The following is a 162,071-nucleotide window of genomic DNA, read 5'->3' on the forward strand; positions in this document are numbered from 1 at the left end:
CGCGCCACCTCCCCCAGAGGGGGAGGATCTGAAGGATGACCGACGTTTCCCAACTGACCGAGGCGCAGGCGCTCGAAGAGCTGACGAAGCTCGCCGACGAGCTCGCCGCCCACGACATCCGCTATCACCAGCAAGACGCGCCGAGCATCTCGGACGGCGACTATGACGAGCTGAAGCGGCGCAATGCGGCGCTGGAGGCGGCGTTCCCGCATCTGGTGCGCGAGAATTCGCCCTCGACGCGGGTCGGCGCGGCGCGGGCCGAGCAGTTCTCGCCGGTCGAGCACGGCGTGCCGATGCTCAGCCTGGACAACGCCTTCTCGAACGACGACGCGCTGGAGTTCGACGCCAAGATCCGCCGGTTCCTGCGGCTGTCGGGCGCCGAGGAGGTGGCCTATACGGCCGAGCCGAAGATTGACGGCCTGTCGGCCTCGCTGCGCTATGAGAAGGGCGTCCTGGTCCAGGGCGCGACGCGCGGCGACGGCAAGACCGGCGAAGACGTCACCGAGAACCTGCGCACCCTGGCCGAGATCCCCAAGCGGCTGTCGGGGCAGGGCTGGCCCGACGTGATCGAGATCCGCGGCGAGGTCTATCTGGGCCACGAGGAGTTCGCCTCGCTCAACGCCGCCAATGAGGCGGCCGGTCAGAAGACTTACGCCAATCCGCGCAACGCGGCGGCAGGCTCGCTGCGCCAGATCGATCCGAAGATCACCGCCACCCGGCCGTTGCGGTTCTTCGCCTATGCCTGGGGCCTCTTCAGCCAGCCGTTCGCCCAGACACAGTGGGAAGCGCTGGCGCTGCTGAAGTCCTGGGGCTTCCAGACCACGCCGGAAAGCCAGCGGGTGATCAGCGGGCAGGGGCTGCTGGACGCCTACGCGGCGATGGAGGCCGTGCGGCCCAAGCTCGGCTACGATATCGACGGCGTCGTCTACAAGGTCGACCGCCTGGACTGGCAGCAGCGGCTGGGGTTCATCACCCGCACGCCGCGCTGGGCCGTGGCGCGCAAGTTCCCGGCGCAGCAGGCGCGCACCATTCTGGAAGCCATCGACGTCCAGGTCGGGCGGACCGGCGCGGTGACGCCGGTGGCGCGGCTGCGGCCGGTGACGGTGGGCGGCGTGGTGGTCGAGAACGCCACCCTGCACAACGCCGACGAGATCGCCCGCAAGGACGTGCGGATCGGCGACACGGTGATCCTGCAACGGGCCGGCGACGTGATCCCGCAGATTGTTGGGCCGGTGCTGGATGAGCGACCGGCCGACTCGGTTCCGTTCGAGTTCCCGACCCATTGCCCGTGTCCGCTGAAGACGCCGCTGGCCAAGGAGACCACGGCGGCCGGGGTGGAGACGGTGGTGCGCCGCTGCACCGGCGAGTTCGCCTGTCCGTTTCAGCGCATCGAGCACCTGCGCCACTTCGTGTCCCGCCGCGCCTACGACATCGAGGGCCTGGGCGAGAAGCAGCTGACCGCCTTTTATGAACGCGGCTGGGTCAAGGAGCCCGCCGATATCTTCCGGCTGGCCCGCGACGAGGAGAAGCTGGCCGAACTGCGCACGACGGACGGCTATGGCGAGACCTCGGTCCGCAACCTGATCGCCGGGATCGAGGCCAAGCGGGCGATCCCGCTGGACCGGTTCATCTTCGGCCTGGGCATCCGCCATATCGGCGAGACCACCTCGACGGCGCTGGCGCGGCATTTCGAGACGGTGGAGCACTTCATCGCGACGGCGATCGCGGCGGCGGCGCAGCGGCCTGGAGCCGGGGCTCAGGCGCTGTCGGAGTTGGATGGCGTCGGACCGACGGCGGTCGAGGCGATCTTGGCCTATGCCCGCCATCCCCAGGCCTTGCTGATCCCGGCGGGGGCTTCATTGGAAGAGCACCTGCGGCTGGCCATCCCGCGCCTCAACACCCGCGCGCGCCAGTCGCTGGCGGAGCGGTTCGGAGACTGGCCGACGTTCCAGGCGGCGGCCAAGGCCGCACTGTCGGAAATGCCGGGCGAGGAGTTCCGCGAGATCTCGTCGGTGGACGCCGTGGGGCCGGTGGCCGCGCGCATGGTCGCCGAGTTTTTCGGCGAGGATCACAACCGCGCCAAGGTCGACGCCCTGTTGGCCGAACTGTCGGTGATCCCCGCTGAGCGGCCGAAGACCGACACCGCCGTGGCCGGCAAGACCATCGTCTTCACCGGTAGCCTTGAAAAGATGACCCGCGACGAGGCCAAGGCCCAGGCCGAGGCGCTGGGCGCCAAGGTCGCGGGCTCAGTGTCGAAGAAGACCGATCTGGTGGTGGCCGGCCCCGGGGCGGGCTCGAAACTCAAGACCGCCACCGATCTCGGCATCCAGGTGATGACCGAGGACGAATGGCTGGCGATGGTGGGCGGGTAGCTCCCTTCTCAATTCGTCATCCCCGGGCTTGTCCCGGGGACCCATACACACGAACCTCTGCGGATAGGCTCGCAAGTGCGGAGTCTATGGGTGGCCGGCACGAAGGCCGGCCATGACGATTTGAGGGAGGAGGATCTCGTGGCGTCTCATTGGCTCGTGAAGTCCGAACCGGCGACTTTTTCGTACGACGACCTGGTGCGCGACGGCCGCACCGTCTGGGACGGGGTGCGCAACCACGCCGCCGCGGGGCACCTGAAGGCGATGAAGGTCGGCGATCAGGTGCTGTTCTACCATTCGCAGGAAGGCAAGGACGTGGTCGCCGTCGCCCAGGTGGCGCGCGAGGCCTTTCCCGACGCCAGCGATCCCACCGGCAAGTTCGTGGCGGTCGAGCTGACGCCGGTGCGCAAGCTGCCGCGTTCCGTGACGCTGGCGCAGATGAAGGCCAACCCCGCCCTGGCCGACATGGCCATGCTGCGCCAAGGCCGGCTCTCGGTCTCGCCGGTCAGCGACGCCGATTGGGCGACCATCCTGAAAATGGCGGGCGAGTAGGGACACTCTCTCGGGTGTCATCCCGGAAGCCGTGAAGCGGCTGTCCGGGACCCATCAACACCAGATTTGGCGGGCCTAGCTTGGCCGTGCCCTCTTCCGCGACCTCGGAGCGAATGGGTCCCGGTCTTGCTGCGCAAACCGGGATGACACGCGGACTATAGCGGCGCGCAGGCGCCTTCCAGCCAGGCGCGGACGTCGGCCTGTTCCAGGCGTGGGCCGATCACCTTCAGGACGCGGGCGTGATAGGCGTCCATCTGCGCGCGTTCGGCGGCGGTCAGCATCTCCACCACGATCAGGCGGCGATCCATGGGGGCCAGGGTCAGGGTCTCGAAGCCCAGCATCGGACGCTCGCCGCCGGGAACCATGGCGGCTTCGGTGACGAACTGGAGGTTCTCGATCCGGATGCCGTAGGCGCCTTCCTTGTAATAGCCGGGCTCGTTGGAGACGATCATCCCCGGCTGCAAGGCGACGAAGTTCGGCAGCTTGGAGATCCGCTGCGGGCCTTCATGGACGCCGAGGTAGGAGCCGACGCCGTGGCCGGTGCCGTGGTCGTAGTCGAGCCCCTGCAGCCAGAGCGGCGCGCGGGCCAGGGCGTCGAGGGCCGAGCCGGTGGTCCCGGCCGGGAAGCGGATCGCGGCCAGGGCCAGATGGCCCTTCAGCACCAGGGTGAAACGCTCGGCCATTTCCTGGCTGGGCTGGCCGACCGCGACGGTGCGGGTGATGTCGGTGGTGCCGTCCAGGTACTGGGCGCCGGAATCGACCAGCAGCAGCGAGCCCTGTTCGGCTTGCTTGTTGAGCCGGGTGGTCGGGCGATAGTGGACGATGGCGCCGTTGGAGGCTGCGCCAGCGATGGTGTCGAAGGACAGATCCTTCAGCGCCCCGGTGTCCTGGCGGAAGCCTTCCAATCGGGTGACGACCTCGACCTCGTCGACCGTGCGGCCTTGGGCATCGGTGGCCAGCCAGTGCAGGAAGCGGGTGACGGCCACGCCGTCGCGGGCGTGAGCCTCGCGGGTCCCGTCGATCTCGACGTCGTTCTTGCAGGCGCGCGGCAGGGCGCAGGGATCATCGCCGCGGACCACCTCGGCGCCGGCCCGGTGCAGGGCGGCGAAATACCAGGCCGAGGACTGGCTCGGATCGACCAGGACCCGCTTGCCCTTCAGGGCGGTGAGCGCGCCGGGCAGCTCGTCGGGGGTTTCCAGCTGAACCTCGTTGCCCAGCCAGGCGCGCAGTTCGGGCGAAACCTTCACCGGATCGAGGAACAGGCGCGCCGTGCCGTCACGGTTCAGGATGGCCTGGCCGAGCGGCAGCGGCGAGCGGATCACGTCGCCGCCGCGCACATTGAACAGCCAGGCGATCGATGAGGGCGCGGTCAGCACGGTGGCGTCGGCGTTGCGGGCGCTCAGGACCTCGCCGACCCGGGCGCGCTTGGCGCCTGAGTCCTCGCCGGAGAACTCCAGCGGGTGCGGCACGACCGGGGCGGTGGGCTGCGGCGGGCGGGCCTCGCCCCAGGCCTCGTCCAGCGGATTGGAATTGACCGGCTTCAGGGTCGCGCCGGCCTTGGCGGCGGCGGCCTTCAGGCGTTCCAGCGCGTCCGGGGCGTGCAGGCGCGGGTCGTAGCCGATGGTCTGGCCGCGCGTGGTCGCGGTTTCCAGATAGGCCGAGACGCCGCCCTCGACGAGGTCGCGGATCTCGAACACGTCGGCGTCCACCTGGTCGCGGACCTGCAGGGTGTAGCGGCCGTCGACGAAGACCGCGGCCTTGTCGGCCAGGATCACCGCGGCGCCGGCCGAGCCGGTGAAGCCGGTGGCCCAGCCCAGCCGGTCGTTGGCGGCGGGCAGGTATTCGTTCTGGTGCTCGTCCTCATGGGGCACGAGGAAGCCGTCCAACCCCTGGGCCTTCATGGCCTGGCGGATCAAGGGGACGTGCTTGGGCCCGAAGGAGGGATCGGTGCTTTCATCGAAGGTCTGGCGCATGGCGCGAACTTAGTCGCGTGCGCCTCCGCGCGCCAGCCTAGGGCGCGGGTTTGCGCAGGGCGAACAGGCAGCCAAGCGCCAGCAGGCAGGCGGCGATCAGGACGCCCAGCGCCCTAGGCTCCGACCTGGCCAGGCCGAGCGCGAACAGCAGCGGCGCCAGCGCCCCGACCAGCCGCGCGGGCACGTTGAGCGCGCCGAGCCGGCCGCCGTAGTTCTTGGTCCCGAACAGCACCAGCGGCAGGGTTCCGCGCACGATGGTGAAGAGCCCATTGCCCGCGCCGTAGAGGATGGCGAACGGGGCGGCGGCCAGAGGTCCCAGCGCCAGCAACAGGCCCGCGCCGATCGGGAACAGCCCCACCGCGACCCGGGCCGAGACCAGCGGATGGATCCGGCGCACCAGGGCGAACTCGGCCAGCCGCGCGGCGACCTGGGCCGGGCCGACCAGCATGCCAGCGACGACGGCGGCGGTGGCGCTGGCCCCGATGCCGATCAGCAGCGGGGGCAGATGCGCGCCCATGATCGAGCCGATCCCCGCCATCACCGCCAGGGCGACGGCCAGCAGCACCATCTGGAGGGCGACGCCGGGCTGCGGCGTCTCGGGTTCCTCGTCGGCCTTGCGTCGGGCGGCGGCGGGCTGGGGCGCCTGGCGGGGCAAGGTGAGGTGCAGGGGCAGGGCGATCAGCAGGTTGGCGGCGGCCCAGACCAGGGCGGCCTCGCGCCAGCCGAAGGTCGCCTCCAGCCAGGCGGTGAGCGGCCAGGCGATGGTGCTGGCGAACCCGGCGATCAGGGTGACGCCGGTGATCGACTCGCGCGCGTCCAGGCCAAACCAGCCGACCAGACCGGCGAAGGCGATGTCGTAGAGCGCCAGCGACATGCCGACGCCCAGCACCAGCCAGGCGGCCACGAGTTGGAAGGTGTTTTGCGAGAGCGCCATGCCGACCAGCGCCAGGGCCAGGACGATGCTGCCCGCCGCCAGCGGACGCCGGGCGCCATGGCGGTCGACGGCCCGGCCGGTGACCGGACCGAGTAGGCCCGAGATCAGCAGGGCGCCTGAGAAGGCGCCGAAGATGAAGGCGGTGGAGACGCCCAGGGTCTTGCCTTGCGCGGCGGCTAGCGTGGCCGGCAGATAGCTGGTGCAGCCATAGCCGACCAGTTGGGTGACGCCGAGGGTCCACACCGCGCGACGCGGCGTGATGGCCGGGCTGGCCTCGGGCTCTCCCATGGATCGACGCTCCCACTTGCCTGGTCGTTATGGGCCTAAGCAGAGTCGACGCCTAGGCGCGGTCAATTAATTTACCCGGATATAATTGACATCTCGCGCGAGGACGCTCATTTGGCGGAGATGGACAAGCAAAGCCGCCGAGAGGCCATCCGCGAGTACAAGGATCGCAAGACCCCGATCGGGATCTTCAGCCTGCGTTGCACGGCGACGGGGCAGACCTGGGTGGGCGCCTCGCGCAACCTGGATGGTCAACGCAACAGTTCGTTCTTCAGCCTGCGCCAAGGCTCGCACCGCAATCAGGGCATGCAGGCGGCCTGGAAGGCGAACGGCGGCGAGGAGGGTTTTGAGTTCTCCGTGGTCGAACTGCTGGAGAACGACGAGCTTGGGCCGCTCGGCAGGGGGAGCTGGTTGAAGGAACGCGAGCGTTATTGGCTCGAGGCGCTGGGCGCGAAGCCGGCGATCTAGCCCTTGCTCCAAATCGTCATCCCCGGGCGTGCGTTGACCAGAACCGACACTCCGTCTGGGCCACTATTTAGGTCTAGTTTCGCCGCCGCGTCCGGCGACGGCGCCGTGCAAGGAGCTGCGGCTTGCCCTTGGGCAGGGAAGCAATAGGGAAGCGCTCGCGCAGTTCCTGGCCAAGCGCGCCGATCTGGCCGGGTTCGCTGTAGGCGACATCAACTAGGATTGCCACGGCGGTGCGCGCGGTACCGACCTTCTGCAAACTGTCTGTCCAGCCCTTCGACGCGGCCGCGACATCGACCAGCGCCAATATTGAACAGAGATGCCCGTGGGCATGCTCCCGAAGGCTTTTCAGAAACGCTCCAGATTCGGCAAACCAGCTCGCGTTCTGGCCGGAAAGGCCGTTGGCGATAGTTCGCATCCTTGCCCTTACATTGGACCCCGTGAAACCTTGATCGCTCGGCGCTTAGCGAGCCGAAGACATCGACGCCCTGCTGCGCCTGGCCCCGACGCCCGTGCGTTTGAGCCAGGGGGTCGGCCCACACCTGCTTGAACAAGGTGTGACACAGATCCTCGAACAGCTCCCAGCTCCTAGGTGGAGCAATCTGCTTGGCTCTAAATTCCATCACCCCCCGCGTGTCCGTCCCGTCGCTAATCTGCCCATCAAGGGCGGCTGCGCCGCCGCCTCCGGCGATGCGCTTTGCGCACCCTTGACCGTCAGCTTGCCGTCCGGCTTGGGCTCGGCAAGCGGTTAAGCCTGATCAGGCGCGAGGCGCCTGCGGCTTAACCGCGATCTAGGCTTTGAGGCGAACACCTGGGCCACCCGGCTTCAACTCACCCGCCTCCATGAATAGGACGCCTGCGTCCTCCAGGGCGCGGAGCACGGCGTCGATGTTCGCAACCGTGCTTCGACCAGGGCCAAGTGGGCCTTCCATACGACGGATAGTGGGGAGCGAGAGCTTGGCCATCTCTGCAAGCTTCGGCTGACTCCAATCCAAGAGCGCTCGTGCCGCGCGAATCTGGTCAGCAGTCGGCACTTTTTGATCGTTTTGCGCTCTTGTGATCATTTTACGTTGATCTTTGTGTGTCGATATGATAGGAAAAGGATAATCGCAGTTTTAGGATTCTGACCATGGGCTCGCGTCGAAAGACGGGCCGCGACGCTGTGCGCCTGCCTGACATTACCAGACGATCCGTTATAGGCGCCGCCAGCGCCGCGCCGGTCATGGCCAATGCTGCCGGCACAGCGACGCCCGACAGCCTCACCGACCGTTGCGGCACGTTCGTTGCCACCGACATTCGCATTCGCCGGCTGCTCATGCGCTGGGGCGATCTGGAAAGCGACGCCGCGAAAAACTACAGCTGGTTTAAGCTCACCCGACGGGAGCAGTTGGAGTCGGCGCAGGGGCAGGAGATGGCCCGGATCGACAGGGAGCTTTCCCGCCTGTTCCGAGAGCGCGAGAAGCTGCTCAAGTCGCTGCCCCAGTCAGTTGCCACCGATCCGACCGCCATCGCCGCCAAGATCGCTGCGGCGGCCAAAGCGATCGATCCCGAAGACCACGAGGAGGTTCATCACCTTCTCAGCGGTGCGACCCGAGACATGGCCGCCATGCGCTGCCCCGGCTGTAACCAGCCCTTGGTCACGGAGGCCTGGATCGGGTGGTCAACGCGGGTCGATCAAGGCGGAAGGGTCTGAACCGTGGTCAACCGGGGCATAGGCGTCGTTGAAGCCCTGCGGGCCTGGATCGAGGCTTGGCGTTCCGCTCGACAGGAATCGCCAGCCATGACCAGCGCCCAGCGCCCAGCGCCCAGCGCCCAGCGCCCCGCGCTCCAACGCTTCCGCCCCGCCAACCAAGACCGCGCTCTCTACGCTGTAGGTACGGTTTCACCCCCGCAAGATGCAGTTCTGGCCCTGGCCCGCTTGATCGGCCGCCAGATCGCCCGCGAGGAGTTCCAGCGCAGCTTTAACGCCGCAAACGACCACGCCCCGCGATCGGAGACCGATCAGGGCAGCTAAGGAGATCGTCATGACCCGCGTGGCGGGCCTGTTGTTCTGCGGCGTGTGCGGCGGCGCCGTCGCCAAGCGCGGCAACAACCGGTTCGGCTGCGTAAGCCACATCATGGGCAAGGGCTGCACCAACAGCCGGACGATCGTGCGCGATGTGCTTGAGACGCGTGTCCTCGCCGGGCTCCAAGACCGGCTCATGGAGCCCGAAGCGTTCGCCGAGGCGATGCGGTCGTTCATAGAGGAGACCAATCGGCTCAACCACCTTCGCCGCGCCAATCGCGGCGCCGACGTCGAACGCCTGGAGGAGGCGCGCAAGGCTATCGGCGGTATCGTGGCGGCCATTGAAGACGGCGGTTACAGCAGGCCACTCATGGAGCGCCTGAGGAGGCTTGAGGTCGAGGTCGAGGAGATCGAGACCAAGCTGGCCGAAGCGCCGCGCGATGTGCCTGACATTCATCCCAATGTCGCCGAGCTTCATCGGCGCAAGGTCGGCGACTGTCTCAAGCTTTGGACCAGCCCGAGGAGCGCGACGAGGCCGCCCAGGCGTTGCGGGCGCCAATCGACAGGATCGTGCTGGAGCCAGGACCCGCGCGCGGCCAGGTCTTGGCGACGCTATACGGCGATCTGGAGACCATTCTGGCCTGAGCCAATGACCAGGGAGGTCAGCGGCGGGAAGCCCTGACGGGCTTTCCGGCTGACTCTCTGTCGCCCTCAGTTAATGCACGGGCTTGTCCCGGGGACCCACACACGTGACCGGTGCAGGCAAATCTCGAACGCCGACGTTTATGGGTGGCCGGCACAAGAGGCCGGCCATGGCGAGCGAGACGGGGGCGGCGATCTAGACGGCCGCGCCGTTCCCCGACATAACAGCGTCATGCGCAGCGCCCGCACCCTGTCGAATTCGTCTGGTCCCCTTGGGGCCGTGCGTCTTCGCGTGGGCTGACCGCCTGCTCTAGAAGACCCACGACCCCGCCCTACCGGCCGGGGTCGAGGAGACGAACCCCGCCGACGGCATGCCCCTCGGAAGGAGTTCGAAATGACCGAAGACCCGCTGAAACCCTGGTTCCCCATACGCACCGAGCGCCTGTTGCTGCGCGAGGCGCGGCTTAGCGACTATGACGACGTCCATGCCTACGGCGCCGATCCGGAGGTCTCCAAGTTCATGGACTGGGGGCCGAACACCCCGGAGGTGACCGCGCAGGTCGTCGGCCGCTGGGTGGCGATGTCGGCCCTGTGGCCGCGCGATGAGGTGAACCTGGCGGTGGAGCTTCTGGAGACCGGCCGGGTGATCGGCTCGATCCGCCTGGCGATCCAGAGCAAGGCCAACCGCACGGCGGACTTCGGCTACACCTTCGGCAAGGACTACTGGCGCCAGGGCATCGCGACCGAGGCGGCCGGCGCCATCATCGAGGCGGCGTTCACGACGCTTGGCCTGCACCGGGTCTTCGCGACCTGCGACGTGCGGAACGTCGGCTCCTATCGGGTGATGGAGAAGCTCGGCATGCGGCGCGAAGGGACGCTCATGAAGGATCAGGAGATCCGCGGCCGGTGGCGGGACACCCACGTCTACGCCTTGCTGGCGGAGGAGTGGGAGGCCCGCCGGGCCGAACGGGCCTAGCTCTTGGGCTCGGCGTTGCTGGCGTCGGTCGCGGCGTCAGTGGCGCTGGCGGCCGCGTTCTGGCTGGTTTCAGCCGCGCGTTCAGCCGCCGAACTGGCGCTGTCGGCGGCCGAGCGGGTGGCGTCGGCCATGCTCGCGGCGGCGTTGGCCGAGGCCTGGCTGGCGCTGAGCGCGGCCGACTGAGCCTGCGTGGCGGCATTGTCGAGGGTGGCTTGCGCGCGGCCGCCGTCGCGGGCGGCTTGCAGGGCGTCTTCGGTGGCGGTGCGGCCGCTCATCATGAAGAACAGGCCGGCGACGGCGATGATCGCCACCAGGGCCGCGATCCACCATGCAGAGCTGGAGCTGCGGGCCGGCGCGACCTCGCGCCGGATCGTGGCCGGCTCTTCGATTACGATCTTTTCGACATAGGGTTCTTTGGGACTGGCCATTTGAACCTCCTCCTACTCATCTGGCGGCGCTCGGAGAGGCCGCTTTGACGGACGGAGGAACGTGGCGATCCCGCGCCGGTTCCGGTCTTTAGGCCCGGCGCAGCACCAGCGTGGCCCAGGCGTCACGGTGCAGACGCTTGTGCAGGCGGAAACCTTTGGAGAGGTAGGCGGCCAGCACCCGGCGCTCCTGGGTGCGGAGCAGGCCCGACAGGATCGCGAAGCCGCCGGGCTTCAAGGCGCCCTTGATGTCGTGCGACAGGGCGACCAGCGGCGGGGCCAGGATATTGGCGAACACCAGGTCGTAGGGGGCGGCGTCGCGCACCAGCCGGTGGCCGAGGCCCGAGGCGTGGACGAAGCGGGCGTTCGCCTTGTTGAGCTTGGCGTTCTCGCGCGAGATGCGGACCGACGGAGCGTCGATGTCGGTGCCGACCGCCTTGGCGCTGCCGGTGCGGGCCGCGGCGATGGCCAGGACGCCGGTGCCGGCGCCGACGTCGAGCACGCGGTCGAAGCGGCGGGCCTTGATCAACTGGTCATAGGCGAACAGGCAGCCGACGGTGGTGCCGTGGTGGCCGGTGCCGAAGGCGGCGCCCGCCTCGATGCGCAGGTTGACGGTGTTGGTGGGCGCGCGGCCCTTGTCGTGGGCGCCGAAGACGAAGAAGCGGCCAGCCCGCACGGGCGGCAGACCCGACAGCGCCATGGCCAGCCAGTCGGCGTCGGCCAGCTTTTCGACCACGGTCTTGAGCTCGGGGTAGTCACTCAGCGCCGCGACCAGGCCGTCAGCCTCTTCGGAGTCAGTGGGGAAGGCGTCGATCCGCCAGATGCCGCGGTCTTCGTCCTCTTCCAGGATGGAATAGGTCACGCCTTCGAGGCGCGGATTGGCGTCGATGGCCTCGGCGGCGGCTTCGGCTATGGCGCGCGGGCCGCGCGCGACGATCTGGACGGCGTCTTCGGTCATGCGCGCCCTTTAGAGCCACAAGCGCCGAAAGGCGAGGGGGCTTAGGCGGGCGGGGGCTCTGGAGGTTCCGGCGCCTGAGGCGGCTGCGGCGCCCAGGGAGCCTCGGGCGCGTCCGGGGGGAGCGGCGGCTCGGGGGCGTAAGGCGGCTCCGGCGGCGGCGGGACGCCGTGGTCGATCGGCGGATAGTCGGGCTGGTCGGCCGGCGGTGGCGGTGGCGGTGTTGTCGGCGCAGGTTGCGCTGGGCGCGGCTCAGGGGGCGGCACATAGGGCGTGGTGACAGGAGGCTCGACGTCGAGCCGGCGCGAGGTCGCCTCGAAGTCGTTCGGTCTCGGCTTCAGGGCCAGACCGACGACCAGGGCCACGGCGGCCAGGATCGCCGCGCCGATGATCAGCCAGCGGTTTCTGTTGGATAGCTTCGGCATCATCTCGTGCCGGTGGCGCGGCTCGGGGCGTCGGTCGGCCACGGCGCCAGCGGCGGCGGCTCCCAGGCCAGCGGCGGCGTCCAGGGTTCAGGTAGGGGTTGGCTCGGTGTCGGCGCGGCGGGTCTGGCGGCGGGCTGCGTCTGCGGCGCCGGCCCCAGCACACGAGCCATGGCGGCCACCGCCAGCACCCACGGAAGGCTGTTATAGGCCAGGATGAAGCTCTCCGACATGATGGTCAGAGCATAGACCGCCAGGAACAGGATGGCGAAGGAACCGTCCTTCAGGCGGCGATGCCGGAAGACCCCGGCGATCAGCGCGGTGACGAGGACCGCGGCGAACAGGCTGACGCCGATCTGGCCCAACTGAATTTTCAGATCGAGCCAGCCGTTATGGGCGGTCGGCACCACCCATTGGAGTTGGTCGCGGATCCAGTTGGCCGGGGCCGACTTGATGTCCCAGAAGGCGGCGAAGCCGTAGCCGAGCAACGGCGACTTGTCCGAGGCCCGCTCCACCGCCGCCCAGATCTGGGTGCGGCCGGTCAGCGACGGGTCCTTGCCGATGGCCTCATAGAGCAGGTCCGGGGCCAGCAGATAGAACCCGCCCAGCAGCAGGACGCCGGTGACGCCGGCCCAGATCGCGGTGATCGTGGCGGCCGGGCCCCGGCCCATGAAGGCCAGAGTCGCCGAGCCGAACAGCACGACCGCGAGCGCCAGGGCCGACGTGGCCGACCGGGTCATGACGATCAGGCCGATGCAGAGCGCCAGGCTGAACAGCCAGAGCGGTCGACGTGGGGGGCTGGTGATCGCCGCTGCGACCGAGGCCAGCGCCCCATAGACCATCATCGCCCCCATCTGGTTCTTCTCGTACCAGAGCCCGCGCCAGAGGCCGGCGTTGACGTCTTGGTGAACGCCGATCGAAGGGACGGCGAGGCAGACGAAGTAGCTGCCGAGCGCGAGGAACAGGAAGGTCGCGGCGATGACCTCGGACAGCATGCGCCCGCTGAAACTGGCGGCCAGATAGAGGCCGAAGAGGGTGGTGGCGGCCAGGGCGACGACGCGTCTCTGGCTGATATCGGGGAAGATAGACCAACTGACCGAGGCCAGCGCCCAGCCGACCAGCAGGAAGAGGAGCGCGGCAGGCAGCCAGAACCTGAGCAGTTGCGGGAACCGCAGCGCCGCCAGCACCCCGGTCATGCCGTAGATCGGGAGCCACATGAGGCGCAGGATCGGATTGGAATCGCCGCCGGTCTGCAGCGGGTCGAGCACCGGGCCGATCAGGGCGTTGGACATCATGACGATGATGACCATCGCCATTAGCGTCTCGATCAATCTTATCGCCGTGAGCCGATCGCCCATCCGACCTGTCCCATTTCGGCGCGATCTCGCGCCTTCAGGGCGGCGGTGCAATCGCCGAGCCTCTTTTCGCTTGGGCGGCTGAGCCGGGGGCTGGCATCATGGGCCGCCCCCCGATCGCGGAGACCTTTGGATGAGCAAGTACCTGCCCCTGTCGGAGCATTTGTCGCGCCATGCCGGCGACGAATGGCGAGCCTCGTTCGCGGACATAGAGAAGGTCCTGCGCGCGTCGCTGCCCAAGGCCGCCCAGCAGAACGCCTGGTGGGTGGGCGAGGTCGAGAAGCCGCATCACCGGACCTGGCTGGACCTTGGCTGGCGGGTGGAGGCGGTCGACAAGGCGGCGGGGACGATCACGTTCCGACGTGACCGCCCCGCCGATGAAGTCCATCCCCAGAGCGCCAATGCGCCGTCCGATAGGCAACGAGCGATTGGCGTCACCGCGCTGGTCGGTGGTGCGGTCGCGGTGATCGCGGGCCTGGGCGTGCTGGCGGCCAGGATGCTGAAGGCCCGCCGCGCCTAGGCGCTTGCGGGCGCTCTGGCCCGCGCGGTCGCCAACTCGATCAGGTCGCAGATCGGGGTGATCACGGCCTTGGGCAGGTTGTGGCCCATGCCGGGGATCAGATGCAGTTCAGCGCCGGGGATGTTGGCCGCGGTGTCCTCGCCGCCGGCCTTGGGCACCAGCGGATCGTCGGCACCGTGGATCACCACGGTCGGGGCGGTGATCGTGGCCAGCGCCTTGCGGCGGTCGCCGCTGGCGACGATGGCGGCCATCTGCCGCGCGAAGCCGACCGGATAGAACGAGCGCTGATAGTCGGAGCGCAGCTGGGCCTTCAACTCGGCCTCGTCGACCGGATAGCCGGGGCTGCCCAAGACTTTCGAGCTCTGCACGCCGTGATCGAGGAAGGCCTCCAGGTCATGCTGCGGATCGGGGCCGCGGTTGGTCAGCCGCTCCATGGCCTGGGGACTGGCCGGGGGCAGGGCGGGGTTGCCGGTGCTGGACATGATCGAGCTCAGCGACAGCACCCGCTGCGGATATTCGGCCGCGACCATCTGGGCGATCATCCCGCCCATCGAGGCGCCGACAATGTGGGCGCGCTCGACGCCGAGCCCGTCCATCAGGCCGACCGCGTCGGCGGCCATGTCCGAGAGCAGATAGGGGACGTTCGGCTTCTGGCCCACCATCAGGGCGGTGTAGACCGCCGGCATGTCCGGCGCGCCGGCCGCGTCCAGCTTCTCCGACAGGCCGACGTCGCGGTTGTCGTAACGGATGACCCGGTAGCCGCGGCCGGCCAGCTCATCGACAAACTCCATCGGCCAGCGGGTCATCTGGGCGCCCAGGCCCATGATCAGCAGCAGCGGCTCGCCGGCCTCCGGGCCGTGGATGTCATAGTGCAGGCGAACGCCGTTGGCGGTGATCTCAGGCATGCGGGTCCCTCCCAGGGATTGGTTGCGGGCAGGTTGGCTTAGAGCGCGGGCGTGAGCAATGGCGGCGGTGCGGCCTAGCGGCGTTTTGGGCGAGGTCATCACCACAAGGTTCGTCATCCCCGGGCTCTTGTCCCGGGGATCCATACACGCAGCTCCCGAGCAGATTTCCCAATGCGGAGTCTATGGCTGGCCGGCTCAAGAGGCCGGCCATGACGAGCGTGTGGGGAGAGCCCTCAGCCCTTCTGGACGAAGCTGTCGATGACCTTCTTGTCGCCGGCCTTGTCGAACGAGACGGTGAGCTTGTTGCCGTCCACCGACTTGATCTTGCCGTAGCCGAACTTCTGGTGGAACACCCGCTCGCCGCGCTTGAAGTCGCTGGCGGCCGAGGATTCGGAGACGACCAGCCGGCCTTCGCCCTCGATGACCGCGCCGCGCCCTGGATGGCTGCCGTGGAAATTGCGGTCCTGGGCGCGCTTCCAGCCCGGCGAGGAATAGCCGGCGCCGAACGAGGGCGTTTCATCCCAGCGTGAGCCGTGCTGCTGCATGCCGGGACCGCCGCCGTAGTAGCCGGTCTCGGACGCAGCCTCGACGTTCTCGATCGGCAATTCGTCGACGAAGCGCGAGGGGAGCTGGCTGGTCCAGCGGCCATAGACCTGGCGGTTGGCGGCGAAGGAGATGCGGGCCTCTTCGCGGGCGCGGGTGATGCCGACATAGGCCAGGCGGCGTTCCTCCTCGAGGCCCTTTTCGCCCTTCTCGTCGACGCTGCGCTGCGAGGGGAAGACGCCTTCCTCCCAGCCGGGCAGGAAGACCAGCGGGAATTCCAGACCCTTGGCCGAGTGCAGGGTCATGATCTGCACCGCGTCGGCCTGGGGGCCGCGGTCCATGTCCATCACCAGCGAGACGTGTTCGAGATAGGATTCGAGGTTGTCGAAGGCGCTCATCGACTGGACGAGTTCCTTGAGGTTCTCCAGCCGGGTCTGGGCGGTCGGCGTCTTGTCTAGGCGCAGGGCGTCGGTATAGCCGCTCTCCTCCAGCACCTGCTCAGTGACGCGGGCGTGGTGCAGGGTCTGGGCCTGGGCGCGCCAGCGGTCGAGGTCGCGCAGGAAGTTGGACAGGGCCGTGCGGGTGCGGGCGGCCAGTTCGTCGGTCTGTACCGCCTCACGGGCGGCCTGCATCACCGGCACGCCGCCGACCCGGGCGATGTGCAGCAGCTTCTGGACGGTGGTGTCGCCGATGCCGCGCTTGGGCGTGTTGACGATGCGCTCGAAGGCCAGGTCGTCGTCGGGCGATTGGATCAGCCGCAGATAGGCGTGGACGTCGCGGATTTCCGCCCGCTCGAAGAACCTGGGGCCGCCGACCACCGTGTAGGGGATCTGCAGCATCACGAAGCGCTCTTCGAAGGCCCGCATTTGGAACGAGGCGCGGACCAGGATGGCCATGTCGCGGAACTTGCGCGGCTCCTTCTCGGTCCCGCCCTTCTTGGCGCGCTCGATCTCCTCGGCGACGAGCCGGCTTTCGGCCTCGCCGTCCCAAACCCCGCGGATGATGACCTTTTCGCCGTCATTGCTCTCGGTCCAGAGCGTCTTGCCCAGCCGTCCCTTGTTGGCCTTGATCAGCCCAGACGCGGCGGCCAGGATGTGGCTGGTCGAGCGGTAGTTGCGCTCCAGCCGGATCACCGTCGCGCCCGGGAAGTCGCGCTCGAAACGCAGGATGTTGTCCACCTCGGCGCCGCGCCAGCCATAGATCGACTGGTCGTCGTCGCCGACGCAGCAGACGTTCTGGCGCTTCTGGGCCAGCAACCGCAGCCACAGGTACTGGGCGACGTTGGTGTCCTGGTACTCGTCGACCAGCACGTATTTGAACCGCTCGTGGAAGTCGGCCAGCACGTCCGGATTGTTCATGAAGATCGTCAGGTTGTGCAGCAGCAGGTCGCCGAAATCGCAGGCGTTCAGCACCCGCAGGCGCTCCTGATAGAGCCGGTAGAGGGTCTGGCCCTTGCCGCCGGCGAACTCGGTCCCCTCGGACGGCGGTAGCCGGTCCGGCGTCCAGCCGCGGTTTTTCCAGTGGTCGATCAGCCCAGCCATGGCCTTGGGCGTCCAGCGCTTGGCGTCGACGTTCTCGGCCTCCAGCACCTGCTTGATCAGCCGTTCCTGGTCGTCGGTGTCGAGGATAGTGAAGTTCGACTTCAGCCCCACCAGCTCGGCGTTGCGGCGCAGGATCTGGGCGGCGACCGAGTGGAAGGTGCCCAGCCAGCGCAGGCCTTCGGCGGCCGGGCCGATGATGTGGGTGATCCGCTCGCGCATCTCGCGCGCGGCCTTGTTGGTGAAGGTGACGACCAGCAGTTCCCACGGCTTGGCCCGGCCGGTGGCCAGGATGTGGGCCAGCCGCGTCGTCAGCACGCGGGTCTTGCCGGTGCCGGCGCCAGCCAGCACCAGGACCGGCCCCTCGGTCGCCTCGACCGCGGCGCGCTGCTCGGGGTTCAGGCCCTCGAGATAGTCGGGGCCGCGCACGCGCGCGAGGTCGCTGACGCGGGCGGCGGGGAGGGCGTTGTCGAACGATTCAGGCACTGACATTGGAACATATGTAGCACAAACGAGCTGGGGCTTAAGACCGGAACCGCGCCGGATGCGGTTCGTTCTTTCTCGCGACCATGACAACCAACGGAGGAGGTTATGGCCGAGAATCCGAGAAGCGGAGCCGCGACCTGGCTGACCTTGCTATTGGGCTGCGTGATCATCGCGGTCGCTGTGGTCAGCTACTTCGCCTATGCGGGACGCAGAGTGGTCGAGCGGGACCTGCCGGCCAGCATCAATGTGGATATCGATCTGCCTAAGGCGCCGCCCATTCCTGATGTCCCGACTATCCCAACGCCCCCGATCCCGACGCCGAAATAGACCGTGAACGACCAGGACCCCAGGCCGCGCAAGCCGATCCCGCTCCTGCTTTGGGCGTTGATCGGATTCGTGCTGGTGTTCGGCTTCATAGTCCTGATGCGTGCGCTCAACCCGCCGTCCGCCGGCATCGGACCGGCCTCGCCGATCATCGCCGTGCCGACCAATCCCACGCCGGCGCCGCTGCCGGACGTGAAGCCGAGGCCCTAGGCGGTAACTCAATCGAGAGCCTTTTGCGGCAACCTGACCGAGCAGCCTTCGCTGTTTGTGGGACCCGATGGCCAGAGTTCTGACCTTGCTCGACCAGGTGCGGCTTCGGATCGCGCCGCTTTCGCGGGCGGCGCCGATCGCGGTCGGCTCGCAGCGCGGCATGATGAGCCTGAGCTTTGACGACTTCCCAATCAGCGCCTGGACGGAGGGCGGCCGGGTCATGGCCGACCACGGAGTGCACGCAACCTACTACGTGTCCGGCAGCCTGTGTGGCCAGGTCCACGACGACATGCGGCAGTTCGAGGTCGCCCATCTGCAGGCCGTGGCGGAGGCCGGGCATGAGATCGGCTGCCATACCTTTGATCACATCAGCGCGCTGAAGGCGCGGGCCGCCGAGTTCCACGCCTCGATCGACCGTAACGCCCATTGGGTGGCCGAGCGCCTGGACGGCTACGCCATGGAGACCTTCGCCTATCCGTTCGGCGACTGGTCCATCGGCACGAAGCGTTCGGTCGCCAAGCGGTTCAAGTGCGCGCGCGGCGTCCTCCGTGGCGTCAACAACGGCAAGGTCGACCGCGCGGGCCTGGTGTCCATCGGCCTCGAGAGCAAGAGCTTGGCCACTTTCGACATGGAGGCCGTCGCCGTCAAGGCGGCCGCCCAAGGCGCCTGGCTGGTGCTCTATGGCCACGACGTCGGCGATCGGTCTTCGCCCTACGGCTGCAGCCCCAAGCAGTTGGAGCGGATGATCCTGGCGGCCAAGGCGGCCGGCCTCGACATCCTGCCGGTCAAGGACGCCCTGGCGCGGATCCATTAGGGCGCTCAGCGATGCAAACGCCTGGTCAGGACGCCTTTGCGAAGGCGAGGGCGGCGACGCGGCAGGCCGAGGCCAGGGCGCGATCGGCCCGGCCCTCGTCGATCTGGGCGATCAGGCCCGCGAGGCTGACGCCCCGGACCAGGGCCATCTCGTCCAGGACCGCCCAGAACTCGGGTTCCAGCGCCATCGAGGTGGCGTGGCCGGAGAGCAGGATCGAACGTTTGCGCAGCCGTGGCATGACCGCCCTTGTGGCCCAGGCGCCACGTCGCGGCCAAGTGTTCAATTCGCGCCTTGCCAAAAGATGACGCTGGCGTCACTTTCAATCCGAACGTTGTTTGCTTGAGGCTGCCCCCCATGGCCATGACCGCTGACGCCCTTGACGCCCCGATCCGTCGCCAAGCCGGCCCCGCCGCGGGGCCGACGCCCTTGGCCAAGCCGAAGCTCCACTGGGGCGCGGCGCTGAAGGCGCTGCAGCGTCTGCTGAACGACAAAGAAGACACCGGCCAGGTGTTCGAGATCATGCGGGCCCTGAACGGGACCGCCACCGCCGACGGCTATCAGCGCCTGCTGACCACCGTGCAGGGCGGTCGCATCGCCTATGAGCGCGAGGAACTGGCGGTTCGGCTGATGGACGACGCCTGGCTCGACTCCTTCAAGGACGGCAGCGTCGGCGCGATCTATCGCGACTTCGTGCGCGCCGAGCAGCTCTCCGCCGAGGGCCTGGCCGAGATCAGCCGCATCGACGGCAATGATATCGACATCCAGCATCCCTACGCCTGGTTCGGCCGCCGGACGCGCGACATTCACGACATCTGGCACATCCTGTCCGGCTATCACCGCGACGGCCTGGGCGAGTCCTGCCTGGTGGCGTTCTCCTACGCCCAGACCAAGGGCCTGGGCTGGGCGCTGATCGCGGTCGGCGCGACCCTGCGCTCGCGCGGCGGCGAGCATCCCTACGCCAAGGCGATCTGGCAGGGCTATAGGCGCGGCAAGGCCGCCGCGTGGCTGCTGGGTGAAGACTACGACCGGCTGCTGAACGAGCCGCTGGAGGTCGCCCGCAAGCGGCTCGGCATCAGCCCGCCGACGCTCTACGACGCCATTCCGCCCGAGGCGCGCGACAGCGCCGTTCCCAGCAAGATGTAACAAACTTCGTGCGCTGATCCGGGGGGACGGCGCGCGGATGGCGCGGATGCGCCAGGCGGGTGGGGGAGTGTCGAGCCTCCTCCACCCATCGCCATTCCTTCAGATCCTGGGCTCTCAGGCCTCGGGTTCGCGCTTGGCGCCGTCGAGGGCGCGGCGCGCCTTGTCCGCCTGCGCCTTGGCGGCGGCCTTTTCGCTCTTGGCGCGGCCGAACTTCACGCGGTTCTCCTGGGCCTGATCTCGGGCCCCCAGACGATCCTTGATCTTGCGGGCCTTGTTGAGGTTCACGACGTTGCTCATGGCCCCGTTCTTACCGCGAGCGGTATCTGAAGGTCGACGGCGAACAACCTAGCCGGGTTGGGCTTTTCTCGACATCTCCATAGGAATGGCGCACGCAGACAGCACTCAGGTCGGGGGGAAAGCCTTGGCGATAGAGCTGCTTAGAAGGTTGCGGAACAGCGTTCGTGGCTGGCCCAATCTGGCTCTGCCCGCCTTGGTCGTGGCCATAGGCCTGATCACCACCTGCGCTGGCGGATACCTGATCGAGCAGGGGCGGCTGGCGCGCGAGCAGCTGAGGTTCGACGCCGTCGTCGATGAGGCCAACGACGCGGTCGCTGGGCGCCTGGACACCTACATCGCCGTGCTGCGGGCCGGGGCAGGCCTGTTCGCCGCCAGCCAGGATGTGAACCGTTCGGAGTTCCGGGCCTTCGCCGAGCGGGTGGAGCTGACCCGCCGCTATCCCGGCATTGAGGGGATCGGCTTTTCGATCCGCATCCCGCCGGGCCAGGCTCCGCGGCTGATCGCCCGCATGCGCGCCGAGGGCATGCCCGACTTCGACTTGCCGCCTAGCGAGGGCGAGACGCACGCGATCATCTATCTGGAACCCGCGGACCTGCGGAACGCCGTCGCCCCCAGTTTCAACATGCACGCGTCCCCAGTGCGTCGCGAAGCCATGGACAGGGCACGCGACACCGGCGCGCCGGCGCTGTCGGGCAAGGTGGAGTTGATCAACGCGGTCGATCGCGACCAGGCGGGGTTCCTGCTCTACGAGCCGGTCTATGAAGGCGGGGACGTGCCGGAAAGCGTGTCCGAGCGCCGCAGCCGGCTGCTGGGCTTCGTCTATGCGCCGTTCCGCGCGGGCGACCTGCTGAGCAGCGTGTTGGCGTCCGCCCGGCCGGCCGGGTTCGATTATGCGGTCTATGACGGCCGCCCGAGCGCCGCGACCCTGCTCTATCGGTCGACGGCCCCCGTGGCCGGCGAGGACGGCCTGTCGGCGACCCGCAAGCTGAATATCACCGGCCGGACATGGACCATTATCTATCGGGGACGACCGGACGACGCGCGGGCCTCGGAGGCCGGCCTGACCTTAGAGTTCATGGCGACAGGGGCTCTGGTCAGCCTGCTGATCGGCCTCGCCACCTGGCGGCAGGTGCGCGCCCGCGTCGCCGCCGAGCGCGAGATCGTCGCCCGGATCGCCGCCGAGGCGCGGCAGAAGCTGCTGCTGGACGAGTTGAACCACCGGGTGAAGAACACGCTCGCCACCGTGCAGTCGATCGCCGCCCAAAGCCTGCGCCATGGAACCGATGTCGGCAGCGTGCGCGAGAGCTTCGAGGCTCGGCTGATCGCCCTGTCCCAGGCCCATAACCTGCTGACCCGCGACAACTGGCGCGGCGCGAGCCTGGCCGAATTGGCGAGGAGCGAGCTTGCGCCCTATGGCGGGGCCGAAGGCGAGCGGGTTTCGATCACCGGCGAGGAGGTCTGGCTGGCGCCCAACACCGCCGTGGCGCTGGGCATGGCGTTCCACGAACTGGCCACCAACGCCGTGAAGTACGGCGCGCTCTGCGGCCCGGACGGGCGGGTCGAGGTGGGCTGGAAGGTCACGCCCGCCGGGCAGGACCGCCAACTGCGGATCGTCTGGCGCGAGGAGGGCGGACCGCCGGTCAAATCCCCGACCCGGCGCGGGTTCGGATCGCGGGTCATCGTCGGCGGCCTGGCCCATCAGCTGGACGGCGTGGTCGACCTGTCGTTCCCGCCGACCGGGGCGGTCTGCACCATCGTCTTTCGGCTGCCGCCTTCCGGGGTGGAGGAGGAGATGCTGCGATTAGGTTCGGCGGCTTGAAACCCAATCGCCTGCGAGCCGTTTCCTTGCGACCCCGAAAAGGAGACGACACCATGCATCCCGGCATTCGTGAACATATGGAAGTCATCGGCTCGGACGGCGGCCACGTCGGCCGCGTGGACCACGTGATTGGCGAAGACATCGAACTGGCCAAGCTCGACCTTGGCGGCGGCCTCAAGCATCACCTGATCCCGGCGAGCTGGGTCGATGACGTGGCCAACGAGAAGGTCCGCCTCAACCTCACCAAGGACGCCGCCAAGGCGGCCTGGCGCGAGAAACACTAGGCCAAACCAAAAACGGCCCGGAGCGATCCGGGCCGTTTGTTATCGGGGCTTCAGGTCGGCCAGGGTCAGGGCCGCGAAGACCGGGATGTCGAGGCCTTCGATGGCTGGCGGTCGGTCCGCCCGCCAGACCGCGCAGACCACGGCCACGGTGATCGCGCCGACCTCGTCCAGGCGGGCCTTGGCGTCGCGGACGGCGCCGCCGGTGGAGATGACGTCCTCGATGATCGCCACGTGCTTGCCGCGCAGGTCGCCGCCCTCGACGGCCAGGCAGGTGCCGTAGGTCTTGGCCTCCTTGCGCACGAAGGCGGCAGGCCGTCCGTTGAACAGCGACATGGCCGTGGCGATCGGCACGCCGCCGAGTTCGACGCCGGCCAGCACCTCGACCTCGTCGGGCACCAGCAGGACCATGGCCTTGGCGACCCGCGCGAGCAGGCGCGGGTCGGCCTCGAACCGGTACTTGTCGAAGTACTCGGTGGCTTGAGCGCCGGAGCGGAGGCGGAAGCTGCCGGTCAGGCGCGCGGCCGCGTCGATATCGGCTGCGAGCTGGGCCCGGGCTTCCGCGCTCACCCTACTTAACCGAGGCGGTGAAGCGTTGGATGCGGGTGCAGGCGTCTTCCAGCACGGCGTTGGAGGTCGCGTAGCTGATGCGGAAGAACGGCGAGAGGCCGAAGGCCGCGCCGAACACCACCGAGACGCCCTCTTGCTCCAGCAGCGCGACCGCGAAGTCGGCGTCGCTGTTGATGACCGCGCCGCTCTGGGTGGTCTTGCCCAGCAGCTTCTCCATCGACGGATAGACGTAGAAGGCGCCTTCCGGGGTCGGGCAGTGGATGCCGTTGGCTTGGTTCAGCATGGAGACCACCAGGTCGCGGCGCTGTTCGAACAACTTGGCGTTCGGCTTGATGAACTCCTGAGTGCCGTTCAGCGCCTCGACCGCCGCCCATTGCGAAATGGACGAGGGGTTGGAGGTGGTCTGGCTCATGACCTTGGCCATCGACTTGATCAGCGCCTCGGGGCCGGCGGCGTAGCCGATCCGCCAGCCTGTCATGGCGTAGGCCTTGGAGACCCCGTTCATGGTCAGGGTGCGGTCGTAGAGCTGTGGCTCGACCTGGGCGATGGTGAAGAACTCGAAATCGCCGAACACCAGGTGCTCGTACATGTCGTCGGTCAGGATCCAGACGTGCGGGTGGCGCAGCAGCACGTCGGCCAGGGCGCGCAGCTCGGCCTTGGTGTAGGCCGCGCCCGACGGGTTCGACGGCGAGTTCAGGAACACCCACTTGGTCTTCGGCGTGATCGCCGCTTCCAGATCGGCGGGCTGCAGCTTGAAGCCGGTCGCATCGGAGGTGGGCACGGCCTTGGGCGCGCCGCCGGCCAGCAGCACGATGTCCCAGTAGCTGACCCAGTACGGCGTCGGGATGATCACTTCGTCGCCGGGGTTCAGCGTCGAGATCATGGCGTTCCAGATCACCGGCTTGCCGCCGGGCGACACGTTCACCTGGCTGGTCTTGTAGGTCAGGCCGTTTTCGCGCTGGAACTTGGCGACGATGGCTTCCTTCAGCTCAACGATGCCGTCGACATTGGTGTACTTCGTCTTGCCGTCGCGGATCGCCTTGATGGCGGCTTCCTTGATGTTGTCCGGCGTGTCGAAGTCGGGTTCGCCCGCGGCCAGGGAAATCACATCCCGGCCCTGCGCTTTCAGCTCACGTGCTTTCGCATCCGCCGCCAGGGTGGCGGACGGCTTGACGCGGGACAGCGCAGCGGATTCGAGCGACATGGCGGGGAGACTCCCAGGCGAGGAATGAAAGGAAACCGCGGCGGTGTAGCCGATGGCGGGCCTGAGGCAAACCCGAGTTCGGACCTGGAACGGCGTTTCGCCGCGGCCGTTTGCGTCTGAGGCCTGAAAAGGGAGCCAAATGCTCGATCACTTCGGTTTCATCGTCAGCGATCTGGCCGCCGCACGGCGGTTCTATGAGGCCGCGCTGGCGCCGCTGGGCCTGTCGGTGGTGGAGGAACAGCCGCAGGCCTTCATCCTCGCGCGCAAGGATCAGCCCATACCCTTCGTGTTCATCGGGACAGGGCGGCCGACCTTCTGGACAGACGCCGCGCAGGCCGGCGCGTCACCGGCGCATTTCGGCTTTGCAGCCAGGGATCGCGCGGCGGTGGACGCGTTCTACAAGGCGGGGCTGGCGGCCGGTGGCCGTGACAACGGGGCGCCAGGGCTTCGACGACCAGACTACTACGGGGCGTACCTGCTCGACGCAGACGGAAACAACATTGAGGCTGGCGTCCGTGAAAGGACCTCGGGCGTCTCGCGCCAGCCTTGACCCTTTGTCCCTGATCGGCGACGGGAGGTTCATGGGCCGCATCTTCCGCTTCATCTACGAAATGGACGCCAAGGCTTGGCGCTCGGTGCTCGTATCGTTCGTGCTGTTCGGCGGCGTAGGCGTCGTCTTCCTATTCGGCGCGCAGGTCCTGGGCTTCAACGGCGAGGCGACGGTCGAGCGTTGGCTGGGCCTGGCCTCCGACGGTCCCTGGGCCCTGCCGGTGGCGGTGACGGCCTTCGCGGCCCTGGCCTTTGTGGGCGTACCGCAGTTCGTGCTGATCGCCGCGGCGGTGGTGGCGTTCGGGGCCTGGACCGGCTTCGCCTATAGCTGGATTGGCACCATGGTCTCCTCGCTGGTCGGCTTCTATCTGGGCCGGGCGGCCGGGGCGCGGGCGCTGAAGACGCTGTCGGGCGAGAGCATGCAGCGGTTCATGGACCTGGTGGGCCGCAACGGTTTCCTGGCCAGCCTGATCGTGCGGCTGGTGCCCTCGGCGCCGTTCATCGTCGTCAACATGGCGGCGGGCGTCACCCCGATGCGGATGCGCGATTTCGCGGCCGGCACTGCCCTCGGGATCATTCCGAAGATCGTGCTCACCGCCTTTGCGGGCAACTCCATCGTCCAGGTGCTGAAGGGGGAGGGCGGCAGCCACATCGTGTGGCTGGTGGTCATCGTCGCGGTCTGGATCGCCATCGGCTGGTTTGCGCGCAATTGGCTCAAGTCCCGGGAAGACGCGATCAGCGGTCCCAGGAAGGATTGACGCCGCCTCTGGCCTATTCCTCGCCGCGAGGAAGGTTCTTGCGTGGAGGGGCCGATAACGTGGTTTTCGCGCAATAGTCTTGCGGCTCGACCCCTGTTTGGGTACACACGCCGTCATGCGCACGCAGTCGACCAACCTGCTTCTTCTCGACCTGGGGCTTAGCCGCCCCTGGGCCCGTTAGGCTGCGCGACTTCGCGGCCGGGCGCTCAGGGGATATCACCCGTCGCCCGCCCCTATAGAATGACCCGCGAAGAGAGTTCGCAAAATGACCACCGCTCCCAACGACACCGCTCGCGATTCGCGTGATCGCGTCATTGTATTCGACACCACCATGCGCGATGGCGAGCAGTCGCCTGGCGCCTCCATGTCTCTGGACGAGAAGCTGGAACTGGCGAAGATCCTCGAGGATATGCGGGTCGACGTCATCGAGGCCGGCTTCCCGATCGCCTCGAACGGCGACTTCGAGGCCGTCCGCGAAATTTCGAAGATCGTCACCGAGAGCACGATCTGTGGCCTGGCCCGCGCCGGCATGGTGGACATCGAGCGCTGCGCCGAGGCGATCCGCCCGGCCAAGCGCGGCCGCATCCACACCTTCCTGTCGACCAGCCCCAGCCACCGCGATCACATCCTGAAGGCCAGCCAGGAAGACATCCTGGAGATGATCACCAAGTCGGTGACCCACGCGCGCAACCTGTGCGACGACATCGAATGGTCGGCCCAGGACGCCACGCGCACCGAGCAGGACTTCCTGCGTCGCTGCGTCGAGGCCGCGATCAAGGCCGGCGCCAAGACCGTGAACATCCCCGACACGGTCGGCTATTCCTATCCCAGCGAATACGCCGACATCTTCCGCGACATCATCGAGAACGTCCCCGGCGCGGACGAGATCATCCTGTCGACCCACTGCCACAACGACCTGGGGCTGGCCGTGGCCAACAGCCTGGCTGGCGTGCAGGGCGGGGCGCGGCAGATCGAAGTCGCCGTCAACGGCATCGGCGAGCGGGCCGGCAATGCGGCGCTGGAAGAGGTCGTCATGGCCCTGAAGGTGCGCGGCGACGCTCTGCCTTACTATACGGGCGTCGAGACCCAGCACATCACCCGCGCCAGCCGCTACGTCTCGGCCATCACCGGCTTCCCGGTGCAGTTCAACAAGGCGATCGTCGGCAAGAACGCCTTCGCCCACGAGAGCGGCATCCACCAGGACGGGATGCTGAAGGACCGCGGCACCTACGAGATCATGAGCCCCGAGACCGTGGGGCAGGGCGCTTCCAACCTGGTCATGGGCAAGCATGCCGGCCGGGCGGGCTTCCGCGAGAAGCTGAAGGAACTGGGCTACGAGCTGGGCCAGAACGCCCTGAACGAAGCCTTCCAGCGCTTCAAGGATCTGGCCGACAAGAAGAAGCACGTCTTCGACGACGACATCGTGGCCCTGGTCGACGACGCCCTGGCCTCGGGCGCCGACCGCATCCAGGTCAAGCATCTGCGCGTGATCGCCGGCACCGACGGCCCGCAGGAAGCCACCCTGACCGTGTCGGTCGACGGCGACGAGCGTTCGGCCACCGCCACCGGCGACGGCCCGGTCGACGCGGTGTTCAACGCCATCCACGAGGTGGTGCCGCACACCGCCATGCTGCGTCTGTTCCAGGTGCATGCGGTGACCGAGGGCACCGACGCCCAGGCCCAGGTCTCGGTTCGTCTGGAGGAGGATGGCCGGATCGCCACCGGCCAGGCCGCCGACACCGACACCCTGACCGCCTCGGCCAAGGCCTATGTGAACGCGCTCAACAATCTCTTCGCCCGCAAAGAGAAGACCGCCCCCGAGGCGATCGCCAGCGGCTTCTAAGCGTCCCCGCGCAGGCGGGATTTCAAGGCAATCTCTTCGCGCCACGGAGGTTCAAGACTGAACCTCCGACCGCGTGCGCGTGAGCGGGACCAAAAGACATGCTGTGGATTGTTCTGACCGCGGTGGCCGCGCCGCTGCAGGTGGCGCGCAACGCGCTGCAGCGCGGCCTGGTGGGCGACGCTGGGCCGTGGGGCGCGACCCTGGTGCGGTTCCTGTTCGGGCTGCCGTTCGCCTTGGCCATCTTCGCCGTCGTGGCGTTGCTGACCCCGGGCGCCGCGCCGCAGTCCTCGTGGCGGTTCTGGATCGCCATTTCGGTCGGGGCCTTCGGGCAGGTGGTGCAGACCGGACTGCTGTTGCTGGCCATGCGCCGCTCGGGCTTCGCGGTCGCGACCTTCATGCAGCAGACCAATCTGCCGTTGGCGGGGCTGCTGGGGTTGTTCGTGTTCGGTGACGCCATAGGGCTGGGCGGTTGGATAGGCCTGGCCGCCACCACCGTTGGTCTGGGCATCCTGTCCTGGCCTTCGCAGGCCATGACCAGGGGAGCGTTGGCGGGCTCGGTTCTGGGCGTCGCTTCAGGCGCGGCGATGGCGGTGGTGTTGAACGCCTATCGTCAAGCGGGCCTGGCGCTGGAGCCGGCCCATCCGATCTATGCGGCGACCGCCGCTGTTTGCGTGGCCCAGGCGCTGCAGTCGCTCGGCCTGACCGCGATCCTGGCGATGACCCGGCCGGCGGCCCTGCGGGCGGTGGCGGCCTCTTGGCGCGAATCGCTCGGGGCCGGCTTCTGCGGTGCGGCGGCCTCGGCTTTCTGGTTCAGCGCCCTGGCCTTGGCTCCGGCCGGGCAGGTGAGAGCGGTCGGCGTCATTGAACTGCCCGTCGCCGCCGCCGTCGGTCGCCGGTTGTTCAAGGAGCGCCTGACGGTTCGGCAAGTGGTGGGCGGCGTCGTCACGGCCTTGGGCGTGGTGGTCACCGCCCTGGGCTAGATAGCTCAGCTTGGCCTTGGATATCGTCGCGGAGTCGCGTTATGTAGTTTATCTTCATAACGAGACAGGACGCCCCCTTGCGACGCCTTGCCCTATCGGCCCTCCTGGCCTCGACCGCCTGCGTGACGCCAGCCTTCGCCGATCTTCGTATGAGGCTGTAGACATGAGCGCCGACGGTCACCTGGATGCAGCCCTGTTCCTTCGGCGCGGCGCAAGCCGTGTCGGCGCTGAGCGGATCGCTCTGCTGCAGGCGGTGGCGCAGCTGGGCTCGATCAGCGCGGCGGCCAAGCAGGTGGGGCTCAGCTACAAGGGCGCCTGGGACGGCGTGCAGGCGCTGAACAACCTGTTCGACGGCCCGCTGATCGCCGCGCAATCTGGCGGCCGGCAGGGCGGGGCGGCCAGCGTCACCCCGCGCGGCCATGCGGTGATCGCCGCCTTCCAGAAGGTCGAGGCCGAGCTTGGCGAGACCCTGGCGCGGCTGGAGGCCAGGCTGGCGGGTGACGGTGAACTCGATGGACTGTTCTGGAGCCTCGGCATGAAAACCAGCGCGCGCAACGCCCTGCGGGGCGTGGTCAGCCACGTCACAGAAGGCGCGGTCAATTCCGAGGTGTCCCTGAGAGTGGCCAACGGCGTCGACATCGTCGCCGTCGTCACGCGCCAGAGCGCCCTGGACCTGGGCCTTGCACCCGGCAAGCCGGCCATCGCCCTGATCAAGTCCAGCTTCGTCGTCCTGGCCAAGGGCGAGGGCCTGGTGACCTCGGCCCGCAACCAGCTTCGCGGCGAGGTCAGCCATCGCGAGGACGGCGCGGTCAGCAGCGAGATCACCCTGTCGCTGGCCGACGGCAAGACCCTCACCGCCACCATCACCCGCGAGAGCGCGCAGGCCTTGGGGCTGGCGGTCGGCGAGGTGGTCACCGCGCTGATCAAGGCGCCTCACGTCATCCTAGCCGTCGAATAGGACCTGCCCATGCGAAATCATGTCTTTGCCGCCACGGCCTTGGCGGCGGCGCTGCTGGCCTTTCCCGCCCTGGCGCAGAGCGTCGCGCTGAAAGGGCCGGACGGTCAGGTCGCGACCTTGTCGGCCGCCGATCTCGCCGCCCTGCCGCACGTGAAGATGACCGTGATACAGCACGGAAAAACCTCGACTTTCGAGGGTGTGCCGCTGGGTGAGATCGTCACCCAGGTCGGCGCGGCCAGCGGCAAGGCCGTGCATGGCCCCGAACTGGCCACCGTGATCCGCGTCACCGCCAAGGACGGCTATCAGGTGGTGCTGGGCCTGGCCGAGACCGATTCCGGCACCCGCAAGGGCGCCATCATCCTGGCCGACCGCGCCGACGGCGCGCCGCTGAAGGATGACGGCCCATTCCGTCTGGTCGTCGAGGACGACCTGCGCCCGGCGCGCTCGGCGCGGATGGTCGAACGCATCGAGGTCATCCGCCTTTCAAACACCAAGCCCGCCGCCGCCGCGCATCACTAGGGGATAGACCAGATGAAGCTGCTCCGTTGGATCGCCGCCGTCCTCGCCGCCTCGCTGATGGCGAGCGCCGCCCAGGCCGCGCCGGTGACGGTGTTCGCCGCCGCCTCGTTGAAGAACGCCCTCGACGAGGTCGGCGCGCAGTACGCCAAGAGCGGCGGGGAGGCGCGGTTCTCCTATGCGGCGTCCTCGGCCATCGCCCGCCAGATCGAGCAGGGCGCGCCGGCCGACGTCTATGTGTCGGCCGACAGCGACTGGATGATCTACCTGGCCGAGCGCAAGCTGATCGTGGCGGCGACCCGGCGCGACCTGCTGACCAACCGCCTGGCGCTGATCGCGCCGGCCGACTCGAAGGTGGCGCTGAAGATCGCTCGCGGCATGCCCATCGCCCGCGCCCTGGGCGAGGGCCGGCTGGCGGTGGCCGGCCCCGACGTCCCGGCCGGCAAGTACGCCAAGGCCTCGCTGAGCGCGCTGGGGGTCTGGGACGGCGTCTCGGGCAAGCTCGCCCAGGCCGAGAACGTGCGCACGGCGCTGCAATATGTGGCGCGCGGCGAGAGCCCGCTGGGGATCGTCTATGACACCGACGCCAAGGTGGAGCCCAAGGTGCGTATCGTCGGGCTGTTCCCGGAAGGAACCCATCCGAGGATCGTCTATCCGGCCGCCGTGGTCGCGGCCTCCACGAACCCGGATGCGGCGAAGTTCCTGGCCTATATGAGCGGCTCGCAGGCCGCGGCCATCTTCCGCAAATACGGCTTCACGGTCCTGCCGCGCCGCTAGGGCGCCACTGCTCGCCAACACATCAGTCCAGCGATCCGATGGGCGCCGGATGGTCACCTGCGCGCGTTCACGAGATTGCGACCCGGCACGCCTTCGTTTCGCGCCAATGCAGCCCATGTTGGAGGTGAAGTTGCGTCATGGCCCGGCGGTTGTCGGCGCCAGGACGAAGCGTGGGGCGTCGAGTTGGTTTGGAGTAAAAGATGCTGATCCGGGACATTCTGACGGAACGCGACATCGTGCTTGATGTCTTGGCGACGGATAAGGCCGCGGTGCTGGCGCGCGCCGCTATCCTCCTCGCTCGCACCGCCGGCGCTGATCAGCAAACCATCGGAGAGGCGCTGGTCGCGCGCGAGCAGACGGGCTCCACCGGTTTCGGCTCGGGCGTCGCTATCCCGCATGCGTTGGTCGGTGGAATTTCGGCGCCGACCGCCTGTCTCCTGCTGCTTGGCCAGCCCGTGGCCTACGACGCCATCGACGAGCGCCCGGTGGACATCGCCCTGGGGCTGCTATGGCCCAAGCATGACACCCGCGGGTTCCTGCCGGGCTTGGCCCAGATCGCCCGGGTGATGCGTAGCGGCCGGACGCGCAAGCTGCTGCGAACGGCGCCCACGGCGGCTGCGGCCCTGGCCTATCTCGATCAGAAGGTGGAAGCCTCGGCCCCGCAGGACGCGGACGTACGCTTGGCCGGCCAGGACCTCTACCTTCAGTACGCCTGAAGGGTTTAGCGCGCCTTGCGCTTGGCGAGCGCCATCGGGACCAATGCCGCGGCCACGCCGGCGACGTTGGACACCAGGTCCTTGAACTGGAACGTGCCGGACACGACGCCAAAGATCTGCGTGATCTCGAGCCCGGCCCCTAGCGCCAGGTAGAAGCCGCCGATCAGCCATGGCTTGGTCCGGGGCAGAGACAGGATGGTCAGCACGGTCAGCAGGTAGCCGTAGATGACGTGCATGGTCGCGTCGGCCGGCGGCGCCCATTTGCGGGCGTTGTAGTGCGGGTCCAGCGCGCCGGCGAGGCAGACGGCCAGGACGACGAGCAGGGCGGCCCGACCGCCCCAGGTGATCACTTTCTGCATGCGCCTTCCGTTAGCGCGCTTCGCCGCGCTCGCCTATTGGGCGGCGAAGAACGCGTCTGGATCATCGACCTCGATCAGCCGGCCCTTGCGGATCTCCAGGAACCGGGTCGCGGCCGAGCGGGTGAAGTAACGGTCGTGGGAGACGAACAGGCAGGCGACGTCGGAGCTTTCCAGCTGCGCCTCCAGCGCCTCCTGGCCCTCGATGTCCAGGTGGTTGGTCGGTTCGTCGAGCAGGTAGAGGTTCGGCTTGGAGAGCTGCATGCGCAGGAAGGTCAGGCGCGCGCGCTCGCCATGGCTGAGGTCGCCGATCGGACCCTTGATCCGCACATAGGGGAACCCCGCCTTGGCCAGCAAGGCGTTGGCGTCGCGGGTGGTCGCGCCGTCGATCTCCGTCAGGTAGTCGACCAGGCTGGTCTTCAGCGGCAGGGCCGCCATCCGCTGGTCGAAATAGACCAGCCGGCTCTGCGGGTTGAAGCGGATCGGCGCCTGGCCGTCATAGTGCTCGCGCTCGGGATCGAAGGCGCGGGCCAGCGCGCCCAGCAGCATCGACTTGCCGGTACCGTTGACGCCCAGCAGCGCGATCCGGTCGCCCGCCGACACCGCCAGCCGGTCGATATGGAACAGCTTGCGCCCGCCATCCGGGGTGGTGACGCCGTAGTTCTGGATGCGCAGGGCGACCTTGGCGTCCATCTCCCCGTCGTGCAGCTCCAGCCGGCGCTCACGGGCTGAATAGGCGCCGGTGCGCTCGGCCTCGATCCGGTCGATGCGCTTCTCGGTGGCCTTGGCGCGCTTGTGGAACTTGTCGTTCTTCACGCCCCAGACGCGGTAGCGGGCGGCGACCTTCTGCAGCCGCTCGATCTCCTTGGATTCGAGCTGTCGCCGCACGGCGTCGGCGGCGTCGCGTTGCAGCAGCGCTTCGCGCGCCTCGATGAACGGGGTCTTGAAACTGTGGGCGCCGTCAGCGCGCAGGAACAGGGTGCGGGTGGTGGTCCGCTCCAGGAACTCCCGGTCGTGGCTGACGATCAACATTGGCAGCCGGTCATTCGCCCCCAGCCAGGTCTCCAGCGTGTTGATGTTGGAGAGGTCGAGGTGGTTGGTCGGTTCGTCGAGGATCAGCAGGTCGGGCTCCGAGAGCCGCGCCGCCGCGGCGATCAGCATCAGCCGCTGCCAGCCGCCGCTCAGCGATCCGAAGGCCTGCTGCGCGGTCTCGTAGGACACGCCGATCTCATCCAGCAGGACGTCGACTTTCCAGTCCTCCGATCCATCGGTGAGGGGCAGGGCGCTTTCCAGCACCTCGCGGACCGTGCGCTCGGCCAGTCCCTTGGGCACGTCCTGGGGCACGTAGCCGATCTTCAGGCCGCGCGAGCGGACGATCTGGCCGTCGATCAGCTCCAGTTCGCCCAACAGGCACTTGAGCAGGGTCGACTTCCCCGCGCCGTTTTCACCGACCAGAGCGGTGCGAGCGTCGTCCAGCTGGAAGCTGACGCCCTCGAAGACGCGGCTGGAGCCATAGAAGAAGCTGGCGTTCTCGACGCCCAGGACGGCCTGACGGGATGACATCGGAATGCACGCTTGCTTGGCCGTAACGGTGATAGGCGAGTTGGGTCTTGTAGTCGCCGGGCGAGGCCGAAGCTGTAACCCCAATGCGACACTTCGGCGACGATCGCGGCCAGAGTCGCCAAGGTCGCCCGACTCGACGGAACAATCCCTGGTTTCCTGGATTGAGGCCCCAATGTCTATTGGTTGGCGATATCGACGGCTCCGGGGGGCGGTCCATGCGTGAGGCGGGTCTCGCAAGCCGGGACGGGCGTGCCTCGTCGCGCCAGGCGCTCCAACGGATTTTCCGTTCCTGGGAAGGGCTCGTGGAACGGCTGCCTGTGGGCGTCTATGTCTGCGACGCAGGCGGGGTGATCGTTCACTACAACCGGCGCGCGGCCGAGCTTTGGGGCCGCAGCCCCGACCTCGGCGCCGACGAGCTCTACGGAGCGTTGCGGATCTTCCACGCCGACGGTCAACGGCTGGAGCCGCACCAGTCGGCGGTCGCCGAGGTGCTGGCCACCGGCGCGCCGGTGAAGGACCGCGAGGTGATCGTCGAGCATGTCGATGGCCGGCGGCTTCACCTCCTGACCAACGCCGAGCCGCTGTTCGACGACCACGGGGCCTTGGTGGGCGCCGTGAACTGCATCCAGGACGTCACCGATCTGCGGCAGGCGCGCAACATGCTGCGCGCGCGGCAGGGATGGTCGCAGCGGGTGCTGGAGTCGTCTCCCGTGGCGATCTACCAGACTGATTCCGAGGGCGTGCTCCTGGGCTTCAATTCCGCCGCCGCCGCGCTGTGGGGGCGCGAGCCGAGGATCGGCGAGGATCGCTGGTGCGGATCCTACAAGCTCTTTTGGCCGGACGGCTCGCCGATGCCGCTGGAGACCTGTCCGATGGCCCAGGCGATTCGGGAGCGGCGGCAGATCGCGGGCGCCGAGGCGATTTTCGAACGTCCCGACGGCGGGCGCGGCGCGTTCCTGGCCTATCCGACGCCTTTGTTCGACGCCGACGGCCAGCTGGTGGGCGCGGTCAATCTGCTGGTGGACATAACCGAGCGCAAACGCGCCGAGGATCTCCAGAAGACCCTGCTGGACGAGTTGAACCACCGGGTGAAGAACACCCTGGCCACGGTCCAGTCGCTGGCGGCCCACAGTTTCAGCGACGTGGGCGATCCGGCCGGGATGCGCCAGGCCTTCGAGGCCCGGCTGATGGCGCTTTCCGGCGCGCATAATCAGCTGGCCGACCGGCGATGGGAGGCCGCCGACCTGCTCGATATCGTGGCGGGCGTTCTCGCGCCCTATGGCGGCGAGGCGGTGTTCTGCGAGGGGCCTTCGATTCAGCTCTCGACCCGGGCCTCGGTGACCTTCGCCATGGTGCTCCACGAATTGGCGACCAATGCAGGCAAGTACGGTGCCCTGGCGAATGGGGACGGGCGGCTGCTTGTCCATTGGGCCACGACCCCGGAGGGTCTGTCCCTGGAATGGCGCGAGAGCCACGGTCCGGCGGTGAAACCCCCGCAGCATAAGGGTTTCGGGCTCAGATTCATTCGCGGCGCGATCGAGCGGGAACTGGCCGGAACGGTCGATTTCGACTTTGTCGAAACCGGTCTGCGCTGCCGGATCTCGGCCCCGCTGACGGTCGCGACTTGACGCTCAGCCATGCTTGGCGAGGTCGCGCGACTGTGCGCGGGATCGCACACGTGCGACGCGAAACCACACGCGTGTCATTAAGCCTTGAAATGAACCCAATGGCAGGGCACACGGACCATCTGTCCTGCAAGCGGAGGCTGACGCCGCATGACGTTTCGAGATTCGAAACGAAGCGTTGGCAGCCTGGGCTTCGCATACCCCGCCAATCCGCTCTCCACCCCCAGGGCCCTGCATGTTTTCGTCCCTCTTCGGCGCTATCTCCAACGACATCGCCATTGATCTCGGCACCGCCAACACCCTCATCTACATGAAGGGTAAGGGCATCGTTCTGAACGAGCCCTCCGTCGTGGCGCTTCGCAACGTCGGCGGCCGCAAGGTCGTCCACGCCGTGGGCATAGAGGCCAAGCAGATGCTGGGCCGGACCCCCGGTCACATGGAGGCGATCCGCCCCATGCGCGACGGGGTCATCGCCGACTTCGAAGTCGCCGAAGAGATGATCAAGTATTTCATCCGCAAGGTTCACAACCGTAAGGGCTTCGTGAATCCGAAGGTGATCGTGTGCGTGCCGTCCGGCGCCACCGCGGTCGAGCGCCGCGCCATCAACGACAGCTGCCTGAACGCCGGCGGGCGCCGCGTCGGCCTGATCGACGAACCCATGGCCGCCGCGATTGGGGCGGGCCTGCCGATCCACGAGCCGACCGGCTCCATGGTCGTCGACATCGGCGGCGGCACCACCGAGGTGGCCGTGCTGTCGCTGTCGGGCATCGTCTATTCGCGTTCGGTCCGCGTCGGCGGCGACAAGATGGACGAAGCGATCATCAGCTACATGCGTCGCAATCATAACCTGCTGATCGGCGAAACCACCGCCGAGCGCATCAAGAAGGAAATCGGCACCGCCCGGGCTCCGGCCGACGGCGAGGGCCTGTCCATCGAGGTCAAGGGCCGCGACCTGATGCAGGGCGTGCCGCGCGAAGTCCGCATCAGCGAGAAGCAGGCGTCGGATTCGCTGTCGGAGCCGGTCAGCCAGATCGTCGACGCGGTGAAGATGGCGCTGGAAGCCACGCCGCCGGAACTGGCTTCCGACATCGCCGACAAGGGAATCATGCTGACCGGCGGCGGCGCGCTGCTGCGCGGTCTGGATGCCGAAATTCGCGACCATACCGGCCTGCCGGTGACGGTGGCGGACGACCCGCTGTCCTGCGTCGCGCTCGGCTGCGGCAAGGTCCTTGAACATCCGAAGTGGATGAAGGGCGTTCTCGAGTCCACCCTGGCGTAGAATTCGCGAGTCGCGGCATGAGAGAGGTCTCTCAGGCCGCGCCTTGGAAGCGAGCAGGTTCAGGTGGCTCTTCGTGAGAATCCGTTCGGCGAGCTAAGAGTCCCGCTGGCATGGACAGCCGGGGTGGCCCTTATCGTGGCCATTGTCGTGGCCGTGGTCCTGCTGATGTCCGACCGCCGGGAAACCTTCCAATCCGAAGCCTATGGCGCGTCGCGTCAGATGGGCGATGCGATCTCCGCGCCGGTCACCGGCTTCTTCGCCACGCCCGGCCGCTGGGTGGGCGACGGCGTGAATTCGATTCGCGGCTATTTCTTCGCGGTGTCGGAGAACACGCAGCTCAAGGCCGAGCTTCGCGAGGCCCAGGAGTGGAAGATCGCGGCGCTGGCGCTGCGTGACACCAACGATCGCTACAAGGCGCTGCTGGGCCTGAAGACCGATCCGCCGATCCCGATGGTTGCGGCGCGCACCGTCAGCGAGGCCCGTGGCCCGTTCTCCAACACCCGCCTGGCCAACGCCGGTCGGGAAAAGGGCGTGATCACCGGCAATCCGGTGATGAGCGAGAACGGCCTGGTCGGACGCGTCATCGGCGTCACCAACGGCGCCAGCCGGATCCTGTTGCTGACCGACATCGCCTCGCGCACGCCGGTCATGGTCGACCGCACCAACGCACGCGCCATCCTGGCCGGCGACGGCGGCCCCAATCCCAGGCTCGAATATCTCCGCGGCCAGGACCCGGTGAAGCAGGGCGACCGTCTGGTGACCTCGGGCGACGGCGGCGTGCTGCCGCGCGGCCTGCCGGTCGGCGTGGCGGTGAAGGGGCTGGATGGCCGCTGGCGCGCGGTGCTGGCCTCCGACGCCGCGCCTGTCGACTTCGTGCGCATCCTGCTGTTCCAGGACTTCTCGCAGCTGGCGACCGCCGCTGCGGCCGAATTGAACAAGATGCCCGTACCGCCGCCGGCGAGTTCGCCGCCGACCGTGGGCGTGACCGCGGCTGCTCCGGCGACGGCTGCGGCAGCGCCGGCCCTGCGGCCGGCCGTCGCGACGCCCGCCACCGGCGCGGCGCGTCCCGCCGCAGCGGCGACCGCACCTCGGGCGCCTGCGCCTAGGGCCTCGCCGGCGAGGGCGCCCGCGCCCAAGGCCGCGACGCCGAGACCTGCGCCTGCGCCCACACCCGCGCCGGCCGCGCCGCCGCCTTCCGAAGTTCCGTTCTAGGATGGGCGGCGCTCGCCCCCTGGCTCCTTGGCGCTGGCTCGGGGTTCCGCTTGTTCAGTGCCTGGTGCTGACGGTGCTGTTCTCGCTGCCGTTCCGCGCCTTCGGCCTGAGCCTGCCTGAGCCGATCTTTCCGATGGTTCCCGCCTTCGCCTGGGCGGTGATCCGGCCCTCGATCCTGGCGCCGGTGGGCGTGCTGATCATGGGGCTGTTCCTGGACGTGTTCTGGGGCGCGCCTCTGGGCCTCTGGGCGCTGTCGCTGCTGATCACCTATGGCGCGGCCCTGGTCGGGCGCAACATGATGGCGGGGCAGAGCTGGCCGGTGATGTGGTCCTGGTATGCGGTGACCAGCGGCCTGGCCATGGGGGCCGCGTTCTTGTTCACGATGCTGGACTCCCATGCGACCGCGAGCCTGGTGGCGGTGGCCTGGCAATTCCTTGTGACGCTTCTATTGTTTCCGTTCGCGCACCTGCTCATCGATCGCTTCGAGGATGCAGATGTCCGCTTCCGCTAGGTTTTAAGGCGATGGCCGAGCCGTCGATCTTCTTTTCCGAAGTCAATGAGCGGCAGGGGGTCTTCCACCGCCGGATGTTCCTCATGGGCGGCTTTGCGGGCCTGGGGCTGGCGGCGCTGGGCGGTCGCCTGGCGCACCTGCAGATCGTCGAGACCCAGCGCTACGAGAAGCTCTCGGCCTCCAACCAGTTCAACTTCCGCCTGGTGCCGCCGCCGCGCGGCCTGATCGTCGACCGCAACGGCGCGATCCTGGCCTCCAACCGGCCCAACTTCCGCCTGCTGCTCGCGCGGGAGGAAGGCTCCGATCCGCAGGCGATGCTGAAGACCCTGGCCCACTTCGTGCCCCTGGACGAGGCGCGGCAACTGCGGCTGGTCAAGGACATCGAGCGCACGCCCAAACGGGTGCCCGTGGCGGTCATGGAGGACATGACCTGGGAAGAGTTCTCGGCGATCAATGTCCGCGCGCCGGAGCTGCCGGGCGTGACCGCCGACATGGGCGAGGTGCGAGTCTATCCGTACGGCGGCGCCTTCGCCCACGTGATCGGCTATGTCGCCAAGGTGAACCGGGAGGACCTGACGCCGACCGGGCCCAATTCCGATTCCATCCTGCTGCACCCCGGCTTCCGGATCGGGCGGCAAGGCGTTGAAAAGGCGTTCGATCTTCCGCTGCGCGGCAAGCCCGGCGCCCGTAAGGTCGAGGTCGACGCCAATGGCCGCGAGGTCCGGCAGGACGAGGCCGGCGATATCCCGGCCACGCCTGGCAAGACCATCCAGCTCACCCTCGACGTCGACATCCAGAACCGCGCCCTGGAGGTGATGGGCGATGAGAGCGGGGCCATCGTCATGATGGATTGCCGCACCGGCGACCTGCTGTGCATGGCCTCGTCGCCGAGCTTCGACGCCAACCGGTTCGTCAAGGGGCTGTCGGGTCCGGAGTACCGGGCGCTGGCCGGCTATGAACGCAAGCCGCTGCTCGACAAGGCGATGACCGGCACCTATCCGCCGGGCTCGACCTTCAAACCGACCGTGGCTCTGGCGGCGTTGACGGCCGGCGTCGACCCGGAGATGCGGGTGAACTGCTCGGGCGGTTGGTACTATGGCGGCCGCACCTGGCGGTGCTGGCGGCATGGCGGGCACGGCTCGCAGAACATGCACGACGCCATCAAGAACTCCTGCGACATCTATTTCTACCAGACGGCGCTGCGCATCGGACCTGATCCGATCGCCAAGGCGGCTCATGCCATGGGCTTTGGCCAGATCTTCGACATCGGTATTCCCGGTCAGAAGAAGGGCGTCGTCGGGTCGCGTGAGTGGAAGCGCAAGGCGGTGAAGCGCGAGCCGGTCTGGCAGCCCGGCGACTCGGTGAGCTACGGGATCGGGCAGGGCTATGTGGCGGTCAACGCCCTGCAGCTGGCGGTGATGACCGCGCGGCTGGCCAACGGCAAGAAGGCGCTCAATCCGCGGCTGATCCGGTCGGTCGGCGGCGTGGAGATGCCGCGCGGCGACGCCGCGCCGGACCTGCCGTTCACCGACGAGCAGATCGCCTATGTGCGCGGCGGCATGGTGGCGGTGGCCAACGACACCGGCGGCACCGCCTATCGCCAGAGTCAGCTGGGTCTCGGCGACATCCAGATGGCCGGCAAGACCGGCACCGCCCAGGTTCGCAGCTTCGACAAGGTGGCCTCGCGCAGCAGCGCCGGGGTGACCTGGCGGCTGAAGGACCACAACCTGTTCGTCGCCTTCGCGCCGGTCGATGCGCCGCGCTACGCCGTGGCGGTCATCATCGAGCATGGCGGCCTGGGCGGGGCCACCGCCGGCGCCCCCCGCGCGCGCGAGGTGATGCGGGTCGCCCTGCTGAAGGATCCCGAACTGCGCGCGCGCATCGAAACGCCGTTGCCCATGCCGGCGATCCCTGATGACGTAGAGGCCGAAGGGGTGGCGCCGGAGGCGCCGACCGTGACGCCGCCGCCGCCCTTGCCGCCCGGAGGCCCGACATGACTGTCAGCGCCCTGACCCGCCCCGGCGAACGCGACCGCCTGGTCGTCAAGATCGCCGAGATCGATTGGCTGTTCGCCTTGGCCCTGTGCCTGATCGCCGGCGCCGGCGCCCTGATGATGTTCTCCATCGCCGGTTCGTCCTGGGACCCTTGGGCCGCCAAGCACCTGATCCGCTTTGGCTTATGCTTCTTCCTGATGATCGGCCTGGCGATGATCGACCTTCGGGTCTGGTTCACGCTGGCCTACCCGATCTACGGGATCGGCCTGCTGCTGTTGGTCGCCGTCGAGGTGATGGGCGACGTCCGCATGGGCGCGCAGCGATGGCTGTCGTTGGGCCCGTTCAGCTTCCAGCCCTCGGAAATCATGAAGCTGGGTATCGTGCTGGCGCTGGCGCGCTTCTATCACGGCATGTCGGCCGACAGCGCCCGGCTGTCCTGGTGGCTGCTGGTGCCGGCCGCGATGATCGCCGCGCCGGTCGTCCTGGTCATGCACCAGCCTGACCTGGGCACAGCCATGCTGATCGCCATGACCGGCGTGGCCATCGTGGTTTTGGCGGGACTGTCCTGGCGGATCATCGCCGCGGGCGTGATCTCTTTTGTCGTCGCCGTTCCGCCGCTGGTGATGTTCGTGCTGCACGACTATCAGCGCAAACGGGTGCTGACCTTCCTCGATCCGGAAAGTGATCCGTCAGGTTCGGGCTATCACATCCTGCAGTCCAAGATCGCCCTGGGCTCGGGGGGCTTCTTCGGCAAGGGCTACGGCCTGGGCTCGCAGAGCCAGCTGAACTTCCTGCCCGAGAAACAGACCGACTTCATCTTCGCCACGCTCGCCGAGGAGTTCGGCTTCCTGGGCTGCTTCTCGATCCTGGTGCTCTATGCGCTGGTGATCTTCATGGCGCTCAGGACGGCGGCGCTGTCCCACTCGCACTTCGGGCGTCTGGCGGCGGCGGGCACCACGGCGACCTTCGCGCTCTATGTGCTGATCAATGGGGCGATGGTGATGGGCCTGGCGCCGGTGGTCGGGGTGCCGATGCCGATGCTGTCCTATGGGGGCACCGTCATGCTGACCGTGATGATCGGCTTTGGCCTGGTCCAAGCCGTCCGCGTTCAACGCTATTCGGAAGTCACCAGCGGCAAGGGCGCGCTGATGTAGGTCCACGCTCGCGCGTGTCATCCCGGTTTGCGAAGCAAGACCGGGACCCATTCGCGCTGCGTGGCGGAATGAGGCGAGGCCTCGCTAACGTCTGATCCATCAGGTGTTCATGGGTCCCGGACAGCCGCTGCGCGGCTTCCGGGATGACATTTCAATTGGCGAGAGGATCTAGATCTTCAGCGCCTGATCCGTCGCCCGCACCAGGCCGTCGACTATGCCGGGCTCGGTCGAGGCGTGACCGGCGTCCCAGACGATGTCGAAGCTGGCTTCGGGCCAGGCGTTCTTCAGCGACCAGGCGCTGTCCATCGGCGTCACCACGTCGAAGCGGCCCTGGACGATCCAGCCGGGGATGCCGCGGATCTTGCCGATGTTGTTCAGGATCCAGCCGTCTTCCTTGAAGAAGCCGCCGTTGGCGAAGAAGTGGCACTCGATCCGGGCGAAGGCGATGGCGAAGTCGATCTCGTTGAACTTCGAGGGCCGGGCCTCGGGACCGCGGATCGAAATGGTGTCGCCCTCCCACTGGCTCCAGGCCTGGGCGGCCTCGGCCTGGATGCGGCGGTCGGGGTGGGTGAGGCGCTTGTGATAGGCGCTCATCATGTCGCCGCGCTCGGCGAGCGGGATCGGGGCGCAGAACCGCGCCCAAGCGTCCGGGAACAGCATCGAGGCGCCGTCCTGGTAGAACCAGCGCAGCTCGCGCTGGGTCAGCAGGAATATGCCGCGCAGCACCAGCGCCTCGACCCGGTGCGGGTGGGTGATGGCGTAGGCCAGGGCTAGGGTCGAACCCCAGGAACCGCCGAACACCGTCCACTTCTCGACGCCGAGGTGGATGCGCAGGCGCTCGATGTCCTCGATCAGCGACCAGGTGGTGTTGTCGTCCAGGCTGGCGTTGGGGCGCGACTTGCCGCAGCCGCGCTGGTCGAACAGCGCCATCCGCCACTTCGCCGGATTGAAGAACCGCCGCATGGTCGGATTGACCGCCCCGCCGGGGCCGCCGTGCAGGATGACGCACGGCTTGCCTTCGGGATTGCCGCACTCTTCGTAGAAGATCTCATGCGGCCCGCCGGTCGGGAGCCAGCCATAGGCATAGGGCTCATTGTCAGCGAACAGCCCCCTCCGATTGCCGGAAGCCGAGAAGGTGGGCGGAGGGGCGTAGCGTTCCATCCCCCTCAGTCTACGTCGGGAAGCGGCGATCCATCCAGTCCAGGATGAGCCGATTGACCTCTTCCGGCTTCTCCTGCTGCGTCCAGTGGCCGGATTCCTTGATCAGCGCCTTTTCCAGATCGGAGATCACCTCTTCCATGCCGTTGGCCATGGCGGGCGACAGCACCACGTCCTTCTCGGCCATGATCATGAAGCAGGGGATGCCGTCGATCCGGGTCGGCAGGTCGACCGAGGCCTCCCAGTTGCGGGTGAAGTTGCGATACCAGTTGATCCCGCCGGTGAAGCTGGTGGCCTCGAAGGTCTCCACGAAGGCGGCGAGTTCATCGGCGTTCAACAGCTGGTTGGCGGTGTCGGACTTGTCCCAGGCCGCCAGCGCCGCGCCGAACGCGAAGGTGGAGGCGCCTTCCGGCGGCGGCGCTGCCTGCGCGACGGCGGCCGGGGTACGCATGAAGAAGCGCATGGTCTTGTCGACATCGGCGCCGAGGGCCGCGTCGGCGACGCCCGGCTTCTGGAACCATACGATGTACATGTCCTCACCGAACACCGCCCGCATGCCGGCGATCGGATCGATGGGCGCGCGGCGCATGAAGGGGGTGTTGAGGCCGATGATCCCGGCGACGCGATCCGGATACATCAGCGGCAGCTGCCAGGTGACGATGCCGCCCCAATCGTGGCCGCAGAAGACCGCCTTCTCGACGCCCAGGTGATCCAGCAGACCGATCAGGTCGCCGGTCAGGTGCGCCATGTCGTAGTTCTCGGCGCCCTCGGGACGCGAGGTCAGGCCATAGCCGCGCTGGTCCGGCGCGATGGCCCAGCGACCGGCGGCCTCGCAGGCCTTCAGCTGATGGCGCCAGGAGAAGGCAAGCTCCGGGAAGCCGTGGCAGAAGATGATGGGAACGCCCTCGCGCGGTCCGACCTCGTAATAGGCCATGTCGATCCCGTTCACCTGGGCGTGCTTCACGGGGGGCATCTGGCGGGCGAGGGCTGACATGGGGCGGGTTCCTCTGTGATTTGCGAGCAGATTGGCAGGCTTGTTCCTGCGGAAAGCAAGGCGGCTTGCGAAGCGGCCGGGGAATTGGGCTAGAAGGCTCCATGAGCGAGACACGTACCGCGCAAGCGCCCACGCCGTGGGGACTGGTGTTCCTGCTGGGGGCGCTGACCGCCTTCGCCCCCATGTCCATCGACATGTATCTGCCCAGCCTGCCGGCCATCGGGGCCGACCTGAAGGCCAGCGCCGGCCAGACCCAGGCGACGGTGGCGGCCTTCTTCGCCGGCATGGCGATCGGTCAGTTCTTCTATGGGCCGGCCTCCGATCGGTTCGGGAGACGAACGCCGGTCCTGTTCGGCGTGGGGATCTACATCGCCGCCTCGGCCGCCTGCGCGTTGGCGACCTCGCCGGAGATGCTGATCGGGGCGCGGTTCGTCCAGGCCCTGGGCGGCTGCGCCGGCGGCGTGGTGGCCAGGGCGGTGGTGCGCGACCGCTTCAATCACACCGAGACCGCGCGGATGCTGTCGCTGCTGACCCTGATCATGGGACTGGCGCCGATCCTTGCTCCCGTGCTGGGCGGGGTGCTGCTCACCCTGGGCGGCTGGAGGCTGAATTTCTGGGTGCTGGTCCTGTTTGGTCTGGCCTGCGGGGCGGCCACCTGGTTCTGGCTCAAGGAGTCGCGCTCGGCCGAGACCGCCGCGCAGGCCGCGTCGGAGACCGCGCTCAAGGCCTATCGGGCGCTGCTGGGGCAGCCGCGATTGATCGGTTACGCCCTAGCCGGCGGCCTGAACGGCGCGACGCTGTTCACCTACATCTCGGCCTCGCCGGACCTGTTGATCGGGACCTACGGCATTTCGCCTTCACAGTTCGGCTGGGTGTTCGGCCTGAACGCGTTTGGAGTGATCGGGGCCAGCCAGGTGAACCGCTATCTGCTGCGACGCGCCACGCCGGACCAGGTGCTGTCGCGCGCCAGCGTCATCGCCGTGATCGCCTCCATCGCCCTGACCATCGCCGCGCTCACCGGGCTCGGAGAGCGCTGGAGCGTCCTGCCGCTGCTGTTCGTGCTGTTGGCCAGCTACGGCTTCATGGCGGGCAACACCATGGCGGGGGCGCTGAATGTCGATCCCAAGCGCTCCGGGTCGATTTCGGCCTTGATGGGCGGCGCATCGTTCGGGATCGGGGCCCTGGCCGCCAGTCTGGCCGGCGTCTTCCATGACGGCACGCCGGCCCCGATGGCCATCGTCATGATGCTGGCCCTGATCGGCTCGGGGATCTCGCTTCGGATGCTCGCCCTGCCGAAACCTCAGGCCTGAGGTTCGTCAATCTGCAGGGCCGCCCAGGCCAGGCACGCCCAGCCGACCAGGAACAGTACGCCGCCGATCGGGGTGATGGCGCCGAACCAGCGCGGCGCGCCGAGCGCCATGGCGAACAGCGAGCCTGAGAAGATGAGCGCGCCGGCCAGGAACAGCGGCGGCGCGAAGCGCGCGCGTCGCCCGCCCAGGCTGACGACGAAGGCCGCGGCGAACACCGCCAGGCAGTGCATGAAGGCGTAGGTCGCCCCGGTGTGCATCCAGCCCTGGGCTTTCGGATCGGTGATCCCGTGCGCGGCGAAGGCGCCGAAGGCCACGGCCAGGAAGCCGCCGACGGCCGCCAGCGACATCCAGGTTCTCAAGTTCCGCACGCGCCCCTCCAGGACCTGTCTTCGAGGCTTCACGCCTAGCACATTTGTCAACGCCGACGCTCAGCCGTACGAAGGAAGCAACAGGGGAGCGTGGCATGACACCGGCGTCGGTTTCGGACTATCGCGAGTTGGCGCGCCGCCGCCTGCCCAAGATGTTCTTCGAGTATATCGACGGCGGCTCCTACGCCGAGGTGACCCTGGGACGGAACGTCTCGGACCTGGAGGCCATCGCCCTGCGCCAACGGGTGATGCGCGACATGACCAAGCTCGACATGTCGGTGGAGGTGTTCGGCCAGAAGCTGGACATGCCGCTGGGTTTATCGCCGGTCGGGATGGCCGGTATGTACGGCCGGCGCGGGGAGGTCCAGGCGGCCAAGGCGGCGGCCGAGGCCGGCGTGCCGTTCTGCCTGTCGACGGTGGGGGTCTGTTCGGTGGAGGAGGTGGCCGCCGCCGGAACGCCGCCCTGGTTCCAGCTCTATATGCTGAAAGACCGCGGCTACATGCGCGAGCTGCTGGTTCGGGCGAAGGCGGCGGGCTGCCCGGTCCTGGTCTTCACCGTCGACTTGCCGTTGCCGGGCGCACGCTATCGTGATGTTCGCTCGGGCTTCACCGGCGCCACCAAGTTCTCCGGGGCGCTCAGCACCGCCTGGCAGGGCGCGACCCATCCGGCGTGGCTGTGGGACGTCTGGTTGCACGGGCGGCCGCACACGTTGGGCTCGGTGGTCGGCGCGATCCCGCAGGGGCGCAGCGTCACCGATTTCCTGAGCTGGATCGCCAAGAACTTCGATCGCTCCGTCACCTGGGCCGATCTGGACTTCGTGCGCGAGGTCTGGGACGGGCCCATCGTCATCAAGGGCGTCCTCGACCCCGACGACGCGCGCGACGCGGTGCGGGCAGGGGCCCAGGGAATCATCGTCTCCAACCATGGGGGGCGGCAACTCGACGGCGTGCGGTCCTCGATCTCGGCCTTGCCGCGGGTGGTCGACGCGGTGGGCGGCGACCTTGAAGTGTTCATGGACGGCGGAATCCGCTCCGGCCTCGACGTGCTGAAGGCCATGTCGCTGGGCGCCAAGGCCTGTTTCGTGGGGCGGGCATGGGCCTACGCCCTGGGCGCTGGCGGGAAACCGATGATTTCCAAGATGTTGGGAACCCTGCGCGCCGAGCTCGCCACGGCCATGGTGCTGACAGGCTGTAATGAGGCGCGAAACGCCGATAAGTTGCTACTAGACGTCGCACTTTAGAAAATCTTTTCAATCCAGGCCCCGCAGGCCCATCGACAAGGGCTGATCTTGCCGGGTAAATGCGCGCCGAATTTGCGCGCACATCGGTCGGTTAACGCCGTCATTGCGCGCGCCTGCGAGTTTAGAGTGAGGAATCCTTATGGGAGCTCCCGAGCGGCAAGGTCTGTACGACCCGCGCAACGAACACGATGCGTGCGGCGTGGGTTTCGTGGCCAATATCAAAGGCCGCAAATCGCATGAAGTCGTGGCCTCTGGCCTCGAGATCCTGATCAATCTCGACCACCGCGGCGCCGTCGGCGCCGATCCGTTGGTCGGCGATGGGGCTGGGATTCTGATTCAGATTCCGGACGCGCTGTTGCGTGACTGGGCCGGCAAGGAAGGCGTCGATCTGCCGCCGCCGGGCGACTACGCCGTGGCCATGTGCTTCATGCCGCGCGACGACGAGGCGCGCGCCGTGGCCGTCAGCCAGTTCGAGCACTTCCTGAAGGTGGAAGGTCAGACCTTCATCGCCTGGCGCGACGTGCCGGTGAACACCAAGGGCCTGGGCGAGGCCGTGCTGGCCGAGATGCCGATGATCCGCCAGGCCATCGTCGGGCGTGGTCCGAACGTGAAGGATCAGGACGCCTTCGAGCGCAAGCTGCTGACCGTCCGCAAGCAATTGCAGAACCCGCTGGCTGAGCTCGCCGCCAAGAAGAACCTGCCGGCCCTGACGCAGCTCTATCTGCCGTCGTTCTCGACGCGGACCATCGTCTACAAGGGCCTGCTGCTGGCCGACCAGGTGGGGACCTTCTACGAGGACCTGTCGAACCCGCTGACGCAATCGGCCCTGGCCCTGGTTCACCAGCGCTTCTCGACCAACACCTTCCCGTCCTGGAAGCTGGCCCACCCGTACCGGTTCATCGCCCACAACGGCGAGATCAACACCGTGCGCGGCAACGTCAACTGGATGAACGCCCGCCGGCGCACGCTGGAAAGCGACCTGCTGGGACCCGACCTCAACAAGATGTGGCCGCTGATCCCGCATGGTCAGTCGGACACCGCCTGCCTCGACAACGCGCTCGAGCTGCTGCTGGCCGGGGGCTATCCGCTGGCCCACGCCGTCATGATGCTGATCCCGGAAGCCTGGGCCGGAAATCCGCTGATGGACGCCCAGCGCAAGGCCTTCTACGAGTATCACGCGGCCCTGATGGAGCCGTGGGACGGCCCCGCCGCCGTCGCCTTCACCGATGGCCGTCAGATCGGCGCGACCCTCGACCGCAACGGCCTGCGTCCGGCCCGCTTCATCGTCACCGACGAAGACCATGTGATCATGGCCTCGGAAGTCGGCGTGCTGACGATCCCCGAAGAGCGCATCGTCCGTAAGTGGCGTCTGCAGCCCGGCAAGATGCTGCTGATCGACATGGAAGAAGGTCGGATCATCGAGGACGAGGAGATCAAGGCCTCCCTGTCCCAGGCCGAGCCCTATGCCGACTGGCTGAAGGAAACCCAGTTCAAGCTGGAAGAGCTGCCGGAGATCGCCTTCAACGAGGCGCTGTCCAACGACACCGCTCAGTTGCTCGATCGCCAGCAAGCCTTTGGCTACACCCAGGAGGACGAGCAGTTCTTCCTGGAGCCCATGGCCCTGACCGGCGAGGACCCCATCGGTTCGATGGGCGCCGACGTGCCGATCGCCGTGCTCTCGAAGCGCTCGAAGCTGCTCTACGACTACTTCAAGCAGAACTTCGCCCAGGTCACGAACCCGCCCATCGACCCGATCCGCGAGGAACTGGTCATGAGCCTGGTCTCGATGATCGGTCCGCGTCCGAACCTGCTGGGCCGCCACGCCGGCACTCACAAGCGCCTGGAAGTCTCGCAGCCGATCCTCACCAATGAGGACCTGGCCAAGATCCGCTCGATCAGCGAACTGCTGGACGGCTCGTTCCGCACCGCCACCCTCGACACCACCTGGGCGGCCGATGAAGGCGCGGCCGGGCTGGAGCGGGCGCTGGAGCGCATCTGCAGCGAGGCCACCGACAATGTGCTGGCCGACAAGAACATCCTGATCCTGTCGGACCGCCGCGTCGGGTCCGACCGCATCCCGATCCCGGCGGCCCTGGCCACCGCGGCCGTGCACCATCACCTGATCCGCCAGGGCCTGCGCATGCAGACCGGCCTGGTCATCGAGACCGGCGAAGCGCGCGAAGTGCACCACTTCTGCGTCCTGGCCGGTTACGGCGCCGAGGCGGTGAACCCGTATCTCGCCTTCGAGACCCTGGAGAGCCTGCGGATCCGCAACGGCGTCTCGTTGAGCGCCTATGAGGTTCGCAAGAACTACATCAAGGCCATCGGCAAGGGCGTGCTGAAGGTGATGTCCAAGATGGGCATCTCGACCTACCAGTCCTATTGCGGCGCCCAGATCTTCGACGCCGTCGGCCTGTCGTCGGCGCTGATCGAGAAGTACTTCACCGGCACCGCCACGACCATCGAGGGCGTCGGCCTGCACGAGGTGGCCGAGGAGTCGGTGCGCCGTCACCGCGACGCCTATAGCGACAACCCGATCTACGCCTCGATGCTGGACGTTGGCGGCACCTACGCCTTCCGTCTGCGCGGCGAGCATCACGCCTGGACGCCGGAAACGGTGTCGAGCCTGCAGCACGCCGTGCGCGGCGGCCGCTCGGACGACTACCGGACCTTCGCCGCGGCGATCAACGAGCAGTCGGAGCGCCTGCTGACCATCCGTGGTCTGATGCGCTTCAACTACAACGAGACGCCGGTTCCGATCGCCGAGGTCGAGACCGCCGCCGACATCGTCAAGCGCTTCGCCACCGGGGCGATGAGCTTCGGCTCGATCAGCCGTGAAGCCCACACGACGCTCGCCGTCGCCATGAACCGTATCGGCGGCCGCTCGAACACAGGCGAGGGCGGCGAAGAGTCCGACCGCTTCACGCCGCTGCCGAACGGCGACTCGATGCGTTCGGCCATCAAGCAGGTGGCTTCGGGCCGCTTCGGCGTCACCGCCGAGTACCTGGTCAACGCCGACGACATCCAGATCAAGATGGCCCAAGGCGCCAAGCCGGGCGAGGGCGGCCAGCTGCCCGGCCACAAGGTCGACAAGAACATCGCCCGGGTTCGCCACTCGACTCCAGGCGTGGGCCTGATCTCGCCGCCGCCGCACCACGACATCTATTCGATCGAGGATCTGGCTCAGCTGATCCACGACCTGAAGAACGTGAACTCCAAGGCCCGCATCTCAGTGAAGCTGGTTTCGGAAGTGGGCGTGGGGACCGTGGCCGCCGGCGTCGCCAAGGCCCGCGCCGACCACATCACCATCTCGGGCTTCGAGGGGGGCACCGGCGCCTCGCCGCTGACCTCGCTGCAACACGCTGGCTCGCCCTGGGAGATCGGCCTGGCCGAGACCCAGCAGACCCTGTTGCTGAACGGCCTGCGCACCCGCGTGGCGGTCCAGGCCGACGGCGGCCTGCGCACCGGCCGTGACGTCGCCATCGCCGCCCTGCTGGGCGCCGACGAGTTCGGCTTCGCCACCGCCCCGCTGATCGCGGCCGGCTGCATCATGATGCGCAAGTGCCACCTGAACACCTGCCCGGTGGGCGTGGCGACCCAGGACCCGGTGCTGCGCGCGCGCTTCACCGGCCAGCCCGAACACGTGATCAACTACTTCTTCTTCGTGGCTGAAGAGCTGCGGGAGATCATGGCCGAGCTCGGCTTCCGGACCATCAACGAGATGATCGGCCGGGTCGACCGGATCGACATGCGCGAGGCCGTCGATCACTGGAAAGCCGGCGGGGTCGACCTGTCGAAGCTGCTCTACGCCGCGGCTCCCGAAGGGGCCAAGGGCCTCTGGAACATGGACCGCCAGGACCACGGCCTGGGCAAGGCGCTGGACAACACCCTGATCGCCGACGCCATGCCGGCGTTGGAACGGGGCGAGCCGGTGCTGGGCGAATACGCGATCAAGAACGTCAACCGCACCGCCGGCGCCATGCTGTCGGGCGAGGTCGCGCGCCGCTACGGTCACGCCGGCCTGCCGGAAGACACCATCGCGCTGAAGTTCCGTGGCCAGGCGGGGCAGAGCTTCGGCGCCTTCGCCGCGCGCGGCGTCAGCCTGGAGCTGACCGGCGACGGCAACGACTATGTGGGCAAGGGTCTGTCGGGCGGCCGGGTGGTCGTGCGTCAGCCGGCCGAAGCCAACCGCGACCCGACGGAGAACATCATCGTCGGCAATACGGTGCTCTACGGCGCCATCGCGGGCGAGGCCTACTTCCAGGGCGTGGCCGGCGAGCGCTTCGCCGTGCGCAACTCGGGCGCCGTGACGGTGGTCGAGGGCCTGGGCGACCACGGTTGCGAGTACATGACCGGCGGCGTCGTCGTGGTGCTGGGCGATACGGGGCGTAACTTCGCGGCCGGGATGTCCGGCGGCGTGGCCTATGTCTACGATCCCAAGGGCCGGTTCGCGCCGCTCTGCAACTCGGCCATGGTCGAGCTGGAGAAGGTGGAGCCTTCGTCGCCCACGACCCGCGAGGACGAACCCTTCCGGCCGAGCCAGCGCTCGCTGTCGGTGGAGAACAACGGGATGGGCGACGTGCTGCGTTTCGACGCCGAGCGCCTGCGCATCCTGATCGAGCGGCATCACCTATATACGGGCTCGGCCCGCGCCCGCGAAATCCTCGAGAACTGGGACGAGGCCTTGGGCTCGTTCGTGAAAGTCATGCCTAAGGACTATCGGCGCGCCTTGATGGACATGGCCGCCGAACGCCAGGCGGCCGCCGCCGTCGCGGCCGAATAGCCCTTAGAAGTCGGAGTAAGAACATGGGTAAGCCCACCGGCTTTCTTGAGATCGAGCGCCAGGAGCGCTCCTATGACGCTCCGCAGGAGCGCCTGAAGACCTGGAAAGAGTTCGTCCATCCGATGCCGCAGGCCGATGTCGGCAAGCAGGCGTCGCGCTGCATGGATTGTGGGATTCCGTTCTGTCACCAGGGTTGCCCGGTGAACAACCAGATCCCGGACTTCAACAATCTGGTCTATCGCGATCAGTGGATGACGGCGCTGGAGAACCTCCAGTCGACCAACAACTTCCCGGAGTTCACGGGCCGGGTTTGCCCCGCGCCGTGCGAGGCGTCCTGCACGCTGAACATCGTCGACACCCCGGTGACCATCAAGACGATCGAGTGCGAGATCGTCGACCGTGGATGGCAAGAAGGCTGGATCAAGCCGGCGATGTCGGAGCGCGGCACCGGCAAGCGCGTCGCCGTCGTGGGCTCGGGCCCCGCGGGCCTGGCCTGCGCCCAGCAACTGGCACGCGCCGGCCACGCCCCGACCGTGTTCGAAAAGAGCGACCGCATCGGCGGCCTGCTGCGTTACGGCATTCCCGACTTCAAGATGGAGAAGCATCTGATCGACCGCCGGGTCGCGCAGATGGAGCAGGAAGGCGTGATCTTCCGCACCAATTTCGAAGTCGGCGTGACGGTCTCGGTCCAGCGGCTGCTGGACGATTACGACGTGCTGGTGATGGCCGGCGGCGCCGAAGACCCGCGCGACCTGGCGATCCCTGGCCGTGAGCTTTCGGGCGTCCATTTCGCGATGGATTTCCTGACCCAGCAGAACAAGCGCAACGCCGGCGACGACGAACTGCGCGCGGCTCCGGCCGGCGCCATCTCGGCCACCGGCAAGCATGTCGTGGTGATCGGCGGCGGCGATACGGGGTCGGACTGCATCGGCACCTCCAACCGCCACGGCGCGGCGGCGGTGACCCAGCTCGAAATCATGCCGCAGCCGCCGGCCCGCGAGAACAAGCAACTGACCTGGCCCGATTGGCCGCTCAAGCTGCGCACCTCGTCCAGCCACGAAGAGGGCTGTGAGCGCGACTTCGCCGTCACCACCAAGCGGTTCGTCGGCTCGAACGGCAAGCTCGAGGCCATGGTGTGCGCGCGGATGGAGTGGGTGGTCGGCGACGACGGCCGCCAGTCCCTGCGCGAGGTCGAGGGCAGCGAGTTCGAGCTGAAGGCCGATCTGGTCCTGCTGGCCATGGGCTTCGTCGGCCCGCGCCACGACGGCTTCGTCACCCAGGCGGGCGTCGATCTGGACCCGCGCGGCAACGTCAAGGCGCCGGTCAGCGACTACAAGACCACGGCCCCGAACATCTTCTCCTGCGGCGACATGCGTCGCGGCCAGTCGCTGGTGGTCTGGGCCATCCGTGAGGGCCGCCAGTGCGCCCAGGCGGTCGACACCTACCTGATGGGAACCAGCAAGCTGCCGCGCTGACAGCTTAACCGTTGTAGGCGCAAGTCGGGCCGCGATAGGCTGCGGGATGATCCGTTCGTCGTTCGCGGTCCTGGCGGCCTGCCTTGCGCTTTTCCCTCAGCTCGCCGCGGCACAGGCCTCGGCCGAACGACTGACCGTCTACAAGGGCGCGACCCTGATCGACGGGACCGGCGCGCCGGCCCGGCCGGGCATGTCGATCCTGGTCAAGGGCGAGCGGATCGAGCGCGTCTGGAAGGACGGCGAGATCGCCTTCAAGCTGCCGCCGCAGACGGTGGTGGTCGATGTGGCTGGCCAATATGTGCTGCCGGGCCTGATCGACAGTCACGAACATCTGGCGACGCCGCCGAACCGCCGGTTCGCCGAGGCGCATCTGAAGCGCGACCTCTACAGCGGCGTCACCGCGATCCGCGACATGGCCGACGATCTGCGCAATGTCGCCGATCTGTCGCGCGCCACCCGCATAGGCGAGATCCCCGGACCCGACATCTACTACGCCGCCCTGATGGCTGGCCCCTCGTTCTTCGAGGACAAGCGGGTGCAGGCCGCCTCGCTGGGCGCCAAGGGCGGCGAGGTCTCCTGGATGCAGGCGATCACGCCGCAGACCGACTTGCCGCTGGCCGTGGCCCAGGCGCGCGGCATCGGGGCCTCGGCGATCAAGATCTATGCGAACCTGCCGGGCGAGGAGGTGGCGCGTATCACCGCCGCAGCTCATCGTCAGGGCGTGCCGGTCTGGGCGCATGCCGCGGTGTTCCCGGCCACGCCGGGAGAGGTGCTGGACGCCGGCGTCGACGCCGTCAGCCACGTCTGCATGTTGGCCTATCAGGTCTCCGACCAGATCCCGGGCCAGTACCACAACCGCGCCGCCGTCCAGGAAGAGAAGTTCGGCAAGTCCGTGCATCCGGAAATCGCCAAGCTGCTGGCCAAGATGAAGGCGGGCGGCGTCGTGCTGGACGCCACCGTGCGGATCTATGAGGCCATGAAGGATCGGCCGACCAAGCCCTATTGCTCGACCGAGCTGGCGGCCCAACTTACCAACCAGGCGCTGCGCGCCGGGGTGATCGTCTCGGCCGGGACCGATGGCTTCTCGGCCCCTGACGCGGCCTATCCGGCGCTTTACGAAGAACTGGGGCTGCTGGTCGACCGGGCCGGTTTCACCCCGATGCAGGCCATTGTCGCGGCGACCCGCAACGGGGCGCTGGCGGTCCGCAAGGACCCGGACTTCGGCACGGTCGAGGCCGGCAAGCTGGCCAATCTGATTTTCACCCACCAGGACCCGTCGAAGGACATTCGAGCTCTGCGGACCCTGACCCTGACCATCAAGCGCGGAAAGACCTATCCGCGAGCCGATTTTGATCCCAAGGCGGACGCCGCCGTTCGGAAGGAAGACTGATGATCTCGCGCCGCCAAACCCTGGGCTACGCCGCCGCACTCGCCGCCACACCCGCTCTCGCCCGCGCGGCGAGCGGCGAGCCGATCATCGTCAACGCCCTGGGCGGCCTGGCGAACCCGAACCTGCAGATCGGCCGCCCGGCCGGCCTCGCCGCCGACACCTCGAGGCTGGACTTCGACGAGCGTGCGCTGCGTGACGCCTTGGCCTCGGGCCTGACGGCGGTGAACATCACGCTTGGCTATGTGGCCGGTCCCCAGGACCCCTACGCCTATACGCTGGAAACCATCGACGCCTGGGACAAGGTGATCGCCGACAACAGCGGCAAGCTGCTGCTGGTCCGCACCGCCGCCGATATCCGCCGCGCCAAGGCGGACGGCAAGATCGGGGTGATTTACGGCTTCCAGAACGCGGTCCAGATCGGCGAGCACGCCGAACGGGTCGACGAGTTCGCCGCGCGCGGCGTCCGGATCATCCAACTGACCTACAATCCGGCCAACATGCTGGGCGACGGCTCGATGGTTCCGGAAAACCGGGGCCTGACCGAGCAGGGTCGCAAGGTGGTCGCGAAGCTGAACGCCGCCAAGGTGATGGTGGACCTGTCGCACTCGGGCGAGCGCACCTGCCTGGACGCCATCGCCGCTTCGAAGACGCCGATCTCGATCAACCACACAGGTTGCCGGGCCCTGACCGACCTGCCGCGCAACAAGACCGACGCCGAACTGCGCGGCGTGGCGGAAAAGGGCGGCTTCGTCGGCATCTACTTCATGCCGTTCCTGGCCCCTGACAGCTACGCCAAGGCCGACGACGTGGTGGCCCATATCGGCCACGCCCTGAAGGTCTGCGGCGAGGACCATGTCGGGATCGGCACCGACGGCTCGGTGGCCACCATCGACGACATGGACGCCTACAAGTCCGCGATCGCCGTAGAGCATGAAGAGCGCAAGGCCGCCGGCATCGCCGCCAAGGGCGAGCGGGCCGACACCCACCCCTTCATCATCGACCTGCGCGGGCCCGACCAGTTCCGCAAGCTGACCGCGATGATGAAGGCCAAGGGCCACAAGCCGCGGGTGATCGAGAAGGTGCTGGGCGCGAACTTCGTGTCCTACGCCGAGCGGGTCTGGGGCTAAAATATAGGGCGCGGCTCAGATCGAACGGAGGCGCGCCCTGATTTCTATCTCGCCGTGTTTTCGAGCGCCGAGGCGCTTACGGCCTCAACCCATGAAGCGGCCGGCGACCCAGTAGGTCAGGGCGCTGATCAGCGCCGCCGCGGGCAGGGTGACAACCCAGGCGGTGACGATCTCCTTGGCCACGCCCCAGCGCACGGCCGAGACCCGGCGCGCGGCGCCGACGCCGACGATGGCGCCGGTGATGGTGTGGGTGGTGGAGACCGGGACGCCCAGGCTGGTGGCGGCGAACAAGGTGATCGCCCCACCGGTTTCGGCGCAGAAGCCCTGCATCGGCGAGAGCTTGGTGATCTTCGAGCCCATGGTGTGGACGATCCGCCAACCGCCGAACAGGGTGCCCAGGCCCATGGCGGCCTGACAGGACAGCACGACCCACAGGGGCACGTGGAACTGGCCGTCGGCGGGGCCCATGCCGTGGGCGATCAGCAGGGCGGCGATGATGCCCATGGTCTTCTGGGCGTCGTTGCCGCCGTGGCCGAGCGAATAGAGCGAGGCCGAGACGAACTGCATCTTGCGGAACACGCCGTCGACGGCCCAGGGCGTGAATTTCACGAAGGTCCAGGACACGATCAGCACCAGCAGCAGGGCCAGGAAGAAGCCGGTCGCCGGGGACAGCACGATGGCGAAGACGGTCTTGCTGAGGCCGCTCCAGAGCACGGCGCTGGCGCCGGCCTTGGCCACGCCCGCGCCGACCAAGCCGCCGATCAGGGCGTGGGACGAGGAGGAGGGGATCGCCATCCACCAGGTCAGCAGGTTCCAGCCGATGGCCCCGATCAGGGCCGAGAAGATCAGGCCGTCGCTGATCAACTCCGGCATGACGATGCCCGAGCCGACTGTCTTGGCGACGTGCAGTCCGAAGAACAGGAAGGCGATGAAGTTGAAGAACGCCGCCCAGGCCACGGCGGCGAAGGGCGGCAGCACCCGCGTCGCCACGATGGTGGCGATGGAGTTGGCCGCGTCGTGCAGGCCGTTCAGGAAGTCGAACGCCAGCGCGACAACGATCAGGAAGATCAGCAGCGGCCCGTAGCCAGCAAGGAGCTCCACGCGCCTAGACCTGCTCGATCACAATGCCGCTGATGCGGTTCGCCACATCCTCGAAGCGGTCCATCACCTTCTCAAGGTGGCTGTAGATGTCGACGCCGACGACGAAGGCCATCGGGTCGTCATGGCGGTGGGCCAGGAACAGCGCCTTGCGCCCGGCGTCGTAGATGGCGTCGGAGCGATCCTCGATATGGGTGATCTGCTCGGTCAGCTGATTCAGGCGCGCCACGTTCTGGCGCATGTTGGCCATCAGGCCGACGGCTTCGCGGGTCAGCACGGCGGCCTCGACGATGATGTCGGCCATCTCGCGCATCGGATCTTCGAATTCGCGCAGCTCGAACAGGGTGACCACCTTGGCGGTCTTCTGCATCTGGTCGATGGCGTCGTCGAGCGAGGTGATCAGGTCCTTGATATCGCCCCGGTCGAAGGGGGTGATGAAGGTCCGGCGGACGTTGAGCAGCACCTCGCGGGTGATCACGTCGGCGGCGTCTTCGTGCGCGACGACTCGGGCGCAGGCCTCGGGGACCCCGTCGCCGCCCTTCATGACGTCGCGCAGGGCGCTCGCGCCTTCGACCAGCGTTTCAGCGTGATTGCTGAAAAGCGTGAAGAATTTCAATTCCTTCGGCATAATCGCCTGGAACCAGCTCAGCATCTTTCCCGTCCGTCGTATGTGGGTCGCGACCGCGGAGGCGCGCTGTTCCCGCGCGCTCTTAGCCGCTTCCTGCGTTTGACCCAAGAGCCTCGCCGCTGTCGGCGCGCGGGTGCGGCCGTGCGGCGCGGCTGAACACCTTCAATGACTTGCCCTGGAACACCGGCGTCCAGGTCCCGTCGAGGCGATGACGGCCCGACACGATCACGGTGTCGGCCTGGGCCAGGCGAGGCGCGGCGAGCGCTTGGCCGGGGCTGGCAAGAACGACTTCCGGCCTGGCCTGCAGACCCCAGAACAGGGTGTTGGCGGTGCTTCGATCGTCGACCACGACGGCCACGCCGCCACGCCTTTTCATCATGATCGCCTTGGCGGTGCGAAGCTCGACGCTCAATTGCGCCCGCTTGGCTTCAATCGAGTTTTCCCACGCGATATCCACCGCCGTGGAGAGCACGGCCACGGCGACGACGTAGGTGAGCCAGATTCGGTGCGACGGCCCGGCGGTGAACGCCATGGCTCCCGCCGCCGCGAGGATGGCGGCGATGGCGAGCGCGAAATAGGAAACGGCCGGCGCGAGGTCGAACTTCGTCAGGTCGGGGCGGAAGAAGGCGCTCGCCGCCGCGGAATCCCAGGGCAGGAGCATCGCCCCGTTCAGCAGGCAGGCGACCAACCCCGCGACGCCGACGACCGGGACGATCGCCATGGCGACCCGCCACCAGCGCAGGCCGGCCCGATCGAACTCGCCGATGAAGGCCGCCGCCGTCAGCCAGAGGATCGGGACGAAGAGTTCGAGGTCACGGCCCCATACCCGGCCGGCGATCCCGCCGCCATGGCCGATCCCGGTCGTGGCCAGGGTGGCCAGCAACGACAGCAGCACCAGCAGGAAGCCGACCTCGAGCGGCTCCAGGCGGAAGCCTCGCCTGTGCTGGCGATACCAGCGCCATCGCATCTCGATCCGCACCAGGCCGGCCAGCGCGGGAACGCCAGCGAAGATCAGCATCGATGAGGCCACCGGCGCGAGCGCGACGGCGCCGGCCATGACCTGGCTGTTCAGAGCGCTGGTGACGAAGTCGAAGGGCGAGGTGATCGGCTGGTTGGCCGCCAGGGCGGTGAGGTGGCCCGAGACCAGGAAACCGGCGGTGAACACCAGGATGCGTCCGGCCAGGATACGCGCGTCGCGCCGTCCCAGCAGCAGGTCGAGGACGGCCAGGACCAGGAAGGCCGCGGCGACAGCCAGGCCCTGCGGCTTCAACATCACCAGCAGCCCGGTCAGGGCGCCGGCGAGGATCGCGTGAAGGAGCGGCCGGGGCGTATAGAGCCGGGTGGTCAGCAGGACGATCAGGCCAAGGACCCCGACGAACCAGCCCTCCGGCAGGACGGCGAAGGCGAAGCGGTAATAGGGGAAGGCGAGCGCCAGCAGCAGGAAGCCGAGCGCCTGACCCCGTTGAAGGTGGACGCGGACGCTCTGATAGACCAGCAGCAGGCCCGCGAAATAGGCGAGGCCGCCGAGGACGCGCATCCAGGGCAGCAGGTCGTGCGTGGCGTAGGTCGCCGCCCGGATGATCAGGAAATAGGCCGTGCCGTTCAGACGCTCGACTTGCGCGAACAGGGCCGGCTGGGCGCTCAACGCCTTGCCGTACAGCGCATGGATAAGATAGCCGCCCTCGGTCGCCGGATAGAGCGGCAGGTCCAGCGCCGCGCGGTTGGCGTAGACGGCGAGGACGGCCAGCACGACGAGCATCTGCAGGCCCGCGCCGATGCGCGAGACCCTCCCTGTCGACCGTCCTTCGCCCCCCGGACTCATGACCACAATCTGGCTGGTCTGCGAAAGCGTGGCTAGTGCTACTGCGGCGCTTGCTTGTTTCCTTGCCCGCCAAGATCGCCGATCAATGACGCCTCAATGACTCGATGAGGCCGATATGCGCGCGATCCTCAGCCCCCTGATCCTCACGGTCGGCCTGGCGCTCGCCGCGCCAGCCGCCGCCCAGAGCCTGCTGATCCACGGCGGGCCGATCTATACCGGCGCGGCCAAGGTCGAGGCCCTGGCGGTCAAGGATGGCAAGGTCGCCTTCGCCGGGAGCCTAGCGGGCGCCCGCAAGGCGGCGCCTGGCGCCAAGGATGTCGACCTAAAGGGCGCGGCGGCCTATCCGGGCTTCGTTGACGCCCACGCCCATCTGTCGGGTATCGGCTTTCGCGAAATGACCCTGACCTTGGAGGGAACGCCCTCGATCGAGGCGCTGGTCGTTCGGCTGAAGGACTGGGCGGCCCAGCATCCTGGCTCTGATCCGATTGTCGGACGTGGCTGGATCGAGACCCATTGGCCGGAGAAGCGCTTCCCCAGCCGCGCCGATCTGGATCGCGCGGTTCCTGACCGGCCGGTGGTGCTGACCCGCGCCGACGGTCACGCCCTGGTCGCCAATTCGCAGATGTTGGCCCTGGCCCAGATCGATCGCGACACGCCGGCGCCGGCTGGCGGCCAGATCCTGAAGGACGCGGCGGGCGAGCCCACCGGCATGCTGATCGATAATGCGATGGATCTGGTCGAGGCCAAGCTGCCGAAGCCGAGCGCGGCGGCGCAGGCGCAGGCGGTGAAGCGCGGCGTCGACCTCTACGCCTCACGGGGCTGGACGGGCCTGCACAATATGGGGGCCTCGGTTGACGAGGTGGCGATGCAGGCGGCGCTGGCTGGGCGAGGGCAACTGCCGATCCGCGTCGACAACTATATGAGCCAGGCGCAGGGGCAGGGGGTTCTGAAGGACGGCCCCTCGCAGGACGTCACCGGCCTGGTCCGCATCCGCGGCGTGAAGATGTACATGGACGGCGCGCTGGGATCGCGCGGCGCGGCGCTGCTGGCGCCCTACGCCGACGCCGAAGGGACCGGCCTGCTGCTCACCCCGCCCGAGACCATCAAGGCTGTGCTGGTCCAGGCCAAGGCCTCCGGCGCCCAGATCGCCACCCACGCCATCGGTGATCGCGGCAACCGTCTGGTGCTTGACGCCTATCAGCAGGCCTATGGCGCCGACGCCGCAGGCTTGAAGGCGGCGCGCTGGCGGGTGGAGCACGCCCAGGTCCTGGCCCCAGAAGACCTGCCGCGTTTCGCCCAGCTTGGCGTCGTGGCCTCGATGCAGCCGTCGCATGCGATCGGCGATCTCTATTTCGCGCCGGGTCGACTGGGGACCGAGCGGCTGAAGGGCGCCTATGCCTGGGAGAGCTTGCTGAAGACCGGCGCGGTGATCGCGGCTGGATCGGACGCCCCCGTGGAGAAGGGCGACCCCCTGGTCGAGTTCTACGCCGCGGCCTACCGCCATGACCTGAAGGGCTTCGCTGGGCCGGAGTGGGGATTGGATGAGGCCGTCACCCGCCAGCAGGCCTTGACCATGCTGACCAAGGGGCCGGCCTACGCAGCCTTCCACGAGGATGAGTTGGGAGTCCTGGCGCTCGGCAAGCCGGCCGATGTCTCGGTGTTCTCGGTCGACCTGATGACCGCGCCGTTCGCCGAGATCGCCAAGGCCCATGCGGTGATGACCATCGTCGGGGGCAGGGTCGTCTACGAAGCGCCCCGATAGGCGTCGATCAGGGCCTCGGCGGCGCGGCCGACCTCGGCCGAGGGGCGGCCGGTGTCGAACAGCTGGGTGGTGAGATAGGCCCCCTCCAGCAGCAGCAACAGGGCGTCGCCCAGACCGTCGGGATTGGCGACGCCGAGTTCGCGGGCCTTGTCGCGTAGGCGTTGGCGCACCTCGCCCTTGTGATCCTGGGCGGCGGCGCGGGCGATGTGGCCCTTCTGCGGGTACTCGACCGCGGCGTTGCTCAACGGGCAACCGCGATAGTCAGCTTGGACCGTGCGTTCGGCCAGGGCCGCGAAGAAGGCTAGGAGCTGGGCGCGCGGCTCGCCCGGGTGGGCGTCGACAGCCTCATTCAGGTAGCCCCAGAACGTCCCGCTGCTCTCCACCAGGACGGCGACCGTCAGCTCGTCCTTGGAGCGGTAGGTCCGGTAGAGGCTCGGTTTCGTCACGCCGGCGCGGGCGACGATCTCATCGACCCCGACGGCGCGGATGCCGTCGCGATAGAACAGCTCGCGCGCCGTCTGCCGGATCTTGTCGGCGGCGCGAAGGGGAGTGGTCTCAGGACTTTTCGGGTCGGCCATGATTGCCTGCTTGACGATGTAACTGACCGGTACGTATATCGGGATTGAAACTTACAGGTCAGTAACATGACGATAGCGCGCTCCCGACCGTTTGGCCAGAACTACGCATTCGTGGCGGCCGGCGCGGTGTTTATCGCCCTGATGGCGGCGGCCGGGCTGCGCGCCGCGCCGGGCGTGCTGATGCTGCCGCTGGAGCGGGCCTTCGGCTGGGATCGGGGCGCGATCTCGGCGGCCGCGGCCATCGGCATCTTCATCTACGGGCTGACCGGGCCGTTCGCGGCGGCGCTGATGCAGTCGTTCGGCGTGCGCCGGACGGTGACCCTGGCGCTGATCCTGATGGCGGCCTCGACGGCGCTGTCGGCGATGATGACGCAGCCCTGGCACTATGTCCTCACCTGGGGCGTGTTGTCGGGCCTGGGCTCTGGCGCGGTGGCGATGGTGCTGGGCGCGACGGTGGTGAACCGCTGGTTCGTCGCGCGGCGCGGCCTGATGATGGGGCTGCTGACCGCCTCGACCGCCACCGGCTCGCTGATCTTCCTGCCGGGCATGGCGATGATGGCGCAGGCCGGCGGCTGGCGTCCGGTGGTGCTGACCATAGCGGTGGTGATGGCGGTGCTGGCGCCGCTGGTCTGGTTCCTGTTGCCTGAGCGGCCCGAGGCGATCGGTCAGCGGCCCTATGGCGCGCCGGGCGACTATGTCGCGCCGCAGGCGGCGGCGGGCGGGGCGCTGCGGGTGGCGTTCGGCGCGCTGTTCCGAGCGGCGCGGACGCGGACCTTCTGGCTATTGTTCGGGGGCTTCTTCGTCTGCGGCCTGACCACCAACGGCCTGGTGGGCGTCCACATGATCGCCATGTGCGCGGACCAGGGCTTGCCGGAAACGCGGGCGGCGACGTTGCTGGCGGTGATGGGGCTGTTCGACCTGGTGGGCACCACCCTGTCGGGCTGGCTGACCGACCGCTACGACCCACGCAAGCTGCTGTTCGTCTATTACGCCCTGCGCGGCCTTTCGCTGTTGGTGCTGCCCTACACAGACTTCTCGATCGTCGCGCTCGGCGTGTTCGCGGTCTTCTACGGCCTCGACTGGATCGCCACGGTGCCGCCGACCGTGCGGCTGGCGACCGAGGCCTTCGGCGACCGCGACGGACCTATCGTGTTCGGCTGGATCGCCGCGGGCCATCAGGCCGGCGCGGCCACCGCCGCGGTGATGGCCGGCGTGCTGCGGGCCTCGCAGGGACGCTATCTGGAAGCCTTCGTCCTGGCCGGCGTCGCGGCCCTGGTCGCCGCCGCCGCCTCGCTGATGATCCGCCGCAGCGCGAAGCCTGCCTTGGCTTAGCGTCGCGAATCCAGCGCCATCCGCACGGCCAGGGCGCCCAGCACCGTGCCCATCAGCCAGCGCTGGACCATGGCCCAGGTCGGCCGCGCGGCCAGGAAGCTGGCCACCGATCCGGCCGCCAGGATCATCACGCCGTTGACGGCGACGCTGGCGGCGATCTGGGTGGCGCCTAGGGTGACGCCTTGCAGCAGCATGTTTCCACGCTCGGGGTGCATGAACTGCGGCAGCAGTGAGAGGTAGAGCACAGCGGCCTTGGGGTTCAGCAGGTTGGTGAACAGGCCCATGGCGAACAGCTTGGCGTCGGAGTGCGGCTCCAGCTCGCGGACGGCGAAGGGGGAGGCGCCGCCGGGCTTCAGGGCGTTCCAGGCCAACCAGGCCAGATAGGCCGCGCCCGCGATCCGCAGGGCGTCATAGGCCAGCGGCACGGCCATGACCAAGGCCGTCAGCCCGACCACCGCCGAGAGCATGTAGAAGATGAAGCCCAGGGCCACGCCGCCCAGCGAGACCAGGCCCGCGCGCTTGCCCTGCGAGATCGATCTGGAGATCAGGTAGACCATGTTCGGGCCGGGCGTCAGCGCCATGCCCAGCGCGATCAATCCGAAAGCAATCCAATCCGTCCAGGCGACCATGCGACGTCCCTCCGTTCGTGAGGCGTCATAGGCGAGGTCGGCGAAGTCGTCGCATCAGTTTTCCGCCTTGAGGCGATAGATCGCCGGGGGTGCTACGGAATCGGGCGGGTCGGCAGCTGGATGTCGCAGACGCTGAAATCGGCGCCCTTGGCGGTGCGGACCTGTTGGGCCAGGGCCTTGAAGGCCGGGCCGTGCTCGTCCAGCACCTCGATCCGGGGGCGCTCAGCCGCCGGCAGGTCGGCGGCGAGGCGGATCTTGATCATGCGGTCTGGATTGGCCGGCGGCTCGCCGACGGTCATGGCGCGGACCACGTCCAGCCCCTGAACGACCGCGCCCCAGACGGTGTAGTCGCGGTCCAGCCGGCGGCTGGCCTCGCGCATGAAGAAGATCTCGGAATTGGCGGTGGTCTCGCCCGCCTGGCGGCCCATGCCGGCCACGCCCGGGCAATAGGCGCCCCAGGCCAGGCGGCCGGCGGCCGGATTGCGCTTCAGCTCGACGTCGGACGCCGCGGTGAAGGGCGTGGCGCCGATGAAGCCGGAGACGGCGTCGCTGGAGCGCGAGACGACAGCGGCCTTGTCGCCCTCCTGCAGGCGGAAGGTGAACTCCGGCGCCAGGTCGGGATGGCGCGAGACCCCGCCGTCCTTGTTGTTGGGGTTGCCGGTCTGGTCGACGAAATGATCGACCACGCGATGGAACAGCAGGCCGTCATAGACGCCCTCGCGGGCCAGCAGCTTGATCCGCTCGACGGCCAGCGGCGCGAAGTCCGGCCGCATCTCCACGATGATCTGGCCCTTGGAGGTGTCGATCACCAGGGTCTGGGCCGGGTCCAGCGCGCGCCAGTCGGCGGCGTGGGCGGCTGGCGCGAGGGCGAGGAGGGCGGCGGCGAGGAGAGGGCGGATCATGGCTGCGACTATCGGCGAGGCCGGAGCGTCCGCCTAGGTCCAGCTTACTAAGATGTAATGCAAGCTACCTTGTTACGCACGCTACCTTGCGGTACCTGTTAGCGCACATTGGAGATGCGTCGTGGTCGAAGCCGTTCAAGTCCAGCTGAAGAAGGGGGTGCTCGAGCTTTGCGTGCTCGCCTTGCTCTCCCAGCACGACAGCTACGCCTACGAGATCGCGAGCCGACTGGCCGAGGGAATCGATATGGGGGAAGGCACCATCTATCCGCTGATGCGGAGGATGCAGAGCGACGGGCTGGTGGACACCTATCTGGTCGAAAGCTCCGCGGGACCGCCGCGCAAGTACTACAAGCTGACCGAGGCCGGAACGATGAGCTTTTCCACGCAAAAGGCGGAATGGGCTGCATTTTCCCGCGCGGTCGAGATCATTCTGGGAGACGCCGCATGAACCGCCAAGCGTTCATCGACCGGCTGCGCCTGGGCCTGTCGGGCCTGCCGGCCAAGGCGATCGCCGAAGCCGTCGCCGACTATGAGACCCACTTCGCCGAAGGGCTGGCCGCCGGCCGTTCCGAGGACGAAGTCGCCGCCGCGCTGGGCGATCCGGCCCGGCTGGCTCGCGAGCTTCGCGCCGAGATCGGCCTGAAGAAGTGGGAGGAACAACGCAATCCGACCTCGGCCGCCGGGGCGATCTTCGCCGTGCTGGGCCTGGGCGCCATCGACCTGCTGATCCTGCTGCCGATTCTGATGACGGTGGCCGGGACCCTGTTTGGCCTGATCGTCGCGGCGGTCGCCATCTTCGCCGGCGGCGGCGTGGTGTTCGCGGCCGGGCCGTTCCTTGATCCGCCCGGCGGACCGCTGACGGCGCTGCTGGGCGGCATCGGCCTGATGGCGGCGGGCGCTTCGCTCGGCGCGATCCTGACCTTGATCGTGATCGGCCTGGTCAACGCCCTGGTCTGGTACGGCCGTCTCCACTACCGGCTGCTGAAGCCGGCGATCGAATCCCAGTCATGAGCAAGGTGGCCAGCCCCATGATCCGTGTCCTTGTCCTGATCGCCATCACCGGCTTCTTCGTGGCCATCGTCGCCTTCGCCGGCGCCGCGGCCCTGGGAGGCCCCGACCTCGCCACCCACAAGTGGGGCTGGTATTCGGATTGGAAGGAAAGCGACCGCTTCGAACGCCACCACGGCCATGATCGTGACGACCGCGACGAAGAGCGCGCCGCCTCGACCGCGACGCGGGAACTGGCCTGGGACGGTTCGTCCAAGGTCGAGTTCGCCATTCCCGCCGCCATCGAGTTCACCCAGGCGCCTGGCCCTGGCAAGGTCAGCATCACCGGCCCGCGAGACATCGTCGAGCGGGTGCGGCTGTCGCAGGGCAAGCTCAGCTTCGACAAGCCGGTCGAGGGTTATGTCCGCCTGCGGGTGGTCATGAGCGCGCCGGGCGTCACCCACTTCGACGTCGGCGGCGACGATCAGCTAGAGATCATGGAGTACCGCCAGGACAAGATCTCCATCGTCGGCAGCGGCTCTTCGGAGGTGACGGCGCGGGGCGAGGCCAAGCAGGTGGTTCTCGACCTGTCGGGATCCAGCGAGGCCGATCTCTCGGCGCTTGGCGCAGAGACCGCCACGGCCGACGTGTCAGGCTCCAGCGAGGCGTCCATCGCGCCCAAGCTGTCGGCCAAGATCGAGACGTCGGGGTCGAGCGAGGTGAAGCTGACGACCCGTCCGGAACATCTTGAGACCGATCGCGCCGGTTCGGGCCGCGTGGTGTTCGACGACGGCAGCGACGCCGTCGATACGCCGCCCTCCGCGCCGTTGCCGGTCTCGGCCTCGAAGACCTAGGCGCGGGCCTTCAGGGCGCCGGCCACCACCGGCGCCAGGCCCTGGGCGATCACGATCACGCCCTGGGCGTTGGGGTGGAAGCCGTCACGCTGGTTGAGCCGGGCGACCTGGGCGACGCCCGCCAACAGGTTGGGATAGAGAAGCGCCCCATGCGCCTTGGCCACGGCCGGGAACACCGCCTGGAACTCGCGCGCATAGGTGCGTCCGATCACCGGCGGGGGCTGTAGTCCGGCCAACACCACGGCGATCTTCCGAGCGCGGAGCTTGGCGACGATCTTGTCCAGATTGGCCTTGGTCCGCTTGGGGTCGACGCCTTGCAGCAGGTCGTTGCCGCCCAGCGCCACGATGCAGACATCGGTGTCGTTCTGGACGCTGAAATCGACCCTGGCCAAGCCGCCGGCCGTGGTGTCGCCCGAGACGCCGGCGCCGCGCACCAGGGCGTTCGTCCCCAGTTTGCGAAGTTGGGCCTGGAGCTGAACGGGCAGGGCCGCGCTGGCCGGCAGGCCAAGGCCCGCGGTGATCGAGTCGCCCAGCACCGTGACGACGCGGCGGCGCTGCGCCAGGGCCTGGACCGGCCATGCGGCCAGGGCGCCGGCGATCAGGACGCGTCTTGTCGGAAACCTGCTGGGTGTCTGATCCATTCTGCTGTCCTATCTAGGCCATAGCCCGTGAAGCTCAATCACCCCTGAGGTCTCCTTGTCCGAAGACTATCCGCCGCTCGTCGTCCGTGAGGTCTGCCTCACCCTTCCGTCGGCGGCCGGTCCCGTTGAGATCCTGCGAGACCTGAGCTTTTCCGTGGCGCCGCGTGAGCGGGTGGCGATCACCGGGCCGTCGGGCTCGGGCAAGTCCTCCTTGATCGCCGTGGCCGCCGGCTTGGAGCGTCCCACCTCGGGAACCGTGGAGCTGCTCGGCCGGCAACTGGCCAAGATGACCGAGGACGGCCGTGCGCGGCTGCGCCGGGGCCGGGTGTCGCTGGTCTTCCAGGCCTTCCACCTGCTGCCCAACATGACCGCCGAGGAGAATGTCGCCGCGCCGCTGGAGATCGCCGGGGTGGCGGACGCCGACGGCGTGGCGCGCGGCTGGCTGGACCGGGTCGGCCTGTCGGGCCGCCTGCGGCACTATCCGCACCAGCTATCTGGCGGGGAGCAACAGCGCGTGGCCCTGGCCCGCGCGTTGGCGCCCAGGCCGGCCCTGCTGTTCGCCGACGAGCCCACCGGCAATCTCGACGCCGTCAACGCCGCCATGGTCGCCGACCTGCTGTTCGGCCTGGTGTCAGAGGAGGGGGCGGCGATGGTGCTGGTCACCCACGACGCGCGCCTGGCCGCCCGCGCCGACCGACAGGTCCGGCTGGGCGACGGCGTGGCGCTGCCGGCATGAACCTGCTCGCCCTGCGCTTCGCCGCCCGCGAGCTACGCTCGGGGGTGAAGGGCTTTCGCATCTTCCTCGCCTGCCTGGCGCTGGGCGTGGCGGCCATCGCCGCGGCCGGATCGACGGCTGAAGCCTTCCGCCAGGGCCTGGCCAGCCAGGCTCGCGAGATCCTCGGCGGCGACCTCGCCGTCACGGTCGAACAGCGGCTGTTTACGCCGGAAGAACGCAAGGCCATCGAGGGGACCGGCCGCACGGCCTGGGCCGTCGCAGCCCGCGCCATGGCGCAGGCGCCGTCCGGCGAGCGCCGTCTGGTGGAGTTGCGTGGGGTCAGCGACAGCTATCCCCTTGCGGGACAGGTCACCCTGGAGGGCGGCGGCGCCTTGGCTGCGGCCCTGGCGCCGAGCGGCGGCGTGGCCGGCGCGGTGGTCGAGCGGGTGCTGTTGGAGCGGCTCGGCCTGCGGATCGGCGACCGGCTGCTGGTCGGCGAGCTGCCGGTGATCGTCCGCGGCGTTCTGGTTCAGGAGCCGGACCGCCTGTCGCGCGGCTTTGCGCTGGGGCCTCGGGTCATGGTCCGGCGTCAGGCGGTGGAGGACGCGGGGTTCCTGCAGCCGGGTCTGCAATTCGTGGAGACGGCGCGGATCGCCCTGCCGCAGGGGGCTGTGCCGACGCAGGCGCGCAAGGCTCTGCGCACGACCATCGAGGATCGCAGCGTGCGGATGCGCGACCGCGAGGACGCCGCGCCGGGCGTGCGCTGGCTGATCGATCAGCTCGAATACTTCCTGGGCTTCATCGGGCTGGCCTCCCTGGTGGCCGGCGGCCTGGGCGTCTTCGGCGCCGTCACCGCCTTTCTGGAAGATCGCAAGCCCGCCATCGCGGTGCTCAAAGCGTTGGGCGCCGAGGGACCGTTCATCAGGAATCTCTATCTGACGCAGATCGGGGTGCTGGCCCTGCTGGGCGTGGCCATCGGCCTCGTCCTGGGGGCCGCGGCGCCCTTCGTCCTCGGGGGATTGGTCCCCGCCGACCTGCCGGTTCCGGCCCTGTTCGCCGTCTATCCCGGGCCGTTGATCCGGGCCGGGGCCTTTGGCCTGCTGTCGGCCGCCGCTTTCTCGCTGGTCCCGCTGGCGCGGGCTAGGGCGACGCCGCCGGCCAGCCTGTTTCGCCGCGACGTGCAGGGCGGCCTCAAGCTGAGCGTCGAGACGGTGGGCGCGGCGATCGCAGGCCTGGCGCTCGCCGCCTTGTCGGTGCTGACCGCCCCGACGCCGCTGGCCGCGGGTCTGATGATCGGCGGGGTGGCGGTTTCGTTCGGCCTGCTCTGGGGCCTCGGCCTGTTGGCGGCCAAGGGCGCTGGGCGGGTGCGGGCCGGTACGCGCGGGGCGCTGCGCATGGGACTGGCCAATCTGGCGGGGCCGCGCTCGGCGGCGCGGACCGCGGCGCCGGCCATCGGTCTTGGCGTCGCGCTGCTGGCCAGCGTGGTGCTGATCCAGTCCAGCCTGCTGCGCCAGGTGGCCGAGGTGGCGCCCAAGACCGCGCCGGCCATGGTGTTCACTGAAATTCCCGGCGCCCGGACCGCGCAGTTCGACCGCGTGGTGGCCGCCGCGTTCGGCGAGAAGCTGACCACGGAGAACTATCTGCGGGCGCCGTTCCTGACCGGACGCATCGTGGCGCTGAAAGGCCAGCCGGTGAACCGCAAGGCGATCGCCGAGCAGGAGCGCTGGGCCTATGACAACGACATCTCGATCTCGGCGATCGGGCCGCAGCCGCCCTCGGCCGATATCGTCGAGGGCAAATGGTGGGCCGCCGGCTATCGCGGCCCGCCGCTGCTGGCTATGGAGGTCGACGCCGCCAAGGCCGGCGGGCTGAAGGTCGGCGACAACGTCACCTTGTCGGTCCTGGGCCGCGATATCGAGGCCAGGATCGCGGTGTTGCGCAAGGTCGATGTCGGCGGCTTCGGCGCGAGCTTCCCCCTGGTGCTGACGCCATCGGCCCTGGAGGGCGCGGACCTGCGCCACGTCGCCATCGCCAAGGGCGGCAAGGATCAGGAGACGCGCGTGATCCGGGCGCTCGGGCGCGACTTCCCGGAGGTGAACGTCATTTCCGTGCGCGAGCAGCTTGAGGCGGCGACAGAACTCTTCGACCGCCTGGCGCTGGCGATCCGTGGCGCGGCGGCGGTCGCCGCCCTGGCGGGGCTGTTGGTGCTGACCGGGGCGATCGCGGCCAGGGCTCAGGCCAGGACGCGAGAGGCCTCGATCCTGAAAGTCCTGGGCGCCTCACGGCTGCAGATCCTTTCAGCCTACGTGCTGGAATACGGCGCGGTGGGAGTGATCGCCGGGGTGACCGGGGTCGGGCTGGGATGCCTGGCGGCCTGGCCGGTGGTGACGCTGGTCTTCAAGGCCGACTGGGCCGTGGACTGGACCGGGGTCGCGGCGCTGGTGGCCGGGGCGGCGTTGCTGGCCGGGTTGGGCGGCGTGCTGGCCTCGCTGCATGCGCTCGCCAAACGACCGGCCGCGGCCCTCCGCGCCGAATGATTGTCCCATATTAAGAATCTGGTCACCGACGCAGGGCGTATTCCTGTTCATGAGGTCCGCCCAAACCACCAGTCCCGCATTCGATCACGGCGCCGCGCTAAGGGTGCCGCCTCCGCACGACACCCGTAGCTGGCATAAGCTTTGGGCTTGGCTGGGCGACGACGCCCAGGCCATGACCGAGGCTGGCGCCGTGCAGGTCTGCACCCCCGATGGCTGGACCATCGCCCAGCCCGGCGACTGGATCGTGCTGTCGGTCAGCGGCGATTTCCATGTCGCTCGCACCGGCGGCCGGCGTTTCTGGGACGCCTGACGAAAAACGCCGCCCGCCTTTCAGCGGACGGCGTCTTCGGATCTCAACTCGGCGGTCTTAGGCGAAGGCGTAGGCCTGGCGGCGGCGCGAGCTGCGGACCATGGAGCCGACGGCGCCGAAGCCGATGATCATCATCGCCCAGGTGGCCGGTTCCGGCACGGCGCTGCTGATGGCGTTGACGGTGATGTTGTCGAGCACGAGCTGATCGAAGCCGTTATCGTTGAAGTTCTTGCTGAACAGGTTCTGGACGCGCAGTTCGTCGAACACCTGGCCGGCGGTGCCCGCGAAACCGATGGTCTTCAGCGTCGAGTGGATGTTGCCGAGCGAGCCGGTGAAGCCGCTGAACACCATGGCCCCATCAAGGAACAGTTCATACTGGAGGCGCGACCCGCCGATCAGGGCGCTGGTGCCCGCCAGGAATTCGATGGCGTCGAAATCGCCGCCGTTGGCCAGCGAGATCTTGGTGTAGCCGAGGCCGCCGCCCAGCGGGGTCCAGCTACGTTGGTCGTACGGCTTCAGGGTGGTCAGGGTGGTGAGCTGACCACCGACATACTGAACCTTGATCCCGCCTTCGGTGTAGCTTTGCGTACCGGGATAGAACGGGCTGCTGATGCCTTCGAAGCCGTTGAAGTTCCCGGTCGCGCCCAGGAAGTCGTCATTGTGGACGGTGACGCCGGCATGGGCGGCGGTGGAGATCGACAGACCGGCGGCCAGCGCCAGGACCAGACCTTTGATGTTCATTTTGTAGTCCCCTCGGGTGGGGCGCCGCGGCGTCCCAATTTGAATTCACGAACTGTCACATCGCAAAGGCGGCGCCACCTGGGAGGGAGTTTGTCGCTTATCGAGGGAATTATGTCGTTTCGCCTCTGATCGCGGCGGGGCTACATCGCTCGGGTCCCATCGTGGCGAGGAGCCTTGCATGCTGTTGCTGAAGCCCAATTGCGAATGTTGTGACCGCGACCTGCCGCCGGCCTCGGCCGATGCGCGCATCTGTTCGTTCGAATGCACGTTCTGCGCGGACTGCGTGGATCAGGTGCTGAACGGCGCCTGTCCGAATTGCGGCGGGAACCTCGTTCCCAGGCCGATCCGGCCGGCGGCCTTGTTGGCGCACCGCCCAGCGTCGAGCGAGCGGGTGCTGGCCAAGGACGGTCCCTGCCTTGAGCGGCGACCTGCGGCCTAGGCGGCCTTCAGGGCGTGCCAGGCGTGGCGCGCCGCGGTGAGGCGTTCCTCGGTGTTGGTCTCGATATGGCTTTGGGCGTCGAAGGCCACGCCGGTCATGTCGCCGCGCCGCCAGCGGGTGCGCACGTCATAGACCATGCCGCCGTTCAGCTGCAGCACCACGAAACGCGGGGGCAGCGGGTAGATGGCTGAGATCTGCAAGCGCGCGCCGCCCTTGCTGAGATCGACGATGGTGCAGTCGGCCCAGTGGGCCATGCCCTGACCATAGAAGACCCGCGCGCGGAGATTGGTGTCCTCGCGGGGATGTTCGCGGCGGTCGATGTCATTTTGGGCGGTCACGAGGCCATCCTGGCAGCAAACGCTTTCGGCGAGCTTAATCTTGCCGTCGGCGTATCGCCTTGAAAGCACATGAAATGCGCGGCCTGCGAAAGGCGGCGTGTCGTCGCGCCGTAAGGTTAACGGGGCGACAGCCGGGCTAGGGCGCCCTCGACATAGGCGCGCATGCCGCCCGCCATCGAGACCGCGCCGCCGCTCAGCAGCCATTGCAGCCGCAGGCCGTCCAGCACCGCCGTCATGTTGGCGGCCTCGACCTCGGCGTCGAGGTCGGCGCGAAGGTCGCCGGACTGGGCGGCTTCCCGAAACGCTTCAGCCAACATGGCGCGGAACGTCTCGTAGCGGTCGACGAAATAGGCGTTGATGGCCGAGCCGTCCTGCAGGTGTTCGGACGCCAGCGTGACATCCAGGGCGGTCAGAATGGGATCGGCCTCCAGATCGGCGCCGAACGCGGCCATGCGGTGCAGCAGCGGCAGGCCGCGCGCGGCGCGGACCTGCGCCAAGGCGGCGTCCTGCTCCTCATCGCCCTGGGCGATCACCGCCAGCAGCAGGTCGTTCTTGGTGGGGAAGTGATAGAGCAGGCCGGCGTCGGTCAGGCCCGCCTCCTGGGCGATGGCGGCCAGGCTGGCGCCCTTGAAGCCCTGGCGCGAGAACAGCCGCCGCGCGGCGTCCAGCACCGCGGCGCGCCGAGCCCGGCCGCGAGGCTGGCGAGTTCCCGGCGCGGTCGTCATCAGATCAGTCCGCGTTGCAGGTCGCGCAGCGGCCGGAAGCTGATCGGCCGGAGTTGCTGGCCGGCGATCAGTTCGGCGGTGGACTGCGCCATGGCGCAGGCCTGGTCGCCGATACGGATCCAGGCCTGGGTGGTGTCGTAGCCGTGCAGCTCAGCGCCCTCATAGACCGGATGCAGATTGACCTCGGCGACGCCTGGGGCGAGGGCGGGCAGGGCCTGCGCCAGCAGTTCATGGGTCGGACGGCCCCATTCCGAGACGAACTCGTCCGGAAAGACGATGCCCCGGGCCTGCGCTGGCGCCCTGCAGGGGAAGCTGAGCAGCGTCTCGATGTCGGGACCCACCATCCGCAGCGGCAGGGCGAACTCGACCGCCATCTCCATGTAGATCTCGAAGAAGCGCGGATCGATCTGGTTGCCGCCCATGTGGGAGTCGATGTGGGTGACGTCCACGCCCCAGGCCAGGGCCTGCTCGATCTGGGCGCGGCATTCGCGGCGCACGTCATCGGGGTCGGCGTAGCGCATGACGTGGCTGGTCTTGGTCGGCAGATAGCCTTGGGCGTCGTGCAGCGACCCGGCCCCGGTCAACGAGCGCCAGCGATAGCCGGGGTACTCCGCGGTCAGGGTGAGGTGCACCCCGACGTCGAGGCCGGCGAACATTTCGACGGCTTCCAGCGCCCAGGGGCAGGGGACCATCAGGGTGGCGCTGGTCGCCACGCCCTCACTCATGGCCTCGAGGCAGGCGAGGTTGGCCGCGTGGCTGGAGCCGATGTCGTCGCAATTGACGATCAGCAGCCGGTCCTGCGGGCCATGGCCCAGGCGTTCGACAAGGCTCAGCATCGCGCGATCCTCAATGGAAGTTCAGGCCGTGGGCTTGCAGGAGATCGTCAAGCATCGGCGCGGCGATGTCGATGTCGCCGACCAGCGGGTGGGCGAGCAGGGCCTGGAGGGCGATGTCGCGGCTGCGGGTGACGGCGGCCTGGACCGTCAGGCTCTCATGCGCCTTCACCGCCTGCACCAGCCCGCGATAGGCCAGGGGGATCTCGCCGGTCGGCAGGGCGGTGGCGCCGCGTGCGTCGACGCGGCACAGCGTCTCGACCGAGGCGTCGTCGGGCAGTCCGGTGATCGCGCCCCTGTTCAGGGTGCTCATGACGATCATGGCTCCCCGGTCGTTAAGGATGGCGTCCAGGGTGTCGAAGGTGACGCCGCTATAGCCCTCGCCGCCTCGCCGGATCAGGGCGGGCGGCTTGGCCTGCACCGCCAGGTCCGCGGCCTCGGCCAGGACCTCGGCCTCGATGTCCGTGACCGCCTGGGCCCTTGTACGGGGGGCGTCCTGCATCTCCGCCAGCTCGGCCCGGCGATGGAAATAGAGATCGCCGTACTTCTCGACCGGGATCGCGCCCAGCAGCGGGGCGATCTTCAGGGCCGAGGCGAAGAGGGCGTTGTTGCCGGCATAGGTCTTCGCGAGCCAGGCGATGGCCGGCAGGGTCACGTCCTGGCCGCCCGCCGTGATCCGATTGATGAAGCCCAGATGATTGAGGCCGACACTGGCGATTTCGACCTTGCCGAACTCGGCGGCCAGCAGCTTGCGCAGCCGCCCCTGCATCAGGGGAATGCTGGAGCAGAGGCCGACCAGTCTGGCGGAGGTGTGGTTGAGCACGGCCTCGGTCACCACGCCGCTGGGGTTGGTGTAGTTCAAGATCACCGCTTTCGGGGCGACCTGCGCGATGACCTGGGCGACCTCGATCATCACCGGAATGGTCCGCAGGGCCTTGAACATGCCGCCGGGGCCGGTCGTCTCCTGGCCGATGACGCCGTAGCGCAGGGGAATGGTCTCATCGATCTGGCGCGCGGCCATGCCGCCGACCCGGATCTGGGTCACCACGAAATCGGCGCCCTTGGCGGCGAGTGCGAGGTCGGCGCTCTCGCGCACGGCGATCTTGCGGCCGCTGGCGGCGACCATCCGGCGGGCGAGACCTGCCATGACCGCGAGGCGCTCGGGGTTCGAGTCGGTCAGGCTGAGCTCGGCGATCCCCAGATCGGCCCGCTCCAGCACGCCTTCGACGATCTCGGGCGTATAGCTGCCGCCGGCCCCGACGATGCACAGGCTGATCTCGTTCATCGGGCGGTCTCCAGGGCGCGGGCGAGGTTTTCGAACAGAGGGCGAGGGGGCAGGCCGGCCTGGAACCCGGCCAGGACCGCCGCGCCATCTTCGGGGGGCAGGGCGACGGGGGTGGCGGTGGCGCGCGGGCAGGCGCTCGCCAGCCGGGCATTCAACAGGTTCTGAAGCTCGGCGCCGCCTTGGGCGATCACCCCGCCGCCAAAGGCGATCTGGATCTCGCCGTCGATGTCGGCGGTCATGGCCTGGGCGGTCAGCACATAGTCGGCGGCGGCGCGCTCCACGATCTCGGTGGCGGCCGGGTCTTTGTCCCGCCAGGCCGCGAAGACCACCGGGGCGACCGACGCTCGGTAGGCCTTGGCCGCCGGTTCGCGGAAGAACCACGCGGCGAAGGCGTGGGCCTCGACGCCGCAATGGGCCAGGACCCGGTCGCGCAGACCGGTTGGAGCGGCCCGGCCGTCGATCATGCGGGCGGTGAGGGCGATGGCCGCGCGGCGCAGGTCGTAGACCTCGGCGACGTCGATGCTGTCATAGATGACCTCCTGACCGTACCGTTCGCGCCAGGCGGTGGTGATCCCGCTGCCATGCTGCACCAGCGCGCAGCGCTCGGCCGGCGAGACGCCCCACAGGGCGACCAGCCCGTCATTGACCAGGGTCAGGCGCTCGGCGCAGCCCAGGCGCTGGCCAATCAGCCGATGCTGCTCGCGTTGTTCGTCGCGATAGTCGACGCCGCTCAGGCCGATGGCGATATGGCTGACGTCGGTAGGAGCGACCCGCGCCTGGGCGCAGAGATGGCCGATCATCGGCTCGACCACGTCGAAGAAGCGTTGGTCAGGCAGGCCTATGATCGCCGCGCCGACATCGCGGACCCGGGCCAGCACGCGCCCGTTGTCGTCGCACAACACGCCCGCAGTCTTCGCGCCGCCGCTGTCGAGCCCGATGAAGATCATGTCCGCCCTGTGCCTGCCGCGAAGAATTCTTGTGAGCACTAGGTTTTTGTATCAGCCGCCTCGCCCTTGGCAAGCCCGCCGGCGGGAGGCCCGAAAAACTAGGGGCGGGATTAGAGTTCGGGGGCTCCCCCCGGCCGATCGTCTGGCGCATAAGCCCGCGCATGATCAGTCGGATTGAGGCGGCGCTTCGCCGCGGAACGCCCGTTCGGTTCGGGGATGTGTGGCGCGCGGGGCTGGGCAGTCTGCTCGGCATCGCCGTGACCGGTGTGCTGGCGCGGTTGGTGCTGGGCGGCGACGCCCTGGCCGATCCGCTGCTGGTCGCCCCGCTGGGCGCCTCGGCGGTGCTGCTGTTCGCCGTGCCCGCCAGTCCGCTCACCCAGCCGCGCGCGGTGATCGGCGGCAGCATCCTCTCGGCCCTGGTCGGGGTGACCTGCGCCAAGTTCGTGCCCGAGCCGATCCTGGCCGCCTCGCTGGCCGTGGGGGCCTCCATCGCGCTGATGTCGCTGCTGGGATGTCTGCACCCGCCGGGCGGGGCGGTGGCCCTGACCTCGGTGATCGGCGGCGCGTCGGTCACCGACCTTGGATACGGCTTCGCCTTCGTGCCGGTCGGCCTGGGGGCGGTGCTGCTGGTGCTCTCGGCTATCGCGTTCAACACCTTGGTCGGACGATCCTACCCGCACCGGGTGAAAACCCCGGCCAGTCCGCACGCCACGGCCGACCCGGTTCCCGACGCGCGCATGGGCTACACTCCCGCCGATCTGGACAAGGCGTTGGCGCAGTATGGCGAACTGCTGGACGTCAGCCGCGAAGACCTCGACGCCCTGTTCCGCCAGGTTGAGCTCCAAACCCACCAGCGCCTGCACTCCCAGATCCTGTGCGGGGACATAATGTCGCGCGATGTCGTCACCATCGACGCTCACCAGACCGCCGAGAGCGCTTTGGCGTTCCTGCGGCAGCACGATCTGCGGACCGCCCCGGTGATCGACGCGGGCGGCCGGGTGGTGGGGATGGCGCGGCGCGCTGAACTGCAGGCCGCGCGCGACCGGCTGGTCGAATCGGCGCTGGACCCCTTTGTTCACAAGGTTCGCGAAGGCACGCCGATCGAAGCCCTGCTGCCGTTGCTCTCCAGCGGCGCGGCGCACGAGGCGATGGTCGTCGACGAGAACCGGGTTCTGCTGGGGATCATCACCCAGACCGATCTGATCGCCGTGCTCTACCGTGCGCACGTGGTCGAGGCTGTGGTGGCCGGCAAGATCACCGCCTGAACGTCGATAAGCTGGGCTTGGGCCGATAAATCGGTCCGCGTGCACTAGAATCGGTGTCGGACCCCGTCGTATCGAGAAGGNCGGCGCGCGGCGCTCGCCTATCACCAGATCGGACGGCCGGGGAAGCTGAGCGTCGAACCGACCAAGCCCATGGCGACCCAGCGCGATCTGGCGCTGGCCTATTCGCCAGGCGTGGCTGCGGCCTGTGAGGCGATCGTCGAAAACCCCGACATGGCCGAGCGCCTGACGGCGCGGGGCAATCTGGTCGCGGTGATCACCAACGGCACGGCGGTGCTGGGCCTGGGCAATATCGGACCGCTGGCCTCCAAGCCGGTGATGGAGGGCAAGGCTGTCCTCTTCAAGAAGTTCGCCGGCATCGACGTCTTCGACCTGGAGGTGGACGCCACCGACCCAGCCCTGTTCATCGAGGTGGTCGCCGCGTTGGAGCCGACCTTCGGCGGCATCAATCTGGAAGACATCAAGGCGCCCGAGTGCTTCGCCATCGAGCGAGAGCTGCGCGCCCGGATGAAGATCCCGGTGTTCCATGACGATCAGCACGGCACCGCCATCGTCTGCGCCGCCGCCGTTCGCAACGCCCTGACCATCCAGGGCAAGAGCCTGGCCGACGTGAAGCTGGTCACATCCGGCGCCGGCGCCGCGGCCCTGGCCTGCGTGGACCTGCTGGTCAGCATGGGCCTGCCGGCCGACAATGTCACCCTGACCGACATCAACGGCGTTGTGCACAAGAACCGCGGCGACCTGACCCCGGAGCTGGAGCGCTACGCCCGCACCACCGACGCGCGCCTGCTGCCCGACGTGCTGGCGGGCGCTGACATTTTCCTCGGCCTCTCGGCGCCTCGGGTGCTGAAGAAGGAATGGCTGCCGCTGCTGGCCAAAAACCCGGTCATCATGGCCCTGGCCAACCCCGAGCCGGAGATCCTGCCCGAGGACGTGATGGAGGTGCGGCCCGACGCCATCATGGCCACCGGCCGGTCCGACTATCCGAACCAGGTCAACAACGTCCTCTGCTTCCCGTTCATCTTCCGGGGCGCGCTGGACGTCGGCGCCACCGAGATCAACGAGGCGATGAAGAAGGCCGCCGCCGAGGCGATCGCCAATCTCGCCCGCGTCGAGGCGAGCGAAGTCGTGGCCAGCGCCTATGCCGGCCAGGCTCCGCTGTTCGGCCGCGACTATGTGATCCCCAAGCCCTTCGACCCGCGTCTGATCCTGGAGATCGCTCCGGCCGTGGCCCAGGCGGCGATGGATTCCGGCGTCGCACGCCGGCCGATCTCCGACTTCGAGGCCTATCGCCGCGAACTGGAGCAATACGTCTATCGCTCCGGTCAGCTCATGCGCCCCGTCTTCACCCGCGCTCGCGAGTGCAAGCGCCGCATCGCCTTCGCCGAGGGCGAGGACGAACGCGTGCTGCGCGCCGTGCAGACGGTGGTCGACGAGCAGCTGGCGCGTCCGGTCCTGGTCGGCCGCCGCGAAATCGTCGAGGCCAAGGTCCGCGAGCTGGGCCTGCGCCTGACGCTCGACCAGGACATCGAGGTGTTTGATCCCTTCACCGATCCGTCGGTGGAGGACATGACCGCCGAGTACCGCGCCATCGTGGAACGCCGCGGCACTCCGCCCGGCGCGGCGATGCGGCGGGTCACCAGCCGTCCGACCGTGACGGCGGCCATGCTGCTGCGTCGGGGCGTGGTGGACGGCGCCCTGGTCGGTGGCAGCGGCGACTGGTGGCGGCACTTCACCTACGCCCTGCCGATCGTGCCTTCGCGTCCGGGCGTCTCGCGGGTTTCGGCGCTTTCGGGCGTGATCATGCCCAAGGGCGCGCTGTTCTTCTGCGACACCCACGTCAATGTCGATCCGACCGCCGAGCAACTGGCCGAAGCGACGATCCTGGCCGCCGAGGCCGTGCGTGGGTTCGGCATCGTGCCGAAGATCGCGCTGCTGTCGCACTCCAGCTTTGGGTCCAGCAACTCGCCCTCGGCCCGCAAGATGCGTCAGGCTCTGGGCTTCATCCGTGAACTCGCGCCTCAGCTTGAGGTCGATGGCGAGATGCACGGAGATGCGGCGCTCAGTGAAGCGGTGCGGGCGCGCTACGTCTCCGACGGCGCCTTCTCCGGCGAAGCGAACCTGCTGATCGCGCCGTCTTTGGACGCGGCCAACATCTCGCTGACCCTGCTCAGCGCGGCGACGGACGGCCTGCATGTCGGGCCTCTGCTGCTCGGCCTCTCGCGGCCGCTGCACGTGCTCAGCCCCACCGCCACGGCGCGCGGCATCGTCAATATGACGGCGTTGGTCGCGACCCAGGCGACGGCCGAGGGGTAGTCGAGAGGGGAGGGGGCCGCGCGCCAGCGGCCTCCTGATTCCCCGACCGCCCAGCACCGGGGCGACGTCGAGCAGGCTTGCCTTCGGGGGCGGGTTTCGGCCATTTGCGGCTCGATAGGAGTTCTCCGTGACCGCTGACCCGGCCCGACAGTTCGATATCGACGACCTGGCGCGCCGCTATGCGGGGCCGCTGGCGCGATATTTCCGCAGTCGGTTGGGCGCGGCGGCCGAGGTCGACGATCTGGTGCAGGAGGTGTTCCTGCGCCTGGCCGCCCGGCGGGGCCAGGACGAGGTCAGCGCCGCCGAGAACTACCTGTTCACGGTGGCGGCCAGCGTCCTCAACGACAGCTTCCGGCGCAAGGCGCGCCGGGGCGGCGTGCACCAGCTTTTCGATGAGCAGCAGCATGCCGGTGAGGACTTCTCGCCCGAGCGCGTCTTCCTCGGGCAGGAGCAACTCGCCGTCGTGGAGAAGGCGCTGCTCGAACTGCCGGAGCGGACGCGGGTGATCTTCATCCTTAATCGCTTCGAGGACATGACCTATGCCGAGATCGCCCGGCGGTTACAGATATCTACGAGCGCCATTGAGAAGCACATGATGAAGGCGCTGGCCCATTTGGCGAAGAGCAGGAGGCGGTCATGAGCCGTGCCGCCCTGCCAGAGCCCGACGTGGACGAGGTCGCCGCCGACTGGTTCCTGCGTCGCCGCTCGCCTGACTGGACCGTAGAAGACGCGCGGCTGCTCGACGCCTGGCTCGCCGCCGATCCGCTTCATCGCGAGAGCCTCAGAGAAATCGCCGAGACCTGGGAGCTGGCCGGACGCGCCGCCGCCAGCGACAGGGTACGCGCATTGCGCGCCCAGGCCCTGGCCGCGGCCCCGGCGCGTCACATTCGCGCCGGCCCCTTGGCGAGGATCGCGGCCGTGCTGGTCGTGGCGGCGGTCGCGGGCGGGGTTGCGTTCCTGTCGCTGCAAGGGCCATCCGCCCAGCATGAGGCCAAGACGCAGGTCTATCGCACCGCGATCGGGGAACGGGCGACCGTGACCCTGGCCGACGGGTCGAGCCTGCGGCTCAACACCAACAGCGAGGTGGCGGTCGACTACGTCGCCAAGCGTCGAGGATTGCGCCTGGTCTCCGGCGAGGCCTGGTTCGACGTGGCCAAGGACCCGAACCGACCCTTCGTCGTGACGGCCGGACAGCACACGGTCACGGCGGTCGGCACCTCGTTCGACGTCCGTCTGGAACCCGTCGGGTTCCGCGTGGCGGTGACCGAGGGGCGGGTCGCGGTCGACGCCGTTCGCGGGCCACGTCTGTCGGAGGTGAAGGCCGGAGAACGCATGGACGTGGTTGGCGACACCGCCATGCTGCGTCCCGACGCCGGGCCGGTGGCGGGCGACTGGCGCGACGGCCGTATAGAGTTCGCCTCGGCCACGCTGGCCGAGGCCGTGGCTGAAATGAACCGCTATCGCCGCAAGCCCATCGTGCTGAGCGATCCGGCGGTCGGACGGCTGCGGGTGAGCGGGGTGTTCTATTCGGGGGAGAACAGCGGCTTCCTCGAAGCGCTGCCCTTGACCCACCCGGTTTCGGTGCAGGTTGGGGAACACGAGATCAGCATCAGTTCGCGGTCGGACAAAAAAACTTCATCGAAGGGCTGAGGTGTCCCGCCGCCCTGGCGTCTTCGAGGTCGGATCACACCATCCGTAGGTCCGAGACGAAGAGGGGGCGAACCATGCAATTTCATCACTTCAAGGCCATGGCCTTGGCGACCTCGGCCGTTGTGGCCGTCGTCGGATCGCCGGCCTGGGCCCAGGCCCCCGCGCGCGCGCAGTTCGACATCCCGGCCCAGGACCTCGGCGCGGCGCTGCGCAGCTTTGGCCTGCAGTCGGGCCGTGAAGTGCTATTCGACCCCGCCCTCGTCAATGGCAAGCGCGCCCCGGCCCTGCAGGGCGACATGGCGGTCTCGGCGGCCATGGAACGTCTGCTCTCTGGTCAGGCGCTGCGTCCGCGCGAAAGCGGCCGGACCATCGTCATCGAGCGCAGCCCGGCGCGCGTGACCAAGGCCTCCGCGGTGAGCGAGGCGGTTTCGACCGCTCCCGTAGAGGCGGCGTCGCCGGCCGAAGTCGACGAGATCGTCGTCGTCGGCAGCAACATCTCCGGCGTGCTCGAGCGGGGCCTGCTGCCGGTTTCGGTCGTGGATCGTCGTGAACTCGAAATGAGCGGCGCGGCCACGGCGGGCGAGATGATCGCCGCCCTGCCGCAGTCGGGCGGCCAGGCCTTCAACAACGAACAACAGGGGCCGAACCAGGCGCGCGGCGACGTCGCCTCGGCGAACCTGCGCGGGCTCGGCTCGGGCAACACCCTGGTCTTGCTCGACGGTCGCCGGCTGGTCGGGCACCCCGGCACTCAGCAGGAGGGGTCGGTCCCCGTCCAGGTGGTCAACCTGAACACCATCCCGGCCACCGCCTTGAAGCGGGTCGAGGTCCTGCGCGACGGCGGCGGCGCGATCTACGGCTCCGACGCCGTGGCCGGCGTGCTGAACAACGTGCTGGACGTCAACTATGTCGGCGCCCAGATCGTGGCCCGCTACGGCGGTTCGGAAGAGACCAAGCTCAGCGAGGCCTCGCTCGGCCTGAAGTGGGGCCAGACCTTCAATGACGGCGCGACCCATGTCGCCCTGTTCGGCGAAATCTTCAGCCGCACGGACATGCCAGCCAGCGACCGTGACTACGCCTCGACCGACAATCTCAGCAGCCGCGTGCCGAGCCAGTACGCCGGCAGCTTCGACAACCGCTCGTCGCTGACGCCGTGGCTGACCGCCCGCGTCGGCACGGCGGTGACCAATTTCGGCCCATCCTTCACCGCCTTCCACATGCAGCCCTGCACCTACACCGGTTCGGACGCCCAGGTCGGCGCCAGCGGGGTTTGCATCGACGGCGGATCGGCCACGCTCGACGCCTCGCTGCGCACCGACGAGGGGCCGGAGCGGACGATGTCGCCCAGTTCGGACCGCTACAGCGTGATGGGCGTGTTCAGCCACGACTTCGGCGCGGTCGAACTGTTCGGCGAGGCGCTGCTCTACGGCGCCAAGTCCAGCTCGGTTCGCGGCGGCACCACGAACCTGACCTCCGCGCCGCTGACCATCGGCGCGGCTAATCCCTACAACCCCTTCGGCTCGGGTCCGGGACGTCTGGCGGGCTACACCGGCCCGGCCCAGGCGATCACCGTGGTGGGCTTGCGGGTCGACGACGTCGGCCGTCGCCGGATCGACGTCGATTCCGACGCCTACCGACTGCTCACCGGCCTGCGCGGCGAGATCGCCGACTGGAAGTGGGAAAGCGCGCTGCTCTACTCGCACGCCCGCACCAAGGACGTCGAAAGCAACCGGGTCAGCAACACCGCCTTGCAGGCGGCGCTCAACAGCAGCGATCCGACGCGGGCCTACAATCCCTTCAACGGCGGCGACCTGGCCAATCTCGGCGGCTTCGACGCCACCTCGAACCTGGCCTCGGTCGTTGATCCGCTGCGGGTCAGCATCAGCCGCGACGGCACGACCAGCCTGGCCCTCTGGGACGCCAAGGTCAGCAATCCGGCCGCCTTCAACCTGTGGGATCGCGACATCGGCATGGCGTTCGGCGCCGAATGGCGTCGCGAGACGTTCAAGGACGACCGTGACCCGCGCATCGACGGCACGATCACCTTCGCCACCGCCGGCGGCCCGACCAGCGACGCCATGGGCAGCAGCCCGACCCCGGACACCTCGGGATCGCGCAAGGTCTTTTCGGCCTATGCCGAACTCCAGGCCCCGTTGGTGACGGAAGAGGCGGGCATCCCCCTCGTTCAGAGCCTCGACCTGCAGCTGGCCGCTCGCTTCGAGAACTATTCGGACATCGACGAGCAGGTCCTGAAGCCCAAGGTGGCGCTCGGCTGGCGGATCAATGACCTGGTGCTGGTGCGGGCCGCCTACTCGCAGGGCTTCCGCGCGCCGAACCTGGAGACGGTCAACGCCTCCGAAATCCGCCGCGTGCAGGAGAACCTCACCGACTATTACAGCTGCGCGGTCGCCCAGGGCGTCACCAACTTCGCCAACCTGAACCGCAGCGGCTGCTCGGCCTATCGTTTCAACGTCGAGGACGTTCGGGCGGGCAACCGCAAACTGAAGTCGGAAACCAGCGACAACTTCAGCGCCGGCCTGGTGTTCACTCCGACCCGCGACCTGATGTTCTCCATCGACTGGTGGCGGATCGAGCAGGACGGCGTCATCGGCGTCTTCGAATCCCAAGACCACCTCAACCTCGACGCCATCGGCCGGTTGGGCGGCGGCGGCCCCAATCCGGCCCTGACCCGCAACACCTTCGGCGAGCCGATCCGCATCGCCAACCAGTTCCTGAACCTGGATTCCCGCACCATCGAGGGGATCGACCTGGGCGCCACCTGGCGGCTGAACGGCACCGCCTTCGGCGACTTCCGGTTCGGCGCCGACGTGGCCCTGCTGCAGAAGTTCGACCAGACGCCGTCGGCGGAATCGGCGGCCCTGCTGGCGGCTGGGCTTCCGGCCAGCGCCGGCGGCTCGCTGATCGAGCAGGACGACAATCCGCGCACGCGCGGTTCGGCCTACGCGACCTGGCTGAGCGGTCCCTGGGAAGTCACCGGCTACGCCCGCTATGTCGGCGGCGTGAAGGACTCCTCGGCCTTGCTCTACAAGGGCGACGACTGGCTGACCTTCAACGCGGCGGTGGGCTACACGCCTGAGGACGGGCCGCTGGAAGGCGTCGCGATCCGGCTTGGCGTGAACAACCTCGCCGACAAGGATCCGCCGTTGGCCGACGAGACCTTCGGCTACTTCACCAAGCTCTACAGCAACCGCGGCCGCTTCTGGTTCGCCCAGGTTTCCAAGAGCTTCTGATCGATCTGCCCGGCCCGCGCGAACCAGGGGTTCGCGNAACGCTCGTCTACGTCACATGGGAGCCGTGACCCTCGCGGTGGCGGCGCTGATGGGGCAGGGCGCCTTGGCGGCCAGCCCGCCGCCCAAGGCGGACTACATCCTCGACTACGACGCCATCCACCATCCGGTGATGGCGCGGCGCGGCATGGTCGCCAGCCAGAACGCCGTGGCGTCCCAGGTCGGCGTCGACATCCTGAAGCGCGGCGGCAACGCGGTGGACGCCGCGGTCGCGACGGGGCTGGCCCTGGCGGTGACCTTGCCGCGCGCCGGCAACCTGGGTGGCGGCGGTTTCATGCTGGTCTATCTGGCCAAGGAGAAGCGCACCCTGGCCATCGACTATTACGGTCAGGCCCCGGCCGCGACGGACGCCAAGCTGCTGCTCGGCGCGAACGGCAAGATGGACACCGCCAAGCGCTACTCGCATCGCGCGGTCGCCGTGCCTGGGACCGTGAAGGGCTTCTACGAGATCCAGCGTCAGTACGGCGTTCTGCCGTGGCGCGACGTGGTCGAGCCGGCGGTGAAGCTGGCCACGGGCGGCATCGTGCTGACCGACGACATGACCTATGCGCTGGAGATCTATCGCGAGGGCCTGGTCGCCGACGCGCCTTCGGCCAAGAGCCAGTACAAGCCCGGCGGCCAGATGTACGCGCCGGGCGAGCGCATGAAGCAGCCCGACCTGGCCTGGTCGCTGCGCCAGATCCGCGACGGCGGCGCCGAGGCGTTCTATCGCGGCGAACTGGGCAAGCGCGTGGTGGCGGGCGTGCAGGCCGGCGGCGGCGTCTTGACCCTGCAAGACCTTGCCGACTACCGCATCCGGGTCGAGGAACCGCTGTGGTGCGACTATCGCGGCGTGCCGATCGCCTACATGCCGCCGCCGGCCGCCGGGGTGCTGCTCTGCGAGCTGATGAACATCGTCGAGCGCTATCCGATGGCCGACTATGGCCAGAACAGCGTCCAGTCCCTCCACATCGAAGCCGAGGCCATGAAGCTGGTCTTCGCCGACCGCGCGCGGTTCATGGGCGGCTTCCCGCAGTACCGGCCGCCGGTGGGGGGATTGTCCAGCAAGGCCTATGGCGCCGAGCGCGCCAAGCTGATCGATCCGGCCCGCGCCATGGCGCAAAAGGCGATGCCCGGCGATCCGCTGACCTTCGAGAGCCGCGACACGACGCACTACTCGGTCGCCGACGCGCAGGGCAATGTCGTCAGCAACACCTTCACCCTGGGCTCGTCGTTCGGCGCCCACGTGATGGCGCCGGGCACCGGGTTCTTCCTCAACGACGCCATGGCCAATTTCGCCTGGGGCGGCTCGGAGCCGGCCAATGCGCCCGAGCCCGGCAAGCGGGTCATCTCCACGATCACCCCGATCATCGCCTTCAAGGACGATAAGCCCTGGCTGGCCTCGGGAACCCCGGGCGGCACCCGGATCATCTCGGCCATGGCCCAGCTGATCGTCAATGTCGTGGACCACAAACTCAACATCGCCGAGGCCAGCCAGCGGCCGCGCATCTTCCAGGCGGCCAGCGACACGCCGGTAGAGTTCGAGCCGGGCTTCCCGATCGACATGCTGAAGCTGATGGAGGCGAGGGGGCACACGACCAAACCTTCGCTCACCATGGGCTCGACCCAGTCGATCATGATCGAGGACGGGGTGTTCCAGGGCGCCGCCGACACCCGTCGGCCCGACGCGCAGGCGGTCGGGTTGGACTAGGCGCGAAATCGGGCGGAGACGCGCTTTCTCCTCTGTCATCAGTCCGACGCTCTGGCGCTATAGGCCTCGCCGCCGCAAGTATCGCTTCGGAGGCTGAGCCCGCATGACCGACCTGTCCCGCCGCGCCCTGTTGGCTGCGGGCGCCGCGGCGCCTGCGGCTCCGGCCCTGGCCGCATCGCCGACGCTCGCCACCAGCGATTTGCAGGCCCTGGCTCGCGACGAGGCGCACTGGGCCAAGGTCGCGGCGCTGTACGACCCGCCGCCCGCTGGCGTGGTGCAGTTGGAGAACGGCCACTTCGGGGCGATGGCGCGGCCGGTGCGCGTTGCCTACGAACAGAAGCTGGCGCGGGTGAACCGCGAGACCACCCTCTATACCCGTGGTCCGGTCGGCCGGGACCTGGTCGCCGTGCGGGCGCGGGTCGCCGGCCTGCTGGGCGTCGGCGTCGATGAGATCGCCTTCACCCGTGGCGGCACGGAGTCGATGCAGACCTTGATCGGCGGCTACAACCGCCTGCGGCCCGGCGACGCCGTGCTCTACGCCGATCTCGACTACGACTCGATGCAGACCGCCATGGAGGCGCTGGCGCGGCTGCGCGGGGTGCGGGTGGTCAAGATCGACCTGCCGGAACCGGCGACGCGCCAGGGCCTGATCGACGCCTATGAGCGGGCGCTGAGCGCCAATCCCGATGTGCGGCTGATGCTGCTGACCCATCTCAGCCATCGCACCGGACTGATCCCGCCGATCCAGGAGATCGCCGCCCTGGCCAAGGCGCGGAAGGTCGAGGTGCTGCTCGATTGTGGTCATGCGCTGGGCCAGACCGAGTTCACCCTGCGCGATCTCGGCGTCGATTTCGCCGGTCTCAATCTCCACAAGTGGATCGGCAGTCCACTGGGCGTCGGCGTCGTCTACATCCGGAAGGACCGCATCCCCGACATCGACGTCTCGATGCTGGAAATCCCGGGCGACCCCCGGATCGATGCGCGGGTTCACACCGGGACGGTGAGCTATGCGGGCGTGCTGGCGGTGGCCGACGCCATCGACTTCCACGAGAGCGTGGGGTTGGCGGCTAAGGCCCGCCGCCTGCGCTACCTACGCGACCGCTGGGTGAGCGCGCTGCGCGGTCGCCCGGGGATCGAGATCCTGACGCCGGACGACCCGGCCCTGCACGCCGGGATCACCTCGTTCCGCTTGAGCGGGCGCACGACGATGGCGGCCAACGCTGCGGTTCGTAAGGCCCTGTTCGACGAGCACCGCGTCTTCACCGTCGAGCGTGCCGGGCCAGCGAAAGGCGCCTGCGTGCGGGTCACGCCGTCGTTCGTCAACAACGCCGGCGACCTCGACGCCCTGGTCGCGGCGTTGCGCGCGATGACGGCCTAGTCGGCCATGTAGTCGCGGGTGGTCGGCAGGGCGCCGACCCGCTTGGCCACCTGGATCTGGAAGACCATGTGGCCGCCATAGCGGAAGCCGAGCTCGGCCGAGGCCAGGTAGAACTCCCACATGCGCCGGAAGCGGTCGTCATAGAGGGCCGGGATCTCGGGATCGGCCATGAACCGCACCCGCCAGTGGTGCAGGGTGTCGGCATAGTGCAGGCGCAGGATCTCGATGTCGGTGATCCATAGGCCGGCGTCCTCGACCGCGCGGACGATCTCCGACAGCCCTGGAATGTAGCCGCCGGGGAAGATGTACTTGTGGGTGAAGGCGTTGGTCAGGCCAGGGCCCGACATCCGGCCGATGGCGTGGATCAGGGCGCTGCCGTCGTCGGTGAGCAGGCGTTTCACCGCCTCGAAATAGGTGCGGAAGTGCGGCTCGCCGACATGTTCCAGCATCCCGACCGAGACGATGCGGTCGAAGGGACCCTGCATGTCGCGATAGTCGGTGAGTTCGAAACGCACGCGGTCCGCTAGCCCCGCCGCCTGCGTGCGCTCACGCGCCAGCGCGATCTGCTCCTGGGAGAGGGTGACGCCGGTGACGTCGACGCCGTGGTCGGCGGCCAGCGTCATGGCCATGCCGCCCCAGCCGGAGCCGATATCCAGCACCCGCTGGCCAGGCGAAAGGTTCAGCTTGGCGGCGATGTGCGCCTTCTTGGCGACCTGAGCCTCCTCCAGCGTCATGTCCGGGCGGGGGAAATAGGCGCAGGAATACTGCATGTCGGCGTCGAGGAAGCGCCGGTAGAGGTCGTTGGAGAGGTCGTAATGGTGGGCCACGTTGCGGCGCGAGGCGGCGCGGTCGTTGGCCTGCTGGATCTTGCGCTTGATGGCGCGCTTGAGGCGCTTGTAGAGCGAACCGCGCCCCTTGGGCGTCCGTCCGCCGCTGCGCCCGACGATCTCCAGCAACTCCCAGAGCGTGCCCCGCTCGAAGGTCAGGTCCTGCTCCATATAGGCCTCGGCGAGCGCGAGGCTGGGATTGGCCACCAGACGGCGCAGGCCCTTGGCGGTCAGGCGGATGACCACCGGCGCGCCGGTCCCATCGCCAACCCGCAACACCTTGCCGCCAGGAAGGTGCAGGGTGACGTCGCCGACCTTGATCATTCGGGAGAGGAGAGACTCGATCATGCGGGCGAGCTTAGCCGGTCGCAGCCCACCGGAGCTACGGCGTTAGTCGGGTTGCGCCCAGCGTTCGGGGCTGCCCACCTGGTGGCGTAATTCGGCGCAAAAACCCGTGGCCCGGGCGTCATTGCGAGGTGAACCCCTCCGTTTGAACGGCGTCCTGCGCCGGGGCAGGTGGTTCAAAGGGGGCGGAGGCGCCCCTGATGTCCGATCCGATCGACTTCTATTTCGACTTCATTTCGCCGTACGGATATCTCGCCTCGACCAAGGTGGAGGAGATCGCCGCGCGGCATGGTCGTGAGGTGACCTGGCGGCCCTTCCTGATGGGCGTGCCGATCATCAAGATCATGGGGCTGAAGCCCCTGATGGAGACGCCGCTCAAGTCCGACTACACCCTGATCGACATCTTTCGACTGGCGACGTGGCTGCAGGCGCCGCTGAGTTCTCCAAATCCAAAGGCGACGAATTCACGCGCGGCGGCGCGCGCCTTTTATTGGATCCACGATCAGTCGCCGGAAATCGCGGTGCGCTTCGCCAAGGCCGTCTACGAACGGATGTGGGTGGACGGCCAGGACATCAGTGACCCCGCCGTCGTGGTCGCCGAAGCGGCCAAGCTTGGTCTCCCAGGCGATGACCTCATTGCGGCGCTCGGCTCGGAGCAGCTGAAGGCGCGGCTGGAGGCCGAGGTGACGGCGGCGGTGGCGAGAGGCGTTTTCGGCTCGCCGTTTATCATCGCCGATGGTGAGCCGTTCTGGGGCGTGGACCGTCTGCCCCAGCTCAATGCGTGGCTAAGCCCGCCCGGTTCCGCACCCGCCTTCATCTAAGAATTCCGGAGTTTCAAGATGTTCAGTGTATTCGCGCCCGGCCTGTTCGCCGGCAAGCTCGCGGTCGTGGCCGGGGCGAGCAGCGGGATCAACCTGCAGATCGCACGTCGCCTGGGCCAGGCCGGGGCGCACGTCGTCATCTTCAGCCGATCCGAGGACAAGATCGCCGCGGCTGTCGAGGACCTTCGGCAGGACGGCTGTTCCGCCGAGGGCTTCGCGCAGGACGTACGCGACTATCCCGGCGTGGCGACGCTGTTCGAGCGCATAGCCGTAACCCGGGGCGAGATCGACATCGTGATCTCCGGGGCCGCGGGCAACTTCGTCGCGCCCGCGCTCGGCATGTCCGCGAACGGCTTCAAGACCGTCGTCGACATTGATCTGCTGGGCACGTTCCATGTCTTTCGGGCCAGTCACGCGCACCTGCGCAAGCCCGGAGCCAGCCTGATCAGCATCTCGGCGCCGCAAGGTCTCCTGCCGTTCGCTTACCAGTGCCACGTCAACGCGGCCAAGGCGGGCGTCAACTCGCTGTCGCAGACCCTGGCCGTGGAATGGGCGAGCGACGGGATCCGGGTCAATGTGATCGTTCCCGGGCCGATCGGCGACACCGAAGGCATGGATCGCCTGAGCCCAGATCCGGAGGCCACCGACGCGCTGCTGCGCCGGATCCCCCTGGGCCGGTACGGCGGCAAGGACGACATCGCGGCCTTGGCGGTCTTCCTCTCCAGCGAAGCGGCTCGAAACATCACCGGCGCGATCATGGTCAGCGATGGCGGGCAGACGCTCATTGGCGCCGGCGGTGTGGCCGCGGCGCTCGGCGCACGCGACCCCGCCGCATGAACTGAGCGGTGTCGTAAGAAGCACCCGCTTCACGTCCCCCCCCGCTCAGTCAGCCCCCATGTGAACCAACTCCTCCCCGAGTTGGCGTCATGTGGGGGCTTCGACGCGATCTTCAGCCCTTCATGACCGCGTTGGCCACAGCGGCGAGGGCGGTCAGGACGTCGGCGCGGGAGTTGTAGATATTGGGGCTGAAGCGGACCAGGGTCCGATCGCCGGCGGGGGTGGCGAGGGCCGACACCCTGAACCGCTCGTAGAAGGTCGCCATGACCCGCGATGAATTCTTCGCCTCGATCAGGAACATCAGGATGCCGGCGTGCATGTCGGGCGACCGAGGCGTCACGAATTCGAGGCGCAGGTCCGTCTGCATCAAGCCGGCGCGGAGCTCGGCGACAAGGTGTCTGATCCGCTGCTCGATCCGTGGTCGCCCGATCTGATCCTGCAGCGCGATCGCGGTATGAAGGGCGGCGATCCGGCCCTCCTGGCGCTGGCCCAGACAGTCGAATTTCCGGGCGCCGGCCTTGGACTGCGCATCCCAGTTGTGGGTGACCATCGATGGCCAGAGCGCCGCCGCCCGCAGGCTCCGCACGTAGAGAACCCCGGTTTCATGGGGCCCGCCGAGCCACTTGTGGGCGCTCGCGGTGTAGAAGTCGCAGCCCATGGCGTGAAGGTCGAGGTCGAGCACGCCGAAGGTCTGCGCGCCGTCCACCAAGGTGAGGATTCCGCGCGCGGCGGCGGCGCGGCAGAGCGCGTCGGCCGGCAGCGCCACACCTGAGATGTTCGAGACCTGGCTGAAGGCCAAGACCTTGGTGCGATCGGAGAAGGCCGAGGTGAACGCAGCGGCGAGGTCGGCGCGGTCGCGCGGCGCGGCGGGCGTTGCGACCCGGACCACCTTGAACCCCAGCCGCGCCGCCCAGACGTCCCAGGCCGCGCTGTTGGACTCGTGATTCTGGTCCCAGATGAGGACTTCGTCGCCGGGGCCGAGGTCCAGGCCGGCGATCACCGTGCGGTTGCCCTCGCTGGTGTTGCGGGTGATCGCGATCTCGTCGGGGTCGGCGCCCAGCATCGTGGCGAGCGCTCGACGCGTGGCCTCGGTGGTCGCCTCGAATTTCAGGCGGTTCTCGAAGGAGGGGTCGCCGCAGACGTCCCGGGAGAGCGAGACCTCGGTGTCCAGCACGGCGAGGGAGGAGGGCGCCAGGTTTGCTGAGTTGAGGTGGACGAGCCCCGGCTTGAGCGGGAAGAGCCTGCGGACCGACGCCCAATGGGTCTCGTCCCTGACGACGTCGCCGCCGGCTTGGCGCGCAAGAACGATACCATCGGGTACGGCTGCCTTGGCCTTGGCGGCGGAGGCGCCCTGCGCCAGGCAAACTGAGCCCGCCAGAAGTTGGAGCGCTCGCCTGCGATTTTCCGAGAGTCTTGCCGTCGAGCCCATGCCGTTCTCCGATCACGAATGACCGGAGCGTAGACAGACGGCGAGCGGCGTCCCCCTCCGTTCAGGGGGCAGGCCGTCAGTGGATCAACTTCATCGAGCGCCCTTTGACGCTGGCCTCGGTGCGGTTGTGGACGCCCAGCTTGGCGTAGAGGTTTCGGACGTGCCAGCGGACGCTGGACTCGGCGATGAGAAGCTCCTCGGCGACATCGCGGTTGCGGCGGCCGCTGGATATCATCTCCAGGATCTGGACCTCCCGCTTGGTGAGAGTGTCATAGTCGCGGTCGGCCGGCGCGGTCTCGGCGGGGCGACGGCGCGCCTGCGGACCGCCGGCCGTCACGGGGCCGCCCGCGCCCTTCGCGGCCTCCAGCAGCTGACGGACATAGTCGGCGCGGGGATCCTGTGTCGCGACCCTGGCGGGTTCGGCGAGCTTGGCTCGGTATTCGACCAGAAGCGGGATGACGTCCTCGCCCAGGTCCAGGATGGTTCGCGCGAAACCCCCTTGTTCGCCAAGGGCCAGCATCTCCCGCAGATATCGTAGGGCGCTCTCGGGCTGGTCGCGCTGCGTCTGCGCCATGGCCAGCAGGCCGTTGATAGAGATGCAGGAGCGAATCCGCCCGCTCCGCTCGGCGATCCGGAGGAGCTGCCGTAGCCAATTGACGGCGACCTCGGCTTTTCCCGCGGCGATGAGGTAGTGGCACATCGCCAGGTACTGGAATTCGAACAGCGGATTGACCACCACAGCCGCTGGCGGTCCGGCCCGCGCGACGGGAGCGCCGAGCTGCCTCAAGACCCCCTCGGCCGAATCCAGCTCCCTGGCCGAGGTGAGAAACCAGGCCTGATGAGAGCGGACGGCGTTCATGGAGAGCGGAGTGCTCTGATCGAGGCGGGTGTTGTTGTACTCGATGAGCTGGCCGATGGCGGCTCGCTCCCCTTGGAAGACGGCGGCGTGCTTGGCCGACAGGATTTCCGCCTCGCTCAGTATGTCCGGCTCGGCCGTGAGGTGGACCGCGGTGTCCAGGTGCCGCCGGGAGGCCTCCAGATCGTTGGTCTCATAGTGCAGGTGCGCAAGCAGGAGGTGGAAGTGGCAGACCACAGGGAGCGGTTGGCCATTCTCGGTTAGCGCGACGTCCACGGCCTGCTCGCAGAGCTGGCGCGCTTCGCCCAGCCGGCCTTGCAGGTAGCGGATCTGGGCCAACTGCTCGAGGGCCAGGTTCGCCACGAAGGCGTTGGGCACCTTCTTTGCGAACACCACGGAGTCCGAGGCGGCTGCGAAGGCGGCGTCCAGGCGGTCTTGATGGATGTAGCTGTGGCACAGGAGGAGCTCCACATAGGCCCGCAGGAAGTACCAGTGCGGCGCCAGCTTCTCCTTGATGGCCTGCAACCGCTTGGCGTCCGGCAAGTCGCCTTGCGAGCTCCAGGTCAGGTCGAGCTGAGCGATCTCGATCTCGGCAGTGAACTCCTCCAGACCGCCGCGATCTGCGTCGCTGAGCTGCTGGAGGCCCTCGGTGAGCGAGAGCTTGGCGCGGTCGAGCAGCCGCTGCGCCGCGCTCGTGCGCCGGGAATACAGATTGCACCAGGCGAGGGGGATCAGGACATTGGGCTTGTTGTCGGAGAAGGTCTCCGGGAGCGTCTCGAACCATCGCATGGCCAGGGTGATCTGGCTGGCGCGGACCATCGCCAGGATGGCGGACTCGATCAGGGCCTCGTTGCGCGCGCCGTCGCCCGCGGCCATGGCGTGCTCGGCCGCGGCCTGGGGTTGGCGGTTGACTTCAAACCAGTAGCTGGCCCGCCGGTGGATTGTCGCGCGCTTGAGGACCGGGTGCTTGTCGAGCCTGTCCGTGAGGAATTCTGAGAACAGGGCGTGATACCTGTGCCATCCGCCGTGCGAATCCAGCGGCTCGATGAACAGGTTTTCCCGGACCAGCCGGTCGATCATGGCCGCGGCGTTGTTCGCGCCTGTCACGGCGTCGCAGAGCGACGGCGAGAGCCGCTCCAGCGGAGCCGTCTGCAGGAGGAAGTCCTGGATCTCCGGGTCGAGCCAATCGAAGACCGAGCTTGCCAGGTAGTCGATGAGATTGCGGTGCGCGCCGGGGTCCATCCTGTGGGTCAGCGGCCGTCCGTGGCGGCGCTGCAGGTCATGGGACACCAGTTTGACGGCGCTGATCCAGCCGTCCGTCTGACGGTGCATCGACCGGAGCCCGGCGTCGTCGAGCTGCAGGCCGTGGCACCGTTCGACATAGTCGGCGATCTCATCAAGGCTGAAGCGGATCTCGGCTTCCTCCAGCACCCGCACCGCGCCGCCCTCGGCGAGGCCGGCCAGGTCCCACGGCGGGAGGTGGCGACTGGCGACGACGACGTGGAAATTCCGCGGCAGGTTGCGGAGAAAGTAGAAGAAGGCCCGATGAACGTCGGAACTTGAGATGGAGTGGTAGTCGTCGATGAGGAGGTAGACCTCCTTCTCGCAGGTCTCGAGCCGGTGGATCAGGGCGGCGAGAACCTCGTCCACCGGCAGCGGCGGGACGGCCGAGATGAACGGCGACAAATCGGTGGCGATGCGCGGTTCGATTTCAGCGAACGCCGCCACCAGATAGGCGACGGCTTTCCCAGGCTGATTGTCCGACCGGTCAAGGCGCAGCCACGCGACCGCGAAGTCGTGCCGTTCCAGCAGGTCGGCGTACTGGCGGAGCAGGGTGGTTTTGCCGTAGCCGGCCAGCGCCTTGAGCACGAAGAGCCGTGTGGACTTCAGCTCCCCAAGGTTGGGCAACAAGCGCGCCCGGCTTGAGGCCCCCGACGGCCCCGCGACACGCCGCACCTTGTTCGCCAGCAGGGTGGGCAAATGGGGGTTGGCCGCGGAGGAACGGCTCGGACGTGTGGTCCTGTCTGAGGTCACCGGGGAGCCGCCTTGTCGAGGAAGAAGTCGCCCCAACTTCTACGCCCGCCGGGGAAACAGGCCCCCTCAGAATGCGGGGGGTTCTGACGGCGAACCTATCGCATATCCGAGCCATGGAACAGCCGACGCCGCCACTCGCCTGAGGGCGGGTTGGACGCGGTCCGACGCGCGATTGTGAGTAAATTCGTGAACTTGAACGCCAGCCTCGGACCAAACGCTCACCTCGTCGGCCAGCCCGATGGTCGACTGAGGCTCAATACGCCGGCCCTCATTCTCGACCTCGACATACTGGAGCGGAACATCCTCCTGATGTCCAAGCACGGCCAGGATCATGACCTCGCGATCCGGCCGCATGTGAAGTGCCACAAGTCCGCGCAGATCGCCGCCCTGCAGCGCGCGGCGGGCGCTATGAGCTTCTGCTGCGCGACCATCGGCGAGGCCGAGATGATGGCCGCCGCCGGCTTCACGAGCATCCTCATCACGTCCCCCCTGGTCGGCGAGGACAAGATCGGCAGGGCCATCGCCCTGACCCAGCTGGACGCCCAGCTTTGCCTGGTGGTCGACAACCCCGCGAACGCCGCCCAGCTCTCAGACCTGTGCGCCCTGGCCGGCGTCTCCATCGACGTGCTGGTGGACGTGGACCCGGGCATGCACCGCACCGGGGTGGCGTCGCAGATCGCGGCCATAGAGTTGGTCGGTTACGTCCGGAGCCTGCCGTCGCTCGGTTACCAGGGGCTGCAGTGCTATGCGGGCCACGTCCAGCACATTGAGGACGCCGAGGCGCGGCAGGAGGCTTCCCTCGCCGTCATGGGCGCGCTGCGCGTGCTCTGCGAAGAGCTGAAGGCGCTCGACTGGGCGCCGGCGGTGATCTCCGGCGGGGGCACGGGCACCTATCTGATCGACGCGCAGGCCGCGGTCCTGACGGAGCTGCAGGCGGGCTCCTACGTCGTCATGGACAATCAGTACAACAACGTGTGGGCCGCCAACGCCCTGCCGCCGCCGTTCGACGTCGCGCTGTTCGTCCAGAGCGCCGTCATCAGCGCAAACCATCCCGGCCACGTGACGTGCGACGCCGGCTTCAAGCACTTCGCGGTCGATGGTGGACGCCCCGTGGTGGCGCGCGGCGCGTCGCTGGCCTCGGAATACGAATACTTCGGCGACGTCCATGGCCTCGTCCGCACGCCGCCCGGCCAACCACAGCCAGGCCTGGGGGCGCGGATCGAGTTCGTCGTCCCGCACTGCGATCCGACCATCAATCTCTACGACCAATACCACTGTGTCCGGGGAGATCAGCTCGTCGCGATCTGGCCGGTGGACGCGCGTGGCGTTTAGCCCGGCTCAGGCCGCTTGGAGGCGATAATGACTGCTTTGTGCAACGACCTGACGACCCTCAGCCGGATCAATTCTGACTTCATCTCTCGGGACCGCCAGATGCTGATCGGCGGCGCCTGGGTGGACTCCTCGGCAGGCGCGACCTTCGCCGTGCGCGATCCGTCGTCGGGTAAGGAACTGACCCGCGTGCAGAAGGCGTCGGTGCAGGATGTCGACGCCGCCGTGGTCGCCGCCCGCAAGGCGTTGGAGGGCAAGGCATGGGGTGAGGCGCGGCCGGCGGAGCGTGAACGCCTCCTGCTGCGGCTGGCCGATCTGCTTGAAAAGCACGCGGACGATATCGCCGAGCTGGAGTCGCTGGACAACGGCAAGCCGATCTCGCAAGCGACGGGGCTCGACGTGCCGCTGTCGGTGAACTTCGTGCGCTACATGGCCGGGTTCGCCACGAAGATCCACGGCCGGACCTTCGATGTGTCTGTGCCCTATGCGCCCGACACGCGGTTCTTCGCCTACACGCGGCGCGAACCGGTCGGCGTCGTCGGCGCGATCATCCCCTGGAACATGCCGCTGCTCATGGCGGTGTGGAAACTCGCACCGGCTCTGGCTGCCGGCTGCACGGTCATCCTCAAGCCGGCGTCCGACACCCCGCTGACGGCGCTGCGCATCGGCGAACTGGTCCTTGAGGCGGGGTTCCCCGAGGGCGTCGTCAACGTGATCACTGGCGCCGGCGGCGAGATCGGCGATGCGATGGTCAGCCATCCCGGCATCGACAAGATCGCGTTCACCGGATCGACCTCGGTCGGCAAGGCGATCGCCCGCAGCGGCGTCGATACGATGAAGCGGATTTCGCTCGAACTCGGTGGCAAGTCGCCGGTCATCGTCCTGGACGACGCCGACCTGGCGGCCACGATCCCCGGGATCATCCTGGGTATTTTCGCCAATTGCGGCCAGGTGTGCTCGGCTGGCTCGCGCCTCTATATCCAGAGGGGTATCTATGATCGCCTCATGGCGGCGCTCGGCGACGCGGCGAAGTCGATCAAGGTCGGCCCGGGCCTCGATCCGGCGACCCAGATGGGGCCGATGGTGTCGGCCGGCCAGCAACGAAGCGTTCAAGCCTACATCGAGGCGGGCGTCGCCGAGGGCGCGGAGCTTGTGGTCGGCGGCGGTCAACTCGCCTCCGAGGGCTTCTATGTCTCGCCCACGATTTTCGCCAACACCGACCACTCCATGAGCATCGTGCGCGAGGAGATCTTCGGGCCCGTGCTGGCGGTCCAGTGCTTCGACGATGAGGCGGAGGCGGTGAAACTGGCCAACGACACGCCGTACGGCCTAGCCTCGAGCATCTACTCGACCAACGTCAATCGCATCCAGCGGCTGACGCCGGCGATCAAGGCCGGGACGGTGTGGGTGAACTGCCACAACATCTTCGACGCCGCCCTGCCGTTTGGGGGCTACAAGGAGTCGGGGATCGGCCGCGAAATGGGGGAAGAAGCCGTGGGCCTGTATTCGGAGATCAAGTCCGTCTGCATGGCTGTCGGCTAGCTCGGGGCATCGTCTTGGGCGCGACCATGCAATCCATCGACAGGATCTTCCGCGTCTACATCGCGCCAGGGTGCGTGGTGCAGTCGGTGATTATCGGCGGCGGCTACGGCACCGGCCGGGAGATCGTGGAGTACTTCACCCGGTACGGTTTCTGGGGCGGCCTGATGGGGATCGCCGCGGCGATCGGCTGCATGGGGCTCGTGCTTGCGATCACCTTCGAGTTCTCTCGGCTCTACAAATATTACGACTACCGCACCTTCATTCGCGGGCTGCTGGGCCCAGGGTGGGTGGTGTTCGAGCTGACCGCCGTGGCGATGCTGCTGCTGATGCTGTCGGTCCTGACGGCCGCGGCCGGCACGATCGTCACCGACGCTTTCCATCTGCCGCGGATCCTGGGGCTGGTCGGCATGGCCGGGGTCATCGGCCTGCTGTCGTTCTTCGGCCGAGCCTTGCTGACGGCTGTGATGACCGTTTGGTCCTTCGTCCTCTACGCGGTCTTCACGATCTTCCTGGTCATCGCCCTTGACCGGGGAGGCGGTCAGATCGCCGTCCATGCGGCCAACTGGGACGCCTCGGCGGGCTGGACCGTGAGCGGCCTGAAGTACGCCTTCTACAACCTCTCCGTCGCGCCTCTGATCCTCTACGCGGTGCGGCCCATCGAGACGCGAACCGAGGCGGTCGGCGCCGGCGTGGCCGCCGCCTTCATCACGATGGTCCCGGCCGCCATCTTCCATGTCGCCTTCTTCGCCGCCTATCCGGGCGTGCTGGAGCAGGCGGTGCCGATCTACTGGATGATCGGCGAGCTGAAGGCGCCCGGCTTCCTCGTCATCTATTCGGTGATGCTGTTCGGCGCCTTCATCCGGTCGGGCGCCGGCGTCCTGCAGGGCCTGCTCGAGCGCGTGGCGGTCTTCTGCGAAGAGAAGGGGTGGCGGCCCCCGAGCCGGACGGCCAACGCCGCCTTCACCATGTCGGCCATCCTGATCAGCGTCCTGCTGGCCAATCTCGGGGTCATCGCGCTCGTGGCTCAGGGCTACGGCGTCATGGCCTGGGTCTATCTCGGCGTGTTCATCGCGCCGCTGCTGACGGTCGGGCTCTACCGGATCCGGAAAGCCGGGCGCGCGGGGAGCCCGCCTCTGGCGGAGGCCCCAGGCGGCTAGTCGACCGCTACATTTCTTTTTTGAAGGGACGCCGGCATGCCGCTGAGCCAATCGACCGTGCGGGCGGGCCCCACGGCGCGCAACGTCTATGACCTGATCCTTGGGCCGGCGCGGCGCTCGCCCGAGGCCGAGGCCCTGGTCTTCCTGCCCACGGCCAGGTTGGAGGATGATCCGGTCCGGCTCACCCGCGCGGCGTTCGCGTCCGGCGTGGCGCGCGCGGCCAACCTGTTCCGCCGCCTCGACATCGGCCATGAGGACGTCGTCTCCATCCTGGCGCCGAACCTCCTCGATGTGCAGTTCGCCTTCTGGGGCGCCGAGACCGCGGGCGTCGTCAACCCGGTGAACTACCTGCTCAGCATCGAGCACCTATCGGAAATCCTGCGCGCCGCGGACAGCAAGGTGCTGGTCACGGTAGGCCCGCAAACCTACCCGGAGATATGGGCCAAGGCGCTCGAGGTCGGCCGCAGGACACCCAGCCTGAAAGCGATCGTGACGCTTGGCGGCGAGGCCCCCGAGGGCGCCCTCGCTTTCTCCGCCCTGATGGCGGGCGCGGGCGACGCCCCGCCAAGACCGGATGAGGCAAGAGCCCCGGGCGACAGGGCGGCCTATTTCCACACCGGCGGGACCACCGGGGCGCCGAAGCTGGTCGTCCACACCCATGGCAACCAGGTCCATGCCGCGCAGGCGGCGGCAGAGAGCTACGGCTTCAACAGCCAAGACACCGTGATGTGCGGCTTGCCGATGTTCCATGTGGCGGGTCCGATCCTCCTGACCCTGGCTCCCTTGTCGGCTGGCGCGCGGGTGATCATGCCGACGCCTTCGGGCAACCGCGACCCGCTGCTGGTCAAGAACTACTGGCGGATCGCCGAGCATCACAATGCGACCCTGGTGGGGGGCGTGCCGACGACACTGGCCGACATTCTTCGCCGGGCCGATGGGCCACCGCCCGCGCAGGACCCACGGCGGATCTGCATGGCCGGGGGCGCCCAGTTGGCCGAGGGGTTGCAGCGAGGATTCGAAACCGCGTCCGGGGTCGCCATCCATCAAGTCTATGGCATGACGGAAACCGCCGGCGTGATCTGCGCCGCGCCGCGTTCGGAGCGACCGCCGCCGACGTCGGTCGGCAAGCCGGTGTCCGGAGTCGAGGTGGAGATCCGCCACCTGGCGGCGGATGGCTCGCCCGGCCTTGAGTGCGCGCAGGGCGAGGTGGGGGCCATCTTCGCGCGCGGACCTAACGTCACCGCAGGCTATCACCGTAGCGGCGGCGGCCTGGAACCGGTCGGCGACGCCGGAGGATGGTTCCACACCGGCGACCTTGGGCGGTTCGACGCCGAAGGGTGGCTCTTCGTGACCGGCCGGTCGAAGGACGTGATCATCCGCAGCGGCCACAACATCGACCCGGCCGCGATCGAGGAGGTGGCTCGCAGCCACCCGGAGGTCGCAGACGCGGCCGCGGTCGGCTGTCCTGACGTCCGCGCGGGGGAGGTTCCGGTGGTGTTCGCGGTCTTGCGGCCGGGCGCTTCAGTCAGCGCCGATGAGCTGAAGGACTTCATCATCGAGAACGTCTCGGAGGCGCCGGCCAAACCGGCCTCGGTGATTCTGCTCCCAGCGCTTCCGGTCACGGCGATCGGCAAGGTGTTCCGGCCGGCGCTTCGCGCCGAGGCGGTGCGCGCCGTCGTGACCGAACGGGTGAACGCCGCGTTCCCAGCGCAGGCGAGGCCGGAGGTTGAGATCGACCAGGCTCATGCCTCGGGGATCTGGGTGCTGATCCGCCGCGGCGGAGCGGCGGAAGGTCCTGCGTGGAGCGACTTCCTCGAATGGATCTCGCAGCACACGTTTGAATATCGGCTAGATGACTCGCCTGGCGCCGGAAGTCCGCGACCGACCACCTGAGGTCACGTCCTGGGCGCAGCGGAGGACGACGCCCCCGCTGCGGGCGGGCCTCAGGGCCGAGGCGGCTGCTTGTAGACGTGGCCTTCCTTCATCACGAACCGCACGTTCTCCAGGATCCTGACGTCCGTCAGGGGATCACCCTCGACCGCGATCAGGTCGGCCAGCAGCCCGACCTTGATCTGTCCACGGTCGGGAACGTCCAGCAACGCGCTGGCGTAGAGGGTCGAGCTTCTCACCGCTTCCAGCGCCGATTGGCCGAGCTGGGTGCGCACGTAGAACTCCTTGGCGTTGTCGCCATGGGGATAGACGCCCGCGTCGGTGCCGAAGACGATCTTCAGCTTGGCGCGCAAGGCCAGTTTGAAGCTCTCCTTGGAGGCTTCGCGGATTTGCAGGCCCTTCTTCATCAGTGCGGGCGGCAGCGACGCCGGGTCGACGGCGTCCAGGAGATAGAGCGTCGGGACCAGGTACGCGCCGTGCCGCCGCACCACCTCGGCGGCGGCGGGGGTCAGCAGGGAGGCATGTTCGATGGAGTCGACGCCCGCCTCCGCCGCGGCGATGACACCTGCCTCGCCGACCGCGTGGGCGGCGATCTTCAGGCCGTGACGGTGGGCCTCGTCCGCGGCGGCCTTGAGCTCGGCCAAGCTCGGCTGCTGGGCCCCGACGCTCGCCTCGTCGGACATCACTCCGGCCGTCGCGCAGATCTTCACGACGCGCGCGCCGTACTTGATTTGGTAGCGAACCGCCTTGGTGAACTCGTCGGGGGAATCGGCGATCCCCCGCTCGGGGCTCGGCGGAAGAACGGACGGAACATATCCGGTGATGTCGCAGTGTCCGCCGGTGATGCCGGTGGCGTGTCCGGCGGCGATGATGTGGGGACCTGGCGTCAGCCCGTCCTCGACGGCCCGGGCGATCGCCACGTCGGCGAAATCGGCGGCCCCAAGGTCGCGGATGGTCGTGAACCCGGCCATGAGGGTCTTCTCGGCGTTGGCCGCGCCGATCAGGGCGAGGTCGCCCGCCGTCTTGGTCACGGCGTCGTGCCGCCACCCGCGCGCGACGTCCAGGGTCAGGTGGGTGTGGGCGTCCATCAACCCGGGCATCAAGGTCAGGCCTGGGAGTTCGAGCGTTCGGTCGGTGGTCGGCGGTTGGCTCGGATTGACCGCGGTGATCGCGCGATCCTTGATGATGATGACAGCCGGCGACACCAGCACGCCTCGCGCCACATCAAGATAGCGGTCCGCCTTCAGGGTGAGGGTTTCGGCCCTGGCGAGGGCCGGCGTCGCCAGGACGAGCAGCGCGGCCGTCGCGGCGTGGGCCAACAGGCGTGGTTTCGTCAGCATTTTGGTTCCGCTTCGGCTTTGCGTAGGACAAGCCGCAGAGGCGCCAGGTGTGTGGCGCTCCTGCGCGGCCCAGCACTAGGATCGACCGCCGGCGTCTTCCCCCTCCATTCGGCGGGTCAATGCGGTCGCCATTCGTGCTCTCAAGCTCGCCAGGAATATCAGCGTTGGAATTGGAACGGTTCACATGCGTCGGCTTGGCGGAAGAATGTTGGCGCACCTCGCCGCGGTGATGTGCCTCCTGATGACCGCGGGGACCGCGAGGGCCGAGAAGCTCGTCGACCCCGTGCAGCTGGAAGCCTGGGCGGACCAGTATTACGGCCAGGCCGTCGCCGAAAAGCGGACCGCCGGGATCACCGTCTCCGTCGTGCAGGACGGTCAGGTCGTCTTCGCCAAGGGTTACGGCTACTCCGACTACGCCAAGCGTATTCCGGTGAGCCCTGAGGAGTCGGGCTTCATCGTCGGCTCCATCACCAAGACCTTCGTCGCGACGGCGATCGGCCAGCTGGTCGATCGAGGCGTGATCAAGTCCCTCGACGATCCGGCGAACAAGTATCTGAAGCGGGTGCAGCTGCCTGGCGATCGCGGCGCGCGGGTTACGATCCGCCAGCTCCTCAATCACCGGGCCGGTTTTGAAGACATCGACTTCGGGTTCCTGGACCGCTCAAGCCAAACGGCGAACATTCCTTTGTCCGCCGCTGAGATCGAAAGATTCATGCCCGAGTTGGCGCTCGAGCCTGGCGGCCCGGCCAACTACTCCAACTGGAGTTTCTCCCTGCTGGGCTTCCTGATCGAGGATGTGACCGGCCAGCGGCTCGACACCTACCTCAAAGCCAACATCTGGGACCCGCTCGGGATGTCCCACACAAGCATGGCCTACGGGAAGTATCCCGCGAACCTGAGCCTGAACTATGTGTTCGAGAAGGACGGGACGCCGGTCGCCCAAAAGCCTGCTCTTCCCCATCCTTGGATCGTGCCCGCCGGGACCATCGTCTCGACCGCCAACGACATCGCCCGCTACATGCAAGCTCAGATGTTCCGGGGCGAAGACGGCGGCTACCCTCTGGTCAGCCCCGCCATGTTCAAGGAGCTGCAGACCGAGCGATACCGCAACGCGCCGATCTCTCTGGGCTTTGCGCACACCTTCTGGACCATGAAACTCAATGGGGCCCAGACCATTGAGCATGGCGGCGGAGCCCCGGGCTTCCAAAGCATGATGGTGATGATCCCGGAGAAGCGGTTCGGCTTCTTTGTTTCGTCCATGCAGGGCGGGCTCGCGGGGTGGTCCAGCTACACCGGCGCCGAGAAGGCCGCCGGAAAACTGCCGGTTCAGGGCCCTCCCACCGGTTACGAACTGCGGGAGTCCTTTGTCGAACGGTTCCTCCAGCAGCCCGCGCCGCAGGTCTCGCCAGGCAAATCCGATCTGAAGACGCTCGTTGGGACCTATTGGACCCAGAAGCGGCCGTTCACGACCGTTGAGGCTCTGGGCCAGGCGTTCAATCCCGCGGCGGTCTTCAAGGTGGAACGCTCGAAGGACGGTCGGGGCCTGCTGCTCAACGGTGTCGGCCCCTATGTCGACATCGGCGGGGGCGTGTTCGCCAGCCCGACCGGCAAGAACATCTGGGACGACCCCTATACGATCAATCGATACCAGCCGCCGTACATCGCCTTCACCCTGAACGCCGACGGGACCGTCGCCTATTTGACGCCCGGACTCGCCGACCAGGCTTGGGCGCCGGCCAGCCCGATCTTCAACCCGAAATCCATGCTCCTGGCTTTCATCGCCCTGGGCGGAGTCGCGGCGACAGGGTTCTTCTTGTTCCTATGGCCTCAAGCCGGCCGCTTCCGCAGCCTCACCAACGGCTTGGGCGTGGCCGCAGCCCTCATCGTGCTGGCGTTCCCAGCCTCGATATTGGCGGGCTTTGCGAAGGGCGACAGCCTGATCAACCAGATGGCGCTCGGCGACAAGGGCCGCTTTTGGATGATGGTCGTCGTGGCCAACCTGGCCGTCTTGATCGCGCTCGCCCTGTCGGTCCAAGCCGTCCGCATGTGGACGCGGCGAGCGCCGGCGCACACGGCGGGCTGGGGCCACTGGGGCCGGCGCGTCCACGTCACCTTCGTGGCCGTCGCCACCCTCGGCCTGCTCGTGGTGTTCGGCTTCTTCAAGCTGCTGGGCGTGCACATGCCGGGCTGACCGCGCCAGGGGGCTGGGACTCTGAACTCAGCCCCGACCGCGCAGCCTTCCCATTACAAATGACCATGCCGACCGGCCGGTCTCACCGAGGCCGACCTCTTGCCTATGTCAGCGACAAGGCGGGGCGCCGCGGCACATTCCTCGACGCCTTTGGCCTCCAGGCGACCGGCCCTGGTCCTCTAACCGCACCGATCCCCTCAAATGGCTGGGTCGCGCCCGCGCATAGATCTGACCGCCCCGGTCGAATGAGGGGGGAAGCTGTCGGCTCTGGCTCCTAGCCTCTGATTAGCGAGACCCATGTCCGCCAAGCGGCCCGCGAACGACCGCCCACGGTGCGCCCTGGGTGGGCGCCCTGCGGGTCTCGAGGCCGAGCTGGGCGGATGGACCTTGTCACGCCTTTCACGCCGACGCTTCGCGCCGGCGGGGCAGGGGCGTAGAGCAAATTAGGGGGACCTATGAGTGAGATGAATTCCGGGTGGAGCGCTGTACTGATCAGCGACAATCGCCCCCGTGCCGCAATGCAGCTGGAAGGACGCTCCACGCGTCTTTCATACCTGCTGGCCTGCGCCGCCTTCTCCGCGGCGCTGATCCCCGCGACTTCCGCGGCCGCCCAGACATCGGGCGAGGCCGAGAGCTTCACCATCGAGGAGATCACGGTCTTCGCGCGCAAGCGCGCCGAGAGCGCCCAGGATGTCCCGGTCGCGATCTCCGTGCTGTCCAACGAGACCGTCAAGGCCGGAAACCTCGATGAAGTCGCTGACTTCGTCGACCTTGTTCCGAACGCCACCTTCACCCAGGAAAGCAACACCTCCGCCGAGATCTCCATCCGCGGCAGCGGCCGGAATCTCAGCGACGAGGATCCCAGCGTCGGGGTGTACCGGGACGGCATCTATATCGGCGGGCTGCTGTTCTCCACGGCGACCTTCTACGACACCGAGCGCGTCGAGATCCTGCGGGGACCCCAGGCCGGGCTCTATGGCCGCAACGCCGTCGGCGGCGCCCTCAACGTCATCACGGTGAAGCCCGACTTCACGTTCGGCGGCTATGTGGACTTGCAGCTGGCCACCAAGGAACACCGCGAACTTCGCGCCGCCGTCAACGTGCCGATCGCCGCCGACCTGTGGGCCGTCCGTGTCTCGGGGCTGCTGATCGATCAGAACAAGGGCTTCGACTACATCGTCAACCAGGCGCACTACGCCGACGCCCAGGACACCAAGTCGATCCGCATCCGGTCCCTGCTGACCCCGCACCCGGACTGGGATTTCACCACCACGCTCGAATACATCGAAGCGGACGGCGGCTCGCCGCTGGTGGTCGAGGCGCCGGACGCGGCCTCGGGGTTCCTGGACAGCAACCGTACCGTGCCGGTTCCTGGGACGCGGCCGGAAGACACCCGCAACCAGTTCCGGGACGTCCCGGAGGCGCGTAACTTCAAACAGTTCCACCTCTTCCAGGAGGTGAACTGGCAAACGGCGGCGGGCCTCGCCACCGCCATCGCCAGCTATCGTTCGGCCGACTTCTACGCCCGGCGCGATGAAGACCGGACGAACTTCCACCTGAACGACATCGTCTACGACGCCTCGCACGACTCGTTCTTCACCGAGCTCCGGTTCGCGTCGGAGAAGTTTGGCGCTCTCAGCTTCGTGGCGGGGGTCAACTACCTCGACGAGGAGATCGCGCTCAACTTCGACAACCTGGTCGGAGGGCTGTTCTCTGGAGCCATCGGCGGCGCCAACATCGCCCAACTCTATTCCGGCGGGGTCGTCACCCCCGGGTTCGCGCCAATTTTCGGCGCACCGGTGGGCACGCCTATCTCAGCGATCGGCCTGACCCCGTTCGCTACGGGTTGGACAGGCGACCTCGGCGACAGCTTCCCGACGACCTACGTGAACGAGCAGGCCCTGAAATCGACGGCGGCCTTCATCGAGGTCAACTACGCCGTGACCGACAAGCTGGAGGCCTGGGGGAACGCGCGCTACACGCGCGACGAGAAGAGCATCAACTTCGCCCAGAACTTCACCGCCAACTGCCAGCAAGCCTGCCCCGAGATCTTCGAATTGTTCTTCAATGGCCTGGATCCGCGCATCCACGCCGAGACGGCGGCGAAGTTCAATAACCTCAGCGGCGGATTTGGGCTCAACTACAAGGTCGCGCCCTCGTTCCTCGCCTACGCCAAGGTGGTGACGGGCTTCAAAGGCGGCGGTTTCAACAGCGTCGCATCGACCGTCAATCTGCTGCCGTTCGACGAGGAAAAGAGCGTCGGCTACGAAATCGGCGCGAAGACGGACTGGCTCGATCACCGCCTCCGGGCGAACCTGACGGCCTTCCTGCAGGACCGGAAGGACAGCCTAGTCTCGATCCCCGACCCCTTCATGCAGATCAACAACCTCGGCGTGAACGCGGGCCGGGTTCGGAACAAGGGCCTGGAACTGGAAGTCAGCGCCGCGCCGATCGAGGGCCTGCGCATCGACGTCGCCGCCGGCTACCTCGATGCGAAGTTCAAGGACTTCGTCACCGGCGGCGTGGATTACTCGGGCAACCAACTGCCCAGGACCTTCAAGTACTCGCTGTCGGCGATCGTCAGTTATAGCCGGCCGCTGACGGACGACCTCGATCTGTACAGCTTCGCCTCCTACCGAAATGGCTGGAGCGGCTTCACCGACAACGACAACGTCGAACGTCTGTCCAACCCCGAGGTCGTTGACCTGAGGTTGGGTGTGAAGGCCGAGAATTGGAAGCTGGGCGGCTTCGTCGATAACCTGTTCGACAACCGCTACACCGCCTCTGAATTCCGGCCCTCCGCAGGCGGAGCCCACTTCGGCACCTTCGCGCCAGGACGCACCTGGGGCGTCCAGGCCGTGCGGGAGTTCTAGCCCGCTTGCCCATGCCCGTCGCCTTGCGGCGGGCATGTGGCTCGGCTGTTCGCAGCCACGATCGCAGCGCTGGCGACAGCGCGTCCGCACCGAGGCGCCGAACCGCGCGCCAGGTGCGTCGACGCCAATCAGGAACATGACCCATGCAGTTCTCGCCCAAGACCACCAAGGCGGGCTCGCGGCTCGCGCTGACCCTGCTTCCCGCGACCCTGGCGCTGTGTTGCCAGGTCTCGCCGGCGCAGGCTGTGGAGCTGACGCCCTTTGGCCCGTGCGCCGGGCCGGGGCAGGCGGGCAAATTTCCCGCCACGGCGCAGTGCGCGAGCCTCACCGTCCTTGAGGACAGCGCCAAGCCGGCGGGACGCAGGCTCCAACTGCCGCTGGTCAAGATCCCGACGACCAGCAAGACGCCGGGCGCGCCGGTGTTTGTCCTCAACGGCGGTCCGGGTAGCCCGAACCTTCATTCGAACCTGCCGACCGGCCAGATCGCGAGGGATCGCGACGTCTATTATCTGGGGTATCGCGGGGCCGACGGTCCGGTCGTGCTCGACTGCCCTGAAATCGACGAGCTGGTCGCCGCGCCGGACCTTCTGTCCGCAGGCAGCCTGCACAATCTGGAAGTCGCCGGCGGGGTCTGCGCGCAGCGGCTGGAGCAGGGGGGCTACGACCTTGCCCGCTACTCGATGTTCGGCGTCATCGACGACCTTGAAGCCGCGCGCGCGGCGCTGGGCGCCGAGAAAATCAACCTGCTTAGCGTCAGCTACGGGACGCGCGTGGCGCAGTTCTATGCGCGCGCACATCCTGGCGTCATCCAGCGATCGGTCATGGCCGGCGCCAATCCGCCGGGCCATTTCGTCTTCAGCGCCCATGTGAACGATCAGGTGCTGGCTCGGCTGGCCGAGCTTTGCCGCGACGGCCAGGCCTGCGCGAGCCGCACGCCCGATCTGCGGGCCAGCCTGCTCAAGGCGGTCAGGCTCGGCGAGGCGAGCGCGGCCGGTGGCGTCGATGACGGCAAGTCGCGCCTGGGTCTATTCGTCTCGCTCTACAGCCGCGCCGGCGCGCTGGCGTTCATCGACGCCGCATTGGCGGCTGAGAACGGCGACACCCAGGCTCTGAAGGCGTTCGGCGATGGCGGCGCCGAGGGGCTCAAGGGCGTGATCTGGGGCGATATTCTCGCCAAGGGAGCCCTGGACGGGTACCGGTATGACAGCCTGGAGAAGAGCTTCGGGGCGTCGGCCGCCTCGATGGGCTCGCCGCTGGATATGCTGTTCCAGGCGGTCATGAAGCGATGGCCGAGGCACGAGCCGCCGCCGGCGTATCGTCGCGGCGCCTACGACGAAACCGAGACCCTGGTGCTCAATGGCGACCTCGATGTCGCGACCCCGCTGGTGTTCGTTCAAGCCGAGCTGATGCCCTATCTCCCCAACGGTCAGCTCGTGGTGTTCAAGGACTACGGGCACTCGGATTTCGCCCGCCAGGAGCCTGCGGTGGGCGACATGATCGCTCGCTACTATCGAACCGGAGAGGTCGATCGCTCAACGATCCTTCCCGATCCCTACCGTTTCGGGCGCTGAACCCGGGGGTCTTCAAACCCGAACCCCTGGCCGGCGAGAGCCGTGCCAGGGGCAAGGCGCGCCAGCTTAACGCTTGGCCGGGGCCTTCAGACCAGCGCCATAGATGGGCACGCCCGGCTTCACGTCGTCCTGGAACCTGTAGCGGTCAACGACGGCCCGCCCGGCGACCAGGACATAGGCGATGCCGGCCGATGGAGCCGTCGGGTTCTCGTAGGTCGCGCGATCCGCGATCTTGTCGGCGTCGAAGATCGTGATGTCCGCGATGGCCCCTTTCTGGATGCGCCCGCGCAGCTTCATGTCCGGAACATAGGCTTCAAGCCGCCGCGCCGGCATGAGGCTGACCTTCGCGATGGCCTGCATCAGCGGCACCGTCTGCTTCTCCCGGACGTAGCGGCTGAAGATCCGTGAAAAGGTCCCGGCGCCCCGCGGGTGGCCCTTGCCGTCGTGGTAGGCTTCTCCGTCGCTGGCGGCCATCACCAGGGGGTTCTCAAGGGCCAGGTCGACATTATCCAAGGTCATCACATGGGCGATGAGCGCCCCGTGCGGATCGCGCCGCTTCGCCGCTTCATAGGTCTCGGCCGTCAGGCGTTCCCCGGTGGCGACAAGCTCGAGGTCGTGGAAGCTGCTCCGGTAGGTCGCCATGCCCTCGGCCCCGGACCGGGGGTCATCAAGCGCGGTCATGGCGCCGGTGTAGGGATAGGCCTCCGTGGTGACGTCAAGGCTGGTCCGCTGGGCCTCCTTCACCTGGGTCAGGATATCGGCCGTGTCCCAAAGGCCGCTGCTGTTGACGTGGACGATATGGACGCTGGCGCCGGTGGACTTCGCGATGGCGATGACCTCGCGGGCGGCGGTGCTCGGGGTCACCTGGCCGACCGAGCGGATGTGGATGAAGTTCGGCGCCGAACGCTGCGCGGCCGCCGCGAAAAGCGCACTCAGTTCAGCGGTGTCCGCGCCGGGAGTGGTCGCCAAATGATACCCGACGCCGACGGCGCCGTCGTCGAGCTCCTTGCCCACCAGATCGATCATTCGTAGCCGCTCGGCGGCGTCGGACGGCGGGTTTTGCCAGTCCGCCTTGCCTTCGAGGAGTTTGATGTCCGCCTCGAGGTCGCCGGTGACGCGCCGTTCGTCCAACCCGGTCAGCGCGATGGCGCGGATCACCCCGTGCGAGGCCGACACCCCGAAGTTGATCGCCGAGACGCCGACCCGCGATGCGTACCAGGCGCGCACCGGGAAGGCGCCGTTCTCGAGCTCGAGGGCGGTGGTGACCCCGTCCTGGGCGTGCAGCCGGTGGGTGAGGGGGCTGTGGTCGTGGGCGTGAAGGTCGATGAAACCGGGGGCCACCACCAGGCCGCTGGCGTCGATGACGCTGCGGCCACGGATCGGCCGGCGCGTCACTCGGACGATCTTGCCTTGCGAGACGGCGACGTTGCGCAAGCCGTCCAGGCCGCTCTCGGGATCCATGACGCGGCCATGGAGGATCGCCAGGTCGTAGGTCTGCCCGACCGCGCCGCCTGCGATGGAGGTGCAGCCCAGCAGGGCGGAGATGAAAATGGCCCGGCCCCGCGCCGAGCGGCTGCGGCGCGGCGTCTCAATCTTCGCGAACTGCATCGTCGTCTCCAAAACGCCCTGCGCCTTGTCTGAGCGCGAGCTCCCTACCGGTCATGCTCCAACGCCGATCTCTCGGCGGCCCCCCTCAAACGGGGGGCTCCCACCACGCCAGGCGGGCGGCGGGAGGGGTGACGGGCCTCAGGCTCCAGGCCCCTCGATTGGACGGGGTTTCGCTGCGAGACACCAACAATAATGGGCCAAAGCCGCGCGGGGCTGCTGAATTTCGGAGACGTCGCATGGCGGCCATCATTGTCATCGGTGCGGGGATCACAGGCGTCACCACCGCCTATGCGCTGCTCCAGCGCGGTCACAGCGTCACCATCGTCGAGCGGCGTCGCTACCCGGGGATGGAGACGTCATACGCCAATGGCGGCCAACTCTCGGCCAGCAACGCCGAGGTTTGGAACAGCTGGAGCACGATCCTGAAGGGCCTGCGATGGATGTTGCGTCCTGACGCGCCTCTCCTGATGAACCCGCGGCCCGGCCTGCACAAATACTCCTGGCTCGCTGAGTTCTGCGGTCAGATCCGCAACTACAAGCAGAACACCCTGCAAACGACCCGGCTGGCGATCGCCTCGCGCGAACACCTCCTGGCCATGGCCCAGCGGGAGAACATCGCGTTCGATTTCGAGCCGCGTGGAATTCTGCACCTCTACTACGACAAGCCGTCATTCGAGCGGGCGGCGAGAGCCAACCGGTTGCTGGGCGAGGGTGGCCTCGAACGTCATGCCGTCACGAAGTCGGAACTGCTGGCCATCGAGCCGGCGCTGGACGCCGACGCCGGGTATCATGCGGGATTCTTCACTCCATCGGACAGCACCGGCGACATCCATAAGTTCACCCGTGGCCTGGCCGAGGCCTGCGTCAGGTTGGGCGGGGTCCTGCGGCTCGAGGCCGATGTCGGCCAGATGCACGCCGACGATCGCGGGGTGAGCGTGAGGGTGCGGGACGTGTCGGACCGCGGGGAAGGCGACGAGGTGCTGTCGGCGGACGGTGTGGTCATCTGCGCCGGCGTCGCCAGCCGCCGGCTGGCCAGGATGCTGGGCGACCGCGTCAACATCTATCCGGTGAAGGGGTACTCCATCACCGTCGGCCTGGGGGACGAAGCGGGGCGGCGCGCTGCGCCCACCGTCAGTCTGCTGGACGAAGACGCCAAGATCGTCACGAGCCGGCTTGGCCGCGACCGGTTCCGGGTCGCCGGGACCGCCGAATTCAATGGCGAGAACCGGGACATCCGGGCTGACCGCATCGCGCCGCTGGTGGCGTGGGCCGAACGGCTCTTTCCTGGAATGCCGACAGGCGAGGTGGTTCCGTGGGCCGGTCTGCGCCCCATGACCCCCAGCATGCTGCCGCGCGTCGGGCCAGGAGGCCGAAAGTCGGTGTTCTACAACACCGGCCACGGGCACCTTGGTTGGACGCTCTCGGCGGCCACCGCTCAACTCGCCGCGGAAGCGGTCGATCAACGCTTTGGACGACCAGGATGACTCACATGACGCTGGAACAGGCAAATCAGATCATCGGCGCGGCGATCCTCAAGGGGGGCGAACTTGGCCTTCGCCCCTTGAGCGTCGCGGTGCTCGACGCCGGGGGCCACCTGCTCGCCTTCCAACGGCAGGACGGCGCCTCGACGCTGCGGCCGCAGCTGGCGATCGGGAAGGCTTCAGGCGCGCTCGGTCTTGGAATCTCGTCGCGCGGCATCGCTGAGATGGCGGCTGAAAGACCTGGTTTCGTGGGGTCCCTGGGGCCGATAGCGCCCCATGGCATGGTCCCGGCCGCTGGAGGCCTGATCATCGTCGACGGCGAGCAGCGGCCGATCGGCGCGGTCGGCGTCACCGGCGACAGTTCCGACAATGACGAAGCGTGCGCCGCCGCCGCGATCTCGGCGGTCGGGCTGATGGCCCAGCGCGCCTGACGCCCGCGGCGACGACGGCCTGGCGGAACACGGGATGGCGGCTTGCGGTTACCTCCATAGTGGCCGCCCGCGGCCCGTGGGACGGCCTGATCAAGAGGAGAAACCTCATGGCGGCCCACGTTTCGGCCCATCATCTGATCACGGCCAGTCGCGTGAAGGGGAGCTCGGTCTTCAACCAAGCCGGTGAACGGATAGGTCATGTCGAGGATCTGTCGATCCACAAGGCTTCGGGACAGGTAGTCTACGCGCTGATGTCGTTCGGCGGGTTCCTGGGGATCGGCGAGCGCCTGCATCCGCTCCCGTGGTCGATGCTGGAATACGACCTTGGCAAGGATGGCTACGTCGTCGCGCTTGAAAAATCGCAACTCGAAGCCGCGCCCTCCCTGGACCGGCAGGATCTTGAGGAGCTCGGGGCCGGCGATTCCTGGCGCACCAAGTTGTTCGACTACTACGGTCGCTACGGGGCCGTGCCGTACATCTGACGCCTATCTCGGCCACCGTCCGGGCGCCGGCTCTAAGCTTCGGCCGCGTCGGCGGGGCCCGGTTTATCTCCCGGGAACCGCTGATTGGGCAGGGCTGTTGATCTTGGTGGGCGCTGGGCGGCTTGAGGAGGATGCTCCATGAAGGTCATGCCAGTGATCATCGTCGGATGCGGACTGCTGGCGGCGGCCTGCGGGACCACGACGACGCAACGGGCTGCGACCGGCGGCCTCGCCGGCGCCGCGATTGGCGCGGCGGTCGACAGCTCCCTGACCGGCGCGTTGGTCGGCGGCGCAGCGGGCGCGGCGATCGGCGCGGCGACAACGCCCCGCTTCGACAACGTCAATCGGCGGCAGTATTTCGATGAGCGCGCCGGCCGGTACTATTTCTATGATCCGAGCGCCAGGCGGTACTACTGGGAAGACGGCAGTCCCAGGTACTGAACGCGCCGCCGGGGCCGGGGAATCGACAACGCCTCCGATCCTGGGAGATCGGAGGCGTCAGCATTCCGCCATCGGCGGAACGGGCGACCCGCCGAGCGCGAGACGCCAAGGCCAGGCGACCGATAGGCCGCCTGGATTACTCGAACATTCAGGCTTGTTAAGCATGACAGTGGGGAATTCGCGGAGTGAACTCGCCTGCGTGAGGATAGTTCCCGTCTCGCCGCGCCGGCTCTCCGACAGAGGGGCGTTTCGGTGTGATACGCCCCCACTGAACTCGAAACTGAGGGCTGCTCCATACTCGCTATTGCGAGCTATTTGCAATGATGCGTTGAGCTGCGCGACGCCCAGGAGTTTGGAACCATGGCGGGCGTGCAGTGATTTCCTCCTGCGACGACGCAAAGGAGGTTCCAATGTCCGACGTATCAGCGCCCACCAGCGACGAAGTCATCGCCCTGGAGAAATCCTACTGGGACGCCATGAAGGCCAAGGACGGCCGCAGAACCGCTAAGCTATCGGGACAAACCAGCCTGGTGACAGGCGCCCGAGGCGTGATGAGCATCGCCAAGGACAAGATGGGGAAGATGACCGAGGATGGCGGTTGGGCGCTTCATTCGTACGAGTTCGACGACGTCGAGGTCGCGACGCCTGCACCCAATGTGGCGATCATCGCCTATACGGTGCGTCAGAGCGTGACGATGAACGGAAAGTCGTCGGAGTTGCGCGCGGCCGATAGCTCCACATGGGTCAGAGGGCCGAGCGGTTGGGAATGCCATGCCCACAGCGAGACCTTCCTCGATGAGAAGAAGGCCGCATAGCTCCAACTGGGCCGGGGCGACCGAAGATGGAGAGCAGGTCGCACGTGCGACTTGAGCCAAGTCGCACGTAGCGCGGAATGTTCTTGCGAACATCCGAGACCACCATTGATTTCACTGAGGAAATTGGTGGGTGCAGTAGGATTCGAACCTACGACCCGCTGATTAAGAGAAGTATTCGTGAAGTGCGAGAAAGTAACCGTGAGTGCGAAATCATACTACTAAGCCTTTGTAGTCCTTGCGGATGGGGGCCTCATGCGCAAGAACGGTGTCTAGTAGCGCGCGATTGGTGGTTTGAGACTTTGACGTTCTAAAACCGTTCTAGCCGTGCCGTTCTAATGGACATTGCTTCAAGGTTCAGACATGGGCGATCTTCGTCTTCCCCTCACCGACAAGAACGTGGCAGGCCTGCCCCTTGCGCCCGGTGAGCAGTACCTCGCGCGCGATGCCGAGCTAGGCGGGTTCTTTCTCCTGGTCGGCGGGCGCGCCAAGAGCTTCATGATCCAGGCCGATCTCCGGAAGGGCGGCGTCCGACGGTCGATCCGCATGAAGGTGGGAGATGCCGAAGATGTCTCCTGCCGTGACGCACGGGCTCGCGCCAAGGAGCTGCTCGGTCAGATCGCCCGGGGGCACGATCCACGGCCGGAGAAGTCCGGCGCCACCTCGGCGCGTCCCAAGGGCGTTCCGACCTTGCGGGAGGCCTGGGCTCGGTTCCGCGCAGGTCACTTGGTGCGCAAGGCGCGCAGCCCGGCGACGCTCCGGCATTACGGTGACCATGTGGAGCGCCTTCTGGTCGACTGGCTCGACCTGCCTCTTTCGGTGCTTGGCGAGGAGCCCCGGCTGGTGGCGGACCGGCATGACGCCATCAGCCGTGAGAACGGTCCGGCCATCGCCAACGGCGCCATGCGTAGCTTCCGCGCCATCTACAACCACGCGCGGAAGACCGCGCCGCAGCTGCCGCACCAGAACCCCGCCTTTGCAGTCGACTGGAATCCGGAGAAGCGGCGCGACACGGCCCTCGGGGTGGCCGATCTGCCGGCTTGGTTCGAGCAACTGGCCATGATCGACAATCCAGTGCGGCGTGAGTTTCACCTCATGTCACTGCTCTCCGGCTGCCGGCCGGATGCACTGAAGCATGTCCGGCTCCAGGACCTGGACCTGCGGACAAGATCACTGCGCATCCCGAGGCCCAAGGGCGGGGAGGCGCGGGCGTTTGACATCCCCCTGTCGCGCGCCATGCTGCAGACGGTCTTCAGACTGCGGCGTCTGGCGCCGATCCTCTATCCCCTGGGCGCGGAGATCTGGCTGTTTCCCAGCGATGCGCCCAGCGGCCATCTGGAGGAGCACAAGGAGAAGCGGGTCGTGCTCTCGAAGTGGGGCAACGATTTGCGCCAGAGCTATCGAACTCTTGGCCAAGCTGCGGGCCTTTCCGAGGTCGATATGCACCTGCTGATGAACCATGCGCTTCCTGGCGTAAATGCCGGCTACATCACCCGCGCCAAGCTCATGGGTGACCACCTGCGGGCCCAGCAGGACAAGCTGTCGAGCTTTATCATCGGCACGGTTGTCGGCCGTGGTCGGCGGCCCAGTCCGGCTCTGTCGCGCTGGCTCAACAGCACCAGCCGCATGCAGCTGGAGGACCTGCTCTTGGCGTCGCCCGACGAGGCGCGGGCGTTGCGGGGGCCACGTTCTGCGCTTCGCAAGTTGGAGATTCAGGCCGCGCGTTGCCAGGTCCAGGGGCTCGATGAGCGGATGTTGGACGCGCCTTCGCGTCGCGCGGCGCGCGCGGCATGAGATTTAGGCGGACCTGGGGCGGCCACTTCATTTGACGAGTCTAGCGGCAACCTTTGCGTTTCACTTCTCGACGCGATCCCCCAGCGCGCGGATCTGATCCAGAGCGCACTGCGCTGAAATTCCCTGCGCAGCGAATATTGACATTTTCTCGAATATTCGCCACATTGGCCATATTCACTGGACACAAAATTAATGCGATCGCTCGAACATTGGAGTTACCACGCGCTGATATCGGCGTTCACCGACGCCTTGGAAGGGGTTGCGGCCGTGGTCGAGCGGGTTGAAAGGGAGCCCCATGGCCGCAGTCACGCGGCCGACGCGATTGTCGATGTGGAGATCGGTGATCGCCGACTTCGGCTCATTGTCGAAGTCAAACGCACGGCCTATCCACGGGATGCGCGCGAGGCCGCCTATCAGCTCACCCGATATCGGTCCGAAGCACATTTCGGACACGACATGGTTTCCGTCCTGATCGCTGAGTCTATTTCGACTGGCGGGCGTGAAATCCTACGCGAGGAGGGCATCGGCTATTTCGACATCGGCGGGAGTCTGTTCCTCAAGGCGTCCGGCGTCTTCATCCTGATTGATAAGCCGGTAGGCAAGAGCGCCGAAAAGGCGCTGGCCTCTGTCTTTACGGGGCGACGGTCGCAGGCGCTGCAGGCGGTCTGGGCGATGGAAGGCCAAGCATTTGGCGTCAATGAGATCGCCAAACGGGCTCGCGTCTCGGCGGCCACAGCTTCGGAGACTCTGACCGCGCTCGACAGGCACGATTGGGTGAGTTCCCTAGGGTCCGGGCCCGCGAAATCTCGACGGCTCGTCAATCCCAGGGGCTTGCTTGACGCCTGGTCCGAGCACCAGCGTACCGCTAAGAGCGCGCCGATCCGTCGGTACTTCGTGCCGGGCGTGGACGTGGCGAGTCTGATCGGCCGCCTTGACGAGGCCTGTCGCGCCGAACACTGCCTATACGCGATAACGGGAGAGGCGGCGGCGCAGGTCTACACGCCCTATCTGTCGAACGTTTCGCAGCTCGTCTGCCGCATGCAGGCCGGGCCGCAGGCCGCCGCCGTGTTGGAGCGACTTGGGGCTCGAACCGTTCGGGAAGGGTGGAACCTCGGCGTCATTGAGACCGATAGCGGTTTCGCTCTTACTGAAGCTATCGAGGGCGCGTGCTTCTCGAGTCCGCTGCAGACCTATCTTGATCTCCTCCAGAGCCCAGGCCGGGCGCGGGAACTCGCCGATCATCTTCGGGCCCAACGTCTGGAGCGCCCGTGAGCAAACCGAAATTCGCTAACCTGTTCGACAAGCAGGTCGGTCCGGACGCCGAGCGCGTCCTCGTGACCCTGCTGCGTAATTTAGGCCCTTGGCGCAAATCCATCGTCCTCGTCGGGGGGCTCGCCCCCGCCTATCTCGTGAGGCGTCGCGAACCCGAGGTTCCCGTGCACGCTGGCACGGGTGACTTGGATGTGGTCGTGGACCTGAAGATGCTCACGGAGACGGAAGCTTACTGGAAGTTCGAAGAAAACCTGGAAGACATGGGGTTCAAGCGCTTCCAGAACCCTGACGGCAAGTGGGTCAACTGGCGTTGGACGATAACGCTCGATGGTGGGCGGATGCTGATCCTGGAGTTTCTCGCCGACCATCCTGATCCCGATGGCGCCAAGGTTCTTTCTCTGCCGACCGAGGGAAAGGTCTCCGCCGCCCACATTCCCTATGCCTCCATGGTGTTTGATCTGCACGACAAGATTGAGGTGACAGCCGAACTGATCGGCGGCGGAGGCCGGGCGACTGAGACGATCGCCTATGCCAACATCGTTAGCTTCACCTGCCTCAAGGCCTTTGCCTTCGACCATCGCGGCGAGCGCAAGGACGCCCATGATCTCGTTTACTGCCTCGAGCATATCGAAGGCGGCGTCGAAGCGGCGATTCTCGAGTTCATCGAGGCCCTGAACGGCGTCCACGGCGACACCATCCTCATGGCGTTGGCGCTCCTACGTTCTCGCTTCGCGCCGACGATGGAGGACGGCCATCTTTTCGACGGACCCGTGGCGGTCGCTCTGTTCGAGTTGGGTGACGCCGACGCGGACCGGGACGCACGGCTATTGCGCCAACGCGGCGTCAACGCCGTCATTGAACGGCTTCTGGATGGATTGTCCGGCGCTATGGAGAAGACGGGGGCGGGATAAAACCTGCTCCCGTAAATCAGCCCGCGGTCTCCCAGTGGCGAATGCCGGTCTCATGGTCGCTTGGCTTGCCGCCTATCTGGTCATTCCCATTGCTGTGGGAACGGTGTCGCTCGTCGTTGGGCTGCGGCTAGGAGCCTACGATGGAAATTCCATCGACAGGGTCAGGCAGGGCCGCAGCCCCTCCCCGGGGTGTGACAGGACCTGATCAACTGAATGGGTGGCGGCGGTGCCAATCAGTGACCGACTGATAACTCCAACCCGCACGGAAGAGCAGATCCTCGCGAAAGTGATCCGCCACGAACTGGAATCCGACAGGGGTCCCGTTTTCGTTCATGCCACCCGGCAGGGTGATCGTGGGATTGCCTGTGATGTCGAACGGCATGGTGAAGCTGAACATTGCCGAGGCTAGCTCGCCGTCGGTGGCGACAGCTTTCATCTTCTCCGCTGTGGGGGTGATCACGCCCGTTGCAGGGATCAGCAACAGGTCGATCGTCTGGAATATCCCGCGTAAGCGCCCTGTGAAGTCCGCCCGGCGCAGCAACAGTCTCTGATAGTCCATCGCCGACTGCGCTCGCCCTAGATCCAGCAGGCCGGCAAGTGCTCGGCCATAGGCTTGGCGCTGCGATGGGAAGGTGTCTTCGTGAGCGACGGCGGCTTCTACGCTGCAGAGTGGTGTCCAATCAGCGACTATTTCTGTTGGGTCGGGGAAGCGGACTTCCTGGACGATGGCGCCCTGAGCCTCGCAGACTTCGATCACGCTGCGGATGACGGCCTGGTTCGGTGCATCGACACCGTCGATCACCCACCCCCTATCGATACCGATGCGAAGGCCGCTGATGCCGGCCGCCATTTCGTTGAGATAGTCGGGTACGGGTAGGTGAACCGCTGTGGCGTCCTTGGGGTCTGGACCAGCAATCGCGGCGAGTATCGCGGCGGCGTCCGCCGCCGAACGAGCCATCGGTCCGATGTGGTCGAGAGATGCCGCTAGCTCGAAAGCGCCGAACCGGCTCACCCGCCCCCAGGTGGGCTTCAAGCCGGTCAGCCCGTTGGCGGCGGATGGGAAGCGAATGGAGCCGCCTGTGTCGGTTCCAATCGAACCGAAGCACATCCCTGCTGCTGTGGCCACGCCCGAGCCGCTTGATGACACGCCCGACCAGATGGAGGCGTTCCAAGGGTTTACGGGAGGGCGGATCTCGGGGTGGTGATCGCCGAAGGCGCCCTCGGTCTGCTGTAGTTTTCCGAGAATGATCGCGCCCGCTTCGCGTAGACGGCGGACCACAGTAGCGTCCTCGCCCGCCATGAAGGCCTTATTGAGCGGCATGCCATGGGTTGTTGGCGCATCTACAGTCCATAGGAGATCCTTCACCGCGACAGGAACGCCGTGGAGAGGGCCGCGAATCTTGCCGGACGCGATCTCTGCATCGGCCGCCGCGGCGTCGGAGAGGGCGCGTTCGGCCAGAACGGTCACATACGCATGGAGCTGGGGGTCGATGTCCGCGATGCGTTGAAGGAGGGCCTTTGTGACCTCGACCGAAGACGTCCGCCCAGACTGGATCAGGCTGCTGACTTCAAGCAATTCGAGGTTATGTAAGCCTGTTTCTGACATCGACCTTTGCCTCTACGAAGAAGGGGCGACCATGAGCGGTCGCCCCTATCATGATTGAACTTAGCCGGAGCAACCGACCAAAACTTGCCGGAAAGGGTTGGTTGCTTGGCCCACAGACTCATCGCGCGGGGAAGGTCGCAACCAGTCGGTCGCGGTTGTTTTTATGGGCGGCTTGGATCTATTCAGCGGACAAGTTCTTCGGTGCTCACCACCGCGCCATGCGCAAAGGCGATCGCCGCCATGTTCGCGGCATGGACCTGCGCCGCCGGCACCGCCTGCCCATTGAATTCGAGATCCATCGTGGCGCACGCGTCGTGCACCACAGTCGTCTTGTACCCGAGGTCAGACGCGGCCCGGCTGGTTGCGGCCACGCACATGTGACTCATGGCGCCCACAATGACCACTTCTTGAGCGTCTTGCGCTTTCAAGATCTGCTCCAAGTCCGTCTCGCGGAAGGCGTTGGGATAGTTCTTAACGATGACGCGCTCGCCGGTGGCCGGCGCGACGTCGGAAATGATCTGGACGCCCTCAGAACCGGGCGTGAAAACAGGAGCGTTTGCAGCAGGCGTCTCATGACGGATGTGCACGATCAGATCACCGCTCCCGCGAGCAGCAGCGATCACCTTGGCTGCGTTCTGGACGGCTTGGCCAATGCCGACGAGCGGCAGCTTGCCGGAGGAAAGGTACTCGTTCTGCAGGTCGACAACGACCACTGCGCGCTTGCTCATCTGATGGACCTCAAGGCTTGAGAAGTCGTCTTGGTTAGCGCGATCAATGCTCCTACATCAGTGGCGCTACTGACATTTTTCGGGGCAAGAACGACATGGCTGGCCAACCTCCTGAAATCGGTCTGGTGATCTATCCCGGTGTACAGATGGCTGCCGTGCTCGGGATGACGGATCTGCTGCAGGTTGCTGTTGATCTTGCCCGCCAGGATGGGCGTGAGCCTACTTTGCGGGTGAGCCACTGGAGCAGGTCGGGGGCCAAACAGGCGCTGCGGCGCGAATTCGACACTGCTGACGGCGCCTCGGGAGACGCCACTGTGCTTCTCCTGCCGCCTGCGCTCGGCAAGCCGATGGAGCGCCAATGTGCCGCTGAGTATGCCCCTTGGCTGAAGCAACAATACGACAACGGCGTCATTCTGGGCTCTGTCTGCGCCGGTGCGTTCATGCTTGGAGAAACCGGGCTGCTGAATGGGCGTACGGTCACCACGCACTGGAGCTTCGAACCGCAGTTTCGGAGCCGCTTTCCGGCCGCCCGGCTCGACACCGATCGGCTGATCATCGATGACGGAGACATCATCACAGCAGGCGGCGTCATGGCCTGGATCGACGTGGCGCTGAAGTTGGTCGATCGCTTTCTCGGCCCTAAGGTCATGCTCGAGACCGCCCGAGTGCTTTTGGTGGACCCGCCAGGCCGCGAGCAGAGCTACTACAGTTCGTTCTCGCCAATTCTGTCTCACGGTGATGCGCGAGTTCTGAAGGTCCAGCACTGGCTGCAGGCTACGGCCGCCCGTGAGGCGGATCTGAAGACGCTGGCTGCCGAAGCCGGCCTTGAGCCGCGCACCTTTCTTCGCCGATTCCAAAAAGCGACCGGCTACACCACGACGGAGTATGTGCAGCGGCTGAAGGTCGGCAAAGCGCGCGAGCTGCTTCAGTTCGCCAATCTCTCTGCGGACTCCATCGCATGGGAGGTCGGTTACTCCGACCCGGGCGCATTTCGGAAGGTCTTCACGAAACTCGTCGGCCTGACGCCTGGGCAGTACCGCCGCCGGTTTCGCGTCGACGCCAAGGCTGTAGAGACCGCCTAGCGACTGCGAGTTGGTCCGAAGGCGACCTCCCCCAATTCCGACGCAGCATAGCCGTCGATGGCCCGAACGGGGGAGGGCCTTTTAGACATCGAGATCTAGAGCGCTAGAATTTGGCTCCTATAGAGATCCCATACGTTCTCGGTGTGCCGAGCTGGTTGTAATCGAAGCCCCAGTTGTTGAGCAGATCGATGCGCGACGTGAAGTACTTCTCATTCGCGGCGTTCTTGATCCACGCCGAGGCGTTCCAGCGACCATCCGTTGTCTCATAGCTGATGTGTCCCGACAGCAGCGCGTAGCCGTCCTGCCTGAGCCTCGGAATGTTGATCACTTCGAAGTACTGGCTCGATTGATAGGCCACTTCCGGGTGTAGCGAGAGCTTGCCATTCTCGTTTTCGAAGATGGTGAGGTCGAGCCCCAGATTGGCCGAGACTTCTGGCGCATTGGACAGCTTGTTGCCGCTGACATCGACGCCGCTGACCGTACCTTCTCGGATTTCGGTCGATAGCAGGCCCAGGCCGGCGCGCAGGCTGAAGCTCTCGTTCACGTATGCCGACAGTTCCGCCTCGCCGCCATAGATGCGAGACTTCGGGATGTTGAGTAGCTGTTGGCGCGCGGTGGCCGCGTCGATGTTCAGAAACTGCTGATTGCGATAGTCGTAGTAGAAGGCGGCCATGTTCAGCGTCACTCGGCGATCGGCGAACTGCGTCTTCGCACCCACCTCGTACGAAGTGACCTTCTCGGCCTTGGCTACAGTGATTTCGCTGGGGTCGAAGAAAGCCTGTGCGTTGAAGCTCGGCGCACGATAGCCGGTGCTGATGGTCGCGTAGACCATCTTGTTCGACGACAGCTTATAGTCGACCCCGATCTTGCCCGACAGGTTTTTGGCCGAGTACTCAAGGTTCGTCGGCGGGATGAGGTTCGTGATCAGGACGCCGTCGGCGCCATAGGCGTCGGACTGGTAGTCGGCCTGCTCGCCTTCGTCGCGGGTGTAGCGCAGTCCGCCGCGAAGCGTCAGGTTCTCATCGAGCTCATACTTCACGTCGGTGTAAAGTGCGTAGCTTTTCTTGGTTTGATAGAACTGGTTCGTGAGCTGGCAAGCTGCGACAAAACCACTGTCGACGCAGTCGTTGTAATCGATGGCGCCGTCACCGTTGACGTCGAGCTCGTTCATCATTTTCAGGACGTTGTTGTTGAACACCTTCTCACGATTGAAATAGGCCCCGAGGATAAAGTCGAACGGACCGCCGGTGTCGCTGGTCAGGCGCAGATCCTGAGCGAACTGACTGGCCCGATCGCCGTAGGTGATTTCCAGCTCACTGGTCGCTTTCCCGTCGGTGTCCTCTACGAAGTGAAGCGTTCCTTTGTCCCAGGAGGTGATGCTCGTCAAAGTCAGGGTGTCGGAAACGTCGACGTCGGCGTGGAGCGCAAGGGACCAAGTCCGCGCCCGGCGGCGATCGGGAATGTTCGAGGCGACTTCCCAAGTGTCGAGCCCGGGCCGATTGGTCGCTTCCGGGGTCGCGTAGATCCCGTAGTTCTGCGGGTTTTGGAGGCTTGTCGACCCAACAAGCTTCAGGTGGACGCCGTCGGCCGGCTCGTAGTTGAGGGTCGCGCGCACGCCGTATTCGCGAACTTCGTTGAGGTCCCGGATGCCAGGGGTCACGCTCTCGAACCAGCCGTCCGCGCGGCTATAGGTGCCGGCTAACCGCAGAGCGGCGTCCTCCCCTAGCGGCAGGTTGACGGCGCCGTTCAGATCGACGCGGTTGTAGTTGCCATACCCCGCACTAACGTAGCCGCTGGTCTCGCCCAGCTTGGCGTCGCGGCTGATGAGATTGACTGCGCCGCCAGTCGTGTTCTTGCCATAGAGCGTCCCCTGGGGGCCCCGCAGCACTTCAACACGCTCGAGGTCGTACATCGCCACGCCGAGCAAGGCGAAGTTGCCCTTGTAGACCTCGTCATAATAGGTCGCGACCGGGCTCGCCTGGCTGAGCGAGTAGTCCGACATCGAGACGCCGCGAACCGCGAAGATCGGGGTGTTGGCACCCACAGTCGAGCTCAGCTGGAGGTTGGGAATCCTGCTGACCAGCGCATCGACGCTGTCGATGCGGGACTTGGCCAGTGAATCGCCAGTGATCGCGGAGACAGAGATCGGGACCGACTGGAGGTTTTCCGAGCGCTTGGCCGCCGTGACGATCACCTCCTCGACGAAAGCGCCGCCTGCCTCGGGCGACGTCTGCGCTCCTGCAGACGTCGCGTAGAGCATGGCGGCCAGAGCCGCATTGGAAAGCAAGAATTTACGAGTATTCGACCGATTATACATTAGTCCCCCTTATGTGTCGGTGGTCATTTTTGGTTGTGCTTGGCAGCGGACAACTCCTCGATTGCGGCAACCAAGGCGTCGCGAGCAGGCATTCGCTCTAATCGAAAGGGGCGTTTTCGTAGTCTGCCGACTTCCGATGCTGTGTAGGGTGTGAAGTCACGCGGCACGTTTGCGCCGTCGAACTGAAAGAGCGTCCAGTTCAGAAGTTCGGCGAGCCGGTCATCTTTGAGGTCTGTTGAAGCGACGCCGGGGACGCGAACAAGAAATTCGCGACCGCCAGGCACGGAAAGAAAGCGCGCGACCTCGTTCTTCAGTGGCGGCGTGTTTGTGGTGTTCCCCATCCCGTCCGGCTGGTGGCACCCCTGGCACTTGAGCATGTAGTCGATGCGCGCCCGGGCCGGATTGGCGACGCCAGGCTCCTGCCCAGCGGCCGAGCTGGCCGTGATCGCCAGGGCGGCGCCCGCCAGGGACAGGATGCGCTTCGCCAACCTCATTTTGCGCCGCTGAGGTACGCATGGAGTTTTGCGACGGCGGCGCCATTGAGATCGGCGGACGATGCCCGATGCTTGGCGACCTCAACCTCGGTGAAGAGGCGGAACGCCGGGCCGGTCGTTGCGATCGAGGCGCCGACATGGTTCAGAACCGCCGCGACTGAGGCGTCGTTCAGGCCCGACTGAGCGGGCATAAAACCGCGATACGGTTTGCCCTCGACGGTCAGGGGCCCGGCCACGCCGCGGGTCACCACCGCCACCAGATAACGACGCCCATCTGGCTTGGCGGCCATCTGTCGAAAATCGAGACTCAGCGGTGGGTAGGCGCCCGGAACGCCTTTACCTGTGGCGGTGTGACAGGCCGCGCACCGGTTGTAGATAGCCGCGCCGTCTACCGATTGCGCGGCCGCCGAGCAGGCGGACGCCGTTAGGACGGCCGCGCTCGCTGCTAGGAACAAGGCGCGCATCGTCATGGCTCGATCGCCACGCCGATGATCGCGGCCGCCGAGCAGTGATAGATGCTGCTCTCGGTGCCCAGACACCAATTGTAGTCGTTGTTCGACTGGGGTCGGACCTGAGGTCGATCGCCTTCGCTGCGGTGGCAGGAACACTGACCGCAGGACGACGTGCCGCAACAGTCGTTGTAGCTGATCACATAGGCTCGCCCGTCGGAGGGATTGGTGCAGGTGCCGATCCAGGTGATCGGCGACATCTCAGTTCCCGGGGGGCAGGTGCTCACCGACCCGCCGCAGCATGAGCACAAGAAGCCGTCGATCGCGCAGTACCGCCAGTAGTCGCAGCTGGTGGGATCGCCCGGATCCTCGGCGACCCGTGCGGCGCGTTTAGGTTCGGCCGCGGCGGCCCGGGACACCGGCAGCGCCGGAACCGCCACAGCGCCGGCCAAGGCCGCGCCCAACCAGGCGAGTGAACTGCGCCGCGATGTTGTCCGCGCCAGGTGGCGGGAGAAGCCTTCCGTGAGTTTATCGAGACCAGACATGGTCATGCCGCCCCATTTCGTTTGGCTAGAAATTCCTGGAGCGAGGCGACGCCGCGCTCCTTCGCCTCGAAGAGGCTTTCGAGATGCTCGCGGCTGTTGATCAGGCCGAGCGAGGCGACCTTGCCACCCTCGTCGAGCAGAACCCCGTAGGGGAGCTTGGAGACGCCGAAGGCCCGCCCTAGGGCCTCGGACAGGAGTAGAGGAAGGCGCCCGAGGCCATGTTCAACGGCCAGCCTGCGGTAAGCAGCGGCATCCCCATCGCCGGCCAGCACGACGTCGAGCCAGTCGCGTTCGGCCTCGGCCGACGAGCGCAGAACCGGCAGCAGGCTCTTGCAGACCGGACAGTCGGGTGAGGCGAAGAAGACCAGCTGACTGCGACCTGAACGCTTGCCGCCGACTACGACCGTTTCGCCGTCGATCGCCTTCAGTTCCAACGGCGTCGGCGTGTCGCCGACTCGAACATTTTGGTGGAGGGTGAGGGCGCCGGCGGGGGCGATGCGTTCGTGGAGAACGCCGACCTGCCGTGCCAGCGCGGCGATGAGCACCGCCTGGATCACGACAGCGGCCCACAGCAATACCTGTGAGGTCAGGATCATTGTCCGGTCCTTGCGAAGACTTTGATGGAGGCGAGCTCGCCAACGGCGAACCACAGGGCGAGGAAGCCTGCGACAGCGAAGAGCGTGTCGATCGACCACGTTCCGATAGGCGCGGCGGCGACAGCGAGCGCGAGGGCGGCCAGTGCGGCCGGACGAAGGATCGCAATCTTGTCGACCGGCTTGGGACGTTCGGCGAAATAGCACCCACAGTCGATGACCGCGCCGTGACGAGCGGCGAGCGCAAGGCTGTAAGCGCCCCAGACGGCGGCGCCGGCTAGGGCGCCGCCGACGCGCACCTGCGGCATCAGCAGAGCTATGGCCGCCAACGCCTCGACTGAGCCGGCGATCGCCAGGAGCAGCTCGCCCCAGCCCGGCTTCACGCCGGCCAGTTTAGCTGTCGCAGGGCCGAGCCTGCGCCAGTCGATCACCTTGTGCGCCGCCGAGGACGCCAGGATCGCGGCCAGGAAGATCGTGACGGAAAGCATCACGAGCCCGGCGTCAGGACGGTCGGGTTGGAGGCGATCCTGCTGCCCAGGCTGTGGACCAGCTTGCCGGTTGCGGCATCGAGCACGTCGATCGGTCCGTCCATCCTGGCCGCGACAAGGTGGGGGGTCGGCTCACGGGTCAGGACGATGGATGTCGCCCCATTGGGTAGAGAGATACGCGAGAGACGTTCGCCGCTGGCGGGGTCGATCACCCAGACTTCGGATCCGCCATCCTTGTGGCTCCCCTCCTTGCCTGCGGGGTTCATCAGCACATAGAGCCGGCCCTTGGCGTCGGAGGCGATGACCTGCCACCCGGCTGGGCGCCACTCTGGCGCACCGCCCTCGGCGGCGCCGACGCTGAGATTCACGTCGAGGGGCTTGGCGACCTGACCCGAGAGGTCGAACGCCTTGAGCTGGCCGTGATAGGTCACGAACCAGGCCGTTTTGCCGATCATCGCCGGCATCTGGAACATCGGCTGCTTGTCGATGTCCTGGACGCCCTCGATTGTCTTAGACGAGGCCACGGCGCCCTTGTCGTCCAGCGTGATGCTGATCATCGAGCCGTCAGCGCAGAAGCTCGAAAAGCCTCGCTCCCCCGTCGGATAGATATGCGAGCAGCCGGGCAGGTCGATCTCGTTCAGCACCTTGCGCGCGTCGAGATCGACCACGGTGATCGACTGCGTCGGCGTGAAGTTGGCCACGAGCGCCCATCTGTCGCTGTTTGTGAGCTGGAACAGGCCCGAATAGGTGACCGACTGCTGTCGCTTGCCGCCCGGCAGGATGATCTCGCCCTTGGGGCGCAGCGTCGCGGTATCCCAAATGGTGATCGCGTCCGTCCGCTCACCGCGGGTCAGGCGCGGGTAGAAGGTCTCGGCTGTGAGGATCTCCCGCCGCGACGGGGAGTAGAGCGAGCTGGCGAACTGGGCCGCCCGGACCATCCCCTTCAGGGGCCGGGACTTGTCCGCGGTGTCGGCGATCACCATCCGGCCGTCGAGGATCGAGGCGGTGTGAAGATCGTGAACTAGGATCCAGCTCGGTGGATACGACGCCGGCAAGGTGACGACGCTGGGGATCGCCTCCTCCGGTAGCGGCTGCGATGCCGTCTGTGCTGCGCATGGCGCCGACAGCATCAGTGCGAGCGCCGTTGTTGCTAGTCGCATGGTCCCCCTCATCGCCAAATTCGTGACGTTGTCCGGGGAGTGCTCCTCGGGGCCAAATGTTGTCAACTGTCCTAAATTCGACTAAGGCCGCGCCATTCCTAGTGCGAGGGGCTCCATGTCCGACACTGATGGCCACAGATATTCGCTCGTCAGCGACCTGACTTTTCCGCCGCGAGAAGGGGGCTACGCGAACGGGCGCGATACGCGCGAAACGATCATCAGCGCGGCGTTCCGTCTGCTCATGGACGAGGGCTATCGGGCCATCACCATGCGCCGGGTCGCAAAGGAATGCGGGCTGAAGATAGGCAACGTCACCTATCACTTCTCATCGAGGGAGGATCTTGTCCGCTCGATGTTTGAGGCCGTTAGTCTGAGCTACCAGGCGGTCGTGACTGACAAGATTTCGAATGAAGAGGAGCAGCCTGCGGGAAGATTTCGCGATCTGTGCAATTTCTTTCTGGACGACATCAAGACCAGGAAGACAACGATGGTCTTTCCAGAGCTGTGGGCTCTGTCGAACCATGACGAATTTGTCTATAATATCGTCAATGATCTGTACGACAGCGCTCGGGAGGTCTTCTTCGATCTTATTTCGGAGCTAAGGCCGGATCTGTCTGTGGAACTTCGCAATCAACTGTCGATCGTGGTGCAGGCTTCGATTGAGGGAATGACTGTATTCGCGGGATACAAGAAGCCGTTTCACGGTCAAATGGATCAAATAGAGGCCATAACTGTGAAGGCCTTTATGGATTTGATCTCGAACATCCAAGAGTCTGACGTTCCTCAAGGCGTTCCGGCCTAAATTCTGGATGCGGGCGGCCCGATGTCGCGGGTCAGGCCGGTCGAGTTAGGGCTGCGCCGCAACTGGTTTGGGCGGCGTTTGCCCTTCGACCAATACGGGCCATCGTAGCCACAGCGATTGCGCAATTGGCGCGCGCCGATCCCAGTGAATTTGGTGTCGCCGCCCTTCGACAATTTTGGTCGATTGACTAATATTGGTCACCATGCTGTAAATTTGCGCAGCTGCGAGGCCGCCTGGCCGCTGCACGTGGATGCGAGAGCGCCGTGCTCACGCCGCCGCCAGTCAGCAAGGTGAGGGCCGAGCGGGATCCTTTAGAGCGCGCGAGACGAGCGCAGCCAGCGACGAGCAGGGAGTGATCTGACATGAGACGCACCGGATTTGTCTGGAATGAGAAGTTCGCCTGGTTCGAGCTTCAGGCCTACGGCGGGGTCGTACGCGGCGGGGTCGACTCGATGCAGCCAGATCGGCACGTTTACGATCCGGAGGTCGTTAGACGATTCCGCAACCTCGTTGACGTGAGCGGGCTTCTGAAGAAGCTCGTGGACATTCCAGCGCGTCTTGCCACGGGGCTCGAAATCGGGCGCGTCCACACCAGCGATCACATCAACCAGATCAAGATCATGTCGGGCTTCCCGACAGGTGGGGAACCTGGGGATGACGCTCCGGTGCCGTATGGGGCCTTCGAGATTGCGTCGCTGGCCGCCGGTGGGGCGATCGCCGCCGTGGATGCGGTCATGAGCGGCGAGGTCGACAACGCCTATGCCCTCCTCAGGCCGGCCGGGCATCACTCCAGGCCGGACCGTTCGATGGGATTTTGCATCTTCTCGAACGCAGCGATCGCTGGGCGCCATCTCCTCGACTTCCACAATGTGAAGCGGATCGCCTATGTCGATTGGGATGTGCATCACGGCAACGGCACTCAGGCGGCGCTCTACAAGGAGCCTCGCGCGCTGACGATCTCAATCCACCAGGACCGCCTCTATCCCGTCGACGACGGGTTCGTGGAGCAGATCGGTGAGGGGAGGGCTGAAGGCACCAATCTCAACATTCCGCTGCCCCCGGGATGTGGCGTTGAGGCGTATTGTGCGGCCTACGACCGTGTCGTCATTCCCGCTCTGCAGGCGTTCCGACCTGACATCATCATCGTCCCCAGCGGCTTCGATGCTGGGGCCATGGATCCTATGGGGCGGATGATGATGCACTCCGACGGGTACCGCCAACTCACGCGAAAGCTCATGGCGGCGGCCGATGAGTTGTGTGGCGGCCGCCTCGTGTTCCTCCACGAGGGAGGTTACTCGCGCTGGACCGTGCCCTACTTCGGGTTGGCCGTGCTCGAGGAGCTCTCCGGAATTTCGACCGGAACGTCTGATCCTCACCTCGAGTATCACAAGGCGCTGGGCGGGCAGGAACTGCTGCCGCATCAGACCGAGGCTATCGACGCTGCGGCGGCGAACGTTGCGCGAGTTCCGCAGCCTGCCTGCCAGGCAGGCGTGGCCGACTGATCAGCGCCGGATCCAAATCGACTGTCTGCGAGGGAGTCATGAACGACGCGTTCAGTCAGGCCGATGGGTGGGCCGGAACTATCCGGGGCAAGCCGCGCGTGGGGCAGGTCGCAGAGCGGGCGCGGAGGACCCGCATGGATGATGTCGAGGCCTTCAGTGGAATGACGGGCGACCATAACCCGCTCCACTATGACAAGGACCTCGCCGAGAGCAGGGTCTTCGGCAAGCTGATCGTCCAGGGCGGTGTCACCTCCGGGCTGCTCAACGCTTGCGTTGCTGAAAGCTTGCCGGGCCCAGGGACCGTTTTCCTCTCCTGCGATTGGAGGTTCCTGAAAGCCGTCGGCGTGGGCGAAACGATCACCGCGCGAGTGGAGGTGCTCACGGTGCGCGATGACAAACCCATCTGCACCTTGAAGACCGCCGTTACGAATGAAGACGGCGACACGTGTCTCGAAGGGATCGCGGCCACATTCACCGTTCCGCTGCATCGCTGATGCGCCGCTCGCCCTTTCACGCCGCCTTCGACCCGCCAGCTAGCTCGTTGCTTTGCTCGATCGGGGGCGTCGTCCGCGAGTCTTTGGAGCCGGCTGTTCTGTGGCGGGGGAGGGCGAACTCGCGGCCGCGTCGTCGCTCTCTTGCGCTCCAGAGCCTTCTCGTTCGAGATCCGCAAGGGCCGACGCGTCGTCCGAGTCAGCACGCGTGAACAGTGCGCGAAATTCCTCGTCGGTGAGCAGGGTCGGCGTCTTCCACTTGCGCTTCAGATCCTCCTGTCGCCAGCCATACGCCTTGAGTTGGTCTGGGGTGATTGACTTCACCAGGCCGACCAGAGCGTGGCAGGCGATAGCGCTGTAAAGCGGCAGTTCACCGGCCCATGGCTTCTCGAAGCCCACGAACATCGTCGACCCAGCCACGCTTGCGGAGACATAGACCGCTAGGGCCTCTCGCTCCTGGTCGGCGAGCGAAGGATTGATCTCGGCGATCAGGCGCGTCAGCGTCCGACGCTCCAAAATGTAGATACTGTCCACCGCCTTGGCCACGATGGGATCGTAGTTGGCGAGCACCCACAGGTGCGGGAATAGACGGGTCGTTCGCTTCGTCTGGATGTCGTCCAGGAGGAGGCGGATGAACCGCTCCAGCTTCTGCTCCGCCGACAGGCTGGGTTCGCGGACAATGGAGCTGATATTGTCCGCGTACGGGACCAGCACCATGTTGATCACATCCTGCAGCAGGTCGGCGCGGCTCTTATAGTAGTAGCTGACGGCGCCGATCTGGATATTGCACCGGCGCGCGACCTCCCGAAGGGTCAGCGCCTGGTAGCCATCCTCGATCATGATATCGAGCGCGGTTTCGAGGATCTGGACGACGCGATCGCGACCGGTCTGGTAAGTGCCCGAACCCGTGCGCGTGCGAAGGCGGTCTGCGCCGATCATCTGTTCTGCTGTCCTCTGCCTGCCAAGCTTCCCGCAGGCCTAGCTAACATGTCCTAGCCGTTTCTCGTTGCTTCGTCAGGTGACCTCGACGCTGACGTGTCGGCGGGCCGCCGAGCGGGCGACAAACTCGGCCGATCCACATTTTGGTCAATTGACGAATATTGAACAAGGCGTATAAAGTTCGACATAACAACAAAGGGAGGCCCCATGGCACGCGAACTCTTCCTCAACGCCTTCGCCATGAACTGCGTCGGACACCAGTCACAGGGCACGTGGCGACATCCGCGCGACAAGTCGGCTGACTACAAGCACACCGATCACTGGGTCGAGCTCGCGCGCCTGCTGGAGCGGGGCAAGTTCGACGGCCTATTCCTGGCTGATGTCGTCGGTGTGTACGACGTCTATGGCGCCAGCCCGGACACCGCGCTGCGCGAAGCCGTGCAGGTGCCTACCAATGACCCGTTGCTCATTATTCCGCCGATGGCCCAGGCGACCGACAACCTGGCCTTCGCCGTCACGGTCAATCTCTCGCACGAAGCGCCGCTTCCCTTCGCGCGGCGGATGTCGACGCTCGACCACATGACCGACGGGCGGATCGGCTGGAATATTGTCACCGGCTATCTCGACAGCGGCGCCAAAGGGGCCGGGCAGGGCAAGCAGGTCGCTCACGACACCCGCTACGACATCGCCGAAGAGTTCGTGACGATCCAGTACGACTTCTGGGAGGGAAGCTGGGAGGAGGACGCGGTTCGCAAGGATCGGAACGCGGGCGTCTTCACCGATCCTGCCAAGGTCCACCGCGTGGCCCACGATGGCGAGTATTTTCGGGTGAACGCCGTCCACCTCTGCGAGCCGTCGCCGCAGCGCACACCTGTTCTCTATCAGGCCGGCTCATCCTCAAAGGGCACGGCCTTCGCCGCCCGTCACGCCGAATGCGTGTTCGTCGGAGGACACTCGAGGAGCAAGATGGCGACCGCCGTCGCCAATCTGCGCGCGCTCGCGGTCGAAGCCGGCCGCGCTCCCTCGGACATCAAGATCTTCGCCTTGGCGACGGTGATCACTGCGGCCACCGACGAAGAAGCCCAGGCGAAATTCGAGGACTACAAGCAGTATGTGAGCGCACCGGGCGCCCTGGCGCTGATGGCGGGATGGTCCGGGATCGACTTCTCCAAGCCGGACCTCGTAGCGGCTGGCGCGGCCGGCAGCAACGCCATCCAGACCGCAGCCGGGGCCTTCACCAAGGGCGGACCGGCTGAACATCGCGACCTCGACAGCCTAGCCCAGACCGTTGGCTTGGGCGGTGGCGGTCCGGTCCTCGTCGGTGGCCCTCAGCGCATCGCCGACGAGCTCGAGGCGTGGGCGGCGGAGTCCGACCTGGACGGCTTCAACCTGGCCTACGCGGTCATGCCCGAAACCTTCGCCGATATTGTCGATTACGTCGTCCCGGAACTGCAGCGCCGCGGCCTGTTCAAGAAGGACTACGCGTCCGGGACCTACCGCGAGAAGCTGTTCGGCCGAGGCGCGCGCCTGGAGGACAACCATCCGGCGGCGCGTCTACGCAAGCATGCCGCGGCGAAAGCAGGCGTTTAGGCCCGCGCTGGCGTCGCGGTGCGGGAGGCTAAGTTGAACCACGGAACGGATCTGGGTTCCGCTACGGCGCCGGTCAAGCCGGCGTCGTCCCCGTCCGGCTGGGGCGGTGGCCTACCGGGGAAGTGGCCTTCAATCGCGGTCATACTCCTGGCGCAGGTCGCGGCGATGGCGGTCTGGTTCGCGTCGGCGGCCGCGGCCTCAGCGCTTGCCAGGAGCGCGCCGCTTTCCGGCTTTGAATCCGGGCTGCTCACGAGTGCGGTGCAGGCCGGCTTTGTACTGGGCACCCTCGCCAGCGCATTCCTCGGCCTGCCCGATCGCTACGATCCGCGACGCATCTTCATGATCTCCGCGATCGCCGCCGGGGTCGCCTCGCTAACGCTGGCGGCGCTACCCCCAACGGGCGCAGGTATCCTGGGCCTGCGGTTTCTGACCGGGGTGGCGCTCGCGGGCGTCTACCCTATCGGCATGCGCTTGGCCGCCACGTGGGCCTCAGGGGACTTGGGCCTGCTTGTGGGCCTGCTAGTGGGCGCGCTGACTCTGGGCTCCGCAAGCCCGCACGCGCTTGCCGCCTTCGGCCACCTGGACTGGCGGGTGATCTACCTCGCCGCGGCTGGTTTCGCGATCTTCGGGGGGCTCGCGATCCTCTTTGCCGGCGTGGGTCCAAACGCCCCTCGGTCCGTGCGTCTTGCGCCAGGCCGCATGTCGCAGGCTTGGAGAAGTCGTCCGGTCCGCCTCACCAATCTCGGCTATCTCGGGCACATGTGGGAACTCTACGCGATGTGGACGTGGCTCGCGGTCTTCCTGGCTGAGAGCTTCCGCCGCTCCGGCGTGGCCGACCACCACACCCTGGCCGAGATCGTAACATTCGGCGCAATCGCCGCCGGCGCGCTCGGAGCGTGGCTCGGCGGGGTCTTCGCCGATCGATGGGGCCGCACCACAGTTACGATTTCAGCGATGGCCGCGAGCGGGGCGTGCGCCGCCGTGATCGGCTGGCTGATGGATGCGCCCCCCTGGCTGGTAAGCACTGTCGCCGTGGTCTGGGGCGTGACCATCATTGCGGACTCCGCCCAGTTCTCCGCCAGCATCGCCGAGCTTAGCGAACCCGACTCCGTCGGCACCATGCTGACCCTGCAGACCTGCGCCGGCTTCCTCCTGACTCTGGTGAGCATCCAGCTGGTGGCCCCCGTGGCTCAGGCGCTCAGCTGGCCGGCAGCCTTTACGATGCTGGCGCTGGGTCCCCTGTTCGGCTGTCTCGCCATGGCTCGGCTGCGCGCCAGTCCGGACGCGATCCGGCTGGCCGGCGGGCGGCGGTGACCAGAACGCGCATTCCCAATCTTAAACGGGGCGCGACCCCAGGCTACAGAAGGCTGCATCCGTGAACGTGTCTACCGACGAAACCGAGCTGCCCCACCACGTCGACGTCCTTATCCTCGGCGCCGGCATCTCTGGGATCGGGGCGGCCTATGAGCTCACCCGTCAGTGTCCGGATCGATCCTTCGCCGTCCTGGAGGCGTTCGAGAGTTTCGGCGGTACCTGGCTGGCGCATCGGTATCCGGGGGTACGCTCCGACAGCGACCTGTTCACCTACGGCTTCCGCTTCAAGCCATGGACCGGCCGTCCAATCGCGTCTCGCGACGAGATACTCCAGTACCTCGGTGAGACCATCGAGGAGAACGGCCTGGGATCGCACTTTCACTATGGCTGTCGCGTGATCTCCGCCGATTGGCGGAGCGACCAAGGGCATTGGCGTGTCGCAGTCCTGCGCGGCGCCGACCAGAAGCCGTTTCAGATCACCTGCAGTTTCCTGTGGTCGTGCCAAGGCTACTACCGGCATGGAGAGGGCTACACGCCAAGCTGGCCCGGCATGGAGCAGTTCGAAGGTAGCATCGTCCATCCGCAGACCTGGCCGAAGGAACTCGACTTCAGCGGCAAACGGGTCGTTGTGATCGGTTCGGGCGCCACCGCAGCAACCCTAGTCCCAGCGCTCGCACCCGAGTGCGAACACGTCACGATGCTTCAGCGCTCGCCGACCTACTTCTCTCCGGCGCCGAACCGCGATGCCCTCGCGGACACCTTGCGCGACCTTGGCGTTGAGCCGGCGACCGTTCACGACATCATGCGCAAGAAGATTGTCCGCGATCAGCAGATCATGCTCACCCGTGCTCTGGAGGATCCGGAGGCCACCAAGGCCGCCATGTTGGCCACGGTTGCGACCTTCCTGCCGCCGGATCAGGTGGAAGCCCACTTCACACCGACCTACAAGCCCTGGCAGCAGCGGGTGGCGCTCGTACCGAACGGGGATCTCTTCAAGGCCTTGCGGACCGGCAAGGCCAGCGTCGTCACTGATCACATCGAGAGCTTCACCCCGACGGGGCTGCGGCTGGTCTCCGGTCGTGAACTAGACGCAGATGTCGTCGTCACAGCGACCGGGTTCGAGATGTCCGCGCTCGGGGACACCGTCATGAAAATCGACGGCGAGCCTCTGAAATTCTCCGACAGCGTCAGCTATCGGGGCATCTTGCACACCGGTATCCCGAACATGGCGCGAACGATGGGGTACTTCCGAGTGTCCAGTTGGACGCTGCGCGTTCACTTGGTCAGCGACTTCGTCTGCAGGCTTCTCAACCAGATGCGTGTGATTGGCGCATCGAGCGTCGAAGTGCAGCTGCCGCCCGAAGCCCAGGAGGAGGGCTCCAAGTCCGGCATGGACAGCGATGTGTTCAACGCCGGCTACATTCTTCGCGCCCTGCATCTAATGCCAAAGCGCGGCCCTTCGCGGGACTGGCAAACCATGGACTATTGGGCCGAGCAATCGGACTTGCCGGCCGTACGGCTCGATGGCGACGTCTTTGGCTATCGTGACGCTGCCGGGCGGCCGATCGAGGAGGATCGGCGTGCCGCTGGTGAGCCGAGCCTTGTCGCCGTACCTCAGCCGATCAGGGAGCCTGGCTGACGTCAGGCTCAAGGCGCGCAGCCGAACTGGCGGGGCGGGCTCAACCGACCCGAAACGAGGAAGGCGCCAGCCGCGAGGGACAGCAGCCCGCCTGCCAAGCCGACGCTGCCCTCAACGCCGTACCGCGCGACAAACAGTGACGCCGCCAACGAACCAGCGCTGGGGCCGAGAGCGATCAGCTCGCGGACGATGAGGGATTGAAGGCCGAGCTACATCGCGCCTACCGCCACTGGATCGGGCTTCCAGAGCCCGCCAACCCGCCCAAGAGAACTGGGCCGATCCCAGCAGGAGCGCGGCGGCTGTGGCGCGCGGACCGGCGGGTCGGCGGCCGCATCGTCAGCCTTGCCGACGCCCCACTGCGAGAGTTGGGGCGACGACAAGGCTGTTCTGCCTACGGGTCCGAGGGCTTCTAGTAGGCTGCTTTGCTCGGGGCGTAGCCGAGGACCGCCTTGACTTCCAGGAACTCGTTGAAGCCGAAATCGCCCCACTCGCGCCCGTTGCCGCTCATCTTGTAACCACCGAAGGGCGCCATCATATCGCTGGCTCCGTTGATGATCACTTGGCCGGCGCGCAGCTTGGAGGCCACTCCGCGTGCCTTGGCCAAGTCCGCGCCGTTGACGTAAGCGGCTAGGCCGTACTCGGAGTCATTGCCGATCTGAATGGCCTGATCGACGCTTTCGTAGCCGAGGATCGACAGCACCGGACCAAAGATCTCTTCCTTGGCGATGGTCATGTCCGGGGTGACGTTGGCGAAGACGGTTGGCTTCACATAGTAGCCGACATCCAGGTCGCCTGGACGTCCGACGCCGCCCGCGACCAGGGTCGCGCCCTCGTCGATGCCGGTCTGGATCAGCTTCTGGATCTTGTCGAATTGGGCCTTGTTGACCACCGGTCCGAGCTGGCTGTTGCCGTTCGGGTCGCCCACGGTCGTCTGGTTGGCGGTTTCGCGGGCGACGGCGATGGCTTCGTCCATACGCGCCTGCGGGACCAGCATGCGGGTTGGAGCGTTGCAGGACTGACCGGAGTTGGTCATCACGGTGGCCACGCCACGGCCCACGCCCTTGGCGNATCCACGTCCGGGTGGCTGGACAGCGGCACGCCGACGCCGAGGCCGTCGCCCTGGACCAGGTTGAACACGCCTGCCGGCACGCCGGCGGCGTGCAGGATTTCAGCGAAGATGTGCGCGCTGAAGGGCGCCATTTCCGACGGCTTCAGCACCATGGTGCAGCCGGTCGCGATGGCGGGGGCCACCTTGCAGACGATCTGGTTCATCGGCCAGTTCCACGGCGTGATCAGTCCGCAGACGCCGATCGCCTCCTTGACGATCCTCGTTGGGCCACGGTCTTCCTCGAACTTGAAGGCCTTCAGCGCTTCGATCGCGGCGCCGAGGTGGCCCATGCCGATCGGCGCCTGGGCGCGTTGCGCCAGGTTGGCCGGCGCCCCCATCTCTTCGGTGATAGCGGTAGCCAAGTCGCCGAAGCGCTTCTGGTACTCCGCCAGAATGCGATTCAGGACGTCGAGGCGCTCTTCGCGAGTGGTCTGCGACCAGGTCGCGAACGCCTTGCGCGCGGCCACTACGGCCTTGTCCACGTCAGCCGCGGAGCCGAGCGCGATGCGTCCGACGACTTGTTCCGTCGCCGGGTTCTCGACATCGAGCGTCCTCAGCTCGACAGGATCGACCCACTGGCCATCGATATAGAATTTGAGGTGCTCGCGCATCGCGTCCGTCCACTCCCTTATTGCCTTGGGCTGAAAGCCGGCTTTTTGCCCGGCACGGGGCGGCCCGACGAATGGGGCGCGGCGAGTCTCGCCGTCCCCCACAAGCGTCCGCCGGCACGTGCTGGCGTGATGCTGAAAACTACCTGACGCGACCAATATTCGTCAATTGACCAAAATCATACAACTGATCAATATGTGGCCTTCCCAGCCGCTCAGGAGGCGCCTCCCGTGGAACTCTCTCCCATCACCCAGTCGCATCGTCCGACCATTCTCGGCCTCGGTGGGACCGTTCGAGCCGGCTCCTCCACGGAACGCGCTCTGGTCGCGGCTCTCGACGTGGCGGCTGCGGCCGGCGCGGAGACGAGGCTGCTCGGCGGCGCGTTCCTGGCGACCCTGCCGATGTTTGATCCGCGTCCGGGCGGACCGACCCCAGAGCAAGTCGAGCTCGTCGAAGCGGTCGCGAAGGCTGATGGGATTATTCTCGCCTCCCCCGGGTACCATGGGTCCATCTCGGGAGTGATGAAGAACGCCCTCGACACGCTCGATCTACTGCGGGAAAGCGCGCACCCGTTCCTTGCGGGCAAGGCGGTGGGGGTCATCGTCACGGCGGCGGGCTCCCAGGCGGGCGGCACGAGCTTGGTGGCGATGCGCGCCATCGTCCACGCTCTGAGAGGGTGGCCGACCCCGTTCGGGGCGGCGTTGAATTCGGCGACGCCTCTGTTCGACGAGGCCGGCGCCTGCTGCAATCCGAAGGACGCGACGCAACTCGCCGCGGTGGCCGAACAGGTCGTCGAATTCGCGATGATGAAGGCCGCACTCCAAGCTCAACAAGCTTCGCCCGCGTAGCGAGCGACTCTGAGGATGTAGAGGCGGACATGCTTTGTGCGTGAGCATTTGGGTAGGTAGCTGAGGCTGGCTCCGTAGGCCTCGATGACCTGCTGGATCCTGGGGCTCCTGTGGGAGCCAAGCCAGTCGAGGACTGCGATGTCGCCGGCCTCCACCTCCGCGACGGCGCGAGCCTGCAGATCATCCGAATAGGGTCGGCTCATCCATGCTGGCCCCCCAGCCAGCATCTTGAATCATGATCCCTCGATCGGGAATCCCTCGCGATTCACTCAGCGAGGATCAGGCTCTAGTCTGCGCGGCGATCAGCGCCTCCAGCCCGCGGACCGCGGATTCCATGGCGCCGTCCTCGGGACCGTGCCCGGGCAGGGTGCGCGACAGCGCCACCGCCGCAATTCCGCGACCCCAGACCCAGATCGCCTCGGCGATGCTGCTGGCCAGCTCCGGCGGGTGCCGGTCAGCCAAGTCGGCCATGATCGCCGCGCGCGAGACCGCGAACGCCTCGGCCTCGGCGGCGGCGACGTCCTCGCGCCGTCCAACGTCGAGGGCTTCGTACATCAGCTCGTACAGTTCGGGCTTCTGGCGCAGGAAGTTCAGATAGGCGGCCCCCGTCGAGCGCAGCCCGCCCTGGTCGCCATCCGTCTCGTAGGCGACCCGCATCGCCTCGGCCAGCTGGCGAAAGCCGTCCACCGCCAACCCCGCCAGCAGCGCGGCCTTGTCGGCATAGTGATAGTAGACGGTGCCCGGCGCGACCCCGGCCCGGTCGGCGATCGCCCGCAGCGACAGACCCGCGCGGCCGTTCTCTTGTAGGATATTCCTGGTAGCGGTCAGAAGTTGTCCGCGGACATTGCCCACGTGATAGGTGCGCCGCCGCTCCAGGCTGACCGCCGTCATGACGCCTGTCCCATCGCAAGACCCGTCGCGGTCCGGCATGCCGCCGGTTGGCGATCGGATGCGATAGGCGTCGACATCGACTTGAACGTCTGCTCCGGGTCCAGGGTGAGCCACAGGTCCGGCCCAGCCAAAATCTCCTGCGGAGTCAGAAGGCAACTATCCAGGTCGTGCTTCAGCAGGTCGAAATCGATGTTTCTGCCGATAAAGACGATCTCTTGCCGGCTGTCCCCCGCGGGCTCGACCCATTTCTCCATGATCGCGCTGCGCCGATAGGCGTCCTGCGGCCATTCTTCGGGGGGCAGGAACCGCCACCATCGCCCGATGAAGTCCCAGCGCACCGGCCCTCCGCTCTGCGCGAGCCGGCCGATCTCCAGAAAGTTGCTGGCGACCCAGAAGCTGCCCTTGCACCGCAACAGTTGGCCGTTGCTCCAAGGTCCCTGGAGGAGCTCGGCGAGGCGCTGCGGGTGGAACGGAATTCTTTCCCTATAGGACCCGGCGCCGATGCCATATTCGTCCGCCTCCGAGCGATCGTCGGCCGAGGCTTCCAGATGTCTCATCCAGCCCGGCGACTGGGCGAGCTTGGCGAGATCAAAGCGCCCCGTGTTGAGGATCTTCGCAGGGTCGATTTCGCCGCGCGTCATCGGCAGGATCTCAGCGTCCGGGTTCAGCGCATGCAGAACCGTCTTGAGACGCTCGAACCCTTCGATGCCGATGAGGTCGAGGCGGCTGACGAGAATGACGTTGGCGAACTCGACCTGGTCGAGAAGCAGTTCCGAAAGCGGGCGGTGCGCCTCAGGGCTAGCTGATGGCGAGACAGATTCAGGCGTGGAAGCAAGCATGGCTTCGAAATTGCCGCCGTCGACCACCGTCACCATCGTGTCGAGCTTCGCTAGCTCGCTTAGACAAAACCCATTGCTGTCGAGAAAGGCGAAGGTCTCTGCGACGGGGAGGGGCTCGGAAATGCCGGTGGATTCGATCAAGAGATAGTCGAAGCTGCCCCGCCGAGCGAGATCGCTGACTTTCTCGAGCAAGTCGGCGCGCAGCGTGCAGCAGATACAGCCGTTGCTCATCTCCACCAGTTCGTCGTGGCCCCGCTTGAGCGCGGCGTCACGCTGGACATCGTCGTGATCGATGTTGATCTCGCTCATGTCGTTGACGATGACCGCCACGCGTAAGCCGTCGCGGTTTTGGAGCACGCGATTGAGCAAGGTTGTCTTCCCGGCGCCGAGAAAGCCGGACAACACCGTAACGGGCAGGCGTCCTTGGCTTTCAACCGGCATGGGTTCAGGCCTGGGCGGGGGCTGTCTGCGTTTGCGACTGATCGTCTGCCGCAGCGATCCTGGTCAGATATCCTTCGAACAGATCGATCACCACTGAGCCTTCCCGCGCCTCTTCGCCCCACAGCTCCTTGGCGCTGAATTCGACGTGATATGTCGGCTGGTGTTCCGCGCTCTGGTCGCCATGTCCGATCGTATCGGGGAAAGGCCACGACACCGTCGTGCGGTGGAGCACCGTGCCACTTTTGCCCCGGCAGTAACCCGGAACGCGAATGTGGCCTTCGACATGCTCGTCGCGGACATGCACCTGCTCGCCGATCTCGAATGGAGCGGTGTTGGCCTTTGCAGGCGCCGGTCTGCCGTTGTTGTTCGAAGGAACCGCCAACTGGAAGTGCGAACCGAGCGCTTCGTCCAATTCCTCTTGGGTGATCAGGCCTTTTTCGACGAGGAGCGTGGCCGTGCCGACGATGATCCGGTCGAAGTAGGGCGCCGAGAAATATTGCCGCGCGCTCATGCGCTCGATCGCGTGGCGCAGTTCGTCTGTGGCGTAGGCGCCGAGAAGCCCGCCGGCGACGACGGTGAGGCTGTAGCCTAGATGTTCCCAGTCTTCGTGGAACACCGGCTTGTAGCTCTCGCCGTTGATCGTGTGAGGCACCTTGCCGAAGCCCTGGACGCCACCGAGATCGTGAATTCCGTCCATCGTCAGCCCTCCTGCGAAGCGTGCGCCAGATCAGACACCCGCGGCCGTGCGATCCCGATCAGGACGTCCTTGGTCACAAGGGCGGCGAGCTCTTCCTCTGACATGTGGTCCGCGCCCTCGGGGCGAACCGGAAGCACCATGTAGCGGCTTTCCGCCGTCGTATCCCAAACCTTCACGACGATGTCGTCAGGCAGGTCCTCTCCCAGTTCCCGCAGAACGGTCCCGCCCTCGCGGACGAGGCGAGCCCGGAACTCGAAGCTCTTGTACCACTCGGGCGGAAGGCCCAGCACCGGCCAGGCCGTGCAGGAGCACAGGCTGCAGACAATGACATTTTGCAGCGTCGGCGTGTTCTCCAGGGCGACGATGTACTCGCCCTGCATCCCAGTGTAGCCGAACTGCTCGCAGGCTGCGGTCCCATCGCGCAGCAGGAGTTCGCGAAACTCCGGGTCGACCCAGGCGCGCGCGACGACCCGGGCGCCGTTCGCTGGATCCCACTCCACTTCCATTTTGTGAGTGAACGCTTCGATGAAGCCTTCGGGAATGAACCCCCGGTCGGTCATGACCTTGAGGAGGGCATTGGCTCGCCCGCTGGGCGTGTTCGCCAGCGTGTCGTCTGAGGAATGTGTCATGCTTGCGCCTCGCTACGCGACGTCACTCAGCTAAGTATCGCAACGAAATTAAGTCAACTGACTAAAATCATACAGTTGACCAAAATGTGCGCCACCGAGGGCGGAGCCGCCCTTTGCGGCCCCGTCAGACATCATCCAGTTGCAGTTTGTGGTCGCCTGCCATCGTTGCGGGGGCGTTGATCACTAGCCCGCGGCCGTCAGCGCCTGCTCGATGTCGGCCAAAATGTCGTCGCCGTACTCGAGGCCGATCGACAGGCGCACATAGCCTGGCGACACTCCGGTCGCGAGTTGCGCGTCCGCGTCGAGTTGCGAGTGTGTCGTGGACGCCGGATGGATCGCCAAGCTGCGAGCATCGCCGATGTTGGCGACATGGTAGAGCAGCTGCAGGCCATCAATGAACTTCCGCCCGCCATCCACGCCGCCGGCAAGCTCGAAGCCCACGAGACCGCCGAAGCCTCCCTTGAGATAGCGATCAGCGCGGGCCCGCGCTTCGCCGGCCTGTTGGCTTGGATGGATGACGCGGGTGACATCCGCGCGGCCGGCGAGCCGGGCGGCGACCCGAGTTGCGTTCTCGCAGTGTCGCGGCATCCGCAAGTGGAGGGTCTCAATACCCTGCAGGATCTGGAAGGCGTTGAACGGCGAGATGGCGGCGCCAAGGTCGCGCAGCAGCACCGTTCGCGTGCGCATGATGTAGGCCACCGGCCCGATCGGCTTCACCGCCTGTGTCCAGGTCGCGCCGTGATAGGAAGGATCGGGGCTATTGAGGGCAGGTTGCCGCTCGCCGGACGCCTCCCAGTCGAAGGCGCCGCCATCAACGATCAAGCCGCCGATCGAGGTGCCATGACCGCCGAGGTACTTGGTCGCCGAGTAGACCACCACGGCCGCGCCATGTTCCAGGGGGCGGCAGAGCAGTGGCGCTGCGGTGTTGTCCATGATCAACGGGATCCCCAAGGATCGTCCGATGGTTGCGACCTCAGCGATGGGAAAAACTTCAAGCTTCGGGTTGGGGAGGGTTTCGGCATAGTAGGCGCGCGTGTTTGCATCTGTGGCCCGCCGAAAGTTCTCCGGATCGTCGGGATCGACAAAACGCACCTCGATGCCTTGGTCGCGCAGAGTGTTGGCGAACAGGTTCCAGGTCCCACCATAGAGCGCGGTGGAGCTGACGATGTTGTCGCCGGTCTTCGCCAAGGTCTGAAGCGCCAGAGCCGACGCAGCCTGACCCGACGCGACCGCCAACGCCGCGACGCCGCCCTCTAGCGCCGCAATGCGTTGTTCCAGTACATCCGTCGTCGGATTCATGATCCGAGTGTAGATGTTGCCCATCTCCTGCAAGGCGAACAGCGCCGAGGCGTGATCGGTGTCCCGGAACTGATAGGACGTCGTCTGATGAATCGGCACGGCCACCGATCCAGTCGTCGGATCGGCGCGCCATCCGGCGTGCAAGGCCAGGGTGTCGGGGTGCAGGGATCGGCCAGCCATGGTTCATCTCCGATTTCGAAACTGTTGTCTTGAAACTCCGCGTCCCACGCCCAACGGCGCATCGCGCCGAGGACTAGTCGACCGTGATCGCGGCCAGGATGAGCCGTGTCCCGGTGCTGAGAAGCTCGTCACGCCGCCAGGGGTATTCCGGCACCGTGACCAAGGCATGGGCGACGCCCAGCGCGTTCGCCGAAAGCGCCTGCATGACCAGCTCGCTGTCCACATCGTGGCGGAAGCGGCCGGCGTCTTTGCCCTCCTCGATGAGACGCTCGAGCGCCTGGAAGCGGAGGAGGAGATCGCCAGTCTCTACGAAGTAGGTGTCCTCGCCCGGCTCCAGGACATCTTGGTTCAGATGCACGACGCGGTAGCTGTCGGGGTGATCGCGCCAGTAGCACGTCATGGTGACGACGTAGGCTTCGACCTTTTCGACAGCGTCGGTCTGCGCAGCTGCTGCGGCGTCACATTTCGACAAGAGGTCGGCGAAGATGTCCTGCCAGATGTGCCGCAGCAGCGCGTGCTTGGATGGGAAATAGAGATAGAATGTCATCGGCGGGCAGCCCGCCCGCTGGGTGATCCTGCGGATAGAGACCCCGGCATAGCCGTCAGCGATGAAGAGCTGCCGAGCAGCTTCGATAAGCTGGCTACGCAACTCGGCCGCTTCGCTAGCGTTGCGACGCACTCGCTTACGCGGAGCTGAACTCAACAATTCTACACCCCCAACGGTCGCAGGATTCAATGTCATAAGGTCAAGCATAGCGGGGCCCGGCGAAGCCGCGAAAGCCTCGCCGGTCGTTAAAACCCTTCAACGGCGCCCGGGCGGAGTCTTGGATGTATCGCGACGTCCGTCCACGCAACGGCAGGTGGGCTGGAGCATCGCGGCTCCTGACTTGACCGGTCAGCCCGCCGCCAGTTGGGCGAGGGCGTCTGCGCCGTCTATATGCGCCCGCTTCTCGATGATCTTCCCGTCCTTGAACGTAAGGAGGCAGAACACCGACATGCGCAGGTCCTTGTTGTGCGGCGCCATCACCCCGAGCTGCCGAATATGGTTCTTGCCCTCGAACAGCAGATAGGCGGCGACTTTGTCGCCCTCGGCCACCACTTGCTTGAGCGCGAAGCTATAGCTCTCGAAAGCCTCGAAGCTCGGGCGCTCGGAATCGATCAGGCCCGACACGCCAGGCTTTGGGGTGTCCACCTGCGAGTAGAAGACAAAATCCTTGTGGCAAAATTCATCCATCCTGTCGAACTCACCGCGATCCAGGGCGGCGTAGAATTCCTGAGCGAGCTTCTTGTTGTCTTCGATCGACATCGTTTTGGTTTCCTTCTCGACAGTCGTCAGACTGTGCAGGTTTCGCCATCGGCAGGGATGAGCACGCGATCAAGCAGACCAGCTTCTGTCAGGTGCCGGCGAAGCTCGGCTCGCGTGTTGAGAGCGTGGTGGGCCGCTTCCAGGTGACTTGCGATGATCGTCGCTGACGGCGCCGCAGCGCACACCAGGCAGACGTCCTCGTTGTTCATGATGATGCTACCGAGGCCAGGCGCCTGGGCGTCACCCGCGTTCACGATGATGACGTCTGGCTTGTATTGTCGGATATTGGCCTCGACGTACTCGTTCCAGACGGTATCCCCGGCCAGGTAGAGGGTCTTCTCGGCAGGGTGGCTGAAAACCAGGCCGCAGACTTCCTGCAAGCCGTCATACGCGAGCTCAAGAGCCTCGTCTGAGCCATGCTGGCCCGGCACCTTCTTGAGCTTCACGCCCTTGAACTGGGGGTTTCCAGTCAGTACGCGCACGTCGTTGAAGGACTTTCCTTCGACAAAGCGCATGTGCGGCCCGTTATCGAGATCTATCGATCCAGCCTGGCTGACCAGAGTCTTGTCCGCTCCGTGCTGCACAAAGATCGGCATGTCCGCCGGTATGTGCTCGGCGGCCGTGTGATCCCAGTGGTCGGAGTGAACGTGCGTGAGAATGACCGCCTCCACATCCACGATCTCCTCGATCGACGCCGGCAGCGGCGTGGTGGGTTGGCGCAGATGCGGGTTTGCGCCCCCTGGAAACGCCGGCATCGAGTCCTTGGGCGCGAGCCAGGGATCCACGAGGAATTTTACGCCGCCATACTCGATGACGAGCGTAGCGTTTCTAATTTGCCTGATCTTCATGACACTCGCTCCGAAGGGTTGAAGGCATAGTCACTTGATTGACCGAGAACCGCGCGCGGCTCTCAGCTTTTCGAGACGGCGGGGCGCTTCTCGAAGAACGCGTCGACGCCTTCGCCGGCGTCCTCTTCCATCATGTTTCTCGCCATGAGATCGCAGGCCATGGCATGCGCGGCGGCGTTCGTTCGCTGAGGCTGGGCATGGAGCAGCGCCTTTCCCCAGCGTATGGCCGCTGGGCTCTTGGCCTCGATCGCCGCGACGAACTCGTCGACCGTTGCATCGAGATCTGCGGCGGGGGTGGCTTTATTGATCAGGCCCCAGGCCTCCGCCGTGGCGGCGTCGATGAAACGGGCCGCGAGCAACATTTCAAAGGCGCGCTTGGTCGGCACATTGCGTGAGAGCGCGGCCGTGGGGGGCGAGCAGAACAGTCCGACGTTAACCCCGGAGACGGCAAGGCGGGCCGTGTCAGCTGCAACGGCAAGATCGCAGCTGGCCACGAGCTGGCAACCGGCGGCGGCGGCGACGCCGTGAACGCGCGCGATCACCGGCACGGGGAGGGCGATGATCGCCTCCATCACATCAGCGCAGTGCGCGAAGAGCTGCCGATAATGGTCTAGGCCTCGAGACCCGCGCATTTTGCCCAGGTCGTGACCGGTGCAGAAGGCCGTCCCGGCTCCCGACAGCACCACACACCGCACCGAAGGATCCGAGGCGATGATCGAAAGCTCATCTTTCAGCGCAGCCAGCAATTCCTCAGACAGAGCGTTGAACTGCGCCGGACGATTCAAGCACAAGTCCACGCGTCCGCCGTTGCGGCCGACGGCGACGAGAGGGCTGGCCACCCAATGTGCTGTCATGCCCTTAGACCACCGTGAAGGATGACCGTGTCGGGGCTCTGCGCCGACACGGCGATACTGACGGCGCTGGCTGCAGGGGCTCTCCGAAGGTTACCGGACGCTGTGAGATCGCCGCGTGTCATAGCTGACCCGCGAGATCCAGAGCTGCGCGCTCGCCGGAGCGGATGGCGCCGTCGATGTAGCCCACCCACGCCTCAGCGGTTTCGGTCCCGGCCCAGCGGATACGGCCGAACGGCTCGCGCAGGGCTGGGCCGAACGCCGTGAGCACGCCAGGGCCCGGGACGGACACATAGCCGCCGCGGTTGAGCGGTGACCGGGTCCAGACTTCTTCGAGGTACTCGACGGGCGTCAGCGCTGCATCGCCGAGATAGAGGGCGATATCCTTCAGCACCTGCGCGCGCCGCGCCTCGACGGTGCGATCAGCCCACCGCTGCGCCGGCGCCCCGTCGAAGAAGCCCACCAGCGAGCCCGTCTTGCCGGACGTCGGCGAATGATCGAACCATGGCCCGAACTCCGTGCGATCGGACAGCACCAGTCCGGAGAGCCCCTGGTCACGCCAGAATGGGCGCGAGTAGGCGATGTGCACCTTGATCACGCAGCCCAGCGGCATCCGCTGTGTAAGTCCGTCGCGCTGCGCGGGGAGCGGCGGGGCGTACTGGATCCGGCTGGCGATCGCCGGCGGCGCAGTAACCACGATGTAGCGGGCGCGCCATTCGCCCTTGGGCGTCGTGACAGTCACGCCTGTGCCGTCCTGCGCGATGGACTGGACCGGCGCTTCCAACACGACGGCCGAACCTAGCTCGGCGGCCATCTTCTGAGCGAGCTGCCAGACGCCGCCTTCGAACAAGGCGTCCTGCGCGCCGCCTCGCGTGGAGATTAGGGCGTTGAAGCTGCCGGCGGCGGCGGCGTAGGCTAGGAAGTAGAGGAGGGAGACCTGACCCGCTTCTGCGGAAAACACCGCGCGGGTCATGAGCCGGATCATCGTCCTGACTGCGGGGTGTTTCGTGTTCAGGCCCAGCCAGCTCTCGACAGTATGGGCGTCCAGCTGTTCAGCATCCGCCGCCTGCCAGGGCTGCGCCGCGGGTATCTTCGCCGCCATCGCCTCGATCTTGCCGATGACCTCCGCAAACTCGGGCATGGCTTCGGCGGTCAGTTGCGGGGTCTCGCCCTTGTAGACGGCGCGATAGCCGGCGATGTCGATCATGTTCCTCCCGGCGTCGTATTGCGGGTAGGTGGCGACCCCTAGTTCCTTCGCCAGCGCGAGGAGCCGGGTCTGGGTAGGGCCGACCCACTGACCACCTAGATCCACCACTTCGCCGGCGATGCGCCCTTGTTTGGTGCGGCCGCCCACGCGCTCATCAGCCTCGAGAACCACCACGGCATGGCCGCTGGCGCGGAGCCGGCGAGCCGTCGTCAGGCCGGCGAAGCCAGCTCCCACGACGACGACATCGACGCTGCTTGTCGTCCGTGCCGCGGCGTCCTGTGCGCCAAGGGCGCTCAAGCCGACTGCGGCCCCAAGAGCCCCCCGACGCGAGAGGGATATGCCTCTGGGTTCACGTTTCCCGTCGTGTTCATCGTGCGGACCACCAGCCATCTGTTCGTTCTCCTCTGGCGCGGCCGCCAGCACATACCGTACGCGTACGAAAACGATATTCCCAATAACCGCGCTCCGTCAACTTCAATTTCGTACATGTACGAAGTCGCGACGCGGCGCGAACGTGCCCTGGCTGTGGGCGCAGCCAGAGCGTGAAGGAACGCCAGATTGAGGCCTACTTGCGTTGCACCTGCGACACCTCCCGTCAGCCCAGAACGACTGAAGCCAAGCTCTACGGTCCGGTCCTGCTGACCGCGCAGCGGCCGAGGAAACCGATGGCGCCTCTTCGAAACCGCGCGATGAATGCCTGCCCCCTAGGATGGAAAGCAGCCGCAGCTTGCGGCGCGCCAACTAGGAACATTGTTCAGTTGTATGAAATTGATCTTTTGAATAATATTGGTCGGTGAGGCGGTGGTCGCCGCTCCCCTTGAGCGGGGCGATCACGTGGCAGGGTGTGTGTGTTGGGCCGATAGCCTGCCGTCGATCCGCGATGGGCGAACTCGCTGCGCAGCCTTCCCCCAACCCTTGGAGGAGACGATCATGACCATTCGCCTGTTCGGCTGCGTGTGCGGCCAGTACCATAGTCCCGCCAAGGCGCTTGGTATGTTCGGTGACCGAGCAACGGTCCCGTTGCCGTTCTACGTCATCGAACATCCTCAGGGCGTAGCGCTTTTCGACTGTGGCCTCCATGCCGACATCGGCAATCCCGACGATCCCTACACGCAGGGCCTTCGCGCCCACGACATCGATGTCACCGTAAGTCCGGAGGATACGCTAACGCGGCATCTGGAACGGCTCGACATCGATCCGGGCCGGGTCAGGTGGGTCGTGCTGTCGCACCTCCACTTCGACCACGCGGGAGGTCTTCACCAAGTCCCGAATGCGACCATCGTCGTGCAGCGGCGTGAGTGGGAGGCTGGGTTTGACCGGGAGGTCTCGGCCGAACACCATCTGCCAAGACGTTTCTTCGATCTCGGCCACCAAGTGAAGCAGATCGAGGGCGAGCACGACCTCTTCGGCGATGGGTCAGTGACCTGTATCCCGACCTTCGGTCACACGCCTGGTCATCAGTCGATGCGTGTGCGCAGCGAACTTGGCGACCACATTCTGCTCGGCGACGCTTGCAACAATTGCCAGATCGCGGAGAGCCGCCATTTCCCGTACGAGTCCGATCCGAGACGACCTGAGGTGAACCGGTCTCTGGACGCGGTGCTGTCGCGCGCTGATCCCGCCACCGTGTTGGTGTACGGTCACGATCCAGAGCAATGGGGTGATGTCGCCATTCTTCCCAATGCTCGGAACTAGGCGACCAAACGTCACCATACTTCGGATATTGTGTCCCCGGCGGCGAGGAGCCCATTCTCGCGGCATGGCTCTACGTGCCTTACCGCGATGGAGGTTGGTGAAGCCTGCGGCTGGCTGAAAGCAGGGTCGCCCCGGCGACCTAGAAGGCGTTCAACCCGGTGATGGCGCGTCCGAGGATCAGGGCGTGGACGTCGTGGGCGCCTTCATAGGTGTTGACGGTCTCCAGGTTCGCGGCGTGGCGCATGACGTGATAGTCGCCGCTGATGCCGTTGCCGCCATGGATGTCACGGGCCTCGCGGGCGATGGCCAGGGCCTTGCCGCAGTTGTTGCGCTTCATCAGGCTGATCGCCTCCGGCACCCAGGCGCCCTGGTCGAGCAGGCGGCCCAGGGCCAGCGCGCCCTCGAAGCCCAGCGCGATCTCGGTCTGCATGTCGGCCAGCTTCTTCTGCACCAGCTGGCGCGCGGCCAGCGGCTTGCCGAACACCTGGCGGGTCAGGGTGTAGTCGCGGCTGGCATGCAGGCAGAACTCGGCCGCGCCCATCGCGCCCCAGCTAATGCCGTAGCGGGCCTTGTTCAGGCAGGAGAACGGCCCGCGCAGGCCGGTGACGCCGGGCAGCATCTGGTCTTCGGCCACGAACACGTCGTTCAGCGCGATCTCGCCGGTCACCGAGGCGCGCAGCGAGAGCTTGTTGAGGATCTTCGGGGTGGTCAGGCCTTCGGAGCCGCGATCGACGAGGAAGCCGCGGATCACTCCGTCGAGCTTGGCCCAGACCAGGCAGACATCGGCGATCGGGCTGTTGGTGATCCACATCTTCGCGCCGTTCAGCACGTAGCCGCCGTCGACCTTTTTCGCGACCGTGCGCATCGAGGCCGGGTCGGAGCCGCCGTCGGCCTCGGTCAGGCCAAAGCAGCCGACGATCTCGCCGCGCGCCATGCCCGGCAGGTACTTCATCTTCTGCTCCTCGGAGCCGAAGGCGTAGATCGGGTACATGACCAGCGAGGACTGCACGCTCATCGCCGAGCGATAACCGCTATCGACCGCCTCGATCTCGCGGGCGATCAGGCCGTAGGCCACGTGGCTGACCCCGGCCCCGCCGTACTGCTCGGGCAGGGTCGCGCCCAGGAAGCCCAGCGCCCCCATCTCGCTCATGATCTCGCGGTCGAACCGCTCGTCGGCATAGGCCGAGACCACGCGTGGCAGCAGCTTCTCGCGGGCGTAGGACCGGGCGCTCTCCCAGACCATCCGCTCCTCCTCGGTCNTCTCCGAAAGCTGACGGGCGAGGGGCGAGTAGGAAGGGGTGGCCTTCGGGTCAATTATTTCGTACAAATGTGCGCAATGCGCACATTGAATGAAGATAGCCGCCGCGATTTCGTGCAATCCTTCGCCAGGGGGTTGGAGGTCATCCGCGCCTTTCGCAGCGATCGGCCGGCCATGACCCTGAGCGAAGTGGCGGACGCGGTGGGGATCACCCGCGCGGCGGCCCGAAGGCTGCTGCTGACCTTGGTGGAGGAGGGATATGCGTGCCTAGAAGGGGGGCGGTTCCAGCTCACGCCGCGCGTCCTTGATTTAGGTTACAGTTACCTCGCTGGCCTCGGGCCTTGGAGCGGCGCGCAAGCGATCCTCACCGAGGTGACGCATAAGCTGGGCGAGTCCTGCTCGCTCAGCGTCCTGGAAGGTGATGAGGTCGTGTATGTGGCGCGGGTCACCGCTAGCCGCATGATGACCCTCAACCTGCGGGTCGGAAGTCGCCTGCCGGCCTTCCATACGTCGACAGGCCGGGTGATGCTCGCCTATCTACCAGCGTCCGACGCCGAAGCCCTATTCCGGGGCCGGACCTTCGAGCGCCTGACGCCGCACACTGTCACGTCGCACGAAGGCTTGCGCGACATCCTGCGCCAGACGCGCCGGCAGGGCTGGTGCCTGTGTGATCAGGAGCTCGAGGTGGGGCTCATTTCCCTCGCGGTTCCGATCCACGATCGAACCGGAGCGGTCGTCGCCGCTCTCAACCTGTCGGCCGAGGCCAGCCGCATGACGGTCAAGACGCTCGTCGAAAGCGCCCTTCCGGTCCTGCAGCGGGCGGCGGAGACGCTTTCGAGACTCTCCTAGCGGGAGGCCGCCGATCGCCACAACAGAGGAGCCGCCGGCGAGAATGCCTGAAAAGCGAGGCGACTTTGATGAGGCGTGGGGATCACGAGGTGGCGGGAAGACGCGCCCAGAGGCGCGCTCCCCGCACCGGGGCGTGCGAACTAGAATGAGCCGCTGGCCGATTTAGGCGTGCATCTCCGCCAGCTATTGCTTCACGCTGCGCGGTAAACGCGCTGTCGTGGGGCGTCTGCAGCGGCGTCCCAGGCTGGTCCATGATCGTGCCGCTGGTCGAGATCACGACACGTCTGGGTTTCGCAATCTTGATCACCTCGACAATGGTCCTGGCCTGCTGGGCTCGCGCGGGCTCCGACGTTTGCGGCAGATGGATGAAGACGCCGTCAGCATCACGATCACCAAATCTTTGGTCAAAGCCAGTCGACACTGAGAGCTGGCCGGCGGTCGCGCTCGGTCCCGCTGCTTCGCAGCTCCTACGGGCGCGCCGCTAGGGGCGCCTTTGGGGCGCCGCCGGCTGCTCGACGGCGCGTCCCGCCGCGCGCGATGCGCGGGCTCCTTGCAGCCTTCATTCCTATTAAGCCGCCGCCGGCGCGGCGGCGTGGCTTAGGGCTCCGCCCTCGGCGCGCTGCGGATCGGCTTCCGCCCAGCTTCGGGCTAGCGAAAACCCTTCAGCACCGCGAACGTAGAGCCCTGCAGCCGGGTCCCCGCGAAGCCGCCCCTCCGCTTGCACACCTGGTCTCGCCGACGGGCAGGGCCGCAGACGCGATTTGCGTCTGCAACCCTGACCCAAAAGGAGATCGTCATGACCGTGTCTATCGAAGCTTCCGCCCCGCCTGCTGGCGTTTCGCCGGTCCAGTTCGGCGCCGTGCGGGACATTCCCTTGAACAAGCTGAAGGCTTCGCCGCGCAACGCGCGGCGAGTGGGACACAGCGCTCAGGATATCGAGGCCCGCGCCGCCAGCATCCGGGCGAAGGGGCTTCTGCAGCCCCTCGTCGTCGAACCAGAGGTGTGCGAGGGCGGGGAGGCGAGCGGCTACTTCCTTGTGACCATCGGCGAGGGGCGGCGTCAGGCGCTCAAGCTGCTGGCCAAGCGCAAGCTGCTGACCAAGGTCGAGCCGGTCCGCTGCGTGGTCGACACCACCAACGATCCGCTGGAGATCTCCCTCGACGAAAATGTGTCGCGCCGGGACATGCACCCCGCCGATCAGTTCGAGGCCTTTAAGGACTTGGCAGAACGCAAGGGCTGGGGCGCCGAGGAGATCGGAGCGAGGTTCGGGGTGTCGGCGCAGGTGGTGCGCCAACGCCTGCGCCTGGGCTCGGTTGCTCCGGCCTTGCTCGACCTCTATCGGCAGGAGACTCTGACGCTCGATCAGCTGATGGCGTTTGGCGTGACAGAGGATCACGAGCGCCAGATGCAAGTGTTCGAGCAACTGGCCCACAACCGCCAGCCCTATGCGATCCGCCGCGCGATGACGGAGGCCAAGGTTGCGGCCGACGACCGCCGCGCGGTGTTCGTCGGTCTGGACGCCTATCTTGAAGCGGGCGGCGCCATCCTTCGCGACCTGTTCTCCGAGGATGGCGGCGGCTGGCTGGAGGACGTGGTTCTGCTCGACCGGCTGGTGGCCGAGAAGCTCGCCGCCATCGCCGCCGAGGTTCGCGACACCGAAGGATGGAAATGGGCCAGCGCCCACCTGACCTATCCGCACGGACATGGCTGCGCGCGCATTTGGGAAGAACGGGTAGAGCGCTCGCAGGACGATCAGACCAAGCTGGGCGCCTTGGTCGCCGAGCGCGAGGCCTTGATCGAAAAGTGGGCTGACCTCGACGAGCTGCCCCCCGAGGTCGAGGCGCAATTGCTCGAGATCGACCGAGCCGTGGCCGATCATGGCCGTGACTTCGCCTACGAGCCCGAGGCCGTTGCTCGCGCTGGGGTGATCGTGGTGCTCGGTCATGACGGCGATGTCCGCATCGACAGAGGGTTCGTGCGGCCTGAGGACGAACCCGTTTCCGAACCTGAAGCGGACGACGTTGAAGCTGAAGACGCGGGCGAGCGCCATGGCGACATAGAGGCCGCAATGGACAGCCCTGCGGGCGACGAGGAAGAGGTTGACGAACCGCTGGGCGATCCGAAGGCGCCGCTATCGGCGCGATTGATTGCTGACCTGCCGTGAGACGCCGGCGTCCGCCGCTCTGCTCGCCATTTTGGACGTCAGGCGCGAACGCGGCGAGCCTCCGCCGCACTCGAACCAGTTCTACCCGGCCCTGGTCGAGGCCCTACGCGCCGAGCGCCAGTCGGTCGGTTGGCAGTTGCACCGGCGGATCCTCTATGTAGACGACGCCTATGTGACGCCGTTCCAGTGCCTGGCCTCCGCGCGAGCGCCGAAGTGCCTCTGGGGGGCTGTTCCCGTCTATCGAGGCGGCGTCCTCGCCGACGCCTATCTCGCGCTCGGCGCCGCCCCGATCGCGCGCGATCAGCACTGGACGGCGTTTTTCGAGTGGATCGACGCCCGCGCGAAACGCTCGGCGACGGCGACCCTCACTGCGACGGAGCGCGGCCTTCTGCTCGAGGCGTATCGGCGCATCTCTGGACCGCCCGAGGGCCTTTCCGACACCGCCAAGTGGCTGCTGAGCGACCGCGGGACGGTCCATAGTCTCACCGAACTGCGGGAAGATCGCTTCCTGGAAAATGACTTCCCGGAGTTGGCCGAGGCTCTCAAGGCAGCCGCCGCGCGGTGGCGTTCGCGGCGAGCACCGAGACAGCGCGAAGCCTCTATCGCCTGCTGCGCCTGCACGCCCTCAGCCATGTCTGCGGCGAGGGTAGGGTGAGCTTGGGTCCCGCGGCCCATGCGCCAAGCTGGTTTCGGGCCGACAAGGAAATGGACTTGCTGCGCGGCGAGGAACTCGCGGCCGCGGTCCATGAGTTGGCCTTTGCCCACCAGAAGCAGGCGCCAGCGTTCCATCCCCCGCGGGGCATGGACGTGCGCCGGCGCATCAAGGCGATCAGACAGATCCGCTTCGTGCAGTCGGTGCAGCGCACCTATAGTTTCGTAAGACGCGCCAGCGTGGCGGCCGAGGCTGCGGTGGACGGCGAAGCCCTCGTGCTGCGCCCGCCGTCTCACCGATACGACTTCCTCCACATCCTGGCTGGCGAATTGGCACAGCTTGCGGGGGCCAAGCGGCTCCCGGACATCCGCAACCTCGTGTCCGCCATCCTGCCGCTGCTCCAGGCCAACACGCCGGCGGAACGTGCGGCTTATCTCAAACGCCAGGGCATTCGCCTGCCCGGCAAGCTCGGTGATGGCCGGTCCGATTTCGAAGACGACCTCCACGATCTTGGCGAGGATCTCGTTCGGGGGCTGGTCGAAGGCGCGCGGGGGAAGGCGCCCGGGGCCAGCCCCCCGCCGGCCCCCGCCAGGCCGGCGGCCCCGGCGGCCCCGCCGGCCCCGGCGTCGCCCCTGCCGCCCATCGATCAGGTGACGCTGACGGTATCCGCGCCGCAAGGCGTCGCGCCCGCGGCGGCGAGTGGCGCTTCAGGCAGCGGAGCGGCGGGACGAACCTCGGTCTGGCAGCCGCGGACGCCGGCTGAAATGGTGCGAGACGCCGACGTCGGGCGCCGTGGAGAGGAACTCGTTTACCGGATGGAGGTCGAGCGCGTCCGCGCGATGGGACGGACGCGATCCGATGACGACGTGGTGTGGACCTCACAGACCGATCCAGGCGCCGACCACGATATCCGTTCGATCGGGGAGGACGGCCAGCCCATCTGGATCGAGGTCAAGACCACGACCGGAACGGACGGACGGTTCGACTGGCCCCGCCGGGAGTTCGAGAAGGCCTTGCGCGAGGGCGCGCGCTACCAGCTTTGGCGTGTCTACAATGGCGCGAGCGAGCAGCCCGAAGCCAAGATGTTCCCGGACCCCATCGCGTTGATCAAGAGCTCCCGGGTGCGCCTGGAGATCGGCGACCTTCGCGCCTTCGTGGAGAGCAGGGCGCGTTAGCGGCCTCCCGGCGCATCGCGACATGCAGAACAAGTGTCGTCCGGCGGCGCGTTGGGCCTGGGTGTGCGGAAGGCACGCCTGTTGCGCTTCAGGGTCTTGCCGGTCGGGCAGCGATATGTGTCGGCGGCCGGGTCGTGGATGAAGTCGCGGCGGGCGAAGGTCCCGTCGTCGCGGCCGGACTTGTCGATGACCGGGATCTGCGGCGCGATCTGCCGCTTGTTGACCAGCCAGTCCAGCATCTCGGCCGAGCCGTAGGCGGTGTCGGCCGCGAGCTGGGCCGGTCGCAGATCATGGCGCGCGCGCACCCGCTCGATCATCGTCCTCACCGCGCCGACCTCGACCTGGCGCACCGCCGTGGTGGCTTCGACGTCAACGATCACCGCGTGATCGAGGTCGATCAGATAGTTGGTGGCGTAGGCGAAATAGACCGGACCTTTGTCGGCGCCGGTCCATCTGGCGGCTGGATCAGCCGGCGAGACCCCTCGGTGTCAACGGGGAGGGCGGCAAACACGATCTCTCTGCCGTCCTTGGGATGAGTCGCTCGCGGGGCGCCGTGAACCTGCATCGCTATCCGAAGCCAACTCCCCGTGCGCAGGGTTGGTGGCACCAGCCGACGGATTCGACCGTTCTAAACGCCGTTCTAATTTATGATTCCAGGGAGGTGGGGTGGTTGGGGTGTCCGCAACCGATTGTTTTTCCACCAAATTTTGGTGGGTGCAGTAGGATTCGAACCTACGACCCGCTGATTAAGAGTCAGCTGCTCTACCAACTGAGCTATGCACCCAAACCCGTTGCGCCATAAGGCTTTGCGGGTGGACCGAAGCGGGGATGAAAACGACCGTTTGCAGGATCGTTTGCGGCCCCCGTCGCGGGAGGCGTTCTACTAGCCGCCCTTTCCAAGCTTTGCAAGCATTGCCGACACGACAATTGCGGGAATGGGATCTATTCGAGAATGCGCCTGAGCCAGCGCTCGGCTTGCCATGGCCCGGCGTGGATTGAGCCGATGCATTCACCGGCCAATCGCACCTCGACCTGGGCGCATTTGGCGCTCAGCGATTCGGCGCATTCGAGGGCGTGGGCGTCGTCACGGCAAATCAGTTCGCAACGCTCGAACGGTTCGCCCAGGTGATTGACTAGAGAGAACCCGTAAACGCGCATGCTTCGCCCTCGATTGTCGCATGGCGACAGGTGAGGGGGAGTGGGAGCACGATACATCTTCCGCCGTGGACATAAAGCTCGAAGGTCCTCGTGGCGTGATTGCTCTGGCGCCGATTATGTTCGAAACCTGACGTTGAGTGTCCAAAGCGGGAGATGAACATGGCCAGGCGAGATCTCACCGGCGCGGTGGACTTCAAGTACCTGGAGGATTTCACCGCCGGCGACGGCGAGGTGATCGACGAGGTGCTGAGCCTCTTTCGCGAGCAGGCGGCGATCTGGTCGGCGCTGCTCGATCCCGCGGTCGATGGCTGGCGTGACGCGGTCCACACCATCAAGGGCGCGGCGCGCGGCATTGGCGCCTTCCAGCTCGGGGAGGCCTGCGCGCTCGCCGAGGCGGAAGGGCCGGGTGGATTGAACGCCGTGCGGGACGCTCTGGACGCCGCCCTGGGCGACGTCGCGGCCTACGTGCACGAACGCGCGCTTCAGTCCTTGCGGACGCCGCGGATCTGATCCCAGACGCCGAATTCATAGGCGATGCAACGGTCGATCAGGGTGCGCCAGACCGGCTCGGCGATCTCTTCGGAAAGTCCGGCGCCAAGCGCGGCCACCTTCACCTTGGCGACCACATCCTCGATCCGGGCGGTGTCCAGCACGGTGTGGCGGTCGGTCTTGATGCGGGCGGCGGCGTCCATGTAGCGCTGGCGCTCGGCCAGCATGAGCACGAGGGCGCGGTCCAGAGCGTCGACGCCTTTGCGGACGTCGAGCATGGTCTCGCAGTCGGCCGGAAGCGGCCGATCATCAGTGGTGATGTTCATAGGGCTCTAGGACTAAATCCCGGCGCCGTTGTCCAGCGCTCTCAGCGCCATTTCGTGCGCTTCGGCCTCGGCGGCGATCCAGTTGATGAAGGCCTTCACCTGCGGCAGCCGGCCCTTCGCCTTCGGATGGACGACGTAGTAGGCGAAATCGACGGCCGTCGCGATCGGCAGCGGGGTGATCAGCCGGCCGGCGTCCAGGTCGGCCTGGGCCAGGGTGCGCTTGGCCAGCGCTACGCCGCGGCCGTTGACCGCGGCCTCGATCACCATGCTCGACTGGTTGAAGCGGGGGCCGCGCGCGCCGTCGACGCCGCGCAGGCCGCGGGCCGCCAGCCACATCGTCCAGTCGGGGCAGCTGTCGTCCGGCTCGGGCGAGCCGTCGTGCAGTAGGATGTGGTTGGCGAGGTCGGCGGGCTCGTTCAGCGGATTGGTCTCGGCCAGGCCCGGGCTGAGCACCGGAATCACCGTCTCGCCGATCAGGCGGCGGACCTCCAGCCCCGGATAGCGGCCGGCCCCGTAGCGAATCGCGATGTCGACCTCGCCGGCGGTCAGGTCGACCAGCTCCAGGCCGGCCGACAGCCAGACGTCGACCTGCGGATGGAGCTCTTCGAAGCGCCCGAGCCTCGGCACCAGCCACTTGGCGGCGAACGAGGGGGCGGCGGTCAGGGTCAGGCGGCGGCCGTCGACCGCGGCGGTCAGCATCGAGGCGGCCTCGGCCAGCCGGTCGAAGGCCTCACGCAGGGCGGGCAGGGCGGTCTGGGCCGCGTCGGTGAGCAGCAGGCCCTTGGGCGTGCGCTTGAAGAGCGCGGCGCCCACATAGTCTTCCAGGTTCTGGATCTGCTGGCTGACAGCGCCGGGCGTGACGGAGAGTTCGTCCGCGGCGCGTGAGAAATTCAGGTGACGCGCAGCGGCCTCGAACGCCCGTAGAGCGTTGAGTGGCGGCAAACGGCGGCGGTCCGCGTTTCGCTCCATCGAGTTTTCCTGACACCCCCGGCAGAAGTACTTGGGTTGCGAATTGGGCCTTCCGCGACCAATTTGCAACCGTCCGCCGAGGTATCGGCCCTTTTCGTCGGCGGATAAATCGGCGGGGCGGGTGCGAGCCCGTCCCGCTCTGGTTTTCAAGTTCAGCGTATAGAGAAGCTAAAACCCATGTCCCACGGCAAGCCCAAAAATGGGGAGAGCAAGCGTCTCGTCCTCCTGGGCGGACGTCCGAGGCGTTCGGTGGGGGCTGTGTGGCTGGTGGGCGCTGGCCCCGGCGATCCCGAACTGCTGACCATCAAGGCCTTGAAGGCGTTGCAGGCCGCCGAGGTCGTCGTCCATGACGGCCTGGTCTCTGACGAAATCCTCGCCCTTGCGCCGAGCGGCGCGCGGCTGATTTCGGTGGCCAAGCGCAAGTCGCGCCATTCCTACGCCCAAGACGAAATCAACCGCATGCTGGTCGCCTTCGCCCAAGAAGGCTTGAATGTCGTGCGCCTGAAGGGCGGCGACCCCTTCATCTTCGGCCGTGGCGGTGAAGAGCTGGAAGCCTGCCGCGAGGCCGGCGTCGAATGCCATGTGGTTCCGGGCGTCACCGCCGCCCTAGCCGCCAGCGCTAACGCCGGCGCGCCGTTGACCCATCGCGGCAGCGCCCAGGCGGTGACCTTCGTCACCGGTCACGCCGCTTCGGGCAGCGAGCCGGACCTGGACTGGGAGAGCCTGGCCAAGGCCAACCAGACCGTCGTGATCTATATGGGCGTCTCGACCGCCGCCGGGATTTCCGGGCGGCTGATCGGCGCCGGACGGGTCGGATCGACCCCGGCGCTGATCGTCGAGAACGCCAGCCGCGCCGATGAGCGCCGCATCGTCACCACCCTTGCGGGGCTGCCCCTGGCCGCCGCCGAGATCGCCGGGCCCGCCCTGCTGATCGTCGGCGAGGCGATGGCGCTGGCCCAGGCCGGGGGAATGGAAATTGTCTCACAAGTCGAAGCTCGGGGCCGCGAGCGGGGAGTGAAGTTATGAGAGCCTTGACCGCCAACCGCCTGACGGACGGCGAAGTCGTCTTCTGGAAGGCCGGCGCCTGGGTCGAGCGTTTCGCCGATGCGGAGCTGTTCGAAGACGCCGAAGCGGGCGAGGCGGCGGAAGCCTCGGCCAAGACCCAGCAGACGGTGATCGTCGAGCCCTACCTCATCGACCTGATCGAGAGCGAGAGCCTGTGGGCGCCGCTCAGCTATCGCGAGCGTCTGCGGGCGCTTGGCCCGACCAACCATCTGCATCACGGCAAGCAAGCCGAGGGCGGCGCCGCCATCGAAGCCTTGCAGCACGCCTCCGGCGCGGCCCGCTCCAGCGGCCGCGTCAACCTGATCAAGCGCAAGTAGGGAGAGGGCATGTACCGCTACGACACCCTCGATAAGGAATTCCTGGCCGACCGGGCCGCCGAGTTCCGCGAACAGGTGGGCCGTCGCCTGGCCGGCGAAATCACCGAAGATCAGTTCAAGATGATCCGGTTGATGAACGGGCTCTACCTGCAGCTCCACGCCTACATGCTGCGGATCGCGGTGCCCTATGGGGCGCTGAACCCGACGCAGATGCGGGCCTTGGCGCAGATCGGCCGCAAGTACGACAAGGGCTACGGCCACTTCACCACCCGCACCAACCTGCAGTTCCACTGGATCAAGCTGGCCGACGCGCCCGACATCCTCGACGCCCTGGCGGCGGTGGACATGCACGCCATCCAGACCAGCGGCAACTGCATCCGCAACACCACGGCCGACCCCTTCGCCGGGGCGACGGCCGAGGAGATCGACGATCCGCGCGTCTGGTCCGAGGCGATCCGCCAGTGGTCGAGCCTGCACCCGGAATTCTCGTTCCTGCCGCGCAAGTTCAAGGTCGCCATCACCGGCTCGGCCAAGGACCGCACGGCGGCCAAGGTGCATGACATCGGCCTGATGATGCGTCGTGGCCGCGATGGAGCCTTTGGCTTCGAGGTGATCGTCGGCGGCGGTCTGGGGCGCACGCCCTATGTCGGCCCGACCATCAATGAGTTCCTGCCCGCCAACCGGCTGTTCTCGTACCTGGAAGCGGTTCTGCGCGTCTACAACCGCCACGGTCGCCGCGACAACATCTACAAGGCCCGGATCAAGATCCTGGTCGCCGCGCTCGGGGCCGAGGAATTCGCCCGTCAGGTCAAGGAAGAGTGGGAGAAGATCGGCCCGGCCGGCGACCTGCCGGACACCGAGATCGCCCGCATCCGCGGCGCCTTCGTGCCGATGGACTTCGACACCCTGGTCAACCGCTCCGAGGCTTTCGAAGCGGCCAAGGCGGCTGATCCGGCCCTGGCGCGGTTCGCCCGCAACAACCTGCGTGAGCACAAGCGCCCCGGCTATACGATCGTCGAGATCTCGCTGAAGGCCATCGGGGAGACCCCCGGCGACGCGACGTCCGACCAGATGGACGTGGTGGCCGACCTGGCCGAACGCTACGGCCACGGCGACATCCGGGTGACGCACGAGCAGAACCTGGTGCTGCCGCACGTGAAGCTGGACGATCTGGCCGCCGTGCACGCGGGTCTCAAGGCCGTGGGTCTGGCGACGCCGAACGTCAACCTGATCTCCGACATCATCGCCTGCCCGGGGCTGGACTATTGCGCCCTGGCCAATGCGCGGGCGATCCCGATCGCCCAGGACATCGCGCGCACCTTCGCCGACCAGGACCGCGCCGAACTGATCGGCGAGCTGAAGATCAAGATCAGCGGCTGCATCAACGCCTGCGGCCACCACCATGTCGGCCACATCGGCATCCTGGGCGTCGATAAGAAGGGCGAGGAGTTCTACCAGCTCACCCTGGGCGGCTCGGGCGCCGAGGACGCCGCGGTCGGTTCGATGCTCGGCCCGGCCCTGCCGGCGGGCCGCGTGGCCGGCGCCATCGACACCATGGTCGACGTCTATCTGCGTGAGCGCCAGGACGGGGAGCGTTTCCTCGACACCTTCCGCCGCACCGGCGTCACCCCGTTCAAGGAGGCCGTTTATGCCGACGCGAATTAAGCTCCAGGACGGCGAGTATCGGCTGGTCGAAGACCCGTTCACCACGATCGGCGACGACGCGGGCTTGCCGCCCGGCGACGTGATCATCTCGCTGACCCGTTTCCAGACCGAGGGCGACCAGCTGCTCTCCGAGGGCCGCAAGGTCGGCGTGCGTCTGGAGCCGGCCGAGGAGGTCGAGGCCCTGGTCTACGACCTGCCGCGGATCGCCCTGGTGGCGGTGGTCTTCCCCAAATACCGCGACGGCCGCAGCTATACCGCCGCGCGCCTGCTGCGCGAACGTTACGGGTTCGAGCGTGAAATCCGCGCCGTGGGCGAAGTCCTGCGCGAGCAGGCCGGCTTCATGGCGCGGGTCGGCATCGACGCCTTCTCGCCGGCCGATGGTTCGACGCCCGAGGATTGGGCGCGCGCCACCCATCGTCAACGCCACGTCTATCAGCGCGCCGCGGATCGTCGGACCCCGGCCTTCGCTGAACGGGAGTAGCAAGTATGGCTTTCGATCAGATCGAGCGTCCGTCGTTGGCGGCCCGGCTGGATGCGGAGCTTCGTCACGCCCATCCGGTGACCGTGCTGGAGTCGGCCGTCGAAGCCTTTGGCGACAAGCTGGCCATGGTGTCGTCCTTCGGGGCGGAGTCGGCGGTGCTGCTGCACATGATTTCGAAGATCAAGCCGGACACCCCGGTGCTGTTCCTCGACACCGGCATGCTGTTTGGCCAGACGCTCGACTATCGAAAGAACCTGGCGGCCCAGCTTGGCCTGACCCAGGTGCGCGACCTGCGCCCGCTCTACAACGACCTGGCCGTGGCCGACCCGGACGCCAAGCTGTGGCAGACCGACACCGACGCCTGCTGCAATGTCCGCAAGGTGCTGCCGCTGGACCACGCCCTGGCCGAGTTCGACGCCTGGATCACCGGCCGCAAGCGCTTCCACGGCGGCGACCGGCTGTCGCTGCCGGTGGTGGAGCCGGCCGACACCCAGGTGAAGTTCAATCCGCTGGCCAACTGGGGCAAGGCCGAGCTGGACGCCTATATGTCCGAGCATGACCTGCCTGCGCACCCGCTCGTGGCCCAAGGCTTCCCGTCCATCGGCTGCTGGCCCTGCACCAAGCCGGTGGAGGAGGGGCAGGACGTCCGCGCCGGACGCTGGGCTGGTCAGGACAAGACCGAATGCGGCATCCATGTCGCGCGGGCGCCAGGCGCCGTCGCCAATGTTGGCGGCGACATCTGACCGCTCCATCAATTAAAGACGTATCATGACCGACGTAACCACCGTGGCTCCGGCCGTTTCCAAGGCGCGCGGCGCCTTCATGATCGAGACCGTGACCTGGGTTCAGCATTGGACCGACAGCCTGTTCTCGTTCCGCACGACGCGCGATCCGGGCCTGCGGTTCTCGTCGGGCCAGTTCGTGATGGTCGGGCTGGAAGTCGACGGCAAGCCGCTGGTGCGGGCCTATTCGATCGCCTCGCCGGCCTGGCACGACGAGCTCGAGTTCTACTCGATCAAGGTGGCCGACGGTCCGCTGACCTCGCGCCTGCAGAAGATCAAGGTCGGCGACCAGGTGCTGATCGGCAAGAAGCCGACCGGGACCCTGGTGCTGGACGGCCTGAAGCCCGGCAAGCGGCTCTACATGCTGGGCACCGGCACCGGCCTGGCGCCCTGGCTGTCGCTGGCCCGCGATCCGGACGTCTATGAGCGCTTCGACGAGGTGATCGTCACCCACACCGTGCGCAATGTCGCCGATCTGAACTATCGCGAACTGCTTGAAGACGAACTGGCCAAGGACGAGATCCTGGGCGAGCTGATCGGCGGCAAGCTGCGCTACTACCCGACCGTGACCCGCGAGCCGTTCAAGACCCAAGGCCGGATCACCGACCTGATCACCTCGGGCAAGATCTTCGAGGACCTCGGCGTGCCGCCGCTCGACCCGGCGGTCGACCGGTTGATGCTCTGCGGCGGCCCCTCGGTGCTGGCCGACCTCAAGACCCTGCTGGTCGAGCGCGGCTACGAAGAAGGCTCGCTGGCCTCGCCCGGCGACTTCGTGCTGGAAAAGGCCTTCGTCGAGACCTGACGAAGAGACGATGCTCCCCCTCTGGGCTACGGGATTCACACAACTGCGTCGGCTTTGGCGCTGACGAAGCCGGCGAGCGTTGCG

At 67.0% G+C, this 162,071-nt stretch carries 147 protein-coding genes, 1 tRNA gene and 3 pseudogenes; 87 read left to right on the plus strand and 64 right to left on the minus strand.

All coding sequences use genetic code 11. The annotated features are described in order from the left end of the window. The first annotated feature begins 35 nt into the window (after nt 1-35). Both ligA and ASE02_RS06820 read left to right on the plus strand, forming a co-directional pair. Nucleotides 36-2,372, plus strand: a complete 2,337-nt coding sequence (ligA, locus tag ASE02_RS06815; protein WP_056732455.1) for an NAD-dependent DNA ligase LigA — start codon at nt 36-38, stop codon at nt 2,370-2,372. 138 nt (nt 2,373-2,510) lie between these two features. Then, nucleotides 2,511-2,921 (plus strand): EVE domain-containing protein, encoded by a 411-nt coding sequence (locus ASE02_RS06820; protein WP_200957623.1) that lies wholly within the window; start codon nt 2,511-2,513, stop codon nt 2,919-2,921. 155 nt (nt 2,922-3,076) lie between these two features. Here the strand turns inward: ASE02_RS06820 and ASE02_RS06825 are convergent, their stop codons facing one another. Beyond that, entirely contained in the window at nt 3,077-4,894 is a 1,818-nt protein-coding gene (locus tag ASE02_RS06825) for an aminopeptidase P family protein (protein WP_056732457.1), read from the minus strand. A 37-nt stretch (nt 4,895-4,931) separates the two neighbouring features. Next, on the minus strand, nt 4,932-6,116 hold the full coding sequence (locus ASE02_RS06830) for an MFS transporter (RefSeq protein WP_056732459.1): 1,185 nt from the start codon (nt 6,114-6,116) through the stop codon (nt 4,932-4,934). 120 nt (nt 6,117-6,236) lie between these two features. On the opposite strand from ASE02_RS06830, the gene ASE02_RS06835 reads away from it, so the two are divergent. Then, nucleotides 6,237-6,581, plus strand: a complete 345-nt coding sequence (locus ASE02_RS06835) for a GIY-YIG nuclease family protein (protein WP_056732461.1) — start codon at nt 6,237-6,239, stop codon at nt 6,579-6,581. Between the two features lie 73 nt (nt 6,582-6,654). On the opposite strand, the gene ASE02_RS06840 is transcribed toward ASE02_RS06835, so the two are convergent. Then, nucleotides 6,655-6,996: a hypothetical protein gene (locus ASE02_RS06840; protein ID WP_156405940.1), complete on the minus strand. Its 342-nt coding sequence runs from the start codon at nt 6,994-6,996 to the stop codon at nt 6,655-6,657. Between the two features lie 804 nt (nt 6,997-7,800). On the opposite strand from ASE02_RS06840, the gene ASE02_RS06845 reads away from it, so the two are divergent. From ASE02_RS06845 to ASE02_RS06860, 4 genes are all read left to right on the plus strand, one after another. Further along, nucleotides 7,801-8,271 carry a hypothetical protein gene (locus ASE02_RS06845; RefSeq protein WP_056732465.1) on the plus strand — a complete coding sequence of 157 codons (471 nt, stop codon included), beginning with the start codon at nt 7,801-7,803 and terminating at the stop codon, nt 8,269-8,271. 87 nt (nt 8,272-8,358) lie between these two features. After that, nucleotides 8,359-8,592: a hypothetical protein gene (locus tag ASE02_RS06850; RefSeq protein WP_056732467.1), complete on the plus strand. Its 234-nt coding sequence runs from the start codon at nt 8,359-8,361 to the stop codon at nt 8,590-8,592. A gap of 10 nt (nt 8,593-8,602) precedes the next feature. Beyond that, nucleotides 8,603-9,265, plus strand: coding sequence for a zinc ribbon domain-containing protein (locus ASE02_RS06855; protein ID WP_056732469.1), 663 nt, complete (start codon nt 8,603-8,605; stop codon nt 9,263-9,265). Between the two features lie 354 nt (nt 9,266-9,619). Further along, entirely contained in the window at nt 9,620-10,201 is a 582-nt protein-coding gene (locus tag ASE02_RS06860) for a GNAT family N-acetyltransferase (protein ID WP_056732471.1), read from the plus strand. On the opposite strand, the gene ASE02_RS06865 is transcribed toward ASE02_RS06860, so the two are convergent. From ASE02_RS06865 to ASE02_RS06880, 4 genes are all read right to left on the minus strand, one after another. Further along, nucleotides 10,198-10,629, minus strand: coding sequence for a hypothetical protein (locus ASE02_RS06865; RefSeq protein WP_056732473.1), 432 nt, complete (start codon nt 10,627-10,629; stop codon nt 10,198-10,200). The two genes, ASE02_RS06860 and ASE02_RS06865, sit on opposite strands and share 4 nt — an antisense overlap. 88 nt (nt 10,630-10,717) lie before the next feature. Then, nucleotides 10,718-11,584 (minus strand): 50S ribosomal protein L11 methyltransferase, encoded by an 867-nt coding sequence (locus ASE02_RS06870; protein ID WP_056732476.1) that lies wholly within the window; start codon nt 11,582-11,584, stop codon nt 10,718-10,720. A gap of 41 nt (nt 11,585-11,625) precedes the next feature. Then, nucleotides 11,626-12,006 carry a hypothetical protein gene (locus ASE02_RS23160; protein ID WP_156405941.1) on the minus strand — a complete coding sequence of 127 codons (381 nt, stop codon included), beginning with the start codon at nt 12,004-12,006 and terminating at the stop codon, nt 11,626-11,628. Next, nucleotides 12,006-13,334, minus strand: a complete 1,329-nt coding sequence (locus ASE02_RS06880) for an O-antigen ligase (protein ID WP_162257143.1) — start codon at nt 13,332-13,334, stop codon at nt 12,006-12,008. Before ASE02_RS06880 ends, ASE02_RS23160 begins: the two co-directional genes overlap by 1 nt. 157 nt (nt 13,335-13,491) lie before the next feature. On the opposite strand from ASE02_RS06880, the gene ASE02_RS06885 reads away from it, so the two are divergent. Further along, a complete protein-coding gene (locus ASE02_RS06885; RefSeq protein ID WP_056732483.1) occupies nt 13,492-13,878 on the plus strand; it encodes a hypothetical protein in 387 nt (128 codons plus the stop codon). Here the strand turns inward: ASE02_RS06885 and ASE02_RS06890 are convergent. Together ASE02_RS06890 and ASE02_RS06895 are read right to left on the minus strand one after the other, a co-directional pair. Continuing rightward, entirely contained in the window at nt 13,875-14,783 is a 909-nt protein-coding gene (locus ASE02_RS06890; protein WP_056732486.1) for an alpha/beta fold hydrolase, read from the minus strand. The two genes, ASE02_RS06885 and ASE02_RS06890, sit on opposite strands and share 4 nt — an antisense overlap. A 233-nt stretch (nt 14,784-15,016) precedes the next feature. Then, nucleotides 15,017-17,356, minus strand: a complete 2,340-nt coding sequence (locus ASE02_RS06895) for an ATP-dependent helicase (protein WP_056732487.1) — start codon at nt 17,354-17,356, stop codon at nt 15,017-15,019. A gap of 99 nt (nt 17,357-17,455) precedes the next feature. On the opposite strand from ASE02_RS06895, the gene ASE02_RS06900 reads away from it, so the two are divergent. From ASE02_RS06900 to ASE02_RS06910, 3 genes are all read left to right on the plus strand, one after another. After that, nucleotides 17,456-17,677 (plus strand): hypothetical protein, encoded by a 222-nt coding sequence (locus tag ASE02_RS06900; RefSeq protein WP_056732489.1) that lies wholly within the window; start codon nt 17,456-17,458, stop codon nt 17,675-17,677. Between the two features lie 3 nt (nt 17,678-17,680). Further along, a complete protein-coding gene (locus tag ASE02_RS06905) occupies nt 17,681-17,884 on the plus strand; it encodes a hypothetical protein (RefSeq protein ID WP_056732491.1) in 204 nt (67 codons plus the stop codon). Nucleotides 17,885-17,951: 67 nt separating this feature from the next. Continuing rightward, entirely contained in the window at nt 17,952-18,698 is a 747-nt protein-coding gene (locus tag ASE02_RS06910; protein ID WP_056732493.1) for a polysaccharide deacetylase family protein, read from the plus strand. Between the two features lie 25 nt (nt 18,699-18,723). Here the strand turns inward: ASE02_RS06910 and ASE02_RS06915 are convergent, their stop codons facing one another. Next, nucleotides 18,724-18,936, minus strand: coding sequence for a ribbon-helix-helix domain-containing protein (locus ASE02_RS06915; protein ID WP_056732495.1), 213 nt, complete (start codon nt 18,934-18,936; stop codon nt 18,724-18,726). 116 nt (nt 18,937-19,052) lie between these two features. On the opposite strand from ASE02_RS06915, the gene ASE02_RS06920 reads away from it, so the two are divergent. Next, the gene (locus ASE02_RS06920; protein WP_082601905.1) at nt 19,053-19,841 is read left to right on the plus strand and encodes a Coq4 family protein; all 789 of its coding nucleotides are present in this window, start codon (nt 19,053-19,055) and stop codon (nt 19,839-19,841) included. Between the two features lie 114 nt (nt 19,842-19,955). Here the strand turns inward: ASE02_RS06920 and ASE02_RS06925 are convergent, their stop codons facing one another. Beyond that, nucleotides 19,956-20,138 carry a DUF4169 family protein gene (locus ASE02_RS06925; RefSeq protein WP_056732498.1) on the minus strand — a complete coding sequence of 61 codons (183 nt, stop codon included), beginning with the start codon at nt 20,136-20,138 and terminating at the stop codon, nt 19,956-19,958. Between the two features lie 199 nt (nt 20,139-20,337). On the opposite strand from ASE02_RS06925, the gene ASE02_RS06930 reads away from it, so the two are divergent. Both ASE02_RS06930 and ASE02_RS06935 read left to right on the plus strand, forming a co-directional pair. Beyond that, on the plus strand, nt 20,338-21,957 hold the full coding sequence (locus ASE02_RS06930) for a CHASE domain-containing protein (RefSeq protein WP_162257144.1): 1,620 nt from the start codon (nt 20,338-20,340) through the stop codon (nt 21,955-21,957). Nucleotides 21,958-22,010: 53 nt separating this feature from the next. Further along, nucleotides 22,011-22,241 carry a DUF2171 domain-containing protein gene (locus tag ASE02_RS06935; RefSeq protein WP_056732502.1) on the plus strand — a complete coding sequence of 77 codons (231 nt, stop codon included), beginning with the start codon at nt 22,011-22,013 and terminating at the stop codon, nt 22,239-22,241. A gap of 39 nt (nt 22,242-22,280) precedes the next feature. On the opposite strand, the gene pyrE is transcribed toward ASE02_RS06935, so the two are convergent. Beyond that, nucleotides 22,281-22,808, minus strand: coding sequence for an orotate phosphoribosyltransferase (gene pyrE, locus ASE02_RS06940; protein ID WP_056732504.1), 528 nt, complete (start codon nt 22,806-22,808; stop codon nt 22,281-22,283). A gap of 1 nt (nt 22,809) precedes the next feature. Beyond that, nucleotides 22,810-24,012: a pyridoxal phosphate-dependent aminotransferase gene (locus ASE02_RS06945; RefSeq protein WP_056732506.1), complete on the minus strand. Its 1,203-nt coding sequence runs from the start codon at nt 24,010-24,012 to the stop codon at nt 22,810-22,812. A 139-nt stretch (nt 24,013-24,151) separates the two neighbouring features. On the opposite strand from ASE02_RS06945, the gene ASE02_RS06950 reads away from it, so the two are divergent. The 8 genes from ASE02_RS06950 (at nt 24,152) to ASE02_RS06985 (ending at nt 31,109) form a co-directional block, all read left to right on the plus strand. Continuing rightward, the gene (locus ASE02_RS06950) at nt 24,152-24,562 is read left to right on the plus strand and encodes a VOC family protein (protein WP_056732508.1); all 411 of its coding nucleotides are present in this window, start codon (nt 24,152-24,154) and stop codon (nt 24,560-24,562) included. A 31-nt stretch (nt 24,563-24,593) separates the two neighbouring features. Beyond that, on the plus strand, nt 24,594-25,319 hold the full coding sequence (locus tag ASE02_RS06955) for a TVP38/TMEM64 family protein (protein WP_056732788.1): 726 nt from the start codon (nt 24,594-24,596) through the stop codon (nt 25,317-25,319). Between the two features lie 265 nt (nt 25,320-25,584). Further along, complete coding sequence (locus ASE02_RS06960) at nt 25,585-27,162, plus strand: 2-isopropylmalate synthase (protein WP_056732510.1); 1,578 nt, start codon at nt 25,585-25,587, stop codon at nt 27,160-27,162. 98 nt (nt 27,163-27,260) lie between these two features. Further along, the gene (locus ASE02_RS06965) at nt 27,261-28,142 is read left to right on the plus strand and encodes a DMT family transporter (protein ID WP_056732512.1); all 882 of its coding nucleotides are present in this window, start codon (nt 27,261-27,263) and stop codon (nt 28,140-28,142) included. Nucleotides 28,143-28,305: 163 nt separating this feature from the next. Then, complete coding sequence (locus tag ASE02_RS06970; RefSeq protein ID WP_056732514.1) at nt 28,306-29,100, plus strand: TOBE domain-containing protein; 795 nt, start codon at nt 28,306-28,308, stop codon at nt 29,098-29,100. A gap of 9 nt (nt 29,101-29,109) precedes the next feature. Then, complete coding sequence (locus ASE02_RS06975; RefSeq protein ID WP_056732516.1) at nt 29,110-29,619, plus strand: molybdopterin-dependent oxidoreductase; 510 nt, start codon at nt 29,110-29,112, stop codon at nt 29,617-29,619. Between the two features lie 12 nt (nt 29,620-29,631). After that, entirely contained in the window at nt 29,632-30,393 is a 762-nt protein-coding gene (gene modA / locus ASE02_RS06980; RefSeq protein ID WP_056732518.1) for a molybdate ABC transporter substrate-binding protein, read from the plus strand. Nucleotides 30,394-30,593: 200 nt separating this feature from the next. Beyond that, nucleotides 30,594-31,109, plus strand: coding sequence for a PTS sugar transporter subunit IIA (locus tag ASE02_RS06985; RefSeq protein ID WP_056732521.1), 516 nt, complete (start codon nt 30,594-30,596; stop codon nt 31,107-31,109). Between the two features lie 5 nt (nt 31,110-31,114). Here the strand turns inward: ASE02_RS06985 and ASE02_RS06990 are convergent, their stop codons facing one another. Together ASE02_RS06990 and ASE02_RS06995 are read right to left on the minus strand one after the other, a co-directional pair. After that, nucleotides 31,115-31,468: a hypothetical protein gene (locus tag ASE02_RS06990; RefSeq protein WP_056732523.1), complete on the minus strand. Its 354-nt coding sequence runs from the start codon at nt 31,466-31,468 to the stop codon at nt 31,115-31,117. A gap of 33 nt (nt 31,469-31,501) precedes the next feature. Then, nucleotides 31,502-33,028 carry an ABC-F family ATP-binding cassette domain-containing protein gene (locus tag ASE02_RS06995; protein ID WP_056732525.1) on the minus strand — a complete coding sequence of 509 codons (1,527 nt, stop codon included), beginning with the start codon at nt 33,026-33,028 and terminating at the stop codon, nt 31,502-31,504. 302 nt (nt 33,029-33,330) lie between these two features. On the opposite strand from ASE02_RS06995, the gene ASE02_RS07000 reads away from it, so the two are divergent. The 6 genes from ASE02_RS07000 to rodA all read left to right on the plus strand — a co-directional run bounded on the left by ASE02_RS07000 (nt 33,331) and on the right by rodA (nt 40,803). Next, on the plus strand, nt 33,331-34,656 hold the full coding sequence (locus tag ASE02_RS07000; RefSeq protein ID WP_056732527.1) for a PAS domain-containing protein: 1,326 nt from the start codon (nt 33,331-33,333) through the stop codon (nt 34,654-34,656). A 232-nt stretch (nt 34,657-34,888) separates the two neighbouring features. Continuing rightward, entirely contained in the window at nt 34,889-35,932 is a 1,044-nt protein-coding gene (locus ASE02_RS07005) for a rod shape-determining protein (RefSeq protein ID WP_056732529.1), read from the plus strand. 63 nt (nt 35,933-35,995) lie between these two features. Then, a complete protein-coding gene (gene mreC, locus ASE02_RS07010; protein ID WP_056732531.1) occupies nt 35,996-37,144 on the plus strand; it encodes a rod shape-determining protein MreC in 1,149 nt (382 codons plus the stop codon). 1 nt (nt 37,145) lies between these two features. Beyond that, entirely contained in the window at nt 37,146-37,655 is a 510-nt protein-coding gene (locus ASE02_RS07015; RefSeq protein ID WP_056732532.1) for a hypothetical protein, read from the plus strand. 11 nt (nt 37,656-37,666) lie between these two features. Beyond that, nucleotides 37,667-39,652, plus strand: a complete 1,986-nt coding sequence (mrdA, locus tag ASE02_RS07020; protein ID WP_056732534.1) for a penicillin-binding protein 2 — start codon at nt 37,667-37,669, stop codon at nt 39,650-39,652. Continuing rightward, on the plus strand, nt 39,649-40,803 hold the full coding sequence (gene rodA, locus ASE02_RS07025) for a rod shape-determining protein RodA (protein ID WP_056732536.1): 1,155 nt from the start codon (nt 39,649-39,651) through the stop codon (nt 40,801-40,803). The genes mrdA and rodA overlap by 4 nt, the downstream gene beginning before the upstream one ends. Nucleotides 40,804-40,971: 168 nt before the next feature. Here rodA and pip read toward each other — a convergent pair whose 3' ends face one another. Beyond that, complete coding sequence (gene pip / locus ASE02_RS07030; RefSeq protein WP_056732538.1) at nt 40,972-41,964, minus strand: prolyl aminopeptidase; 993 nt, start codon at nt 41,962-41,964, stop codon at nt 40,972-40,974. Nucleotides 41,965-41,974: 10 nt separating this feature from the next. Next, entirely contained in the window at nt 41,975-42,955 is a 981-nt protein-coding gene (locus ASE02_RS07035; RefSeq protein WP_056732540.1) for an alpha/beta fold hydrolase, read from the minus strand. 101 nt (nt 42,956-43,056) lie between these two features. On the opposite strand from ASE02_RS07035, the gene ASE02_RS07040 reads away from it, so the two are divergent. Next, nucleotides 43,057-44,265, plus strand: coding sequence for a multidrug effflux MFS transporter (locus ASE02_RS07040; RefSeq protein ID WP_056732542.1), 1,209 nt, complete (start codon nt 43,057-43,059; stop codon nt 44,263-44,265). Here ASE02_RS07040 and ASE02_RS07045 read toward each other — a convergent pair. Continuing rightward, on the minus strand, nt 44,256-44,633 hold the full coding sequence (locus ASE02_RS07045) for a DUF423 domain-containing protein (RefSeq protein ID WP_366932365.1): 378 nt from the start codon (nt 44,631-44,633) through the stop codon (nt 44,256-44,258). The genes ASE02_RS07040 and ASE02_RS07045 overlap by 10 nt on opposite strands. A gap of 95 nt (nt 44,634-44,728) precedes the next feature. On the opposite strand from ASE02_RS07045, the gene ASE02_RS07050 reads away from it, so the two are divergent. From ASE02_RS07050 to ASE02_RS07070, 5 genes are all read left to right on the plus strand, one after another. Continuing rightward, a complete protein-coding gene (locus ASE02_RS07050; protein ID WP_056732546.1) occupies nt 44,729-45,874 on the plus strand; it encodes an L-lactate dehydrogenase in 1,146 nt (381 codons plus the stop codon). 139 nt (nt 45,875-46,013) lie between these two features. Next, the gene (gene gltB, locus ASE02_RS07055; RefSeq protein WP_056732548.1) at nt 46,014-50,657 is read left to right on the plus strand and encodes a glutamate synthase large subunit; all 4,644 of its coding nucleotides are present in this window, start codon (nt 46,014-46,016) and stop codon (nt 50,655-50,657) included. A 23-nt stretch (nt 50,658-50,680) separates the two neighbouring features. Continuing rightward, nucleotides 50,681-52,132 carry a glutamate synthase subunit beta gene (locus tag ASE02_RS07060; protein WP_056732549.1) on the plus strand — a complete coding sequence of 484 codons (1,452 nt, stop codon included), beginning with the start codon at nt 50,681-50,683 and terminating at the stop codon, nt 52,130-52,132. Between the two features lie 46 nt (nt 52,133-52,178). Further along, entirely contained in the window at nt 52,179-53,522 is a 1,344-nt protein-coding gene (locus ASE02_RS07065) for an amidohydrolase family protein (RefSeq protein WP_056732552.1), read from the plus strand. Beyond that, nucleotides 53,522-54,649: a dipeptidase gene (locus ASE02_RS07070; protein ID WP_200957624.1), complete on the plus strand. Its 1,128-nt coding sequence runs from the start codon at nt 53,522-53,524 to the stop codon at nt 54,647-54,649. The genes ASE02_RS07065 and ASE02_RS07070 overlap by 1 nt, the downstream gene beginning before the upstream one ends. Nucleotides 54,650-54,733: 84 nt before the next feature. Here the strand turns inward: ASE02_RS07070 and ASE02_RS07075 are convergent, their stop codons facing one another. Genes ASE02_RS07075 through ASE02_RS07085 form a run of 3 tightly spaced genes read right to left on the minus strand, consistent with a single transcriptional unit; the run spans nt 54,734 to nt 58,197 of the window. After that, nucleotides 54,734-55,750 carry an inorganic phosphate transporter gene (locus tag ASE02_RS07075; RefSeq protein ID WP_056732556.1) on the minus strand — a complete coding sequence of 339 codons (1,017 nt, stop codon included), beginning with the start codon at nt 55,748-55,750 and terminating at the stop codon, nt 54,734-54,736. Nucleotides 55,751-55,754: 4 nt separating this feature from the next. Beyond that, nucleotides 55,755-56,399: a DUF47 domain-containing protein gene (locus tag ASE02_RS07080; protein WP_056732558.1), complete on the minus strand. Its 645-nt coding sequence runs from the start codon at nt 56,397-56,399 to the stop codon at nt 55,755-55,757. Between the two features lie 58 nt (nt 56,400-56,457). Further along, nucleotides 56,458-58,197, minus strand: a complete 1,740-nt coding sequence (locus tag ASE02_RS07085) for a hypothetical protein (RefSeq protein WP_156405942.1) — start codon at nt 58,195-58,197, stop codon at nt 56,458-56,460. A 115-nt stretch (nt 58,198-58,312) separates the two neighbouring features. Between ASE02_RS07085 and ASE02_RS07090 the strand changes: the two genes are divergently transcribed. Continuing rightward, nucleotides 58,313-59,959: an amidohydrolase gene (locus tag ASE02_RS07090; protein WP_056732562.1), complete on the plus strand. Its 1,647-nt coding sequence runs from the start codon at nt 58,313-58,315 to the stop codon at nt 59,957-59,959. Here ASE02_RS07090 and ASE02_RS07095 read toward each other — a convergent pair. Beyond that, nucleotides 59,941-60,537, minus strand: coding sequence for a TetR/AcrR family transcriptional regulator (locus ASE02_RS07095; protein WP_056732563.1), 597 nt, complete (start codon nt 60,535-60,537; stop codon nt 59,941-59,943). The genes ASE02_RS07090 and ASE02_RS07095 overlap by 19 nt on opposite strands. Before the next feature lie 66 nt (nt 60,538-60,603). Between ASE02_RS07095 and ASE02_RS07100 the strand changes: the two genes are divergently transcribed. After that, complete coding sequence (locus ASE02_RS07100) at nt 60,604-61,869, plus strand: MFS transporter (RefSeq protein WP_056732565.1); 1,266 nt, start codon at nt 60,604-60,606, stop codon at nt 61,867-61,869. Here the strand turns inward: ASE02_RS07100 and ASE02_RS07105 are convergent. Together ASE02_RS07105 and ASE02_RS07110 are read right to left on the minus strand one after the other, a co-directional pair. Continuing rightward, the gene (locus ASE02_RS07105; protein ID WP_056732568.1) at nt 61,866-62,498 is read right to left on the minus strand and encodes a LysE family translocator; all 633 of its coding nucleotides are present in this window, start codon (nt 62,496-62,498) and stop codon (nt 61,866-61,868) included. The two genes, ASE02_RS07100 and ASE02_RS07105, sit on opposite strands and share 4 nt — an antisense overlap. 92 nt (nt 62,499-62,590) lie before the next feature. Continuing rightward, nucleotides 62,591-63,400, minus strand: a complete 810-nt coding sequence (locus ASE02_RS07110; protein ID WP_056732570.1) for a peptidylprolyl isomerase — start codon at nt 63,398-63,400, stop codon at nt 62,591-62,593. 121 nt (nt 63,401-63,521) lie between these two features. Between ASE02_RS07110 and ASE02_RS07115 the strand changes: the two genes are divergently transcribed. Genes ASE02_RS07115 through ASE02_RS07125 form a run of 3 tightly spaced genes read left to right on the plus strand, consistent with a single transcriptional unit; the run spans nt 63,522 to nt 65,241 of the window. Then, the gene (locus ASE02_RS07115) at nt 63,522-63,848 is read left to right on the plus strand and encodes a PadR family transcriptional regulator (RefSeq protein ID WP_056732571.1); all 327 of its coding nucleotides are present in this window, start codon (nt 63,522-63,524) and stop codon (nt 63,846-63,848) included. Further along, nucleotides 63,845-64,411 (plus strand): DUF1700 domain-containing protein, encoded by a 567-nt coding sequence (locus ASE02_RS07120; RefSeq protein WP_056732573.1) that lies wholly within the window; start codon nt 63,845-63,847, stop codon nt 64,409-64,411. Before ASE02_RS07115 ends, ASE02_RS07120 begins: the two co-directional genes overlap by 4 nt. Nucleotides 64,412-64,428: 17 nt before the next feature. Continuing rightward, the gene (locus ASE02_RS07125) at nt 64,429-65,241 is read left to right on the plus strand and encodes a GIN domain-containing protein (RefSeq protein WP_156405943.1); all 813 of its coding nucleotides are present in this window, start codon (nt 64,429-64,431) and stop codon (nt 65,239-65,241) included. Here the strand turns inward: ASE02_RS07125 and ASE02_RS07130 are convergent. Then, nucleotides 65,238-65,882: an arylesterase gene (locus ASE02_RS07130; protein WP_056732577.1), complete on the minus strand. Its 645-nt coding sequence runs from the start codon at nt 65,880-65,882 to the stop codon at nt 65,238-65,240. The two genes, ASE02_RS07125 and ASE02_RS07130, sit on opposite strands and share 4 nt — an antisense overlap. Before the next feature lie 55 nt (nt 65,883-65,937). Between ASE02_RS07130 and ASE02_RS07135 the strand changes: the two genes are divergently transcribed. From ASE02_RS07135 to ASE02_RS07145, 3 genes are read left to right on the plus strand one after another with little or no spacing between them, the layout of a single operon-like run. Continuing rightward, nucleotides 65,938-66,618, plus strand: a complete 681-nt coding sequence (locus ASE02_RS07135) for an ABC transporter ATP-binding protein (RefSeq protein WP_056732579.1) — start codon at nt 65,938-65,940, stop codon at nt 66,616-66,618. Further along, nucleotides 66,615-69,134 carry an ABC transporter permease gene (locus ASE02_RS07140; protein ID WP_056732581.1) on the plus strand — a complete coding sequence of 840 codons (2,520 nt, stop codon included), beginning with the start codon at nt 66,615-66,617 and terminating at the stop codon, nt 69,132-69,134. The genes ASE02_RS07135 and ASE02_RS07140 overlap by 4 nt, the downstream gene beginning before the upstream one ends. 49 nt (nt 69,135-69,183) lie before the next feature. After that, nucleotides 69,184-69,444: a hypothetical protein gene (locus ASE02_RS07145; RefSeq protein ID WP_156405944.1), complete on the plus strand. Its 261-nt coding sequence runs from the start codon at nt 69,184-69,186 to the stop codon at nt 69,442-69,444. Between the two features lie 57 nt (nt 69,445-69,501). Here ASE02_RS07145 and ASE02_RS07150 read toward each other — a convergent pair whose 3' ends face one another. Then, nucleotides 69,502-70,185, minus strand: coding sequence for a PEPxxWA-CTERM sorting domain-containing protein (locus ASE02_RS07150; protein ID WP_056732584.1), 684 nt, complete (start codon nt 70,183-70,185; stop codon nt 69,502-69,504). 178 nt (nt 70,186-70,363) lie between these two features. Between ASE02_RS07150 and ASE02_RS07155 the strand changes: the two genes are divergently transcribed. Continuing rightward, complete coding sequence (locus tag ASE02_RS07155) at nt 70,364-70,624, plus strand: DUF1272 domain-containing protein (RefSeq protein ID WP_056732586.1); 261 nt, start codon at nt 70,364-70,366, stop codon at nt 70,622-70,624. Here ASE02_RS07155 and ASE02_RS22550 read toward each other — a convergent pair. From ASE02_RS22550 to ASE02_RS07180, 5 genes are all read right to left on the minus strand, one after another. After that, the gene (locus ASE02_RS22550; protein WP_162257145.1) at nt 70,621-70,962 is read right to left on the minus strand and encodes a PilZ domain-containing protein; all 342 of its coding nucleotides are present in this window, start codon (nt 70,960-70,962) and stop codon (nt 70,621-70,623) included. The genes ASE02_RS07155 and ASE02_RS22550 overlap by 4 nt on opposite strands. Before the next feature lie 116 nt (nt 70,963-71,078). Next, nucleotides 71,079-71,687, minus strand: a complete 609-nt coding sequence (locus ASE02_RS07165) for a TetR/AcrR family transcriptional regulator (RefSeq protein ID WP_082601909.1) — start codon at nt 71,685-71,687, stop codon at nt 71,079-71,081. Next, nucleotides 71,687-72,523, minus strand: coding sequence for a ChbG/HpnK family deacetylase (locus ASE02_RS07170; RefSeq protein ID WP_056732592.1), 837 nt, complete (start codon nt 72,521-72,523; stop codon nt 71,687-71,689). Before ASE02_RS07170 ends, ASE02_RS07165 begins: the two co-directional genes overlap by 1 nt. 10 nt (nt 72,524-72,533) lie before the next feature. Beyond that, entirely contained in the window at nt 72,534-73,805 is a 1,272-nt protein-coding gene (locus ASE02_RS07175; RefSeq protein WP_056732594.1) for a hypothetical protein, read from the minus strand. Continuing rightward, nucleotides 73,802-74,752, minus strand: coding sequence for an N-acetylglucosamine kinase (locus ASE02_RS07180; RefSeq protein ID WP_056732597.1), 951 nt, complete (start codon nt 74,750-74,752; stop codon nt 73,802-73,804). Before ASE02_RS07180 ends, ASE02_RS07175 begins: the two co-directional genes overlap by 4 nt. A gap of 161 nt (nt 74,753-74,913) precedes the next feature. Here ASE02_RS07180 and ASE02_RS07185 point away from each other — a divergent pair, with 161 nt between their 5' ends. The 7 genes and pseudogenes from ASE02_RS07185 (at nt 74,914) to ASE02_RS07215 (ending at nt 86,374) form a co-directional block, all read left to right on the plus strand. Beyond that, nucleotides 74,914-76,017 (plus strand): HPP family protein, encoded by a 1,104-nt coding sequence (locus tag ASE02_RS07185; protein ID WP_056732599.1) that lies wholly within the window; start codon nt 74,914-74,916, stop codon nt 76,015-76,017. Nucleotides 76,018-76,098: 81 nt separating this feature from the next. Continuing rightward, nucleotides 76,099-78,351, plus strand: a pseudogene (locus ASE02_RS07190) (NADP-dependent malic enzyme); the annotation flags it as partial. A gap of 127 nt (nt 78,352-78,478) precedes the next feature. Then, the gene (locus ASE02_RS07195) at nt 78,479-78,991 is read left to right on the plus strand and encodes an RNA polymerase sigma factor (RefSeq protein ID WP_056732603.1); all 513 of its coding nucleotides are present in this window, start codon (nt 78,479-78,481) and stop codon (nt 78,989-78,991) included. Next, complete coding sequence (locus ASE02_RS07200) at nt 78,988-80,001, plus strand: FecR domain-containing protein (RefSeq protein WP_056732605.1); 1,014 nt, start codon at nt 78,988-78,990, stop codon at nt 79,999-80,001. Before ASE02_RS07195 ends, ASE02_RS07200 begins: the two co-directional genes overlap by 4 nt. A 74-nt stretch (nt 80,002-80,075) precedes the next feature. After that, nucleotides 80,076-83,249, plus strand: a complete 3,174-nt coding sequence (locus ASE02_RS07205; RefSeq protein ID WP_056732606.1) for a TonB-dependent receptor — start codon at nt 80,076-80,078, stop codon at nt 83,247-83,249. Nucleotides 83,250-83,433: 184 nt separating this feature from the next. Next, nucleotides 83,434-84,996 carry a gamma-glutamyltransferase gene (ggt, locus tag ASE02_RS07210; protein WP_235536640.1) on the plus strand — a complete coding sequence of 521 codons (1,563 nt, stop codon included), beginning with the start codon at nt 83,434-83,436 and terminating at the stop codon, nt 84,994-84,996. A 103-nt stretch (nt 84,997-85,099) separates the two neighbouring features. Next, entirely contained in the window at nt 85,100-86,374 is a 1,275-nt protein-coding gene (locus ASE02_RS07215) for an aminotransferase class V-fold PLP-dependent enzyme (protein WP_056732610.1), read from the plus strand. On the opposite strand, the gene ASE02_RS07220 is transcribed toward ASE02_RS07215, so the two are convergent. After that, nucleotides 86,371-87,549 carry a cyclopropane-fatty-acyl-phospholipid synthase family protein gene (locus tag ASE02_RS07220; RefSeq protein ID WP_056732612.1) on the minus strand — a complete coding sequence of 393 codons (1,179 nt, stop codon included), beginning with the start codon at nt 87,547-87,549 and terminating at the stop codon, nt 86,371-86,373. The genes ASE02_RS07215 and ASE02_RS07220 overlap by 4 nt on opposite strands. A 197-nt stretch (nt 87,550-87,746) precedes the next feature. On the opposite strand from ASE02_RS07220, the gene ASE02_RS07225 reads away from it, so the two are divergent. Both ASE02_RS07225 and ASE02_RS07230 read left to right on the plus strand, forming a co-directional pair. Then, entirely contained in the window at nt 87,747-88,367 is a 621-nt protein-coding gene (locus tag ASE02_RS07225) for a 2-hydroxychromene-2-carboxylate isomerase (RefSeq protein WP_056732614.1), read from the plus strand. A gap of 18 nt (nt 88,368-88,385) precedes the next feature. Next, nucleotides 88,386-89,204, plus strand: a complete 819-nt coding sequence (locus tag ASE02_RS07230) for an SDR family oxidoreductase (protein WP_056732616.1) — start codon at nt 88,386-88,388, stop codon at nt 89,202-89,204. Between the two features lie 112 nt (nt 89,205-89,316). Here ASE02_RS07230 and ASE02_RS07235 read toward each other — a convergent pair whose 3' ends face one another. Continuing rightward, complete coding sequence (locus ASE02_RS07235) at nt 89,317-90,633, minus strand: aminotransferase class V-fold PLP-dependent enzyme (protein ID WP_056732618.1); 1,317 nt, start codon at nt 90,631-90,633, stop codon at nt 89,317-89,319. A 76-nt stretch (nt 90,634-90,709) separates the two neighbouring features. Further along, complete coding sequence (locus ASE02_RS07240) at nt 90,710-93,397, minus strand: LuxR C-terminal-related transcriptional regulator (protein WP_056732620.1); 2,688 nt, start codon at nt 93,395-93,397, stop codon at nt 90,710-90,712. Between the two features lie 312 nt (nt 93,398-93,709). On the opposite strand from ASE02_RS07240, the gene ASE02_RS07245 reads away from it, so the two are divergent. The 4 genes from ASE02_RS07245 to ASE02_RS07260 are packed head-to-tail and all read left to right on the plus strand — an operon-like array spanning nt 93,710 to nt 99,444. Next, nucleotides 93,710-94,855, plus strand: coding sequence for a DSD1 family PLP-dependent enzyme (locus tag ASE02_RS07245; RefSeq protein ID WP_156405946.1), 1,146 nt, complete (start codon nt 93,710-93,712; stop codon nt 94,853-94,855). A gap of 27 nt (nt 94,856-94,882) precedes the next feature. Continuing rightward, a complete protein-coding gene (locus ASE02_RS07250; protein WP_056732624.1) occupies nt 94,883-96,394 on the plus strand; it encodes an aldehyde dehydrogenase in 1,512 nt (503 codons plus the stop codon). A 26-nt stretch (nt 96,395-96,420) separates the two neighbouring features. Continuing rightward, nucleotides 96,421-97,551, plus strand: a complete 1,131-nt coding sequence (locus ASE02_RS07255; RefSeq protein WP_056732626.1) for a hypothetical protein — start codon at nt 96,421-96,423, stop codon at nt 97,549-97,551. Nucleotides 97,552-97,587: 36 nt separating this feature from the next. Continuing rightward, a complete protein-coding gene (locus tag ASE02_RS07260; protein ID WP_056732628.1) occupies nt 97,588-99,444 on the plus strand; it encodes an AMP-binding protein in 1,857 nt (618 codons plus the stop codon). 50 nt (nt 99,445-99,494) lie between these two features. Here the strand turns inward: ASE02_RS07260 and ASE02_RS07265 are convergent, their stop codons facing one another. Continuing rightward, on the minus strand, nt 99,495-100,781 hold the full coding sequence (locus tag ASE02_RS07265; RefSeq protein WP_056732631.1) for an amidohydrolase family protein: 1,287 nt from the start codon (nt 100,779-100,781) through the stop codon (nt 99,495-99,497). A 205-nt stretch (nt 100,782-100,986) separates the two neighbouring features. Between ASE02_RS07265 and ASE02_RS07270 the strand changes: the two genes are divergently transcribed. The 3 genes from ASE02_RS07270 to ASE02_RS07280 all read left to right on the plus strand — a co-directional run bounded on the left by ASE02_RS07270 (nt 100,987) and on the right by ASE02_RS07280 (nt 107,416). Continuing rightward, the gene (locus tag ASE02_RS07270; protein ID WP_056732633.1) at nt 100,987-102,972 is read left to right on the plus strand and encodes a serine hydrolase; all 1,986 of its coding nucleotides are present in this window, start codon (nt 100,987-100,989) and stop codon (nt 102,970-102,972) included. Nucleotides 102,973-103,490: 518 nt separating this feature from the next. Beyond that, nucleotides 103,491-105,845: a TonB-dependent receptor gene (locus tag ASE02_RS07275; RefSeq protein ID WP_056732635.1), complete on the plus strand. Its 2,355-nt coding sequence runs from the start codon at nt 103,491-103,493 to the stop codon at nt 105,843-105,845. 143 nt (nt 105,846-105,988) lie between these two features. Next, nucleotides 105,989-107,416, plus strand: coding sequence for an alpha/beta fold hydrolase (locus ASE02_RS07280; protein ID WP_056732637.1), 1,428 nt, complete (start codon nt 105,989-105,991; stop codon nt 107,414-107,416). A 66-nt stretch (nt 107,417-107,482) separates the two neighbouring features. On the opposite strand, the gene ASE02_RS07285 is transcribed toward ASE02_RS07280, so the two are convergent. Then, a complete protein-coding gene (locus ASE02_RS07285; RefSeq protein ID WP_056732640.1) occupies nt 107,483-109,024 on the minus strand; it encodes an amidohydrolase family protein in 1,542 nt (513 codons plus the stop codon). Nucleotides 109,025-109,260: 236 nt separating this feature from the next. Here ASE02_RS07285 and ASE02_RS07290 point away from each other — a divergent pair, with 236 nt between their 5' ends. The 8 genes from ASE02_RS07290 (at nt 109,261) to ASE02_RS07325 (ending at nt 116,648) form a co-directional block, all read left to right on the plus strand. Then, entirely contained in the window at nt 109,261-110,508 is a 1,248-nt protein-coding gene (locus ASE02_RS07290) for a D-amino acid dehydrogenase (protein WP_056732642.1), read from the plus strand. Between the two features lie 5 nt (nt 110,509-110,513). Next, complete coding sequence (locus ASE02_RS07295; RefSeq protein WP_200957625.1) at nt 110,514-110,936, plus strand: heme-binding protein; 423 nt, start codon at nt 110,514-110,516, stop codon at nt 110,934-110,936. 107 nt (nt 110,937-111,043) lie between these two features. Further along, complete coding sequence (locus tag ASE02_RS07300) at nt 111,044-111,418, plus strand: PRC-barrel domain-containing protein (protein WP_056732645.1); 375 nt, start codon at nt 111,044-111,046, stop codon at nt 111,416-111,418. A 138-nt stretch (nt 111,419-111,556) separates the two neighbouring features. Further along, nucleotides 111,557-111,859 carry a hypothetical protein gene (locus tag ASE02_RS07305; protein ID WP_056732648.1) on the plus strand — a complete coding sequence of 101 codons (303 nt, stop codon included), beginning with the start codon at nt 111,557-111,559 and terminating at the stop codon, nt 111,857-111,859. A gap of 410 nt (nt 111,860-112,269) precedes the next feature. After that, nucleotides 112,270-112,674 carry a nuclear transport factor 2 family protein gene (locus ASE02_RS07310; protein ID WP_056732650.1) on the plus strand — a complete coding sequence of 135 codons (405 nt, stop codon included), beginning with the start codon at nt 112,270-112,272 and terminating at the stop codon, nt 112,672-112,674. Between the two features lie 360 nt (nt 112,675-113,034). Next, the gene (locus ASE02_RS07315) at nt 113,035-114,465 is read left to right on the plus strand and encodes an integrase family protein (RefSeq protein ID WP_082601913.1); all 1,431 of its coding nucleotides are present in this window, start codon (nt 113,035-113,037) and stop codon (nt 114,463-114,465) included. A gap of 192 nt (nt 114,466-114,657) precedes the next feature. Beyond that, on the plus strand, nt 114,658-115,737 hold the full coding sequence (locus ASE02_RS07320) for a hypothetical protein (RefSeq protein WP_056732652.1): 1,080 nt from the start codon (nt 114,658-114,660) through the stop codon (nt 115,735-115,737). Then, nucleotides 115,734-116,648, plus strand: coding sequence for a hypothetical protein (locus ASE02_RS07325; RefSeq protein ID WP_056732654.1), 915 nt, complete (start codon nt 115,734-115,736; stop codon nt 116,646-116,648). Before ASE02_RS07320 ends, ASE02_RS07325 begins: the two co-directional genes overlap by 4 nt. A 205-nt stretch (nt 116,649-116,853) precedes the next feature. On the opposite strand, the gene ASE02_RS07330 is transcribed toward ASE02_RS07325, so the two are convergent. Then, complete coding sequence (locus ASE02_RS07330) at nt 116,854-118,254, minus strand: amidase (protein ID WP_056732656.1); 1,401 nt, start codon at nt 118,252-118,254, stop codon at nt 116,854-116,856. Between the two features lie 182 nt (nt 118,255-118,436). Continuing rightward, complete coding sequence (locus ASE02_RS07335) at nt 118,437-118,982, minus strand: cysteine hydrolase family protein (RefSeq protein WP_056732658.1); 546 nt, start codon at nt 118,980-118,982, stop codon at nt 118,437-118,439. A 95-nt stretch (nt 118,983-119,077) separates the two neighbouring features. Here ASE02_RS07335 and ASE02_RS07340 point away from each other — a divergent pair, with 95 nt between their 5' ends. Then, nucleotides 119,078-120,064: a GlxA family transcriptional regulator gene (locus ASE02_RS07340; RefSeq protein ID WP_162257146.1), complete on the plus strand. Its 987-nt coding sequence runs from the start codon at nt 119,078-119,080 to the stop codon at nt 120,062-120,064. Nucleotides 120,065-120,167: 103 nt separating this feature from the next. On the opposite strand, the gene ASE02_RS07345 is transcribed toward ASE02_RS07340, so the two are convergent. From ASE02_RS07345 to ASE02_RS07375, 7 genes are all read right to left on the minus strand, one after another. Beyond that, nucleotides 120,168-122,324, minus strand: coding sequence for a TonB-dependent receptor (locus tag ASE02_RS07345; RefSeq protein WP_235536632.1), 2,157 nt, complete (start codon nt 122,322-122,324; stop codon nt 120,168-120,170). A gap of 80 nt (nt 122,325-122,404) precedes the next feature. After that, on the minus strand, nt 122,405-122,875 hold the full coding sequence (locus ASE02_RS07350; RefSeq protein ID WP_056732665.1) for a hypothetical protein: 471 nt from the start codon (nt 122,873-122,875) through the stop codon (nt 122,405-122,407). Further along, the gene (locus tag ASE02_RS07355; protein ID WP_056732667.1) at nt 122,872-123,345 is read right to left on the minus strand and encodes a cytochrome c; all 474 of its coding nucleotides are present in this window, start codon (nt 123,343-123,345) and stop codon (nt 122,872-122,874) included. Before ASE02_RS07355 ends, ASE02_RS07350 begins: the two co-directional genes overlap by 4 nt. Next, complete coding sequence (locus ASE02_RS07360) at nt 123,342-123,869, minus strand: methylamine dehydrogenase light chain (protein WP_056732669.1); 528 nt, start codon at nt 123,867-123,869, stop codon at nt 123,342-123,344. The genes ASE02_RS07355 and ASE02_RS07360 overlap by 4 nt, the downstream gene beginning before the upstream one ends. A gap of 2 nt (nt 123,870-123,871) precedes the next feature. After that, entirely contained in the window at nt 123,872-124,465 is a 594-nt protein-coding gene (locus ASE02_RS07365; RefSeq protein ID WP_056732671.1) for a methylamine dehydrogenase, read from the minus strand. Continuing rightward, nucleotides 124,462-124,950, minus strand: a complete 489-nt coding sequence (locus tag ASE02_RS07370; RefSeq protein WP_056732672.1) for a MauE/DoxX family redox-associated membrane protein — start codon at nt 124,948-124,950, stop codon at nt 124,462-124,464. The genes ASE02_RS07365 and ASE02_RS07370 overlap by 4 nt, the downstream gene beginning before the upstream one ends. Beyond that, entirely contained in the window at nt 124,950-126,110 is a 1,161-nt protein-coding gene (locus tag ASE02_RS07375) for an amine dehydrogenase large subunit (RefSeq protein WP_056732673.1), read from the minus strand. The genes ASE02_RS07370 and ASE02_RS07375 overlap by 1 nt, the downstream gene beginning before the upstream one ends. Before the next feature lie 115 nt (nt 126,111-126,225). On the opposite strand from ASE02_RS07375, the gene ASE02_RS07380 reads away from it, so the two are divergent. The 3 genes from ASE02_RS07380 to ASE02_RS07390 all read left to right on the plus strand — a co-directional run bounded on the left by ASE02_RS07380 (nt 126,226) and on the right by ASE02_RS07390 (nt 128,908). Then, nucleotides 126,226-126,912 (plus strand): TetR/AcrR family transcriptional regulator, encoded by a 687-nt coding sequence (locus ASE02_RS07380; RefSeq protein ID WP_056732675.1) that lies wholly within the window; start codon nt 126,226-126,228, stop codon nt 126,910-126,912. A 362-nt stretch (nt 126,913-127,274) separates the two neighbouring features. After that, nucleotides 127,275-128,414 (plus strand): class II histone deacetylase, encoded by a 1,140-nt coding sequence (locus tag ASE02_RS07385; RefSeq protein ID WP_056732677.1) that lies wholly within the window; start codon nt 127,275-127,277, stop codon nt 128,412-128,414. Between the two features lie 38 nt (nt 128,415-128,452). Then, on the plus strand, nt 128,453-128,908 hold the full coding sequence (locus ASE02_RS07390; protein WP_056732679.1) for a MaoC family dehydratase: 456 nt from the start codon (nt 128,453-128,455) through the stop codon (nt 128,906-128,908). A gap of 39 nt (nt 128,909-128,947) precedes the next feature. Here ASE02_RS07390 and ASE02_RS07395 read toward each other — a convergent pair whose 3' ends face one another. Beyond that, nucleotides 128,948-129,844 (minus strand): TetR/AcrR family transcriptional regulator, encoded by an 897-nt coding sequence (locus ASE02_RS07395; protein WP_056732681.1) that lies wholly within the window; start codon nt 129,842-129,844, stop codon nt 128,948-128,950. Between the two features lie 207 nt (nt 129,845-130,051). On the opposite strand from ASE02_RS07395, the gene ASE02_RS07400 reads away from it, so the two are divergent. The 3 genes from ASE02_RS07400 (at nt 130,052) to ASE02_RS07410 (ending at nt 134,387) form a co-directional block, all read left to right on the plus strand. Beyond that, nucleotides 130,052-131,434: an LLM class flavin-dependent oxidoreductase gene (locus tag ASE02_RS07400; RefSeq protein ID WP_056732682.1), complete on the plus strand. Its 1,383-nt coding sequence runs from the start codon at nt 130,052-130,054 to the stop codon at nt 131,432-131,434. A 33-nt stretch (nt 131,435-131,467) separates the two neighbouring features. Continuing rightward, a complete protein-coding gene (locus tag ASE02_RS07405; protein WP_200957627.1) occupies nt 131,468-132,748 on the plus strand; it encodes an MFS transporter in 1,281 nt (426 codons plus the stop codon). Nucleotides 132,749-132,809: 61 nt separating this feature from the next. Then, entirely contained in the window at nt 132,810-134,387 is a 1,578-nt protein-coding gene (locus tag ASE02_RS07410) for an NAD(P)/FAD-dependent oxidoreductase (RefSeq protein WP_082601914.1), read from the plus strand. A gap of 409 nt (nt 134,388-134,796) precedes the next feature. On the opposite strand, the gene ASE02_RS22905 is transcribed toward ASE02_RS07410, so the two are convergent. Both ASE02_RS22905 and ASE02_RS22910 read right to left on the minus strand, forming a co-directional pair. Continuing rightward, nucleotides 134,797-135,420 carry an aldehyde dehydrogenase family protein gene (locus ASE02_RS22905; protein ID WP_369818529.1) on the minus strand — a complete coding sequence of 208 codons (624 nt, stop codon included), beginning with the start codon at nt 135,418-135,420 and terminating at the stop codon, nt 134,797-134,799. Nucleotides 135,421-135,455: 35 nt separating this feature from the next. After that, nucleotides 135,456-136,106, minus strand: a pseudogene (locus ASE02_RS22910) (aldehyde dehydrogenase family protein); the annotation flags it as partial. A 228-nt stretch (nt 136,107-136,334) separates the two neighbouring features. On the opposite strand from ASE02_RS22910, the gene ASE02_RS07420 reads away from it, so the two are divergent. Next, nucleotides 136,335-136,952 (plus strand): NADPH-dependent FMN reductase, encoded by a 618-nt coding sequence (locus ASE02_RS07420; protein ID WP_200957628.1) that lies wholly within the window; start codon nt 136,335-136,337, stop codon nt 136,950-136,952. 279 nt (nt 136,953-137,231) lie between these two features. On the opposite strand, the gene ASE02_RS07430 is transcribed toward ASE02_RS07420, so the two are convergent. From ASE02_RS07430 to ASE02_RS07475, 10 genes are all read right to left on the minus strand, one after another. Continuing rightward, the gene (locus ASE02_RS07430) at nt 137,232-137,843 is read right to left on the minus strand and encodes a TetR/AcrR family transcriptional regulator (protein WP_056732686.1); all 612 of its coding nucleotides are present in this window, start codon (nt 137,841-137,843) and stop codon (nt 137,232-137,234) included. After that, the gene (locus ASE02_RS07435; protein WP_082601916.1) at nt 137,840-139,123 is read right to left on the minus strand and encodes a GTP-binding protein; all 1,284 of its coding nucleotides are present in this window, start codon (nt 139,121-139,123) and stop codon (nt 137,840-137,842) included. The genes ASE02_RS07430 and ASE02_RS07435 overlap by 4 nt, the downstream gene beginning before the upstream one ends. Before the next feature lie 4 nt (nt 139,124-139,127). Beyond that, nucleotides 139,128-139,820 (minus strand): nitrile hydratase subunit beta, encoded by a 693-nt coding sequence (gene nthB / locus ASE02_RS07440; protein WP_056732688.1) that lies wholly within the window; start codon nt 139,818-139,820, stop codon nt 139,128-139,130. Nucleotides 139,821-139,822: 2 nt separating this feature from the next. After that, a complete protein-coding gene (gene nthA, locus ASE02_RS07445) occupies nt 139,823-140,449 on the minus strand; it encodes a nitrile hydratase subunit alpha (protein WP_056732690.1) in 627 nt (208 codons plus the stop codon). Nucleotides 140,450-140,632: 183 nt separating this feature from the next. Then, a complete protein-coding gene (locus tag ASE02_RS07450) occupies nt 140,633-141,928 on the minus strand; it encodes an O-acetylhomoserine aminocarboxypropyltransferase/cysteine synthase family protein (protein ID WP_056732692.1) in 1,296 nt (431 codons plus the stop codon). A gap of 73 nt (nt 141,929-142,001) precedes the next feature. After that, nucleotides 142,002-142,607 carry a TetR/AcrR family transcriptional regulator gene (locus ASE02_RS07455; protein ID WP_162257147.1) on the minus strand — a complete coding sequence of 202 codons (606 nt, stop codon included), beginning with the start codon at nt 142,605-142,607 and terminating at the stop codon, nt 142,002-142,004. Nucleotides 142,608-142,823: 216 nt separating this feature from the next. Next, nucleotides 142,824-143,234 (minus strand): ester cyclase, encoded by a 411-nt coding sequence (locus ASE02_RS07460; protein ID WP_056732694.1) that lies wholly within the window; start codon nt 143,232-143,234, stop codon nt 142,824-142,826. A gap of 26 nt (nt 143,235-143,260) precedes the next feature. Continuing rightward, nucleotides 143,261-144,082: an MBL fold metallo-hydrolase gene (locus ASE02_RS07465; RefSeq protein WP_056732695.1), complete on the minus strand. Its 822-nt coding sequence runs from the start codon at nt 144,080-144,082 to the stop codon at nt 143,261-143,263. 62 nt (nt 144,083-144,144) lie between these two features. Continuing rightward, entirely contained in the window at nt 144,145-144,936 is a 792-nt protein-coding gene (locus tag ASE02_RS07470; RefSeq protein ID WP_056732698.1) for an enoyl-CoA hydratase, read from the minus strand. 118 nt (nt 144,937-145,054) lie between these two features. Then, nucleotides 145,055-146,437 (minus strand): flavin monoamine oxidase family protein, encoded by a 1,383-nt coding sequence (locus ASE02_RS07475; protein WP_162257148.1) that lies wholly within the window; start codon nt 146,435-146,437, stop codon nt 145,055-145,057. 633 nt (nt 146,438-147,070) lie between these two features. Between ASE02_RS07475 and ASE02_RS07485 the strand changes: the two genes are divergently transcribed. After that, nucleotides 147,071-147,835, plus strand: a complete 765-nt coding sequence (locus ASE02_RS07485; protein ID WP_156405948.1) for an N-acyl homoserine lactonase family protein — start codon at nt 147,071-147,073, stop codon at nt 147,833-147,835. 139 nt (nt 147,836-147,974) lie between these two features. Here ASE02_RS07485 and ASE02_RS07490 read toward each other — a convergent pair. After that, a partial coding sequence (locus tag ASE02_RS07490; RefSeq protein ID WP_235536636.1) for an acyl-CoA dehydrogenase occupies nt 147,975-149,094 on the minus strand: 1,120 nt, incomplete at its 5' end. A gap of 77 nt (nt 149,095-149,171) precedes the next feature. Between ASE02_RS07490 and ASE02_RS07495 the strand changes: the two genes are divergently transcribed. The 4 genes from ASE02_RS07495 (at nt 149,172) to ASE02_RS07510 (ending at nt 153,933) form a co-directional block, all read left to right on the plus strand. Beyond that, nucleotides 149,172-149,942 carry an IclR family transcriptional regulator C-terminal domain-containing protein gene (locus tag ASE02_RS07495; protein WP_235536641.1) on the plus strand — a complete coding sequence of 257 codons (771 nt, stop codon included), beginning with the start codon at nt 149,172-149,174 and terminating at the stop codon, nt 149,940-149,942. 796 nt (nt 149,943-150,738) lie between these two features. Next, the gene (locus ASE02_RS07500; protein WP_056732708.1) at nt 150,739-152,106 is read left to right on the plus strand and encodes a ParB/RepB/Spo0J family partition protein; all 1,368 of its coding nucleotides are present in this window, start codon (nt 150,739-150,741) and stop codon (nt 152,104-152,106) included. Beyond that, nucleotides 152,090-152,761, plus strand: coding sequence for a hypothetical protein (locus ASE02_RS07505; protein ID WP_056732709.1), 672 nt, complete (start codon nt 152,090-152,092; stop codon nt 152,759-152,761). The genes ASE02_RS07500 and ASE02_RS07505 overlap by 17 nt, the downstream gene beginning before the upstream one ends. Nucleotides 152,762-152,817: 56 nt before the next feature. Beyond that, nucleotides 152,818-153,933: a DUF3883 domain-containing protein gene (locus ASE02_RS07510; RefSeq protein WP_156405950.1), complete on the plus strand. Its 1,116-nt coding sequence runs from the start codon at nt 152,818-152,820 to the stop codon at nt 153,931-153,933. 8 nt (nt 153,934-153,941) lie between these two features. Here ASE02_RS07510 and ASE02_RS07515 read toward each other — a convergent pair. From ASE02_RS07515 to ASE02_RS07525, 3 genes and pseudogenes are all read right to left on the minus strand, one after another. Beyond that, nucleotides 153,942-154,412: pseudogene (locus ASE02_RS07515) on the minus strand (IS5/IS1182 family transposase); the annotation flags it as partial. A 229-nt stretch (nt 154,413-154,641) separates the two neighbouring features. Then, nucleotides 154,642-154,717: transfer RNA gene (locus ASE02_RS07520), tRNA-Lys, on the minus strand. Nucleotides 154,718-154,875: 158 nt separating this feature from the next. Then, complete coding sequence (locus ASE02_RS07525; RefSeq protein WP_056732715.1) at nt 154,876-155,091, minus strand: hypothetical protein; 216 nt, start codon at nt 155,089-155,091, stop codon at nt 154,876-154,878. A 159-nt stretch (nt 155,092-155,250) separates the two neighbouring features. Between ASE02_RS07525 and ASE02_RS07530 the strand changes: the two genes are divergently transcribed. Next, complete coding sequence (locus tag ASE02_RS07530; RefSeq protein WP_056732717.1) at nt 155,251-155,601, plus strand: Hpt domain-containing protein; 351 nt, start codon at nt 155,251-155,253, stop codon at nt 155,599-155,601. Here ASE02_RS07530 and ASE02_RS07535 read toward each other — a convergent pair. Together ASE02_RS07535 and gcvA are read right to left on the minus strand one after the other, a co-directional pair. Then, nucleotides 155,574-155,906, minus strand: a complete 333-nt coding sequence (locus ASE02_RS07535) for a chorismate mutase (RefSeq protein WP_056732719.1) — start codon at nt 155,904-155,906, stop codon at nt 155,574-155,576. The two genes, ASE02_RS07530 and ASE02_RS07535, sit on opposite strands and share 28 nt — an antisense overlap. A gap of 12 nt (nt 155,907-155,918) precedes the next feature. Beyond that, nucleotides 155,919-156,875 carry a transcriptional regulator GcvA gene (gene gcvA / locus ASE02_RS07540; RefSeq protein ID WP_056732721.1) on the minus strand — a complete coding sequence of 319 codons (957 nt, stop codon included), beginning with the start codon at nt 156,873-156,875 and terminating at the stop codon, nt 155,919-155,921. 177 nt (nt 156,876-157,052) lie between these two features. On the opposite strand from gcvA, the gene cobA reads away from it, so the two are divergent. The 6 genes from cobA to ASE02_RS07570 are packed head-to-tail and all read left to right on the plus strand — an operon-like array spanning nt 157,053 to nt 161,987. Then, on the plus strand, nt 157,053-157,901 hold the full coding sequence (gene cobA / locus ASE02_RS07545) for a uroporphyrinogen-III C-methyltransferase (RefSeq protein WP_082601919.1): 849 nt from the start codon (nt 157,053-157,055) through the stop codon (nt 157,899-157,901). After that, complete coding sequence (locus ASE02_RS07550) at nt 157,898-158,257, plus strand: DUF2849 domain-containing protein (protein WP_056732723.1); 360 nt, start codon at nt 157,898-157,900, stop codon at nt 158,255-158,257. The genes cobA and ASE02_RS07550 overlap by 4 nt, the downstream gene beginning before the upstream one ends. 9 nt (nt 158,258-158,266) lie before the next feature. Next, nucleotides 158,267-159,922, plus strand: coding sequence for a nitrite/sulfite reductase (locus ASE02_RS07555; RefSeq protein WP_056732724.1), 1,656 nt, complete (start codon nt 158,267-158,269; stop codon nt 159,920-159,922). Continuing rightward, on the plus strand, nt 159,906-160,403 hold the full coding sequence (locus ASE02_RS07560; protein ID WP_056732726.1) for a DUF934 domain-containing protein: 498 nt from the start codon (nt 159,906-159,908) through the stop codon (nt 160,401-160,403). The genes ASE02_RS07555 and ASE02_RS07560 overlap by 17 nt, the downstream gene beginning before the upstream one ends. A gap of 5 nt (nt 160,404-160,408) precedes the next feature. Further along, nucleotides 160,409-161,146: a phosphoadenylyl-sulfate reductase gene (locus ASE02_RS07565; RefSeq protein WP_056732729.1), complete on the plus strand. Its 738-nt coding sequence runs from the start codon at nt 160,409-160,411 to the stop codon at nt 161,144-161,146. Nucleotides 161,147-161,171: 25 nt separating this feature from the next. Then, a complete protein-coding gene (locus tag ASE02_RS07570) occupies nt 161,172-161,987 on the plus strand; it encodes a ferredoxin--NADP reductase (RefSeq protein WP_082601920.1) in 816 nt (271 codons plus the stop codon). Nucleotides 161,988-162,071: the final 84 nt, after the last annotated feature.

The sequence above is a fragment of the Phenylobacterium sp. Root700 genome, assembly GCF_001429025.1.
Lineage (GTDB): Bacteria > Pseudomonadota > Alphaproteobacteria > Caulobacterales > Caulobacteraceae > Phenylobacterium.

Excerpts from the sequence above, each read along its gene's own strand:
- ligA (WP_056732455.1), top strand. The coding sequence starts at position 36 with ATGACCGACGTTTCCCAACTGACCGAGGCGCAGGCGCTCGAAGAGCTG.
- ASE02_RS06825 (WP_056732457.1), bottom strand. The coding sequence starts at position 4,894 with ATGCGCCAGACCTTCGATGAAAGCACCGATCCCTCCTTCGGGCCCAAG.
- ASE02_RS06830 (WP_056732459.1), bottom strand. The coding sequence starts at position 6,116 with ATGGGAGAGCCCGAGGCCAGCCCGGCCATCACGCCGCGTCGCGCGGTG.
- ASE02_RS06835 (WP_056732461.1), top strand. The coding sequence starts at position 6,237 with ATGGACAAGCAAAGCCGCCGAGAGGCCATCCGCGAGTACAAGGATCGC.
- ASE02_RS06840 (WP_156405940.1), bottom strand. The coding sequence starts at position 6,996 with ATGCGAACTATCGCCAACGGCCTTTCCGGCCAGAACGCGAGCTGGTTT.
- ASE02_RS06845 (WP_056732465.1), top strand. The coding sequence starts at position 7,801 with ATGGCCAATGCTGCCGGCACAGCGACGCCCGACAGCCTCACCGACCGT.
- ASE02_RS06850 (WP_056732467.1), top strand. The coding sequence starts at position 8,359 with ATGACCAGCGCCCAGCGCCCAGCGCCCAGCGCCCAGCGCCCCGCGCTC.
- ASE02_RS06855 (WP_056732469.1), top strand. The coding sequence starts at position 8,603 with ATGACCCGCGTGGCGGGCCTGTTGTTCTGCGGCGTGTGCGGCGGCGCC.
- ASE02_RS06860 (WP_056732471.1), top strand. The coding sequence starts at position 9,620 with ATGACCGAAGACCCGCTGAAACCCTGGTTCCCCATACGCACCGAGCGC.
- ASE02_RS06865 (WP_056732473.1), bottom strand. The coding sequence starts at position 10,629 with ATGGCCAGTCCCAAAGAACCCTATGTCGAAAAGATCGTAATCGAAGAG.
- ASE02_RS06870 (WP_056732476.1), bottom strand. The coding sequence starts at position 11,584 with ATGACCGAAGACGCCGTCCAGATCGTCGCGCGCGGCCCGCGCGCCATA.
- ASE02_RS23160 (WP_156405941.1), bottom strand. The coding sequence starts at position 12,006 with ATGCCGAAGCTATCCAACAGAAACCGCTGGCTGATCATCGGCGCGGCG.
- ASE02_RS06885 (WP_056732483.1), top strand. The coding sequence starts at position 13,492 with ATGAGCAAGTACCTGCCCCTGTCGGAGCATTTGTCGCGCCATGCCGGC.
- ASE02_RS06890 (WP_056732486.1), bottom strand. The coding sequence starts at position 14,783 with ATGCCTGAGATCACCGCCAACGGCGTTCGCCTGCACTATGACATCCAC.
- ASE02_RS06895 (WP_056732487.1), bottom strand. The coding sequence starts at position 17,356 with ATGTCAGTGCCTGAATCGTTCGACAACGCCCTCCCCGCCGCCCGCGTC.
- ASE02_RS06900 (WP_056732489.1), top strand. The coding sequence starts at position 17,456 with ATGGCCGAGAATCCGAGAAGCGGAGCCGCGACCTGGCTGACCTTGCTA.
- ASE02_RS06910 (WP_056732493.1), top strand. The coding sequence starts at position 17,952 with ATGGCCAGAGTTCTGACCTTGCTCGACCAGGTGCGGCTTCGGATCGCG.
- ASE02_RS06915 (WP_056732495.1), bottom strand. The coding sequence starts at position 18,936 with ATGCCACGGCTGCGCAAACGTTCGATCCTGCTCTCCGGCCACGCCACC.
- ASE02_RS06920 (WP_082601905.1), top strand. The coding sequence starts at position 19,053 with ATGGCCATGACCGCTGACGCCCTTGACGCCCCGATCCGTCGCCAAGCC.
- ASE02_RS06925 (WP_056732498.1), bottom strand. The coding sequence starts at position 20,138 with ATGAGCAACGTCGTGAACCTCAACAAGGCCCGCAAGATCAAGGATCGT.
- ASE02_RS06935 (WP_056732502.1), top strand. The coding sequence starts at position 22,011 with ATGCATCCCGGCATTCGTGAACATATGGAAGTCATCGGCTCGGACGGC.
- ASE02_RS06945 (WP_056732506.1), bottom strand. The coding sequence starts at position 24,012 with ATGTCGCTCGAATCCGCTGCGCTGTCCCGCGTCAAGCCGTCCGCCACC.
- ASE02_RS06950 (WP_056732508.1), top strand. The coding sequence starts at position 24,152 with ATGCTCGATCACTTCGGTTTCATCGTCAGCGATCTGGCCGCCGCACGG.
- ASE02_RS06955 (WP_056732788.1), top strand. The coding sequence starts at position 24,594 with ATGGGCCGCATCTTCCGCTTCATCTACGAAATGGACGCCAAGGCTTGG.
- ASE02_RS06960 (WP_056732510.1), top strand. The coding sequence starts at position 25,585 with ATGACCACCGCTCCCAACGACACCGCTCGCGATTCGCGTGATCGCGTC.
- ASE02_RS06965 (WP_056732512.1), top strand. The coding sequence starts at position 27,261 with ATGCTGTGGATTGTTCTGACCGCGGTGGCCGCGCCGCTGCAGGTGGCG.
- ASE02_RS06970 (WP_056732514.1), top strand. The coding sequence starts at position 28,306 with ATGAGCGCCGACGGTCACCTGGATGCAGCCCTGTTCCTTCGGCGCGGC.
- ASE02_RS06975 (WP_056732516.1), top strand. The coding sequence starts at position 29,110 with ATGCGAAATCATGTCTTTGCCGCCACGGCCTTGGCGGCGGCGCTGCTG.
- modA (WP_056732518.1), top strand. The coding sequence starts at position 29,632 with ATGAAGCTGCTCCGTTGGATCGCCGCCGTCCTCGCCGCCTCGCTGATG.
- ASE02_RS06985 (WP_056732521.1), top strand. The coding sequence starts at position 30,594 with ATGCTGATCCGGGACATTCTGACGGAACGCGACATCGTGCTTGATGTC.
- ASE02_RS06990 (WP_056732523.1), bottom strand. The coding sequence starts at position 31,468 with ATGCAGAAAGTGATCACCTGGGGCGGTCGGGCCGCCCTGCTCGTCGTC.
- ASE02_RS06995 (WP_056732525.1), bottom strand. The coding sequence starts at position 33,028 with ATGTCATCCCGTCAGGCCGTCCTGGGCGTCGAGAACGCCAGCTTCTTC.
- ASE02_RS07005 (WP_056732529.1), top strand. The coding sequence starts at position 34,889 with ATGTTTTCGTCCCTCTTCGGCGCTATCTCCAACGACATCGCCATTGAT.
- ASE02_RS07015 (WP_056732532.1), top strand. The coding sequence starts at position 37,146 with ATGGGCGGCGCTCGCCCCCTGGCTCCTTGGCGCTGGCTCGGGGTTCCG.
- mrdA (WP_056732534.1), top strand. The coding sequence starts at position 37,667 with ATGGCCGAGCCGTCGATCTTCTTTTCCGAAGTCAATGAGCGGCAGGGG.
- rodA (WP_056732536.1), top strand. The coding sequence starts at position 39,649 with ATGACTGTCAGCGCCCTGACCCGCCCCGGCGAACGCGACCGCCTGGTC.
- pip (WP_056732538.1), bottom strand. The coding sequence starts at position 41,964 with ATGGAACGCTACGCCCCTCCGCCCACCTTCTCGGCTTCCGGCAATCGG.
- ASE02_RS07035 (WP_056732540.1), bottom strand. The coding sequence starts at position 42,955 with ATGTCAGCCCTCGCCCGCCAGATGCCCCCCGTGAAGCACGCCCAGGTG.
- ASE02_RS07040 (WP_056732542.1), top strand. The coding sequence starts at position 43,057 with ATGAGCGAGACACGTACCGCGCAAGCGCCCACGCCGTGGGGACTGGTG.
- ASE02_RS07050 (WP_056732546.1), top strand. The coding sequence starts at position 44,729 with ATGACACCGGCGTCGGTTTCGGACTATCGCGAGTTGGCGCGCCGCCGC.
- gltB (WP_056732548.1), top strand. The coding sequence starts at position 46,014 with ATGGGAGCTCCCGAGCGGCAAGGTCTGTACGACCCGCGCAACGAACAC.
- ASE02_RS07060 (WP_056732549.1), top strand. The coding sequence starts at position 50,681 with ATGGGTAAGCCCACCGGCTTTCTTGAGATCGAGCGCCAGGAGCGCTCC.
- ASE02_RS07065 (WP_056732552.1), top strand. The coding sequence starts at position 52,179 with ATGATCCGTTCGTCGTTCGCGGTCCTGGCGGCCTGCCTTGCGCTTTTC.
- ASE02_RS07070 (WP_200957624.1), top strand. The coding sequence starts at position 53,522 with ATGATCTCGCGCCGCCAAACCCTGGGCTACGCCGCCGCACTCGCCGCC.
- ASE02_RS07080 (WP_056732558.1), bottom strand. The coding sequence starts at position 56,399 with ATGCTGAGCTGGTTCCAGGCGATTATGCCGAAGGAATTGAAATTCTTC.
- ASE02_RS07085 (WP_156405942.1), bottom strand. The coding sequence starts at position 58,197 with ATGAGTCCGGGGGGCGAAGGACGGTCGACAGGGAGGGTCTCGCGCATC.
- ASE02_RS07090 (WP_056732562.1), top strand. The coding sequence starts at position 58,313 with ATGCGCGCGATCCTCAGCCCCCTGATCCTCACGGTCGGCCTGGCGCTC.
- ASE02_RS07095 (WP_056732563.1), bottom strand. The coding sequence starts at position 60,537 with ATGGCCGACCCGAAAAGTCCTGAGACCACTCCCCTTCGCGCCGCCGAC.
- ASE02_RS07100 (WP_056732565.1), top strand. The coding sequence starts at position 60,604 with ATGACGATAGCGCGCTCCCGACCGTTTGGCCAGAACTACGCATTCGTG.
- ASE02_RS07105 (WP_056732568.1), bottom strand. The coding sequence starts at position 62,498 with ATGGTCGCCTGGACGGATTGGATTGCTTTCGGATTGATCGCGCTGGGC.
- ASE02_RS07110 (WP_056732570.1), bottom strand. The coding sequence starts at position 63,400 with ATGATCCGCCCTCTCCTCGCCGCCGCCCTCCTCGCCCTCGCGCCAGCC.
- ASE02_RS07120 (WP_056732573.1), top strand. The coding sequence starts at position 63,845 with ATGAACCGCCAAGCGTTCATCGACCGGCTGCGCCTGGGCCTGTCGGGC.
- ASE02_RS07125 (WP_156405943.1), top strand. The coding sequence starts at position 64,429 with ATGATCCGTGTCCTTGTCCTGATCGCCATCACCGGCTTCTTCGTGGCC.
- ASE02_RS07130 (WP_056732577.1), bottom strand. The coding sequence starts at position 65,882 with ATGGATCAGACACCCAGCAGGTTTCCGACAAGACGCGTCCTGATCGCC.
- ASE02_RS07140 (WP_056732581.1), top strand. The coding sequence starts at position 66,615 with ATGAACCTGCTCGCCCTGCGCTTCGCCGCCCGCGAGCTACGCTCGGGG.
- ASE02_RS07145 (WP_156405944.1), top strand. The coding sequence starts at position 69,184 with ATGAGGTCCGCCCAAACCACCAGTCCCGCATTCGATCACGGCGCCGCG.
- ASE02_RS07150 (WP_056732584.1), bottom strand. The coding sequence starts at position 70,185 with ATGAACATCAAAGGTCTGGTCCTGGCGCTGGCCGCCGGTCTGTCGATC.
- ASE02_RS07155 (WP_056732586.1), top strand. The coding sequence starts at position 70,364 with ATGCTGTTGCTGAAGCCCAATTGCGAATGTTGTGACCGCGACCTGCCG.
- ASE02_RS07165 (WP_082601909.1), bottom strand. The coding sequence starts at position 71,687 with ATGACGACCGCGCCGGGAACTCGCCAGCCTCGCGGCCGGGCTCGGCGC.
- ASE02_RS07170 (WP_056732592.1), bottom strand. The coding sequence starts at position 72,523 with ATGCTGAGCCTTGTCGAACGCCTGGGCCATGGCCCGCAGGACCGGCTG.
- ASE02_RS07175 (WP_056732594.1), bottom strand. The coding sequence starts at position 73,805 with ATGAACGAGATCAGCCTGTGCATCGTCGGGGCCGGCGGCAGCTATACG.
- ASE02_RS07180 (WP_056732597.1), bottom strand. The coding sequence starts at position 74,752 with ATGATCTTCATCGGGCTCGACAGCGGCGGCGCGAAGACTGCGGGCGTG.
- ASE02_RS07185 (WP_056732599.1), top strand. The coding sequence starts at position 74,914 with ATGATCAGTCGGATTGAGGCGGCGCTTCGCCGCGGAACGCCCGTTCGG.
- ASE02_RS07200 (WP_056732605.1), top strand. The coding sequence starts at position 78,988 with ATGAGCCGTGCCGCCCTGCCAGAGCCCGACGTGGACGAGGTCGCCGCC.
- ASE02_RS07205 (WP_056732606.1), top strand. The coding sequence starts at position 80,076 with ATGCAATTTCATCACTTCAAGGCCATGGCCTTGGCGACCTCGGCCGTT.
- ggt (WP_235536640.1), top strand. The coding sequence starts at position 83,434 with ATGGTCGCCAGCCAGAACGCCGTGGCGTCCCAGGTCGGCGTCGACATC.
- ASE02_RS07215 (WP_056732610.1), top strand. The coding sequence starts at position 85,100 with ATGACCGACCTGTCCCGCCGCGCCCTGTTGGCTGCGGGCGCCGCGGCG.
- ASE02_RS07220 (WP_056732612.1), bottom strand. The coding sequence starts at position 87,549 with ATGATCGAGTCTCTCCTCTCCCGAATGATCAAGGTCGGCGACGTCACC.
- ASE02_RS07225 (WP_056732614.1), top strand. The coding sequence starts at position 87,747 with ATGTCCGATCCGATCGACTTCTATTTCGACTTCATTTCGCCGTACGGA.
- ASE02_RS07230 (WP_056732616.1), top strand. The coding sequence starts at position 88,386 with ATGTTCAGTGTATTCGCGCCCGGCCTGTTCGCCGGCAAGCTCGCGGTC.
- ASE02_RS07235 (WP_056732618.1), bottom strand. The coding sequence starts at position 90,633 with ATGGGCTCGACGGCAAGACTCTCGGAAAATCGCAGGCGAGCGCTCCAA.
- ASE02_RS07250 (WP_056732624.1), top strand. The coding sequence starts at position 94,883 with ATGACTGCTTTGTGCAACGACCTGACGACCCTCAGCCGGATCAATTCT.
- ASE02_RS07255 (WP_056732626.1), top strand. The coding sequence starts at position 96,421 with ATGCAATCCATCGACAGGATCTTCCGCGTCTACATCGCGCCAGGGTGC.
- ASE02_RS07260 (WP_056732628.1), top strand. The coding sequence starts at position 97,588 with ATGCCGCTGAGCCAATCGACCGTGCGGGCGGGCCCCACGGCGCGCAAC.
- ASE02_RS07265 (WP_056732631.1), bottom strand. The coding sequence starts at position 100,781 with ATGCTGACGAAACCACGCCTGTTGGCCCACGCCGCGACGGCCGCGCTG.
- ASE02_RS07270 (WP_056732633.1), top strand. The coding sequence starts at position 100,987 with ATGTTGGCGCACCTCGCCGCGGTGATGTGCCTCCTGATGACCGCGGGG.
- ASE02_RS07275 (WP_056732635.1), top strand. The coding sequence starts at position 103,491 with ATGCAGCTGGAAGGACGCTCCACGCGTCTTTCATACCTGCTGGCCTGC.
- ASE02_RS07280 (WP_056732637.1), top strand. The coding sequence starts at position 105,989 with ATGCAGTTCTCGCCCAAGACCACCAAGGCGGGCTCGCGGCTCGCGCTG.
- ASE02_RS07285 (WP_056732640.1), bottom strand. The coding sequence starts at position 109,024 with ATGCAGTTCGCGAAGATTGAGACGCCGCGCCGCAGCCGCTCGGCGCGG.
- ASE02_RS07290 (WP_056732642.1), top strand. The coding sequence starts at position 109,261 with ATGGCGGCCATCATTGTCATCGGTGCGGGGATCACAGGCGTCACCACC.
- ASE02_RS07295 (WP_200957625.1), top strand. The coding sequence starts at position 110,514 with ATGACGCTGGAACAGGCAAATCAGATCATCGGCGCGGCGATCCTCAAG.
- ASE02_RS07300 (WP_056732645.1), top strand. The coding sequence starts at position 111,044 with ATGGCGGCCCACGTTTCGGCCCATCATCTGATCACGGCCAGTCGCGTG.
- ASE02_RS07305 (WP_056732648.1), top strand. The coding sequence starts at position 111,557 with ATGAAGGTCATGCCAGTGATCATCGTCGGATGCGGACTGCTGGCGGCG.
- ASE02_RS07310 (WP_056732650.1), top strand. The coding sequence starts at position 112,270 with ATGTCCGACGTATCAGCGCCCACCAGCGACGAAGTCATCGCCCTGGAG.
- ASE02_RS07315 (WP_082601913.1), top strand. The coding sequence starts at position 113,035 with ATGGGCGATCTTCGTCTTCCCCTCACCGACAAGAACGTGGCAGGCCTG.
- ASE02_RS07320 (WP_056732652.1), top strand. The coding sequence starts at position 114,658 with ATGCGATCGCTCGAACATTGGAGTTACCACGCGCTGATATCGGCGTTC.
- ASE02_RS07330 (WP_056732656.1), bottom strand. The coding sequence starts at position 118,254 with ATGTCAGAAACAGGCTTACATAACCTCGAATTGCTTGAAGTCAGCAGC.
- ASE02_RS07335 (WP_056732658.1), bottom strand. The coding sequence starts at position 118,982 with ATGAGCAAGCGCGCAGTGGTCGTTGTCGACCTGCAGAACGAGTACCTT.
- ASE02_RS07340 (WP_162257146.1), top strand. The coding sequence starts at position 119,078 with ATGGCTGGCCAACCTCCTGAAATCGGTCTGGTGATCTATCCCGGTGTA.
- ASE02_RS07345 (WP_235536632.1), bottom strand. The coding sequence starts at position 122,324 with ATGCTCTACGCGACGTCTGCAGGAGCGCAGACGTCGCCCGAGGCAGGC.
- ASE02_RS07350 (WP_056732665.1), bottom strand. The coding sequence starts at position 122,875 with ATGAGGTTGGCGAAGCGCATCCTGTCCCTGGCGGGCGCCGCCCTGGCG.
- ASE02_RS07355 (WP_056732667.1), bottom strand. The coding sequence starts at position 123,345 with ATGACGATGCGCGCCTTGTTCCTAGCAGCGAGCGCGGCCGTCCTAACG.
- ASE02_RS07360 (WP_056732669.1), bottom strand. The coding sequence starts at position 123,869 with ATGTCTGGTCTCGATAAACTCACGGAAGGCTTCTCCCGCCACCTGGCG.
- ASE02_RS07365 (WP_056732671.1), bottom strand. The coding sequence starts at position 124,465 with ATGATCCTGACCTCACAGGTATTGCTGTGGGCCGCTGTCGTGATCCAG.
- ASE02_RS07370 (WP_056732672.1), bottom strand. The coding sequence starts at position 124,950 with ATGCTTTCCGTCACGATCTTCCTGGCCGCGATCCTGGCGTCCTCGGCG.
- ASE02_RS07375 (WP_056732673.1), bottom strand. The coding sequence starts at position 126,110 with ATGCGACTAGCAACAACGGCGCTCGCACTGATGCTGTCGGCGCCATGC.
- ASE02_RS07380 (WP_056732675.1), top strand. The coding sequence starts at position 126,226 with ATGTCCGACACTGATGGCCACAGATATTCGCTCGTCAGCGACCTGACT.
- ASE02_RS07385 (WP_056732677.1), top strand. The coding sequence starts at position 127,275 with ATGAGACGCACCGGATTTGTCTGGAATGAGAAGTTCGCCTGGTTCGAG.
- ASE02_RS07390 (WP_056732679.1), top strand. The coding sequence starts at position 128,453 with ATGAACGACGCGTTCAGTCAGGCCGATGGGTGGGCCGGAACTATCCGG.
- ASE02_RS07395 (WP_056732681.1), bottom strand. The coding sequence starts at position 129,844 with ATGATCGGCGCAGACCGCCTTCGCACGCGCACGGGTTCGGGCACTTAC.
- ASE02_RS07400 (WP_056732682.1), top strand. The coding sequence starts at position 130,052 with ATGGCACGCGAACTCTTCCTCAACGCCTTCGCCATGAACTGCGTCGGA.
- ASE02_RS22905 (WP_369818529.1), bottom strand. The coding sequence starts at position 135,420 with ATGACCAACTCCGGTCAGTCCTGCAACGCTCCAACCCGCATGCTGGTC.
- ASE02_RS07430 (WP_056732686.1), bottom strand. The coding sequence starts at position 137,843 with ATGACGGCGGTCAGCCTGGAGCGGCGGCGCACCTATCACGTGGGCAAT.
- ASE02_RS07435 (WP_082601916.1), bottom strand. The coding sequence starts at position 139,123 with ATGCCGGTTGAAAGCCAAGGACGCCTGCCCGTTACGGTGTTGTCCGGC.
- nthB (WP_056732688.1), bottom strand. The coding sequence starts at position 139,820 with ATGGACGGAATTCACGATCTCGGTGGCGTCCAGGGCTTCGGCAAGGTG.
- nthA (WP_056732690.1), bottom strand. The coding sequence starts at position 140,449 with ATGACACATTCCTCAGACGACACGCTGGCGAACACGCCCAGCGGGCGA.
- ASE02_RS07450 (WP_056732692.1), bottom strand. The coding sequence starts at position 141,928 with ATGGCTGGCCGATCCCTGCACCCCGACACCCTGGCCTTGCACGCCGGA.
- ASE02_RS07460 (WP_056732694.1), bottom strand. The coding sequence starts at position 143,234 with ATGTCGATCGAAGACAACAAGAAGCTCGCTCAGGAATTCTACGCCGCC.
- ASE02_RS07465 (WP_056732695.1), bottom strand. The coding sequence starts at position 144,082 with ATGAAGATCAGGCAAATTAGAAACGCTACGCTCGTCATCGAGTATGGC.
- ASE02_RS07470 (WP_056732698.1), bottom strand. The coding sequence starts at position 144,936 with ATGACAGCACATTGGGTGGCCAGCCCTCTCGTCGCCGTCGGCCGCAAC.
- ASE02_RS07485 (WP_156405948.1), top strand. The coding sequence starts at position 147,071 with ATGACCATTCGCCTGTTCGGCTGCGTGTGCGGCCAGTACCATAGTCCC.
- ASE02_RS07495 (WP_235536641.1), top strand. The coding sequence starts at position 149,172 with ATGCGCACATTGAATGAAGATAGCCGCCGCGATTTCGTGCAATCCTTC.
- ASE02_RS07500 (WP_056732708.1), top strand. The coding sequence starts at position 150,739 with ATGACCGTGTCTATCGAAGCTTCCGCCCCGCCTGCTGGCGTTTCGCCG.
- ASE02_RS07525 (WP_056732715.1), bottom strand. The coding sequence starts at position 155,091 with ATGCGCGTTTACGGGTTCTCTCTAGTCAATCACCTGGGCGAACCGTTC.
- ASE02_RS07530 (WP_056732717.1), top strand. The coding sequence starts at position 155,251 with ATGGCCAGGCGAGATCTCACCGGCGCGGTGGACTTCAAGTACCTGGAG.
- ASE02_RS07535 (WP_056732719.1), bottom strand. The coding sequence starts at position 155,906 with ATGAACATCACCACTGATGATCGGCCGCTTCCGGCCGACTGCGAGACC.
- gcvA (WP_056732721.1), bottom strand. The coding sequence starts at position 156,875 with ATGGAGCGAAACGCGGACCGCCGCCGTTTGCCGCCACTCAACGCTCTA.
- cobA (WP_082601919.1), top strand. The coding sequence starts at position 157,053 with ATGTCCCACGGCAAGCCCAAAAATGGGGAGAGCAAGCGTCTCGTCCTC.
- ASE02_RS07550 (WP_056732723.1), top strand. The coding sequence starts at position 157,898 with ATGAGAGCCTTGACCGCCAACCGCCTGACGGACGGCGAAGTCGTCTTC.
- ASE02_RS07555 (WP_056732724.1), top strand. The coding sequence starts at position 158,267 with ATGTACCGCTACGACACCCTCGATAAGGAATTCCTGGCCGACCGGGCC.
- ASE02_RS07560 (WP_056732726.1), top strand. The coding sequence starts at position 159,906 with ATGCCGACGCGAATTAAGCTCCAGGACGGCGAGTATCGGCTGGTCGAA.
- ASE02_RS07565 (WP_056732729.1), top strand. The coding sequence starts at position 160,409 with ATGGCTTTCGATCAGATCGAGCGTCCGTCGTTGGCGGCCCGGCTGGAT.
- ASE02_RS07570 (WP_082601920.1), top strand. The coding sequence starts at position 161,172 with ATGACCGACGTAACCACCGTGGCTCCGGCCGTTTCCAAGGCGCGCGGC.